The organism is Amycolatopsis sp. NPDC039088, from assembly GCF_055598845.1.
This window is the reverse complement of record NZ_JBVKAE010000006.1, coordinates 113283-289569: the sequence shown is the minus strand read 5'-3', so window position 1 is coordinate 289569 and position 176287 is coordinate 113283. Positions and strand designations below refer to the sequence as shown.

Here is a 176287-nt window from a genome sequence, read left to right as displayed (position 1 = left end):
CCGGGAGGGCGTGACTCGCGTGCCTGGCCGCCGCACTCGGTGGTGCGGAGCACGCGAGTGCGGTGTCGCGTCACCCAGCCTGCCGGCTCGCCCACGCCACGACACGTTTGCCTTACCCCTCAATAACCCTAATTAGCACTCACGACCCCATTTGAAACTGTACATATAGGCATCAATGAGACACGTATTCGCCTAACAGTGTCCCTTGTGGACAGTCAAGGAAGCACTCCGCCTCGGCGAGGAGTCTTGACCGCGGCCAGTCCGCAAAGGCCTCCTTCGCTACCTTCAGGGTAAGAAAGAGGGCCTTCACGCCAGCGAGCCGATCACGCCCCGGATGCCGTGAGCCAGCCCGAGCCCCGGAAACGCCCGCGTTTTGTCCTCTAAACGCGCTTTCGAGTGCGGGCGTAGTGGGCGCGGGCCTTCGCGCGGTTGCCGCAGCGCGCCATCGAGCACCACTGGCGTGAACGCCTCGGCGAGGCGTCGCAGAACCGCAGGCCGCAATCGTCGGCGGCGCAGATCCGGACGGCGACGTCCTCGGTGGCGAGGTCGATCGCGTCGGCCGCGAGCGCGCCGAGGGCGGCGATCACCGATACCGGCCTCAGCTCCTTCACCGGCTTGCCGTCGTCGTAACGCAGCCACGGTGACGGCGCGTCGGACGCCATCTCGTTGACCAGCAGGACATCCGTGTGCCGGGGATCGCCCAGAAGCACCTTGTCGACGGCTTCCCGCAGCGCCCGCGCGGCCGACAGTTCGCCCGCGCTCGCTTCGGTGACAGCGAAACCCATGAGCCGCAGCCATTCGGCGAGCGCGAGAGGGTCGGTCAGCAACTCTCGCCCGCTCTCATGCCGCTCGCGCACGGTGTTCACGAGGTCGAGGCACGGTCGCCCGCCGTCGAAGACCCACTCCATCCGGCGATTCTAACCCTTGCCATCGGTTAGGAAGCCGGTCTACCTTCTAACCCCATGAACCGGTTAGAAAGCGAGACCGCTTCGGTCAACGGCATCCGGATGCACTACCTGCGCGCCGGAGAGGGCCCCGCGCTCTTTCTCCTGCATGGCTGGCCACAGACGTCGTACTGCTGGCGCGAGATCATCGGCGAGCTGACCGAAACGCATACGGTGATCGCACCCGACCTCCGCGGCTACGGCAAAACGGACAAACCCCGCGACGGCTACGACAAACGCACGATGGCGGCGGACGTCGCCGCACTCGCCACGCACCTGGGTTTCGAGCGCATGTCGGTCGTCGGACACGACCGTGGCGGCCGGGTCGCCCACCGCTGGGCGCTGGACCGGGCCGATCAGGTCGACCGGCTCGCCGTCCTCGACATCATCCCCACCAGGGAACTCTGGAATCGCCTCGACGCCGAGATCGGCCGCGCCTACTGGCACTGGTTGTTCCACCTCCAGCCGGATCTGCCGGAACTGCTCGCCGGCCGGGACATCGCCGCCTACCTCGGCTATTTCTTCGAACGCTGGACGCATCAGCGGCAAGGCCTGAGCCGGGAGGCCGTGGACGAATACGTCCGCGCCTTCTCCGCGCCGGGCGCCCTGCGGGCCGGATTCGACGACTACCGCGCGTCCTTCCCGCACGACGCGGAAGCGGACGACGCCGATTTCGACGCGGGTCGTCGCCTCGAACTCCCCGTGCTGGCACTGTGGGGTGCGAGCGGTCTGCTGGGAAAATTGCCGACACTGGAGATCTGGCGGGATTACGCGAACGACGTCTCCGGTACGGCGATCGGGGAATGCGGCCATTTTCTCGCCGAAGAACGCCCTCGCGCCCTGCTCGAAAACCTGAAACCGTTTCTGCTCGGGTGAAACCCCCACCGGAGGTAAGGGCCGTGGTCCCCTTTACGGGGGACCCCGGTTCACCCCGCGCCGTGACGCTTTCCCTTGGCGCCGCCGTTAACTTCAGCCAGGATGGGGAATTCACCGAGGGGGCGGCGCACGGCGCCGTTGGTCATCGCCGGAGTACTCGTGCTCTGTGCGCTGACGTTCTTGCTGTCGGGTGGCACGGCCCAGGCGGACGGCGTGTCGAGCGGAGCGGACGTCCAGGTCGCGCAGACACTCGGCACCCGCGATCTCACGGTCGTGCTGCGGCGGATGGACATCGCGCCCGGTCCACTGCACGTCGACGTCGTCACGCACGCCGGGAACCCGGCGGGAACGCTGAAACTGCGCGCGTCCACCGCGGGAACGACGTTCTCCGAAACCACCGTCCAGCTGGGCGAGAAGCCGGGCGCCTATTCGGCGCTGCTGCGGGTCGACCAGCCAGGGCCGTGGGAGCTCGGCCTCGACGACGGGACGGACACCGCGTCGATCCCGTTCATCGTCCCGGCCAGGGTCATTCCCCCGTGGGAAAAGGCCACCTTCGGCGGTTTCGTCGCCGCAGGTGTGTTCCTGATACTCGGCCTGGTCATCGCGATGCGCGTCAAGCGGCCACAACTGGCGCTGATCCCGGCCGGCGGGATGGTCGCCGCGCTCGCCGTCGCGATCACCGGTGCGATGCTTTCGGCGTCGACCCCGCCACCACCCGCGCCGGGGGCGGCGCTGGATCCGACGATCGACAACATCCAGGACCCGTACGCGAACGCGCAGATGTCCACTGTGGACTTTTCGCGGCCGCCGGTGAACCTCGCCGTGCACTCCCCGGGTGCCCGGTCGGGCGGTCTCGCCGACGTCCGGATCGCTTTGACCGACGGTGCGACCGGTCGTCCGGTCGACGACCTTCTGGTGCACGACAACGCTTTGATCCATCTCGTCGTCATCTCGCCGACAGGCAGGCTCTGGCATCTGCATCCGGTGCGTGTCGGCCCCGGTGACTACCGGGTGAAGTTCACCCCGCCCGAGGCGGGAACCTACGCTGTCGCCGCCGAACTCGCCCGGCGAGGCGGCGGCGTGCAACTGGCCCGCACCACGATGCCGGTCGCGACGGGCACCGACTCCCCCGCCGACCCGGTGCCCGCGGGGGCTGGTTCGCGGGTCATCGGCGGGAACAAGATCGACGTCGACGTCAAACCGGGCACGCCGACCACCATCACCGCGCGGTTCGGCCGCGCCGATCTCCAACCATGGCTGGGCATGCTCGGCCACCTGATCGTCGTCGGCCCGATCACCGGCGACGACCGGGTCGGCGCGGCCGCCGCTACCGCGCCGACCTGGGCCCACGTGCACTCGATGATCCCGCAATCGCCCGGTATGCCGGGAAAACCCGACGAGACCGTCGCCGCATACGGCCCCGACGTCTCGTTCACCTACACCTTCGGCGCGCCCGGCAAGTACCGCGTCTGGCTGCAGGCCGAACGCGATTACACGGTGCTGACCGTGCCCATGCAGATCGAAATCCCGCCGGGAGGGGCGCCCCAGTGAAGTCCACAGTGGACATGCCGGACACCGAGCGACGGAAACCCGTCCTCCTCATCTCCGTGGTCGCCGTTCTCGTGGTGGCGATCGTGGCCTGGCTGCTGTGGCCGAGCGGCGGCGGGGAACAGGTGCAGCGCTCGACACAGGGTCCGTACACCGTGGAGTTGTCGGTCGCGGATCCGCACCAGGGCGGCAACGTCTTCGCGCTGACGGTCACGGGTGCGGCGCCGGACGTGGTCACCCTCGAACCCGTCATGCCGCAGATGGGGCACGCGCTCGCGCCGTCCCCCGCCATCGCGGAGGCACCGGGCCGGTATCGCACCGGCGACGTTCTGCTGCCGATGGCGGGGCAATGGGAGATCACCGTTTCACTGCGCGGGCCATCCGGCGCCACGCAGCACGTTTTTCCTTTGCTGGTCAACTAAGAGAGGGAGGTCGGGGGTATGGATCTCACCGCGGGAGGGGCGAGGACCGTCTCGGTGGCACGAAGTGAGCGCACCGGTCTCGTTCCGGCGGGCACGGTGCTGGCCGGATCGGTGATCTCGCTGATCGGGCTGACCTGGGACATCCAGTGGCACGGCGACGTCGGACCGGACACGTTCTTCACGATGCCGCATCTGTTCCTGTATTCGGGCAGCGCGATCAGCGGGCTCGCGAGCCTCGTGGTCGTGCTGATGACCACGGCCGCGCGCCGGGCGGGCCGAGGCGTCGACGCACGCGTCGGCGGCCGGGTGATCAACGTCTTCGGGAAGGTGTTCGCCGCACCGGCCGGCTACCTGGTGACCGGCAGCGGCGCGGCGATGTTCCTGCTTTACGGCCTGTGGGACCAGTGGTGGCACGGTCTGTACGGCTTCGACGCGGTGATCGACTCGCCGCCGCACATCGGGCTGCTGCTGTCGATCACGCTGAGCATCATCGGCACGGTCATGGTGTTCGCGGCCGCGCGGGAGCACCGCTGGGGCACCCGCGGCGTGGTCGGCAGCCTTGGCGTGCTGATCGCGTTCAGCACGGTCACCGTGCTGGGGCTGCAGCAGATCGACATCGACTTGGTCGACGTCATCTCCGTCGGCATCGCGTTGCTTTCGGTGCTGCTGGTCGCGGCGGGCGCGGGATTCTGGCGCAGGCCGGGCGGCGCGGTGTGGGTCGCCGCCTCGCTCGCGGTCATCCAGGCCATCACCTGGTGGTTCTCGCCGTGGGCCGCGGAGGCGTACGCGGCCGCTGTCGGCCTGCCGATGCGGGACTACATCGACGGCGTCCCCGCGATGCCGGCGATGATGCCGATGGCTCTGCTGCCGATCGCCGCCGTCCTCGAAGCGGTCTACCTGCTGTCTCGGCGCGGCTGGTCCGCCGGCCGGGTTTCGGTGCTGGCAGGCGGGATCGGCGGGTTCCTGGTCGGCGGGACCATGCCGATCCAGAACGACCTCGTCTACGGGGGGTCGCTCGACTGGCCGATCGTGTTCATGACGGCCGCGGTCGGCGCGGTGGTCGGGCTGCTCGGCGGGTTCGCCGGATGGCGTTTCGGCGGGATGCTGCGGCTGCTGGCGCCCGCGAAGACTCAAGGGGGCGAAGCGAATGCGTAAGACACTGCTGGCGCTGGCGGCGGCGATCGGGTTGCTGTTCGCGACCACACCGGTGGCGAATGCCTACGAACCGGTGAACATCGTCCATACCGAACGGGTGCAGGTCGGCCCGTACGGGATGACGGTCGGGTTCAGCACGTGGCCGTTGCGCGCCATGCAATCGCTGGACTTCACGTTCATCCCGGACGACGGGATCGCCGGGAAGTCGGGGACGCTCGCGTTCGTCAATCCGGAAACCGGGCGGCTGGGCCGGGCGCAGCCGCTGGCGAAACATCCGCGGAAGCTGGAGGTGTGGGGGCTGGACATCCGGGCGCTGAAGACACAGGGCGCGTGGACGCTCCGGTTCGAGATCGACGGGCCCGCCGGCCGGGGCACCGGTGAGCTCCGGGATCTGACGGTGCTCGAACAGCCGGGGCCGCCGATGGCGGTGAGCTGGTCGATCAGCTTGATCCCGCTGATCGTCCTCGCCGTCCTGATCTCCATCGCCTGGCGCAGGACCAAGGCCAGGCTGCGCGGGAACGGACTCCCGGCGACAGTGTGACGCGTAGTGACCGAAGATCGGATGGCTCGCGTGTCCCGGACGGGCACGCGAGCCGTTCGTCATGGGCTCAGGTCGAACTGGCCGGCCTTGACCGCCTTCAGGAAGGCGTTCCACTCACCGGAATCGAAGACGAAGACGGGACTCTCGGCCAGTTTGGTGTCGCGGACCCCGACCAGGCCTTCCCTGCCCAGGTTGACCTCGACACAGTTCCCCCCGTTGGGCTCGCTCGCGAAGGATTTCTCCCACGCGGCGTCGTCGAACAGCGACACGGCCGTGGCCGGATCGTAATCCGGCGCCGATGGATAATCGGCCATTGGTCGTACCTCCGAACGTCCGTCGGGGGTGCGCTCGCCACCTGCGCGAATCGTCACGTCCCCAGCTTCTCCTGCCTCAACGGGACTATCCCGCACCGCCAAGTGGGTGATCAACTCTGCCCACCCTCGACATGAAGATTATTCCAGGAGTAGGATTAATCGCAGCGGCCGGGGCTCGGTTGTTGGTGAATCGCTCGCAGTATGCGAAGAGCTTGGCGACACGTGTCACCGGGTGGCGTTCAGCGGGGTTTTCGTCGTTTCAGCAGGACACCAACGGCAGGTGACCGGCTGGAAAGCACCACCCCGCGGCGCATGACCACCCATCGCCGACCTCGTGGGGGAGGATCAGCGTGATCATTCAAGACACCATGCCGGCGACGGTACTGGCCGTCGGCAGGCTCATGGCCGGAACGGCGGGCGAGAGCCGTCGCTCCGCGCATCTGTTCGACGTGCACTCCGGGGGCTCGTACCCCGAATTCCTGCACGCCCGCTGTGGCGCTGCGATGCCTTACGACCACCTGGAATGGATCCCCGTCGGCTCGGGGATGCCCTGTGAACGTTGTCTCGGCCTCGCCGATTCGGCCGACCAGACGCGGTTGCCGCGTCCTGGCCGGGGGGTGTGACCGTAATGGCCGTCCGCCTCACCACGCTGTTGTTCCGCCGTGAGGACGAACGCCTGGCGTCGGGGAAACACCGCAACATCGGGCTCGAACTGCGTCAGCGTTTCGGGTTCAGCCTCATCCAGGCCCCGCTGCGCAAGCAGCCGCCGTGGAACTCCGAAGTCGACTTCCCGGGCGGGCGAGGGCATCGGGACCCGATCAGAACCGGCAGGCCGCTCGAAGGTCGGTTCGAGCTGTCGCCCTTGATCGGGCATCTGGCCGGCCGGGTCTGATCACCGCGGCTCGAAACCTCAGGGCTTGCGGCCGAGCCCGCCGAGCCCACCGGTGAAGGTCGGATCGTCGGCGAACCTGGCGCTCGCCCGGGAAGCCGCCTCGTCCAGATGCCAAGCGGCCATCCAGTCGATTCCCGGCTCCACCATCTCCAGGCCGTCGAAGAACGCGGCGAATTCCGCGCGGGAGCGCAGATGGAACGGCGCGCTCGTCTTCTTGTACAGCTCCTGGACGTTCTCGCGGTTGTCACCGGCCTTTCGGGTGACGCCGTCTTCGGTCAGATGCGAGGACAGGAAGTACGAACCCGACGGCAACAGGTCGAGGTAGTGTTTGACCATCTCGTGCACCGGTTCGTCCGGGCCGAGGAAGTACAGCAGGCCGACCATGACCAGCCCGATCGGCTGCCGCGGGTCGAGCACCCCGGTTTCGAGGGCCTGCTTCCAGATGTCGGCGGGGTCCCGGACGTCGCCCTGCAGGACCGCGTGCCGCCCGAGCAGTCCCTCGCGTTCCAGCAGCAGCTGGGAATGCGCGACGGCGACCGGCTCGATGTCGACGTAGACGACACGGGAGTCCGGGTTGATCGCGCTCGCGATCTGGTGGACGTTGCCGACGGTGGGCACGCCGGAACCGATGTCGAGGAACTGCGTGATCCCTTGGCGCGCCAGGTATCCCACGCCGCGGCCGAGGAAGTCACGTCCGACGCGGGCGAACGTCTTGACCTCCGGGAACTGCTTGAGCACCTGCGCGCCGAACTCGCGGTCGATAGCCCAGTTGGCCGAGCCGCCGAGGAACCAGTCGTACACCCTGGCCACGTTGGGGCGTTCGAGATCGACACCTTCGGGGGCTACGGGATCGTGCTGCGTGGTCATGCCGTCACACCTCGTCAGAGAGCGGGTTTGCGGGCGACCCCGCCGATGCCGCAGTTAAGCGTAGGAGAGCGGGGGTCGTCCAGCCGCCATGCGCCGACCGGGACCAGACCGGGCTCCACGAGCTCGAAATCCCCGAAGAAGCCCAAGATCTCTTCCCGGTCGCGGAAGGTGGCGGGCGTGCTCGACTGTTCGTACTGCTTCACGACGCGCTGGATCTGTTCGAGTTCGTCGCCTTCCACCCCGGACATGGTGACGTGGGAAAGAACGAAGAAGGAACCGGGCGGCAGCAGCCTGCGGTAGCGCGCGATGGTTCCGGCGAGTTCGGGGCCCGGCACGAAATGCAGGACCGCGACGGTGAGCAGCGCCACCGGTTTCGCGGGGTTGAGGACGCCGGTGTCGAAGGCGCTTTCCCAGATGTCGTCCGCGTCGCGCAGGTCGCCGGCGATCACCGCGTGCCGGCGGGGGTCACCGTCCTTCTCCAGCAGGATCTTGGCGTGCGCGACGGCGACCGGTTCGTTGTCGACATAGACGCATCGGCTGTCCGGATCGACGTCGTCGGCGATCTCATGGACGTTGCCGACCGTCGGCACGCCGGAACCGAGGTCGAGGAACTGGGTCACGCCGTTTTCGACGCAGTAGCGCACCGCGCGGCCGAGGAAGGCCCTGTTCGCCCTGGCGCCGGTGCGGATGAGCGGGAAGGCCTTGACCATCTGCTCGCCGAATTCCCGGTCCACCGCCCAGTTCGCGTTCCCGCCGAGGGCCCAGTCGTAGATCCGGGCGGCGTTGGGCCGCTCGAGGTCGACGCCCTCGGGTAGGAACTCCGGGTCCACGTCCAGCCCCTGTCCACTCGACCGCGGTGATGTCCCGCAACCTTACCGAAGGGACATCGGCGTTCTCAGGATTGCATCTGATTGCGGTACAACTCGGCGAGTTCCTTGAGGAACTGCCGGGTCTCCTGGCGTTCCAGCGCGGCGCCGCGCAACCGGTCCCAGGAATCGACGAAAATGTTGAAATCCTTGACGTCGTCGAGGTACAACCCGCCCGCGGAATGCTCGATGTAGACGAAATCCCTGGTGCGATCCGGAAAACGCATGATGGTGAAGTCGTTGGGCACGGCGGCGAGCCGGGCGCCGAACGGCAGCACGTGCACATACACGCGTGGATGTTTCTCCAGTGCCAGCAGATGCTCGACCTGGTCGAGCATCACCGCGGGGGCGGAGCCGCCGGGAGCGCGGCGCAGGGCGCCTTCGCTGATGATGAACCGGTAGTAGGGCGGCTGCTGTTGTTCGAAGACGGCCTTGCGGTCCAGCCGGTTGCGCACCAGTGAGGTGACGTCGGTGGCGCCCGCTTCGGTGAACTGCTTGAGCATGTAGTGCTCGGACTGCAGCGGACCGGGGATGCGCTCGCCGTGCCAGGTGAGGATCTCCGCGGCCGCGGGTTCGAGGTCGGTGAAGGTGCGGAACCAGTGCGGGACCACGGATCGATAACCGGACCAGTGGCCGCGCTGCCCGGCCGCGGCGCGGGCCAGGTTCATCAGCGTGTCGGCCTCGTCGCCGTTGATCCCGAACGCGTTCAGCATGGATCGCACATCCCCGAGCTTGACCCCGACGGCACCGGACTCGATCTTGTTGACCTTGCCCTGGGTGCAGCCGAGAACCTCGGCGACCTGCTGCTGTGTCATCCGCGCGGCGTTGCGGGCATGCCGGAGCTCGTTTCCGAGCTGCTTCCGGCGCGAGGTGACGGTGCTGGCCATCAGCCTTGCTCTCCCGGACCACATAGCCAGGACCGCGGTTTCCCGCCGTCCTGCGCGCGAACATTCGAACCCACCCAGGGTAGACCACCTTGCGGGGTTCGATGATGACATTGCGCAGCGTTCCAGGAAACGGCTGAAAACACCAGTCACCTGGTGCGTCACTCTGGTGGCGGAGCGATCTCGTCACATTTCGGACACCTCGATGCGACATAGTGACCAGGTGGCCCAATCCCCGTTAGTCCAGCAGCTCACCGATGGTGTCTTCGGGTACGTCCAGCCCGATGGTTCGTGGTGGATCAACAACTGTGGCTTCGTCGCCGGCGTCGACCACACCGTGGTGATCGACACGTGCGCGACCGAACGGCGCACGCGCGCGCTGCTGGAGACGGCGGCGTCGAGCGGCGGGGCCCCGGTGAGGATCGTGATCAACACGCATCACCACGGTGACCACACGAACGGCAACTACCTGGCGGCCGGCGCGACGATCGTCGGGCACCGGAAGACCCGCGAGGTGATGGTCGCCACCGGGATCGACACCTACGAGCGGTCGTTCACCGGGAACGACTGGGGTCATCTGGAGCTGCGGCCGCCGGAGGTGCTGTTCGACGACCGGCTGACCGTGCACGCCGGCGACGTCCGCCTGGAGCTGATCCATTCCGGGTACGCCGCGCACACCACCAACGACGTGCTGGTCTGGCTGCCGGAGCGGCGGGTGTTGTTCGTCGGCGACCTGATCTTCAACGGCGGCAGCCCGTTCGCGCTGATGGGCTCGCCCGCCGGCTGGCGGAAGGCGCTGGATGTGGTCCGTGAGCTGGAGCCGGAAACGATCGTGCCGGGCCACGGCCCGGTGTGCGGGCCGGAGGCGATCGACGTCGTCGACGGGTATCTCGCCTTCCTGCAGAAGCTCGCCGCGCACGGGAAGGCCGCCGGGCTGACGCCGCTCCAGGCCGCCCGCGAAGCCGATCTCGGCCCTTACGACGCACTGTCCGAGCAGGAACGACTGCCCGCGAACCTGCACCGCGCCTACGCCGAGCTCGACGGCCTCGACTGGGGTGCGCCGATCGATCTGGGGGCCGCGCTGGCGGACATGGTCACCTACAACGGCGCCCCGATCCGCTGCTTCTCCTGACGCTCGCCCGCTCGGGTCCGCCCTGCCAGGAACTTACGGTCGGGGCGGGGTCGCGTTTCCGGCGCGCCAGCGGGAAGTGGGCCTTGGACGCTGTCGCGATGAAGAAGGGGCGTCGCGGCGTGATTCTGGGCTGGGCAATGGAGGTTCAATCGGGCGCTATATGTCCACAAGGGACAGTTTCTGACAACTTTGTGTCCGGTTGTCACCTGTATGACCGGTTCGCTCGGGTCCTGACTGTTAAAGAGGGGTTATTGAGGGTTAAGCCAAATAGGGCGTGGCCTGCTTACTATCTCCAATGCCACATTGGAGATAGTAAGGCTGCCGTGACCAGCACCTCTGCCGTGCGCATCCCTCGAGGTCGGCAGCCGCTGCCCATGTCGCGAAAGCCACTTTCGGGACACCACACGTCCCGAAAGTGGCTTTCGCGACAGGCAGGAACACTGCTGCCCCAGCGTCGAAGCGTGATGTCCTGAAGGCCCCCGTTGAGACCTTCAACGTCTCAACGGGAGCCTTCAGGACACGCCACATTTGCCTTACCTCTCAAGAGAACGAACCCTCTCTCAGATACCTACGTGTGGTCTGCGGTCTTGCTCGCGGGAAGTTGTCCACAGGCCGGGCCGGTTGTGGACAACTCCCGGTTGATCCCTTCTCGCCCCGGCGCCGTATCCCTCAACGGGGATAGGCTCGGCACGGGAATCGAAGCGGAAGGGTGCGGATGAGCAAGAAGGCGAGCATCGGGGTCACCGGTCTGGCGGTCATGGGCCGCAACCTGGCCAGGAACCTGGCGAGGCACGGGCACACGGTGGCCCTGCACAACCGCTCCGAGAAGCGGACCAAGGAACTGGTCGAGCAGTTCGGTGACGAAGGCGACTTCATCCCGGCGTATTCGGCGCAGGAGTTCGTCGACGCGCTGGAGCGGCCGCGCCAGGTCGTGATCATGGTCAAGGCCGGTGCGCCGACGGACGCCGTGATCGACGAATTCGTCCCGCTCCTCGAAAAGGGCGATGTGATCGTCGACGCGGGCAACGCGCATTTCGCGGACACCCGCCGTCGCGAGGCCGCGTTGCGCGAAAAGGGCATCCACTTCGTCGGCACGGGTGTGTCCGGTGGAGAGGAGGGCGCGCTGCACGGGCCGAGCATCATGCCGGGCGGGTCGAAGGAGTCGTACCAGTCGCTCGGGCCGCTGTTCGAGGACATCTCGGCGAAGGTCGACGGCGAGCCGTGCTGCACGCACGTCGGCGCGGACGGCGCCGGGCACTTCGTGAAGATGGTGCACAACGGCATCGAGTACGCCGACATGCAGTTGATCGCCGAGTCGTTCGATCTGCTGCGCGGCGCGGGTGGCTACTCCCCCGCCGAGATCGCCGAGGTCTTCCGGACCTGGAACTCCGGACGGCTGGACTCGTACCTGATCGAGATCACCTCGCAGGTGCTGGCGCACACCGACGCCGCGTCCGGCAAGCCGTTCGTCGACATCGTCGCGGACCAGGCGGAACAGAAGGGCACCGGCCGCTGGACCGTCCAAATCGGACTGGACCTGGGCGTTCCGATCAGCGGGATCGCCGAGGCCGTCTTCGCGCGGTCGCTGTCGGGTTCGTCGAACCTGCGTAAGGCTTCCCGCGGTCTCGGTGGTCCTTCGCGTACTCCGCTGACGGGGTCTGCTTTGGACACCTTCGCGGATGACGTCGAGCAGGCGCTGTACGCGTCGAAGGTGGTGGCATACGCCCAGGGCTTCAACCAGATCCAGGCCGGCGGCGCCGAGTACGGGTGGGACATCGACCTCGGCAAGGTCGCGTCCATCTGGCGCGGCGGTTGCATCATCCGCGCGAAGTTCCTGAACGACATCACCGCCGCGTACGCCGAGGAGCCCGCGCTGCCGACCCTCCTGACGTCCGGCGGCTTCCGGAAGGCCGTCGAGGACGCCCAGGACTCCTGGCGTTCGGTGATCTCCACCGCGGTGCGGCTCGGTATCCCGACGCCGGGCTTCTCGACAGCGCTGGCCTACTACGACGGTCTGCGCGCCGAGCGGCTCCCCGCCGCGTTGGTGCAGGGGCAGCGGGACTACTTCGGTGCCCACACGTACCGCCGCGTCGACCGCGAGGGGTCGTTCCACACCGCTTGGGCGGCCGACGGTCGCCCCGAGTCCTCCGCCTGACGGACTTTGAAAGGGCTCCGCACCGCGTCGCTCGCAGTGCGGTGCGGAGCCCGCGGTCAGAACCAGTGCAGGCAATGCGGGGGACGCTCGGCGCGGAAGAGGGCGTCGGCGAGAGCCGCCGCATCCGGGCGGTGGGCCCGGACGTGCCCGGCCCGCACGAGCGTGCTCGGGGCGGTGCCGCCCAAGTAGACCGATCCCAGGTCACTCACGTCCAGGGAAAGGTCGGGCTCCCTGCCCGTCGGAACGCAGTCGGCCTTGCCGCCCCGGACGGTCAGCAGGTAGCGACCACGCTCATCGAGGAACGGGTCTTCGACGTCGAGGACGAGTTCGCCGTCCGTGAACCAGCCGCGCGCGGTCAGTGCACGCGGGACGTCCAGCAGCCGCACCCAGAGCCAGTCGGTGTCGTCGCTGACCTGCGCCGCCCGGAAGTCCGCGAACTGCCACCGGAGCGGATGCTCGGGCGGGACATGTTTGAACACGACCTGGGTGGACAAGTCGTGTCCGAGCACGAAGCGCGCCAGAGCGGAAAAGACAGCGTCGTCGACGGTGATGATTTCGTCGACCGTCAAGGTGCTCCCCTCACTGAACGAATAGCTGGCGTATCCGTCCGGGACACCGTCTACGTCACGGTGGACGACGATGTAGCGCGGCGCCGGAGAGATCGGAGGCTGCCCGGCGCCCAAGGCCCACCAGCGGTGCGGCCTGGACAGCGCGCCGGGCTGCGCGCGTCGATACCGGTCGTAGACCTCTTCCAGGATCCCGGCGCACTCGGCACGGCGAAACACCTCGACGGAACCGGCCGTGGAAGCGTCGGCCGTTCCATAAGCCCTGGGGAGGGCGAAAGCGGCTTTGTGGCGTGAAACCGTCAACCGCTGAGTGTGGGTCGCCGGTCCATAACCGAACCTGCGGTAGATCAAGGCCTCGGAGGCCAGTAGTACCGAGAGGAATTCGCCTCGGGCCCGTACATCGGCGAGTTGACGCCGCATCATCGCGCTGAGCACGCCTTGCCGCCGATGTGAGGGCAGGACACCGACGGCCGTGACCCCGGCGGCCGGGGCGAGGATCTCGCCGGGCAACGTCAACTCGAAGGAGTACGCCGCAGCGGCGCCGATGGGCCGTCCATCGGCCGAAACCGCGAACAGGCCGCGGTCCATTTCGAGCGCGGACCAGATCCCGCCGCCCTCGGCCGATGCTTCCGGAAAGCGCCCGAAGGCGGCATGGAGAGTGTCGACGAAAACGTCTCGGTCCTGCTCGGTCGTGGATCGGATTTCCATTGTCGCCGCGGCCTTCCCGGGTCACCGGGCACCACGGGTTCGCGGCGCCCGGCACAGTGCAGCGTCGTACCCGGGCTTGAGCAACCGAATTTCGACGGCCTCACATACTCGCGGCCAGTAAGACCAGGGCGACGAACACCAGTACCGCGAGCGCGATCCTCGTCATTTCCCGCGCGCGGCGACGATCTCCGCCAATGCCTGCAGGATCACCGCCTCGCTCTTCTCCTTCGTGAGCCCGAGCTCACCCAGCAGGTCGTCGCCGAGTTCGAACAGCGCCAGCAGGATGTGTTCGGTCCCGATGTAGTTGTGCCCGAGCCGCAGCGCCTCCCGCATGGTCAGCTCCAGCGCCTTCTTGCTCTGCGCGCCGAACACCATCTTCGCCGCCTCCGCCGGTTCGTCGGCGGGTTCCGCCAGCCGCGCCACCGCGGCCTCGCGGACGGCTTCGAGGGTCACGTTCTGGGCCACGATCGCCCCCGCCGCGAGTGCCGCGGGCTCGGCCAGCAGACCGAGGACCAAGTGCACGGGCTCGATCTGCGGGCTTTTCGCCGCGACGGCCTCGTCTCTCGCCGCGACGACGACGTGCCGGGCGCGATCGGTGTAGCGGCTGAACACCTTCACCAGGTCTTCGAGTGAGGCGCCTTCGCCGGATTCCTTGGGAACGAAGCGTTTCTGGGCGGCCTGTTTGGACACCCCCATGTTCTTGCCGATTTCGGTCCAGGACGCGCCGGAGCGCCGTGCCTGGTCGACGAAGTGGCCGATCAGATGGTCGGCCACCTCGCCGAGGTGTTCGCCGAGGAAGACCGCGTCGGACAGCTGGCCGAGCACGTCGCCATCGGGATGCTGCTGCTTGATGTGGGAGATGAGGTCGTCGAGCCGGACTGGAGTGGTCATGCCGTCAACTCTAGGTTGACGCCATTCAATCGTCAACCACGAGTTGACGCGAAGGTCGCCTTGAGATCGAAGCCGTTGGCCTCCAGCGTCTCGAACGGCGGCGCCGGATCCGCGGCGAACAGCCGGCGCGCGGCGATGTGGTCCGGCGGCCGGTTCACCGACTCGACCCCGGTGAGCACGCCGTCCCGGAACGACAGCACCGAGAACTTCCCGCCCTCCCGATCGCCGGTCACCACGGTCTTCTCCGCCCCGGTCAGGATCCCGGCGATCTGCAGTTTCGCGCCGAGCTGGTCGGTCCAGAACCACGGCAGGCTGTCGTACGGCGCGGGTTCACCGGCGATGGCCGCGGCCGCCGCCCGCGCCTGGTCGACGGCGTTCTGCACCGATTCCAGCCGCGTCGCGGTCCCGGCCTGGACGCACGGGAAGTTCGCGCAGTCCCCGACCGCCGAGATCTTCGGGTCGCTCGTGCGCAGATGTTCGTCGACGACGACGCCGTTCGCCACGGCGAGTCCGGCCTCCTCGGCGAGCCGGGTCCGCGGCTCCACCCCGACCCCGACCAGCACCAGATCGGCGGGCAGCCGCCTGCCGTCGCTCAGTTCCACCTCGGCTACCCGGCCGTCGCCATGCAGCGCGGCGACACCTTGCCCGAGCAGCACGGTGTGTCCGGCTCCCTCGTGTAGCGCCGCGAAGTACGCCGAGACCTCCGGAGTCGCGACGCGGGCCATCAGCCTGTCCTGCGCCTCCACGATCGTCACGGGCCGCCCGGCGTGCGCGGCGAACTCGAGCCCGATGAAACCGCCCCCGACCACGACGACGTTCTCCGCGCTTTCCAAGGCCGCGCGCAGGACGTCGGCGTCATCCTTGGTGCGCAAGGTGAACACACCGTCCAAAGTGGATCCCGGCACCGGAAGCACCCGGTTGCCCGCGCCCGTCGCCAGTACGAGATGGTCGTACTGGTGGGCGGTCCCGTCCTCCAGCACCACCTTCGCTCCGTCGCGATCCACCGACGCGACGCGGCCGGCGATCAGCTCGATGTCCTTCTCCGCGAAAAAGTCCTCGGCGCGCAGGCGCAGCTGGGCGTCCCCCGCCGTCCCGGCGAGGTAGCCCTTCGACAGCGGAGGCCGTTGATACGGCAAGCCCGGTTCGTCGCCGATCAGGACCACCCGCCCGTCGAACCCCTTGTCCCGCAGCGAGGTCGCCACCCCGAACCCGCTCTGCCCGGCCCCTACGACAAGGACGGTCTCCATCGGCGCTCCTTCCGTTGTGCCCGGTGTCCATTCAACACAGGTCCGGCCCTTTCGACCGCCCCTTCGAAACGTGATCCTCATGCCGTGGACGCGCTACGGTCATGCCGGGCGACTTAGCTTGATCGCCGAGGTTCCCGCATGTCACAGGGGGTTACATGAGCTCCAGCCCAGCCGAGGTCCACCCGGTCGACCAGCGCCCGCCGCTGCCGAAGCTGACTTTGCTCGGCCTGCAGCACATGTCGATCATGTACGCGGGTTCGGTGGCCGTCCCGCTCGTCGTGGGCAGCGCGCTGAAACTGGACGCGGCGACGATCGCGTTGCTGGTCAACGCGGATCTGCTGGTCGCGGGCATCGCGACGCTGATTCAGGCGATCGGGATCGGCAGGCTCTTCGGCATCCGGTTGCCCGTCGTGGCGGGCGCGACGTTCACCGTGGTCAACCCGATGATCATGATCGCGTCCCAGTACGGCATGCAGGCCGTCTACGGCGCGATGCTCGCGTCGGGTGTGTTCGGCCTCCTCATCGCGAAACCGTTCGCCAAGATGATCCGGTTCTTCCCGCCGCTGGTGTCGGGCACGCTGCTCGTCGTCATCGGCATCTCGCTCCTCGGCCCCGGCGTCGGGTTGATCGCCGGTCACGACACCGAAGCACCGGACTACGCGAAACCGGCCAACATCGCGCTCGCGTTCGGCGTGATCGCGGTGATCATCCTGTTCACCAGGGTCCTGCGCGGGTTCGCCAACCAGATCGGCCCGCTGCTGGCGTTGGTGATCGGCCTGGTCGCGGCGATCCCGATGGGCCTGGTGAGCTTCAAGGGCATCGCCGACGCCGACTGGTTCGGTCTCGCGTCACCGTTCCACTTCGGCCCGCCGACCTTCCCCATCGCGGCGGTGCTCTCGATGTGCGTCGTGATGCTGGTGACCTACACCGAATCCACCGCCGACCTGGTCGCGGTCGGCGAGATCACCGGACGGCCACCGACCGATTCCGACCTCGCGCGCGGTCTCGCCACCGACGGTCTCTCGGCCATCCTCGGCGGCGCGATGAACTCGTTCCCGGACACGGCCTTCGCACAGAACGTCGGCCTTGTGCAGATGACCGGGGTCCGCAGCCGCTGGGTGGTCGCGATGGCGGGCGGCCTGCTCGTGCTGATGGGGCTGGTGCCGAAGGTCGGCGCGTTCGTCGCGGCCGTGCCGGAACCGGTGGTCGGCGCGGTCGCGGTGGTCATGTTCGCGATGGTCGCCGTCGTCGGCGTGCAGAACCTGAAGAAGGTGGAGTTCTCCGGCAACCACAACACCTTCATCGTCGCGGTGTCGTTCGGCGTCGGTCTGCTGCCCGCGTTCTCGACCAACCAGTTCGGGAATTCGATCTTCTTCCAGCACTTCCCGTCGTGGCTGCAGACCATCTGCGGCAGTCCGATCACGGTCGCCGCGATCGTCGCCTTCACCCTCAACCTGCTGTTCAACCACCTCGGCAGGCGCCGGGAACCGGATCTGCTGAAGGCACCCTGATCAGCCGAGAGCTAGCACCAAAGCCACTTCGGCCACAGATGGCACTCTTCGGTCGGCGTCGTACTCGGCGGCGGCGGAGTCGGGTTGGGCGGCTGCGGCGCGACCGTGGATCCGGTCGTCCTCGGCGGATCGGCAGGCCCGTTCGACGAGGTCGGTGTCGGCGTGGGCTCCGGGGAGCCGGACGTCGACGCGGCCGAACTCGACGTCCGGCGGCTGGACGTCGTCTTGCTGGGCTGCGTCGAGGGCCCACTGTCGGTGCGCTCGCCGGTCCCGCCTGCTTCGGTGGTCGGGACCGCCGACGTCGCGTCGGCTCCCCTGTTCTCCGAGGGCCGCTTCGGCATCTCGATGACGCTGATGTCGTTCGGCTGCGCATTCTGCTCGGGTTCCGAATCGAATCCCACGAGCACACCGGCCGCGCCGCAGGCGACGACCACGGCGATCACCACCGCGATAACTCTCCAGCGTGACTTTGCCCGTGACTCCTCGTGGTCATCCCAGCCCTCGCGAATGAGCAGGTCGGCGACCGAAACGTCGTCGTCATCCACCAGCTGAAACCTTTCGCACCGGGGAACGGCCAGCAGTAGTTTTACCGGACCTGACCGCCGAATGGGTGAGCTTAACCAAAAATTATTCACCCGATGGGGGAAGGTGGTGGATACCAGTCACACAACGTGTATCCGTGTGCTTTCGCGCATATCAGCGGTGGTCGCCCTTCGGTTCGCGTATACAGCGCCCCCCGCGGGTGGTGTAATCGACGGTGCCAGCACCGGAAGAGGGGGTTCGGACGGATCATGGAGGCTGACGCCCTCGCCGTGCCTGGAGCCGGAAATTCCGGCACACCGGCAGGCGCGCCGCTCGGGAACGAGCCGGTCGGCGACCTCGGCCTCGCGGGCGACCACGCCGCGATCTGGTCGTACGACTTCGACAGCGAGACCCTGTCCTGGCTGCCCGGTCTGGAGAACCTGCTCGGTGGAGCCGGGCTCACCGAAGCCGAGATCGAGGCACGGCTCGCCGATCTGGTGGCCCCGCTGACCTCCGGCACCCGCACTTCCCCGCCGTGGCGGGAGTTCGAACTCGAGCAGTCGTTCCGCAACCCGGCGGACGAGCTCCGCTGGGTCCGCCTGCGCGCCCGCACCATCGGCGACGAGAACGGTTCGTCGGGCCTGCTCGGGATCGCCACCGACGTGACCGACGTCCGCGAGAACCGGCAAGCCCTCGAAGATCTCACTGATCGTTACCGGCTTTTGGTGGAACTCAGTCCCGACGCGGTCTGTGTCCACGAAGCCGGCGTTGTCACGTACGTGAACAGGGCGGCCGTCACCGCGCTCGGAGCGTCCTCGACGGCGGAACTGATCGGGCGGCCGATCATGGACCTCGTCGCCGACGAATCGCTCCCGGCCTTGCTCGACAGGATCGCGTCGCTCCACCGTCAAGGCGCGTCCACCGAGCCTGCCGACGCCGTCATGCTCCGCCTCGACGGGACGAAATACCTGGTACAGAGCATTTCGGTGCGGACGACGTGGGAAGGCAGGCCCGCCTTTCAGGTCATCATGCGCGACATCAGCGCGCAGAAGGCCGCCGAAGCGACGCTGCGCTATCAGGCCGCGCTGATCAGCCACGTCAGCGACGCGATCATCGCGACCAGCGGAAACGGCGTGGTGACCAGCTGGAACCCGGCCGCGGAGAACGTATACGGCTGGACGGCGGACGAGGCGATCGGCGGCACGGTGAGTGACCTCGTCGGCGCCGCGCTCGACCCGGAGGCGGTGCTGCGCAAGGGCGGCGTCATGCAGACGACCCATCGGCACCGCAACGGCTCGACGCTGGCCATCCGTATCTCCGCCGCGGAGATGAACGACGGCTTCGTATTGGTCTGCGCGGACGAAACGGCCCGGCGGCGCGCCGAGCAGCACTACAGCACGGTGGTCGCCTCGCTCGACGAAGGTGTGGTCGTGATCGGCCCCGGCGGGCTCATCGAATCGGCCAACCCGGCCGCTTGCCGGATCATCGGCGTCGGGCACGACGACCTCATCGGCGTCCCGTGCGTGACGCTGGAGCTGTACGACGAACAAGGGCGCATTCCCCCCGCCAGGATGCCGTCGGTGCTGGCCCGGCGTACCCGGGTCGCGCAGAACGGTCTCGTGCTGCGGCTGCGCAGGCAGGACGGCGGCGACGTCTGGATCTCGCTCACCGCGAGGCTGCTGACCCCGGAAGACCCGTCGGCCGAGTCGGTGGTCACGTCGTTCACCGACATCACCGAACGCCGCGCGATCGGCGAGCGGCTCGCCCACGAGGCGACGCACGACCCGCTCACCGAACTCGCGAACCGGACGCTGGTGCTGGACAGTCTCGCCGAGGCGCTGTCCGGCGCGGGCCGCGCCGAACTGACCACGGTGCTGTTCATCGATCTCGACAAGTTCAAGGTGATCAACGATTCCCTCGGGCATTCAGTGGGCGACAAGGTGCTCCGCATCGCCGGCGAACGACTGCGGCGGGGAATCGGCGAGAACGACCTCGTCGGCAGGCTCGGCGGCGACGAATTCGTCGTCGTCACCGCCGAAATCACCGAGCCGGGTGAGATCAAGGCCCTGGCCGAACATCTCCGCGAAGCGCTGACCGAACCGATCACGGTGAACGGCAGGCAGCTGCACATCGACGCCAGCATCGGCATCGTCACCGCGGCCAACGACGACACCCGGACCGCCGAAGACCTGCTCCGGGACGCGGATGTCGCGATGTACCAAGCGAAAACGCTCGGCCGCGCGCGCTACGAGTTCTTCGACGTCGAACTGCGGGAGCGGATGCAAAGGCGGCTCCGCATGGAGCAGGACCTGCGCGACGCACTGCAGAACGGCGAACTCTGGACCGCGTATCAGCCCGTCGTCGACATCGAATCCGGCCAGATGGTCGCCGTGGAAGCTTTGCTGCGTTGGAAACATCCGACGCACGGCACGATCTCGCCCGCCGAGTTCATCCCGCTGGCCGAGGAAAGCGACCTGATCAACCTGATCGGCAAGCACGTCCTGCGCACGACCACCCGCGAGATCGCCAAACGGCGCGAACGGCTCGACGTCGATCTGAACCTCAAGGTCAACCTTTCGGCGAGGCAGCTGGACGACCCGCATCTGGTACCCACGGTGCAGGACGCGCTGAAGACCACCGGCCTGCCGCCGCACGCGCTGACCCTGGAGGTCACCGAAAGCGCGCTGATGCGGGATCAGGCCGCGGCGGCCGAAGTCCTGATGTCGTTACGCGATCTCGGTGTCTCACTGGCGATCGACGACTTCGGCACCGGCTATTCGTCGCTCGCGCAGTTGCAACGACTGCCACTGGACACGCTCAAGATCGACCGCACCTTCGTCACCGGCATCGCGGAATCACGCGACGCGGCCGCGATCGTCAAGAGCATCATCGCGATGGCGCACGCCGTCGACCTGATCGTCGTCGCCGAAGGTGTCGAAGACGAAGAGCAGCTCGCCGTGCTGCGCGAGCTGCGCTGTGACCAGGCACAGGGCTTCCACTTGGGCAGGCCCGTGCCACCGGACGAACTTTTCGGAGCGGCTGAATGAGTGTCGAGATCAAATCCGGAGAAGACCGCTACGACATCGTCGTGGACGGGAAACCCGCCGGGTTCCTGGAAACCCGCACCCGACCGGACGCGATCCTTTTCCTGCACACCGAAATCTCGGACGACTTCGCGGGCAAGGGTCTGGCGGGCAAACTCGTGACCGCCGCCCTCGACGACGTCCGGGCACAGGGCAGGTCGGTCCTGCCCTACTGCCCGTACGTGCGCTCCTACATCGAGAAGCACCGCGAGTACGAAGACCTCGTGCCCGAGGACAAGCGCGCGGAATTCGAACTCTGAGCTCTCACCCCGGGTAGATCTTCAGCAGCTTCGCGAGTTCGTCGTCGGTCAGCACGACGTCCAGCTCGCGCAGCGTCGCGTCGAGCCGCTCGGCCGGGATCTTGGTGGTCTCCTTGGTCCCGTCCGGGCGTTCGACGACGAACTCTTCGCCGACCAGCTTGCGGCTGAGCCCTTCCTCCAGGCGCATGACCACCAGCTGCCCGGTGAACGGCGAACGCGGATGCGTCGAGGTGTAGTGGTGGTAGACCTCGTAGTCGATCCGGTGCATCGGCGTGAGCGTGAAGGCGTGCAGGTCGGTCCAGCCGTCGCCCTCCAGTTTCTGCAGGCGCCACCGGTCGCCGTCGGCGACGAGCCGGTGCGGCCAGCCCGCCTGATCCACCACGGCGCCGTCGACCAGCGGCATCGGCACCAGCATCCCGGCGCCGAAACCGACGTCCACCAGATGCTGGACGCTGTCCGCCTCGACCACGAGCGTCATATGCGTGTACGGCCCGTTCTTCTGCGGCTGGACCCGCGCGACGAGGCGGCGCACGGGGTAGCCGAGTTGTTCGGCGGCCGCGGCGAACAGGCTGCCGTGCTCGTAACAGTAGCCGCCGCGCTGACGCCGGACGAGTTTGCCGATCACGTATTCGAGCGCGATTCCCTTGTGCTGCCCCAAAACGACGTCGACGTTCTCGAACGGAACGGCCAACACGTGCGCCTTCGCCAGCTCACGCAACGCGGCGGCGGAAGGCTTCTCGCGGTCCTGGCCGATCCGGCCGAGGTACGCGTCGAGGTCGAGGGTGTCGACAGTCCATTCGTCGACCTGCTCAGGTGCGAGTGTCATGTCCCGATCCTGACACCTCCACCATGCTGGAGGTCAAGATCGGAGAGGTGTCGATCGCGGACGTCGGAAACCGTTGCCCCAACTGGTAACTGGCAACGGCCACCGACTTTCGTCAGTTCCACGACCGGCTGCCGATTGGCCACCCTTCCCGAGTAGCCGGTGACAAACGCCGGTGTGGAAGGAGAAAACAGTGAGGACTCGTTCCCTCGTCGTTGGTCTGCTGGCCGGAGCCGCCGCTGTGCTCGGGTCGGCGATGCCGGTTTCCGCCGCCCAACCGCCCTCGGGTGTACAGCCGTTGATCGTGGGTGGCGTGGACGCGACCGAAACCTACAGCTTCATGGCGTCCATGCAGACCAAGAGCGGCGACCATAACTGCGGCGCGTCACTGATCGCCCCGCAGTGGCTGGTGACCGCCGCGCACTGCGTCGAAGGTGAGCAGCCCGCCGACTGGCAGTACCGCATCAACACCACCGACCACACCAAGGGCGGCGAGATCGCCGAGGTCGACAAGTTCGTGGTTCACGAGAAGTACGACGGCTCCGGCCCGTACGACATCGCCGTCGTGCACCTGACCAAGCCGGCGGAGGCGGCGCCGATCGAGATCGGCCAGTCGCCGGAGCCGGGCACCGACGTGCGGGAGATCGGCTGGGGGCTGACCTGTCCCACGCGCGGCTGCGGCGCCGCCCCGGAGGCGCTCCAGCAGCTCGACACCAAGATCGCCGAAGACTCCGGTTGCTCCGGCTCCGGCGCCTACGACGCGCAGACCGAGCTCTGCATGGACAACCAGGGCGGCAAGGCGAGCGCCTGCTACGGCGACTCGGGTGGCCCTGCCGTGGTGAAGGCCGACGGCAAGTGGACGCTGGTCGGCGCGACCAGCCGCGGCCAGACCGCCAGCTGCCCGGAGATGCCGGGTATCTACACCGACGTGACCGCGTTCGCCGACTGGGTCCAGCAGCAGACCGGCAAACAGGACGCCAGGTCCTGACGACAGGCCCCGACCGTCCCCGCGGTGCGCGGTGGCGCCCGATGCTCCTGCGACATCGGCCGCCATCGCGCACTGTGTCTGTATGCCCGGAGCCAAGATCGGCCCCAGGCATGAAAAAACCGCCCTGACCTGAGTCGGGGCGGTTCTGCGAGCGGTGGCCAGGGCCGGGGTCGAACCGGCGACCTTCCGCTTTTCAGGCGGACGCTCGTACCAACTGAGCTACCTGGCCGGGAACGCCGGCAAGGAGCCGAACGATCTTGCGACCCTGACGGGACTCGAACCCGCGACCTTCGCCGTGACAGGGCGACGCGCTAACCAACTGCGCCACAGGGCCTTGCATACTGCTTTGTAACTGTACTGCGTACTCCCAACGGGATTCGAACCCGCGTTGCCGCCTTGAAAGGGCGGAGTCCTAGGCCGCTGGACGATGGGAGCCCGGTTCGGTTTCGGCGAACCGACCGACCCGCGCTCTCCGGTGTCCCCGGGAGCGAACATAACTATAGGACACCCCCGTTTTGGCTTCCGCACAGGGGGTCCTCTAGTTGTTCACAGGGCTGGGACCTGCGAGAACGCGGTGACTTCAGGATATCAGGGCCGAGGCGCCCCGCAGGGCGCTCAGCCGCCTTCGAAGCTCGTCTTGCTCGTCGCCCGCGAGAGTGACGGCGAGGAGTTCGGCCACGCGCTGATCGGTCAGGTGCTCGGCGTCCCGCCAGCGCTGCCGCAGATCACCCTTGGCCTCCGCCGCGGCGATCAAGTCGTCGGCGGCCTCCTCGGACCACGCGGTGCGCAGGAGTCGCCCACGCCCGCCCTCCGGGTCCGCGACGACCGCCTCGGGCACGGTCAGGCCCACCGCGCGAAGGGCGGCGAAGTGGACACCGCCCCGGAACTCGCGGAAGACCATGAGCGCGAACGCCAGCCGTTCGACGTCGTCTTCCGGGCGTTCGGCGAGTTGCCATCCGGCGAACAACGCGAGACCACTGGCGTCCGCGGCGTCCACGAGACGGAACAGCAGATCGGCGAGACGTCCGGGGTCGTCGGCGTCCGAAAGGCTGACCCGCGCCCACTTCGCCGATGACCGCGAGTAGGCGCGGACCGCGGAGGCCGCGTCGAGGGCCGCCATCGCGGGCGGCAGGGCGAACTCGAAGAGCCAGTGCGGGAAGATCCCGAACAGCTCCGCGACGACCTTCGGCGGCGGGTCGCCGAGCACCGCCGAACGTCCTCGCAGATACAGCGTTCGCGGCGGCAGACCTACTTCCGCCTCGACTTCGGCGAGCTCCGGAGAGGTCATGAACCTCCCGCCCAGCACCTGCACCGCGCCCCGGATTTCCCGCGCCGTCTCGATCGTCGCCACGTCGGTCACCTTCCAGCCAGTTGAATAATAACAGTGTTACACAACTGGAGGACGGCTCGTCAAGCGCAAACGAAAGCCCGGCCGCGCGGTGGACACACCACGCGACCGGGCTTCGGGCGAAACTCAGCGCTGAACGGGCGCCTGCCCGTCCTCATCCAGCGTCAACCCCAGCATGTCCAGCAGTTGGACACAGTCATCGACACCCAGCGCCCCGTTGGCCACCGCCAGCCGGGCACGCCGCACCTGATCGTCGGACACCCGCTGGGCATCCCCCTGACCCGTGCGTTGCGCCGGCAGACCACCAGCCAACGTCGAACTACCCCCATCGGCACCTTCGTACCGAAGGAGGAACTGTCGAACTTCCACAGACCCACCCATGGTTCCTCCAAACGGCCAACGAACAGCTTGGCCGCGAGGCTAGCCACAGCCGGCCGCGACACACAGCCCCCCGGAGAGTGAACCTGTCGCCACGCTCCGCACAACGCAGAGCAATCACGCGCACACCCGCGCCACATGAATCACAGGCGAACCACAGGTGACGTGCCGACCGGAATTCTGCCCGCGCCCACTCGCCCTTCTCAGCAAACCGTGCAACAATCGATTTGCTGACACACCCCCGGTCAGCGCCTGTGGAGATCCCCTCCGACCCCCGCGTTCCTCCCCCTGGCGCGGGGGTCGCTCCGTGTTCTGGGGGGCCACCCCCCAGACCCCCAGGGTCCGTGCGGCGGCGGTTGACGGCCCCGCACCGGTGGCGGCTGAGTAGTCAACTTCGCTGGCGCGAAAAGGTTTCCGGGAGTGCCCCGGTTGCGTTTAGTGATCACGGGAAATCGGTTTCTTGGGCGGGTTGGGCCGAATGGGGAAATAAAAAGGGTGTGTCGTGGCTCACTGTGGTTGGTTTGCCGAGACCGAACCGTTATCGTGGCCCGGTGCCCCTTCCTTCCCTGAGCCGTCGTAACGGCAGCCGCACGAATCTGAAGCCGGTCAACCCCGGTCGTCACCGCAACTCCGCCACCAAGGAGGCCGAAGCGGTCGTCGAAGACACGGAGCTCACCAGCTACCTTCGTGCCCTCGCCCCCGACAACGACCCGGAGAGCACCGGCACCGGCAAGCGTTTCGGTGAAGCGCAGGTGTTCCAGCTGCGGATGAACCTCATCGCCATGGAGCAGCTCAAGGACGCCGCCACCGAACGCAACCTGTCGCCGCAGGCGCTGGCGCAGGAATGGATCCTCGAGCGTCTCTCGTGGGAATCACAGGCCAACTCGGCCCAGCAGCGCCGCCACGAGGAAGCCCACACCGACGAATTCCACTTCGACGCCGACGCGTTCGATCAGCCCGTCGCCCGCTGACGCGGCACCCGGAACGGAACAGCACGAACGAAGAAGCTTTCACCGCACAGAAAAAGCCCCCGGCGAGAACGCCGGGGGCTTTTTGATCAGTCTGAGCAACGCCGAAAGGGCGGACTCAGATCGCGCGGACCTTCTGGGCCTGCGGACCCTTCTGGCCCTGACCGACCTCGAACTCCACTCGCTGGTTCTCCTCGAGAGTGCGGAAACCGCGGCCCTCGATCTCCGAGTAGTGAACGAAGACGTCGCCCTCGCCGCCATCCTGCGCGATGAAGCCGAAGCCCTTCTCCGCGTTGAACCACTTCACAGTGCCTTGCGCCACCGCTGTACTCCTCGTTGCACATCCGCTTCGAGTGCCACCGAAGCGACACCCAGACCGTCCCGGGCGGTTCCAACGAGTCGAGCGAAGAGCGCGTCACCGGCTCATGGCTCGCGTCAGAAGTTCCGCGAGTGTGAAGCCACGAACACGCAAAACGACGGCCTGATGGCAGAGTACCGGGATCTGGCCATATTTGAAGCCCGTGATCGGACTCTGGGCACCCCCAAGTACCAAGGTCACCGGAACGTCGTATACCGCGCGGCCTTCTGTCGGACCCCCTCGCTACCCTTCCACCGCGCGCCGACCTCAGGTCATCGCCGGACACGGACCGAAGTCGGTCATGCCCCGATCGTGAACTATGATCCACCCGATTGTGACTCGCATCACTCTCGGTGGGATCAACTTAAGGGGCGGTCCGGACGTCATGGTCGGTGTACAGGGGAGCAAAGGGGAAGCTTTGAGGTTCACTGAAACCGCCCGCCGCCGAGCGGCGTTCGCGGCACTGGGGCTGGTGGCCGTTCTGACACTGGGGGCGTGCAGCAGCGAGCCGACCGTTTCGGCCAGCGGGCCGGACGGCGGCGGTCCGATCAGCAGCGAGACCGGCGGACAGGCGGCCGCGCCGGCCAAACTGACCTACGAACCTGCCGCGGGCGCGCAGGACGTCGCGCCGGGCCAGCCGATCAAGGTCAGCGTCGCCGACGGCACGCTCGACCAGATCGTGCTGACCAACCCGGACGGCAAACAGGTCGCCGGACAACCGTCCGAGGACAAGAAGAGCTGGTCCGCCACCGAACAGCTCGGCTACGGCAAGACCTACACCTGGTCCGGCAAGGCCACCGGGACCGACGGCAAGCCCGTCGACGTCGGCGGTGCCTTCACCACGGTCAAGCCGCGCAAGCAGGTCGGCGCCAACATCAACGTCTTCGACGGGCAGACCTACGGCATCGCGATGCCGATCACGCTGACCTTCCCGAGCAAGGTCACCGACAAGGCGTCGGTCGAGAAGGCGCTGTCGGTCGAGACCACGCCGAAGACCGAGGGCTCCTGGGCCTGGGTCCACGACGACACCTCGGTGCACTGGCGGCCGAAGGCCTACTGGCAGCCCGGCACCACGGTGAAGTTCAACGCCAAGATCTACGGCGTCAAGATCGGCGAAGGCGTGTACGGCAAGGAAGATCGCTCGGCGAGCTTCACCATCGGGCGCTCGCAGGTCGTCAAGGGCAACACCCAGACCCACCGGCTCCTGGTGATCCGTGACGGTCAGCAGATCGCGGACTACCCGGCCAGCTACGGCCTCGACGCCGACCCGGGCCGCGTCACCCCGAGCGGCACGCACGTGGTGATGTCCAAGCACGACACGTACTCGATGACCAACGAACGCTACGACTACGAGAACATCGTCGTGCCGTCTGCGGTGCGGTTCTCGACCAACGGCGAGTTCATTCACGGCTACGGGCCCTCGATCTGGGCACAGGGCAAGAAGAACATCTCGCACGGCTGCGTGAACCTCGCGCCCGCCAACGCCAAGGAGTACATGGCGGGCGCGCTCGTCGGCGACCCCGTCGAGATCGAAGGCAGCACCCAGACGATCAACCGGGCGCGCGACTACAGCGACTGGACCTACGCCTGGGACGAGTGGACGAAGCTGTCCGCTCTCGCGAGCTGAAGTACTTCCATGGAACCGGGCGGCCGGAGACCCTCGTGGTCTCCGGCCGTTCGTGTTGGTTGCCGTGCGCTGACTGGAACCTTCCGAAAACTCGATGCAACCCCAAGGTGGGCGAGGCGCATGTCTAACGACGTAAGGCGCCGCGGCCAATGAGCGGCGCCCGGATCGAGGAGACACTCTTGCGTACTCGTATCGCTCTTTCCCTCGGCGCGCTGCTGCTGGCGGGCGGCGCCGCCTTCGCGACCACGTCGCTGGCGTCGGCCGACCAGAGCGCCCCGACGCCCACGGTGACGCAGGCGCCGCCCCAGCCGACTCAGGCGCCCACCACCACGAAGCCGGGCGAACCGCCCCGCGCCACCACCGCGCCGCGGGGGGTCTCGAAGACCCCGGCTGTCACCGCGCCGGGCGAGCACCGCGTGCCCAAGGCCGTCCCGGCCGGGCCGACCGGGGATCTGCACCTCCCCGCCATCGTCGAAGGAGCCGGAAACTAGGTGTCATTGAGCCGCTCGTCGAAGACCGGGACGGGCTCGCCGTGGGACGGCGAGTTCGCCCGGTACTTCGACGAGCGCGCGCACAGCCTGCGTGCCACCGCGTACCTCCTGTGCGGGGACTGGTATCAGGCCGAGGACATCACCCAGGCCGCGCTGCTGAAGCTGTACCTGGCTTGGCCGAGGCTCTCCCGGCACGACGCGCTCGACGGCTACGCGCGCAAGATCGTGTTGCGGACCTTCCTCTCCGAGCATCGACGCGTCTGGCGCAAACGGGAGAAGCTCACCGACGCCCTGCCCGAAGTCCCGGGCGAAGAGAGCAGTACCGAACAGGAGATGCTGGTCAGGCACGCGCTGTCCGGCATCGCGCCGAAACAGCGGGCCGTGCTGGTGCTGCGCTATTTCGAAGACCTCAGCGTCGAAGAGACCGCCGCGGCGCTGGGTTGCAGCACCGGGAACGTGAAGAGCCAGGGCGCGCGGGGGCTGGCGACCCTGCGCAAGCGGCTCGGACCGCATTTCAGCGAACTGGCCTTGAGCGGAGCGCACGACGATGGGAGGTGAGGAGATGGACGAGGACATCAAAGGCGTGCTCGCGCACGGGGCGAGCGGTCCCCCGCTGGGCATCCGGGCGGCGGACATCATCGAGAAGGGTGGCCGCATCCGGCGACGGCGCAAACGGCTCGCCGTGGCCGGCAGTTCGCTGGCGACGGTCGCGGTGATCGTGTTCGGCGCGATCGCCGTCGGTGGTCGCGCCGGTGAAGGATCCGCGCCGGTACAGCCCGCGGGGCCCGGCCTGTCGACCATCTCCCCGCTACCGGTCTCGCCGTCGCCTTCCGAGACCAGTCCCCGCCCGGAAGTCACTCCACCGGAGCCGCCCGCCGCGGAGACGGCTCCGAAATCCTCCCCGACGCGTGCGACCCCCAAGACCGTGCAGCCGGGCCGCACGACCACGGCCGTGCCTCCTCGCGGGCCCTCCTCGACGCAGGGCCCGAGCGAGCCGCCGACAGCGGTCGCGACCCGCTGATCCTCTGCCCGGAACGTCCGAATCCTCAGATGTGACCCACAGTAATCGGAAATTCTCCGACATCCGCGTCACCTGGTGGTTCATCACCGAGTTGGGGGAACGACGCTCGCGCGATCGATGCGAAGCGCTGAATCCGCATGTTTGAACACCTACGGTCGAGGGAACAAACCGTCGACGATGGGTAAGTAAACGGGTGGGTCGGGAGGTCAAACCCATGGCCGAAGAGGCGCTGAGCGCTGCGCATCAGGAAAAAGGGGAACCAGCGGAGGCCCCACCGGAGCAGATCAGAAAGGCCGTCGCCGGAGCGGCGATGGGTAACTGCATCGAGTGGTACGACTTCGGTGTCTTCGGCTTCATGCCCGCCATCCTGGGGCAGGTCTTCTTCAACGCTTCCAGCACTTCCGAAGGTGCGCTGGCGACCTTCGCGGTCCTGGCGATCACGTTCATCGTGCGGCCGTTCGGCAGCTTCGTGTTCGGCCCACTGGGGGACAAGATCGGGCGCCAGAAGGTGCTCGCGCTGACGATCATCCTGATGTCCGGATCGACGTTCATCATCGGGCTGTTGCCGTCCTACGCGACGATCGGCCCGGCCGCGGCGGTCCTGCTGATCCTGTTGCGCACCATCCAGGGCTTCTCGGCCGGCGGTGAATACGGCGGCGCGGCGACGTTCATCGCCGAGTACGCCCCCGCCAGGCGCCGGGGTTTCTGGGGCAGCTGGCTGGAGTTCGGCACGCTGGTCGGATTCGCCATGGGCGCCGGTTTCGTCACGATCTTCACCGTGATCCTCGGTGACGAGGCGATGCGCGAATGGGGCTGGCGCCTGCCGTTCCTGATCGCCGGTCCGCTCGGCATCATCGGTCTCTACCTGCGGAACAAGCTGGAGGACACTCCGCTGTTCCTGGAGATCGAGAAGAAGAACCAGGTCGAGAAGTCGCCGCTGAAGGCGCTGCTCAAGAAGCACTGGACCTCGATCCTGCACCTCATCGGCATCGTGGTGATGCTGAACGTGGCCGACTACATCGTGATCACGTACCTGGAGACCTATCTCAAGGACGTGGTCGGCTTCAGCGGGCATACGCCGTTGCTGATCATCCTGGCGACCATCGCGTTGATGCTGGTCCTGATCGTGCCGGTCGGCATCCTGTCCGACCGCATCGGGCGAAAACCCATCCTGATCGCGAGCTGCGCGAGCTTCCTCGTGTTGCCCATCCCGGCGTTCTCGCTGATGGGCGCGGCGGCGGACGACCGGAACGCCTGGCAGCTCATGCTCGGCCTGGTGATGATCGCGGTACCGCTGGTGCTGATCCTGGCCGTGCTGGCGGCGACGCTGCCGGCGATGTTCCCGACGCAGGAGCGCTACGGCGGTTTCTCCATCGGGTACAGCGTTTCCACCGCCGCGTTCGGTGGCACGGCGTCGTACGTCATCGGCAGCCTGGTGACCTCGACCGGCGACAACCTGTGGCCCGCCTACTACCTGATGGGCGCGGCGGCGATCGCGGCCATCCCGATCCTGCTGTTGCCGGAGACCGCCGGGGTGTCGCTGCGCCGCATCGTGAGCTCCCGGATCGTGCGTCGCCGGAAACCGGAAACCGTCACTCCCGGCGAGGCCTCGGAGCTACCGGCGAGTTAACGTTTCTCCATGAGCCGTATCTCGCAGCCGTGGCCGCCGGTCGAAGTCGAACCGGCGACCGTCCACCCGAAAGCCCCGCAGCCGGGCAGCGATCTCGGTATTCACTTCGGTGAGTGTTTCGGGTGCGGCGACGAGATCGAGGCCGGGCTCCACCTGCAGTCCACGGTGGGCGAAGGGACGACGGTGTACTCGAAGTTCACCGTCACCTCCGCCCACCAGGGTGCGCCCGGCCTCGCCCATGGCGGCCTGCTCGCCTGCGCCTTCGACGAGGCGCTCGGGGCGACCGTCGGCAACCTGCTGCGTCGCCCCGCCGTCACCGGGAAGCTGGAGACGGACTTCCTGCGGCCGGTGCCGGTCGGTTCGACGCTTTACATCGCGACGAAGCTCGACGGCATCGCGGGCCGCAAGATCTACGTGAGCGCAGATGGACGTCTCGACGCCGAAGACGGTCCTGTCGCGGTGCGGGCGCGGGCGCTGTTCGTGCGGGTCGAGTTCGAGCACTTCAGCACCCACGGCGACCCCGAGGCACTCCAGAAGCTCGCCGCGGCGCACGAAAAAGCCAAGCGCGAACGCGAGTGGGACATCAACCCCTGAGCATTTCGTCCTCTAAATGCGGTAGTTCGTACCACGAACCACCGCATTTAGAGGACGAAACGCGGGTTTAAGTGAGGGTCCTCGGCCGGATCGCGTTGGCCTTGTCGACCAGTTCCACGCGCTGGTCCACCGTGCCTGCCAGCCGCGCCAGCGTGCGGTAGCAGCGCTCGAGCCCGAACCGCAGGCCCCGCTCGTCCAGCTCGCAGCCGAGCACCTTCGCGCCCGGCGTCGGCCGGTTCTGCGCATTGAGCCAGCCGTACGCCGCTTCGAGGACCTCCGCGGACAGCCGCGTGCGACGCTCGGCGTCAAGCTGGAGACGCTCGAGCCGCGTCGACGCGTCGACGAGGTCGCGTTCGGACACCGGCACCGGATCCTTGCCGCCGCCGTTGATCCTGGTCTTGATCTTGATCGCGGCCACCTGTGCGGCCACGTAATGCGTGGACGACGCCGGGACGGCCTCCAGCACCTCGATCGCGCTGGCACGGGCGCCCTGCGCGAGATACACGCGAGCGAGTCCGAAGGCGGCGCTGACGTACGACCGGTCCGTTCGCCACACCAGCTCGTAGTAGCGCGCGGCGCCGAAGTAATCCCCGACGCCCTCCGCGCTGACGGCCAAAGCGAGCTTCGGCGCGATCTCGCCGGGCAGGTCGTCGTACACCGCTTCGAACGCGACGTGCGCGACACGGGATCGGCCACCCGCGAGCTCGATCAGGCCGCGGTACCAGTCGATCCGCCAATCGTGCGGGAAACCGGCCTTGATGGCGAGGTACTGCGCGGCCTGCAGCTGCCGCTGCGCTTCGACCAGCTCACCGAGCTCGATCCGGGCACGGACGATGCGCAGCCGCACCTCGATTGACTCGCGCGGCGCACCGGCCAGTGCCTCGATCGCGCCACTCGGATCGAGCGCGACCGTCGACGCCAGCATGCCCGCGGCGGGGTCGTCCGTGTCGACCTGCGGGATCGGCAGGCCCGAGACCACCTCGCCGGGATCCGGCAGCGGCACGCTCCCGCCGTGCTCCGGGACGACCAGGTCGACGCCGAACGTGCGGGTCTCCGGACCGAAGACGGTCGAGGCGCCCGGACGCGGTTTTCCGGTGCCCAGCGCCATGATCTCGCGCAGCACGCCGGTCAGCTGGTCGCCCATCTCCTCGGCCGCGATGAACCGGCGGTCCGGGTCGGTGTGCGTCGCGCGCTTCAGGAAGCGGTAGTACGAACCGAAGAGCGCGAACAGCGGGACGACGTCCGGTCCGGGCAGGGTCGTCTTGTACTTGCTGGTGTAGCCGGAGAACTCGAAGCTGAGGACGGCGAGCGTGCGGCCGACCGTGTACAGGTCCGACGCCACCGAAGCGCCGTGTGTCGCCAGTTCCGGCGCGCTGTAGCCGGTGGTGAAGAACAGCGGGCTCTCGTAGTCGTCGATGCGGCGGACCGCGCCGAGGTCGATCAGCTTGAGCTGTTCATGCGTCTGGATGACGTTGTCGGGCTTGAGGTCGCAATACAGCAGGTTCTGGCTGTGCAGGTAGCCCATGGCGGGAAGGATCTCGAGCCCGTAGGCGATCACCTGGCCGATCGGCAACGGCTCCGGGCGCTTCGTCTCGCGATGGTGCGCGAGTGCGAGCTGACGCAGCGACTGGCCGCCGACGTACTCCATGACGATGTAGCCGACGGAGTTGCCGGTGTCGCCGTCCGGATGCTGCACGAAGTTGTGGATCTTGACGATGTTCGGATGCTCGACCTCGGCGAGGAACCGCTGCTCGTTGGCGGCGGCCGCCATCGCGGTGGCGTCACCGGTGTCGATCAGGCCCTTGAGCACCACCCAGCGGTCGCTGACGTTGTGGTCCTGCGCGAGGTAGATCCAGCCGAGCCCGCCGTACGCGAGCGCGCCGAGCACCTCGTACTGGCCACCGACGATCTCGTTCGGCCGCAGCTTCGGGACGAAGGAGAACGGGTTCCCGCATTTCTCGCATTTGCCTTCCGGCGCACCGGGTTCGCCGTTCTTGCCGCGGCCGACCTTGGCGCCGCAGCTGCCGCAGAAGCGCTTCTCCTCCGACACCATGGGGTTTTCGAGGACGGCGGACGCCGGGTCGCGGTACGGCACCTGCGGGACGTCGACGAGCCCGGCGCCGAGACGACCGCGGCGAGACGTGCGGGACGACGTCCGGCGGGCGGTTCCGGGGAACGAACCGGTTCCGGTGCCGGTCCCCCGGCTGCCCGATCCGGTGCCGGTGCCGGTGCCGGTCCCCCGGCTTTCGCTGGAACGTTCGGGGAGCACACTTTCCGTGCCCGGATCCGGCAACGGCCCCGGTCCGTGGTCGACGCGCGGCGCCGGCGGCATGATGCTCTGCGTCTCGGGGGTGGGCGAGGAGAGCACGCTGGTCGGCTGCGGCACGTCGGCGGGTGCCTGCCACTCGGGGCGGACGACCTGGGTCTGCGGGCTCACCGGGGCCATCTCACCCGGCGGACGCGTCGGGTCTTCGGCGCCGGGGATCGGCCGCTGCTGTCCGCGCGGCGGAGTCTGCGGACGCTGGACCGGCGCGTGATAGATCGTGCGCTCGGCGTCGTTCTCCGGCCCGGGGCCCTGCTTGGGCCGGGGTGGCTCGGTGACGTCGAGCCTGCCGGAAATGGACGGTTCGGGCGTTTCCCAGCGCACCGGCGCCGGCGGCGTCCACGAGGCGGCCTCCGCCTCGTGGTCCGGCTTGGTGTCATCCGGTGCTGCGTGCCGAGGACGGCGCGGCTCATCCGACACTGGTACCTCCCGAAATCCCCGCGACCAAGTCAGGCCCGATCCTAGTCGTGAGCAGGCAGGTCGTGCCCGCGCCGGGTCGAACCCGATACGGTGCGGGAGAGAACCGATTCAGCAGGTGATGAGGGGGAGGGTCGGAGTGCCCGCGTCATTTTCGATGTCGATGGCCCAGCTCGACGTCGTACTCGAGGAACTCGGGCTCGGCAGATTCGTGCTGCCGTTCGAGATCCCGACCGTCGGCACCACCTTCACCGAACGCGAGCGGCACTGCGAGGAGATCTGGGCCGGGCTGGCCGACCGCGGTTTCGCACGCGGCCGCGAACTCCTGCGGGACTACGAGGAGACGCTTCGGCTCTGGGCCACGGCCGACTTCGTCGTCACCCTGGAGGCGCACGAGGTCGAGCAGGACGCCGAATACCTCTATCGGGGCGGCTGGGACCGCCGTCTGGGCGTCGTGAGCCAGCAACGCGGATTCGACATCCTCTTCGAGCCGGTTTACCCGGAACAGGTCGTCGCGACCCTCCTCGACAACCTTCCGTCACTGCAGCCGTTCCCCGGACGGGTGACGACGTCCAGCACCCTCCCCCCGTCGAAGCGACCCGATGACCCCTTCGACGAGGACCCGGACAACCTCCGGCTGGGCGCGGCGAGCCGGTTCTTCGAACACCCCCTCGCGAGGCTCGGCACGATCAGCGTCACCCTGCGCGACGACCGGGGCAAACCGCAGCAGAAGAGCGTCCAGTGGTTCGACAGCGTCCAGGGCCGCTTCATGCTCACCACGGACCGCTTCCCCGACGGCGAAGTCCGCCGCACATTCACCCCGACGAGCGGCTCCCACCTGGCACGATGGATCCACGACCTGGTCGAAGCCGCCCGCGTCGGCAGCGCGTGATCCTCGCCTGAAGCGGGCCTTCGAGGTCGTTTCCGCTGATATCGTGACCTGACGAACGCGACGAGTAACCGGCACTTGGTACAGGGGAGAGACCATGGCAGACGGCACCGGTGGACCACCGGGTGACTTTTCGCAGATGCTGGGCGACTTCTCGGCGCAGGCCGACGCGATGGTGACGGCCGCGAAGGAGGGGAAGTTCGCGGTCAGTCCTGAGATGGGTGAGGCGTACAAGACCGCGCTGAACGACTACCTCGACAGTTGGGGCGACAACAAGGGGCAGTTCCTCGTGCTCGGCCAGGCCCCAGAGCTTGGAATGAGCCCCTACGCGGTCGATGTGGGCAAACATGCCGTCCGCGTGGCCGAAGGAGACGAGCAGTCCGCGAAGACCCAACTCGAAGCACTGCAGAACGTCGTGGCGCGAGCCGTGGAAGCCATCGAAACGGCGAAAAAGAACTTCAAACAAATCGAGCATGAGAATGAGTCGACACTCAAGAGCTTCCGACAGGATTGATACGAAGAATGAAATCGGCACCAAAACTATTCTTGACGACGGCAGCCACCATCGTTGTTCTGACCTCAACGGTTTCATGCTCATCCGAGAAGCCAGGCAACCCTAGCCCCGTATCCAGCACCCAATCGGCCTCGAACTCTAGCAGCGCGAGCCGGGAAGTCTTCGCCAACATGGATTCGTGCGAACTTCTTCGCGAGGTCACTTCCACAGCGGCGTACGAAGAATACAAGCCCGAAACGCTTGAGAGCGACAACGGCTGCCGCGCGAAGAAGGCCCGCTACGGCAACGTTTCCCTCTACTTCGTCGGCAACGAGGGGATTGACGGAGTGGAGGCTTCACAGGGGACGAAGAAGCCCATTCAGATCGACGGCCGCGATGCGGTACAGCTCATCGGCGACGGCGGGCGTGGAACCTGTTACATCGGCATCGCAGTTACGAAAAGCACACGCGCCAGCGTCGCTCTCACTTTGTCGAACGGCACGAACGAGCAGGCTTGTGCCGACGGGATGGTCGTCGCCGAGGCCGTCGCACCCAAGCTTCCCCAAGGCAACTGACCGCACAGCCCAGATCAGGGAGGGGATCATGGCGGAGAACGCCGGTCAGGACAACTTCGAGTCGGTGCTGAGCACCGACGGCAAAGCGCACCGCACGTACGAGGGCAAGCGCTACGCGGAGACCTACGACGAGGCCAACCAGGGTCCCGGCGGCAACGCCCTCACCGCTCGGCTGACGGCGGAGCAGAAGGCCGGCCAGTATTCGGGTGACCAGGCCGCGGTGCTCACTCAAGGCCAGCAGTTCCGGGCCGGGCTGACTCCGTCGGGTCAGCGCTACGAGGGCAACTCGCACAGCGACCTGATCGACATGGTCACCAACAACCTCTCCCCCGAGAAGATCGACCAAAAGGGCGAGATCTGGAACAACCAGGGCGACGCGCTGAACACCTTCAGCAACGCGCTCACTTCCGCCGCCAACAAGGAGGGCGCCCACTGGCAGGGCCCCGCCGCGGAGGCCGCGCACGGGTTCTTCAAGAATCTGGGCAAGTGGGCCGACAACGCGGGCGACGGCGCCTATCTCGCCTCCAACCGCTTCTCCCAGTCGGCGGCCGCGGCGACCACCGCGAAGAACTCCATGCCCGAAGAGGTCCCGTTCGATCGCAACGCCGAGTACAAGAACGCGATGCAGCAGTTCGCGTCGGGGAATTTCGCGGGTGCGGTGGAAACGGTCGGCAACATCTCGGCCAAGCAGGAGCAGTCGTTCCAGGCGCATCAGCAGGCCGCGCAGGTGATGCACACCTACGACCAGTCTCTCTTCGACGTCAATTCCCAGCAGCCCACCTTCTCCCCGCCACCCGAAATGGGTGATTCGACCTCCGCGTCGGGGTTCTCGGGCGGGGACGTCAAGGGGTTCAGTGGTGGGCCTGGCAGTGGGCCGGGGATGCCTGGGCCGGGCAACCCGGGCGGGCCCGGGCCGGGACCTGGGGTGACGCCGGGGCCGGGGATCACCACGGGCGGCGGCCACACGGGGGTGCCCGGGCCGAATCAGCCGTTCAGCGGGCCGCCTGGGTCCTTCCGCCCTGGCCAGACGCCGGGGCTGGCGGCCATCAACGGCCCTGGACCCACCGGACTCGGGCGGCTGGGCAGCGAGCAGTACCGCGGCAAGCCCGGCCGGACGACGAGCGGGCCGGGTGGCAGTGCGGCGAGCCGGTTGACCGGTGGCGGCGGCAAGAGCGGGTTCGGGCGGAACGGCGGGGCGGGCAACGTCGCCGAGCGGCTCGCGGGCGGCAAGGTTTCGGCTGGTGAGGCCGAAAGGCTGGCGGGCAAGGGCGGTGGGTCCGGGTCGGGCAAGCTGCCGGAGGAGCGCATCACCCGGGGTGGTGCGGCCGCCGCCGGCAAGAGCGGCGGTCCTGGCGCGATGGGTGCCGGCGCTCCTGGCGGCAAGGGGCAGAAGGAAGAGGACAAGGAAAAGAAGGCCCCGAACTACCTGCAGGAAGAGGACGCCGACGTCTTGTTCGGCGGTTACGACGGCGAAATGAAGCCGGTGCCGCCGGTGATCGGCGAGAAATCCCCCTAGTACGAAACGGGCCGTTCGGGATCGCTCCCGAACGGCCCGATTTCACTTGTACTGAGGTGATGGCGGCGTCCCGCCTTCGAGCTTGTTCCCGATCCACTTCGCGTAGCTCGCCTGCCAAGCGCCACCACGCACGTTCTCCAGCACGGCGTTCACGTACCGCACCATGTCCTCGTTCTCCTTGGGGATACCGATGCCGTAGTTCTCCTCGGTGAACCGGTCCCCGACGATCTTCAGCGTCGGGTCCTGGGCAAGCATCCCGGCGAGGATGACGTCGTCCGTCGACACGGCCTCGACCTGCTTCTGCTGCAGCATCACCAGGCAGTCCGACCAGTTGTCCACCGAGACCGGCACCGGCTTCGAGGGATCCGCCGCGATCTTCGTCAGCGAGGTCGACGTCTTGGTCGCGCAGATCCGCCGCCCGGCGAGATCAGAAAGCTGGGTGACCTTCGACGCCGCGTCGACCAGGATCCGTTGTCCCGCCTGGTAATACGCCGTCGAGAAGTTGACCCTCTTCAGCCGGCCGCAGGTGATGCTGTAGGTCCGCACCACGATGTCGACCTGCTTCTTCTCGAGCACCTCTTCGCGCAGTTTCGACGGGATGGCCCGGAACTGCACGCGGCCTTCCGCGCTGCCGAAGATGGCCTTCGCGATTTCGTTGACCATGTCGATGTCGAAGCCTTCGAGCTGGCCCGACGTCGGATTCCGGAAGCCGAACAGGAACGTCGTCTGGTCGACGCCCGCGACCAGTTTGCCGTTCTCCTTGATCTTCGCCATCGTCGAGCCGCTGGTGATCTGCGTGCCGTTGGTCGGCCGCAGACTCGCCAGCGGGTTGCAGCTCGTGTCGGCCGTGCCGCCGCCACCGGCGTTGTCCGCCCCGCCGACGTTCGCGGGCTGTGGCGGGGCGACCTCGCCGACCGGGGCCGGATCGACGGGCGCTCCCGCACCGCCGCAAGCCGTCGCCACCAGCAGGACCGCGCCGAGCACGGCCACTCGCAGACCGTTCCGCATCACCGGTACTCCCTCAGCCGTTCACGGATTCCCAACGCGGCCCCCGCCGCCGCGATCAGCGCCAGTACCGCGAGCCCCGGCGCGAGCAGGGTCAGCGCGCGGTCGGCGCCGCGGGTGTCGTCGAGGAACTCCTGTCGTCCCACGTTGATCGCGGCCACCAGGCTCTCGTCGAGCCGCAGGAACGCCCCGGCCGCGCCGTCCTTCTTGTCGTCGCGGATGGCCGTGCCGACGGCGTCCTGGTAAAAGCCGTCGTCGTCCTGGCGCCGCACCTCGGCGTGCGCCTTGAACCACGCCGACGCCGCTTGGATCGCCGCGTCCACCTTCCCGGCGGCCGCGCCACCCGCCGCGAGGCCGCGTGCCTCGCCGAGCAGACCCCCCTGACCGTCGGTCCCGCCGAGTTGCGCGGCGAGATCGCGGAAGTCCTTTTCGTACGCCGCGCCGTCGCCGCGGGCGACGAGGGTCAGCGTCTCGTCGGCTCGTGCCTGCAGTGCCGCGATGCGGGCGCGGACGAGGACGTCCACCTGGTGCGAGCCGTCTTCCTCCCCGCTGCCGACGAGGCTGCTCTGCACGATCAGCGCCACCGCGCCCCACAGCAGGGCGACCACCACGGACACGGTCGCGACGACGAGCCCGATGTTCAGCAGCCGGTTGGTCTTCCGGGTCAGATGCACCTGAGTGAAGATCAACGCTGCCAGCAGTGCGAGTACGAAAGCCGTTGCCAACCAAGGGAATCCGGTCGCGTCGTCCTGTTCGGCGGCGAGCCGGTCGGTGTCGATGCGGTACAGATCCTGTGCGGCGGGAAGGAGTTTCGCCCGCATCAGCTCGGAGGCCTCACGCAGATACGAGGCGCCGACGGGATAACCCTGCCGGTTGTAGACCCGCGCGGTCTCGATCAGTCCTGTGTAGACGGGAAGCTCGCGGCCGAGAGTGTTGATCTGCTCGGCGGCTTCGTCGACGCCGGAGGAGTCCGACGCCGCCTTCGCCAGCGCCGCACCGGCTTCCGCGATGTCGCGTTCGTACCGCTGGCGCATCGGGAGCGGTTCGGTGCCGATCGAGAGGAACGAACTCGCCGCTGTCGCGTCGGCGTCCGAAAGCGCGCGGTAGACCTGCTGCGCGGCGGCGGCCAGCGGTTCGCGGTGGTCGATCAGGCCGTTGATCGTGTCCTTCTTGTCCTGCGCGGCCAGCGTGCCGAACAGTCCCGCGACCAGCGACAGCAGCACGAGCCCGATCGCGATCACCGACAGCCTGCCCGGGGTGGTCGCCGCGGACCGGACGATCGCGCGGATCCCGTTCCCCGGCAGTTCGAGCAGCCCGGCGATCCCGCCGCGGCCCTCCGGTGCGGGGGGTGGCGCGGGGCTCCCCGGCGGCCCCGGCCGGGTCACAGTGCTCGTCATCGCCGATCCTCCCCATTGGCTCTACCCGCAAGAAGGTATCCGAGTCGGGATCTGCGCAGCCAGTGACACCGGCGTGTGTCATCGGCACGTGATCTGCCGACGGCGTCAGAGGCCCTTTTCCAAGCCGTAGCGCACGGCCTCCGCACGATTGCGCACACCGATCTTGGCGAAGGCGTGGTTGATGTGGCTCTTCACGGTCGCCTCGCCGATGTACAGCTCGGCGGCGATTTCCGGATTGGACAGCCCCCGCGCGATGAGGCCGAGCACTTCGCCTTCGCGTGCGGTGAGGCCGTCCGGGAACTCGGTCCTGGCCCGCGTGACGGTCCTCGCTTCGAGCGCGGCGACGAGCCTGTCGGAGACCTCGGCGGCGAAGAGCGCCTGTCCGTTGGCGGCGGAGCGGACCGCGGCCCCGATCTCGGCACGGCCGGCGTCCTTGGTCAGGTAGCCGCGTGCTCCGGCGCGGAGCGCGTCGGCGATCGAAGCGTCGTCCGCGTACGTCGTCAGGACCACGACCGCGACGTCGGGGTGCTCCCGTTTGAGCAATCTGGTCGTGGCCACCCCGTCCAGGACAGGCATGCGCAGGTCCATCAGCACGACGTCGGCCGCGGTACCGCGGAGCAGGTCGAGCGCCTGTCGTCCGTCACCGGCGGAGCCGACGACGTCGATCCCGTCGACCAGGCCGAGTAACGCGACCAGCCCTTCGCGCATGACCTGCTGGTCATCGACGACGACCACCCGGATCACGCCCCCACCACCGCCTCCACCGTCCAGTGCCCGTCGTCCGGCCCCGCGGACAGCGTGCCACCGGCGAGCGCGAGCCGCTCCCGCATCCCGGTGAGCCCGAACCCGCCCGCGTCCTCCGATCGGGCGGTGTCGCCGAGTTCGTTGCGGACGCGCAAGCGGACTTCCGCCGTCGTGAAGAGCAGCCGGAGCGACACCGGACGGCCGGGGGCGTGTTTGGCCGCGTTGGTCAACGCCTCCCGTGCGACGCCGACCAGCGAGACCACCGCGGCGGACGGCAGTGGCCGCTGCTCCCCCGAAACCTCGAAGGTCACCCCGTCGTGGTGCGCTTCCGCCAGCGACCGCAAGGCTTCGGCGAGCGAGGGGACGTCGCTGCGCAGAGCCGCGACGGCGTCACGTGCCTCGGCCAGTCCGTCGGCGGCAAGGCGCCGGGACAGCCGGACCCTGCCGAGCGCACCGTCCACATCGGACCTCTCGGCCAGCAGCGCCTCGGCGACCTCCAGGTGAATCCCCAACGCGCCCAACGAATGCGCGAGGACGTCGTGGATCTCCCTGGCGATCCGCGTGCGTTCGTCGAGCGCGGCGGCCCGCGCGTGTTCGCTCTGCGCCAGTTTGGTCTGCTCCAGCAGGGCGGCCGCCTGGACCGCCTGCACCTCGTACTGCCGCCGGTTCAACCCCAGCAGCATCAGCACGAGCAGGACGCCGACGTTGCCGAACACCACCACCAGCGGGGAGCCCACGAGCAGGCCGGGGATCGCCGCGAGACCCAGGTCGAGCCCCACCACGCCGACGATGGCGGCCACCGACGGCCCGGTCAGGGTGGCGAACCGGCTGACCGTGACCACGGCGAGCACGATGGCGGACGAATCCTCCGCCCAGCCGAGCGTGAGCGACGGCGGGACGGTCGCCACCGCGAGCAGCACCGTCGCCAGCTTGGGCAGCCGCGGGGAAGCCACCACGAAACCCAGCCAGCAGATCCCGCAAACGCCGTACGCCACCCAGATCCATGCCCTGGACTCGCTGGCGGTCAGCAGCACCACCAAGACCGCGGCCGTGCCGAGCAGCTGGACGACCAGCCAGCTCGGCGCGATCGTGTCCGGCAGCAGTGGCCTTTCCCGCTTCCCCATCTCCCCCCTCAGTGATCGCTCAGCCGGGTGATCAGCTCCACCAGGATCAACCGATAGGCCAGAAATCCGAGAAGGACGACGATACCGATCGCGACCAGGCCCAGCAGGGCCTTTCCGTTCATGTTTCCCATGGGTCGAACGTTAGGAACAACGAAGGGTGGAGCGGGACCATCGCCGGGTTGAGGCGGGGGTGGAGATCTCAGAGCTTGTTGGCGGAGCTGCGACATGCCTCGCGAAAGGGACATGACGCGTGAACCCGCTCCGGCCGAAGGCCCCGCTATCGCGGACGCGGGTTCACCACCGGACAATCAGGCGCGGACGGCGGGCGCGACGGAGCGCGGGAGGACCTCGCCGTCCGACGGCCGCTCGACGACGACCTCGACGTCGTCGGCGAACCGGTACGGCCTGCCCAGCAGGATCCCGCCGAAATGCCGCCGCATCCTGGACATCTCCGCGCGGACGGTCACCGTGCGCCCCGCGTCGCCGAAGAGGTCGAGCGACAGCTCCGACGCCGACCTTCCCTCCCGATGGCGCGCGAGGATGTACAGCATCTCCGCGTGCCGCGGGCTCAGCCGGTGCGACCAGGCTCCCGCCGCGCCCGAGACGCGCAGTGTGCTCGCCCTAGCGGACTTCAGGTCGAGTACGACGCGCGTCGGCGGCGCGTCCTCCTCTTCGGTGAGCCGGACGAGCCAGCCGCCGGGCAGGGGCTCCACCAGGCAGTTCCCGTAGGTGGGCAGCCAGGTCCGGCCGGCGGTGACGTCGTTCGGCAGGGCGATCCGGCCGACCGGGACGAGGCCCGCCGACGCCGCGATCCAGCCGTGCCGGTCGGTGATCACCGCCCGGCCTTTCATCTTGGCCAGCAGGGGTGACGCGAGCCCGCGCAGCCGTTCGAGTTCGGAGAGGTGCGTGGTGCGCAGATGCGCTTCGGCGAGTTTCGCGACCGCGTCGACCAGGGCCAGCGTCGCCGGGTGCACGGTCGAGGCCGGGCCGGAGAGGTCGACGGCACCGAGCAGCTTGCCGTTCCTCGGATCGTGCAGTGGCGCGGCGGCGCAGGTCCAGTCGTGCTGGTTACGGACGTAGTGCTCGGCGGAGTAGACCTGGACCGGATGCCTGGCGACCAGCGCCGTTCCGATCGCGTTGGTACCGGCGACGTTCTCGTGCCAGTCGACGCCCTCGAAGAACCCGAGCCCGTCGGCGCGGCGGCGGACCGCGGTGCTGCCGTCGCGCCAGAGGACGCGGCCGTCGGCGTCGGTGACCACCATGATGTGCGCGGCCTGCTCGGCGAGGCTGATCAGGCCGCCGCGCAGGGCGGGCAGGACGGCGGCGAGGCCGCTCTCGCGACGGCGGGCCTCCAGCTGTTCCGGGATCAGCGCGGGAACGGGCGCGCCGCGATCCGGGTCCAGACCGAGACGGCGCATGCGCTGCCAGGACGCGCCGATGACCGCGCGCGGGTGGCTCGGGAGCGCCTCGCCGGAGAGGGCGGCTTCGTGCACCTGGGCGAGGACGCGTGCGTGCCGCCGCGGATCCGCGCCGATCGGCAACGCCGCTTCCAGCTGCACCTGGCCCACTCCCTTGGTCCGTTTCGCCCAGTGTGCCTGGCCGAACCGGCGTTCGGAAGGTCTCTGTGACCTGGGCGGGCTTACCTGAGGAAGGGTGCTTCCACCAGAGGGGACGCGGGAAGGATCCGCTCCGGCTTCCGCCCGAGGAGCAGGCCTTTCCTGGTGGCTTCGGCCATCACGGCACGGACGTCGACGCACCACGGGCCTTCGGGCTTCAACTCGACGAAAGCGCTCTCTCCCGGCTTCAGGACGAAATGCGGTTCACCGTCGAGTGCGATGGAGCCGCCCGCGGCGCCGAGGTCGACCCGCACCCCGGGGTCCAGCACACTCCAGCCGCGAACGCCCACCGCGCGGACCTCGCCCGGCGCGATCGGGGCTTGCACGACGTACGGCGTCTCGTCGACCGGCCCGAGCGAGACCGCTACACCGTCCACAGTGGACTTCGGGCTGGCGCACAGCCTGCCGGGGATGCTGGCGAGGCCGACGCCGTCCGGCACGGCGAACGTGCAGTACAGCTCGGTCAGCGACGCGGGATCCCACCGGGGTTCCGCGGACACGCTGACGTGGTTCAGCGCGATCTCACGGCGGGCCTTCGTGACGACCTCGAGGACGGTCGCCCGGTTCGTGACCAGGTCCGTGTCCACCTGATGGCTGGCCAGCAGCCCGGCGGCGAGCCCGGCGACGGCCGGCTCGGGGAGCGCGGTGCTCCCGGTCGGCAGCATGAGCAACGGGATATCGCCGCAAGCCGCCGCGGCGGCCCGCATCATGCCGTCGCCACCGAGGCAGATGAGCACACTCGCGCCCGCGTCCACCATCCGGCGGACGGTGCCGATGATCTTGCCGGCCTCGGTCCACACCATCACCCGGCCGACTCCGGCTACGCGGAGTGCCGAACGCAGACTCTGGATGTCACGCTCCGAAGCGGGGTTCGCCAGGATCCCCGCGACCACTTCGCCCACATGTCCTCCGCTGCCCGCGCCAAGTCCTACAAGGAAACGACGTCGAGGCCGCGAAGGGAAGAGTTGCACGAGGTTGCATCCCCAGAAAAGCAGGCGAGGTCCCACATCGTGCGAAGCCACCGCGACCGTCACCCCGTGGGGGACACCGGCTGTCCCCCACGCGGGGATGTGCCCGGACCCCCGCGTCGTTAGCGTCGAGCCATGGATTCGCTGGGGTGGGCACTCCTGACCGGGCGCGACGCCGATCTCGAACCGGCTTCGGCTTGGTGGCACGTGCCGGGCTGGCTCAAAGGAGTCCTCGCCGTCTCGGTACTCGCCGTGCTGGTGAGCATGACCTTCGGCGCATGGGGGCACTACCTCGGCCCCGAAAGCCTTCCGCTGGTCTTCTTCCTGCTGCTTCTGCAGGTCGCACCGCCGCTGCTGGTCGTGCGCTTCCCGCTGACCGCGGTCCGCGTGGCGGCGGTGGGGATGGTCACCGCGATCGTCGCGGTCCTCTTCCCCGCACCCGATCCGCCGTTCCACACGACGGTGAGCGAATGGCCGCTGCAGTTCCACGTCCTGCCGTACCTGCCGGTACTGGCGATGGCCCTCGCCAGGACGAAACCCAAGCAGGGCACCGGGATCTCGATCATCGCGGTGGCGCTCGCCGTCGGGGTCGGCATCGCCCAGATCCCGCGTTCCGGCACGAAGACCCTGGTGTTGTCCCTGCTCGTGGTGGCCGTGACCATCTTCGCCGGCTACGGCATGCAGCAACGACGGCGCGCACTGGCGCAGGCCGACACGGCCGAGCGCACGGCGGTCGAAGAGCGGGCGAAGCGGACCGCGTTGCAGGAGCGCGCGCTGGTCGCCAGGGAGCTGCACGACATCATCGGCCACCACCTCTCGCTGATCGCCCTGCGGACCGACAGCGCGCGCTACCGGCTCCCGGACGTCAACGAGAGCATCGCTGAGGAGTTCCACGCACTCGGCGTCGCGGCACGGGAAGCACTGGACGAGGCCCGTCGGCTGGTCGGCGTCTTGCGGGACGACGATGACGAACCGGAACACGAACCGCAGCCGGGACTCGCCGAGGTGCCCGGGCTGCTCGATGGCTGCCGGGCGTCCGGGATCGAGGTCCGCTCCCGGATCACCGGCGGCGACGACGTCCCCGGCACGATCGGCCTGGCGGCGTACCGGATCCTGCAGGAGGCGTTGAGCAACGCGGCCCGGCACAGCCCGGGGTCGAGTGTGGACGTCGACGTGCGACGAGAGCCGGAGGCGCTCACGATCCTGGTCGAGAACGGGCCTGCCGAACGGGTTCCGGCCCCTTCGGCCGGGGACGGCACCGGCCTGGCGGGGATCGCCGAACGCGTTACGCTGATCGGCGGCTCGTGCGAGACCGGGCCGCGGGCGGACGGCGGATTCCGGGTGGCCGTCACGCTGAAACTCACGGGGGAAGCGTGACCACCGTCTTCATCGTCGACGACCAGGCCATGGTGCGGGAAAGTTTCGCGAGTCTGCTGGACGCGCAGCCGGGGCTGGACGTCGTCGGCCAGGCCGGTGACGGACAGGCGGCGCTGGACGGCATCGCCGCGCTGACCATCGCACCCGACGTCGTCCTGATGGACATCCGGATGCCGGTGATGGACGGTCTCGAAACGACCCGGCGGCTGCTCGAAGGCGACGGCGACAGGCCGAAGGTGATCGTCCTGACCACGTTCCACTTGGACGACTACGTCTACGAAGCGTTGCGGGCGGGCGCCAGCGGGTTCCTGTTGAAGGACGCGCCGTCGGCCGAACTGATCGCCGCGATCGGCGTGGTCGCCGCCGGGGACGCGCTGCTCTCACCGGCCGTCACGAAGCGGCTGATCGCGAACTTCGTCGCCAGCGCACCGGTTCCACGGCCGTCCCCGGCACGGTTCGACGTGCTCACCGAACGCGAACGTGAAGTACTGCGGTTGATCGCGAAAGGACGGTCCAATCCGGAGATCGCGGCGGATCTGGTGCTTTCGGCGCAGACGGTGAAGACGTACGTTGGCCGGATTCTCGCGAAACTCGCGCTACGGGACCGGGCGCAGGCGATCGTGCTGGCCTACGAGGCCGGACTCGTCTCCCCGTGAAGACCCGGAAAAAGCAGCAGGGCCGCCTCCCGAAGGAGAGCGGCCCTGCTTGAAAGCTTGGATCAGATCACGTTGACCGCGGTGGCCTGCGGACCCTTCGCACCCTGACCGATCTCGAACTCCACGCGGGCGTTCTCGTCAAGGCTGCGGAAGCCATTGCCCTGAATCTCACTGTAGTGCACGAAGACGTCGCCGCCGCCGTTGTCGGGAGTGATGAAGCCGAACCCCTTCTCGGAGTTGAACCACTTCACAGTGCCCTGAGTCATAAAATCTCCATATGCAACACAAACAAACAGGAAGCCACGTCGGCAACCCGGGTCATCACCAGACGGTTTGCTTCCTCGGAAACACGAGGAGACACTACGCCCGCTGAATTCTGCGAGCGTGAACCAACACGAACACAAAAAACGAGACCTAAACCAGTAAAGCACACCTCATGTAGACCGACAAGCGTCGTCACCCGGCCGCGCGGTGCTCTTTACCACTCGGCTATTCGCCGCTCGCCGCGCGCAACGGTACATCGGCACCGAACGGCGAACGACGCAGAGCTTCCCGGTTGGTGGGCACGACGGCGACGTCGTGGGTCTCCGCGTCCGCGCTGAACCGCACCGGCACCACACCGGAAACGGAGTTGGCCTTGTCCTGTGGCTTCGTCTCGTCAGCCATGTTTTCTCCCCTGTGTCAACACAACGCTGTTACCTACTGCGTGCCAACAACTCACCGGCGGACGGCCGCGGCCCTGCTGGCCGCTCCTGTCCACCCAGTCCTCATCGGACTCTCGGTGTTGCGGCGATTGTGCCACGGCCGACCGACAAAATCCGGCCTCCGCGACCTAAAGTCGGCCGAGTCGTCACCACATTCCTACCCCTTGGGGCAGGTGACGGCGGCCCCACAAGGGTTTCTGTGTATCACCTGAGAAAAAGTACCGCCCGGTAATCCCTACTGACCGCCCTGCTGCGGCCTCGCGGCGCCCAGCAGGCTGGTCAGCCGGATGTCCGGGGTCACCACGTCCGGATCCGTCCGGACGTCGATCACACACGGCCGTTGCCGGACCAGCGCGCTCGCGATGATCGGCTCCAGCTCCTCGCGGTCGTCCACGGTGTACCCGGCGGCGCCGAGCCCGCGCGCCCACGACGCGAAGTCGGTGGCGGCGACGGTGACCCCCGAAAGCCGTCCGTGCTTGCGTGCCTGGTGCACGGCGAGCGGACCGTGCAGCCCGTTCTGGAACACCAGGACGGTCACCGGCACCCGGTAGCGGACGGCCGTTTCGATCTCCTGCCCGGTCATCAGCGCGCCGCCGTCGCCGACCATCGCGATCACCGTCCGCCGCGGCTCGGCGAGTTTCGCCGCGATCGCCGCGGGGACCGCGTAGCCCATGGCGGCGTTACTCGGGCCGAGCTGACTGCGCGGCGCGGTGAAACACCAGTAGCGGTGCATGAACTGGGCGAAGTTGCCCGCGTCGCTGGTCACGATCGCGTCTTCGGGCGCGAGCTTGCGCACGGCGCGGATGACGTCGGCCGGATGGACGCGGGTGGCGCCGCTGGTGTCGGGCGGCGTCATGAAGGTGTGCACGGCGGCGTTCGCGGCCGACGCGCGACGCGTTCGCGGTGAGGCGACGGTGCGCAGTTCGCGAAGGAACGGCTCGACTTCGGAGTCGACCCGGAAGGTCAAGCCGCCACGCCGCGCGGGCTCGATACCGGTGCCCACCTGCACCAGCGTCTGCGAAGGCGTCGGGTAGCGGAAGGACTGGGTGGTGACCTCGTCGAGCTGCGTACCCAGCGCGAGGACGAGGTCGGCGCGTTCCAGCGCGTCGAGCTGGCGCGCCGGGATGCCGATGCCGAGGTGGCCGGCGTAGCGCGCGTGGTTCTCCGGGAAGGCGTCCTGACGGCGGAAGGCGTTGTACACCGGCAACGCGAGTTCGTCGGCGACGGCGATCAGCTCGTCCCGCGCCGCGCGGGCCCGGCCGCCGACGATCACCACCGGGTATCGGGCCTCGTCGACCAGCTGCGCGACCGCCTCGGCGGTCCGGCCGAGCGCGCCGGTGACGGGCGGCCGGACGGCGGCGACCGGTTTGGCCGAATCGAACGGGACACCCCAGAAGTCGGCGGGGACGGCGACGACGGTGGGCCCGGGACGTCCTTCGCGGCAGCGGGTCAGCGCCTCGACCAGCAGGCCGGGCACCTCGTCCGGTTCCTTCGCGCGACCGGTCCACTTGGCGATGGGCTCGAACATCGCGGTCAGGTCGGCGGTGGGCAGTTCACTCGTCGGACCGGGGCTGGACGGCGGGTTCTCCAGCAGGACGACCATCGGGCTCTCGTCCTGGTACGCCGTGGCGACCCCGATCGCGAGGTTCGCCGCGTTCGGGCCGCGGCCCGCCAGCAGCACCGCGGGTTGCTCGGTGAGCTTGCCTTCGGCCTCGGCCATGAACGCCGCGCCCGAGTCGTGCCTCGCCGAGACGAAGGTGATCGACCGTTCGCGTTGCAGCGCGTCGAGCAGATCCAGGAAAGACTCACCCGCCACCGCGTAGACGCGGTGGACCTGTGCCTCGGTCAAGATCCGCACGGCCGTGTGGGCGACGGACGCTCCCAGTTGGTATCTAATGAGAAGAGCTTAGGCGGGCGGTGATCGGTGCCGTCAAGCGATCTTTCGATTCCGGCAACCCCGGGGCGGCAGAATGTCCGAAATCGGGACGTGTTCGAGCAAGGGAGCACGAAAACGTGACCTCAGCCACCGCTGGACGTGAAACAGTTTTCACCTACGGCGCACCAGCCTTGAAGTACGGAACCGGGTCGAGTGACGAGATCGGCTACGACCTCACCCAGTACGGCGCCCGGCGGGTGCTCGTACTGACCGACGCGGCCGTCGCCGCGACGGGCTGGCCACAACGGATCGCCGAAGGCATCGAGACCTACGGCATCGAAGCGGTCGTCTTCGACGGCGTCCACGTCGAGCCGACCGACGTCAGCATGCGCAAGGCCGTCGACTTCGCCAGAGGACAGGGCGAGTGGGACGCCTTCGTCGCCGTCGGCGGCGGTTCCGCCATCGACACCGCGAAAGCGGTGAACCTCTTGACCAGCAACGACGGCGACCTGATGGACTACGTCAACGCCCCGGTCGGTGGCGGCCGCGCGCCGAGCGCGCCGCTGAAACCGCTGGTCGCGGTGCCGACCACCACCGGGACGGGCTCCGAGAGCACGACGGTGTGCGTGCTGGACGTGCTGTCACTGCGGGTGAAGAGCGGCATCAGTCATCTGCGGCTGCGGCCGAGCCTCGCGGTGGTCGATCCGCGGCTGACGGTGTCGCAGCCGCCGGAGGTCACCGCCGCGAGCGGGATGGACATTCTCTGTCACGCCGCGGAAAGCTACACGGCGAAGCCGTACACCGAATTCGACCGCAAGCGCCCGGAGGACCGGGTTCCCTACTGTGGCGCGAATCCGCTGGCCGACATGTTCGCCGAGCAGTCGCTGCGGCTGCTGTCGTGGGCCTTGCCCGCGGCCGTGCGGGACGGGTCGGACATGAAGGCACGCGAGGCGATGGCGCTCGCGGCGACGTTCGCCGGACTCGGCTTCGGCAACGCCGGCGTGCACATCCCGCACGCCAACGCCTACCCGATCGCCGGGCAGGTCCGGGAATTCCATCCTTCGGGTTATCCGGGTGACGAACCGATGGTGCCGCACGGGATGGCGGTCTCGCTGACCGCGCCCGCGGCGTTCCGGTTCACCTTCGACGCGTGCCCGGACCGGCACCTGCGGGTGGCCCGGCTGCTCGCCCCGGATTACGAATGGCCGGGCGATCTGCGGGACCATCTGCCCGCGGTGCTGCGGCAGCTCATGCGGGAGATCGGGATCCCCAACGGGATCGGCGCCGTCGGCTACTCGGAGTCCGATGTGGACTCGCTGGTTTCCGGCACGGTGAAACAACAACGACTGCTGGCGACGGCGCCACGCGAGGCCGCCGAAGCGGATCTCGCCGGGATCCTGCGGGAATCGGTGACGCTGTGGTGAACGCCGAGTACCCGCACTGGCAGACGGTTCCGTTGCGGTGGAAGGACAACGACGTCTACGGACATGTCAACAACGTCGTCCACTACTCGGTGATGGACACCGTGATCAACACACTCCTGATCGAACGCGGCGGGCTCGACATCGAGACCGGCCAGGTGATCGGGTTGTGCGTGGAGTCGCAGTGCAAGTACCACGCTTCGGTGTCGTTCCCGGGTGAACTCGAGGTCGGCCTGCGGGTCGGGCATCTCGGGCGGTCGAGTGTCCGCTACGAGGTCGGGATGTACTCGAAGGAGACGGTGATCGCCGAAGGGCACTTCGTGCACGTCTTCGTCGATCGCGAGTCCCGGCGCCCGGTTCCGGTCGACGGCCTACTCCGGGGCGCGCTGGAAGAACTGCGCACTGGGCTGGGGTAGCCGCGGTGCCCACGCGTGCATGAGCTGGGCGTAGCGCGTGGACCGGTCCATGAGTTCCAGGTGGGTACCGAGGGCGGTCTCCTTGCCGTCCATCACCAGGACCCGGTCCGCGCGCAACGCCGACGTCAGCCGGTGCGCGATCACCACCAGGATCCCGCCCCGCTCGGCGAACGCCCGTTCCGCACGGGCTTCGGCGGGCGGGTCCAGGTGCGACGTCGCCTCGTCGAGGATGACGACGCCCGCGTCGCTCGCGTAGACCCGCGCCAGCGCGATGAGCTGCGCCTCACCGGCGGACAGCGTCCCGTGCCCGATCTCGCTGTCGAGCCCGCCCAGCCGCGTGACCAGCGGCTCCGCCCCCACGGCGGTCACGGCCGCCCACAGTTCGGCGTCCATCGCCGTCTGCGCGAACAGGCCGACGTTGTCCCGCACGGACCCCGCGAAGACGTAGGCCTCCTGGGGGATCAGCGCGACCATCCGATGCCGCACCGCCGACGGCACCTCCCGGACCGGTACCCCGCCGAGCAGTACCCGCCCGGCCTGCGGTTCCAGCATCCCGGTCAGCAACCCGGCCAGTGTCGACTTGCCGATCCCGCTCGGGCCCACCACCGCGAACCGCTCCCCCGGCCGCAGATGCAGGTCGAGCCCGCGCACCACCGGCTCGGCCGCCGCACCCCAGCTGAAGGTCAGATCCCGCACGTAGATCGCGGTCCCGACGGGTTCGGCCGTACCGTCCGGCTCCGGCTCGGCTTCCGCGGTCTCCGCCAACCGCCGCAGCGCGACGATCAGCCGCAGCACCACGGTGCTCGCGGTGGACGCCAGCCCCCGCAACGCCGGCTGCATCGTCGTCGCGAGGTAGACGAGCGCGCCGAGCGCGGCACCGGCGGTGAGCACCCCGTCCTTGACCATGCCCGGCGCCACCAGCAACGCCAGCAGCAGCGGGACGAAGCCGCCGATCGCGATCACCACCGCCCGCGCCGCCCCCGACCGCGCCACCCGCACGGCCGCCTTGGCCTGTGTGTCGATGGCGTCGTAAAGCTCAAGCGCGGCAAGGGGTTCCGCACCGCAGGCGACGATGTCGCGCATCCCGGACAACGACGCGCCCGCGACCTCGGCGGTCCGCTCGTCGGCCAGTGCGAGCGCGCGCTGCCGTCTGGCCAGGGACGGCAGCAGGCAGGCGAACACGGCTACCGAGACCACCACCGGGATCGCGACGATCAGCGCGAGCGAACCGGCGATGGTGAACAACCCGGCCAACGCCGCCACCGTCGTCACGACCATCCCGCGCGCCTGCACCAGTAACCCGGCCGTGGCGTCGCGGACCACCTCGACGTGCTGGGTGATCCGGGCGACGCCGCTGGCATCCGGCTGATTCCGCGGTGGCGACGGATCGTGCAGGACCCCGCGCACCACGGTGGTCACCAGCGCGTCACGCAACGGCTCGACGACCTTGCCGAGCTGATGCCACACCAGCCTCGACCCGAACGCCCCGATCACCGCGACCAGCCCGAACACCGCGAGCCAACGCAGTCCGGTGCCTGGCCGATCCGCGGCAAACCCCTCGTCAACCGCGAGTTCGACCAGGCGACCGGACAAGAACGCGGGCGCGCTTTCCAGCACGGAGCAGGCCAGCAGCACCAGCCCGCCTCTCCACTGCCCGGCCAGCGCCGAACGGTAGAGCCCCCAGACGCTCACTGCTCGCCCTCGGTGTTCGCTGGCGAACCCGCGACCGCGATCGCGTCGCCAGGGCGCCCTTTTCGAGTCTTCACACCTCGGGCTGGCAGGGCGCCCCGCCACCGCGATAGCGGGGCCTTCGGCCGGGGCGGGTTCGCGTCGTGCTTGGCTGGGTTTTCGCTCATAGTTGCTCCGCCGACCCACCCGTGAAAACTGCCCGGTAAACCGGATCACGCCACAGCTCATCGTGGGTACCGACCGCACGGACCCTGCCGTCGTCCAGCCACACCACCGCGTCCGCCCGCGCCGCGGTGGCCGCGCGATGCGTCACCACCACCCGGGTCCGGCCGGGCAGGGTGCGTTCGATCGCCTCTTCGACGGCGGCTTCGGTGACCGTGTCGAGGCTGGCGGTGGCGTCGTCGAGGATGAGCACCCTCGGCGCGTGCGCGATCGCGCGTGCCAGCCCGATCCGCTGCGCCTCCCCGCCGGAGAGCGGTGTCTCCGAAAGCGGCGTCCGATAGCCGTTCGGCAGCCGGACGATCAGGTCGTCGACCTGCGCGGACTGGCAGGCGGCGCGCACGGCGGCTTCGCCTGCCCAGGAGCCGTACCCGACGGCGTCGCCGATGGTGGCGCCGAGCAGCGCGGGCCGTTCGAAGGCGAAACCGACGACCGCGCGGAGTTCGTACGGCCGCAGGTCCGCCAGCTGACGGCCGTCGAGCGTCACCGTCCCTTCGTCCGGGCTCAGCAGCCCGCCGAGGACGTTGACCAGCGCGGACTTCCCCGAGCCGGACCGCCCGACGACGGCGGTGAACCGGCCGCCGCGGACGACGAGGTCGACCTCCCGCAACGCGCCTTCGACGGTGACGCCGCGCAGTTCGAGCGTGCCCCGCCCGGGAACGACACCCAGCTCGCCCGGTTCGGGGACCGGCGACCGCAGCACTTCGGTGATCCGCCGCGCGCACGAGCGCGCGCGGGAAAGCGTGGTGAGCAACGGGATCTGGGTGACCATGCTCATGCCGAGCGCGACGTAACCGAGTGCGGCGAGTACCTGACCGACGCTCAGCCTCCCCTCCAGCACACCGAAACCGGCGGCGGCCAGCACGGCGATCTCCACCGCGGGCAGCAAAAGGCCGGAGCGCCACACCATTTTCGCCTGCGTGCGCCACATCCCGCGGCCCGCGAGACTCAGCTTCGGCAGCGGCCGCAACACTCGTTCGGCTTCGCGATCGGCGGTACCCGACGCGGCGATCGTGCGCAGCCCGGCGACGGCGTCGACCATCCTCGCCGCCAGCTCCCCGGAAACCTCTTGGTAGGTAAGGACGTCTTCGGCGGTGTTCTTCAGATGCGTGCGTGCGAGCATCAGCGCGAACGGGATGCTGCCTAGGAAGACGAGCGCGAGACGCCAGTCCATCAGCGCGAGGAGGACGATCGCGCCGCTGGAGATCAGGGTCGACGAGCCGAGCTGGACGACGACCGAAGCGACCAGGCCGGCACCGGTGCAGTCCCCGGTGAGCCTGCTGATCGCGTCGCCGTCGGCGAAGGTGGATCTGGTGCCGAGCGCGAGGTAGCGGTCGGTGAGCTTGCGACGCAGCCAGGCGGTCGCGAAAGCGGTCATCCGCGCGGTGAGGATGCCGCCGATGAGGCCGACGGCGATCTGGGTGACACCCAGCACGAGCAGCCACGAGACCTCGGGGAGGCTGGGCCGTCCCGCCACGACGGCATCGACCGCGGCGGCGAGCGCGCCGGGCAGGAGCAGCCCCGCGGCCGTCCCGGCGAGCGCGCTCAGGATCAGCGCGATCAGGCGGGGACGATCGAGCATGGTCACGGTGACCAGCAGGCGATCGGCGGAACCCGCCATCCCACTCCTTACTTCGAGGGCAGTGCGCTGGGACACTTCTGCTTCGCGTCCCACTCTTTGCACCGTGATCCCAACGAGATGAACCGAACGGCAAAATGAGGGGCGCGGGAGCGGCGCACTTGGCCTGTGCCGCTCCCGCGCCCTCAGCGATCACTCAGGTGATCAGTGACAGGTCAGCAGGCTGATGGTGCTGTCCGCGCAGGAGGCGAGCAGGCTCAGGTTGCTGGAGCCACCGTGGCTGCCGCCGCCGTGTCCGCCGTCGAGCACGTCGGGGGCGTCCATGGCCTGCAGGTCCAGAACGAGTTCCATGATGGTGTTCCCTTTCGTTGTTTTCCTGGTCCGCCGGTCGTCAACGACCGGCAGTTTTGGAGGACAGGAACGGCAGCAAGGCCGCCCCGTCCAGGGTCGCGGCGAGGGCGAGCAGAATGCCCGCGCCGCCGGTGACTACGTCCATCGACAGCCGCAGCAGCTGGTTGCCGGGGAACGCCAGGCCGCCCTTGTACGGCACCGCGTACCAGGCCAGCCGGGAAAGATGCAGGTCGATGGCCTCGCGGACGCGCTGGTCCGGTTCGGCGCCCATCGCGAGCGCGGTCATCAGCCCGCACCGGCCGAACAACAGGCCGGGATGGATGACGAACTCGCCACGGCAAGATTCGCGTAGCCCGGGAAGGCTCTTCAGCGCCTTCGCGTCCGGACGGTGTTTCGCCAGCTCTTCGGCGACCATGAGGATCCCGGCGCTGCCGACGCCCGCGTAGGGCAAGGTCCTGGTCTCGCCGTCACGGACCTGCAGCGAGCCGTCGTCGGATTCGACGCACTCCTCGATGTCCCGTTCCAGCGCCTGGTCGGCGAAGGACAGCCAGCCCTCTTCGCGGGTGCGCTCGAACAGCCGGATGAACAGCAGCGCAGGCCCGGACCAGCCGTTGAGCAGCCCCGACCTGGCGAAGTCGCCGGGCGGATCGGCGGTTTCGAGCGCTTCGGCGAGCCGGACGGCGGTGGCGAGTGCCTGCCTGCCGAACTCGTTGTCCTTGCGCTTCACCGCGAAGTGCAGCTGGGTCAGGCCGATTCCGGAAAGGCCGCCTTCGAGGCCGTGGTCGGCGGTCTGTTCCACCAGCGTCGCCGACGACGACAGCAGTTCGGTCGCCTCGTCGCGGTACCCGAGTTCTTCGAGGACGTAGGCGATCCCGTACGAGCCGTCGTAGAACCCCGGCCTCGCGGGCGGGTCGCGACGGACCGAGTCCAGCAGCCACTTCTCGTGCTCGGGGTAGCGGTCCCCGTTGACCGCGTTCAACGCGTAGAGGACACCGGCCGCGCCGTAGCCGAAGCACGCTCCGCCGACGCGGAACTGCTCGATGTCGCCGGGGAAGAGCCGATCGGTGCGTTCGGGGGTCGCGCTGGCGAGGATCGCTTCGGTGATCTGCTTGCGGACCAGCGTCCAGTCCGGCTGCTCCTGGTCGAGTTCGGTCTCACTCGTTCCCGGCGACGAAGCGTTCCGGGGCGCGAGCTCGGCGACGATCGAGTCGGCGTAGCCCTCCGGTACGTCGAAGCGCCGCTGGACGAAGTCCGCGAGCCCGCGCAGCTTCGCCGGGGCGAGTTCGAGGAGTGTGGTGAGCGGCAGGAAGATCCACAGCTTCAGTACCGCGAGAGCGTACTCGTCGACCTCGAAACCCTTGCGGTCCCGCGGAGCGCGGAAGCCGGGCGCGCCGAGCGCCGGACGGCTACCGCTGTCGACGTCGGCCGCCATTTCGAAGTCGATCAGGGAGACCTGGTCGTCCTCGCCGTCGACCAGGATGTTCATCGAGTGCAGGTCGCCGAACACGATCCGGCGGTCGTGCACCTCCTCGACCATCTTCTCCACGCGTTCGACCAGCGCCAACGCGCGTTCGGTGAACGCGGCGATGTCGGCGTCGGTGGTGTTCCGCCTGGTGAGCGGATAGTTGCGGGCGAGCCAGTTGCCGAGCGCGATCCCCGGCATGTATTCCATCGCCAGGAAGTGGTGCTCCCAGACGGTGAAGCGGTCGAAGGGGGTGGGGATGCCCTCGATGCCCTTGAGCCGTTCCAGCACCTCGTGCTCTCGACGGAGCCGCTCGACGGCGTCGATCTCGTCGCGGTCGAGGCCGGCGAACGGCCTGGCCTCCTTGAGGACCACCTGCTCGTCGTCGGCGCTCCGGTCGGCGAGGTACACGCCGCCGCCGTTGGAGAAGTGGAGCGGCTTCTTCACCTGGTAGGGGAACTGCGCCGGGTCGCCACCCTTGCGAGCCGCGAGGTGCGGCGCGAGGAACTCCGGAATCGTCACCCAGTCGGGTACGGAGAAGCTCGGCTCGCGTTTGTCCGGGACCAGCGTGCCGTCCGGCTTGCGGACCGCGAGGACGCGCTTGCCGTCGAGTTCGACCCATTGCTCGGCGAATCCGCCGTAACGGACGTAGAGCGGGCCGGCACCATAGCGCAGATCGCTCAGAATATACGCGCCGGGTTCTCCCTCCAGCTTCACGGACAGGTCCGCGAGAAGGCGTTCGAGCTCGTTGTTGTCAGCTGGATAAAGAGTCAGCAACTTTCCGCTGCCGTCACGCGGCGCGTATTTGGAATTCCTGGCGAGCAGGGTGTTCCTCGAACGCAGATGCTTGTACGACACATTGTGCTCGATACAATGCTCGTGCACCTTCACGAGCACCCGCTCGGCGTTGGGCAAACCTGCCGACACGTGGATTTTCCAGCCCTGCGAAGGAAGGTTTCGAGCAAGAGGGTGCAGCATCCGCCACACACCGCGCACTCCGGAGCGCCACTCGGATTCGGGAGCAGGCAACAGGGCGGCGTAATCGTCGGCGGCGTCCCCGGTTTCCCGTTGCTCATCGAAGAACAGCGGATCCGCGAAGCAATACGCTTCGTAACGGACGTCCATTCGAGCGCCCCCTCCTTGGCACCAATCGGATGGGCCAAGTGCACCATCGCGATGGGGAATATTCCACCCGCCCGGCAGCGAACGGCCAATCCGCCATATCGGGGGTTCGTATGGGCTGATCAGGGACGTGAATTCGAAACCTACCGAATAGTAGGGGTACCCAGGGTGAGATCAACTCGGTTTCCAACCACCCGGTCGGTGTGTAACAGGATGACACTTGCGTCGTAATACCTGGTCGAAGCGCTAAAACGATAATGTCCGGACAAATTGACAGAACGCCAACCGAACATGCTTCGTGATCTATTCACCCGAGGTCTGGACCACCGATCTCCCGTGGCGCCCGCCACGCGGGCGGCCGGTCGCCCGTCGGTGACAAGGCGCCCGAAGGTACGTTGTCGGCGGCGGAGTAGGTAAGGAGGCGGGCGTGATCACAGGCTTCGCGGTGACCGTCGCGATCTGCGCGACGCTGGTCGCGGCGTGGAGTTTCACGCAGTCCGTGCGAAAAAAACTGCCGGACAACCCGTTGCTCATCGCCCTCGGCGTGGTCGAACTCCTCCTGGTTGCCCAGCTCGTCATCGGCGTCGTGCTGCTGATCGGCGGCGGCCGCCCCGGCAGCATGGCCACCTACCTCGCCTATCTGATCGGCTGCCTGGTCGTGCTCCCGCTCGGGACGTTCTGGGCACTGGCGGAGCGCACGCGGTCGAGCACCGCGATCCTCGGGATCGCCTGCCTCGCCATCCCGGTGATGGTGCTCCGGCTGCACGAGGTGTGGGCGGGCGCCAGTGCCTGAAGAAACCGAGGAGAGCACGGTGGGCGAAGCGACCAAGGACGTCAGCGAGAAGGCCGGCCAGGACAAGGCCTCCGGCCCCGGCCGGATCCTGGTCGCCGTGTACGCGATCTTCGCGCTGGCGGCGACGTCACGCGCGGCCGTGCAGATCAGCACCAAATACCACGAGGCCCCGCTGGCCTACGTCCTGTCCGCGTTCGCGGCCGTCGTCTACCTCCTGGCCACCGTGGCACTCGCCCGCCGCGGCGCGAACTGGTGGCGGATCGCCCTGCTCGCCTGCGGCATCGAACTGATCGGCGTGCTGACCGTCGGCACCTTCAGTCTCTTCGACCGCGAAGCCTTCCCGCACGCCACCGTGTGGTCGGTATACGGGCAGGGCTATCTCTTCATCCCGCTGGTGCTGCCGGTGATCGGGCTGTACTGGCTGCGGCGAACGAAGCCGTAGTTCAGGGGCTCGTGAGTGATTTGGGTCGTTCTAACGACCCAAATCACTCACGACCAACTCGACCCACGCCCACCCGGAGCCTCACTTTTCGAAGCAGCCCTTCTCGTTGAGCGGCCCGAACGAGGGCAGCACGAGCCCGCACAGGTAGCCGTCGATCCACCGCCCGTTGCCCCCGACGTTGGTGAGCACCCGGATCGCCGGGGCGAACGCGGCGATCCCCTTGGCCAGCGAGTCCTGGTTGCGCTGGAGCATCGACGTCAGCCGGTCGAGTTGTTCGAGCACCGGCCCGAGTTGCCCGTCGTTGTCGGCGATGATGCCGTCGAGGGCGGTCGCGAGCCGTTTCGAGCCGTCGAGCAGATCCTTGATCGCCTGTTGCCGGGTGGAGATCGCGTGCAAGAGCGCGTTGCCGTCCTGTACCAGTCGCTGGACCTCGGCGTCGCGGTCGACGAGAGTCTGTGAGACCTGCCGAGTGTTCGCCACCAGCGTCCGGAGCTGCCGGTCGCGCGAGGCGATGGTGCCGGAGAGCTTCGAGATTCCGTCGAGCGCTGCGCGGACGTCGGCAGGCGTATCGGCGAAGGTGGCTGAAATCGTGTCGAAGCTCTTCGCGAGCTGATCGACGTCGATGGCGTCCACGGTCTTCGACAGGTCTCGAAATGCCTCGAGGACGTCGTATGGCGCGGTAGTCCGCGTCAGCGGGATCGGGTCGCCCGGATCGAGGACCGCTTCGCCTCGCGGGTCGAGTGCCAGGTACTTCTGCCCCAGTACGTTCTTGATCTGGATGGACGCGCCGGTGGCGTCGCCGAGCCAGGCGTCCTTCACCCGGAACGAGACGAGCACACGATCGCCTTCGAGGTCGATTCGGGACACCTTCCCGACCTTCACCCCGGCGACCCGGACGTCGTTGTCCGCGCGCAGGCCGCCCGCGTCGGAGAATTCGGCCGAATAGGTGGTGCCGCCGCCGATCACCGGCAGGACGTCGGCGTTGAGCGCCGCCGCCATTCCAAGGGCCATCGTGGTGAGTCCGGCGAGTGCCAGCTTGACCGGATCCGCCGAGCCGAAGGACCGCATCGTCTCACCTCGCAGGTCGCGGTCGGAAAAGCGTAAGGGCCGCTCCTGCCGATCGCCAGGCGAAACGTTGCACCGATCGGGTGGCGCTGTCTGTCCTTAATGGACGGACAGCGCCACCCGAAGGATGCTACGAATCCAGTCTCAACTCGTAGTGCAGCGTCTTGTACTTCTTCCGCCGGTGCAGGAGCGGAACCAGGAAGCCGTGCAGTAGCCGGTGCTTCTTGGCGAGGCATTCGGCCGCGTGCCGGGCCTCGGCTCCGTCGAGCAGCCGCACGTGCCCGCGCACGGCGTCTCCGGTCGGAACGCCGCGGAAGGTGGAAGGAGCGATCTCGACCCGGGGATTGTTCCGCATCCGCTTGGCCTTCCACGCCGCGTCGTAGGTGCGCAGGAACGCGTGGTCGCCTTCCACGGCGATGTTGACCGGCGTCCCGACGGCCGTCCGGTCCCGCTTGAACGTCTTCAAGAGGATCGTCTTCTGGTCGGTGAACCTGCTGAGCTGTGTCGTCATGCCCCCTGGACGAAACGGCCGCCGCGAACGTGACGGGCTAGTTCCAGAATTTGACCTCGGGGTTGCCCGCCACCGGCCCGTCCAGCAGCGGCTGACGGCCGCCGCGCAGGTTCGCGTCGAAGAACGCGGAGACATACGTCCTGGTCAGCTCCATCCCGCGCAGGCCACCGAGCAGTCCGGGCTGCGACAGGCCGAGTTGCTCACCGAGCACGCCGACGTCGGTGAAGGACGCGTGCCCGGCCGTGGCGACGCTGATCCAGCGCTTCCAGCCGGTGAGGTTCGGCCAGCTGCCCGCCCAGGTCGTGTCCGGTCCGGCGGGCGTGTACTCGCTTTCGCGGCCGAGCAGCAGGAACGGCCGGTCGATCCCGGACGCGGGGATCGGCGACCACAGCCTGCCGTCCAGGTCCACGCCGGCGCGGATCCGCTGGTCGTTCACCATCGCCGTCGGTGTGCTGTAGCCGCCGATCGAATGCCCGGCCATGCCGATGCGCGTCCGGTCGATCAGCCAGGACCACTTCGACGAACGCGTGGTCAGCGTGTCGAGGACGAAGGAGACGTCCGCGGAACGGACCGGCGGAAGCAGGGTGGAGTCGGATCCGCAGGCGGCGCATTCGGTGACGTGACCGTCGGGGAACGCGGTGCCGTGTGATTCGTAGTTATGGCCGATCAGCGCGACGACGAAGCCCTTGCTCGCCAGCTCTTCCGCCAGTCCGGTGAGCGTGGTGCGCGGCTTGCCGAAACCGGGTGACAGCACGACGAGCGCCCGTTTCCCCGGCAAGGGCGGGGCATCGACACGCGCACTGCTCCGGGTCCCGGCGACCCGCGCGGGGTCGACGTCGGGGACCCCGGATTCGGTCAGGAAGGCCTTGGCTTCGGCCAGCGTCAGATACGGCCGCGGCGGACCGACCGGCAGCAGGGCGGGGTAGAACATCGACACCATCAGCTCACGCGGCCCGGCCGGTACCCAGGGGTCCCGTCGCGAGTCGTCGACCAGATGCAGGTCGGTGGAGCCGACGGGATGCGAACCGGTCGGCGGCGGCAACTTCAGTGACGGCGTGTCCGCCGAAGCCGGGCTCGCCAACGGCACCATGGCGGCGAGGGCGATCAAGGCGACGAGAAGCCTTCTCATCAGGATTCCGTTTCTGTCGAGGACTTTGCGCTGTCCAGCCTGTGCCAGGACGCCGTGTTCGCGCATCGGCCGGAGAGCACGTCCTCCCTGCCCGTTCGTCTGTCGCAGGTCGTACCCCGATCTCTGTCTCGAGATGGATCCGCGGCGCCCGATCCGCGGTTACGCTCGGTCGGTGCTGGCCGTACTCAGAAGTCACCCGAAGGCCGTCGACCGCGGGCTGACCGTGCTCATCGGACTGTCCACTGTGGTCACCGCCGACGAACCGGAGGGCTTCGAGTGGTGGGTGGTTTCCTTGGTGGCCTTGGCTTCTTTGCTGATACGGCACCGCAATCCCGTGATCACCTTCACGGCGGGTTCGGTGGGCTCGCTCTTTCACCTCGCCATGGGCAACGATCTCCGCCCGGTCGATCTCGTGGCGTTGATCGGTCTCTTCTCCGTCGCGGCGTGGGGGTCACGACGGCTTTCCCTCGCTCTGCTGGCGGCGGGGCTGCTCGTCGCCGGCGCGTGGTCGTTCCATGCCTCGGAAGCGAACACCCGGACAGCGGAACCGACGCCGCCGCGGATCATCGTCATCGATCGGCTGGCGCCGCGGATCGATGGCGACGAAGACCAGGTCCAGGATTGGGGCGGGTTCGCGGGCCTGGGCTTGTCGCTCTCGGTGGCGTGGCTGGCCGGGATGAACACGCGGCAGCGCCGGATCCGGCTGTCGGTGCTCGAACAGCGGGCCGCCGATCTCGAACGCGAGCGGGACACCCAGGCCGCGCTGGCCGTGGCGGCCGAACGCGGGCGAATCAGCCGTGAACTGCACGACGTCGTCGCGCACGCGCTTTCGGTGGTGGTGCTGCAGGCACAGGGCGCCCAAGCGGAATTGGAGCGGCGGCCGGAGCGGACGCGGGAGGCGCTGGACGCCATCGTCGGCACCGGGCGCACCGCGTTGAGCGAGATCCGGCGGCTGCTCGGCGCGCTCGGCCAGGACGCGCCGGACTGGGAGCCGCGGCCGGGTGCGGAACGTCTGCCGCGCCTGGTCGCCGACATCCGCGCGGCGGGCACGCCGGTCGACTTCCGCGTCGAAGGGGAACCGCGGCCGCTTTCGTCCACAGTGGACCTGGCGGCTTACCGGATCGTGCAGGAAGCCTTGACGAACGTGCTGAAACACGCCGGTCCGGACGCGTCGGTGACTATCGTGCTGCGCTATGAGCCCGACACGCTGGAGATCGAGGTGACCGATGACGGCATCGCGCCGGAAGCACCACCCGGCATCGGACATGGTCTCGAAGGGATGCGGGAACGAGTGAACGTGCTGGGTGGCACCTTCGACGCGGGACCGCGTCCGGAACGCGGCTTCGCCGTCCGCGCGGCCCTGCCGTCATGACGATCCGGGTGGTCATCGCCGACGACCAGGCGCTGGTGCGCACCGGCCTGCGGATGATCCTGGACAACGCCGACGACATCGACGTCGTCGGCGAGGCGGGCGACGGCGCGGACGCCGTGCGGCTGGTGGCGGACCTCGACCCCGACGTCGTGCTCATGGACATCCGGATGCCCGAAATGGACGGCGTCGAGGCCACCGCCGCGATCGCCGCGGCCCACCGCGCGCGTGTGCTGGTGTTGACCACCTTCGACCTCGACGAGTACGTCTACGCCGCGCTCCGGGCGGGCGCCAGCGGCTTCCTGCTCAAGGACGCGCTGGCCCCGGACCTGCTTTCCGCCGTCCGCGTCGTCGCCGCCGGCGAAGCCACCCTCGCCCCCACCGTGACCCGTCGGCTGCTCGACCGCGTCGTCACCGGTCTGCCCGCGCCTCCGCCGGACGACAGGCTCGCTTTGCTCACCGGCCGCGAACGCGAGGTGTTGCAGCAGCTGGCCCGCGGCCTGTCCAACGCCGAGATCGCGGAACTGTTGTTCCTCTCGCCGGGAACGGTGAAGACCCACGTCGGCCGCATCCTCATGAAACTCGGGCTCCGCGACCGCGTCCAGGCCGTCGTCTTCGCCTACGAGGCCGGGATCACCCGCTGACCGCGGCGGGCGTTCGCCAGTGCTTGCCGCGGCGGGGCCGCCGGTGCTGGCCGCGGCGGTCGAGATCACCGAGGTCGCCCGGACGACGCAGGGCGAACTCCTCGGCCGTGATGCCCATCCGCACCAGGTACTTGATCTCGCCGCGCACCACTTCGGTGTCGCGCAGCCTGCCTTCCTCACGGAAGCCGAGGCCGCCGTGCAAGGAAAGCGACGCCAGGTTGCCGCCGTACACGCTGACCTCGCATTTGCGGAAGCCGCGCTGCTCGAACATATGGGCCAGCAGGACGGTGATGGCGTCCGTGGCGTATCCGCAGCGCTGGTGCCGAGGGGCGATCCCGATGCCGTAGCCGAACAGGCCGGTCACGGGGTCGGCGCCGATGGTGCAGACCGAGCCGACCAGCATGCGGCCGCGGACCGTCTCGATGCCGAAGTGGATGTCGTCACCGGCGGACCCCGACCGGTGCGACGCCCAATGCCGGTGCCCGCCGCCGATCAGCGGCGTCGCCTCGCGGGCCATGTCGCGGTCGAAGCCCATCAGGACCCGGCGGTCCCGGAGGCCGACCTCGCGCAGCCGCACCTTCCGCCCGACCTGCCCGGGCTCCAGAACGGAGCGGCTCACCGCGCCAGACCGCACTGGTGCTCACGAATGATCACAAGCATCCCTTGACGATATCGGTAGCCGGGACCGCGGCTCCAGAGACCGTCGTCGGGTTCCGCGGATGAGCCTGGCCACACTCTCCCGAGCTCCGAAACTTCTTCGAAAGTCTTTGACCGGCTTCCTCGGCGCCACCGACACTTTCCCCCTCGGCACACCTCGACGAAGAGGGAGCACACGGATGAGATCTCTTGGGAAATCCCGGTTCCGCCTGGTTCTGAGCGGGGCCGTCGCGGCCGCGCTGATCACGGCGTTCGTGCCCGGCACGGCCTCGGCCGACACGGTGATCACGACGAACCAGACCGGCACGAACAACGGCTATTACTACTCGTTCTGGACCGACCGGCCCGGTTCGGTCTCGATGACGCTGAGCTCCGGCGGCAGCTACCGGACCTCGTGGAGCAACACCGGCAACTTCGTGGCGGGCAAGGGCTGGAGCAACGGCGGGCGGCGCAACGTCAGCTATTACGGCAGCTTCTCCCCGTCCGGCAACGGCTACCTGACCCTTTACGGCTGGACGTCGAACCCGCTGGTGGAGTACTACATCGTCGACAACTGGGGCAGCTACCGGCCGACCGGGACCTACAAGGGCACCGTCACCAGCGACGGCGGGACGTACGACATCTACCAGACCACCAGGTACAACGCCCCGTCCGTCGAAGGCACCAAGACCTTCAACCAGTACTGGAGCGTCCGGCAGACGAGGCGGACCGGCGGCACCATCACCACCGGCAACCATTTCGACGCCTGGGCGCGGGCCGGGATGCGGCTCGGCTCCTTCAGCTACTACATGATCATGGCGACCGAGGGCTATCAGAGCAGCGGCAACTCCAATATCACCGTGAGCGGGTGACGCCGTGTTCGTCGTCGCCGCGCTGGTCGCCGCACTCACCTTCGCGCCGGGCGCCACTCCGGCCGCCTGCTCCGGATACGTCGGACTCACCTTCGACGACGGCCCGTCCAGCACCACCTCGCGACTGTTGGACGCGCTCCGGCAGAACGGCCTGCGGGCCACGATGTTCAACGTCGGGCAGAACGCCGCCTCGAATCCGGCACTGGTCCGAGCCCAGGTCAACGCGGGGATGTGGGTCGCGAACCACAGCTACACGCATCCGCATCTGACCCAGCTGAGCCAGTCGCAGATCGATTCGGAGATCTCGCGAACGCAACAGGCCATCGCCAACGCCGGCGGCGGCACGCCGAAGCTGTTCCGCCCGCCCTACGGCGAGACGAACACGACCGTGCGGTCGGTGGCGGCGCGGTACGGGCTGACCCAGATCATCTGGGACGTCGACTCGCAGGACTGGAACAACGCGAGCACCGACGCGATCGTCGCGGCGAACGCCCGCCTCACCAACGGGCAGGTCATCCTCATGCACGACTGGCCCGCCAACACCATTGCGGCGATCCCGCGGATCGCACAGGGCCTGGCCTCGCGAGGGCTGTGCGCCGGGGCGATCTCCCCGCAGACCGGACGGGCGGTGGCGCCGGGGTAAATTTCGGGCCCGTGACCACTTTGGACGACCTCGAACCGCCATGGGGCGACCCGCCATCGGACGCGACCGGCCTCATGACGACGGTCTACCGGTTGCGCCGCAAGCCGATCCGGGACTTCGAGGTAGAGGATCTGCGAGTGCTGCTGGGGCAGCAGGTGAGCGTCGAGGTGCTCGTTCCCCTCGCGCTTCCCCTGCTCGAAGCCGACCCCATGGCCGAAGGCCGGTACTACCCCGGCGACCTGCTCTCCGCGATCCTCACGGTGCGGGCGCCGTACTGGCGTGAGCACCCGGATCGCCTCGCGCGGCTGCGCGAGGTGATCCGGGTGGCCAGGGAAACCGGCGACGTCAAGCCGTTGCGAAAGCAGCTCGACGCGTTTCCCCAGGAGAACTGAACTTCAGGGCGGGCTTTGCGAGGCGAGGTCCCATTCCGGCGCGTCGACGAAATGGACGTCGTAGCGTCCGTGGATCCGGTCGACCTCGTCCGGCGGCAGGTTTCCGCGCAGGATCTCCGGCAGGGCACGGAAGTAGTCGAATCGCTCGACACCAGGAGTGAGGGTGATGAGCACGTCCGCGGCGAGCTCCGGCAGCGCGGCGAACGCGTGCCGGACGCTGGGCGGCACCACGACGTAACCACCCTTGTCGACGGTGATCAGCTCGGTGCCCACCATCATGCGGAGCGACCCGTCGAACACGTAGAAGGCTTCCGCGGATTTCTCGTGGAAATGCGGCTTCGTCCCCGGCTCTCCGGCCCGCAGGTGGAGCCGGTTCGCGCCGAGGAGCCCACCCGTGTGACCACTGTCGGCCAGTAACCACAACGCGGGACTCTCGATCGTCTCCGCGTCTCTCTCCTGCACCAGCAACGCGACTGGCGGGCGTTCATCGAAGGATCGGTGCGTTTCGTCGACCTGCTCGACCGCGGGTTGCGGGAGCGGCACGGACTTTCACTCGCCGAGTACGAACTGCTCGTGCGGCTGTCCGAAGCCGACGGTCAGTCGATGACGGCCGTCACGCGGCGGCTCGAGGACTGACCTGCGGCGGGATGGTCACCCTTACAACGACCGAAGGCCCCCACCCTGTCCGGGTGAGGGCCTTCGGCGGTGGAAAAACGTCAGATGGCGACGACGCGCTGGGCCTGCGGGCCCTTCTGGCCCTGACCGATTTCGAACTCCACGCGCTGCCCTTCGTCCAGGGACTTGAAGCCGTTCCCCTGGATCTCCGAGTAGTGCACGAACACGTCCGGTCCGCCGTCATCCTGCGCGATGAAGCCGAAGCCCTTTTCGCCGTTAAACCACTTCACGCTGCCCTGAGCCATACTTTTTACCTGCTCTTCATAGCGAGTCTGAGCGCATTCGATGCCCCGATCTCGCTACCTATTCTCGCAGAGGTCGCCGGAGAGCACACGCCGTGTCCCGAAAAAAGAAGATTTCGGTGCGCGAAGACCGCTCGGAAAAACGGACATTCGCCAGGTCAGTGCCACTTTTGCGGGGACAAAAAAGTACGGTGTACTCACCCACAGTGGGTCGTTCGCGTGGTCGATCCGGCCGACAGTCGGACTAGTGTCCCGAGGTCGCTCCACGCCGGACGCGATAGCGCAGATGGGTCGCGGCCCCCGCGACGGGCTCCCCCGCCGGGATCAGGTCACCGCGACCGCCGCCGAACAACGCCGTCCCCCGCCCCAGCAGAACGGGCGCGAGGTGGAGATACACCTCGTCGAGCAGGCCCGCGGCGAGCAGCTGCCCCGCCACGTCCGCGCCCAGCACGAGGACGTCCTTGTCCCCCGCCGCCTCCTTGGCACGCCGGACCGCGGCCTCCAGCCCGTCGAAGACGAACGTCCCGCCGTTGTCGCCGAGGAGGTCGTCCCTGGTCCGGTGGGTGACCACGAAGCTCGGGACGCCCGGCCACGGGGTGCCGCCCCACGGACGCAGGCCGAGGTCGAAGGTGCGCCGCCCGATGACGGTGGCCCCGACCGACGAGTCCACCTCCCGGCGGACGTCGGCGTCCGGCCCGGCGCCGCCCATCCACTCGTGCAGCTGTTCCCCGCCATCCCCCATGGGCTCCTCGGCCCGGACGTTCGGTCCGGCGGTGAAGCCGTCCAGGGACATCGACACATCCAGCACCACCTTGCTCATCGCAAAGCCCTCCTTCGCCTCTTCAGCGCCCGCCCGGCGCTTGCATCCGGAGGTCGGAGCCGTCCCGTCCGTTTCGACATGGAGCTTGACCTTGACCCTGCGTCAGGGTTGGAGCCTTGATCGCATGACGAACGACAGCACTTCCCCGGCTCGGCCCGCGCCGCCGATCGGCGGGTTCCAGGAGATCGACGGCCGCCGCGTCTTCGTGCACCGATCGGGCAGCGGCGGTCCGGCCGTCGTGTTCCTGCCGGGCGCGAGCGCGGTCGGCCTGGACTATTTCGGCGTCCAGCAGCAGGTCTCGCGGTTCACCACCGCCGTGGTGTACGACCGCGGCGGCACCGGCTACAGCGATCCCCTCCCGCTGCCGCGCACCGCCACCGCGGTCGCCACGGAACTGCGCGCCGTGCTGCACGCCCAGGACATCCCCGCCCCTTACGTGCTCGCGGCGCACTCCCTCGGCGGCCTCTACGCACATCGGTTCGCGCAGCTGTACCCGCGAGACGTCGCCGGACTCGTCTGGCTGGACGCCCTGCACCGCGACTGGGACGACTTCATGCCGCCGACCGCGGATCTGGCCGCGGCCGGACGGACGGCGCCCGATCCGGAGCGGATGCGTCCGGCACTGCGGGCGGTGTACGACGAGCTGCGCGCGGACTACCCGGAACACATCCGGCAGGCGCTGGTCGAGGCCAAGGTGAGCGACGAATGGCTCCGCGCCGGCGTCGCCGAGCGCACCAAGCTGCCCGAAATCGCCACCGAACTGCGGGCGGGGCCGAGCCTTCCGGACGTCCCGGTGATCGCGCTCACCGTCGTGGGCATCGATCCAGCCCACGACGAGCAGCTGTCGCGTGAGCTGAACGACGCCAAGACGAAAATGGACGCGGCCTTGGTGAACAAGGTCTCCCACGGCGAACAGCGCGTCCTCTCCGACACTCTCCACCACCGGCTCTGTTTCGACCGCCCCGATGCCGTGGTCCAGGCCATCCGCGACGTTGTCGATCGCTCCTAAACTCGCCGGGACCTCGAAGACAGGAGAACGGTGCTCACGATCAGCCAGCTCGCGGCGACCGCCGGCGTGACCGTGCGCACCGTTCGCCACTACCACCACGTCGGCCTGCTGCCCGAACCCGAACGTGACGCGTCCGGTTACCGCCGTTACAGCGCGCAAGCGGCGGTGGATCTCATCCGGATCAGGACCCTCGCCGATGCCGGGGTGCCCTTGGCCCGGATCGACGCGCTGCTGCACGCACAGCCCGCCGAATTCGCCGCCGCCATCGCCGACATCGACGCCGACTTACGGCGCAAAATCGACCGGCTCACCGAAAACCGCCTCCGCATCGCCGACCTGGCGAGCGGCGAAAAGCTCGTGCTGCCAACGGAAGTGGTCGCCGTCCTGGACCGGATGCGGGGTCTGGGCATCAGCGAACGGAGGATCCGGCTCGAACGCGACGCGTGGATCCTGATGCAGGCACTGGATCCGCATCTCCTGCCGCAACGGTTACGGGACAAGAACGCCGCCTTCGACGATCCCGAGACGGCGCGCCTGTATCGCGCCTGCGATCAAGCGGTCGACTGGGATCCCCGCGATCCGCGCCTGGACCGGCTCATCGACGACCTGGACGCGTGGGAGATCGAGCACGAAGGCGATACCAGCCGGCCCGGCTACCTGAAGCTGGTCGTTTCCCGGATTTCCGAGAGTTCACCCGCGTGGCAACGTGTCGTCGACGCGCTCGCCCATCGGTCGCGAAAACGACGGCGACCGGAAGGACGCCCGCGGGCAGTAGACTGAACTCGCTGCTTACGCTCCGGACCTCGGCGGACACTTCGAGGGACGAGAGGACCATCGTGACCGCTCGACGGCACGTCGAGCTGCTGAGCATGCTCAAGGCCGGGAGCACTGATCCGGCCACACTGCTGCGGCGAATGTGCGAACTGTGTGTCGATATCTGCGGGGTATCCGGCGCCGCGATCATCGTCCACGCCACCGGTGACGGCACCGCGCAAGCCGTCGCCTGCGCGACCGATCCGATCAGCCTGGTCCTCGACGACCTCCAGCGCACGGTCGGCGAAGGCCCCAGGAACGCGGCGCGTGCCTTGGGCGGCCCGGTGCTGGTCGCGGATCTGGCGACCGCGGGTGCCCGGTGGCCCGCCTTCACCTCCGAAGCACAGGCCGCCGGTGTGGCGGCGGTGTTCTCGTTCCCGCTGCACATCGGCGCGGTGCGGGTCGGCACCCTCGACCTCCACCGCGACAGCGAAGGCTCCCTCGGCTGGGCGGAGCTGAGGGACGCGCTGACTCTCGCCGACATCGCCACCCACCTGCTGCTCGACGATCTCGACGGGCCGGATCCCATGGACGTCGGCTGGCTGTCCGATGTCCATGCCGTGGTGCACCAGGCCACCGGCGTCGTCACCGTCCAGCTGAACGTCTCCATGCAGGACGCGTTGCTGCGCATCCGCGCGCACGCCTACGCTCATCGAACCCCCCTCGACGAGGTGTCCCGGCGGATCGTCGGCCGCGACCTCTACCTCGAGATAGGAGACTGACCGGCATGTCAGAACAACCGCGGGTCACGGGCCATGAGCAGCGGTTGGCCGACACGTTCGTCGCACTCGCCGACACCCTGATCGACGACTTCGACGTCCTGGAGTTCCTGCACATGCTGTGCGACCAGTGCGTCGAACTGCTCGAAGTCTCCGCGGCCGGAGTGATCCTGCTCGACGAGCACGGCGGGCTGCGTATGGCGGCGGCTTCCTCCGAACGGGCGGAACTGCTGGAGGTGTTCGCCGTGCAGACCGAGGACGGACCCTGCATCGACTGCGTCCGCACCGGAGCGCCGAGCGCCAGCGGGAACCTCACCGCCGACGCCTCCCGATGGCCGAGCTTCGCCGCCACCGCCCGCGACTGCGGATTCCAAGCCGTACAAGCGGTACCGATGCGGCTGCGCGGTCAGGTCATCGGCGTGCTGACCTTGCTGAAGGCGGAAAGCGACGGGGTGCACGACACGAGCACCCGGCTCGGCCAAGCACTGGCCGACGTCGCCACGATCGGCATCCTGCACCAGCGGGCCATGGGCAACGCCGACCTGCTCACCGAACAACTGCAAACCGCGCTCAACAGCCGGGTCATCATCGAACAGGCCAAAGGCGTGCTCGCCGCCCACGGCGAAAACCTGGACATGGACGCGGCCTTCGCGGCACTACGGGGCTACGCCCGCTCCCGCCGGCAGCGCCTTTCCGAGCTGGCCCGCGCGGTGGCGGACGGCACCGCGGACATCCCCGGAATCCTCGCCCACTGACCGCGGGCCCGCGAAACCGTCGCGCACCCGATCGTCGAGGTAGACCAATCCGATGAGCGAAGACAACGTCGTGTTGGTGGTGAACATGATCGCGGTGACCGCGGTCGGTCTGCCCTTCTGCAAGGCCATGGCGAAGACGACCGCCGCCGTCAGTCCATTGAGGACGATCGCCCAGACGGACGGCTCGAGGGCGAGCCGCCACACCGCGTCCGGAGGACTCAAGGTCCGCGCCGAGACGCCGACGACGCTGAAGCCCAGACCTGCGCCGAAGGCCAACGCCGGCGCCGTCCAGCCGCGGTCGCGACGCTTGGCGTAGCAGGCGATCGCCGCCACCGGAAGCGCCATGCCCAGCAGGATCCAGCGCCATCCGGGCGGCAGCGCCCGCGCCGGACCCGGGTCGGCGACAGGCCCAACAGGATCAGACCCGTCGCGCCGAGACCCAACCTGGCCCATCCCGCTTCGGCCATACGGGTGCCCATGAAGGCGGCGATGGTGGCCGTCACCCCCACACTGAAGGCGAGCAGCGACTACACCAGGAACAGCGGCAACCGATGCAGTGCCGCCGCGGCGCACAGGAATCCCGCCAGATCCACCGCGAGACCGAGGAAGTACAGCGGCTGGCTCCGGAGGGCGGCCAGGTCGAACGACCGGCCGCCGTACACACCCGCGCGCCGGATGCCCATGGACTCGAGGATCGAGCCGCTCCCCGACGCCAAAGCCGCCATGACGGCCAAGACGTAGCCCAGGATCATCCGGCCGCTCAGCCCGCCGTCGTGATCAGGAAGGTGTAGTGGCCGTCGATGTCCTTGCGGACGTCGAGAACCTTGTCGGCGAGGCGGACCCGGGTTTCGCGGGCGAGGAACACCTGGGTGCTCGTGGTCGCGATGATGTCGTCGCCCGCGGCGGCATGCGCGGCGACTTCGACGTCGAGCGCGGCACCGTCTTCCGGGAGGCCGTTGAGGGTCAGGCGCAGCCCGCCTTCCGCTTGGACGTTCTGTGCCATGGTCAACTGGTTGATCGCTTCGGTGGCCGATTCGGTCATGGTGAACACAGGCGGTCCTTCTTTCACTGTCCGGCGGCCATCAAGACTCTGTGGATCCGAGCGGACTCTTGCGGTCTTCGGTTCTTTTGACCGGCGCCGCGATGGCCGCCGAGCGTGATGTGTGAATGATCAGTTGTTCGTGCAGCCGGGCGATCTGGATCGGGCGCCAGGTCGCGCGGGTGGTGGCGACGACCCGCAGATCGGTGCGGGAGCCTGCCTGCCGGTGCGCGGCCAGCAGGACCTCCAACCCCGTGGAATTGAGAAACCGGACGTGGGTCAGATCCACGACCAGCCGTTTCGGCCGATCCGCCAACGCCGATTCGATCGCCTCGCGCACCGCGGGCGCGGTGTGCAGGTCCACATCGCCGTCCACGGCGATGACCAGCGTCCGGCCACACCGCTCGACCGCCACGGTCAACGGCGGGGCCCGGTGGGGCGGCGGTTCCTCGGCGGACGGGAGATCGAACGTCATGAGTTTCACGAGTGGGCTCCAGACTTTGCCGGCCGCTACTGAAACTCACCGCGCGAGAAGGACAGGCGCACGGCCGAGGGACAGATGCGGCCTCGTTGACGGTCGGTCGTCGTGAGGGCGATGTCTGGGCACTCCGGCGCTGTCACCTTCGATCCTACCGCGATGGCGATGCTTCAGCGCCTGCTGGAACCCCTCGCGTCGAGATGACCGGCGAGTTCGTCGAGTACCTGCCGGGCCGGGACGAATACGCAGGCTCCCGGTCCGAGGATCTCGCCTGCCGAGGGCAGCAGCGCTCGGTAGGCCAGCTCGGCGATGCGCTCGTCGCCCGTGTGGACCGCGGTCAAGCCGACCAGCGCGATGTCGAGTTCGTAGGTGGCGTCCGGGAACGCGGGAAGGGCCGCCGGAAGTATTTCGCGCGCCCTGTCGAGGTCACCCGCCAAGGCGAGGGTGAGCGCGAAGAGCTGGGGTGAGGCCGGCCATGCCGGATACCGGTCCGCGTAGTCGGGCAGGAGTTCCGCCGCCCGGCCGGCGCGGTAGGCCCGGCACCAGCGCACCGTCATGAGCAGGAGGTCGGCTCGCTGGACCCCGGCGTCGTCCAGAGCCTGCGCGCCGGCCTGATAGGCCTTCGTCACGTCTTCGTCGGGAGCATCGGCCAGGTCGAGCAGCATGGCGCGATGCCACCGCACCCTGGCGGCGCTCGCGGGGTGCGGGAGCCTGCGTACCTGACTGTCCAGATTGGACAGAGCCTGCTCCGCTCCGGACAGGTCGCCGCGCTGCTCGGCGGCGTAGAGCTGCCACAGCAGGCCCAGGCGTTCGGAAACCACGAGTTCGTGTTCCCGGCCCAGTGCGACCAGTTCGGCCGCCAGTCCGGTTCGCCGGGCCAAACCGCCCGGGGTGGCGTAGGCCTGGGTATGAGCGGCGATCAGCACTTCCGCTCTGGTACTGGCGGAGAGGTCGATCCGCTGTGCGATCGCCTCGGCTTGCGCGGCCGCCGCCCGGCCCCGGTCACGTTCGCGGTCGTCGGGATGGCCGTAGAGCTCGATGGCCAGCTTGGTCAGCAACAGCGCGCGAAGCTCACTGTCCTCTTCGGACAGCTGACTCAGGTTCTGTGCCAGCAGGTCCACCACGCGCCGCAGGTGAACGGCTTGTTCGGGGGCCACGCGTCGTTCGGCGAGCACCGGGTTGCCAGGGTCAAGGGAAATGACGACCTGCGCGGTCAAGGCGGGGTCGGCCAGTTCGGCGAGCGGCGCGAGCGACTCGGCGCGGATGGCGCGCATGGCGGGCTTGTCACTGAGGAAAGCGTGCGCCTGCAGCAATTCGCCGACGATGGTCAGCCTGTCGCGGGAGGTGCCGCCGAAGCGGTCGGCGACGTTCAGCGCGGCGGTGCGCAGCCGTACCGCTTCGTGGTAGGCGAATCGGGCCGTCGCCTGGTCCGCGGCCATCCGGGTATAGCGGATCGCGGACGTCGCCGTCCGCGCGCTCGGTGCTTGCAGGTGGTGCCTGGCGAGCGCTTGGACGTTGTGTGGCTGGAGCCGTTCGACGGTGGCCGCGGCCTTGCGATGCCATAGTGTCCGTCGTGGCGTCGAGATCTCGGCGTAGACGGCTTCGTGCATCAAGGCATGGGTGAACCGCAGGGTGCCTTCGGTGGTTCCGTCGTCGAGGATTCCTGTCGCCAGACCGATTTCGGCGCGTTCGAGTACCGCGTCGTAATCCGGCTCCGGTCCGTGGTCGCCGTCCATCGCCGCGAGCAGGTCGAGGTCGAATTCGTCACCGAGCACCGCGGCCTTGCGCAGCAGGACGCGTACGTCTTCCGGCAGTTCGGCGAGTCGCTGGACGAGTACGTCTCGGATCCCGGCGGGGATGCTGCGCAGGGCGGCTTCCCGTCCGTGCGCGGCGATGTGTCTGGCCAGTTCGCGCGCCAGGAAAGGGTTACCCGAGGTGCGGCGGGCGATCTGGCCGGCGAGTACGTCGTCCACCTGGTGGGTACCGGCGGCTCGCATCAGGGAGCCGATGGCCCGTCCGTCCAGACCGTCGAGCTGGATCCGTTCGGGGAGGTGCCCGGCCAGCTCGGCGAGGCTGCCTGCCAGCAGCGGGTGGTGCGGGGCGGGGCGGAAGGTGCCGACCAGGAGCACCGGGTGGCCGGTGAGCAGACGGGCGACCTCGACCAGTGGCGTGAGGGTGTCGGCGTCCGCGAGGTGCAGGTCCTCGAGCACGATCAGCAGTGGCCGGTCGCCCGCGACCGCCGCCAGATAGGTGGCGAGCAGGCGGCAGAAGCGGAACCGATTCGCGGTCGCGGTGTCCACGCTCGTCGTCCCGGTGGGGCGGGAGGCCGCGGTGAACAGCTCCACCAGTTCCGGCGCGGGTTGTCGTTCGGCGGTGAGCAGGTCGACGATTTCCAGCCACGGCCAGCCGCCGGGCGCGCCGGCGACCTCGGGACATCGGGCGGTCGCCGTCGACCAGCCTTCGGTGCGCAGCCGGGCGAGCAGGTGCCGGGCCAGTGCGGTCTTGCCGATGCCCGCGGGTCCCTCCAGCAGGGCCACCCGCCCGGTGCCCGCCTTGGCGGCCGATGCCAGCCGGGTCAAGATGTCCACTTCGGACGTTCGCCCGATGAGCGGTTCGCCGGTGGTGTTCTCCCATTCCGCGGTCGGCGCGCTCGACGGTGGGGACGGCGTGAGAACGGGTTCTTGAGTGCGGACTTCGGCTTCCAGCGTGCGCAGCGGCAGGCCGGGGTCGACGCCGAGTTCCTCCCGCAGGGTGGCTCGCGCCTCGCGCAGCGCGGCCAGCGCTTCGCCTTGGCGACCGGCGCGGTGAAGGGCCAGCGCGAGCAGCCGATGGCCCTCTTCGCGCAGCGGGTGTTCGTCGACCAGAACCCGCAGCTCCGGCAGGGCCTCGGCGGCCCGGTCGAGGCTGAGCAGGGCGTTGGCGAAGCCTTCCCGCGCGGTGACGCGCAGTTCGGTGAGGCGGGTGATCTCCACGCGCGCCCACTCGGCGTCGGCGAACTCGGCGTACGGGCTGCCCCGCCACAGTCGCAGGCCCTGCTGGAACCGGGGCAGCGCCTCAGCGGGCCGGTCGCGGGCGAGCAAGTCCGTCGCCTCGTCGGTGAAAGCCTCGAACCGCCAGGAGTCGGCGGCGTTGGCCTCGGCGCGTACCGCGTAGCCGGGCGCCACGGTGACCAGCACCCGGGCCGGTGTGCGTCGCTGCCGGGCCGGTTCGAGTACCTGCCTGAGGTGGAACACGATGGTGCGGACGGTCGCGATCGCCTGCCGGGGCGGATCGTCACCCCAGATGTCGGTGATCAGCCGGTCGATGGCGACCACCTGACCCCGCGCGACCAGCAGGCGGGCGAGGACCTCGCGGTGGCGGGCGCCGCCGAGGTGGGCCGGGCCGGACTCGCCCGAGCCGTCGGGCAGGCGAGCCTCCAGCGGGCCCAGCACCAGGAAGTTGACCATGACGAGCGGAGCATACGGCCGGAGATCGGCCGACCGGAATAAACGCTCGATAAACAACGGCCGTCAGCACACGCCGAATTGACTTTTCGTAGCCGAGCAATCGCCGAAGGTGATGAATTCGTTCTTTATCGGTCTCGGTGAGGGTTTGGGTCACGACAGCAGCCCCTCACGACGAAGGAAGACCGACCATGCGCGCCATCTCGCTTCTGCGCAGTCCCAAGATCTGGGTGTTCACCCTGTTCGGCGCGGTGCTCGCCCTCGTGCTGACGGTGGGCTATCTCGGCGGATCACTGGATACCGGCACCCCCGGTCAGCGCGTCCCCATCGCCTGGGTGAACGCGGATCTCGGTGCCGGCGGCCACAACCTCGGCGCCACGCTGACCGAGCAGATCCGCACCGGGCAGGCCGGTGCGGCCGCGCACTGGATCCCCGGCGGGGACGAGGACGCGGCCCGGCGGCTGCTCACCGAGGGATCCGCTTACGCGGCGGTCCTCGTCCCCGCCGACTTCTCCGCGCGGATCACCGCGTTGAGCGATCCCCACGCCGCGCCGTCCCCGGTGCGGGTGACCGTGCTGACCAATCCGATCGCCGGTCCGGCGGCCAGCGGTACCGCGACCGGCACCGCGCAAGCCGTCCTCGCGGCGATGTCACAGACCCTCGGCGGGCAACTGATCGCCCGGATCCCCGGCGACGCGGGGGTTTCCGGGGCCGCGCGGCTGCTGCTCGCGGATCCCGTCAAGGTCACGCTGGCCCCGGTCGGCCCGGTCCCCCCGCACAGCGCGGGCGGGATGGCGGCCTTCTACTACACCCTTGTCCTGATCCTGACCGGATTCCTGCTGGCGCAGGTGCTGCACTCGGCCGTCGACGGCGTACTGGGGTTCGCGCCGAGGGAGTTCCTGCACAAACGGGCCACCCACCCGCCGTTCCCCATCAACCGGGTGCAGACACTGCTGACCAAGGCGGCACTCGTACTCGGCTGTTCGATCGTGGCCGCCACCGTGATCGAGACCGTCGCCGTATTCGCCCTCGGCATGCCGGCCGAGCATCCCATCGGCCTGTGGCTGTTCTCGATCCTCGCGGTGGCCACCGCCGGGGTGCTGCCGCTGGTGCTGCTCGCCGTGTTCGGTTCGCCAGGTGCCTTGCTGGCCACGGTGATCCTGGTGGTGCTCGGGGTGCCTTCCTCCGGCGGCGCCTTTCCACCCGAGTTGCAGCCGACCCTCTTCCGCTGGCTGGGCGAGGTCCTGCCGATGCGGCACACCACCGACGCCACCCGCGACCTGATCTTCCCCGTGACCGCCGGCCTGACCGGCAGCGTCCTGGTGGTCGCCGCCTGGCTGGTGGCCAGTCTCGCGATCGGCCTCGCTGTCACCGCCTTCTACGACCGGACCGGTCGTCACCGGACCAGCGTCCAGGAACGCATCCGTCCCGTACCCGTCCCGATTTCCGAAAGGCAGCACCAGTCATGACCGCACCGCTCAATCTCAACAGCACCTGGGGCGCGATCACCAAAACCGGGCCGTGGCAGGTCCCGTCCGTCATCAACGCCACTTCCACGATGGGGTCGATCACCCTCGACTTCACCGCCGCGACCTGCCCGCACGAAGAGGTCGAGGTGCACGTCAACTGTCAGGCCGGCCGGATCACCTTGGTGGTGCCGGACGAATGGACGGTGCTCACCTCGGAGGTCTCCGCCGACGGCGCCGGCATCAAGGCCGCACTCGGCAGGCATCCCGGATCCGGCGCGCCCCGGCTGCGCGTCACCGGCCAGGTCACCTGGGGCCGGCTGGAGATCACCGGCGCGCCGCACGCCACGAACGTCACCACCACTGAATCAAGGAAGAGGACACGATGACCACCACCTACCGCGGACTCCTGCTGAAGGCCGGACTGCTGGCCACCGCCGTGACGGTGGCGCTGAGCGGGACCACCAGCGCCGGCGCCGATTCCGCCCCGGGCGGGGCGAGCGCGGTATCCGGGACGGCCAAACCCACGATCCTGTTGGTGCACGGTGCCTTCGCCGACGCCTCCAGCTGGGCCGGGGTGGCGACCCGGCTGCGCCAGGACGGCTACCAGGTGACCATGGCCGCGGTCGGCCTTCGCGGCCTCACCGACGACGTCGCGTACGTCCACGGCGTGCTGGAAGCCATGCCCCGCAAGACGGTCGTCGTCGGCCACTCCTACGGCGGCGCGGTCATCTCCGGCGCCGCGACCGATTCCGGCAGGGCCGCCGCGCTGGTCTACGTCGCCGCGTTCGCCCCCGACGCCGGGGAGACCGTCCAGGCACTGGATCAGCGCTTCGGCGGGCCGACCGGGCAGATCACCACCGCCAGGCCCTACCCGCTGCCCACCGGAATGCCCGGCTCTCCGGGAGGGATCCCACCGGTGGAACTGACCATCGACCCGGCCAAGTTCCGCCACTACTTCGCGCAGGACGTTCCGGAGCATCAGGCCGCGAACATGGCCGACGGGCAGCGCCCGCTCGCACTGGCCGCACTCCTGCAGCCCGCCGGTCCGCCGGCGTGGAAGTCGCTGCCCAGCTGGTATCTCGTCACCCGCGAAGACCGCATCATCCCGTCTGCCGGCCAGCGCCAGATGGCCGAACGTATGCACGCCCGCGTCGTCGAACGCTGGGCGAGCCACGCCGTCACCGTCTCCCAGCCGGGCGCGACCGCCGAGGTCATCGAAGCCGCCGCGCGCCAGGTCCACCCCTGACCCGCAAACCGACCACCGGATACATCTTCGAGAGAGGCACCACCGTCATGAGTAACCCCACCATCGTTTTGGTCCACGGCGCTTTCGCCGACGCCACCGGCAGCTGGGAGGGCGTCACCCGCATCCTGCTCGGCCGAGGCCACCGGGTCGTCACCGTCGCCAACCCGTTGCGCGGCCTGCACCACGACTCGGAATACGTGCGCACGGCGCTCGCCACCACCCCTGGCCCGATCGTGCTGGTCGGCCATTCCTACGGTGGGGCGGTGATCACCCAGGCGGCCACCGAGGCCGAGAACGTCAGCGCGCTGGTGTACGTCGCGGCGTTCGCCCCGGACCAGGACGAGTCGGCGGGTGAGCTGGACGAGCGTTTCGGGGGCGCGGCCAAACAGGTCACCACCGCCCGGCCCCTGCCGGGCGCCGGCCAGGCCGACCCCGAAGGCCCTCCGCAGGTCGAGCTGAGCATCGATCCGGCCCGTTTCCACGAGGTCTTCGCCCCTGACACCACGGCGGCGAACGCGGCCGTGCTCGCCGCCGGTCAACGTCCGCTCGCGCTGACCGCGATGCTCGAACGGGCCGGGGCACCGGCGTGGAAGCGGCACCCGGGTTATTACGCGATCGCCATCGAGGATCAGATGATTCCCGTTGCGGGACAACGATTTATGGCCGAGCGGATGAACGCGGACATCGTCGAGGTTCCCACCGGTCACCTGGCCATGCTCGGTGCACCCGAAGCCATCGCGGATCTCATCTCCACCGCGAGCGAGCGCTGACCCCACCCGGCACGACCAAGCCCGCCGGCCCGGCACCCTGCCGGGCCGGCGGGCTTCGCCGTCCACAATGGACTCACGGGTAGAGAGTCATCCCGGGGTCGAGCGCGATCTCGGTGAGTTGCTCCAGGGTGAGGGGCGGCGCCGGGCTGTCCGGTTTCCGGTCGCGCTTGGCGTCGACGGCGTTCGCGGCGTCGAGGATCACTCCGATCTTGTCGGCGCGGGCGACCTCGACCCGATGGATCGACGGCCCACCGTCTTTCCGGGTCAAGGTGGTCGCCACGATGACCTCCCCCTTCGGCCCGAACGACCGTTGACACACCTGCTCCATGCCCTTAGGTACCTGGTCCACACAGTCGGCGGGCATGTTCAGGCGGCCACCCAGCCGTCCCAGCGTCACTTGGACATTCCCCTTCTTGCCCGACCGGACCGTCGTCGCCCCCGCGAGGAACTCGTCCTCGCCACCACTGCACACGCCACCGCCGCCGTTGGTCACCGGCCTCGCGAAATGGACGACCTGCAGCGGCCCGCGCCCGGGGCCTCCCTCGGGGTAGTTCGCCGTGCTGGGCGCCAGTGTCGTATCCGCCGCCAGCCGGGCGGTCACCGCGGTGGTCAGTACCCCGGTGAGCCGTGCCACCGCCTCTGCCGGTTTCTCCGTCGGCACCGGGCCCATCAGGATGGGAATCTTGCAGGGTTCCGGTAGTTCCGGCGCCGAGGACGGCCCCGCCGCCGGACTCACCGCCCCCGGCGGACCAGGCGCGAGGACGAAGGCCGCCCCGACGGCGACCGCTGCCACCCCCGCGGCCGTCACCACCCAGGGGTTCGGCCGGAGCCAGGCCGTCTTCCGTTCCCGTGCCACGATCGCGTCGACGTCCACAGTGGACGGGGGGGTCGCGCCGATGATCTCGTCGATCCGTTCCTTGGTCATCTCGTCTCCTTCAGCTCAGAGGGGTTTCGGCCAGCCGCGCACGCAACGTGTCGAGGCCCCGCGAGGTCTGGCTCTTCACCGTTCCCGCCGAACAGCCGAGAATCGCGGCCGTCTCCTCGACCGAGAGGTCGCAATAGATGCGCAGCACCACAGCGGCCCGGCGCCCCGGCGGCAGAGCTTCCAGCAGGGTGAACAGCTGCGCCCTGTCCAACACCCCGGAATTCAGCTCCACCGCCGGTTCGGGCAGATCCCCCGACAACTCCTCACGCCGCCACGACCTGCCACGCTCACTGAGCCAGGTACGCACCAGGATCCGGCGCACATACGCGTCCAGATACTCGACACCACTCGCCCGCTTCCAATGCCGATAGAGCTTGGCGATCGTGATCGACACCAGATCGTCCGCGAGATGCCAGTCGCGGCACAGCAGATAACCCGTCCGCCGCAACACCTCCATCCGAGACGAGACGTACTCCCGGTACGCCGTTTCTTCGGACCGCTTCACCCAGGCCTCCCGTGGTTTTCGCTCACACCCTCTACAACCGGGTGCGTGAGCGCCATGGTTGCCTGACCGGGAAAGCCTCATGATTCAGGTCTCAGCGGGAGCAGCGCCAAGGGGGATGGAGCGTCCGGAACTCGTGGTGCGGCGGAGCAGGTCGGCTTCGGCTGGCGTGAAGGAGGCAACGCCAACGACCATCTGCATCCGGCATTCTCCGGAACAAGGATGGCTGGGACCTGCTGAGGCAACCGCGACAGCGTCCTGGGCGTGCTGAGGGCATGACGTTGTCGAGGTCCTGGCTGCCCAAGGTGGCCGTTTTGTGGCTTCCCCTGATGTTGCTGGTCTGCGGGCTCGCGGAGCTGTGGCTCGGTGTTTCCATCGCCGCGGATGTCAACCGGTCGGCTGGGCTCGTCCCGGGGCGGGTCGTGGCGACCGCGTCGCGGAAGAGCTTGACCGCGGACGTCGAATACACCGGACCCGACGGGGTGACGAGGACGGAAACCTTTGAGCACCACCAGGGGCGCAGGGTCCATCAAGGGAGCAAGGTACACATCCGAGTGTGGCCGGACGAGCGACGCGCGGAATTCGACGAAGGCGACAAACACACCGGCGTGATCGTCATGGGCAGTGTGCTGACCCTGCTCAGCGCGGGCGCCATCGTCTTGCTGTCGCTGTGGCATCACGGCGTGCGGATGGAGAAATCCCGAGCGCGGTTCCACCTGTGGTGGTGCTGGGTGGTTTCCTTCTGGCGGTGAGAAGGCGGTGCGCTGGGGCCTGCCCGACTTGTCCCGGTTCACGATGGCGACCGGCGTCCGGGTCGGTGCACACCGTGGTCCGGATCAAGGGACAAGGGATGCTCCGCAAGCCGCGTCCGAAGAGCGAGCCGGTCGTCTTGACTAAGCCTCGGGTACGTGGGGCTCGTCGCCGCTCTGATGGCTTATGCCGCGCACATCGCCCTGTCCAGTCGCAGCAAGCAGGCGCCCCGGCAGCCATATCGGGAGCAGACGAGCCGTTCGACGACGAGAAGCCGCTGGCCGCGGTCAGCTGAGACAAAAAGGCATTACGACCACATCGAAGGTCAAGATTTTGCCCACCAGGACGCACTATGTGCGGAATCGACGCCGCCAAGGCGGCACACGCTCTCTTCGGGGCCGTCTTCGCCGAGCGACTTCGTCAGCCGGCCGCGACGATGGGCGTCTTCTCGGTTTCCTGTGCACAGCCGAGGATCGACGCCAGCAGGCCCGGGTAACGCTTGTCGAGGTCTTCGGTACGAAGCGAGAGCAGGTTCTCGCGCCCCGCGGGGCGCTGCCAGATCACACCGGAGTCCCTGAGTACCCGCCAGTGGTGGGTCAGGGTGGATTTCGACATCGAAGCGTCGAGGTCGGCGCCGACGGTTCCGCACGCCAGCTCGCCTCGCTGGGCGAGGATGCGGATGATGTTGAGCCGGATGGGGTTGCCCAGGGCAGCCAGGACGTTCTCCAGTCGGATCTGGTCACGTTCGGGGTGCTGGGCGATCATGCCGAAAGTCTAGACGATAGTGCGACCGAACGCGCACTATCGTACAGTTGCGATCTGATCACTGTACGCAAACACTCGAACCGATGTCACCGGCCAGGTCCCGCCTTCCTCGATAGTACGTTAAGTTTCGTACAGTCGTACTTTCGTTCATCCGGACTTGGAGTCGCGTGCCATGTCGTCATCCTCTACGCCCACAGCGTCGGGCCACCGCTCGCTCGGCTGGACCCTGGCGCTGCTCGCGCTGGCGCAGCTGATCTTTTCCCTCGATCTGAACATCGTGTTCGTCGCGCTCCCGGAGATCGGCGCCGACCTGGGCTTCTCCGGGCAGACTCTGCAGTGGGTCGTCGGGGCCTACGCGGTCTTCGCCGGTGGTTTCCTGCTGTTCGGCGGCCGGGCGGCGGACCTGTTCGGGCGCCGACGGGTCTTCGTGATCGCGTTGACGCTCTACGCGCTGTCGTCGCTCGCCGGCGGGCTCGCCACCAGCCCGACGATGATCATCGTCGCCAGGGCTGTCCAGGGCATCGGGGGCGCTTTGCTGCTGCCTTCCACTTTGTCCCTCATCAACACCCTGTTCGAGGAGGGCCCTCGCCGGAACAAGGCACTCGCCGTCTGGGGTGGCGCGGGGGCGAGCGGTCTCACGGTGGGCGCGCTGCTGGGCGGGCTGCTCACCGAAGGCTTCGGCTGGCCCGCCGTCTTCTACGTCAACGTTCCGCTCGCGGGGCTCGTCGCCCTCGCCGCGTTGTACTTCATCCCGCGTGACGCGCGTCAGACCGAGTCCCGCAAGTTCGACTTCCCCGGCGCGCTGACCGTGACCATCGGCGCGACGCTGTTGGTGTACGTCCTGGTACAGGGCCCCGAGGACGGTTGGAACTCCGTCGGCATCATCATCGCGGCCGTGCTGGCGGTCGCCCTGCTGGTCGCCTTCGCGATCATCGAGGCGCGCAGTTCGGACCCGCTGATGCCGCTACGGCTGTTCAGCAACCGCAGTCTCGTCGTCGGCATCACGGTCACCTTCATCTACATGGGTACCTTCGGTGCGCTGCCGTACTTCTTGACGATCCTCTTCCAGGGTGTCCACGGGTTCTCAGCGTTGCAGACCGGATTGGCGTTCCTCGTCCCGTCGCTGGCCATCGCGACCGGTACCCAGCTCGGCGGTCGGATCGCGACCCGGCTGGGGGTCCGGCCGACACTGTGGATCGGTTTCGGCATCGGCATCATCGGCACCGCGGTACTGGCCATCGGCTTCGATGCCGACAGCTCCTACCTGGTCGCGGTGCCCGGTCTGATCGTGTCCGGTGTCGGACAGGGGCTCGTGTGGACCGCCATGTTCATCGCCGCGTCCTCCGGTGTGGCACCGAAGGAACAGGGCGTCGCCAACGGTATGGCCACCACGACGCTGAACCTGGGCTACGCCATCGGTTTGGCCGTCTTGATCGCTGTCGCCAACGCCGGAACCGGCGGCCTGTCCGGTGACGAGGCGCGGGTCGCCTCGGCCGACGGCGGTTTCGTCGCCGTCCTGCTCGCGGCCGCGGGAATGCTGCTGGGCTTGCTGATCACTCTCGTCCACCCCAGGGCTTCCGAGCCGGCCGCGGCCGGTCTGAAGGCCGGGGAGAGCGAGCCTTCGACCGCGCAAGTCCCATAACCGTTTCGGGGGCACGGTGGACCAGGCGAAAGAGTGGGCCGCCTGGGGCTCGAACCCAGAACCTACGGAATCTTGGGCCGGGTCTGCGGACGTCTGCCGTTAGCTGCCGACAACTGCTCTCACCTGCATGAATTCCGACCGGGAACGATCATGGTCCGTGATCGTTTGGCGTCGTCTGCGGTCGTTTCCCGGGGATAAACCGGGGAGATGATCATGCTTCTCGGCCTGGTCCCGCGCTCGTTCGCGTGACGCCATTCTACTGCCCACACACCCCTTCATCCCGATACGAAGCCAGCACGCGGCCGGTGACGTCGGGTCAAGGCACGCTTTCCAGCCTTGACCCGGCGTTACCGGCCGTTGTCACGATCAGGCGTCGGGTTGGAGGGATCGACGACAGCGCGTAACAGATGGCGATACATCGCCGACCGGTATGTCACGACGCTCGTTGAGGAGGGCCAACGTTGGCTATCGGGACATGTGCGCCGCCGTTGGGTGGCGCTGCGCAAGGTGACCCGCTGGCGGCCGCGTCGCCCGGCCGGTGGGCGGAGCGGAGCGGCAGCCCGCCGTGTCGGGAACCGACGCGGCCGCCCAAGCGAGGGGCTACCTACGCACCCGGCGCGCCGCCCGGCGGCGGCGCGCCCTTGATCCCATAGAGCTGAGTTCGGCAAACACAAGGAACAACGTTATGCGGTTGAACGGTGTCGCGCGACTGAAGGCACTAGAGGTGCAGGCTACTGTGCGGGACAATCAACATGCTGACTAGCCGAGCAAGCAGAGAACGGATGGTCCCAGTGGACGGCGTACGGCGCGAGTACGACAAGCCTCCAATCCAAGAGGCCCTGTGCCACTTCACGTTCTCCAAGCCCTTGAGCTGGAACATGGCAACTCCTGGACTAATCTATCAGCGGATTCAGAAGACCTACCCGACCGATCCGGAACAACAAGAGCAAATTCAAGCATCAGTCGACATAACGCCAGGCGACACCGGAACGGCTGGCTTCAGCCTAAATAAGGGACCAGTTCGCGCAGTCTTTAAAGATTCCTCTGGATCGCGAATACTCTTACTGGACTCGCAGTCATTCAGCGTTAATTCGTTAGCCCCCTACGAACGCTGGGAGTCGCTTTCAGATCGAGCACGCGGGGCATGCGCCGCCTTGGACGAAGCCGATTTGATACAACCGGTTCGCCGAGTTGCAATCAGGTACATCAACAGGATCGTTCTGCCGATCGAAAATGGCGAGCTAGAATTGCTCGATTACTTCAATATTCCAGTGAATGCCTTCCAATCAGACAAAGCCGCAATATCAGCCTTCTTATATCGCGTTGAATCTTTTCTTGTCGACCGCGACGCTACTGCGATCGTTACTTTTGGATCAGTCCAAGATGATTCCCCCGAGACAAGGGCAACATTTCTACTAGACTTGGAGATCTACCGCGAAAACCCGACAGGGTGGCAGTACGAGGATGCACTCAAGATAGCGAATGAACTCAAAGTTTATGAAAACGCTGAGTTTGAAACTTTGATTACGCCAAATACTCGGGAGCTGTTCAAATGACCAAGCTTTCACGATTTGGCGCAGGCAAGGTTGCGCCCTACGCCTTATCTTTCGCCAGTACTGTGCCTGCAATCTTCGGAGCAGTCCCTGCGACGACAGTTGTCCCGGTCCGCTCAGTCGAACCTGGACGCGTCTCACATGCTCTAACTCTCGAAGATAGCGGGTACGGCTCAACGTCCAGCAGTTCAATTCTTTTGAACGAACCGGATACTGGAAGTAGATTTTCAGGAAAAGTCCTGGTCTTTGTTCATCGTGATGAGTTTGAGGACGACTACGAAGAGGAGGTTGACGTCGCCCTGAGAGACGACTCTGACTGGACAGAAGTGCGTGCTCAAGTCTCCTTCGCCGGAAATGGAAGCTCAATGAGCTTCGATTCTCTTGATCTTGACTGGGAGGCTTAGGGGATGGAATCGGAAAAGTACTGGTACAGCGTCGTAAACGGGAAAACGCTCGATTCCGCCGACCAACTAGAGCAGGGCGATATTCTTAGAGAATATCCACTGGCCCAGTTTCAAGGAATCACCGTTTCAAATTCTGGCGAGCCAACTGCCAAGGCGAGAATTATCACAGCAGACGTTGTTGTTTTAACGCAGTCCTGCGATATACCGAAACCCACACAAAGCTCAGTACTAGTTGCCGAGCTTGACGCGTACGACAACTTCGCGGACCGGTATCCCGACGCCAAGAGCGCGAAATGGCGCAAGAAGTTGATGCAAGGACAGGTTTCCGGGTTTTTTCTCTTGCATGAACATTCCGAGGTTCAGGGTTTCCCTTGGTCCATAGCAAGTTTTCGAGATCTCCATGTCTTACCTAAAGCAGATGCACTATCCTTCTCTGCGGAAGACTGCGATCGTCTACGTTTGAACTCTCCATACAAAGAACACTTAAGTCAAAACTACGCCCGATTTATGATGCGCGTTGGACTTCCCGTCGGAACCCCGACATTCGAGAAATATGCTCCTCGACAGGGCAGGAACCATATTTCAGACACGTCGCCGACGGCTCACGCATCGTAAGACGAATAGCGTCCGCAGTAAGAGATCACGTTTGCCTCGGGTGAAGCACTTGGAACGCTGTTAACCTGAAGGTATGCGTGGCGCGGGTGATCAGCTCAGCATCGGGGAGCGTATTGCCTTCTACCGGCGGCGGCGTGGTCTGTCGCAGGCGGTTCTTGCTGACTTGGTGGGCCGTACTGAGGACTGGCTGAGCAAGATCGAGCGCGGCGAACGCGAGATCCGGCGCCTGGACGTGCTGGCCGACGTCGCGCGGGGCCTGCGGGTGACGCTGGGAGACCTCCTCGGCGAACCCGTGCTCATGGAGGACGAGGACAAGAACGACGACGTCCCGGCCATCCGAGACGCCCTCATGGCTCCTCGACGCCTCTCCCGCACTCTGTTCTCCTCGGCCATGTCGCCGGAGTACATCGACCCGGCCCCGGTGGCTCAACTGGTGGAGGGTGCCTGGTCCAGCTATCAGAAGGGCGACCTCGGCCGCGTCGTCGCCGCGCTGCCAGGCCTGATCAAGACCAGCCAAGGCATGGAGTCCGCCTCTGCTAATGACGCCGCCTACCGGCGGGCCTGTGCGGCGGTGTCGGCCCGCGTCCACCACCTGGCAGCCACCACGCTGAGCAAGATCGGTGAAGCCGACCTCGCGTGGATCGCGGCAGAGCGCGCCATGCAGGCAGCCGACGAGGCAGACGACCCGCTGGTGCTGGCGTCGGCCGCCCGGTCGGGCACTCACGCGTTGCTGGCGGTCGGCCGGTTCGATGACGCGCTTGAGCTGGGGGACGTGGCCGCGAAGTGGCTGGTCCCGAGGATGCGTGACGGTGATCCGGCCGCGCTGAGCCTGTACGGGATGCTCTACCTGCGGACGGCCGTCGCCGCTGCTCGGCAGCAGGACCGGTCGACGGCCAACGAGCTGCTGTCCCACGCGGGTCGTGCGGCCGATCAGCTCGGCGTGGACGCCAACCACTGGCAGACAGGCTTCGGCCCGGCCAATGTCGAGCTGCACAGGTTGTCGGCCGCTCTGGATTTGGGCGATATTTCGCAGGTGATCGAGTCGGCTCCGAGGATCAGCGTCGACCATCTGCCGGTGGAGCGGCAGGTCACGCATCTGATCGACTTTGCGCGGGCGTTGAGCCTGGTCGCGAAGGATGATGAGGCGTTGTCGGCGTTGCTGACGGCGGAGCAGAAGGCTCCGGGGATCGTCCGGCACAGTACGGCGGTGCGGGAGGTCGTGCGGTCGATGTATCGCCGCGCACCGGCGACGGCTGGTAAGAAGTCCTCGCCCTTGTTGGCATTGGCTGAGCGCTGCGGCGCGGTGAGGTAGGTCGGGTGGCGTCGCGTGTTCTGGGCCTGGTCGGCTCGGGTGCTGGTGGTGTTGAAGACCTTCTTCCGCGCGTGATCCGGCCTCTCCAAGAGGACGGCTGGACGGTCGCGGTGACCCTGACCCCGACGGCGGGCCGTTGGCTGGACGAGAACGGCGGCCGCGCCGAGATCGAGAAGGCCACCGGTTTCCCGGTCCGGGTTGAGCCACGCACGCCGGCCGAAACCAGCCCGCATCCGGCGCCGGACTGCTACCTGGTCGCGCCCGCCTCGGCGAACATGGTCGCCAAACTCGCGATGGGTATCGCCGACAATCAAGCTCTGACGCAGGTCAACGAGGCCATCGGCACGCTCAACCTGCCGGTCGTCGTCTTCCCGCGCGTGAACGCCGCGCACGCTCGTCACCCGTCCTGGGACACCCACATCGACGCGCTGCGGCGTGCTGGCGTGCGTCTCGTGTACGGCGACGATGTGTGGCCGCTGCATGAACCGCGGAGCGCCCCGGGCCGGAAGCTGCCCTGGTCAGCGGTGCTTTCCGCGGTGAACGAGGCCGTTCCTCTCTCCCGCTAGTACCTACCCGGACAGTTTGTCCGGGGTGAGGCTGCTCACTGGGTGTCTCCTGTGTCCAGCGCGCCCAATCGGGCTCGCCGAGACCGAGACATCGGGAGAGCACACATGGGCATTCACGTGGTGATTCAGCCCCTCGTCGGCTACGGCGCGGCGGTGGTTTCACCCTCTCCTGGCGTTCGTCAGCTCGTCGCCGGAAGCGAAGAAACCTCCTTCATCGTCCAGGTGCCCGCCCGTATCGGCGGCCTGATGGACACTGCACGGTTCGCGCAGAGTCTCGCGGCCGCTGCCAGCGAGTTCAGCGAATGGTGCGAAACCCAGCACCGCACGCGCTCGCATTCCTCCTCCTTCCACGACCAATGGTCCGACGCTGCCGATGACGCCGTCACGCGCAAGAACGACTGATCACACGCACTTAGGAGCAAAAAATGGCTATCTACAAGGGTTTCCGGTTCCCCATCGACTTCGACGAGGCGTTCGGACAGGGCTTGGTCATGGTCGGTGAGGTGTCGCCGGACAACGAGTACCAGTCCCGGGAGGACCGGGCTGCGGGTCGCCCGGCCCGGCAGCGGGTCGACGAGGTGACGGGCAAGCGTCAGTGGAAGGTCACGGTGACCGACCCGGACGAGGTCAAGGCGAAGCGCGCGTCGTTTGAGATCACGTTGCTGGCCGATGTGCAGCCGGTGCCGACCACGTCGGAAGTGCTGCCGGGTATGCGGCCGATCGAGCTGGAGGGCCTGACGGCTGAGCCGAAGGTGGCTGGCCAGGGCGAGTTCAAGTACCAGTCCTACACGTTCCGCGCGACCGGCTTCAAGGCTGCGGCTTCGGGCGGGGCGTCGAAGTCGTCGCGGACCTCGGGCGCTGCCGAGTCAACGCCCAAGGCTGCGTGATGCCGGGCGGGGTGCCGGGGAGCCACCGTGTGGCCGTGGTTCCTCCGCACCTGGTCCAGGCGTGGGAGATGGCCTACCGCCACTACAGCGCGCTGACGGCACGGACGGCGCCTGGCGTTGATGCTTTGGCGGCTCATGACCTGGCCGTCGCCTCGGTGGCGGTGGCGGCGTCCTGGCGGGACGTGGCCGCTCATGGGCAGTTGCCGTGGTGGGTTCTCGCGGCCGTAAGTGCTGCGGCAGAAGGTTTCGAAGAGAACGCGCGGTCCTGGGAGAGGCGCGCTTACAGCGAGGAAGGGCAGGTCCGTGGCGTTCAACGCGATGTGGAAGCCGGGGCCGCAGGCGGTCGCGGGGATGCAGGGCAATGGTTCGGCGAACCCGGCCTTGGTGATCTACCTGGATCCGGACAGCCTGGCGATTCTGCCGCCGTCCGATCCGGCCGTGTGGCCGGAGTTCATCCGTCTCCTTCGCCAAATCCGCGACAGCGCGGACGAACTGGCCGTGTTCCTCGACAAGCACAAGGCGGTGCGTGATGACGACACCGGGCCGGAATGAGCCACAGACATTGGCGGACGCGCACCTGGTCGCCTCGGCTCATCGTCCGAAGCCGGGGTCGAATCTGACGACCTGGCTGAAGTTCCATCAGGCCAACGCGCGCATGTACCGGGCCGTGTCCGATGTGGACCGGGCTCACCACCACGAACTCCGTTACTGGGTGGGCTACGAGGAACGCAAGGCAGAGGAGGTGGCCGCGCAGATCCAGAAGGAGAAGTCACAAGCCAGCTGAAAACTGAATGACAGAGCGAAAAACGCACGTGGGGACGTGCGGCGTACAAACACGTCCTCACACGCTTTTCTTGTCCTGTAAGGCGCAGAAGCGGAATCCGGCTACCAACCTTGCCGCTCCTGCGCTGTCCACAACCTCTGGAAGTGAACAATGACAACGCTAAACGATGGCAACAAGCGACCGCTAGACGGGGTCACCCGAACGCGCTGCACAGTCTGCAAACGGTTCGCCAAGCTGCTGCCCGGCGAGACGGAATGCGCTCCCTGTCGGGGAATGCTGCCGCTGGACCTCACCGGCGGTGGTCGCCGATGAACACGAACGGGATCGGCTTCCTTCTCATCGGCGGCGGAGTGCTCGGCGTGGTGGTGTGGCTGCTGCACAAGCTCGGCCGCGCGCTCGCCACGATCCTGGAAGTACTGGCGGCGGCCGCACTGGTCTTCATCGCCCTCTGGTGGCTGCTGAAATCGTTGCTGTGGCTGGGAAAGCAAGTCATCACGCGCTGGCGGACCAGCCTCACCGTGGTAGCGATCATGGTGTGGTGGCAGTGGCTCGGGTGGCTGTCGCTGGCGGTCGCGACGGGCTCGGTCGTGGTCGTGCTGGGGTCGTGGCGGCTGATCGATGTTGTGTCCTATGACCACCACTGCGGCCGGTTCCTGCGCTCCTGGTGGATGCGCTGGGCGGTCTACGCGCGCAAGCTCCCGGCCTGGCTGCACGCCTGCGGGCTGAGCACCCGGGACGAGACGCTGCCGGTGGAAGTGACGGTGAACCTGGTCGGCCGTCGACGTTTGCTGTCCCGCAAGGCCGCTTCGGCATCCCGGGCCGCGCAGGTGCCGAAGGTGCTCAAGGTCCGGTCGGGACCGTCCTGGGATGAGGTGCGGGTGCAGCTCGTTCCGGGGCAGAAGCCCGAGGACTTCGACGAGGCCGCGCGGGCGCTGGCGGTGGCGCGCAAGGTCAAGCGCTGCCAGGTGCGGGAACTGGAGCCCAACGTGGTCTCCATCGACTTCCAGCGCCGTGACCTACTCAAATCCGCGGTGACCTCCCTGCCGGTTCCTGACCTGGTAGCACCCGATGGGCTCGGCGTGGATCTGCGGCATGTGTGGTCCGGGACCACGGAGTACGGCTCGGACTGGCGGGTACCGCTGGTCGGCTCCGGTGCGCACTGCCTGACCGCTGGCGCGACCGGCTCCGGCAAGAACTCAGTCATGTGGTGCCCGCTGGTCTCAGCAGCACCCGCGATTCGCTCCGGCGTGGTCAGGGTCTCTGGCATCGACCCGAAGGGGATGGAACTCGCCTACGGACGCGGGATCTTCGCCCGGTACGCGGTGACCGGGAAGCAGGCGCTCGAACTCCTCGACGGCCTGCTTGAGGAGATGGAAGCCCGGAAGCACGAGTTCGCGGGACGCGTGCGGATGATCCCGATCAGTGTCGAGCATCCGCTAGAGGTTCTGGAGTTCGACGAGATCGGCGCGCTGACCAAGTACACCGACCGCAAGACCCGCGACGCGATCGTGGAGAAGGTCGCGCTCCTCACCACGCAGGGGCGGGCCCTGGGCATCACGGTGCGCGGATATGTGCAGGAACCCACGAAGGACACCGTCCCGGTTCGGGAGCTGTTCCCGCGCCGCGTGTGCCTGCGGGTGACCTCGAAGACGCATGTCGGGATGGTCCTCGGCGACGGCGCGTACGAACGGGGCGCGTGGGCGAACCGGATCGGTGATTCCGAAGCCGGTGTCGGCTACGTCTGGGGCGAAGGCGTCCGCGAACCCCTGCGCGTCCGGGCCGGTTGGGTCGCCGACGAAGAGATCAAAGCCCTGGAGACCTACGTGACCAACGGCGGCGCGCACGTCGTCCCCGAGAGGAGGGCGGCATGAACCGGCTGATGGTCTTCCTCGACGCGATCCGCGATCACCTCGACTCGTTCGCGCTCCCTCCGGCCGCCTCGGTCCGGGTCGGAGTGAGTCCTGATCCGATCACGGTGCAACTCGACTCCGACCGCCTGGAGGACGTCGCGCGTGGCCTACTCACTTGGGCTGCCTCGCTCGACGACGTGACTGCCTCGCTGTGGCGTCCTGCGGGCGGCGGCTCGGTGCACCTGGAACTCAGTGGCCGGACTCCCTGCGGCATCCCGGTCGTCGTCTACGGCGGCGTCTGGTTCGACGAAGCGACCTTCCCGGACCTGCCTGCGGGGATACGGCAGGACATGCCGGTGTTCGTCCTGCGGCAGTGGAACAGCCCTGGGGAGGTGGCGGCGTGACAGGCACCAAGGAAGCCGCGGTGACCCCGCCGGCCAAAACCCGGGCCGCCCGGATGCGCGAACCCCTCGCCTCCGACGTGGTGAAAGCGACCGCTGAGAAGCACGGCGTCTGTGTCCGGCCGTTCACGATGGAAGTCGGCGACACCGACACCGGAGAGCTTCGCTACGTCCCCGTTCCCTGCGGCTCGACCGTCGAATCGGTCTGCCTCCCGTGTGCTCGCAAGGCCAAGGCGCTGCGACAGGTCCAGTGCCGCGAGGGCTGGCACATGGAGACCGAACCGGACTTCACCCCGGAGCCACCCTCCGAGACCCAAACCGAGCTGCTGGCGTTCCGGGCTGACCTCGTCGCCGCTTACCGGCAAGAGACGAACCAGGCCGAAGCCGACGAGCTGCGGGAGGAGATCCAGGGAGTCGACGACGAACTTCGGCAACTCGGGATGCGTGGCCGCCTCCCGTCGATCGACCTGCCCACCAAGAAGGCGGTGAAGCGCTCGACGAAACGGCGGCAGGACGCGCCGAACCTCCCTCGTCGCAAGGTTGCCAAGACGACGGTCGGACGGGAGTACGCGGGCAGGTTCCGGCCGTCGATGTTCGTCACGCTCACCTGCGACACCTACGGCCCGGTCCGCTCCGATGGTGCCCCGGTCGACCCCGCGTCGTACGACTACCGGCGGGCCGCTCGGGACGCGGTCCACTTCTCCGAACTAGTGGATCGGTGGTGGCAGAACCTCCGGCGCGTGGTCGGCTGGAACGCGCAGTACTTCGCGACCGTGGAACCGCAGCGGCGGGCGGCTCCTCACCTGCACGCGGCAATTCGGGGTTCGGTGCCGCACGATGTGATTCGGCAGGTCACCGAAGCGACCTATCACCAGGTCTGGTGGCCCAACCATGACCAGGTCGTCTACGTCGACCGGATGCCGCTCTGGGACGGCGACCGCAGAGTGTTCGTCGACCCGGACACGCGAGAGCCGCTGACCGACTGGGACGACGCAGTAGAGGCCGTGGAGGATCCGGCGCACGTGGTCACCTTCGGACGACAGGTCCACTCGAAGGGCATCCTCGGCGGCTCCGAAGAAGCGGGACGGCACATCGGCTACCTGACCAAGTACCTCACCAAGTCCACGGGTGAGGTCGTGGAAGCCGACACGACGCGGCAGAGGGATCACCACGATCGGTTGCACGCGGAGCTGTCGGTGACACCCTGCTCGCCTCGGTGCGCGGTGTGGCTGCTGTATGGCATCAATCCCAAGGGCGCCAACGGAAAGACCACCCCAGGGCACTGCAAGGGGCGGGCGCATCGGCGGACCACGCTCGGCCTGCCGGGGCGTCGAGTGCTGGTGTCCCGGAAGTGGTCCGGGAAGACGCTCGTCGACCACAAGGCCGACCGAAAGGCGTTCGTCCTGGAGGCGCTGGCGGCGGTCGGGATCGAGAAACCCACACCCGACCCGGCGCGGCTGGTCTGGCGCAAGGTCGACTCCGGCGACCCGTCCGTGCCACCTCGGGACCACCTAGTCATGCACGCCATCTCCGAACGCATCACTTGGAAAGCCGAGTACGACAAGGCACTACTCGCCGCGCAGAGTCCGCCAAATCTTTCGGCAACTCCACTCGCGGCCTAAGGGGGATCACATGAACAACGTGCACGACATCGATCCACTCTGGACAGTGGAAGACGTCTCGGCCTATCTCGGCGTTCCTGTCGGGACGCTGTACCAGTGGCGCAGCAAGGGTTACGGCCCCGCTGGCCGCCGTATGGGCCGATACGTGCGGTACCGCCCCGAGGACGTCCGGGCGTGGGTCGATCAGCTGGCCGTCGAGGTGGCCTGATGCCTCGGCCTCAACTGGAGATCGGAACGTACGGGGAGATCCGGTATTCGCCTGTTCCGGGCGGGTACCGGGCTCGTGCGCTGTTCCGCGACTTCGACGGCAACACGCGGGAGGTCGAGCGGACTGGGAAGACAAAAGGCAAGGCTGCGCAGCGGCTCAAGGACGTCTTTCGCGAGTGGACTGGGTCGACGACTGGCGAGATCACGCGGGAGACGCACCTGAAGGTCCTGGCTGAAGTCTGGATGGACCAGGTGCGGCAGGACGTCGAGGACGGCAAGAAGTCGCCGACCACCGAAACCGCCTACGAATCGGTCCTGAATGCTCACGTCGTGCCCGGCCTCGGGGAGTTGCGCGTTCGGGAAGCCACCGTGATGCGGCTGGATCGCTTCCTAGGGGCTCTTCAGCGCAACGTCGGGGCGTCGACGGCGAAGACGGCGCGGACCGTCCTTTCGGGAATGCTCGGGCTGGCGGCTCGGTACGACGCGATCGACGGCAACCCGACTCGGGACACCCGGCGCATCCCGACGGCGAAGAAGAAGCCTCGCGCGCTGGACGCGGATGAGCGCGCTGGGTGGTTGGCACGACTGGAGGCGAACGAGAAGGCGGTGCGCTGGGACCTGCCCGACTTGTCTCGGTTCATGATGGCGACCGGTGTCCGGGTCGGTGAAGCGCTCGCGACGTACTGGGAGGACGTCGACCTGGTGGCGGGCACGGTCGACATCACGCACACGGTGGTCCGGATCAAGGGGCAAGGGCTGCTCCGTAAGCCGCGTCCGAAGAGCGAGTCGAGCAAGCGCGCGCTCCCGCTCCCCTCGTGGGCGGTGGAGCTGCTGACGAGGCGGGCGGCGGCGTCTGGCCCCATCTTCCCCAGCTCGACCGGCGGGATGCGCGACCCGAACAACGTCCTGCGGGTCATCCGGGAAATCCGCGGTGGTGACCACTTCCTCTGGGTCACCTCGCACACCTTCCGGAAGACGACCGCGACCGCGCTGGACGACGCGGGGGTGCCGACGAGGCTGATCGCGGACCAGCTCGGCCACTCGCGGGTGTCGATGACGCAGGACAACTACCTGGAGCGGAAGACTGTCGACCCGGCGACGGCGAAGGCCCTGGAAGGGCTCTTGGATAAACCCGTTCGCCCCAAAACCGGGGATAAACCGGGGAGATGATCTTGGTCTTGGCTGTCCACAACGCGTGGACCAGGCGAAAGAGTGGGCCGCCTGGGGCTCGAACCCAGAACCTACGGATTAAAAGTCCGCAGCTCTACCAATTGAGCTAACGGCCCGTGCGGCTGAGTCTAGTAGACCGCCGCCGACCACCAGGATGGCGGGGCGGCAGCTCCGGCGCCACGGAATTGTCGGGGGTGTCTGTCATGGTCGGGAGCATGGACACGATCCCCGAGGAGAACTACTCGCCCGCCTGGTCCGGTGACAGGCCGGAGGTGTCGCGCACGGCGAGCGAGCGGGAGATCTTGACGTCCCTCCTCGACTGGCATCGTCGCACCTTCGAGCTGAAATGCCAGGGCTTGACACCGGACCAGCTGGCCCTGCGGTCCACGGAGCCGTCGACCTTGTCGCTCCATGGGCTGCTCAGGCACCTCACCGGCACCGAGCGCTGGTGGTTCCGCATCCAGTTCGCGGGCGAGGACGTCCCTCTGCTCTATTACTCCGACGAGCGGCCCGAGCAGGACTTCGACGACACCGACGGCGACATCGAGGCCGCGTGGGCGGCGTGGCGCGAGGAGTGCGCGCGGTCCAGGGAGATCGTCGCGGGGGCCTCGCTCGACGACACGGGCGAGAGGCGCCGCGACGGTGAGCCGTTCTCGCTGCGGTGGCTGCTGGTCAACCACATCGCCGAGTACGCGCGCCACAACGGTCATGCCGACCTGCTGCGCGAGCGCATCGACGGGAGGACAGGCCACTGATGGACGGGGGTGCGATGCTGGGCCGATGAACGCCGATCCCGATTCCGGCCTCCTTTCCCCGGTCCGCGCGGGCACGCCCGCCGAGGCGGCGACGGGGGATCTCGCCTGGGTGCGGGCCCTGCTCGACACCGAGGCCGCGCTCGCCAGGGCGCAGGCGCGCACCGGGCTGATCCCGGCGGCCGCCGCGGACGCGATCACCGAAGCGGCCGCGTCTGCCGAGATCGATGTGGTCGCGTTGGCGAGGGCGGCGCGTGAGACGGCGAATCCGGTCGTGGGGCTGATCAAGGAACTGACCGCGGCCGCCGGTTCGGAGTACGTCCATCGCGGCTCGACCAGTCAGGACATCTTCGACACCGCGATGATGCTGGTCGCCGCGCGGACACGAGAGATCCTCACGGCCGACCTCGAGACGACGGCGGACGCGCTACGCGAACTCGCCCGCGCGCATCGCGACACGATCATGCCGGGCCGGACCCTCACCGCCCACGCCGTTCCGACGACGTTCGGGCTCAAGGCGGCGGGATGGCGTCAGCTGATGCTTGACGCGCTCGACAGGTTGAACCGCGTCGTCCTGCCGGTCTCGCTCGGCGGAGCGGCCGGGACGCGGGCCGCGTACGCCGAGTACGCGCGCCTCGCCAAGTTGCCCGACGGCTATCCGCAGCGGCTGCAGACGGCCTTCGCCGAAGAGACCGGACTCGCCGAGACGACGCTCCCGTGGCACACCCTTCGCACCCCGACGGCCGACCTCGCGGCCGCGCTCTCGTTCACCGCCGCCGCGCTCGGGAAGATCGCGGTCGACGTCCAGTTCCTGACGCGTACCGAGGTCGGCGAGGTCAGCGAACCCGCGGGTGAGGGCCGTGGCGGTTCTTCGGCGATGCCGCACAAACGCAATCCGGTGCTGGCGACGCTGATCCGGTCGGCCGCGCTCCAGGTGCCGGCGCTGGCCACCGGCGTCACCCAGGCCCTGATCTCCGAGGACGAACGGTCCGCGGGCGCGTGGCACGCCGAGTGGCAACTGCTGCGCGAATGCCTGCGCCTGACCGGCGGCGCCGCGCACACCGCGGCCGAACTCGCCCGCGGCCTGGTCGTCGACGACGGCCGCATGCGCGACAACCTCGGCCTCACGCACGGCCAGATCGTCTCCGAACGGCTTTCGACCGTTCTCGCTCCGCTGCTGGGCAAGGCGCGGGCCAAGGACGTCCTCGGGCAGGCGGCCAAACTCGCCCTGGAGCAGGATCGGCCACTCGGCGCGGTCCTTTCCGAGCTGCCGGAGATAACCGGAGTCCTTCCCGCGGAATCCCTCGCCGACCTGCTGGATCCCGCGAACTACACCGGGTCAGCCGCCGCGCTGACGGACGCCGCGCTGGAAGTCCGCGAAGAAAATCCGGGAACTTCTTGAACCGGTCCCGCGAGGGGCCCGTGTAGGGGATACAAGCTCACCGCGCCAAGCCGCGGAACCCCTACGAACAAGGAGAAATCCCATGCTTCGCAAGCGTTTCGTCGTCGCAACGGCGTCTGCGGCCGCGGGCCTGGCGCTGCTGTCGGCCTGCTCGGGTGGCAACGAGGCCACTTCGCCCGCCGTCGCGCCGGCCGCCGCAGTGGCCGGGGCGGGCGGGAACGCCCCCGCGGCCAAGGGTGAGACCAAGGTGGCCGTGGCCGAAGCCGGGGATCTCGGCCAGGTGCTCGTCGACAAGGACGGGTTCACCTTGTACCGCTTCGACAAGGACAGCGCGAAACCGCCGAAGTCCAATTGCGACGGTGACTGCGCGAAGGCATGGCCGCCGGTGCTCGCCGAGGGCGACGTGCAGATCGAAGGCGTGGACCAGGCACTGGTCGGCGAACTGACCCGCGCCGACGGCCGCAAGCAGGTCACTGTCGGCGGCTGGGCGCTCTACCGCTACGCCAAGGACGTCAAGGCGGGAGAGACGAAGGGGCAGGGCGTCGGAAGCACCTGGTACGCCGCGAACACCAAGGGCGGCAAGGCAGGGCAGGCGGCAAAGGAGGCTCCGGCCGAGCAAAAGGCGGAAGGTGCCACGAAGCTGGTCGCGAGCAATGTCGACGGCATCGGACCGGCCATTGTGGACAAGGACGGCTTCACCCTCTACATGTTCACCAAGGACAAGAAGAACAAGCAGCCGACCTGCAACGGTGACTGCGCGAAGGCATGGCCGCCGGTGCTCGCCGAGGGCGACGTCCAGCTCGAAGGCATCGACGCCAAACTGCTCGGCACTGTGAAGCGCGCGGACGGCACCACGCAGGTCACCGTCGGCGGCTGGGCCGTTTACCGCTACGCCAAGGACGCCAACGCGGGTGAGGCGAACGGGCACGGCGTCGGCGGCACCTGGTTCGTCATCGAGCCCGCCGGGTGCAAGAGCAGCGCGCCGGTGAAGGACAAGGCGGCCCAGAGCGGGAACGCCGCCCCCAAGAAGGAGGAAGGCGCTCCCGCCGAGTCCGGTGGTTCCGAGTCCGGCTACTGAGCCGCCGAAGACCTAGTGGGCCAGGCCCGGCGGTCGCTCTTCACGAGCGACGGTCGGGCCCTTTTCATGCTTCGGCAACCGCGAACCGTCCCGGACGGGGTCGACGGCCGTGGCGCTGTCGGCCCGGTCCACGACCACGGTTTCCTCTTCGTCCTCCGGCAGCAGCACCTTGTGCCGCGCGGGCAGGAACGCGATCACCAGACCGAGCGCGGCGAGGCCGAGGTGCAGCCAGTTGTCCGGCCCGTTGAGGTTGAACGGGTTACCCGCCGCTGAAACGGGGTTCGTCGAAACGGTCCCGGTGATCATGAGACCCCAGACGAACAGCGCCCCGAAGGCGACGAAGGTCAGGAAACCGAAGACCCGCGATCGTCCCGAACCGAAGGTCAGCAGCAGACCGACCAGGCCCAGCAGGACGAATCCGAGGTTGTAGAGGGGATTCACCGAGAAACCGAGGACGGTCGCGTCGCTGCGACCGGCGAAATCGGCGAATCCGGTCCGGGTGAAGCCCACGATCCCGAACACCAGGAAGGCCAGGCTCGCCAGCCCGGCCAGGACCTGCGCGGGCTGGAGCCCGGCCGTCCGAATACGAGCGCGTTGTGTACGTGCCATTGCTCCGCCTTCCAGAGTTGGCGACCTGAAGTCACGCTGGAGGCCAGGTACCCCCGGGGCGTCCCGGACAAACCGGAAAGACGCTCCTCGGCGACGCCACGCGTTCAAGGGGTTACAGAACCCGTGGTCAAACGAGACTCACGTCACACAAATGCCTCAACCGTGAACACGAACGGGTGAATCGGCCAACAAGTCGTGTGGGCAAGGTGAGCGGAGTCTTCCTTCTGGTGGGGCTGTGCCTGGGGGCCATCCTCGCGATGCTGTTGGTTCCGCCGTCGAGGCCCGACACGACGGTGGTCGCGGCGGCATCGGGAGCCGCGGCGATGACCGTCGAATCGGAGGCCGCCGAGCCCCCGGACTCGCCGCCCTCGACCCCGCCGGACCAGCCGGACCAGCCGGCCTCGGCGGAGGCCGGCAAGCCGGCCGACATCGACCCGAAGACCCTCACGGCACTCGTCCCCGGCGGCCAGGTGAGCGTGGTCGTCTACGACCGCGTCGCCAAGAAGAACACGGTTTCCCTGCAGCCGGACCGTTCCTATACCTCGGCGTCGCTGGTGAAGATCCTCATCGCGCTCGAAGCACTCAAAGGGGGCACGCCGTCGAGCACCGTGCAGCGGATGCTCTCGGTCAGTGACGACGAAATCGCCAGCAGACTGTGGTCCGAGCTCGGCGGCCCCGCCATCGTCACCCGCTGGGCGGTCAAAATCGGCCTCAGGGGCACCCGTCCACCCGAGGATCCCGGCCGCTGGGGCGACACCAGGATCACCGCCGCGGACATCGCGAAGATCTACCGCTACCTGCTGGAACAGGTCAGCGCGGGCTCGCGGGCGACGATCATGCGCGCGTTGAGCGGCGCGACGGAGAACGGCTCCGACGGGATTCGCCAGTACTTCGGCATTCCGGACGCCGTCGGCGACCTCCCCTGGTCGGTCAAGCAGGGCTGGGCGTGCTGCCGCGGCAGCCGGATCCTGCACAGCTCCGGGGTTGTCGGCAAGGACGACCGCCACATCGTCGTCGTGCTGACTTCGCAACCGTCGTCGACCACCTACACCAGCGGCGGTAAACGGCTGACCGAAGTGGTGAAAGCACTGGTCCCGGCACTGCCGCCAAGCTGACCCACTATTGACGGTCTGTAAACAAGGTGGGACAGTGGCTGTACGCCACTCTCTCGGGAGGTCGTCATGAGCACCGAAGCCCGCCTGCCCGCCATGACCCCGCTCGGCCCGGATTCCGTTGCCTGGCAAGTGGTCGGAGACCGGAGACTGTTGCTCGGCGCCGGGACGGCGCTCCTGTTGCAGGTCGCTCATCCGGTGGTCGGCGCCGGGGTCCACGACCATTCGAACTACACCGAGGATCCCTGGGGCCGCCTCGATCGGACCATCGATTCGTTGCTGTCACAGGTTTTCGGCGGGCCGAAGGCGAAGGCGGAGGCCGAGCGGCTCCGCGAGCTGCACAAGACGATCAAAGGCGTCGACCACCACGGCGAGCGCTATCACGCGTTGCACCCCGAGGCCTACCGATGGGTGCACGGCTCGACGTTCTGGACGATCGTCCGTATGCACGAGGTCTTCGTGCAACCCTTGTCCCGCAACGAAAAAAGCCGCTTCTACACGGAATGGCACCGGCTCGGCCTGCTACTCGGCCTCCGCGAACACCACCTGCCGCCGGATCTCGAAGGCTTCGAGACCTACTTCGACGACGTGGTCGCGAACCGTCTCGAAGACAACCACACCGTTCGGGAACTGCTCCACTCGATCACCATGCGGGACACTCCCCCGCCGCCGTGGTGGTTCTTGCCGGAAGCCCTGTGGCGCCCGGTCCGCCCGGCGGGCGGGAACGTCCTGACGCTGTGCGCGATCGGCTTGCTGCCTCAGGCTTTGCGTGAGCAGATGAGTCTCAAGTGGACAGACGAAGACGAGCGCCGTCTCCACCGGCTGGGCGCGGTCATGAGGGCGACCGGGAAGCGAGTACCCGACCGGCTTCGCCTGTATCCCCAGGCTTACCGCGCCAAACGCGGTTAGCTACCCGACGACGTCGACCAGCGCGCCCTTCGCCCCGGTGTTGGGCAGGGGCCACGGAGCGACCCCACCGTTGGTGGCGATCTTCTTGTCCTGCGGCGCGCACGGCGGCACGGTCCGCGCGCCGATCCACGCCAGCACGTCGGGCACCTGCGCCTTGAAGGTGTTCATGTTATGCCCGGCGTCCGGGATCCGCCACGACGAGAGCGTCGCGGGAGCGCGGACGGCCTTCTGGATCTGGTCGATCGAGAAGCTCTCGAAACTTTCCTTGTCCCCCGCGATCGCGAGGATGTCGACCGGAGACGGATGCTTCTGCAGGTTGATCGTGATCGTGTTCGCGTCGACGATGTCCTGCCTGCCCTTGAACAGGTTTTCCGTCTCCGCGTCCACCGAAGCCTTGTAGTAGCCGCTGACGCTCGCCGCCTGGCCGTACCACTGCGGATGCCTGGTCACCAGGTTCATCGCGCAGTACCCGCCCGAGGACCAGCCGGCCATCGTCCACGCCTTCCGCTGCGGGTTGGCGCCGAGTTTCTCGATCGCCCAGTCGCGGATGTCGGCGCTCAGGTAGGTGTCGTTGGCGGTGCCGTTGACCTCGTCGATGCATTCGGTGTCGTGGCCGACCTTCGGTTTCCCGGTCGGATCCGGGATGACCACGAGGGTCGGCGGGAGCACGTGCTTCGCGATGGCCGCGTCGAGCTTGGCCGGCAGTTCGTAGGGGCCGGTGGCCACTTCGGGACCGGACGGGTAGTTCGGGATCCATTCGATGACCGGGAACTTGAGCGACCGGTACGCGGGATCGTAGTACTGGGGCGGGAAGTAGACCGAGACGTCGCGGGTGAGGCCGGTGCGCTTGCCGGTCACCGTCATGTGCACGACGGAGCCCCTGCCCTCCTTGGCGCGCATCGCCCCGGCGTCGCGCAGCTTGTCGAGATCCGCGCCGTCCTGGCCCGCGACGGCGTCGACGGTCTCCCCGGAGTACACACCGGTGCCGAACAGGGCTCCGACCGTCGGGAAGAATCCGCCGATCATGTTCCCGCCCATTCCGGCGCTGACCACGATCAGCACCACGGCGGCCAGAATCGTGGTGCTGCGCCCGATCACCTTGCGGCGCCAGCGTTCCCAGAAGAACGGCACCGCGATGATCGCGAGCAGCGTCAGCACGACGACGATGACGAGGTTCAGCGTCGAATCCAGCCGGATGGCACTCAGTCCCAGTCCCATGGCGCCGTGTCCCTCCCCGCCGGGGCGCGTCACCGCGACGCATCTCCCACATCCGGATCAAGAGACGTGCGACCACCGGAAAGTGTTGTCCAGGGTGACGCGTGTCACCCTGGACAACAGTGTGATCCGGTCACTCAGTCTTCGAGAGCGTTCCGCAGGACCCCGATCGCCTGGTTGATCGCCGCGTCCGCGGCGTGCGTTTCGCGCAGGGTGTTGAGCATGACGAAGTCGTGGACGATGCCCTGGTACCGCACCGCCGTCACCGGGACTCCGGCCTGACGCAGCTTCGCGGCGTACGCCTCACCTTCGTCGCGCAGGACGTCGGCCTCCCCGGTGATCACCAGCGCGGGCGGCAGGCCGGACAGCTCGTCGAGGCTCGCCCGCAGCGGCGAAGCGGTGATTTCGGCGCGCTGTGCCGGGTCGGTCGTGTACTGGTCCCAGAACCACTTCATGCCGTCGAGGGCGAGGAAGTAGCCGTCGGCGAACTGCTTGTAGGACTCGGTGTCGAAGTTCGCGTCGGTGACCGGATAGAAGAGGACCTGCTGGCGGAAGGTGACATCGCCACGCTGCTTCGCCATGAGGGTGAGCGCGGCCGTCATGTTCCCGCCGACGGAGTCACCGGCGATCGCGATCTTCGTGCTGTCGAGCCCGTTTTCGGCGCCGTGCTCGGCGACCCACTTCGCCACGGCGTAGTTCTGCTCGATGGCGACCGGGTAGCGCACCTCCGGCGAGCGGTCGTACTCGGGGAAGACGACGGCCGCGCCGGTGCCGACGGCGAGTTCGCGGACCAGGCGTTCGTGGGTGTGGAAGTTCCCGAAGACCCAGCCTGCGCCGTGGATGTAGACGATCACCGGCAGTGTGCCGGTGGCGCCCACCGGCCGGACGATGCGGACCTCGACGCCGTCGACGTGCGTGGTCTCGACGTCCGCGGCGGGCAGTTCGACGTCGCCGCCCTGGACTTCGTCGACGGCCTTGCGTCCTTCCTCCGGCGGCAGCTGGAAGAGGAACGGCGGGTTCGCGGTGGCTTCCACGAAGGCCTGCGCGGCCGGTTCGAGGGCCAGGTTGTGCGGGTTGGCGGTCATTTCTGCCTCCTGGGAGCCGAAGTCGATGAACAGAAGGTAGCTCGCAACTCAGTTGTGCACAACCAAAATGCACACAAGGAGATTTAGGCCACTCAAGTAGCGATCTGAGGCATGATCGACGCACCATGGGGACGAGGAGGACCGATGCCGACGGACAACACCGGATCGCTGTGCCTGGACGATCAGCTGTGCTTCGGGCTCTACGCGGCATCGCGCGCCGTGACCGCGCTCTACCGCGTGGTCCTCGACGATCTGGGCCTGACCTATCCCCAGTACCTGGTGATGCTCGCGCTCTGGGAAGAGGACGAGCGGCTGGTCAAGGAACTCGGCACGCTGCTGAGCCTCGACTCCGGCACGCTTTCGCCCCTGCTCAAGCGGCTGGAGAAGTCCGGACTGGTCCGGCGTGACCGGCAGGCCGACGACGAACGGTCCGTTCGCGTCAGCCTGACCGAGGACGGCGCCCGGCTCAGGGACCGCGCGAGCGGGATCCCGAAGATCATCGGCGACGCGATGGGCCTCGACGCGGCCGGGCTCGCCCGCACCCGCGCGGAGCTCGACCGCCTGACGGAATCCGTGAACGCCTACCGCGAGGCCTACCTACCGGCCGGTTAGCATGGAATTTCCGGCGCGGACAAAGGGATGACGATGATCGATCACGACGCGGCGCTCAAGGCCGTCGAGAACAGCTTGGACCGGCCGTCCGCGGCCCGCGTCTACGACTACTTCATCGGCGGCGACACGCACTACGCCATCGACCGCAATTTCGCCGAGAAGGTGCGCGAACGTCTGCCGCTCATGGGCGAGTACTGCAAGACCAGCAGGCAGTTCCTCGGCCGCGCCGTGCGGCACTGCGCGGAACTGGGCATCCGGCAGTTCGTCGACATCGGCTCCGGCCTGCCGACCGCCGGCAACGTCCACGAGGTCGCCGACGAGGCGCGTCCCGAGGAGGACACGCATGTCCTCTACATCGACAACGAGCCGATCGCGCTCGCGCACTCGACGCTGCTGCTCGCCGACACCGCCGACCCGGACCGCCACCACGCGATCGCCGCGGACCTGTTCGACCCCGAGGACCTCTGGGCCAGGGTGATGGACTCCGGCATCATCGACGTCCGGCAGCCCATCGCGCTGGTGATCAACGCGGTCATGCATTTCATCAAGGACGAGCAGGACCCGGACGGGCTGCTGGACTTCTACCGCGACCGGCTCGCGCCGGGATCGCTGCTGGTGCTCTCGCAGATGACCAACGAGAACCCGGCCAACGACGAGGAACGTCAGGCGCTGCTCGACATCCTCGACTACTACGAGACCACCACGAACCCCGGTTTCCTGCGCACGATGGACGAGTTCCGGCGGTTCTTCGGCGGCTGGCCGCTGCTGGAGCCGGGCCTGGTCTACGCGCCGGCCTGGCATCCGGACGAGAAGACGGTCTTCGCGGCCTCGCCTTCGGAATCCCGCGTCATCGGCGGTATCGCCCGCAAGCCGTAGTAACCCGCTCGTCAGTACGTGAAGGCCCCCTTCATTGCGCCTAGGTACATGAAGGGGGCCTTCACGTACTTGTGACGCGCGTCGCCTTGTAATGCAACTAGGTGCATATGAAACTGGGTGCATGGCACTGGAGCACGCGATCCTGGTTTCGCTGTCCGAGCGGTCCGGCTCGGGCTACGAGCTGACGCGTCGCTTCGAGAAGTCCATCGGACTGTGGTGGAACGCCACCCACCAGCAGATCTACCGCGTCCTCAAGCGGATGGAGGACGCCGGCTGGATCGCCGTCGACCATGTCGCGCAGTCCGGGAAGCCCGACAAGAAGGTCTACACCGTCGGTGACGCGGGCCGTGCCGAACTGGCCCGCTGGCTCGCCGAACCCGATCCCGCCGCCTCGGCGCGGGAACTCGCCGTCAAGATCCGCGGCGCGACGCTCGGCGACCCCGGCGTCGTCGCCGCCGAGATCACCCGGCATCGCGACGCGCACGCCGCCCGGCTCGACGCCTACCTGCTGATCGAGAAGCGCGACTTCCCCGACCCGAGCATCCTCAGTGGACAGTCGTTGCATCAGTTTCTCGTTCTGCGCGGAGGAATCCGAACCGAACAGGGCCATGTCGAATGGCTCGAGGAAGTCCTCCAGGCATTCCACCACGATGCGTAAGGACCAGCGATGAGCCTGTACCCGAACCTGCTGTCCCCTCTCGATCTCGGCTTCACCACCCTGCGCAACAGGGTGATCATGGGCTCGATGCACACCGGCCTCGAGGACAAGGAAGCGCATTTCCCGCAACTGGCCGAGTATTACGCCGAACGCGCCCGCGGCGGCGTCGGGCTGATCGTCACCGGCGGGTTCGCGCCGAACCGGACAGGCTGGCTCCTGCCGATGGCGTCGAAGCTCTCGACGCGCGCGGAAGCCAAGGCGCACAAGCAACTCACGGATCCGGTGCACGAGGCGGGCGGCAAGATCGCGCTGCAGATCCTGCACGCGGGCCGGTATTCCTACCACCCGCTGAGCGTTTCCGCGTCGAGCATCAAGGCTCCGATCAACCCGTTCAAGCCGAGGTCCCTTTCCGGGTACGGCGTGCTGCGGCAGATCCGCGCGTTCGCCGATTGCGCCTTCCTGGCCAAGGAAGCGGGCTACGACGGCGTCGAGATCATGGGCTCCGAGGGCTATTTCATCAACCAGTTCCTCGCCGAACGGACCAACAAGCGCACCGACAAATGGGGCGGCAGCGCGGAGAACCGTCGCCGGATCGCCGTCGAGATCGTGCGGCGCACCCGCGAAGCGGTCGGCGAGGACTTCATCATCATCTACCGACTGTCCATGTTGGACCTCGTCGAAGGCGGCCAACGCTGGGAAGACGTCGTCGCGCTGGCCAAGGAGGTCGAAGAGGCGGGCGCGACGATCATCAACACCGGCATCGGCTGGCATGAGGCGCGGGTGCCGACGATCGTGACGTCGGTGCCGCGCGCGGCCTTCACGTGGGTGACCGGGAAGCTCAAACCGCACGTGGGGATCCCGGTCGTCACGTCGAACCGGATCAACATGCCGCAGGTCGCCGAGGAGGCGCTGGCCGGCGGCGACGCGGACCTGGTGTCGATGGCGCGGCCGTTCCTCGCCGACCCGGAGTGGATCCGCAAGGCCGAGACCGGGCGCGAGGACGAGATCAACACCTGCATCGCCTGCAACCAGGCGTGCCTCGACCACGCGTTCAAGCGGAAATTGGTGTCCTGCATGGTCAATCCCCGCGCGGGCCACGAGACCACGCTGGCACTGGCGCCTGCTCGGAAGACCAAACGCGTCGCCGTCGTCGGCGCGGGTCCCGCCGGGCTCGCGGCCGCGACCAGCCTCGCCGAACGGGGTCACGCCGTCGAACTGTTCGAGGCCGACGACGAGATCGGCGGTCAGTTCGGGATCGCGCGCAAGATCCCCGGCAAGGAGGAGTTCGCGGAGACCATCCGGTACTACACGCGACGGCTGGAGGTCACCGGCGTCAAGGTGCGCCTCGGCACCCGGGCGACCGCCGCCGACCTCGTCGGCGCGGGCTTCGACGAGGTCGTGCTGGCCACCGGCGTGACACCGCGCGTGCCGTCGCTTCCCGGCATCGGCCACCCGAAGGTTCTGTCCTATGTGGACGTGGTCCGGCACGGGAAACCGGTCGGCGGGAAGGTCGCCGTGATCGGCGCGGGCGGGATCGGGGTGGATGTCAGCGAGTTCCTGACGCACACCACCTCCCCGGCGCTCGATCTGGAGGCGTGGATGGCCGAATGGGGGGTCACCGATCCCGAGCAGGCAGCGGGCGGCCTCACCGAGCGGAAGGTCGAGCCGTCACCCCGGCAGGTCTTCCTGCTGCAGCGCAAGAAGTCCGGGATCGGCGCGGGACTGGGCAAGACCAGTGGCTGGGTGCACCGGGCGGCACTGAAGGCCAAACGCGTCGAGCAGCTCACCGGGGTCACCTACGACCGGATCGACGACGACGGCCTGCACATCACTGTCGGTGACAAGCCGCGCGTGCTCGATGTGGACACCGTCGTCGTCTGCGCGGGACAGGAGCCGGTGCGCGACCTCGCCGACGACCTCCGGGCGGCCGGACTGCCGGTGCATCTGATCGGCGGCGCCGACGTCGCGGCGGAACTGGACGCCAAACGGGCCATCGATCAGGGCACACGCCTCGCCGCTGTTCTCTGACGAGTGGCCTCGCAGGTGGCAGGATGAGCACTTGTGCGAGACGTATGCGTGATCGGGCTCGGGTTGATCGGCGGTTCGCTGCTGCGCGCGGCGCATTCCATCGGCCGCACCACGTTCGGGGCGACGACCTCGGAAGCTGACGCGGACGCGGCCAGCAGAGCGGGTTTCGACGTGACCACGCAGGTCGAGGCGGCGCTGGGCAAGGCGGCGGAGCGGGACGCGATGATCGTGCTCGCGGTGCCGCTGCCCGCGGTCGAAGACGTGCTTCGCACCGTTTCGCGGGTGGCCGGGCACTGCGTGCTCACCGACGTCACCAGCGTGAAGGGCTCGGTGCTGGACGGCGTCCGCCGTCGCGTGCCCTACGCGAGGTTCGTCGGCGGGCATCCGATGGCCGGGACCACGGAGTCCGGCTGGAAGGCGAGCAACCCCGCGCTGTTCGGCGGGGCCGCGTGGGTGCTCGGCGTCGAGCACGACACCGATCTGACGGCGTGGGCCGAGGTCGCCCGACTGGTGCTGGACCTCGGCGCGCACATCGTGCCGCTGCCCGCGGACTCGCACGACGAGACGGTCGCGCGGATCTCGCATCTGCCGCATATCTTCGCGGCCATCCTCGCCACGATCGGCGCGCAGGGCGGGCCGCTGGCGATGTCGCTGGCGGCCGGGTCCTATACGGACGGCACGCGGGTGGCCGGGTCGAGCCCGGCGCTGGTGCGGGCGATGACCGAGGGGAACCGGGACGCGCTGCTGCCGATCGTCGACGAAGCGCTCGGACGGCTGGGTGCCGCGCGAGGCTCGCTGGCGTCGACAGGCGGGCTCGCGGTGACGGTCAATGCCGGCTACGAGGGTGCGCAAGCGCTTGCGGCCAGCAAGGACGCCGAGCGCGCGGGGGTTCGCGTCAGCCTGACCGCCCCGGACGCCCGCGACGGCCTGATCGCCCTCGGCGAGCGCGGTGGCCGGATCACGGCGATCGACGGCGACACCGCGGTCGGCGAGGTCTCCTGACGCGTTTCGTCCTCTGAATGCGGTAGTTGCGTGTGCAAGGACCGCATTCAGAGGACTAAATGCGGTGGTTACTGGCCCTGGGGCGGCTGCTGCTGGTCCTGCTGAGGCGGGTTGTCCGGGGTGTCGTCGAACTTGTTGATGAAGCCCTTCGCCTTTTCGACCCCGGAGTCGATCTGGGAGTCGTGGCCGGAGAACTTCGACTTGGCGAACTCCGCCGCCTTGTCCACGCCGCCCTCGATCTTGTCGTTGTGCTCACGGAGAGCGTCGGTGGCCTTGTTCTTCAATTCATCGAAGTTGATGCCCATGGCCTCATCGTCACACAGGTACCGGTGAACCCGCCCGGACGATCACCCGTCGCGGGGACACGTTCAGAACGGCCGGTCACCCACGATGGCGACACGTTCGGCCACCCGCGCGTACGGGTGGTAGTCGTTGACGGCGTAATGCTGGGTGGCGCGGTTGTCCCAGAACGCCACCGAGCCGGGCCGCCAGGTGAAGCGCACCTGGAATTCCGGGATGTGCGCGCGGCTGAACAGGTACCGCAAGAGCCTGTCGCTCTCTTCGCGTTCGAGTCCGACGATGCGCGTCGTGAAGGCCTGGTTCACGAAGAGGGTGCGCCGTCCGGTTTCGGGATGCGTGCGGACGACGGGGTGCTCGACCGGCGGGAACGCGTCCTGGTGCCGCGAGAGCGCTTCCGGATCGGAGAACCGGGCGAAGCCGGGGATGAAGTCGTGCACCGCCTTCAGCCCGTCGATGCGGGCGCGGACGTTTTCCGGCAGGTTGTCGTAGGCGGCGGCCATGTCGGCCCACATCGTGTCGCCGCCGACCGGCGGGACCTCGAGCAGCCGCAGCACCGAGCCGAGCGCCGGCGCGGGCCGGAAGGTGACGTCGACGTGCCAGATGTTCTCGAACGCGGGCATGGTCGCCGAACGGGTGAAGCGGGTGGTGTCCTCGGTTTCGCCCTGGGGGATGAACGGGTTCGTCTCCAGTTCACCCCAGTGGGCGGCGAAGGCGCGCTGGTGGGCCGTGGTGATGCGTTGGTCGCGGAAGAACAGCACCTTCCACTCCAGCAGCGCGCGGTTCAACTCCGCCTGGAGGGCGGGCGTCAGCGGCTGGGCGAGGTCGACGCCGCCGATCTCGGCACCGATCACCCGGCCCAGCGGACGCAGCGCGAAAAGTTCGTAAGGGCGTTCTTCCACGCCTTCCGGCAGGCGGCGCAGTACGCGGGGCCCTTCGAGGATTCCGCCGTCGGGGACGGTCGCCGGGCGGAGGAGGACACGGTCGGGCAGTTCGATGGACATGCTTGGCTCCAGGGTTTCCGATTTCCGGGATGACGAAAGAGGCCACCTTCACGGATGGCCTTCGCTGGAAATGCGGTTACGCGGGCGGAGAGCCCAGCCGTCCACGGCGCAGGAGCAGAGCGGCGACGCCTTCACCCGACGAGCGGTGCGGCGCGAACTCCCAGATGGTGGACACGGGCCCATGGTGTCCCCTGGTCGGGGCCAAGGTCAACCTCGTCCACGAGACGGGACGCCTAGCGACGCCGTTCGTAGGGGAAGCTGCCCGACCATGCGTTCCGCTGTTCGCGCGGCCGCAGCGCCTCGGCCAGCACCCACTGTGAATGCGTTGTGCCACCCTGGCCGACCGGGCCGAGCTGGAAGGTGACCCAGCCGACCCAGTGCGCCGTCGTCGTCGCCCGCCACATCCCCAGCAGTCCGGGGACGGTGGTGGTCAGGTCGAGGCCGTCGGGAAGGCGGGTCTTCGCCGTACCGACCGGGTAAACCAGTCTGAGGTCGATCCAAACGGGCTGGTGGGGCCGGACCATGTGAAGGTGACGCGGCCCCGGCGGCATCGTGTCACCAGTGTCGAGCATGGCTCTGATTATGCGTCACTTTTCGAACATAGGTTCGAGACCATGCTCACGCTCCCCCGCACGGGTGGTTCGGCTGGGTCTCAGGCTCGGCGGTGGTACGGCAGGAACCGCCGGACCAGTCGTAACGGTGCGCGTTCGACGAGATCGGGACCGCGCACGGCGTCGAAGGCGGCACCGATCTGGTCGACCACGCCGGACAGTCGCTCGTTGTCGGGCATCGGCATCTCCGCCGGGTCCCGTTCCTCGCGGACGGCGGCGGCGAGTTCGGCGAGCGCGGCCGTCAGGAGGGCGATGTCGGCGTCGCCCGGGGCGGGGGCGCCACGGCCGAGGGTGACGCCGACCTCGGTGACGGCGTCCGCGACGCGTTCCAGTCCGGCGATCACCGGCCACCAGGCGACCGCTTGCCGACCAGCCGCGGAGGGTTCGACGACAACCTGCTGGAACGCGGTCCGCAAGTCGGCCAGCGCGCGGTAGGCGCGGCGACGAGCGCGTGAGCGCTCCAGACGCGCTTCACCCGATGGCGCGAGCACGAGACCCTTGTCGACGTATTTCACCAGGCAGTCGAGGCTGTCGGCGAGTCGTCCGCCGACCTGCGGGCGACGGCTGCCCGGCCAGAGCAGGTAGCCGAAGACGAGGACGATCGCGCAGCCCAGCACGGTGTCCACGAGCCGCGCGAGCACGATGTCCCAGCTGCCGGTGCTGGCGAGGTCCATCTGCAGGATGATCAGCGGCGTCACGAAAGCGCTGAGGATGCCGTAGTTGCGGACCTTGCCGACCGCGACGCCGCCCGCGAACACGGCGATCAGCAGTACCAGCAGCCAGCCCTCGCCGCCGGCGGCGAGCACGGCCGCGCCGATGCCGACACCGATCACCGTGCCGATTCCGCGCAGCACCGCGCGGCCGAACACCGAACCGAAGTCCGGTTTGAGGACGATGCCGACGGTGAGCGTGATCCAGTAGGAGCGTTCGAACGGAACGATCAGCGCGACGACCTCGGCGATCGCGACGCACAGGGTGAGGCGGAGCGCGGCGAACCAGGTGAGCGGACCGGAGATGAGCGAGGCCGCCCAGCTCCGGAGCCGTTTGTGCCACGGCTGGACCTCGCGCCGTTTCCGGTTGTCGCCCTTGCCGATCCTGGCGAGCCCGGCGTAGAGCGCGGCGAGGACCGGGTCGACGTCCTCGTCCGGCGGTGACGGCGGTTCCGGGAGCGGCTGGTTCGCGAGCACGGCGGCCGACGTCGCGATGAAGTGGTCGATCACGTCGTCCGGTGCCCGGCGGCCGGCGTTGACCATCGCGACCGACGCCTCGACGGCCGGGGTGCTGGCCGAGAGCAGGTTGAGCAGCTGGCGGTAGGTGGCGTCGCGGCCCGAGAGCCAGGACCGCGCGGTGAGCAGCCGGTCGTACGCGGTGTTCATCGCGGTCGTGAGCTGGTGGCGCGCGACACGGGAGGTGGCTTCGTCGGTCGCGGACAGCATCGCGGCGAGTTCGACGTAGACGTGCGCGACGGCGCCGCGTTCCGGGCTGGTCGCGCGGAAGGTCCAGGTGGCGAGCGCGATGAGCAGGCTCCAGGCGGCGCCGACGCAGAAGTAGCCGAGGAGGAGTTCGACGCGCAGACCGGTCACGTGCTGGCCGGTGCCGAGCACGCAGAAGACGAACATCTGCAGCCCGGCGACCGAGGCGTTGCTGCCTGCCGCGCTGATCAGCGCGGACACCGCCGCGACCCCGACGACGACCGGGATGGAGGCGGCCGGGACGCCGCCGGTGATCAGCCCGGCGAAGTAACCGAGGGCGGCGGCCGCGGTGGCGCCGCCGAGACGGCGGGCGCGGTAGCGGTACGGGCCCGCGGATTCGGACAGGACGGTGGGCAGGGCGCCGGTGGAGATGAGCGCGCCGACGCCGATGTCGCCGAGCGCGTAGCCGACGGCCAGCGGCACGGCCAAGGCGAGGACGGCTCTGGCGACCATGTTCCACGGGATGGGAACCGGCGTGCTGCGGAGCAGCTGCACCAGCCAATGCGGTGCGGCGATCTCGCGGCGCGTGGTGCTCACGCCCCTATCTTGACTTATCCGTCGCGTCCGGAGCGGTTATCGTCGCCACATGGGCAAGACGTACTCCTTCGAAATCAACCGGACGAGCAGCGCCTCGCCCGCTTCCCTTTTCGCGTTGGAAGCCGACGGTTCCCGGTGGTCGGAATGGGCGAAGCCGGTGGTGTTCCACTCGCGCTGGGCGCGGGAACCGGGTGAGGACGGGGTGGGTGCCGTCCGGGCTGTCGGCCTGTGGCCGGTGTATCTGCACGAAGAGACGCTGGAGTACGAACAGGACCGAAAGCACGTCTACGGCTTCGCGGGCATCGCGCCGCTGAAGGACTACCGCGCCGAGGTCTCGTTCACGCCGAACGCTTCCGGTGGCACGGATCTGCGCTGGACCGGCCGGTTCACCGAATCGCTGCCCGGCACCGGCGCCGCCGCCTGCGCCGCGTTGCGCGCCGTGGTCTCGCTCCTGGCCACTCGCTTGGTGAAACACGCCGAACGCGCCTGACCCCACCCCCGCCCTTCCCAAGGGGGGCGACCCCGAGTCCAGTCTACCGGCGGTGGGCGAAGGAAAGGGCTGGTCGGCGAGGTTGTCCACAGGTGACGGTGGTTGTGGACAACTCCCCGCGGTGTCATGAGGGGTCCCCATAGGACGAATTTCGTCCCCTCATGACACACCCGGCCGCGAAACAGCCCCGAAAGAATCAGCCCGCGCCGAGACAAAGGAACGGCCGCCGCAGCGGATCGGCGGCGGTCGCCTCGGCGAGCGCCAGAGCGGGCGAAGTCCCCGAAGCCAGCCGCCGGTGCAGGTCGGACATCGCGTCGGCGGCCGCCTTGTCGCCGACCCGCGCGATCGCGCCGATGACCGTCCGCGAGCCGCTGGCGAGCAGCGTCCCGGCGAAGCCGAGCGCCTCCTCGCCGGGCCGGATGTGACTCATCGCGAGTTCGCACGCGGCCAGCACCACCCGTTCCGGCGGATGCGCGAGCCGGGCGGTTTCGTGCGCGTACAACGGTCCACCGACCAGTTCCAGCCGCGAGAACAACGCGTTCGCCGGTTCGTGCGCGCCGTGCGCAACCAGATGCGCCATCCCGGAACCGTCCAAAGCGGACAGTACGGCCGCGCTGGTCGCGTCCTTCCCGTCGACGAGCCGGGCCCGCGGGTACACCGACCGCAGGTTCCGCACCTCGCCGACCGAACCCGGCACGCCGGGCCCGCCGGCGAGCAGGACCGGCCCCTTGCTGCGTCGTCCGGACGCGGTCACCCAGGCGGTCGCCGATGGCGCGATCGACACCGGATGCCCTTGCAGTGACGGCAAAGCACCCCAAGGCAGCGCGTACAGCGAACCTATCGGCACGATGATCAGCTCGCGGTTCTCCAACGTCTTCGCCAGCGACGCGGAGATCAGCTTGTCCAATTTGTCCGCTCGGCGCCGCGCGGAGCCGGTGACGACCTCGACCAGCGGCGCGGGCAGGTTGTCCGGGGCCAGCGCGTCGAGGTCCGCGTGCAGCTGCCGCGCGGTCTCGACGATCTCCCCGAGCGGACCCAGCTTCACGAGCCGGAACCGGCCGCGGTCGACGACCACCGCGTACAAGGTGTCGCGGTAACCCATCAGGCTGACCAGCACGCGGTCCCCGAGTTGCTCGACCACCTCTTCCGGCGCCGAGACCGGCCGCGGGCGACCCCATTGGCTGGTGTACCACCCGAGCCGCGTCGCTTCCTGCTGCAAGCGGTCGTAGCGTTCCTCGAGACTCCCGACCGGTTCGCCGGACAGCCGCCGTGCCTGGATCGTCCCCTGCACGTGCCGCATTTCGTTGATGTGGCGGGCGAGCGCGGGGTCCTCGATGACGGGAAGCGGTTCGTAGCGGTACACCTGCGCGCGTGTGCGTTCGAGCCACGCGAACAGGCTTTTCGCCCCGGCACCGCTGCGCCTCGCCTTCTTGAGCACCAGGGTCAGCGCGAGTTTGCCCAGTTCCTCGCCGTGCGCCGCCGTCCCGCAGACGAGGTCGAGCCCGCCCATGCGGTCGCGGATCTGCCCGAGTTCCGCCAGCCCGGCCCGCGCCTGGGCGAGCGCCGACCGCGGCCGGTGCGACGCCACCGCGAGTTCGGCGCGGCACAGCCGCAACAGCATCCGGTGGTCGATCGGTGTGGTCTGCCGCGGTTTCGGCACCTGCGCCAGCAGGTCCTCCGCGGCGGCCGTCTCGTCGCGGCGGATCAGCAGCCGCACCGCGAACATCCTGGCCGCGCCCGCTTCGTCGCGCAGACCGAGTTCGGCCAGCCGGATGGCGAGATCGGCCAGCTGCCCCAGCAGTTTCGCGGACGGTTTCTTCTCCCGGTCAGCCAAGACCTTCACCGCGTCAGCGCGAAGCCTGGTCAACTCCGCGATCTCGGCCCATCGGCGGTTGCCGCGCCGCAGGAAGCTCCGCCGTGCGGACGTCGCGAGCTTCTTCGCGAGAACGTGGTCACCCTCCAGGATGGCGGTCCCTGCTCGCGCGACCTCCGCTTCGGCGACGACATGGAACGCGCCGTTGCGGCGAAGTTCGGGGATCGCTTCGTCGAGATGCCGCGCCGCCTCCTCCGCGAGCCCGGCGGTGAGCAGGGCCTTCGCCTGGTCGAGCCGGACGAGTGGCAAGGAGCCGGGTCCGTCGGTGACGAAGATCGAGGCCGCCTGCTCGTAATGTCGGAGCGCTTCGGGGATGTCACCGAGCAGCTGGGCGTGATCACCCAGGTTGTGCCGGATCTTCCCTTCGAGCACCCGATGTTCGTGCTCGACCGCGAGATCCAGCGCGTCGACGAGGTCGCGGTGCGCTTCTACGGGATTGGTCTTCTGGAGCTGGAGCCAGGCCCGGTTCACCAGTGTCTGGGTCAGCAGGAGGCTGTGCCGGTCCGCCTCGGCGACGAGCTGGGGGATCACCGCGTTGTAGAGCGCGAGCGATTCGTCGAGCCGCCCCACTCGCATCATCACCAGCGCGCGCTGCAACACGACGATGAAACCCAGTTCTCGCCGGGCTTCACCGCCCGGCAGCAGAAGCCGTGTCCGCTCGGCCTCGTTCAGCCGGACGAAACCGTCCTCTTGCGACGTGATCTCCGCTTCCGCGGCCGCGAGACTGACCAGGATCCGGACCCTGATCTCCAGACGGCCGGGGCTGTCCGCCTCCACCGGCCCGAGACGGGCCAACCCACGCTGGAGCAACCTGATCGCCGCACCCGGCCCATGACCGGAAGCCGCGACCCTGGCCCGACGGTGCAGATCGGCCGCCGATTCGACTACGGCGTCGACGACGGGAAGCTGCGCGGGCACACGCACTATGGGAGCACACCCGCGCCGCATAACGGAACAGCCGTCCGGTTAGAGCACCACTGTGGGGGTCACGACGGTCCTCCGGCAGGACACGTCACCGAGGTGGATCACGATCTGCGTGGTTCCCTGAGGAACGTTGTCCAGCACGAACCGGCCACCCTCGTCGGCGGTGGTGGAACTCGTCCCGTGCTCGGCGACGCGCACCTCCACCCCGTACTCGCCGGCGGGCACGAGCCAGCCGTCGATCCGGTGCTTCTTGCCGATCTTGGTCAGGTTGATCATCACGGTCAGGTCGCTGACGGTGAAGGTGATCGTGCCGGTGTCGCTCCCGCGAACTCCCGCCGTGGCGTCCATCCGTTCCCAGCGGGCGACCTCGACGTCGAGGTTTTCGAGCGCGAGCGCGAACTGAACCCGCTGCACCAGATCTCCCGGTGGCGGGTCCATTTCGTCCATGAAGCGTCCGATATCGGCCAGCAAGGCCTCATCGCCCGGGGAGGTCATCTCCCCCGGCGTCCCGAGGTCGTTCATCGGCTTCCCCCTTCGTGGGCCAGCAGGTCGCGCATCGATTCGAGGCAACGGCCCCTGGTCGGTCCGACACTTCCGCGCGGCATGCGGAGTGCTTCGGCGACCAGTTGGTATTCGGCCCGCCCGGCGAGCACGGTCAGCCGAAGAAGCTGCTGACAGCGGTGCGGCAGGCGGAGGAAGGCGCGCCAGACCCGGCGGTCCCGGTCGGCGCGGACGGCTTCCTCCTCGGGAGCCGGATGGGTGCTCTCCATGCTTTCGGCCAGCTCGTCGGTCAGCGGTACCGGCTGAGCGCGGCGGCCGAACGGGTGCTGTGCTTCGCGTCTGGTGGTGGTGATCAACCACGCGGCGAGGGCTTTGGGGTCCCGAAGTTTCTCGAGTTGGCTGAACAGGGCGAGCCACACCGTCTGGACTACGTCCTCGGCGGTCAGGCGATCGAGCCCGTTCGCACGCGCGACATGCCACACGAGCGGGGTCAGCTCGTGCACAAGTCTGTCCATCGCCTGGCGGTCACCGGCGCGAGCCGCGCGCATGCAGGCGGCATGCAGATCGGCACCGGTCAGTCCTTCCCATGGCGGGTCTACCTCGGTCGTTTGCACGTCGGTCACCGTATCTGCCCCACTTCGGACGTGTCTTCGTGTCGGCGCTGGCAGTATCGCGGGCCCTTCGGGGAGAAGGAGCGTGCTGGAGGCTCTGGGATACATCAAGTCACTAACTATTTTGTGTCGGATATCCGGACATCTGGCGTATGGGCGGTCGGGACGAAGGCACCGGCCGGCGCGAGTGGTGTGGACTGCGCACCGGCCGGCCCTTTTTCCCTCCCCCCGGGCCCGCTCCCCAACGGGCCCGCGTCCGGGCGTCCCCCTCCCCCGAAGGAGCACCCGGAGGCAATACCCGGAGGCCCCCTCGGCCTCCGGACATCACCCGTCTTGTGTCAGTTCAGTTCTTTGGCGGGTTGGTGCCGTACGGCTCCCAGTTGCCGTCCGGGCTCGTACCGGGACGGGGCGGGACCGGAGCCGCGATCGGCTTCGGCTTCGGCGTTGCTTCGAGGTCCTCGGTGGCTGCGGCCTCGTCCTCGACGGGTGCGGTGTTGGTCTCGGTCGTCATCGGGTGTCCCTCATTTCCTCGACTGCTCCATAGGACGCAACGAGGCTGCCACCAGATACACGCAGAGCCAGGTTTTTCGGATAACTTTCTCGATTTGTGGCAGGCGGGTGACCTGATCAGCGGTTTTCCGGCGAAAAGGTGTCACTGAGTAGTTGGTGGGTCACGTCCGCGAGTTGCCCGGCCCAGCGCCGGTAGCCCTCCGGACCGGGGTGGAAGCGGTCCTCGGCGAAGGTCGCGGGGTCGAGCATCGCGGCGGGCATCGGAACGTGGACGACGCCGGGCAGCAACGCCAGCCGGGCGGCCGCGGCGTCGAGGGCGGCCGATCGCGCGCCGAGGACGTCCCGCAGCGGCCGCGGCAGGGCGGGGAACCGGCCCATCGGCGGCACCCCGGCCAGCACCACCGGGATCCGCCCGGCGCGGCGGCGCAGCGAGACGATCAGATCGAGCAGGTCACGCCGATACCGCGCGGCCGAGTGGAGTTCGATCGTGTCGTTGACGCCGAGCGCGATCACCACGACGTCGGCGGGTTCGAGCAGCGGCAGCAGTTCCTCGCGCACCACGCGTGCGTTGGCCCCGGTCTTGCCGACGGCCTGCCAGGCGACGGCGCGGCCGTCCCGCGCGAGCTCGTCCGCGAGCCGGCCGGTCAGCGCCTCGGCGTGCGTCGCCGCGCCGACGCCGTCCACAGTGGACTCGCCGAGCACCGCGAGCCGCAGCGGGCGGCCCTCGCCCTTCACGAGGCCGCTGACCGGACCTGTCGCGCCGGGCAGCCTGGGCGTCGTTCGGCGCACCCGGACCGCTTGCGCGAGGAGGATCGGGGCGAGCACCACCGCACGGCTCATCACCCGTTTGAATGGTGCGTCGGGCGGCTGGGAGTCCGGACGGCGACTCACTTGGCGATCAGCTTCGCGGCGTCGGGGGCGTAGACGGTCATCCAGTGCGGACGCAGCCGGTAGTAGAACACGTCCTTCTCCCACTCGGTCTGATCGCCGTAGAAGTCCTTGAAGTACGTGAGCAGGTCTGGCCAGTCCGCGGCAGGCTCGCCGTCCTCGGGGTTGAGTATCTCCACCGTGCCGTGCGTGAACACTCCCAGGTCCTCGCCGCGCATGTGCGCGACGCTGGCGGCGGGACGGGCCGCGAGGTGGCGGGCCTTGGCGGCGCTGCGTGCTGTGCCGAAGTACCACTTGCCGTGCAGGAAGTGCCCGTCCACGCCGCTGATCCGCGGCTCGCCCTTCGCCGTCACGGTGGACAGGGCGAGGGTGCACATGCCGACCAGGATCCGGGTGAGCTGCTCGGCGGTCGAAGTGCTCTCGGTGACGATCGAACGGAGGTGCTCGGTGGAGCGGGCCAGGGAGGCGTCGAGCAGGGCCTGGAGCTCATTGAGTTCTTCGGGTGTTTCACGCATCAGCTTCACAATAACCACCGGCGACAACCGCGTTTAGAGGACTAAACGCGGCGGTCAGCCCTTGGCGATCGAGACGGTCTGGCGGATGAGCGAGTCGTCCGAGGCCACGCGGAGCAGGTAATCGGCGACGTCGGCGCGGTTGATGCTGAAGCTGCCGCGGACGTTGCCGTCGGTGCGGGCGGCGATCACGCCGGTGTGCGGTCCGTTCAGCAGCCGCGGCGGGCGCACGATCGTCCAGTCGAGGTCGCTCGCGCGCACGACTCGTTCGGCGGCGACCATGTCGGCGAACGCGTGCCGGAGGACCCTGCCGAGGATCGGCTTGACGACGTTCCTGGTGAAGAACCCGTCGCCGTCGACGAACGGACCGCTGGCGCTCACCAGGAGCAGCCGACGGCCACCCGCCGAACGCAACGCGCTGAGGGCGGCGTGCGCGCCGTCGGTGACGACGGTCGTCGGGCGGCGCTCGCGGGCGCCGAGCGCCGAGATCACCACGTCGCGCCCGGACACCGCCTCGGTCAGCGCGCCGTGCTCGGACAGCTCGGCGACGACGACTTCCAGCAGTTCGCCCTCGACGTTCAGCCGGGACGGGTCGCGGACGACCGCCGTGACGTGGTGGCCGGCGGCCAGCGCCTGCTTGACGACCTCGGTACCGACCCCGCCAGTGGCACCGAAAACGGTGATCTTCATGGTCACGCCTTCCTGGTTAGTGAACACTCACCCACTATGGTGAGTGTTCACCCACCACTTGTCGAGCGAACGCTGAGAAGCCCTCAGGAGCGAACATGGGAAGCCGCGAGGAGATCGTCGCCGCGGCGGCGAAGGTGATGCGCGAGCAGGGCTACGCGCATGCCACCACCAAGGCCATCGCACAGGCGGCGGGCTACTCGGAGGCGTTGCTGTACAAGCACTTCAAGGACAAGACCGAGATCTTCACGAGCGTGCTGACCGAACAGCTGCCCGCGCTCGGGACGACGTTGGACGAACTGATGGAGGCAGCGGCGGACGCCCCGCTCGCGGCGAACCTCGCCCGGCTGGCGCGGATCACGCTGTCGTTCTACCTGGAGAGTTTCCCGATCGCGGTGTCGTTGTTCTCCTCGCGGGAGCTGCTCGCGACACACCGGGAACGGATCATGAGCAGGCAGTCCGGCCCGAACGTCCCGCTCGCGCGCGTCATCGAGTACCTGGGCGAGGAGGCGCAGCTCGGCCGGATTCGCGAAGGGGCGGACCTGGAGGCTTCGGCGTCCCTGTTGCTCGGGGCTTGTTTCCAGTACGCGTTCCTGGCGTCCTTCGAGGACCGGGAACCGAGCCCGGAGGAGCTGGACGAGTGGGCGGAGCGGCTCGCGGGAACGCTGGTGGTCACGCTGGTCGTGAGTGGCGATTCGGGCTAGAGAGGGGAAGTCGAACGTGTCGTGGCGTGGAGCCGGTGTCGCTCCTGTGTACGCCTTGCTCGAAGGTCCGTGAAGGCCTCCTTGAGGGACTCTGAGTCCCTCAAGGAGGCCTTCACGGACTTACTTCTGACCTGCACGAGGGTGGTGGTCGTCGCCCCGGTCTCACACCTTGATCAACGGAAGATCCGGGACACTCAACGTCCCCGATCTTCCGTTGATCAAGCTCGCGTCCCTCACGATCTGCGGACCGGCGACCGAGCGGGGAAGATTCCGGCCGTCCAACGGCCGGAATCTTCCCCACCCGACCACACCGGCCACCCGCACAAGCTCCACACCAGTGAGTAAACAAAGACAAGTCCTCCAAAGAGGCCTTCACTACCATCGGATGTGAGCCCTGGTGACAGTGGGACGGCTGTGACCTCGGCGGCCGGTCGTGAAGCACATGAAGGCCCCCTTCCTTGCGTGTCGGGGCGGACCTGGCGGGAGCGGGCTCAGGCAAAGGGGCCTCACCCGGCTCTTGACTGTCTACAAGGGACACTTTTCGAGACGCATGCGCCCGGTTTGGGCGACTTGCACGGTTTCGCGAGAGGGTCGTGAGTGATTTGGGTCGTTCTAACCCTCATTCTCACTCACGACCCCGCGCAGAAACGTACATAGCGGTATCAATCGGACGCTCGATCGCTTGGGCGTGTCCTTTGTGGACAGTTAAGTCCGCCGGCGTCCACAATCAGGCCTGCCGTACCTCGACGTGACTCGCGTGCCTGCGAACGTGACACGCGAGATCCGGGTCCGAGGACGCCTTATCCCTCAAGAGAACCCGAATCGCCGCTCACGACCAGCCGCACCGAACGGCCACCCCCGCCTCGCCGCTCACTTGCCCTGGCCGGCCCGCATCTCGTGCCACTTGGCGTACATGTCGTTGAGTTCCTTGATCATGAAACTCAGGAAGTCCCGCATTTCCGCGACCCGCTCGCCCGCCGGCGTGCCCTCGCCGAGCGCCGAAACACCCTCGTCGGCGGCGTCGCGCCACATGGTGATCATGCGGTCGCGTTTCATGAAGGTGGCGTACCAGAGGTCGTCGAACAGCCGGTAGTGGTCGCGGCGCGAGCCCGGCTCGCGTTCCTTGGCGACCAGTCCGATCTGTTCCAGGTAGCGCACGGCGCCGGAGATCGCGGCGGGGCTCACCGACAGCTGGTCGGCCAGTTCGGCCGCGGTCAGGCGGCCGGCGTCGGTGGTCATCAGCGCGGCGAACACCCGCGCGGGCATCCGCTGCATCCCGATCTGGGAAAGCGTGAGACCCAGGTGTTCCACGTAGCGGCGGACGGCGTCCTCGTCTCTCTGGGTGCTCGAAGCACTCTCAGGCGTCGTCATGAACAACATCCTCTCGTACAACCCCCAGAGTGATCACACCATCCATACGTTTTCTTAACTTCACAACTTCGTGAAATCACTGTACCTTCAGACGCATGGAAAACGCCATCTCCATCTCCGGCCTTCACAAATCCTTCGGCCGGACCAAGGCTCTCGACGGCCTTGATCTGCAGGTACCCGCTGGGGAGGTGCACGGTTTCCTCGGTCCGAACGGCGCGGGGAAGTCGACCACCGTCCGGGTCCTGCTCGGCCTGCTCCATGCGGACTCGGGCGACGTCCGCCTGCTCGGCGGCGACCCCTGGAAGGACGCGGCGAGGCTGCACCGGCGCCTCGCCTACGTCCCCGGCGACGTGAACCTCTGGCCCAACCTCTCCGGCGGCGAGGTGATCGATCTGCTGGGGCGGCTGCGAGGCGGGCTCGATCAGCGCCGCCGCAAGGATCTCATCGAGCGTTTCGACCTCGACCCCAAGAAGAAGGGGCGCACCTACTCCAAGGGCAACCGGCAGAAGGTCGCCATCGTGGCCGCGCTGGCCTCGAACGTGGACCTGCTGATCCTCGACGAACCGACCTCCGGCCTCGACCCACTGATGGAGGCCACCTTCCAGTACGCCATCCAGGAGGAGCGCGAGCAGGGCCGCACGGTGCTGCTGTCGAGCCACATCCTGGCCGAGGTCGAGGCGCTCTGCGACAAGGTCAGCATCATCCGCAACGGCCGCACCGTGGAAACCGGCACGCTGGCCGACCTGCGGCATCTCACCAGGACGTCGATCTCGGCCGAACTCGCCGGACCGCCCAACGGGCTGACCCGGCTGGAGAACATCCACGATCTCAAGGTCGAGGGCAACCGGGTCCGGTTCGACGTCGAAACCCGTTCCCTCGACGACGCGCTGCGACGGCTCACCGAGGTCGGCGTCCGCAGCCTGACCAGCCAGCCGCCGACACTGGAGGAACTGTTCCTCCGTCACTACACCGCCGAAGCGAGCGCGAAATGACCGCGACGCTCGACCGGCCCGCGCGCGCGGCCGAATCGTCGGCCACCCGGCTGGTCGGCACCTGGCAGCTGACCAGGCTGGCGTTGCGACGGGACCGGATCATCCTGACGATCTGGGTCTTCCTGCTGGGCATCGCGCCGTCGAGCACGGCGGGCACCTTCGAAACGCTGTACCCGACGGCCGCCGAACGCGCCGGGCTCACCACGACCATGGGCGCGAACCCGTCGATCGCGGTGATCTACGGGCCCGCCTTCGACCTCACGACGGCGGGCGGGTTCACCGCCTGGCGGCTCGGCGGGTTCCTGGCGCTGCTCGTCGCGTTGATGGCGGTCTTCACCGTCACGAGGCACACCCGGGCGGAGGAGGACTCCGGCCGCGCCGAACTGCTGGCGTCCGCGGTGGTCGGCCGGTACGCCGCGCTGACCGCGGCCGTGCTCGTCGCCGGCGGGGCGAGTGTCCTCATCGGACTGATCGAGACCGGGCTGATGATCGGTGCGAAGATGCCCTCGGCCGGGGCCTTCGCGCTCGGCGGCGCCACCGCGGCGACCGGGCTGGTCTTCACCGCGATCGCGGCGGTCGCCGTTCAGGTCGCCGAATACTCGCGGACGGCCAACGGGATCGGCGCCACCGTCGTCGGGGTCGCGTTCCTGCTCCGCGCGGTGGGCGACTCGACGGCCGACGCGGGATGGGTCTCGTGGCTGTCTCCGCTCGGCTGGGCGCAGCAGATCCGGCCGTTCGCGGACGAGCGCTGGTGGGTGTTCCTGCTGCCGCTCGCCGCGGCCGTGGTCGTCGGCACGATCGGTTACGCGCTGATCCCGCGGCGCGACGTCGGCACCGGCCTCCTCCCGCCGAGGCCCGGCCCCGCAGTGGCGGCCTCGTCCCTGCGAAGCCCGTTCGCGCTGGCCTGGCGGTTGCACCGGGGGCCGTTGATCGGCTGGCTGATCGGGACGGCGATCTGCGCCGGGGTGTTCGGTTCGGTCGCGAACGGCATCAGCGACATCGTCGGGCAGAGCGAGCAGGCTCGGCAGATCTTCCAGCGGATGGGCGGCACCGACGCGCTGGTCGACGCCTTCATGGCGGCGATGACCGGCATGTTCGCGATGGTCGTCGCGCTCTACGGGGTGCAGGCCGCGCTGCGGATCCGCATCGAGGAGACCGCGGTCCGCGTCGAGCCGCTGCTCGCCACGGGTGTCGGCAGGCTTCGGGTACTGGGGAGCCATCTCGTGTTCGCCTTCGGCGGCACCGCGCTGATGATGGTCGTCAGTGGTGTCCTCTTAGGACTGACGAACGGGATGCGCGCCGGGGACGTCGGCGGCTCGGTCGGTGACCTGGTGGTCGCCTCGCTCGCGCAACTCCCGGCGGTGTGGGTGATCGTCGGCCTCGCCGTGACGCTGTTCGGCCTGGCGCCGAAGTTTTCGACGGCGGCGTGGGCGATCGCCGGGCTGGCGTTGCTGCTCAGCCTGTTCGGCCCGGTGCTCAACCTGCCGCAGATACTGCTCGACGCGTCGCCGTTCTCGCACGTTCCGAAACTGCCTGCCGCGGAGTTCACCGCGACCCCGCTGATCTGGCTCGCGGGGGTGGCGGCGGTCGCGCTCGCGGCCGGGGTCGTCGGCTGGCGACGTCGAGACGTCGGCTGAGCCGGGGGTAAAAGGGGAAACCGTGAAGGCCGCTCCTCCAGGGGAGTGGCCTTCACGGTTGTTGCCGTACCTCGCCTCCCGGACCGACGACCAGTTTCACGACCGGCACCCCGCCGCCGCATGCCTCACCAGCCGGGTAGCCGAGCACCGGTGTCACGTCGAGGAAGTGGGGTTTCCCGTCGTCGAAGGTCACCGTGGTCTTCACCGGCGTGAGCGGCAGGCCCTGGACGGGTACGGCCGCGTGTTTGCCACCGGTGGACACCGCCTTCCCCGAGCACACGTCGCCTACGCACCCCTGGTCCTCGGTACGGCTGCTCGGCGTCAGCTCGGTGGCTTCGGTCACGCATTTCCCCGCCCAGCAGAACTCCATCGACACGCGGGTGAGTCCGGCGGCAGCCTCGGGCGGGACGTCGAGCGACACCCCCTCCATCAGTGCCATGGCGGGGCAGTCTTTGCCACCGCCACCGGAGGACTGGCCGCACGCGGTCAGTGTCGCGAGAAGGAGCACGAAAACCGGTATCCGCCGCATACCGGGCAGACGAAACGAGAGGCCCTTCGGGTTGCTTCAATCGCGCCGGAATTCCGTGGCCGAACTCGGCGGGAGCGCCGGCGGGGTGGCCGACGACGTCGAAGTGGTCGACGGCGTCACGGTCCGGGTCACCGTGCTCGGCGGGGCCGTGCTGGTGTGGGTGACCGTGAGCGGTTCTTCGACGATGCCCGGCACGGTCACCGTGACCGGACCGACGGAGTGGGAAGTCGTCGGGGAAGGGGTCGTACCGACTTCGTGGACGCGGGGCTGTGGTTCGCGGCCGGCCACCAGGATGGCGGCGACGAGCAGTCCGGTGGCGAGCCCCGCGAGGGCCGCGACCGTGACGGAACCGGTGGTGGGACCCTGACCGAACATCCGGCACCCCCTCGCCATGCGAAGCGCAGGTACGAGGACTTCTCGCGTTGATCTTACGTTTTGTTACGCAGCGTGCAACTTGAGTGGAATGTGCGCAGGCCGTCGAGCACGACGCGGACGAGGTTCCTGCTTTCCGGCGAATACCGTTCCGCGGCGAGGCAACCGGCGATCAGGGCGCGCAGGTCGTCGCCGTCGATGTCCTCGCGCACCGCCCCGGCGGCCTGCGCCCGGAGCAGCAGCGCCTGCAGTGCCGACCGGAAGTCGGAGCCCGCGCTCGCCTTGAAGCCCAGCCCGGTCGTCTCGGCGAGCGCGTCGCAGAGGGCCCGGTTGAGGGACGCCTGCTTGACGACGCGTTCGAAGAAGTCGAAGAACACCGCGCCGGGGTCTTCGGCGGTCAGCAGGCCGCGTGCTTCCCGCGCGTACTGCTCGATGCACTCCAGGACGACGGCCTGGAAGAGCGCTTCCTTACTGGGGAAATGCCGGTACACCGTGCCCGCGCCGACCCCGGCGAGGCGCGCGATCTCGTCGAGGGGGACGGCGAGGCCGTCGATGGCGAAGGCCTCTTCGGCCGCCGCGAGCACCTTCGCTCGGTTGCGTCGCGCGTCGGCGCGCAGCACGGGCTTGTCCACGTTCCGCTTCAACGCCGCCGACCGCGAAGGCATTCCCCAGAGGCAAGCACTCAGTGGACCGCGGTCTGCGTCCCGTCCGGCGTGAGGAAACCCTGGACGGTGGTGAAGAGGTAGTCCCAGACACCCGGGATCAGCACCACCGCGGCGATCGCGAACAGCGGGAAGATCAACCGGTTCTCGACGTTCTTGCCGGTGCGGAAGCGCAGCGGCTTCGGCGGCCGGATCTCGTACCAGGTCTCGCCCGCGATCGGGATCGGGAACAGGAACGGGCAGCCGGACTCGGTCAGCGCGTCCCCGAGGCAGTGCACGAAACAACCGGCCGCGACGGCGATGCCGAGCCAGCCGGAGATCTCCGCGAGCTGCGCCGCCTTGTCCGGCGGTGCCGTCCACACCCACCAGCCGACCGCGGCGCCGCTGACCGGCAGCAACCAGTCGCCGAGGGCGCCTTCCGCGAGCAGCAGACCCAGTACGACCACGCCGAACACCGCCCACGGCCCGCCTTCGGTGGTGCCCCAGGACGTCAGGAAGCCGAGCCCGACGGCGAACAGCACGGTGTGCGAGAGGTGCCGGTGCTTACCGGTGACCTTCTCGTCCCGAGGTCCCTTGGTCAGCGCGTACAAAGCCGCCGAGACACGCCGCAGCAGCCAGGAGATCGCGCCGGTGAACCAGCCGAGCAGCTTCGACGCGCGAGCGCCCGGATGGTCGAGGTCGGGCAAGAGGGCGAAGCCCGCCGTGGTCGCGGCGAACACGACCGCTTGGTGCACCGTGCCCGCCCCGACGACCGGTGCGAGCGCGAGGCCCGCGCACCAGCCGGTGAGGGCATGCGTCCGCCCCATCATCGTGCTGCCCCCAGGTGTCGCGGATCAAGAGCCCACGACCGTAGCGGGGGTTCAGGCGGGAGGCTCCTCCGACACGCTGAGGTGCTCAGCGACGCCGGTGAGCTCGATCACTCGGCTCACCTGCGGGCTGGGCACCACTTCGAGCTCCACCTTCTTCTCGGCGGCCTGGCGCTGTGCCTGGAGCACCACGTTCAGCGCCGAGGAGTCGAAGAAGGTCACCCCGGTCAGGTCGGCGACGACCCGGCCGGACGGTTTGTCCGTGATCAGGGCCCCGAGGGTCTCCTGGAGCTGCGGGCTCGTCAACAGGTCGAGCTCACCGGTGACCACCACGCGCGGTGCTGACGCGTCGGTCTCCAGCGTGATGCTGAAACCGGGCGGCGTGGTGTTCTGCTCCGCTGCGGGCATGCACATTCTCCTCATCAGGTGAGAACCAGCGCTCAGCGCCGGAGCTCGCCTGTGGTCTCAAGCTACGGCCGTGCCCAGTCCGGACACGGACGCACGCTCTTCTTCGGCGGGTAGGCGTGGCTGTCCCCGCAACGACAGTCCCAACCCTAACCCAGTCCGGACGGCGCGCCACGATCGCCGTCGCGCGCGTCGCCGACCGGTGTGCGGAACGCGCTCAATGCGCGGTCAACGTCTTGCGCCCGGCGCGGCGTTCCCGCAGGAACAACTCGCGGCGCTCGATCTCACCGAGACCACCCCAGATGCCGTACGGCTCCTGGACCGCCAACGCGTGCTTGCGGCACTGCGCCAGCACGGGGCAGGTCTGGCAGATCGCCTTGGCACGGGATTCGCGCCGCTCACGGGCCGAACCGCGCTCGTTGTCCGTATGGAAGAACAAGCTGCTGTCGGCGCCTCGGCACGACCCACGGAGCTGCCAATCCCACTCTTCCGCCACCACGTTCGGCAGCCGGCTCACGTCAGCCATGTCGGTCCCCGCCTTCCAAGGAGATCGTTTGTCGCCCGTTACATGCCCGCCGCCTGTGCGAGTCAAACGTGGGTTTGGTTTGCTCACACCCAGGGCAACCGAGCAGACGGCAGCGCGCAGCCGGAGAGAGGACCAACACGTGGTGGACAACACCCCGCCCAGCGGCGAGGGCGCTCAACTCATCGAGGTACGCACGGCCGCGGTACCGCACGTGGTACCGACTCTCCGGACGATCGTCGCGGACATCGCGATGCGTCAGGATTTCGACCTGGACGCCGTCGAGGATCTCCGGATGGCGGTGGACGAGGCCTGCTCCATGCTGCTTCCCTCGGCCGCCGACGGGCACTTGACCTGTGTCTTCTCCTGGAAGGACGGCCGGATCGAGGTGACCGTCTCGGTCATGTCCGATTCTCCGGAGCCCGACGACGAGACCGGTCTGTCCTGGCAGTTGCTCACCGCGCTGGCGACGTCCGCGCGGCGGAGTGTCACCCCGGCCGACGGCGGCTACCTGTCCAGGGTCGAGCTCATCCGGGAAAGCGAGGCGGCCCGGCCGTGAGCGATCCCGTCGGGCAAGACGGCGCGGATGTTCCGGCCCTGTTCGAGCGCATGTGCGCGCTGCGCACGGAAGACCCCGAGCGTGAACGGCTCCGGGACGACCTCGTGCGCGCCCATCTGGAACTCGCGCGCAACCTGGCGCGCAAGTTCCGCAACCGTGACGAGTCGATGGAGGACCTGGTCCAGATCGCGACGATCGGGCTGATCCACGCCGTCGACCGGTTCGATCCCACCCAGGGCAGCGACTTCCTCGCCTTCGCGGTGCCGACCATCTCGGGTGAGCTGCGCCACCATTTCCGCGACAACAGCTGGTCGGTCCGGGTCCCGCGGCGGCTCAAGGAGCTCAACGCGAACATCTCGGCCGCGCGCGAGGAGCTGACGATCCGGCTTTCGCGCGCGCCGAAGCCCAGTGAGATCGCCGCTCACCTCGGTGTCGGCGTCGACGAGGTCTTCGAAGGTCTTCGCGCCGGCCAAGGTCGTTACGGGGCTTCGCTGGACAACCTGCTGGAGAACTCGGCGCACACCCGCTTCGGCGAGGCGGACGCCAACCTGAGCCAGGCGGAACTGCGCGAAGCGCTGCGCCCGATGCTGGAACGCCTGCCCGACCGCGAGCGCAAGATCGTCGCGCTGCGGTTCGGGTCCGGGATGAGCCAGTCCGATATCGCCCGCCGTGTCGGGGTTTCCCAGATGCAGGTGTCCCGGCTGCTCGCCTCCACCCTCCAGAAACTGCGTGAGGGACTGACCGAGACGGAACTCACGGACGGAGTTTGATTCGACCATCGCCCTTGTGGGTATCAGGGAGACGAACACCAGGATCTGGGAGTCTCTCGCGAGGGGAGGTGCGCAACCATGACGATGTCCAAGACGCGATCGGAGGGCTCGTTGCCGGTGGTCTCCCTGCCCCTCCCGGTCGATGTCACCGCCCCCGCGGTCGCGCGGCAGGCGGTGCGGGCCACTCTCGCGAGCCTCGGCTTCGACGACCGCTCGGTGGACGACGTCCTGCTGGCGACCTCCGAACTCGTGACGAACGCCTTCGAACACGGCGAAAAGCCGGACAAGCTCGAGGTCGAGTACGCCGAAGGCAGGCTCACCCTTCGAGTCTTCGACTCCGGCTCGGGCCGGCCGAAGCTCAAGGAACCCTCACCGATGGCGGCACGCAGCCGCGGTCTCCAGCTCGTGCACGCCTTGTCCGAGGACTGGGGACACGAACTGTGCGCGGGCGGCAAGTACGTCTGGGCGGTCTTCAGTCTGCATCGGATCGCCGCAGGCTGAGCGCGGCTTCCGTTTCCCCGATCCGTTCCCGGAGCGACTTCCGCTCCAAGGCCTCGACGGCGGCCACCAGCACTTCCCTGAGCGGGTACGGCAGTTCGGCTTCCAGCTGATCGGCCGCGGCGCTGGTCGCCGCCCACTCGGCTTCGAGCGTCGGCATCAGCCGTCGCGTCTTCTCGGTCAGCGAAACAATCCTCTGCCGGGCGTCGGTCCCTGGTTTGAGCGAGACGAGGTCCTGGCGCGCCATCTGCGCGACCGTCTGGCTGGCCGCGGAATGCGTCACCCCGACCTCGGCGGCGAGGTCGCGGATGGACATCGGTCCCAGCGCGACGATCGCGCGGACGACGGGGGTGAACCGCGGGCGGTACTCCCCCAGCCCGATGTCCTGGAAGAACGCGGAGACGTCCGCTTCGGTCACTTCGAGGACATGCCTCAGCAGCGTGCCCATCCCTCGTTCCCGCGGCGGCGTGCCCACCGGCGGATCATAAGGCACTTAAGATCTCGATCATGGAGACACGGAAGATCGCCCGGCTCGGCCGGGACGTCGGCGTGGTGGGACTGGGCTGCTGGCAGCTGGGCGCGGACTGGGGCACGGTCGACGAGTCGGACGCGCTCGCCGTCCTGCACGCGGCGGCGGACTCCGGGGTGACCTTCTTCGACACCGCCGACGTCTATGGCGACGGCCGCAGCGAACGGCTCGTCGGCCGATTCCGGGCGGAACGCGGCGACGACGCGATCTTCGTCGCCACCAAGATGGGGCGTCGGGAAGAACAGGTGCCGGAGAACTACGTCGCCGCGAACTTCCGCGCCTGGAACGACCGTTCGCGCGCGAACCTCGGCATGGACACGCTCGATCTCGTGCAGCTCCACTGCCCGCCGACGCCGGTGTACTCGTCCGACGCGGTGTACGACGCCCTCGACGCGATGGTCGACGAAGGCCGGATCAAGGCGTACGGCGTCAGCGTCGAGACCTGCGAAGAGGCCCTGACGGCGCTCGCGCGGCCGAACGTGGCTTCGGTGCAGATCATCCTGAACTGCTTACGGCTCAAGCCACTCGAGCAGGTGCTCCCGGCCGCTGAGAAGGCGGGCGCGGGAATCATCGCGCGTGTCCCGCTCGCGTCGGGCCTGCTTTCGGGCCGCTACACCGCTTCGACCACCTTCGGCGAGGACGACCACCGCAACTACAACCGCCAGGGCGCCGCCTTCGACGTCGGCGAGACCTTCTCCGGCGTTCCGTACGACGTCGGCCTCGAAGCGGTGGAGCGCTTGCGGGCGTTCGTCCCCGAAGGCGGGACGCTCGCGCGGTTCGCGCTGCGGTGGATCATCGACCGGCCCGGGGTCAGCGTCGTCATCCCTGGGGCGCGCAACGCCGAGCAGGCGCGGGCGAACAGTTCGGCGGCCGAGACGGCACCGCTGACGGCCGAAGCCACGGCCGCGGTCGAAGAGGTCTACGACGAGCTGTTGAAACCGTTGATCCATCCGCGTTGGTGATCTCGGCAGAGCGCGTCCTTCGGCGACATAATCGCGGGATGATGACGCCCGAAGAGCTGCTGACGACCACCCGGACCGTCCGCAAACGACTCGACCTCACCCGGCCGGTTCCGCTTGAACTGGTGAAACACGCCCTGCAGGTCGCGCTGCAGGCGCCGAGCGGGTCGAACACCCAGCGCTGGCACTGGCTCGTGATCACCGATCCGGGGCAACGGGCGGAACTCGGCAAGCTCTACCAGCGGGCGTGCCGCGAGTACCTGGATTCCCCGAACGCGGCCGGGAAACTGTTCGCGGACGACCCGGAGCGCTCGAAGGTCCAGAAGCGCGTCGGCTCCAGCGTCGAGTACCTGGCCGACAAGATGGGCGAGGTGCCGGTGCACGTCATCCCGTGCCTGGAGACCAAGAGCACCGAGCTGCCGGCCGGCAACCAGGCCGGGCTGTGGGGGAACCTGCTGCCCGCGGTGTGGAGCTACATGCTCGCGGCGCGCGCCGTCACCCTCGGCACGGCGTGGACGACGCTGCACCTCGCGTACGAGAAGGAGGCCGCGGAGATCCTCGGCCTACCGGAGAACGTGCACCAGGCCGCGCTCATCCCGACGGCGTTCTACACCGGCGACACCTTCAAGCCCGCCCCGCGCCAGCCGCTCGAAGACGTCATGCACCTGGAACGTTGGTGAGGTAAGACTCCAGACGGTCCGCCAAGGCCTTCGGATGGCTCAACGGCACGGAATGCGAGCCCTCGATCTCGTCGGGCGCGAAACCGAGCCTTTCCTGGACGACCCGGCGCTGGAACTCAGGCGTGAAGAACCGGTCTTCGCGCGCGATGAGGACCTTCGTCGGGACGTCCGGCCATTTTTCCAGCGGCCAGGGCTGTCCCCACTCGGCGCTGACCTGGTTCCTGCCGTGCGAGCCTGCCTCCGCGACGAGGTCCGCCGGGACGCCATTGAAGAACTTTTCCTCGTCGCTGAGGTCCTTCGCGTCCTGGAAACCGGTGTTGCCCCACCAGTCCCCCGGCGTCTCGCCCGGCTTCGGGATCATCGGCGTCAGCAGGACGAGCAGCCGTGCCGAGTGCTTCTCCGCGACCAGCGGCGCGGTGAAACCGCCGTAGGAATGGCCGAGCACCACCAGGTCTCCGCGGCCGCCGATCGCCTTCGTGACGGCGTCGACATGCTCGGCGAAGCCCGCCTTCTCGTCTTCGATCGGCAGGTTCACCGCGACGACGTCGTGCCCTCGGCCGGTCAGTTCCGCTTCCAGGAGGTGGAAGTCCCAGGCGCTGCCGCCACCGCCGTGGATCAGTACGAAAGTCCCCATCGGCCCAGCTAAGCCGAAGACGGGGGGATCAGCAACGACCGAGCATGTCGCTCAGCGCGCTCTTCTCCGCCGTCGTGATCGTGAGGCCGTAGTAATGCTTCACGGTGATCCAGTCCGTGGCGTAGGTGCACCAGAAGGACACGAGCGGCGGCTTCCACTGGTCCGGCGCCTTGTCGCTCTTCTCCTGGTTGACGTTGTCGGTGACCGCGAACAGCTGCGGCCGGGTGAGGTCGTTCGCGAACTGCCGCCGCTTCTCGTCGGTCCACGACTTCGCGCCACTGACCCAGCTTTGGGCGAGCGGGACCATGTGGTCGATGTCGACGTCGTCCGGCTTGGTCCAGGTCTCGCCGTCGTAGATGCTGGTCCAGCTGCCGGAGGTCGGGGCGCAGTCGGAACCGGCCTTGACGTCCTTGCCGTCCCGCTTGAGGACGGTCTCGCGCGTGTTGCAGTTGTTCCCCTGGTTGTCCCAGTGCGGGTACTTCTTGCGGTCGTAGCCGTCCATCGAACCGCGCGGCGCGACGGTGAGCTCGTCCAGCTGCTTGCGCGCGTCGGCGGCGCTGGCCGGGTTCGAAGGCGTCGGCTGCAGCGCGGCGCCCTTGCCGGACACGAACCAGAACACCGCGAGCACCACGGCGAAGAGCGTGATCAGCAGGAGCAGTCGCTGCGCCGTGGTCATCTGCCGGGTACGCGTGGCCACCGCACGATTCCTCTCGACGGGGTTGGGGAGTGGCCAAGTATCGCCGTACCGCGTGCGGAAACCGGGTGCGACACGACGATGACAGCAGGTAGTTGTTGTCACATCGCGACCCTGATCTGCGACTACCCCAAGGACGCTGCCGGAAGGAGCGGGTTTGTGGGCGCCGAAAAACGCAAATGGAACACCCGGGTCGACGACTATCTGAACCGGAAGGCCGCGGAGCGCGGGCACGTGATCGCCATGGCACGGATGGGATCCACCGCGCTGGAACGCGGTGACCTCGACGAGGCCGAGGCGTGGTTCCGCAAGGCCGCCGCCGGCGGGGATCGGGTCGCGATGGGCAACCTGGCGCACCTCCTGCGCGAACGCGGCGCGCCCGAACAGGCCGAACGCTGGTACCGGGAAGCGGCGACGGCCGGTGATTCGCATGCCATGGCGCAGCTGGGAAATCTCTGTGCGGGACGGGGGGATCTGGACGACGCCGAGGAGTGGTGGCGCCGGGCAGCGGGTGAAGGCAGGGTCGAGGCGATGGCGGAACTCAGCCGGTTGCTGCACCGGCGAGGCGAACTCCAGGAGGCCGAGCACTGGGCGGGACAGGCCGCGGAGGCGGGCAACGTCGAAGGGATGATCACGCTCGGCGCGTTGTTGTGCGACACCGGACGGACCAGGGAAGCGGAACCGTGGTGGCGCAAAGCGGGTGAAGAGGCCGACGCGGCCGCGCTGTGCAAACTCGGCCACCAGGCCCAGCAACGGGACGACCTCACGCGCGCCGAAAGCTGCTACCGCGCGGCCGCGGCGGCCGGTGCTCCCGATGCCGCCGTCCGCCTCGGCCTGGTGCTGCACCGGCGGGGTGAACTCGACGCCGCCGAGCATTGGTACCTGAAGGCCGCGAAACGGGGCGACGCCGCCGCGATGACGAACCTCGGCGTGCTCGCCAACGACCGGAACGACCCCGGCGAAGCCACCGCCTGGTACCGGAAGGCCGCCGAACTCGGCAGCGTCCCCGCGTACACCAACCTCGGCAGGCTCGCCGCCGACCACGGGAACTTCCAGGAGGCGGAGCACTGGTTCCGGGCGGCCGCCGACACCGGTGACGAGGCCGGGCGACGGGATCTGGAGGAGCTGTACCGCAACTCCGGCGCCCGGCACCGTCAGCAGTACTAGGCCCGCCAGTTCCGCATCGCCGCGAAGCCTTCGCGCAGCCGCTGGAGTTTGCGGCTGCGGTACGGGTCCTCGCCGTCGTCGAGCCGCCACCGGTCCTCGACGCCGGCGCGGAACACCGCGAGGCCTTCGAAACCGAGCCCGGCGGTGAAGTCCGCGATACTCACGTCGACGCGGCCCGACCCGTCAAGATCGAGACGGAGCAACCATTCCGCCAGTTCCTTGGGCTCCGGCGGCGAGTCCGCGCAGGCCTCGGCGTACAACGCGAGCGCCTTTCTCACCTCGTCGCTGAGCGTCCCGAAGGAGTCGTCGACGAAGTCCAGCGCCTCCACGACCAACTCGACGACGCGGCACAACAGCGGGCCGTCCATGACCTCCTCGGCGGTGGCGAGCACCTCTCGGACCTTCTCTGCGTACGCGAGCGTGCCCTGGAACCCGACGAAACCCCGCAGCCGCAACGTCCCCTCGACATGACGCCGCAACGCGTCGAGGTCGTCGCGGCCCGCCTTCAGCGACAGCTTGCGGAACAGGACGGGATCCTCGTTCGCGTGCCCGACGAGCAGTTCGACCAACTCGGCGCGGCTGAGGGTTTCGACGTACCCGCGGATGTCGGCCGCGCCGCCGTCCGCCGCGCCTTCGAGGACGAGCAGGCCGACGGCCACGCAGTGCTTGCAGAAGAAGCCGTCCGCCGCGTGCGGGCAAGAGCACTCGCCAACCAGCTCGCCGTCGACGTTGCGCAACCGGACCGTGTACCGGTCGGTGCCGCTGACCACCGCCGTGACCCCGCCCGCGACGTCGTCCAGCGTCTCCACCGACTCCAGGTACTTGGCCCCGCGCGCGAACGAGACGTCACCGGCCTGCCTGCGGAGTTCGTCCTCGCTGAACCACGTCACCGGCCTATTGAACCCCTTGCGCCGGCGGACCGAGAAACAACCCGCCGCTCGCGTCGAGGACCTGCCCTGTCACCCAGCGGGCGTCGTCGGACGCGAGGAACGCGACGACGTCCGCTATGTCTTGTGCGACGCCGAGCCTTTGGTGCGCGGTAAGGCTCGATATCGCGTCCTCCAGCTCCGGCGTGAAGATCGCTTCGTTGTCCGCGGTCTTGGTGGCGCCCGGTGCGACGGCGTTGACCGTGATCCCGCGCGGGCCGAGCTGCTGGGCGAGCGTGCGGGTCATGGTCTCGAGCGCGCCCTTGGTCATCGCGAACGAGGTCTGCGCCGGGTTGGCCATGCGGGTGGCGACCGAGGAGATGTTGATGATGCGGCCGCCGTCGTTCATCGGCGCTCGCTGGATGAGGAAGTACGGCGCCCGCACGTTGACCGCGAAGAGGTGGTCGAACTGCTCGGGGGTGTCCGTCTCGATCGGCCCTTTGGGTGTGGTCGCCGCGTTGTTGACCAGGATGTCGAGGGTCTCAATGTCCTCCAAGGCTTTGTCGACACCTTCCATGGTCGACAAGTCGGCCTGCTCGCTCGACAGTTTGATCGTCCGTATGCCGTCCTTCTCGAGCCTTCGCGCGATCGCCGCCCCGATCCCCCGCGAGGCTCCCGTCACCAATGCAGTCTTCATACGCACCCCAGATGTTAGTGACTAACACTTTGATAGTGTCTACCACGTGAACCTCCGCGACCGCCAGCGCGCCGAAACCCGGCTTCTTCTGCAGACCCACGCCATCCGCCTCTTCACGGAGATCGGCTACGACGAGACCACCGTCGCCGACGTCGCCGCGGCTGCCGGGGTGTCGGCGATGACGGTCTATCGGCACTTCCCGACGAAGGAGGACCTGGTCCTCTACGACGAGTACGACCCCGTGACGGCTTCTGCCGTGCTTGGACAGCCTGCTTCTTCGTCTCTGGCCGCGAGGATCGGACGCGGTTTGGAGTCGACCGCCGCTTTGGGTTCTTCGCAGGAGAAGGCGTTCCTGCTGGCGCGGCTACGGCTGATGATCTCGGTGCCGGCGCTGCGGGCACGGCATCTGGACAGCCAGTACGCGACGGCCGATGCGATCGTGGCCGCTCTTTGTGGGCCCTCCCCTTCGCCGGACGAAGAGTTCCCGGTGCGGGCCACGGCTATGGCGTGCCTGGGGGCGGCGCATGTGGCGCTTGTGCGGTGGGCTGAGACGGACGGGGAGGCGGACCTGGCGGGGTTGATCCGGGAAGCGCTGAGGAGCGTCTTCGGCGGCTAGCTAGCCAGCCAACTTGTGAAGACGCGTGTCAACTCGCCCTTCAGGTGCTCGGGCGCGCAGTAGGTGAGCGGCCCGACAAAGGTGCGGCCCACACCTTTTGTTGGCACCGCCTCGATTGGCGCGACGACGAACGCCTCCCCTTCGTCGATGAACGACGTCCTTGCTTCGACTAAATAAGCGAGCGCCTGATCATAGCCACTGCGCAGGTATTCTCCTTTGTCGGTGTACTTGCATTCGATAACCACACCACGCCGTTTCGCGTGATCTATCAAGAACAAGTCCGCTCCCCGGACGGAACCTGGTTGCGCCAAGCCATGGGTTGCCTCGATATAGGGTTCTGTCTTCCCGGACGAGCTCCACACTTCCGCAGCTTCGAACCAGAGATCCCATGGACTACTACCGGGCACTTCCACCCGGAACGCAGCACCGTGCGACCGTCCAGCCAATGGGCGGCGACTAATCGGCGTGCAGTCGAGATCTCGCAGCGCGCCAAGCATTGTTCCTAGCACGCAAAGATGGAAGAGCCGCCACCTGAGATCCTCATCAGGAGCCAACAATTCAGCGGCAAGTCTCGCGAGATCGCTGGTGTCTTCCTGTCGGAGTTTGTCGGCCAGACCGCCGACCACTCGCCAGAGCGGTCCAGCACGACGAATCCCTTCCACCGTCAGCAAATCCGGCAATTCTGGGGTTACGGCTTGCAATTCTGGTCGCGCGGCGAGCGCATTGAGGGTAGTTAATTGAGTCTGCACCTCGTCACCGACGGCCGGCCGCATCTTCTTCGCATGTCGGTGCACCTCCCGAAGACGCTCAACTGTCCACCGCAAGCTGCTCAGCAGCTCATCGTCCACGCTACGCCGACGGACTCTCCCGGAGAACTCGGTCGGCGGCCAGCCCTGTCTCCGAGTATTCGGCCAGTCAATGGCGCCGCGAGGAGAGCGGCTACGCACTATTTCGGCCTGGGTGACCACAGGGAGGACGCTCAACCAGTCTTTGATGGCCTTAGGCAGTTGCTTAATCAGCGGTCGACACTGCTCGAAGAGAATAAGGTGCGCCCGGCGAACGACATCCTTCTCAGTCCACTCGAATTCGTCCTCGCTCAGTACCGCCGCCAGACCCGCGTATAACTGCCCTTTGCCAGACCAGCTACGGAAAAGCTCGGCAAGACCATCCTCAGGAAAGGACAGCTTCGTCATCGAAGAGCCTTCAGGTGCTCTAGCAGCCAAGCCCACTGGTCACCCAGCACGTCACCCGCACCCAGCACAGCTCCCAACTGCTCTAACGTAGTTCCGTCATAGCCGGACAACCAAGAACCCATACAGGCCAGGTATCCCTCGGCAACCAACTGCGTGAGGTTCGCGTCGGGGTCGGCCAGCAATCCCGCGGCAACATAGTCCGAAACGTCAAGAAGAGCAGCTGGCCCCATCGGGTCAAGCATCCTCGTCTGCGCAGCGTAAATGCGCTCCAAAATGGCACGGAGTCGACCTGCTTGCGGCTCCTGGATCGGCGCGTCCGCCCCCGTGGTCCTGTTCCTCAGCGCCGTTGCGAACTCTTCTCCCACCGGCGCCGACACCGGAACATGACCGAAACGCCGACCAAGAGCCTGACCAAACCGGAACACTCGCTGCGCGTCGACCGCGTTATAGGTCCCGATGAGCCGCCAGTCAGTCCCCGCCACGTAGTAGATCGGCTCATTTGTAGTATTTTCCGCTCGAAGGCGTTCCTCGCCAACCACAACACTTTCCGGGTCTGATCCCCAGGTAAGAATGATCGGACTGGACTTCGGATCCGCGCTTACCCGACCAACCATGACTTCCTTGCCCGAGAGCCAGGTGAGCAGGCCACCAAAGATCCGGTCCAGATCAGCCCGGTTGGCCTCATCCAGAACCAACCATTGGTCTTGGGCGATGGCCTCCAGCACGTGGCCGGGGCTGAACCGCAGCCGCCCTTTGTCGTCAACTGTGTCGCCGCCGACTAGATCGCGAGTCGTCCACGACTCATCCGGCGTCACGATGAGCGGATCGTGAATAAGCCCCATACCGAACGACTCGGGGTCTCGGCCAATGTCCTCAATGAGCTCGCCGACCAACTGCGTCTTGCCGGTACCGGGCGGCCCGACCAGCATGACCGACTTGCTGGACCGCACCGACAACCGCAGCATCCGCCGAATCCGCTGGTCGATGACCAGCGGATGGGCAGGGGTCCTGACCGTACGATCAGTGACGATGACCCGCTCCAGCGTTATTCCGAAGAACTTGGCCACCTCATCCGCGGACGTGACCTCGGCCCCGGTCTGCATGCCGACCCACTTGACTTCCCAGCCAGCTTCACCTTGACCGAGCAGAAGCGCCGCCGGGGTATCGCTTGAGCGCAGGTACTTGCGGAGTTGACCGACCGTGCGGTCGGTGTCGACCGAAGGCACAACCACCACGACGAGCTCAGCGTTCTCTACCCTCGTGGAACGCTTCAACTGGCCAACCAGCTCGGCCGCTCGACCGATTTGAATTGCGGCAACGCGAGTCGCCCGGATGAGCGCAACACCAGCCAGGTAGTACTCAAGACGGGAGAACTTCGTCCCGCTGGGAGAGCTCAGGTCGACCTCGTTCAGACCATCTCGGAGCAGCCTCTCAGGCGTCCATTCCGCCGCTTCAGTCATGAGAACCGAAGGTACCGGTGAGCAGCCCACCTCTTCGTCACGCCACGCGCAGTGACAACGCTGCGAGCGGGCCGCTCCCGATCGTGGACACGCTTCGCGGCGAGAGTTGCGCGTACGCAAGCTTCGCACCACTACACTGAGTCGTCTGCGTCACGCGGAGGGGTGGTTGTGGACGAGAAGGGCCTGCACGAGCAGCTTCGTCAACTTCAGATCACGAAGGTGGGGAGCAAGCTTGCGCTGCATAAGCCTTTGTTGCTGCTGTGGCTCTTTGGGCGGTACGTCGATGAGCGTTCGTCCACCACGACCTTCGAAGCTGCCGAAGCTTCGATAGGTCAGTTGATCAATCGGTTCAGCCCGAGCAAGGTCCCGGCAGCGCAGCCCTTCTGGGAACTTGAACGGACGCTGTGGACGCCGACAGATCGAGACGGCACACCTCTCGCCGACGACCTTCCCCGTTCAGCGAAGTGGCTACGAGACTCCGGAGCGCGAGGCAGCCTCCACGATGAAGTTGTGGACGTCCTCGACGAACCTCGAGCCGCCTTCTCGGCAGCCGAGGTGCTCTATGAGTATTTCGACCCCCGTGTGGTCAGCACGCTCAGCAACGCAGTCAGGCTCGTTCCGCCGGCACACTTGCGCGCTGCTGCTTTGAAGCGCGAGACACCGACCAAGACCGCGAAGCTTCCCGGGGCGTCAAAGACCAAGAAGCTAGAGGTTTCCCTCGAGTTCGAACGCGACGTCCGCAACGCGGTCTTCGCTTGGCTCAGGACTTTGACAACGAAGAACCAGGGGCCAATCCCCTTCGCTCAGTTGACCAACTTCATCTTTGAAGGTACGCGAATACCGGTCCTCAACCCACAGTCTGGAATTCACAAGCCCGCAAAGCTCACCAGCGCTCTGTCCATCAAGACAGTCTTCAGGCGACCCACCGAAGCTCGCCCTTACGAAGACGAACTTGACGAAAAGGGCCGCATTCTCCGCTACAAGTATCGAGGCGAGGACCCGCTGCACTCGGACAATGTCGCCCTTCGCAACGCCATGGAGCGAAAACTCCCCCTGTTCTGGCTGAAGGGTGTCGACCCGAACGCAAACTACGAAGCTCACTTTCCCCTGTGGCTGACGGCCGAACGGCCAGAGCAGCACCTCTTCGAGGTGTCCTTCGACGGACCTCCAAAAGACTAGGCCGGCTCCCGACAACGCCACCCAGAAAGGCGTTGCGCCCCAGCGTTCCATCAGCCATAGTTAGCGCACTCGACCAATCACGGGAGCAGCCATGACGAACATGCATCAGCGAAAGGCGCAGCGCCGGCATCCGGCCATCGCGTCCGCTGCTGCCTGTCCGTCGATCCCCGGTCGACGACTGTCATCCTGGCCTGGCCAGTGGCTTCTGGCCTGCGAAGGCTCCCCATCATGACGCCATAGCATGCGTGATACCAGGGAGCCGCCCATCGGGAAACCGATCCGGGCGGCTTCTCTTTTTGGTATGCCCGAATTCATTTCCTTATCGGCGAGCTTGGGAAGCGGAACGGCCTCCAAAACCGTATCCAGGGGGTTCGACTCCTCCCGCCGGTGCTCGACGTTGCCTATTCCAGGGCGAACCTTGATAACTAAAGACATTTCCCAAAAGTTCGTCCCCGTCGCCGAATGAGGCGGCCAGGCCGAGCGCCGGTGGAGGCGTGCATGCGTCTCCGCCTCGCCCTTGTAGCTCAGGTGGACAGAGCGCCGCACTACGAATGCGGAGGTCCCAGGTTCGAGTCCTGGCAGGGGCACTGGTCGGCGTGTTCGAGGGGGATACGCCGGTCGACGGATGCGAGGGGCATTGGCGACCCCGCCTGATTTGGGTTCAGGAGTCACCGCGTTCGACTCGCGGGCGTCCGACTGAGCAGCACAACAAGGAGGATTGGCCGAGCCCGGTAAGGCAACCGTCCCGAAAACGGTGGTCGGCGCGAGAGCGCCGCGCAGGTTCGAATCCTGCATCCTCCGCAAGGCCCTCGTGGTCCAACGGATACGAAGCCGAAGGAGACGAGGTTCCGGACTGTGACTCCGGGCATTAGCCGGCGCAAGTCCGGTCGATCACCCCAACTCGGCCCACTTCACGACGGTCGTGCGGCGGCCTGCAAAGCCGTTGGACTCCGGGTTCGACTCCCGGGTGGGTCTCCACAGGAGCCTCCAATCGGGCGACGGTGTTGCGCTCGCGGCACCAGAGTTCCACCGTCGCAAGCCCATGCGCTACCTTCGAACCTACGTTCGAACGGGAGGTCAGGTGTCCCTAAAGGAGCTCACGAGCAGCGACGCCGTGGTCGAGGTGTTGCGGCGGCCCGATGCAGTCGACCTTGAAGCAACTGCACCTGGAGCTGGCTCCCTCGGGGGTTACCTCCTCGAATTCGAAGGCAAGTACTACCACCCGGAGAAGATCGCTAGCGCCGCCTATGGCGTCCAACATCCAGACCGTGGCCTGCTCCCTCCCGCCAAGTTCGACAAGACTGCAGCCAACATCGCGCTTCTCTTCGAGCAGCTGGGCTTCACGATCACCACGACTGTCAAGTTGCGACCGCCCAAAGTGGGAGACGAGTACCCAGACCGAACTGCCATCTACCACGCATATGGCGGCATCAAGTATGCAGGAATCATCAAGTTTCCTCGCGAAACTGTCGTCAACGCCTTCTCAGACGAAAAAGGGCCCTACTCGGACGAGCCGCCAAGCATGGTGGAGCCGTTCGAGTACCGCGGCGAGGGACAGTATGGCCGTCAACGACTGGACGCACCAGGCAACAAGATGCTTGAGGAGGCTCGCAGGAAGCGCCGTGCAGTGCGGTACTGGTATCGCCCGTTGGGTGGCGTCTTCAGGTTCGTCACGTGGGTGGCTGTCCTCAACCGAGCGCAGGTGTGGTCTCCGGACAACAACAAGAAGTTACGCCTCGAGTACGCGTTTCAGATGATGGCGGTCCCAAGCCCCGATGTGCGGACTTGGTCGTCTGACGTGCAGTCACTGATCGATGATCAAGAGATCACAGATACTTCTCCACCCGAGCCGCCTGCGCAGAACGCCAGCAAGAAGGCCCGCCAGAAGACCTATCAAGATTATCTGCAGGACATCGGTGATCCGTCGAAGGATGGCGAGGAAGAATCGGCGCCCACCAAGCGGAGCCGCAACCACTACCGCCGCAGCGTTAAGTCCCGTCAAGCAGTACGCGTTCGCGCCAACAATGAATGCGAAAACGATCGGTGCACTGGCATGCCAGGAGACACCAAGCCCGACGGCACCGCGATCCTTGAAGTTGACCACATTGACGATCGCGCGCGCGGTGGTTCCGATCACCCCACAGCCATGATCGCCCTATGTCCCAACTGTCACGCCGCGAAGACGTACGGGCGCGACCGAGTGGCCTTCAAGAAGCACCTTCGGGCCAGGCTCGCAGCACTACACCAGTAGACAGCCCAGCACGGCAATCCACAACGGACAGACAAAAAGGCCCTCCCGCGAACGGGAGGGCCTTAGTGCTGTCTCAACCAGACGTGCGCCCGAAGGGATTCGAACCCCTGACCTTCTGATCCGTAGTCAGATGCTCTATCCAGCTGAGCTACGGGCGCTTGTTCAGTTATCAATCTAGCACCTGCCGGAACAGGGGCCAGCGGAGGCTCCGGGATTTGAACCCGGGAGGGGGGGTTACCCCCAACCGCATTAGCAGTGCGGCGCCATAGACCAGACTAGGCGAAGCCTCCCAGGTCGAACGACCACTGCCCAGATAGGTTACACACCCGGAGAACCCCCGCGAAAGGGACCCCCCTTAGGTGCGCTGCAGCGCTCTGAGCAGGCGTGATGGGCGGCCGCCGAGACCTTCGGCTTCGAAGACGGCGACGCCGACGCGGGGTAGGTCGCGCGCCGAGGGGTAAGCCAGATAGCGCGGGACCCAGCGGGGCTGGAACTTCGCGTTGAAGCGGTAGAGGGTCTCGATCTGGATCCAGCGTGAGAAGAATCGCAATGTCTTCGCGGACAGGCGTGCGACGGGGCCGGCGCCGATGCGTTGGCCCTGTTCCAGGACGGCGCGGAAGGCGGCGAAGTTCAGGGACACGTGCTGTGCGGGGGTCGTCAGGAGCAGTTCGGAGATCATCAGCTCGTTGACGCCGTTGTCCGCGGTCCGGTCGCGGCGCATGACGTCGAGGGACAGGCCCTTCTCACCCCAGGGGACGAACTGGAGAACGCCTCGGACGACGCCCTCGTGCTCGGCGGTGACCAGGACCGAGCCTGGATCACCCATCCGGCCGAGGGCCATGGAGAAGCCGCGTTCGGTGTCGGTGCCGCGCCAGGTGGTGGCGAGGGCGCGGAGTTCGTCGAGTTCGCCTTCGGACAGGTCTTCGGCCTTGCGGATCTGGACGGTGTAGCCGGCCCGTTTCGTGCGTGAGACGGCTTGGCGGACGCCGCGCATGACGCGGCCGTCGAGGGTGAAGGTCGCCGTGTCGACGACTGCTTCGTCGCCGATCTCCAGTACCTCCAGTCCGAAGCGTGCCCAGACGGTGGCGCCCAGTTCCGAACAGCCCATGGTCGCCGGGGTCCAGGCGTACCGCCGGCAGACGTCCAAGTACTCCTCGATGGCGCCTGGCCACGCTTCCGGGTCACCGAGGGGGTCCGCCGAGCACAGCGCGACACCGGCGATCACCCGGTAGGTGACCGCGGCCTTCCCCGACTTCGAGAAGACCACGAACTTGTCCCGGCGCAAGGCGAAGTACCCCAGCGAGTCTCGCTCGTCCAGCAGCGCCCTGAGCCGCTCGACCTCGTCGTCGGTCAGTTCCGGCGCGGGCTCGGCCGAGCGCAGCAGGAAGTACGCCGGCAGCAGGACCGCGCCGATGCCGAACAGCACGCCGACGGCCGCCGACAGGTCCTCCAGCCACAGCGCCCGGAAGACCGCCGGACCGCTTACGCCGACCAGGGCCAGTACCGATTGCAGCAGGCGGTCGCCCCATCCCAGGGGATCCAGCGCGCGGGCGACCGACAGCAGGGTGAAGTTGATCGCGATTCCGGCCAGCACCAGTTGCAGGAAGACCCGGATCGCGCGCCATCGGCCGGTCACCGGGTCAGGGAGCGCGATGAAGTGGCGCCGCGTCGCGATCAGGGCGATCAGCAGCGCGAGCGACACGAGGCCGGCGCCCAGAACATGGCGCAGCCCGAGGTGCGACACCGTCAGCAGTACGGTGGCGGCGATCGCGAGTTGCCATGCCCTTCGCTTCCGCCGTTTGAGGCCGGCGGCGAGCAGCACCAGCAGCACGCCGGTCACCAGTACGACCGTCGCCGCGCCGACCGTGGCCTCGTGCGGCAGTTCCAGCCATTCGGCGACACGTCCGCGCAGGGTGCGCCGCCCGGCCGGGACCAGCACCGAGACCAGGGCCAGCAGTCCGGCCAGCCGGGTCACCCAGGTGATCACCAGCACCGAGGTGGCACCCGCCACCCGCCACGCGCCCGCCAAGTCCCGCCCCCGTTAACTCCTTGCCAGCTCTACGAACGGTACAAGGGCGTCGGGATTCAGCAGCGCATCCCTGCTGACGGCGCGGTCAGGTGAAACACCCGAAAGGATCTTCTTGACCGGAACCTCGCATTTCTTGCCGTTGAGCGTGCGCGGTACCTCGCTCACCTGGACGAACCGGTCGGGTACATGCCGAGGCGAGAGGGCACCGCGCAGCTCCTTGCGCAGGGCGGGCTCGACCTCGTCGAGTGAGACGCCCTCGGCCAGGACGAGGAAGCACAGCAGCTGTCCGTCCTCGTTCCCCGCCGCCGAGGTGTCGATCACCAGCGAGTCGGCGACCTGGTCGAAGGACTCGACGACGCGGTAGAACTCGGCCGTGCCCATCCGGACGCCGCCGCGGTTGAGCGTCGAGTCGCTGCGCCCGTAGATGACCGCGGAGCCGCGGCCGGTGATCCGGATCCAGTCACCGTGCCGCCAGATCCCGGGGTACATCTCGAAGTACGCCTCGCGCAACCGCGAACCGTCCGGGTCGTTCCAGAAGAACACCGGCATCGACGGCATCGGCTCGGTGATCACCAGTTCTCCGACTGTCTCCACCACGGGTTTCCCCTCCTCGTCGAACGCGGCGACGGCGGCGCCGAGCGCGCGGACGGAGAGTTCGCCCAGCCAGACCGGGACGTCCGGGGCCGCCGCGACGAACGCCGCGCACAGGTCCGTGCCGCCGGACACCGAGCAGATCTGGACCCGTTTGCCGACCTCGTCGACGATCCACCGGAAGCCCTCGACGCTCAGCGGCGCACCGGTGGATCCCAAGGCGCGCAAGGCGGTGAGGTCGTAACGCTCCGCAGGTTTGATCCCGGCCTTCAGGCAGCTCTGGATGAACGGCGCCGAAGTGCCGAAGTAGGTCACGCGGTGCTGTTCGGCCAGATGCCACAACACGTTCAGGTCCGGATATCCCGGGCTGCCGTCGAACAGCACGATCGTGGTACCGGTCAGCAGCCCGGAGATGAGGAAGTTCCACATCATCCACCCGGTGGTGGTGAACCAGAAGAACCGATCGCCGGGACCGAGATCGCTTTGCAGGGCAAGGGCTTTGAGATGTTCGAGGGTGATCCCGCCGTGCCCGTGGACGATGCCCTTCGGCAGGCCGGTGGTCCCCGAGGAGTACAGGACCCACAACGGATGGCCGAATTCGACGGGCTCGAAGGCCAGTTCCGCGCCGTCGTTCTCGGCGAGCAGGGTGTCCCAGTCGAGGGTGCCGTCGAGGCGGCCGCCTGCGTAGTCGACGAGCACGGTCGCTTCGAGGGTGGAGATCTCGTCCCGCAACGAGTTCACCGTCGACCTGCTGTCGAACCACCGTCCATTGTAGACGTAGCCGTTGACGGCGATCAGCACCTTCGGCTCGATCTGCGCGAACCGGTCGGCGATCGCCCGGACACCGAAGTCCGGCGAGCACGACGACCAGACGGCGCCGAGGCTCGCGGTGGCGAGGAAGGCGATCAGTGTCTGCGGGCAGTTCGGCGCCAGCGCGACGACCCTGTCCCCTTTGGACACTCCCAGCTTCCGCAGTCCCTCCCGCGCGGCGGCGACGGCGGACCGCAGGGCGCCGTAGGTCAACTGCGACGAGAGGCCGTCTTCGCGGTGGAAGATCACGGCGATCTCGTCGTCGGCCTTGGCCGCGCCCGCGACGCCGGGCATGAGCGAGTGCTCGGCGTAGTTCAAGGTGCCGCCCTCGAACCACCGCGCGTTCGGCATCTCACCGGTGAGCACCGCACCGGGCCGGTCGTGCCAGCGCATGCCGAGGAAATCGGCGACGGCCGCCCAGAACTCGGGCCCGCGCCGCACGGAGAACTCCCACAACGCGTCGTAGTCGTCGACCTCCACGCCGCGTTCGGTGCGCAACCACTGGCGGAACGCGTCGATCTTGGTGTCGGACAGGCGGCTCGGCTCAGGGCGCCAGAGCACTTCTGGGGCGTCGGCGGTGTGCGTCACCCCGCGATGTTAACCCTCGTTAACCGACTTAGCGAGCTCCGGTGAACAGCTCGTACGCCATCGTCTTGAGCCGCGCCGCGTCGAGCGGGGTCACCGTGAGCCAGCCGCGGTCACGACGGAGTCCGTAGCGCCCCTCGTGCGTGTCCACCCAGGTCAGCGTGCCTTCGCCGCGCACCCAGCGACCCTCCCACGACTTCCTGGTCGCGCCGAGCCGCCCGCTGCGGATCCGCTGTGTCGCGATCCTCACCAGCACGATGACCTCGGGTTCACGCAGCCCGGCGTCGCGCAGGACGTCGGAGAACGCCGGCTGCCCACCGCGCTCCCCCGCCGCGCACGCCGCCGTGTAGTCGTCGACGCGCAGATTGACCGAGAGGCCGCGGCCCTGCTCGCACGGGGGCAACGCCTGCAGCAGGGTCGCGGCGACGAGCGGTTCTCGCAGGGCCGCCAGCTCGACGTCGGTGCCGGCGACGCCGATCGCGACGGCGCCCCGATCGGACACGCAGCCGACGGCCCGGTACGACGGATCGCCGTCGAGCCGCAGGTCCAGCGTCAGTTCGCTGTTCGCGAGCGTGTGCAGCAACCGCACCAGTTCGGGCGAAGGCGCGTCGACCGTGCCCAGGCCGCGTTCGGACAGTGTCCGGCTCGCCGTCGCCGCCAGTTCGGCCCGGAACTCCGGCGTCCGCCCGACGTGCGGCACCTCCAGCACCGCGGGCAGTTCGTCGCGTCCGTGCGCCGACCACAGGAGGAACAACTCGCCGATGTGCAACCGGATCCAGTCCATCAGCGGCCGCCCCTCGGGTCTTCGCCGATGACCGGCGGGGTCACGTACCCGCCCAGCCCCCAGACGTCGGAATCCTCGACGAGGTAATCCGGCGCCTTGTGCTCGTCCTCGTTCTGTTTGCCCTGCTGAGGCGCCATTCCCATCGGCATCCCGCCGAATCCGCCCATCCCCGCGGCCGCCGCCCGCGAACCGGCGACCTGGCCGGGCTGTCCCGACGGTCCGAAGCCACCGGCGCCGGAGCGGCCGCCTTGGCCGAGCTGTTCGTGGGTTCCGCCGGAGGTGCCGGGCGGTGGTGGTGGCGGTGGCACGAAAGCGCCGCTGCTCGCGCCGGGTGAGCGTGGCGCCTCGGTCGGCTCCCGCACCTGGATCGGGGCGAGGTCGTCGACCCCGCTGCTGCGCGTCGAGTCGTCCGGCGGCGTCTCCGGTTCCGGCTTCGGTACGGGTTTCGGTTCGGGCTCCGGCTTCTCTGGTGTCTTGAGGATCTGCGGCTGCTTGCCGTACGAAGTGAAGCGAGGGACGTTCTCGTAGACCTCGCCGGAACTCCGCTGCATCCGCGTCATCACGTCGGCGGCCTGGCGGTGCAGATCCTGCGAGCTCTCGTCGGTGGGCTCGGCGACGATCCGGCCTGCCTCGGCGAAGTCGGACTTCGGCGGCGAAGACGTCGACATGGCCTGCGTCGAATCGGACACCGGGATCGGGCGCCGCGGGGCCGGCTCCGGCACCTTGGGTCGCGAGGAGACCCCCGGTGGCTCGGGCATCGTGCGCCGCGCGGTATCGGCGATGTCCGCCTGGCGACGCACGCAGTTCGCGACGTTCTCGGCACGCCAGCCGGTCTCGCCCGCCCAGTCGACGAGTTTGATCGCGGCGTCGCGAGCCCTGTCCGCGCCCTCGCCCGTCCAGCCGTCGGCGGTGGCGACGATGGCCGCCCTGAGCTCGGAACCCACCCTGTCGAGGAACGCGCTGATCTTCGCCCACTGCGCGGCGACGACTTCCGCGCCTGCCAGGTCCAGCTCGTTGTGGACCATCTCGTAGAGCTCTCGATGCGAGTAACTCATCCAGTCGATGTCGGCGTTGAGGTGATCGGGGCCGGGCTGAGGCTCCGGCTCGGGCGGCGGCCACGGCGTCGGCATGATGCGCATCAGCGCTCGTCCTTCCGCTCGTGTTCGACGATGTCCTCCATGTCGAAGCGGCGAGCGACCCGCTCGAGCTGCGCCTGGCCTTCCTCGTCCGCGGCGACGTACATCTTCCGCGCCGCCATCACGGTGAGCTGGAAGTCCTTGAGCACCTTGGCGAAGTCGCCGAGGACGGGTACGGCGGCCTCGGTCCCCTCCGTCGCGGCGCCCTGGAAGCGTTCGCTCATCGTGCGCCCGACGAAGTTGTCGCCCAGTTTCAGGGGGGCGTTGAACTCCGTCGAGTCCTTGATCAGCGCGTTGAGCTCATGACGGGCTTTCAGCAGCGCGTCGACGAGCTTTTTGGCGGCGTCTTCGGTGACCTTGACGGTCCCCTTCTTGGCAGCTGTCTTGGTGTCCCGGATCTGACCCGCCACCGGCGCCAGTGCCGGCGCCGAAGCGCCGAACGCGGCTTGTGGCGTCACGGGCACCTTGGGTGACTGTGCCATTTGACCCTCCCCTGTCACATCTCAGGGGAATGTTAGCGCGGATGGAGTCATCGCAGGTGGGCGTCGAACCAATTCAGCGTGCGCTGCCAGGCCTCCGCGGCCGCGTCGGGGTCGGCGTCGAAGCGGTGGTTGGCGCCCGGGTAGCGGACGACGTCCGTCGCGACCCCCGCCGATGCCGCCGCGTCGCGCAGCTGCTCGACCTCGGCACCTCCGGCCTCGTCACCCGCGTCGCCGTACATACCGAGCCACGGACTGGTCAGCCGCCCCGCGATCTCGACGAGGACCGGCAGTTCGGCGACGCCCTGCCCGCCGACACTCACCGCCGCGCCCAGCCTGCGGTTCGACGCGACGACCAGTGCCGCCGTCCCGCCGAGGTCGAAACCGACGACACCGATGAGATCCGCCTGGACACCGCGCTCGGACAGCCACGCGAGCGTCGCGTCGGTGGCTTCGAGCAGATCCTGCTGCGTGAGGTCGTCGCGATCGAGATGCGGGGTGACGGTGAGCCAGCCTTCGCCGGCGAGACCGCCCAAGAGCAGGCTCAAACCCTCTTCGACCTCTTCGGCCTCCTCGTGCAACACCACGAGCCCGCCACGGACGACGCCTTCCGGTTCGGCGAAGGTCAGGCGCAGCGTGTGGCCGTCGACGTGCTGATGTTCCACGGTGGTCGTCAGGGTCATTCCTCCATCAGACCACTCTTAGGTAAATATTCGGGGCTTGCCCCGGCGCGGGAGGATACGGTGTCGGAGCCGTCCCCAAGACGTAGGAGCGCCGAAGATGTCCCCTGTTTCGCCGCGTGCGGATCTCGAATCGTTGCCGAAGTACGTCCCTGGCCGGACAATCCAGGGTGCGATCAAGCTGGCGAGCAACGAGGTTCCCGGTGGACCGCTGCCGAGTGTGGCGCAGGCCATAGCCGAGGCGGCACAGGGCATCAACCGGTATCCGGACATCACCTCGTCCGGGCTCGTCGAGCGGCTGGCCCGCGAACTGAACGAGCCGGTCGAGCGCATCGCCATCGGCTGCGGCTCGGTTTCCCTTTGCCAGCAGATGATCCAGGCCCTCTGCGGACCGGGTGACGAGGTCGTTTTCCCGTGGCGTTCGTTCGAGGCGTACCCGATCGTCACGCAGGTGGCGAACGCCGTCAGCGTGAAGGTGCCGCTGACGGACGGGCACGGGTTGGATCTCGACGCGATGCTCGCCGCGATCACACCGAAGACGCGGCTGGTTTTCGTGTGCAACCCCAACAACCCGACCGGGACGGTCGTGCGGCGCGCGGAACTGGAGCGTTTCCTCGACGCCGTGCCAGCCGGTGTGCTCGTCGTGCTCGACGAGGCCTACAAGGAGTTCGTGACCGACACCGAGGTGCCGGACGGTGTCGAACTGGCGCGCGGCAGGGACAACGTCGCGGTGCTTCGGACCTTCTCGAAGGCGTACGGCCTCGCGGGTCTCCGCGTCGGTTACGCGGTGGCGCCGGAACCGATCGCCATCGCGCTGAAGCAGGTCTACGTCGCCTTCTCGGTGAACATGATCGCCCAGGCCGCGGCCATCGCCTCCCTCGACGCGGCCGACGAACTGCTGGAGCGCTGCAAGGAGATCGTCTCCGAGCGGACCCGCGTGCGGGATGCCTTGGTGGCCAAGGGTTACGAGGTTCCGGAGACGCAGGCGAACTTCGTCTGGCTGCCGCTGGGCGAGCGGACGACGGCGTTCGCGGAGCACGCCCTCGAGCGGAAGCTGATCGTGCGCCCGTTCGCGGGCGAAGGCGCGCGAGTGACCATCGGGACGCCCGAGGAGAACGACCTCTTCCTCGAAGCGGCGGGGGATTTCCCGCGCTAGGACGTGAAGTACATGATGGCCCCCTTCGTTGCGCTAGGCGCAAGGAAGGGGGCCATCATGTACTGGGGAAGGTGTGGCTGGTGCTGCTGAGGCTGGTGATGGCCTTCCGGGACGCGTGAGGGGAAAGTTGAGGGACTCTGAGTCCCTCAAGGGGCCCTTCACGGCACGTCGCGATCCGGGCTTTCCTACTTGAGGAGCAACTGCACCATCGCGGCGAGGCCGACCACGACGATGACGGCGCGCAGCACCTTCGGCGAGAGCTTGCGGCCGATCTTCGCGCCGATCTGGCCGCCGATCGTCGATCCGACCGCGAGCAGCGCGACCACCGGCCAGCTGACCGGTGCGATGAAGGCGTAGATCGTGCCGGCGACGATGTTCACGACGGCGGAAAGCGCGTTCTTGACGCCGTTGAGCCGTTGCAGCGACTCGGACATCAGCATGCCCATCACGGCGACCATCATCACGCCCTGCGCGGCCGTGAAGTATCCGCCGTAGATGCCGATCAGGAAGATCAGGAACAGCAGGAGCGGCCCGATCTTGTGGACCTTCCCGTTCTCCTCGCGGCGCTTCGCGACCCAGGCGGCCACGCGCGGCTGGACGATCACCAGCACCACCGCGAGCCCGACCAGCGCGGGCACGACGGTCTCGAAGGCGTCCTTGGGCAGCGAGAGCAGCAGGATCGTCCCGCAGATCGCGCCGAAGAACGACGCCACGGCGAGTTTGACGACCTCCGGCCAGTAACCCTTGAGCTCGTGGCGATAACCGATCGCCCCGCTGACGGTGCCCGGGGCGAGACCGATCGCGTTGGACGTCGTCGCCGTCAGCGGCGAGTAGCCGAGCGCGACGAGGACCGGGAACGTCACCAGCGTGCCCGAACCGACGACCGTGTTGATGGTGCCCGCCCAGAGCCCCGCGATGAAGATCAGGACCGCGTGCCACCAAGTCATAAAGCACTCACTCGCGCACCATAAACAGGGTTACCTCCTTTCGCGCTCTGGATGTGTCTAGTCGAACATTCATGTGCCCGTTATGCCCCGTTCGGCGCGAACACACAGAACTCGTTGCCTTCCGGGTCTTCGAGCACGTCCCACTCGACCTCGCCCTCCGCGGGCCGCACGAGCTTCGCCCCGGAGGCGACGAGTTCGGCGGTCGAGCCGAAGACGTCGATGTGCATGCGGTTCTTCACGGTTTTGGTCTCGGGCACCGGGTTGACCCAGATCAGCGGGCCGCGACCGGCCGGATCGACGATCGCGACCGGCCACTCCCGTGGCCGTTCCTCCTGATGACGACGGACGTAGCCCATCGCCGCACACCACCAGTCGGCGAGGGCCTGGTGGTCGTTCGCGTCGAGGCAGATGTCCTTGAACACCGCCGTCATGAGTTCTCCTCCGGCAGATGGGCCGCGGTGATCTCCGCGGCGACCGTCCAACCGAGCGCCAGGTACAGCGCCCGTCCCTCTTCCGTCGCCACCAGGACAGCTCGTTCCGCCCCGGCGGCGACCGCCACTTCGTCGAGTCGTCGCATGACGAACCGGCCCAGCCCGCGCCGCTGATGTTCGGGCTCCGTCACCACCTGATCGACCACCGCCGTGCCGCCGGCGATCGCGACCCGGCCGGTGGCGGCGCGCGAGCCGTCGGGCGCGCGCACCACGACGTCGGTGACCACGCCGTCGCCGACCAGTTCCGCCCGGTACGGCTCGGGCGCGGCCATGACGGGCCGCATCGCGAGCGGGGTGCTCATCAGATACTCCGGCGGGCCGACCTTCCAGTTCGGCGGCACCGTCTCCACCACCTCTTCACGAGAACCGCTCACCTTCAGCCACGTTCCGGGCTCGCTCAGCGCGCGGGCCCGCCGAGCGGCCGACGCGGCGTCCGCCAGCACGTATCTCACGCGATGCCCCGGACGCCCGACGTCGAGCCGGTAGCCGTCCGGTTCGGCAACCGGGAGCCCGACGCCGCGGGAAAGCGCCCAGCCGTGCACCCATGCCTTGATCAGCCCTGCCACCCCAGTCATCGTCCGATGATGACACCGGCCACCGACAATCCCGGCCGGTTCGCCGAACCTGCGAGGATGGGGCCGTGGCCGACGACGAGCGCGAAGCCCGCGCGGAGCAGGTGTGGAGCGCGACGGTCGATCATCTGCGCGCGATGATCGACTCGGGCAGGCTCCCCGCCGGGTCGAGGCTGCCCGCCGAACGGGCGCTCTGCGAACAGCTCGGGATCAGCCGCGGTTCGCTGCGGCAGGCGCTGCGGGTGCTGGACTCCATCGGCTACGTGCAGGTGCGGCCGGGTTCGGGCACGTACGTCCGCGAGAACCTCGACGAACGACCGCTGCGCAGCTGGTTCTCCGAACACGAGCAACTGGTCGAGAAGCTGTTCGACCTGCGGACCACCGTCGAACCGACGCTGGCCGAGCGGCTCGCGCTCCAGCACACGCCGCGGGTGCTCGCGCGGCTGGAGAGCACCGTCGACGAGATGGAGCAGGCCGCCGCCGACGGCGACATGCTGCGGGTGATCGCGGCCGACGCGGAATTCCACCGGGTGATCGCCGGCAACGCGGGCAACGACGACGTCACCGATCTGCTGCGTTCGGTGCTCTCGCTGGTCGGCGAGGAACGGCGGGCGGCGCTGCGGCTTCCCGGCCAGATCCGCAAAGCCGTCGACGAGCACCGCGCGATCCTCGAAGCGGTGCGCCGTTCGGACGCGGCCGCCGCACGGGAGATCACCCGGAAGCATTTGCTCGACGCCAAGACCTACGTCCACGACTACACGACGCGGGATTAACGCTTCCTTGATGGCGGACCCGGATCCGCGCGAGTAGAGTTTTCAGAAGGTTGTGAAACTTCTGATAGGGGTGTGCGGTGGAGAAGGTCCGATTCACCGAAGAGAAGGCGACGATGCTGGCCACGTTGTACGGCCGTGCGCTCGACGCCCGCAGTGACCGGCCGATCCTCGGTGACCAGGCCGCCGACGAGGCCGTGAAGCAGATCGACTACGACTTCTCGAAACTCGGCGTCACCGAAGACATGGGCTTGACCGTCGCGCTGCGGGCGAAGCCGATGGACGAATGGGCGGCGGACTTCCTCCGGAAGCATCCGGACGCGACGGTCGTGCAACTCGGCTGCGGGATGGACAGCCGCGTCTACCGCGTCGACCCGCCGCCTTCGGTGCGCTGGTTCGACGTCGACTACCCCGACGTCGTCGACCTGCGCGGCCGGATCTATCCGGAGCGGGAGGGCTATCGGACCATCGGCTCGTCAGTGACCGACTTCGGCTGGATCGACGAGATCCCGTCGGACAAACCCGGTCTGGTGATCGCGGAAGGGCTGACGATGTATCTGCGGCCGTCCGAGGGCGAAGAGCTGCTGAGGCGGTTGATCGCGCGTTTCCCGCAGGGCGGCGAGATGGTCTTCGACACCTTCAGCAGGCTCGGCATCAAGCTGCAGAAGCTGAATCCCGTGGTCCGCAAGGCGAACGCGACGCTGTACTGGGGCATCGACGAGATCTCCGAACTGGAACGGCTCGGGCTGACGCTGGTCACGAAGCTCGACGCGACGGACTACGCGACGCCTGAGGCGAAGGAGCGTCTCTCGGCGTCGATGCGGGCGCAGTTGTGGCTCGTGGGGCTGATCCCGGCCTTCAAGAAGATGGGACGCATCCTGCGGTTCCGGTTCTGAGGCGCGGTAGAACGCGTTTAGTCCTCTAAATGCGTTCTACCGCCGGGGTATCAGCGGGACTCAAGTACTCGCTCGACGAACCGGTGCAGTTTGTCCTCCAGCCGGAAGACGCGCTCCTCCAGCGTCAAGGACTCGAACGGCTGCGGCACGTCCGACGTCAGTTCGCCGCGGATGTACTGGCTGCACGCCAGATTCGCGCACGCGTAGATGCCGAGCGTGTTCCCCTCGCGCCCGGATTTCCCCGCGCGGCGGCCGGAGAACAGCGCGATGTCGGCCAGCGGATGTGTCGTCGTGCACAGGCCGCACATGTTGCTCAGCAGGACCCGGCCCTTCGGCCGGGGCGCGGCGCGAAGGGACAGTCCCACGATCTCCCCTTGATAGGGCAGCACGAGATACGCGCGGGAAGCCGCTTTCGGATCGCGCCAGCCAAGGAATTCCCTTTTCTCCCAAGGGATCTCGTCGGGCCGGGCGGGCAGCGTGACCCCCTTGGCCTCGCCACGTGTGCAGTTCACAAAGGACGCCCTGATCTCGTCCTGGCCCAGCGGTTCCATGTCTGCACGGTAACCACCGCACGCGAGAACTGGCCAACCGTTTTCCGCCGGAGGTCATACGATCACCGGGTGCGTGGGAAGACGATGTCGAGCCGGTTCCGGCTGGTGCTCAGGACCAGCCTGGGCTTCGCCGCGCTCGGCATCGGCTCCAGCGTGTGCGGTGCCGGAGTCGTGGCGTTGCTGCTGCTCGTACAGGGTCTGCCGAGCGAGGTCGGCGACCGCGGCTGGATCCTCTCGGTCACCGCCGCCGGGATCGTGGCGTTGTCGCTGGTGGTGGGCACCCTGTGGACGGCGTGGCTGCAGCGGCGCACGGCGGTCTGGTTCGTCTTCGGCCGCCCGCCGACGAAGGCCGAGGCCGAGCGGGCGCTCCGGCTCCCGGTCGACATGGCGATCGTCAGCGGGACCCTCTGGCTGATCGCCACGATCGCGCTCGGCTCACTCGCCAGGGTGCTCGGGTCCTGGATGGACTCCCTCGGGATGGCGCTGGTCATCGGGCTCGGCGGGCTGACCACGGTCGGCCTCACCTATCTCGCCGCGGAATGGGTCGCGCGTCCAGTGATGACGATCGCGCTCAAGGTCACCCCGCCAAAGGGGACGCTCAGGGTCACCGTGCGGACCAGGGTGGTCGTCACCTGGTCGCTGGCGAGCGGGGTCCCGTTCCTCGGGGTGCTGCTGGTGGCCACGCCGCCGGACCTCGGCCAGGGTGACCACGTCGCGAGCCTGATCATGCTTTCGGTGATCGGGCTGAGCGTCGGCGCGATCGGCACGGGCCTGCTCGCGAAGGCCGTCGCGACCCCGTTGCACCGGCTCCGCGTGGCGCTCGACGAGATCGCGCGCGGCAATAAGGAGATCGTGGTCGACGTCGACGACTCCAGTGAGATCGGCCTGCTGCAGAGCTCGGTCAACGACCTCGCCGCCGGGCTGCGCGAGCAGGAACGGATGCGCGACCTGTTCGGCAGGCACGTCGGGGACGAGGTCGCCCGGCACGCGCTCGAGTACGGCGCCTCCCTTTCGGGTGACGTGCGCGAGGTGACGGCGCTGTTCGTCGACGTCGTCGATTCGACGGCCTTGGCGAGCCGGACCCCGCCCGAAGACCTGGTGAAGACGCTCAACCGGTTCTTCACCAGCGTCGTGCACGCCGTCGGGGCGCGCGGCGGGCTGGTCAACAAGTTCCAGGGCGACGCCGCGCTCTGCGTCTTCGGCGCGCCGACCAGGCTCGCGGACGCGCCGACGGCCGCGCTTGCGGCCGCGCGGGCGATCCGGAACGCCGTCCAGGAGACCGGCGAGCTGGACCTCGGCATCGGGGTCGCGAGCGGGCGGGTCTTCGCCGGCCAGCTGGGTACCAGCACGCGGTTCGAGTACACCGTCATCGGCGACGCGGTGAACGAGGCCGCACGCCTGACCGAGTACGCGAAGTCCGCCGAGGGCCGGATCCTCGCGAGCGAGGCGGTGCTCAAGGCGGCACTGGAAAGCGAGCGCTCGCACTGGGAGCCGTTCGCGGAACTCGAGCTGCGTGGCCGCCGGGAACCGACGCACGCCTGGGCGGCGAGCGCGCTCAGCCCGGAATGACGTCCGGCCAGCGCAGCAGCGTCGAGCCCCAGGTCAGCCCGGCCCCGAAGGCGCCCATCACGACGCGGTGACCCGGCTGCAGCGTCCCGTCCTTGGCCGCGTCGGCCAGCGCGATCGGGATCGACGCCGCGCTCGTGTTGCCCACCTTCTCGATGTTCGAATACATCACTTCCTCGGCGAGCCCGAGCTGCTTCGCGCAGGTCTGGAGGATGCGGATGTTCGCTTGGTGCCCGATGAACCGGTCGATGTCGCCGACTCCCCAGCCCGCCGAGTCCAGCACCGTGCGGGCCGATTCGGCCATCCGGGCACAGGCGTGCCGGAAGACGGTCTGCCCCTGCATCACCAGATAGTGGTCACGCGGGTCTTCCGAGCGGCGGTTCTTCGCGCCACCGGCCTCGACCCAGAGCAGCTCCGCGAGTTCGCCTTCGCTGTGCAGGTCGAACGCGCCGAGCGCGCCGAGCTCGTCGGCCCCGCCCGCGCGCAGCAGGACCGCGCCCGCGCCGTCGCCGAAGATCGGCACCGTGCCGCGGTCGTCGGGGTCGACGAGCGAGGTGAAGACGTCCGCGCCGATCACCAGCACGCGGCGCGCGATACCGGCGGCGATCAGCCCGGCACCGGTGGCGAGCCCGTAGATGAACCCGCTGCAGACGGCGTTGACGTCGAACGCGGCGACGCCGTTCAGGCCGACCTTGGTCGCCACCTGCGGGGCGCTGGCCGGGCACAGCTGGTCGGCCGTCGAGGTCGCGAGCACGACGGCGTCCGCGCCGTCCTCGCCCGCCGAGGCCAGCGCCCGGCGCCCCGCCTCGGCCGCGAGGTCCACAGTGGACGTTCCGGGATCGACGACCCGGCGTTCGGCGATGCCGGTACGCGAGCGGATCCACTCATCGGAGGTGTCCAGCCGCTGGGCGATCTCCTCGTTGCCCACCACGCGTGGCGGCAGCCAGGAGCCGAGACCGGCGATAACGGCCGCCTGAGATGAGGGCACCAAGGAATCCTTTCGCGCGGAAAAAGACAGGTCTGTCATTCACTTGTAAGCGCTACCATTCAGTAGACTGACCAGTTGTGTTCCGGGTCACATTTCAAAGAATTCTCACTTTTCCCGGCGCACCGGGCCGTACCAGCGTCAACCACCGCTGACCTGGAAGAACGTGGTGACCGGGCACACCCCGTGGCGCGCGGCCGCGGATCGGGCGGCCCGGCCGGTCGTCCGGTTAGCCTGACCGGGTGCACACACCCGACCTCGACCGCCTGGACGTCGCCATCCTGTCCTGCCTGCAAGCAGACGCCCGCACCATCGCCGAGACCATCGGCGCGAAGGTGGGCCTGTCCGCCGCCGCCGTGCAGCGGCGGATCAAGCGGTTGCGCGAGGCCGGGGTGATCGAGCGCGAGGTCGCGGTGCTGTCGCCGCAGGCGCTCGGGCTGACGATGACGTTCGTGGTGATGGTCGAGATGGAGCGGGAGAGCCTCGCGGTACTCGACGGGTTCCGGCGGCAGGTGCTCGCCGACGACAACGTCCAGCAGTGTTACTACGTGACCGGCAACGCGGACTTCGTGCTCGTGGTGACCTGCCGGGACATGGCGGGGTTCGAGACGTTCACGCGGCGGATGTTCTTCGACAACCCGAACGTCCGGCACTTCACGACGTCGGTGGCGATGGACCGGGTCAAGACGGGGCTGACGCTGCCGCTGGAGCCTTGACCGGGAGTCGATCTTCGCTATTCTGGCCTGCTGCCTTCTGGGGGAAGGACCACAGCAGCCATGCAGAGACAGCTCCGCCTCTTTCTCACCGCCACCTTCATCGACGCGCTCGGCAGCGGGATCTGGCTCCCGTTCGGGTTGCTCTTTCTCGTCCACGGCCAGGGCTTCGGCCTGATCGAAGCCGGTACGGCGCTCAGCACGGGCGGTCTGCTCGCGCTGGCGACCGGTCCGCTGGCGGGAGCCGCGATGGACCGGTTCGGCCCGCGCGCGCTCCTGATCGCGGGCAACCTGCTGCGGCTGGCCGCCTTCGGCTGCTATCCGCTGCTGACCTCGGTCTGGCAGGTCGTCGCCGTCACCCTCGTGGCAGGCGTCGGCGACCGGCTGTTCTGGACCTGCAACGCCCCGATGGTCGCCGCGCTCACCACCGGCCGCGGCGCCGAGCGCGTCCTCGGTACCCAGACGGTCGGCCGGTTCGCCGGCGCGGGCGTCGGCGCGGCGGCGAGCGCGGTGCTGCCGGAGATCACGAGTCCGGCGGCGTTCCACCTCATCGCCTACGCCAACGCCGCCACCTTCGCGGTGGCCGCGGTGCTCATCGGATTCCTGCCCGCCGCAACCGGTGTGTCCGAAAAGGACCGTCCGACGGGCTGGAAGACCGTCCTCTCCGACCGCCCCTACGTCGGGTTCTGCCTGACGCACATGAGCTTCACCCTGGCCAGTGCGAGCAAATTCGCCATCCTGCCGATCCTGGTCCGCGACTTCCTGCACGGTCCACAGTGGATCGCCGGAACCGCGATCACGATCGGGACGGTCACGGTGGTCTTCGGTCAGAACCTCGTGATCCGCGTACTCGCCGGATACTCCAGGACCACCGGGCTCGTCGCCTCCGCCGTGGTCTTCGCCGTCTCGTTCGCGCTGCTCATCCCGGTCACCTCGGTCCCACTGCAAGTTGCGATCTGCCTCATCCTCTTCACGAGTTCGACCTTCTCGGTCGCCGAGGCGATGTTCGCTCCGCTGTCCACGGCGGCCGCCGCCGAAGCCGCGCCACGCGGGGCCGAGGGGCGTGCCAGTGCGCTGTTCCAGTTGTCGTGGGGGCTGCCGATGGCGCTGGCCCCGGCCATCCTCGGCGGCCTGCTCTCCGTGAGCGGGCCACTACTGTGGACGTGTCTCACCGCGACCTCGCTGCTCGCCGTTCCCGCCCTCCTCGGCCTGAAGAAAAGGCTGCCGGACAAGCCGCCACAACGGGTATCGACCTGAACGCAAGGGGTCTGTGCCCGGCGTTACACCACTATGGACATATGCAGCCGATAGCGTGAACGTGCCCATAGTCGCGTCATTCGCCGTGTGTCCGGGCATCTCCTTGCCGAGACGAAAAGTTCGCGCCGCGCGAACCACGAGCACTTAGGAGTGGCCGTGCACACCGACGCCGTTCACCAGAGCCAGTTCGTACTGCTGAACAACAGCAGCACCCCCGTTCTGTCCCGCCTGTCCTTCCACGTGGACGAGCCCTACGCCGTCACCGTGTCGTTCCGGACCGAGCGCGGCCGGTGGGTCGAGTGGACCTTCGCGCGTGAGCTGCTCGCCGCCGGTCTCACCGACCCCGCCGGACTGGGTGACGTCCGCGTCCGCCCCGACCTCTCCGAGGACGAGGCGATGCTGACGCTGGAAATCGAGTCACCCGACGGCTATGCGTCGTTCGAGCTCGAACGTGAGGACGTCGAGTCCTTCCTCGACTCCACGTGCGACCTGGTCCCGCTCGGCTCCGAGAGCGAGTACTTCGACATCGACGCGCTGATCGAAGAGATCAGCAACGTGTAGCCACCGCTCCCGCGGTACGAAAAGACGAAGGGCGGACCGAGTGCTCTGGAGGCACTCGACCCGCCCTTCGTCCTCTTCGGCGGTTCTCGGCGGCAGGGGTGGGGTCAGCCGAGGACCAGGGAGGTCCCGGTCGCGGACAGCGCCGGCCGGACCGGGAAGAAGTACGTCACCGAGGTGTTACCGCCGGACAGCATGCCCTGGGCCTGGTTCCCCGCGATGAACGAGCCACCGGAGTCGCCCGCCTGGGAGCGCACGTTGGTGGCGGTCATGCCGTAAACCGTGCCTTCGGCGTAGCGGACGGTCTGGTTCTTGGCGCCGACCGTGCCGCAGGTCCAGCCGGTGGTCGAACCCGACTTGCAGATCGAGGCGCCGGTCGCGGCCTCGCTCGAGCCGCTGACCCGGGTGCCGTTGTTGATGACGCCGCGCGGCACCCAGTTGCTGTTGACCCGGACGTGGCCGTAGTCGTTGCCGGGGAAGCTGGTGCGGGCGAACGAGCCCATCGCGACCCGGTTGGACCCGGTCACCGTGCCGGGACCGCAGTGCCCGGCGGTGAGGAAGCCGCCGTTGACCGAGAAGCCGATCGAGCAGCGCGAAGAGTTGTTGATGTAGTAGGCGTCGCCACCGCGGACGTCGTACTTCAGGGTCGGCGCCCCCGCGGTCTCGACCACCGAGACGGCGGACTTGTCGACGCCGGTCTTCTCCAGGAACGAGTCGACGGTGCCGCTCTTGCCCGGCAGGACGTTCACCGTCACGCGGTTGGTCTTGGTGTCGACACCCCAGCCGGTGATCGCACCGTCCGCCGCGCGCTCACCCGCGTTCAGTTTGTCCACAGTGGAATCGAGCTGGGTCGCCGAGAAGCGCACGAGTTCCGCCTCCGCACCGCTGGCCAGCACCTGGCCCAGTTTCGCCGCGTCCGTGACGCCGACGCGGAGTTTGCCGGTGGCCTCGTTGTAGCTCGCGCCGCCGAAGCTGCCGGCGAGCGCCGAGGCGAGTTTCTGTTCGAGCGTGCCGGCGGCGGTCTCGCTCTGGATCCTGGCGAGTGCCTGGTCGGCGGTCAGGCCGAGGTCCCGTTGCAGGGCGGGAACCATCTCGGCGTTCAGCAGGGTGTCCGAGGACGCCGCCGCGGGGGTGCCCGTGACCAGCGCGCCGGTGGCCAGTGCTGCCGTCGCGGCCACACCGAGGAGCTTCGTGATCTTCATGCTTCTCCCTCGTCATCACGCACGGCTCCGGTTCGCCATGCGATTGCCCTCCCCTGAAGGGTGAGAGTTCTGGAACCGGAGACCGCCCGCAATCAGGGTCGGCGCGGGATAGGTATACCCATTCTTCGGCTGCCGAATCCCCTGCTCCAGGGGCGGTCACCTAGAGATGGCACCCGTACGGACACGTCCGTAAGTAGGGTTTCGAGCGAATACCTTCCGTAGTCATTGCCACCCCCTGAACGTGGGATGAATCGCCGAATCGGGTTTCTCGCCGATGTTTCGGGTGCCCGGTGATTTTCCAACCGACGATCCGTCAGCCAACCGGTGACGGTGCGTCCGCGGACGGCCTCATCGGGTGCCCATGCTGTCCGTGTTGGGAGGTTTACGACCAGGTGGGCAGTGCTTAGGCTCCGCAGGACAACGCACAAGATCGTGTCGGGCTCACCGGGAACTCCCAACCGAGGAGCGCATGATGTGGCTTGCCACCCCTCGCCCGACCTCGGTTTCGGTCCGCGCCGGATCGACGGCACTGGTGGGCCGCGACGTCGAGGTCTCGGCGATCGTGAAGATTCTGCTGCGCCGTCCCGCCGCCGTGCTGATCGAGGGCGAACCCGGGATGGGTCGCAGCAGGCTGCTCGAAGAGCTGGCAGGACGCCGTGAGTTCGCGGCCGGCCGAGTGCTCTTCGGTGCGTGTCAGCCGATGCGCGAGCCGTTCCCGTTCGGACCGGTGCTCGAAGCGCTGCGGTCGGCTGATGACCGGCCGCTCGGCCCGCTCAGCCCGGTCGCCGGGGTGCTGAGACCCTTGCTGCCCGAACTCGCGGAAAGCCTTCCACCCCAACCGGAACCACTCACCGACCCGTGCGCCGAACGACACCGCCAGTTCCGCGCCGTCCGGGAACTCCTGATCGCCTGCGGACCAACGCTCGTCCTGATCGACGATCTTCAGTGGGCCGACGAGGGCACCCGTGACCTGATGCGGTTCCTCGCCGCGGCCATGCCGTCCGAACTGGCCGTCGTCGCGGCATACCGGACCGGCTCGCCGTCCAGGCACGGAGGCGCGGGCATCCCGTTCCGTACCCCGCCGAACGTCCAGACCGCCCGCGTCACACTGGGTCCGCTCGACGTCGAGGCCGTCGGAAAGCTGGCGGAGGAACTGCTGGACCTGCCGAGGGTTTCCGCGTCGTTCACCGCGAAACTCCACGAAAGCACCGCCGGGATCCCGTTCGTGGTCGAGGAGACCCTGCGCGCGTTGCGTGACGCCGCCGGGCGGCTGCCCATCGGCGAAGTGCTCTCGGACCGGCTCCTGGAAAGCCTCGAAGTCCCGATCTCCCTGCGTGAGGCCATCACCGAACGGCTCGAGACGCTGCCGGAACCCGCGGCCCGGCTGGCCTGCGCGGCGGCGGTGCTCGCGGTCCCGTCCGAACCCGCGGTGCTCGGCGAACTCGCCTGTCTCACCGGCGACGAACTCCGCTCGGCACTTCTGTCCACATTGGACGGCGGCGTCCTCGGCGAACTCGGGGGCGACCGCTACGGCTTCCGGCATCCCTTGGCGCGCAAGGCCGTCTACGACACGATCAGCGGGCCCGAGCGGACACTGCTGCATTCACGCGCCATCCAGGTGCTCTCCGGCCAGCCGATTCCCCCGCTGACACTGCTGGCGAACCACTCCCGCGCGGCCGGGCGGGCCGAACAGTGGCGCCACTACGCCGAAGCCGCCGCCGACGAGGCCATCGCCCACGGTGACACGTCCCGCGCGATCGACCTGCTCCAGTCCGTGCTGGCCGAGGCCGGGCTCGGCGAGGACGCCATCGCCCGGCTGGCCACGAAACTCAGCCAGGTCGCCTTGCGCGGGTTCCGCCCGGACGTCATCGAGACGCTGGAGCGGATCCTCGAAGACCTCACCGGCCTGCGCCCGAGTGTGCGCGGGACGATCCGGCTCAGCCTCGGGATGCTGCTGGTGCGCACGATCGGACGACTCGGCCGCGGCCGGGTCGAGGTGGAGAAGGCCATCACCGAACTGGTCGACGAACCGGAACTGGCCGCCCGCGGGATCAACCTGCTCGCCCAGCCGATCGACGGGCTGACCCCGTTGTCCTGGCACGAGGTCTGGATGGAACGCGCCCGCGAGGTCTTCGACCGGCTCGAAGACCCGGAACTGCGGCTGGCGCTCATCGGCGACCGGATCTCGACCAGGGCCCATATTGGCGACGGCTCGGCGTGGGCCGAGTTCCAGGAGCTGCCCGACCAGGGCAGCGGCGTGGCCGAACGCGTCCAGCTCGCGCGGTTGTGGTGCAACCTCGCCGACGCGCAGTCCTGGGCCGGGCATCTCACCAGGGCGGAAAAACTGGTCACCGAAGGGATCCGCCGCGCGACCGACGCCGGTGCGCTCTACGCCGCCGGACTCGCGCAGGGCACCCGGGTCCGGCTGGACTGGGTGCGCGGTGAGTGGTCCGGGCTCGCGGAGGCCACCGAACGGCTTCGTGACACCTATCCGGACCTCGGCCCGATCGTCATGGAATCGTCGCTCGTCCTCGGCGGGCTGGCCGCCGTCCGCGGGGAATTCGCCGCCGCGCAACGACATCTCGCCGCGGCGAGTGTGCACGCTCCGGAACACGGGCCCATCCCCGTCGTCCTTTCCGCGGCGGGTGTCCTGATCCGGGTACTCCTCGCGACCGACGACGTCGAGGGCGCGTGCGTGGCGGCCGACAACGCGGTCGCCGCGGCTCGGCGCAAGGGCGTCTGGGTGTGGGCGGCGAGCCTGATCCCCGCCGCGGCCGAGGCCTACACGCGGGCCGGCCGCTGGTCGGAGGCGGACGCCGTGGTCGAGGAATTCGCCCGCGGTGTCGAAGGCAAGGACTCGCCCGTCTCTCACGTCGCGCTGCTCGCCGGCCAAGCGATCCTGCTCGACGCCCGCGGCAAACATCCCGCCGCGGCAACGGTTTTCGACGAGGCGGCGGCGGGCTATGAAGCGCTGCCGATGCCGTACCAGGCCATCGGCGCCCGGGAGCGGGCGGCGCTGTGTCGTCTCAACGCGGGTCTTCTCACCGCGGGCGACCGCAAGGCGATCGAGGAACTCGCCGCGGCCGCGGAGGCCTACGAACGACTCGGCGCGACCCGGGACGCCGGACGATGCCGCCATCAGCTGCGGGAGCACGGCGCGTGGGCGCCTTCGCAACGCGGGCGGCGCGGCTACGGCCAGGAGCTTTCGCCACGGGAACTCGAGGTCGCGAGAATGCTCTCCGACGGGCGCACGAACCGGGAGATAGCGGACGGGCTGTTCCTTTCCCCGCGCACCGTGGAACAACATGTCGCGAAGGTCCTGCGGAAACTCGGCGCGCGTTCGCGGACGGACGTGGCCCGCCGGATGTCGACCTACGCACCCGCGGCGAGTAGCTCGTGAGTGATTTGGGTCGTTCTAACGACCCAAATCACTCACGAGGTCTTTTTCCTTTAGGGGCAAGAAAAGTGCCCGATCGGGCACTGTGATCCATTCCATCGGCTGCACCGGTGTTCGTATGGTTCCGTACAGTCATGCGCTGTGCTAGTTTGTTTTCGCCATTAACAAAGTCGGCTCTCTTTTTGCAGGTCAGCCGATCGGGACGGGGTCGGACCCCCGTGAGGGAGTAGCGCAGAAGCATGGCTGAACGAGCCGATTTCGCGCTGGGGACGGTAGAGGCGACCGTGGTCGGGCAGGCGCTCGGCGTCGATGTCCGGTTGTTTCCCTTACGCGTCCGCAACACTTCGATCGACCCGGAGCGGTACACCGCGATCATCCGGAAGGTCTATACCGATCTCGAACAGCGCCGCCTGTCGGTCAACGGCGAGCTGAACCCCGCCATCCGCACCGCGTTCGCGCTGCTCGCGAACCACCGGATCACCGTTTCGATCAACGGCATCGACGGTATCGGCCAGGACATCGCCGTCCTCACCATCACCGACGGCGCGCAGGCGCTCGGCATCACCCAGGCGCACGGGGAAGACGTCCTGCAGTTCGCGCTTTTCGCGGACGAGGAGCTGGTCGAGGTGCTGGCCGGCGTCCTGCCCCGGATGCGGCCCGCGTCGACTGGCCGCCGCACGATCGTGCAGAAGGAGGAGCGCGCCGTCTCCGCGATGGCCGCGCGCCGTCAGGCCGAAGCGGAGTTCGACGAAGAGGAGACCGACGCGTTCGGCAACCTCCAGTTCACCGGCGTCGTCCGCGCCCGGCCCGAGCCACCGGCTCAGCCGCGTGGCGAAGAGGGCGATGTCGCGGTCCTGGAGAAGGTGCTGTCCGGGACCCGCCTCGGCGGCGGGCACATCATCGTGAGCGGCATCGGCCGCCGCGGCGAACGGCTCCGGTCGACGCCGTTGAGCTGGCTCGACACCGAAGACGGCCGGTACCTGGTCTGGACCGAGACCGACGAGGCCTCCGGCGCCGTGGTCGGGCACTACGAACCGGCCAGCCAGTCCCGGATGGCGAACGCGATCCGGGACGCCATCGCGGACATCTACTGATCTTCCTGAACCCGGCGAGAGGACCCTCCGTTGACCGAGGAAGCACAACCGGTCCAAGCGAAACTGGCCGACGCCACGCCGATGATGGCGGCGCGAGTCGGACTCGCGGGCGCGCAGCTGAGGGACATGGCGAAACAGGGCGGTTTCGCCGTCGACGAGAGCACCGGCGCGGAGATGATCCGTTCACTTCAAGGAGTGATCGACAGTCTCGAAGAACGCTGGAGCGCGCTGACCAAGCTGCGGACGACGCCGCCGATGAGCTCCACCGCGACCGCGCGCTGGGTGTCCGGGCACATGCACGGCACCGCGACGGACGCGCAAGGCCTGCTCACGCAGCTGGAGGCGGCCCGCGCCGAATTCCCGACCTACGTCGAGGCGATCGAACTCGCCAAGCGGAACTACCGGGAACGCGACGACGAGAACCAGCGCACCCTGACACGGATCGACACCGAGATCTAAGAGGAGAGACCCGTGACGGAATCCGCGGAGAAGACCGCGAAGGTCTCCGATCCCCAGTCCGAGGACTACAACCCGGACGACCCCTTCTACGACGTCACGGCCGACTCGTCGTCGGCCTATTACGTCGGGCCGCTGGCGGACAAGGCCGCGTCCGGTGACGAGATCCGGGCCGGGGCCTCGGCCGGGACCGACCTCATCTTCAACCTCCTCGGCTGGGGTGACACGGCGCTCAACGGTTTCAAGGACACCTTCACGCAGAAGGTGTACGAAGGGCAGCTGGAGAAGGCGCGCGAAGGTCTCGACAAGAACCTGGAGATCCGCAATCCCGGGCAGCCGCCGTCCACGGTCTGGGCCAACGCCACCCACGAGCAGATGCAGGCCGCGATCGTGGACGACGCGGACTCGGCCGCGGTGGGCGAGACCTCCGAGGAATGGGTCCGGGCAGGCAACGATCTCGCGACGCACCAGCGCAACCTGGCCAAGGCGATCAACGCCAGCACGGCCAACTGGCAGGGCGAAGGCGGCGACGCGGCGCGCGAGCATCTCGCGGGGGTCGGCAAATGGCTCGGCTCGACCGCGAACGGCGCGACGCTGGCCGGACGTCAGCAGCAGATCCACTCGCAGACGTTGAACGAGACGCAGAAGCAGATGGCGGCGAATCCGCCGGTGCCGTTCAACGTGCAGGAGGCCAACGCCAACCTGCAGACGATCACCAACCCGTACCAGTACATGTCGCAGCTCGGGAAGGATCTCGAAACCTTCAAAAAGCAGCAGGACGCGCGTGACCGGGCCGCTCAGGTGATGACGCAGTTCGACAGCACGATCGGCTCGGCGATCGCGACCCCGGCGTTCCCGCCCCCGCCGAAGCTGCCGTCCGCGCAGGCGACCCGGCAGTTGCAGGGGACTCCGGCCGGCGGTGGCGCGGGTTCACCCGCCCACGCGCTTCTCGACCGCAAATCGCCCGAGAACGCCGATGGGACACAGCGTCCCAGCCCCTTCGACGTCGGCTCGAACGGCGCGGGCCCGGACGGCATCGCCGCTTCGACGGACGGGACGACGCACGGCGGCGGAGCCGGTGGTCCCGGCGGCGTGTCGCCGTTCAACTCGCCGAACGGCCCTTCCGGCGGAACACCCGGTGGCGGCTTCCCCGGCGGTGGCGGCCCTGGTGGCGGGCCCGGCGGTGGCGGTCCCGGCGGCCCCGGTTCGCACCCGAATCTGCCCGGCATCTCCGTCCCGGACCTGCCGAACAGTGGTGACGGCTACCGTCCCGCGGCGGCGTCGGGCCCCAGCATGCCGAACCTGCCCAAGATCGACGACGGGACGCACACCACGGGCTACACGCCGCCGTCGATCCAGCCCCCGTCGTACCAGCCGCCGAACGTGCAGATGCCGACCATCCCCGACGGCGGCGGTCCGCGCACCGGCCCCGGCGGCGGCCTCCCGTACACCCCGCCGAACATCCCCATCCCGAACCGGCCGACCGGCGGGCCGGGACCGGTCATGCCGAAGATCCCGCCGATCGGGAACCCCGGTGGCCCCGGCGACAACATCAGCAGGAGGCTCGGCGGACTGCCCTCGATCCCGGAAGGCGGCTCGTACAAGGGCACGCCGTACACCCCGCCCAAGCTCCCCACCATGCCGAACATCCCAGGTGGTGGCGGTAGCGGCGGCAACCTCGGTGGTATCGGCGGTGGCGGTACCGGCGCCGGTGGCGCGGGTGGCGGCGGCCTCGGTGGCGCCGGCAGGTCGACGGGCTCGCTCGGCATGGGCGGAGCCGTCGGCGCGGGCGCGCTGGACGCCGAAGCGGCCGCGGCCCGTGCGGCCGGTTCCGGCAAGGCGGGCACCCCCGGCACCATGGGCCCGATGGGCGGCATGGCACCCGGCGGCGCCAAGGGAAAGGGCGAAGACGACAAGGAACACAAGGTCGCCGACTACGTCGAATCCGACGACCCGTCCTTCTTCGCCCCGGACGAGGTAGTGGCGCCACCGGTGATCGGTGACTGGAAGAACAAGGACTGGAAATGACGGCTTCGTTCGAGGTCGATCCGGACGACCTGACCGCGCACGCGAGCCATCTCGAAGGGCTCGTGGACCGGTTGGACACCGCGCACGGCGCGACCGGTTCGGCGATGTCGGCGGACGCGTACGGCCTGCTGTGCGCGTTCCTCCCGCCGATCGTCAACCCGACCGGTGAACGCGCGGCGGAGGCGATCAAAGCGGGCGCGGAAGGCATCCAGGCGTTGGCCGACAACGTCCGCACCGCGTCGAAGTCCTATGTGGACGGTGACAAGGACAACGCGGAACCGTTCAAGGCCGACTTCAAGGCCTTGCACATCGGAGGAGTGAAGTGACCGGCGCGAACGGGCTCGGGGAGCTCATGCGGGACCCCGAAGAGGCTCAGCGCAAGCTGGACCAGTGGGCCGAAGGGCTGGAGAACAAGGCCCAGCGCTACGCGGCCGCACAAGAGCGGACCGAGCAGTTGCGGCTGACCGCGTCCAGCTCCGACGGTGCCGTCAAGGTCACCGTCGGGGCGGACGGCGGCGTGACCGATCTCGAATTCGGGAACAAGGCGAGGACGTACCCGCTGGAGGAGCTGTCGCGGCAGATCCTCGCGACCATGCACCAGGCGCAGTCCGGGATCGCGACCCAGGTCGCCGAGGTCATGCAGGAAACGCTCGGTGACGAGGACCAGGAGACCCGGTCGCTGATGATCGGCACCCTCCGCAGCCGCTTCCCCGAGATGGAAGAGGAAGAGGAAGAGGAAGAGCCTCCGCCACCCGCTCCCCCGGCGTCCTCCGCCGACACCCCGCCGTCACAGGCGCCTCGCGAGAAGCGCCACGAAGCCCCGGAAGACGAAGGCAATTCACCCTGGTGAGCCGGTCTTTCCTGAACCACTGAGAAGGTCGTTGTGGGTAACCCGCTGGTCGCCGAGGTCAAGGACTCGACGAAGGCGTACACCGGCTCGTCACTGCTGGAGTCGGCGTTCGATCTGAAGTCCGCCATCGAAAGCGGCGACTGGGCGTCGGTCGCGCTGGGCGCGGTCGGGACCGCGCTGGACGCGCTGTCGATGGCGATGGATCCCTTCGGCGCGATCCTCGCCAACGGTGTCGGATGGCTGATGGAGCACGTCGGTCCGCTCAAGGAGGCGCTCGACGCGCTCACCGGCAACGCCGACGAGATCGCGGCCAACGCCGAGACCTGGAAGAACATCGCGACCGAACTCGGCGAGGTCGGCGCGGATCTCGCCGGGATGGTCTCCGCCGATCTGCAGAGCTGGACCGGGGTCGCGGCCGACGCCTACCGTGACCGGGCCAAGGACACGGTCACGCTGCTGGACGCGGCGAAGGCGGGTTGCGAAGGCGCTTCCAGCGGTGTGAAGACGGCGGGCGAGGTCGTCGCCGCCGTCCGCGCGCTGGTGCGCGACATCATCGCCGAACTGATCGGGCACATGATCAGCTGGGCGTTGCAGGTGCTGTTCACCCTCGGCATCGGGCTGACCTGGGTGGTCCCGCAGGTGGTCAACGCCGTGGCGAAGACCGCGAGCAAGATCGCGAACCTGACTAAGAAGACGGTCAAGGCGCTGCAGGCGCTGATGCCGCTGCTGAAGCGGGCGGACGACCTGTTCGGCGACGCGGCCAAGGCGTTGAAGAAGTTGCAGCCGGGCAAGGGCGCGCCCGGGCCCAAGCCGAACAAGCTGGACGAAGGCACCACCCCCAAGGGCAGCCCGGAAGGCGGCAAGGGCGGCGGTGACGGCACGACCCCGTCCGGTTCGCCGCCCCCGAAGCACGATCCGCCGCCGCCGGCGAAGCACGATCCGCCGCCCCCGCCGAAGAACGAGACCACGGACGGGCCGACCACACCGTCGGGTTCGCCGCCTCCGCCGCCCAAGGATCGGGGTGGCTCGCCGCCACCGCGGGACAAGCGGATCAAGGACGGCGAGAAGGCTCCGGGGGACGCCGTCCCGCCGAAGAACCGCAAAGACTGCGGCGACCCGATCGACGTCGCGACCGGTTCGATGATGCTGACCCAGGACGACGTCGTGTTCGCCGGGATCCTGCCGCTGACCTTGTCGCGGACCCATCTTTCGTCGTACCGGTTCGGCCGGTTCTTCGGCTCGTCGTGGGCGTCCACTGTGGACCAGCGGATCGAGGTCGAAGACGACGGCCTGCACCTCGCGCTCGCCGACGGGACGCTGCTGACCTATCCGGTCCCGGTGTCCGACGCCCCCGTTTACCCGGCGTTCGGCCAGCGACTCGCGTTGTCCAAAGTAGACGATGGCTACATCGTGTCCACTCCGGACGGTGTGCTGTTCTTCTCCGGCACCGGGGACACCCTTCCGCTGCGCGCGATCGCCGACGGAGACGGGCACCGGATCTTCCTGCACTACGACGACAACGGCGTCCCCCGTGAACTGGTGCACTCCGGGGGTTACCGCCTTCTCATCGAGTCGAAGGACGGACTCGTCACCGCCCTTCGGCTGCCCGGCGCGGAAACCGCGCTGCAGAACTACCGGTACGACGAGCGACGGCGGCTGGTCGAGATCGTCGACGCCGCCGGTTTGCCCCTGCGGTTCACCTATGACGCCGAGGGCCGGATCGTGCGCTGGGAGGACGTCAACGGCCGCTGGTACCGCTACGGCTTCGACTCCGCAGGCCGCGTCGTACGCGCGCAGGGCTCCGACGGCGTCCTCGACGTCGGCATCGAGTACGACCGGGAGAACCTGGTCACCTCGGTCACGAACTCGCTCGGGCACGTCACCCGCTACCAGCTCGACGAACTGCACCGGGTCGTCGCGGAGACCGATCCGCTGGGCAACACCACCCGCTACGAACTCGACCGCTTCGGGAAGCTCCTCAGCCGCACCGACGCGCTGGGCCGCACGACGCGGTGGGAGATGGACGACGAGGGCAACGTCGTCGCCGTGATCCAGCCGGACGGCGGCCGCGCGCTCGCCGAGTACTCCGCGCTGAACCGGTGGACCAGCATGACCGGACCGGACGGCGCGGTCTGGCGCCGCGAGTACGACGCCCGCGGAAAACTCGTCCGCGCCACGGATCCGACCGGCGCCACCACCACCTACGGCTACGACGACGCGGGCAACGTCGCGGTCGTGACCGACGCGCTCGGCGGCGTCACGCTGATCGAGTCCAACGCGGCCGGTCTGCCGATCGCCGTCACGGACCCGCTCGGCGGGGTCACCCGGTACACCTACGACGAGTTCGGCCAGACCACCTCGGTCACCGACCCGCTCGGCGGGGTCACCCGGACGAAGTGGGACGGCTTCGGCGAAATCGCCGAACAGATCGACCCCGACGGCTCCGTCTGGCGCTGGAACCGCACCACCCAGGGATACACCGACGAAGCCGTGGACGCCCGCGGACTCGCGGTGCGCACCGAGTACTCGCAATTCGACCTGCCCGTGGCCGAGATCGGCCCGGACGGCGACCGTCTGTCCTATGTGTACGACACCGAGCTGCGACTCGTGGCGGTCACGAACGAACACGGCCTTTCCTGGCGCTATGACTACGATCCCGCCGGGAATCTGATCAGCGAGACCGACTTCAACGGCCGTACCACTCGCTACGGCTACGACGCGGCCGGGCAATTGGTGCTGCGCGCCAACAGTCTCGGCCAGACGGTCGCCATCGAACGCGACGCGCTCGGCCGGGTCGTCAGCCGCCGGGCGGGCGACGACGTCGCCACGTTCACCTACGACGCGGCCGACCGGATGACCTCGGCGCGCAACGCGCATTCCGAAGTCACCATCACCTACGACGCGCTGGGCCGGGTCGTCGCGGAGTCGCTCAACGGCCGGGTCGTCCGCTCGGAGTACGACACCGTCGGCCGCCGCGTCGTGCGGCGCACCCCGTCGGGCGCCGAGTCGTTCTTCGCCTACGACGCCGCGAGCCGCCCTGTCGCGCTGCGCACCGCCGGACGTACCGTGCGCTTCGAGTACGACCCCTCGGGCCGTGAAGTGCTGCGACGCCTCGAAGGCACGCCGGTGGAACTGCGCCAGGACTGGGACGCCGCCGACAGGCTGACCTCGCAGATCGTCTCGAACGACCGGGGTATCGTGCAGCGCCGCGAGTACGGCTACCTGCGAGACGGGCTCGTCTCGCAGATCTCGGACCTGCTGTCCGGGCCGCGTTCGCTGAAGGTCGACCGCGCGGGCCGCGTCGTCGACATCCAGGGGCAGGGCTGGCGGGAAAGCTACGGCTACAACCTCGCCGGCGCGATCACGCAGGCGGGCTGGCCCGGCGCGGATCCCGCCGTCGGACCACGGCACTACCAGGGCACCCTGGTGACCGGTGCCGGGCAGACGTCGTACCTGCACGACGCCGAAGGCCGCACGATCGCCCGCCGCAAGGCAGGCCGGGACTGGACCTACCAGTGGAACTCCGACGACCGGCTGACCGGCGTCGTCACCCCCGACGGCGAGCGGTGGCTCTACCACTACGACGCGCTCGGACGGCGGATCGCCAAACAGCATCTCGACACCCAGGGCCGGATCCTCGAACAGATCGACTTCACCTGGGACGGCGCGTACCTCGCCGAAGAGATCCGGGGCGGCACCGTCATCGCCTGGGACTGGGAGCCCGGCACGGATCGGCGGCCGATCACCCAGATCGAACGCACCGCCGGGCAGGACGTCCGCTTCCACGCCATCGTGACCGATGTCGTCGGCTCGCCCAGCGAACTACTCGACGAAGCGGGCAACGTCGCCTGGCATCTGCACACGTCGTTGTGGGGCAAGGTGCTCTCCCCGCCGGGGCAGGCGTACACGCCGTTGCGTTTTCCCGGCCAGTATCACGACCCGGAAACCGGGCTGCACTACAACTTCAAGCGCTACTACGACCCGGACACCGGCCGGTACCTCTCGCACGACCCGCTCGGCCTCGAACCGGCGTCGGACTCCCTTGCCTACGTCGGCAACCCGACCGACATGATCGACCCGCTCGGCCTCGCCCCCACGAAGCCGCAGAAGGGCACTTGCGGCAAAGGCAAGGGGCGGGCAGGCGGCGGCAAGACGAAGTCCCCCGGTAACCGGGTCACCAAGCCGAAGCCGACGCCAGGACCGAAGAAGCCGCGGCGTCCTCCGCAGAGCTACCTCGACGGCACGCACGGCGCGAAGAACCGTGAGCAGAACCGGCTCACGACGAAGTACGACAACGACCTCAAGAACGACGGCCGGGAGAAGGTCTCCGGCGACTCACACGAGTCCGAGCACCCGATCCCCTACGAGGCGATCGGCCGCGGCAGTGGTGGCGCGCGGGGCGCGGGCCACGAGCAGAAGGACCTGGAAAACCACGCTTGGGCGTATCAGGAGGCCAAACCCTCGCACAAGTCGCACATCGGCACCGGCAACAAGGGCGACCAGGACCTGACGGAAGGTTCGGCGAACCCGAGCGGCTTCAAGAACAGCCAGGATTACCGCGACTCCGAGCGCAACGCGCTGGAGCTCGGTGACCCGAACACGGCGATCCAGCTCAACCAGCTCGACTACGCCTTCCGGGACGGGTTCAAGAACACCAACAACACCCTCGACGGCAAGATGGCGGACGACTCGTACCACAAGATGATCGACGACGCGCACGCCAGCGGTAAGGGCCTCACCTACTCGACCGGGCCCGGCACGACCGCGACCACTCCACCGCTGTCCAGCCACGACGTCAAGGAACTGCACATGGCCCGGGACACCATCCGGGACGGCGACTGGCCCGAGGAGATGAAGCGGCAGAACCGCGAGACCTACGAACAAGAAGTCGATCGGATCCACGAGGAGACGTACAAGAAGCCGACCAAGGCGGACTGGGAAAAGCTGGAAGCCGGCGGCTTCGGACCGCTCGACACCGGCAAGAAGGACCCCAACGCGATGGACGTCGACTGAGGTCCCGCGTTCAGTCCTCTGGATGCGGTCCTTGCGTGCGCAACTACCGCATCCAGAGGACTAAATGCGTGGTTTTCAGGCCGCGGCGAAGCTGACGACGCGGTTCCGGCCGCTGTTCTTCGCCTGATAGAGCGCGGTGTCGGCGACGTGCAGCAGGCGCTCCAGGACGGTCCCGCCGGACGGGTAGACCGCGACTCCGATCGACACCGAAAGTCCTCGCACGATCCGAGGTCCCGAAGCCGTCGCGACCTCGACTTCGAGCGCCATCACCGCCTGCCGGACCCGCTCGGCCACGGGGATCACCTCGGTCTCCGTCGCGCCGGGCAGCAATACGACGAACTCTTCGCCACCGAAGCGTCCGACGGAGTCGTAATCGCGTACGTGCTCGGAGATCGTCGTCGCGACGGCCTTGAGCACGTCGTCGCCCGCCAGATGGCCGTAGACGTCGTTGACCTGCTTGAAGTGGTCGAGGTCGAGCATCAGCACCCCGAGTTTGCTCTTCGTCCTGGCCGCCGACGAAAGCGCCCGTTCGCTCAGCAGATGCCACGCGTGCGCGTTGAGCACGCCGGTCTTGCCGTCGATGTTCGCCGCGATCTCCAGCTGCCGCACGAGCACGCTGCGGTGCAGCACCAGCACCGGCAGCAGGACGAACGGGACGAGCGCGGGCGCGTGGACGACGCCCAGCGCGGTCGAGGTCCCGAGCACCAGGGTGGTGACTTCCAGCAGGTTGTCGTCGCCGGTGCCGAACAGGGATCGCAGGGATCGGCCACCGGTGTGCAGGTAGACCGAGAGCGCCACGATGAAGGCGTTCGCGGCGGTGAACACGGCCGCCGCCTCGACGATCCGCAGCGATCCGGTGAACCCGACCGGCAGGCCGTTCCAGCCCGCGACGATGACTCCCGAAGCCAGGCAGGACAGCACGATCGCCGCCGCGCAGTACACGACGCGATACGCCGGGCGGTGGCTCATCCCCCGCCACACCCGGAGCCAAAGGTGCAGGTAGATGAGCAGGCCGAGGGTGACGGCGAGGCCGGGCGGCAGGACGAGCACTCCCGCGAACGTCCACACCGAGGTCATGTTGATATGTGGCCGGTCACACAGCGTACGCCGCAACCGTTCCACCGAACGGGAAAGCTCGGCCTGGACGAATGCGAGGCCGAGCAGTGATCCAAATCGGACGAATTCCGTAATCTCGTAGTTCGATCGGAGCAGGGCGATGACCGCGACCGCCGCCGCAAGTCCTTCCACGACAAGAAAAATCGCGGGCACTCCGCGTGGTCCGGACCATAGTTCCCAGTGCCCGACCCAGGCTCTCAGACGAGTACCGGCCCCTTCTCCGGCGAGTTCCACATCCCCCATAATCATCGTCACCGGTCCCCCTTCCGTACGCATTTCAATGTATCCGAGGTAGTACTGAGGGTGGCTCGAGTCAATTCCGGAACACACAGATGGAGCAGTGGGAGGGAGGACCATCATGAACGGTCGCGAGGACTGATCCCATCGATTCAACCCGTCCGGCTCCCGGCCGGGAGCCATACCTCGGACCCGGTGGCGATGGCCCGTTTCCACGCCATCGCCATCGGGCCCGCCGAGGCGACGGCGACCGCCGCGGCCACCCCGGCGGCGACGAACGGGCCGGTCAGCTGGGCGAGCCCGCCCGCCAGCATGATCCCGATCCCTTGCACCGTCACCAAACTCGTCGAGGTCAGGCCCATCACCTGCGCACGGACGCCGTCCGGGACCGCACGGGCCATCAACGCGACGGCCTGCAGGTGATACGGCGCCGCGCAGGCCCCGCTCAGCGCGATCACGCCGAGACAGACCGGCAGCGGAGGCCGAAAGAAGAGAAAGAGCAAAGGAACAACGGATGCAATGGCGAGAAAGCCGACGATACGTGTTTTCCGCCGCGCCGGAACCCATTTCGTGAAGATCCACGATCCTATTACCGAACCCACCGGATCCGCCGCGAGAATAAGGCCGACCGCGAAACTCCCGGCCCCGAGTTCACCGGCGAGCGGCGCCGCGAGCCCCTCCGGCGCGATGGCGAACCCGGCGAGCATCTTCAACCCGAACAGCACCCGGATTCCCTTGCCCCGCCACAGTTCCCGGGCACCCTCGCCACTGAATGCCCGCCCCAACCGGCTTTTCACCGAGGATTCCGTGACGGTCGGCGTCCGGCGACGGACCCCAATGGACACGAGCAGC

Annotated in this window: 182 protein-coding genes and 9 tRNA genes (1 of these 191 running past the window's edge); 100 read left to right on the top strand and 91 right to left on the bottom strand. The window is 68.1% G+C overall.

All coding sequences use genetic code 11. The features are described from left to right. Positions 1-380: 380 nt before the first annotated feature. Positions 381-908 carry a CGNR zinc finger domain-containing protein gene (locus ACZ7KI_RS10800; protein WP_470272904.1) on the bottom strand — a complete coding sequence of 176 codons (528 nt, stop codon included), beginning with the start codon at positions 906-908 and terminating at the stop codon, positions 381-383. A gap of 54 nt (positions 909-962) precedes the next feature. Between ACZ7KI_RS10800 and ACZ7KI_RS10795 the strand changes: the two genes are divergently transcribed. The 5 genes from ACZ7KI_RS10795 (at position 963) to ACZ7KI_RS10775 (ending at position 5486) form a co-directional block, all read left to right on the top strand. Next, positions 963-1820 (top strand): alpha/beta fold hydrolase, encoded by an 858-nt coding sequence (locus ACZ7KI_RS10795; protein ID WP_470272903.1) that lies wholly within the window; start codon positions 963-965, stop codon positions 1818-1820. Between the two features lie 102 nt (positions 1821-1922). Further along, on the top strand, positions 1923-3371 hold the full coding sequence (locus ACZ7KI_RS10790; protein WP_470272902.1) for a hypothetical protein: 1449 nt from the start codon (positions 1923-1925) through the stop codon (positions 3369-3371). Then, a complete protein-coding gene (locus tag ACZ7KI_RS10785) occupies positions 3368-3790 on the top strand; it encodes a FixH family protein (protein WP_470272901.1) in 423 nt (140 codons plus the stop codon). Before ACZ7KI_RS10790 ends, ACZ7KI_RS10785 begins: the two co-directional genes overlap by 4 nt. Positions 3791-3808: 18 nt before the next feature. Beyond that, positions 3809-4945 (top strand): hypothetical protein, encoded by a 1137-nt coding sequence (locus ACZ7KI_RS10780; RefSeq protein ID WP_470272900.1) that lies wholly within the window; start codon positions 3809-3811, stop codon positions 4943-4945. After that, on the top strand, positions 4938-5486 hold the full coding sequence (locus ACZ7KI_RS10775; protein WP_470272899.1) for a hypothetical protein: 549 nt from the start codon (positions 4938-4940) through the stop codon (positions 5484-5486). The genes ACZ7KI_RS10780 and ACZ7KI_RS10775 overlap by 8 nt, the downstream gene beginning before the upstream one ends. Positions 5487-5545: 59 nt before the next feature. Here the strand turns inward: ACZ7KI_RS10775 and ACZ7KI_RS10770 are convergent, their stop codons facing one another. Then, complete coding sequence (locus tag ACZ7KI_RS10770) at positions 5546-5800, bottom strand: DUF397 domain-containing protein (protein ID WP_470272898.1); 255 nt, start codon at positions 5798-5800, stop codon at positions 5546-5548. Between the two features lie 350 nt (positions 5801-6150). Here ACZ7KI_RS10770 and ACZ7KI_RS10765 point away from each other — a divergent pair, with 350 nt between their 5' ends. Together ACZ7KI_RS10765 and ACZ7KI_RS10760 are read left to right on the top strand one after the other, a co-directional pair. Continuing rightward, positions 6151-6423, top strand: a complete 273-nt coding sequence (locus ACZ7KI_RS10765; protein ID WP_470272897.1) for a hypothetical protein — start codon at positions 6151-6153, stop codon at positions 6421-6423. 5 nt (positions 6424-6428) lie between these two features. Continuing rightward, positions 6429-6692 carry a hypothetical protein gene (locus ACZ7KI_RS10760; protein ID WP_470272896.1) on the top strand — a complete coding sequence of 88 codons (264 nt, stop codon included), beginning with the start codon at positions 6429-6431 and terminating at the stop codon, positions 6690-6692. A gap of 18 nt (positions 6693-6710) precedes the next feature. Here ACZ7KI_RS10760 and ACZ7KI_RS10755 read toward each other — a convergent pair whose 3' ends face one another. From ACZ7KI_RS10755 to ACZ7KI_RS10745, 3 genes are all read right to left on the bottom strand, one after another. After that, the gene (locus ACZ7KI_RS10755) at positions 6711-7559 is read right to left on the bottom strand and encodes an SAM-dependent methyltransferase (protein ID WP_470272895.1); all 849 of its coding nucleotides are present in this window, start codon (positions 7557-7559) and stop codon (positions 6711-6713) included. Positions 7560-7573: 14 nt separating this feature from the next. Further along, positions 7574-8389, bottom strand: coding sequence for an SAM-dependent methyltransferase (locus ACZ7KI_RS10750; RefSeq protein WP_470272894.1), 816 nt, complete (start codon positions 8387-8389; stop codon positions 7574-7576). 65 nt (positions 8390-8454) lie between these two features. After that, positions 8455-9312, bottom strand: a complete 858-nt coding sequence (locus tag ACZ7KI_RS10745) for a helix-turn-helix domain-containing protein (protein WP_044855139.1) — start codon at positions 9310-9312, stop codon at positions 8455-8457. A 220-nt stretch (positions 9313-9532) separates the two neighbouring features. Here ACZ7KI_RS10745 and ACZ7KI_RS10740 point away from each other — a divergent pair, with 220 nt between their 5' ends. Then, complete coding sequence (locus tag ACZ7KI_RS10740; protein ID WP_470272893.1) at positions 9533-10441, top strand: MBL fold metallo-hydrolase; 909 nt, start codon at positions 9533-9535, stop codon at positions 10439-10441. A 715-nt stretch (positions 10442-11156) separates the two neighbouring features. Next, positions 11157-12596, top strand: coding sequence for an NADP-dependent phosphogluconate dehydrogenase (gene gndA / locus ACZ7KI_RS10735; RefSeq protein ID WP_470272892.1), 1440 nt, complete (start codon positions 11157-11159; stop codon positions 12594-12596). Positions 12597-12652: 56 nt separating this feature from the next. Here the strand turns inward: gndA and ACZ7KI_RS10730 are convergent, their stop codons facing one another. The 3 genes from ACZ7KI_RS10730 to ACZ7KI_RS10720 all read right to left on the bottom strand — a co-directional run bounded on the left by ACZ7KI_RS10730 (position 12653) and on the right by ACZ7KI_RS10720 (position 16008). Continuing rightward, positions 12653-13870 carry a GNAT family N-acetyltransferase gene (locus ACZ7KI_RS10730; RefSeq protein ID WP_470272891.1) on the bottom strand — a complete coding sequence of 406 codons (1218 nt, stop codon included), beginning with the start codon at positions 13868-13870 and terminating at the stop codon, positions 12653-12655. Positions 13871-14032: 162 nt separating this feature from the next. Next, positions 14033-14761 (bottom strand): Clp protease N-terminal domain-containing protein, encoded by a 729-nt coding sequence (locus ACZ7KI_RS10725; protein WP_470272890.1) that lies wholly within the window; start codon positions 14759-14761, stop codon positions 14033-14035. 32 nt (positions 14762-14793) lie between these two features. Next, a complete protein-coding gene (locus ACZ7KI_RS10720; RefSeq protein ID WP_470272889.1) occupies positions 14794-16008 on the bottom strand; it encodes an NAD(P)/FAD-dependent oxidoreductase in 1215 nt (404 codons plus the stop codon). Positions 16009-16163: 155 nt separating this feature from the next. Between ACZ7KI_RS10720 and ACZ7KI_RS10715 the strand changes: the two genes are divergently transcribed. Further along, a complete protein-coding gene (locus ACZ7KI_RS10715) occupies positions 16164-17519 on the top strand; it encodes a nucleobase:cation symporter-2 family protein (protein ID WP_470272888.1) in 1356 nt (451 codons plus the stop codon). A gap of 11 nt (positions 17520-17530) precedes the next feature. On the opposite strand, the gene ACZ7KI_RS10710 is transcribed toward ACZ7KI_RS10715, so the two are convergent. Beyond that, positions 17531-18064: a serine/threonine protein kinase gene (locus tag ACZ7KI_RS10710; protein ID WP_470272887.1), complete on the bottom strand. Its 534-nt coding sequence runs from the start codon at positions 18062-18064 to the stop codon at positions 17531-17533. A 246-nt stretch (positions 18065-18310) separates the two neighbouring features. On the opposite strand from ACZ7KI_RS10710, the gene ACZ7KI_RS10705 reads away from it, so the two are divergent. Together ACZ7KI_RS10705 and ACZ7KI_RS10700 are read left to right on the top strand one after the other, a co-directional pair. After that, entirely contained in the window at positions 18311-21088 is a 2778-nt protein-coding gene (locus ACZ7KI_RS10705; protein ID WP_470272886.1) for a sensor domain-containing protein, read from the top strand. Next, positions 21085-21384, top strand: a complete 300-nt coding sequence (locus tag ACZ7KI_RS10700) for a GNAT family N-acetyltransferase (RefSeq protein WP_470272885.1) — start codon at positions 21085-21087, stop codon at positions 21382-21384. Before ACZ7KI_RS10705 ends, ACZ7KI_RS10700 begins: the two co-directional genes overlap by 4 nt. A 4-nt stretch (positions 21385-21388) precedes the next feature. Here ACZ7KI_RS10700 and ACZ7KI_RS10695 read toward each other — a convergent pair whose 3' ends face one another. Next, a complete protein-coding gene (locus tag ACZ7KI_RS10695) occupies positions 21389-22210 on the bottom strand; it encodes an arylamine N-acetyltransferase family protein (protein WP_470272884.1) in 822 nt (273 codons plus the stop codon). A 190-nt stretch (positions 22211-22400) separates the two neighbouring features. Here ACZ7KI_RS10695 and ACZ7KI_RS10690 point away from each other — a divergent pair, with 190 nt between their 5' ends. Beyond that, entirely contained in the window at positions 22401-23195 is a 795-nt protein-coding gene (locus ACZ7KI_RS10690) for a S1 family peptidase (protein ID WP_470272883.1), read from the top strand. Positions 23196-23350: 155 nt separating this feature from the next. On the opposite strand, the gene ACZ7KI_RS10685 is transcribed toward ACZ7KI_RS10690, so the two are convergent. The 5 genes from ACZ7KI_RS10685 to ACZ7KI_RS10665 form a co-directional block, all read right to left on the bottom strand. Beyond that, a tRNA-Phe gene (locus ACZ7KI_RS10685) sits at positions 23351-23424 on the bottom strand. Between the two features lie 31 nt (positions 23425-23455). Next, positions 23456-23529: transfer RNA gene (locus ACZ7KI_RS10680), tRNA-Asp, on the bottom strand. Between the two features lie 28 nt (positions 23530-23557). After that, positions 23558-23630 (bottom strand) — tRNA-Glu (locus ACZ7KI_RS10675). Between the two features lie 145 nt (positions 23631-23775). After that, a complete protein-coding gene (locus ACZ7KI_RS10670; protein ID WP_470272882.1) occupies positions 23776-24555 on the bottom strand; it encodes an SCO6745 family protein in 780 nt (259 codons plus the stop codon). Positions 24556-24669: 114 nt separating this feature from the next. After that, positions 24670-24924, bottom strand: a complete 255-nt coding sequence (locus ACZ7KI_RS10665) for a hypothetical protein (protein WP_465500592.1) — start codon at positions 24922-24924, stop codon at positions 24670-24672. 548 nt (positions 24925-25472) lie between these two features. Here ACZ7KI_RS10665 and ACZ7KI_RS10660 point away from each other — a divergent pair. Beyond that, positions 25473-25892 (top strand): hypothetical protein, encoded by a 420-nt coding sequence (locus tag ACZ7KI_RS10660; protein ID WP_470272881.1) that lies wholly within the window; start codon positions 25473-25475, stop codon positions 25890-25892. Between the two features lie 115 nt (positions 25893-26007). On the opposite strand, the gene ACZ7KI_RS10655 is transcribed toward ACZ7KI_RS10660, so the two are convergent. After that, on the bottom strand, positions 26008-26211 hold the full coding sequence (locus tag ACZ7KI_RS10655; protein WP_003097368.1) for a cold-shock protein: 204 nt from the start codon (positions 26209-26211) through the stop codon (positions 26008-26010). 421 nt (positions 26212-26632) lie between these two features. On the opposite strand from ACZ7KI_RS10655, the gene ACZ7KI_RS10650 reads away from it, so the two are divergent. The 6 genes from ACZ7KI_RS10650 (at position 26633) to ACZ7KI_RS10625 (ending at position 31610) form a co-directional block, all read left to right on the top strand. Next, positions 26633-27874 (top strand): L,D-transpeptidase, encoded by a 1242-nt coding sequence (locus tag ACZ7KI_RS10650; protein ID WP_470272880.1) that lies wholly within the window; start codon positions 26633-26635, stop codon positions 27872-27874. A 149-nt stretch (positions 27875-28023) separates the two neighbouring features. Continuing rightward, complete coding sequence (locus ACZ7KI_RS10645) at positions 28024-28365, top strand: hypothetical protein (RefSeq protein WP_470272879.1); 342 nt, start codon at positions 28024-28026, stop codon at positions 28363-28365. Continuing rightward, positions 28366-28923, top strand: coding sequence for a SigE family RNA polymerase sigma factor (locus tag ACZ7KI_RS10640; protein ID WP_470272878.1), 558 nt, complete (start codon positions 28366-28368; stop codon positions 28921-28923). Positions 28924-28927: 4 nt separating this feature from the next. Then, the gene (locus tag ACZ7KI_RS10635; protein ID WP_470272877.1) at positions 28928-29386 is read left to right on the top strand and encodes a hypothetical protein; all 459 of its coding nucleotides are present in this window, start codon (positions 28928-28930) and stop codon (positions 29384-29386) included. A gap of 214 nt (positions 29387-29600) precedes the next feature. Beyond that, positions 29601-31016 (top strand): MFS transporter, encoded by a 1416-nt coding sequence (locus ACZ7KI_RS10630; RefSeq protein ID WP_470272876.1) that lies wholly within the window; start codon positions 29601-29603, stop codon positions 31014-31016. Between the two features lie 9 nt (positions 31017-31025). Continuing rightward, positions 31026-31610, top strand: a complete 585-nt coding sequence (locus tag ACZ7KI_RS10625) for a PaaI family thioesterase (protein ID WP_061980211.1) — start codon at positions 31026-31028, stop codon at positions 31608-31610. Positions 31611-31677: 67 nt separating this feature from the next. On the opposite strand, the gene ACZ7KI_RS10620 is transcribed toward ACZ7KI_RS10625, so the two are convergent. Beyond that, positions 31678-34353, bottom strand: a complete 2676-nt coding sequence (locus ACZ7KI_RS10620) for a serine/threonine-protein kinase (RefSeq protein ID WP_470272875.1) — start codon at positions 34351-34353, stop codon at positions 31678-31680. 136 nt (positions 34354-34489) lie between these two features. Here ACZ7KI_RS10620 and ACZ7KI_RS10615 point away from each other — a divergent pair, with 136 nt between their 5' ends. The 4 genes from ACZ7KI_RS10615 to ACZ7KI_RS10600 all read left to right on the top strand — a co-directional run bounded on the left by ACZ7KI_RS10615 (position 34490) and on the right by ACZ7KI_RS10600 (position 37823). Then, positions 34490-35242, top strand: coding sequence for an ESX secretion-associated protein EspG (locus ACZ7KI_RS10615; RefSeq protein ID WP_470272874.1), 753 nt, complete (start codon positions 34490-34492; stop codon positions 35240-35242). 94 nt (positions 35243-35336) lie between these two features. Continuing rightward, a complete protein-coding gene (locus tag ACZ7KI_RS10610; protein WP_470272873.1) occupies positions 35337-35753 on the top strand; it encodes a hypothetical protein in 417 nt (138 codons plus the stop codon). 32 nt (positions 35754-35785) lie between these two features. Beyond that, on the top strand, positions 35786-36307 hold the full coding sequence (locus ACZ7KI_RS10605; protein ID WP_470272872.1) for a DUF3558 family protein: 522 nt from the start codon (positions 35786-35788) through the stop codon (positions 36305-36307). Between the two features lie 28 nt (positions 36308-36335). After that, the gene (locus ACZ7KI_RS10600) at positions 36336-37823 is read left to right on the top strand and encodes a hypothetical protein (protein ID WP_470272871.1); all 1488 of its coding nucleotides are present in this window, start codon (positions 36336-36338) and stop codon (positions 37821-37823) included. Positions 37824-37865: 42 nt separating this feature from the next. On the opposite strand, the gene ACZ7KI_RS10595 is transcribed toward ACZ7KI_RS10600, so the two are convergent. The 7 genes from ACZ7KI_RS10595 to ACZ7KI_RS10565 form a co-directional block, all read right to left on the bottom strand. Then, positions 37866-38831 carry a glutamate ABC transporter substrate-binding protein gene (locus ACZ7KI_RS10595; RefSeq protein ID WP_470272924.1) on the bottom strand — a complete coding sequence of 322 codons (966 nt, stop codon included), beginning with the start codon at positions 38829-38831 and terminating at the stop codon, positions 37866-37868. Next, positions 38831-40225: a hypothetical protein gene (locus ACZ7KI_RS10590; RefSeq protein ID WP_470272870.1), complete on the bottom strand. Its 1395-nt coding sequence runs from the start codon at positions 40223-40225 to the stop codon at positions 38831-38833. The genes ACZ7KI_RS10595 and ACZ7KI_RS10590 overlap by 1 nt, the downstream gene beginning before the upstream one ends. 105 nt (positions 40226-40330) lie before the next feature. Further along, positions 40331-40969: a response regulator gene (locus tag ACZ7KI_RS10585; RefSeq protein ID WP_470272869.1), complete on the bottom strand. Its 639-nt coding sequence runs from the start codon at positions 40967-40969 to the stop codon at positions 40331-40333. After that, positions 40966-42093, bottom strand: coding sequence for a sensor histidine kinase (locus ACZ7KI_RS10580; protein ID WP_470272868.1), 1128 nt, complete (start codon positions 42091-42093; stop codon positions 40966-40968). The genes ACZ7KI_RS10585 and ACZ7KI_RS10580 overlap by 4 nt, the downstream gene beginning before the upstream one ends. Positions 42094-42101: 8 nt before the next feature. Then, entirely contained in the window at positions 42102-42224 is a 123-nt protein-coding gene (locus ACZ7KI_RS10575) for a hypothetical protein (RefSeq protein ID WP_256376547.1), read from the bottom strand. 177 nt (positions 42225-42401) lie between these two features. After that, on the bottom strand, positions 42402-43661 hold the full coding sequence (locus ACZ7KI_RS10570; RefSeq protein WP_470272867.1) for a GAF domain-containing protein: 1260 nt from the start codon (positions 43659-43661) through the stop codon (positions 42402-42404). Between the two features lie 71 nt (positions 43662-43732). Beyond that, entirely contained in the window at positions 43733-44611 is an 879-nt protein-coding gene (locus tag ACZ7KI_RS10565) for a diacylglycerol kinase family protein (RefSeq protein WP_470272866.1), read from the bottom strand. Between the two features lie 201 nt (positions 44612-44812). Between ACZ7KI_RS10565 and ACZ7KI_RS10560 the strand changes: the two genes are divergently transcribed. After that, a complete protein-coding gene (locus ACZ7KI_RS10560) occupies positions 44813-46054 on the top strand; it encodes a sensor histidine kinase (RefSeq protein WP_470272865.1) in 1242 nt (413 codons plus the stop codon). After that, positions 46051-46710 carry a response regulator gene (locus tag ACZ7KI_RS10555; protein WP_470272864.1) on the top strand — a complete coding sequence of 220 codons (660 nt, stop codon included), beginning with the start codon at positions 46051-46053 and terminating at the stop codon, positions 46708-46710. Before ACZ7KI_RS10560 ends, ACZ7KI_RS10555 begins: the two co-directional genes overlap by 4 nt. A 62-nt stretch (positions 46711-46772) precedes the next feature. Here ACZ7KI_RS10555 and ACZ7KI_RS10550 read toward each other — a convergent pair whose 3' ends face one another. From ACZ7KI_RS10550 to ACZ7KI_RS10540, 3 genes are all read right to left on the bottom strand, one after another. After that, the gene (locus tag ACZ7KI_RS10550) at positions 46773-46976 is read right to left on the bottom strand and encodes a cold-shock protein (protein ID WP_470272863.1); all 204 of its coding nucleotides are present in this window, start codon (positions 46974-46976) and stop codon (positions 46773-46775) included. A 223-nt stretch (positions 46977-47199) separates the two neighbouring features. Continuing rightward, positions 47200-47376: a hypothetical protein gene (locus tag ACZ7KI_RS10545; protein WP_470272862.1), complete on the bottom strand. Its 177-nt coding sequence runs from the start codon at positions 47374-47376 to the stop codon at positions 47200-47202. A 273-nt stretch (positions 47377-47649) separates the two neighbouring features. Continuing rightward, positions 47650-49299 carry a thiamine pyrophosphate-binding protein gene (locus ACZ7KI_RS10540; RefSeq protein WP_470272923.1) on the bottom strand — a complete coding sequence of 550 codons (1650 nt, stop codon included), beginning with the start codon at positions 49297-49299 and terminating at the stop codon, positions 47650-47652. A 182-nt stretch (positions 49300-49481) separates the two neighbouring features. Between ACZ7KI_RS10540 and ACZ7KI_RS10535 the strand changes: the two genes are divergently transcribed. After that, complete coding sequence (locus tag ACZ7KI_RS10535; protein ID WP_470272861.1) at positions 49482-50714, top strand: hydroxyacid-oxoacid transhydrogenase; 1233 nt, start codon at positions 49482-49484, stop codon at positions 50712-50714. Then, positions 50708-51127 (top strand): acyl-CoA thioesterase, encoded by a 420-nt coding sequence (locus ACZ7KI_RS10530; protein ID WP_465460282.1) that lies wholly within the window; start codon positions 50708-50710, stop codon positions 51125-51127. Before ACZ7KI_RS10535 ends, ACZ7KI_RS10530 begins: the two co-directional genes overlap by 7 nt. Here the strand turns inward: ACZ7KI_RS10530 and ACZ7KI_RS10525 are convergent. From ACZ7KI_RS10525 to lanKC, 4 genes are all read right to left on the bottom strand, one after another. After that, entirely contained in the window at positions 51083-52819 is a 1737-nt protein-coding gene (locus tag ACZ7KI_RS10525; RefSeq protein WP_470272860.1) for an ABC transporter ATP-binding protein, read from the bottom strand. The genes ACZ7KI_RS10530 and ACZ7KI_RS10525 overlap by 45 nt on opposite strands. A 160-nt stretch (positions 52820-52979) precedes the next feature. Continuing rightward, a complete protein-coding gene (locus tag ACZ7KI_RS10520) occupies positions 52980-54656 on the bottom strand; it encodes an ABC transporter ATP-binding protein (protein ID WP_470272859.1) in 1677 nt (558 codons plus the stop codon). A 162-nt stretch (positions 54657-54818) separates the two neighbouring features. Continuing rightward, positions 54819-54965, bottom strand: a complete 147-nt coding sequence (locus tag ACZ7KI_RS10515; RefSeq protein ID WP_465370143.1) for a SapB/AmfS family lanthipeptide — start codon at positions 54963-54965, stop codon at positions 54819-54821. Positions 54966-55005: 40 nt separating this feature from the next. Beyond that, positions 55006-57552, bottom strand: a complete 2547-nt coding sequence (gene lanKC, locus ACZ7KI_RS10510; RefSeq protein ID WP_470272858.1) for a class III lanthionine synthetase LanKC — start codon at positions 57550-57552, stop codon at positions 55006-55008. Positions 57553-57976: 424 nt separating this feature from the next. On the opposite strand from lanKC, the gene ACZ7KI_RS10505 reads away from it, so the two are divergent. Further along, on the top strand, positions 57977-58342 hold the full coding sequence (locus tag ACZ7KI_RS10505; RefSeq protein ID WP_470272857.1) for a hypothetical protein: 366 nt from the start codon (positions 57977-57979) through the stop codon (positions 58340-58342). After that, on the top strand, positions 58335-58784 hold the full coding sequence (locus ACZ7KI_RS10500) for a hypothetical protein (RefSeq protein WP_470272856.1): 450 nt from the start codon (positions 58335-58337) through the stop codon (positions 58782-58784). Before ACZ7KI_RS10505 ends, ACZ7KI_RS10500 begins: the two co-directional genes overlap by 8 nt. Positions 58785-58865: 81 nt before the next feature. Here the strand turns inward: ACZ7KI_RS10500 and ACZ7KI_RS10495 are convergent, their stop codons facing one another. The 3 genes from ACZ7KI_RS10495 to ACZ7KI_RS10485 all read right to left on the bottom strand — a co-directional run bounded on the left by ACZ7KI_RS10495 (position 58866) and on the right by ACZ7KI_RS10485 (position 61489). Then, positions 58866-59852: an MCE family protein gene (locus ACZ7KI_RS10495; protein ID WP_470272855.1), complete on the bottom strand. Its 987-nt coding sequence runs from the start codon at positions 59850-59852 to the stop codon at positions 58866-58868. 127 nt (positions 59853-59979) lie between these two features. Next, complete coding sequence (locus ACZ7KI_RS10490; RefSeq protein WP_470272854.1) at positions 59980-60360, bottom strand: PPOX class F420-dependent oxidoreductase; 381 nt, start codon at positions 60358-60360, stop codon at positions 59980-59982. Positions 60361-60397: 37 nt separating this feature from the next. Next, positions 60398-61489: an alpha/beta hydrolase family protein gene (locus tag ACZ7KI_RS10485; RefSeq protein ID WP_470272853.1), complete on the bottom strand. Its 1092-nt coding sequence runs from the start codon at positions 61487-61489 to the stop codon at positions 60398-60400. 172 nt (positions 61490-61661) lie between these two features. Here ACZ7KI_RS10485 and ACZ7KI_RS10480 point away from each other — a divergent pair, with 172 nt between their 5' ends. Both ACZ7KI_RS10480 and ACZ7KI_RS10475 read left to right on the top strand, forming a co-directional pair. Further along, positions 61662-62861 carry a sensor histidine kinase gene (locus tag ACZ7KI_RS10480; RefSeq protein ID WP_470272852.1) on the top strand — a complete coding sequence of 400 codons (1200 nt, stop codon included), beginning with the start codon at positions 61662-61664 and terminating at the stop codon, positions 62859-62861. Further along, a complete protein-coding gene (locus tag ACZ7KI_RS10475; RefSeq protein ID WP_470272851.1) occupies positions 62858-63502 on the top strand; it encodes a response regulator in 645 nt (214 codons plus the stop codon). Before ACZ7KI_RS10480 ends, ACZ7KI_RS10475 begins: the two co-directional genes overlap by 4 nt. Here ACZ7KI_RS10475 and ACZ7KI_RS10470 read toward each other — a convergent pair. Continuing rightward, positions 63492-64079: a GNAT family N-acetyltransferase gene (locus tag ACZ7KI_RS10470; RefSeq protein ID WP_470272922.1), complete on the bottom strand. Its 588-nt coding sequence runs from the start codon at positions 64077-64079 to the stop codon at positions 63492-63494. The genes ACZ7KI_RS10475 and ACZ7KI_RS10470 overlap by 11 nt on opposite strands. A gap of 259 nt (positions 64080-64338) precedes the next feature. Here ACZ7KI_RS10470 and ACZ7KI_RS10465 point away from each other — a divergent pair, with 259 nt between their 5' ends. The 3 genes from ACZ7KI_RS10465 to ACZ7KI_RS10455 are packed head-to-tail and all read left to right on the top strand — an operon-like array spanning position 64339 to position 66045. Next, entirely contained in the window at positions 64339-65010 is a 672-nt protein-coding gene (locus ACZ7KI_RS10465) for a glycoside hydrolase family 11 protein (protein ID WP_470272850.1), read from the top strand. A 4-nt stretch (positions 65011-65014) separates the two neighbouring features. Further along, entirely contained in the window at positions 65015-65653 is a 639-nt protein-coding gene (locus ACZ7KI_RS10460) for a polysaccharide deacetylase family protein (RefSeq protein WP_470272849.1), read from the top strand. 11 nt (positions 65654-65664) lie between these two features. Beyond that, a complete protein-coding gene (locus tag ACZ7KI_RS10455) occupies positions 65665-66045 on the top strand; it encodes a contact-dependent growth inhibition system immunity protein (protein WP_470272848.1) in 381 nt (126 codons plus the stop codon). Between the two features lie 3 nt (positions 66046-66048). On the opposite strand, the gene ACZ7KI_RS10450 is transcribed toward ACZ7KI_RS10455, so the two are convergent. Continuing rightward, positions 66049-66507 (bottom strand): cupin domain-containing protein, encoded by a 459-nt coding sequence (locus ACZ7KI_RS10450; RefSeq protein WP_470272847.1) that lies wholly within the window; start codon positions 66505-66507, stop codon positions 66049-66051. Positions 66508-66543: 36 nt separating this feature from the next. On the opposite strand from ACZ7KI_RS10450, the gene ACZ7KI_RS10445 reads away from it, so the two are divergent. Further along, entirely contained in the window at positions 66544-66681 is a 138-nt protein-coding gene (locus ACZ7KI_RS10445; RefSeq protein ID WP_470272846.1) for a hypothetical protein, read from the top strand. A gap of 80 nt (positions 66682-66761) precedes the next feature. On the opposite strand, the gene ACZ7KI_RS10440 is transcribed toward ACZ7KI_RS10445, so the two are convergent. Together ACZ7KI_RS10440 and ACZ7KI_RS10435 are read right to left on the bottom strand one after the other, a co-directional pair. Continuing rightward, positions 66762-66965, bottom strand: coding sequence for a cold-shock protein (locus tag ACZ7KI_RS10440; protein ID WP_037319102.1), 204 nt, complete (start codon positions 66963-66965; stop codon positions 66762-66764). A 241-nt stretch (positions 66966-67206) separates the two neighbouring features. Then, positions 67207-67782: a dihydrofolate reductase family protein gene (locus tag ACZ7KI_RS10435; RefSeq protein WP_470272845.1), complete on the bottom strand. Its 576-nt coding sequence runs from the start codon at positions 67780-67782 to the stop codon at positions 67207-67209. Between the two features lie 124 nt (positions 67783-67906). Here ACZ7KI_RS10435 and ACZ7KI_RS10430 point away from each other — a divergent pair, with 124 nt between their 5' ends. The 4 genes from ACZ7KI_RS10430 to ACZ7KI_RS10415 are packed head-to-tail and all read left to right on the top strand — an operon-like array spanning position 67907 to position 71078. Next, entirely contained in the window at positions 67907-68791 is an 885-nt protein-coding gene (locus ACZ7KI_RS10430) for an alpha/beta fold hydrolase (RefSeq protein WP_470272844.1), read from the top strand. Between the two features lie 30 nt (positions 68792-68821). Further along, complete coding sequence (locus ACZ7KI_RS10425) at positions 68822-69571, top strand: MerR family transcriptional regulator (RefSeq protein ID WP_470272843.1); 750 nt, start codon at positions 68822-68824, stop codon at positions 69569-69571. Between the two features lie 56 nt (positions 69572-69627). Further along, the gene (locus ACZ7KI_RS10420) at positions 69628-70326 is read left to right on the top strand and encodes a GAF and ANTAR domain-containing protein (protein WP_470272842.1); all 699 of its coding nucleotides are present in this window, start codon (positions 69628-69630) and stop codon (positions 70324-70326) included. A gap of 5 nt (positions 70327-70331) precedes the next feature. Beyond that, the gene (locus ACZ7KI_RS10415) at positions 70332-71078 is read left to right on the top strand and encodes a GAF and ANTAR domain-containing protein (protein WP_470272841.1); all 747 of its coding nucleotides are present in this window, start codon (positions 70332-70334) and stop codon (positions 71076-71078) included. Here the strand turns inward: ACZ7KI_RS10415 and ACZ7KI_RS10410 are convergent. The 5 genes from ACZ7KI_RS10410 to ACZ7KI_RS10390 all read right to left on the bottom strand — a co-directional run bounded on the left by ACZ7KI_RS10410 (position 70980) and on the right by ACZ7KI_RS10390 (position 76041). Further along, a complete protein-coding gene (locus ACZ7KI_RS10410; RefSeq protein WP_470272840.1) occupies positions 70980-71423 on the bottom strand; it encodes a hypothetical protein in 444 nt (147 codons plus the stop codon). The two genes, ACZ7KI_RS10415 and ACZ7KI_RS10410, sit on opposite strands and share 99 nt — an antisense overlap. 182 nt (positions 71424-71605) lie before the next feature. After that, a complete protein-coding gene (locus ACZ7KI_RS10405; protein ID WP_470272839.1) occupies positions 71606-71830 on the bottom strand; it encodes a hypothetical protein in 225 nt (74 codons plus the stop codon). A gap of 8 nt (positions 71831-71838) precedes the next feature. Then, on the bottom strand, positions 71839-72129 hold the full coding sequence (locus tag ACZ7KI_RS10400; protein ID WP_470272838.1) for an iron-sulfur cluster biosynthesis protein: 291 nt from the start codon (positions 72127-72129) through the stop codon (positions 71839-71841). A gap of 31 nt (positions 72130-72160) precedes the next feature. Beyond that, positions 72161-72592 carry an STAS domain-containing protein gene (locus tag ACZ7KI_RS10395; protein ID WP_470272921.1) on the bottom strand — a complete coding sequence of 144 codons (432 nt, stop codon included), beginning with the start codon at positions 72590-72592 and terminating at the stop codon, positions 72161-72163. A gap of 173 nt (positions 72593-72765) precedes the next feature. After that, positions 72766-76041, bottom strand: a complete 3276-nt coding sequence (locus tag ACZ7KI_RS10390; protein WP_470272837.1) for a BTAD domain-containing putative transcriptional regulator — start codon at positions 76039-76041, stop codon at positions 72766-72768. Between the two features lie 188 nt (positions 76042-76229). On the opposite strand from ACZ7KI_RS10390, the gene ACZ7KI_RS10385 reads away from it, so the two are divergent. The 4 genes from ACZ7KI_RS10385 to ACZ7KI_RS10370 are packed head-to-tail and all read left to right on the top strand — an operon-like array spanning position 76230 to position 79523. Further along, the gene (locus ACZ7KI_RS10385; RefSeq protein WP_470272836.1) at positions 76230-77507 is read left to right on the top strand and encodes a YhgE/Pip domain-containing protein; all 1278 of its coding nucleotides are present in this window, start codon (positions 76230-76232) and stop codon (positions 77505-77507) included. Beyond that, positions 77504-77893, top strand: a complete 390-nt coding sequence (locus tag ACZ7KI_RS10380; protein WP_470272835.1) for a hypothetical protein — start codon at positions 77504-77506, stop codon at positions 77891-77893. Before ACZ7KI_RS10385 ends, ACZ7KI_RS10380 begins: the two co-directional genes overlap by 4 nt. Next, the gene (locus tag ACZ7KI_RS10375) at positions 77890-78753 is read left to right on the top strand and encodes an alpha/beta fold hydrolase (RefSeq protein ID WP_470272834.1); all 864 of its coding nucleotides are present in this window, start codon (positions 77890-77892) and stop codon (positions 78751-78753) included. Before ACZ7KI_RS10380 ends, ACZ7KI_RS10375 begins: the two co-directional genes overlap by 4 nt. Positions 78754-78800: 47 nt before the next feature. Next, entirely contained in the window at positions 78801-79523 is a 723-nt protein-coding gene (locus ACZ7KI_RS10370; RefSeq protein WP_470272833.1) for an alpha/beta fold hydrolase, read from the top strand. Positions 79524-79596: 73 nt separating this feature from the next. On the opposite strand, the gene ACZ7KI_RS10365 is transcribed toward ACZ7KI_RS10370, so the two are convergent. Beyond that, positions 79597-80448: a hypothetical protein gene (locus ACZ7KI_RS10365; RefSeq protein ID WP_470272832.1), complete on the bottom strand. Its 852-nt coding sequence runs from the start codon at positions 80446-80448 to the stop codon at positions 79597-79599. Positions 80449-80458: 10 nt separating this feature from the next. Then, positions 80459-80953, bottom strand: a complete 495-nt coding sequence (locus ACZ7KI_RS10360) for a SigE family RNA polymerase sigma factor (protein WP_470272831.1) — start codon at positions 80951-80953, stop codon at positions 80459-80461. A gap of 272 nt (positions 80954-81225) precedes the next feature. Between ACZ7KI_RS10360 and ACZ7KI_RS10355 the strand changes: the two genes are divergently transcribed. Beyond that, positions 81226-81702 (top strand): hypothetical protein, encoded by a 477-nt coding sequence (locus ACZ7KI_RS10355; RefSeq protein WP_470272830.1) that lies wholly within the window; start codon positions 81226-81228, stop codon positions 81700-81702. 418 nt (positions 81703-82120) lie between these two features. On the opposite strand, the gene ACZ7KI_RS10350 is transcribed toward ACZ7KI_RS10355, so the two are convergent. Continuing rightward, positions 82121-82465, bottom strand: coding sequence for an ArsR/SmtB family transcription factor (locus tag ACZ7KI_RS10350; protein WP_470272829.1), 345 nt, complete (start codon positions 82463-82465; stop codon positions 82121-82123). A gap of 172 nt (positions 82466-82637) precedes the next feature. On the opposite strand from ACZ7KI_RS10350, the gene ACZ7KI_RS10345 reads away from it, so the two are divergent. From ACZ7KI_RS10345 to ACZ7KI_RS10275, 15 genes are all read left to right on the top strand, one after another. Next, positions 82638-84107: an MFS transporter gene (locus ACZ7KI_RS10345; protein WP_470272828.1), complete on the top strand. Its 1470-nt coding sequence runs from the start codon at positions 82638-82640 to the stop codon at positions 84105-84107. Positions 84108-84898: 791 nt separating this feature from the next. Then, positions 84899-85663 carry a TIGR04255 family protein gene (locus ACZ7KI_RS10340; RefSeq protein WP_470272827.1) on the top strand — a complete coding sequence of 255 codons (765 nt, stop codon included), beginning with the start codon at positions 84899-84901 and terminating at the stop codon, positions 85661-85663. Next, a complete protein-coding gene (locus ACZ7KI_RS10335) occupies positions 85660-86064 on the top strand; it encodes a hypothetical protein (RefSeq protein WP_470272826.1) in 405 nt (134 codons plus the stop codon). Before ACZ7KI_RS10340 ends, ACZ7KI_RS10335 begins: the two co-directional genes overlap by 4 nt. Positions 86065-86067: 3 nt before the next feature. Beyond that, on the top strand, positions 86068-86679 hold the full coding sequence (locus tag ACZ7KI_RS10330; protein ID WP_470272825.1) for a hypothetical protein: 612 nt from the start codon (positions 86068-86070) through the stop codon (positions 86677-86679). Positions 86680-86752: 73 nt separating this feature from the next. Then, complete coding sequence (locus tag ACZ7KI_RS10325) at positions 86753-87991, top strand: helix-turn-helix domain-containing protein (RefSeq protein WP_470272824.1); 1239 nt, start codon at positions 86753-86755, stop codon at positions 87989-87991. A gap of 5 nt (positions 87992-87996) precedes the next feature. Beyond that, the gene (locus tag ACZ7KI_RS10320; protein WP_470272823.1) at positions 87997-88557 is read left to right on the top strand and encodes a flavoprotein; all 561 of its coding nucleotides are present in this window, start codon (positions 87997-87999) and stop codon (positions 88555-88557) included. A 105-nt stretch (positions 88558-88662) separates the two neighbouring features. Continuing rightward, positions 88663-88959 (top strand): hypothetical protein, encoded by a 297-nt coding sequence (locus ACZ7KI_RS10315; RefSeq protein ID WP_016331156.1) that lies wholly within the window; start codon positions 88663-88665, stop codon positions 88957-88959. Positions 88960-88982: 23 nt separating this feature from the next. Further along, positions 88983-89444 (top strand): hypothetical protein, encoded by a 462-nt coding sequence (locus ACZ7KI_RS10310; protein WP_470272822.1) that lies wholly within the window; start codon positions 88983-88985, stop codon positions 89442-89444. Between the two features lie 303 nt (positions 89445-89747). Further along, a complete protein-coding gene (locus ACZ7KI_RS10305; protein WP_125789913.1) occupies positions 89748-89996 on the top strand; it encodes a hypothetical protein in 249 nt (82 codons plus the stop codon). After that, the gene (locus ACZ7KI_RS10300) at positions 89974-90228 is read left to right on the top strand and encodes an AMED_5909 family protein (RefSeq protein ID WP_470272821.1); all 255 of its coding nucleotides are present in this window, start codon (positions 89974-89976) and stop codon (positions 90226-90228) included. Before ACZ7KI_RS10305 ends, ACZ7KI_RS10300 begins: the two co-directional genes overlap by 23 nt. Positions 90229-90536: 308 nt before the next feature. After that, positions 90537-92099 carry an FtsK/SpoIIIE domain-containing protein gene (locus tag ACZ7KI_RS10295; RefSeq protein ID WP_470272820.1) on the top strand — a complete coding sequence of 521 codons (1563 nt, stop codon included), beginning with the start codon at positions 90537-90539 and terminating at the stop codon, positions 92097-92099. After that, positions 92096-92482, top strand: coding sequence for a hypothetical protein (locus ACZ7KI_RS10290; protein ID WP_470272819.1), 387 nt, complete (start codon positions 92096-92098; stop codon positions 92480-92482). Before ACZ7KI_RS10295 ends, ACZ7KI_RS10290 begins: the two co-directional genes overlap by 4 nt. A gap of 53 nt (positions 92483-92535) precedes the next feature. After that, positions 92536-94101: a replication initiator gene (locus ACZ7KI_RS10285; RefSeq protein ID WP_470272920.1), complete on the top strand. Its 1566-nt coding sequence runs from the start codon at positions 92536-92538 to the stop codon at positions 94099-94101. 10 nt (positions 94102-94111) lie between these two features. Then, positions 94112-94309 (top strand): helix-turn-helix transcriptional regulator, encoded by a 198-nt coding sequence (locus ACZ7KI_RS10280; RefSeq protein ID WP_034319955.1) that lies wholly within the window; start codon positions 94112-94114, stop codon positions 94307-94309. Then, complete coding sequence (locus ACZ7KI_RS10275; protein WP_470272818.1) at positions 94309-95478, top strand: tyrosine-type recombinase/integrase; 1170 nt, start codon at positions 94309-94311, stop codon at positions 95476-95478. The genes ACZ7KI_RS10280 and ACZ7KI_RS10275 overlap by 1 nt, the downstream gene beginning before the upstream one ends. A gap of 43 nt (positions 95479-95521) precedes the next feature. Here ACZ7KI_RS10275 and ACZ7KI_RS10270 read toward each other — a convergent pair. Next, a tRNA-Lys gene (locus ACZ7KI_RS10270) sits at positions 95522-95594 on the bottom strand. Positions 95595-95693: 99 nt separating this feature from the next. Here ACZ7KI_RS10270 and ACZ7KI_RS10265 point away from each other — a divergent pair. The 3 genes from ACZ7KI_RS10265 to ACZ7KI_RS10255 all read left to right on the top strand — a co-directional run bounded on the left by ACZ7KI_RS10265 (position 95694) and on the right by ACZ7KI_RS10255 (position 98710). Then, the gene (locus ACZ7KI_RS10265; protein ID WP_470272817.1) at positions 95694-96233 is read left to right on the top strand and encodes a DinB family protein; all 540 of its coding nucleotides are present in this window, start codon (positions 95694-95696) and stop codon (positions 96231-96233) included. A gap of 25 nt (positions 96234-96258) precedes the next feature. Then, positions 96259-97632: a nitrosuccinate lyase gene (locus ACZ7KI_RS10260; protein ID WP_470272816.1), complete on the top strand. Its 1374-nt coding sequence runs from the start codon at positions 96259-96261 to the stop codon at positions 97630-97632. A gap of 82 nt (positions 97633-97714) precedes the next feature. Next, the gene (locus tag ACZ7KI_RS10255) at positions 97715-98710 is read left to right on the top strand and encodes a hypothetical protein (RefSeq protein WP_470272815.1); all 996 of its coding nucleotides are present in this window, start codon (positions 97715-97717) and stop codon (positions 98708-98710) included. 12 nt (positions 98711-98722) lie between these two features. Here the strand turns inward: ACZ7KI_RS10255 and ACZ7KI_RS10250 are convergent, their stop codons facing one another. Next, on the bottom strand, positions 98723-99319 hold the full coding sequence (locus tag ACZ7KI_RS10250) for a DUF4383 domain-containing protein (RefSeq protein WP_470272814.1): 597 nt from the start codon (positions 99317-99319) through the stop codon (positions 98723-98725). A gap of 197 nt (positions 99320-99516) precedes the next feature. Between ACZ7KI_RS10250 and ACZ7KI_RS10245 the strand changes: the two genes are divergently transcribed. Continuing rightward, positions 99517-100434, top strand: coding sequence for a serine hydrolase (locus ACZ7KI_RS10245; RefSeq protein ID WP_470272813.1), 918 nt, complete (start codon positions 99517-99519; stop codon positions 100432-100434). Between the two features lie 66 nt (positions 100435-100500). Next, entirely contained in the window at positions 100501-101340 is an 840-nt protein-coding gene (locus tag ACZ7KI_RS10240) for an oxygenase MpaB family protein (RefSeq protein WP_470272812.1), read from the top strand. On the opposite strand, the gene ACZ7KI_RS10235 is transcribed toward ACZ7KI_RS10240, so the two are convergent. Both ACZ7KI_RS10235 and ACZ7KI_RS10230 read right to left on the bottom strand, forming a co-directional pair. After that, positions 101341-102558, bottom strand: coding sequence for an alpha/beta hydrolase (locus ACZ7KI_RS10235; RefSeq protein WP_470272811.1), 1218 nt, complete (start codon positions 102556-102558; stop codon positions 101341-101343). A 134-nt stretch (positions 102559-102692) separates the two neighbouring features. Further along, positions 102693-103640, bottom strand: a complete 948-nt coding sequence (locus ACZ7KI_RS10230) for an alpha/beta hydrolase (RefSeq protein WP_470272810.1) — start codon at positions 103638-103640, stop codon at positions 102693-102695. A gap of 144 nt (positions 103641-103784) precedes the next feature. On the opposite strand from ACZ7KI_RS10230, the gene ACZ7KI_RS10225 reads away from it, so the two are divergent. From ACZ7KI_RS10225 to ACZ7KI_RS10205, 5 genes are all read left to right on the top strand, one after another. Further along, positions 103785-104252, top strand: coding sequence for a MarR family winged helix-turn-helix transcriptional regulator (locus ACZ7KI_RS10225; protein ID WP_470272809.1), 468 nt, complete (start codon positions 103785-103787; stop codon positions 104250-104252). A 27-nt stretch (positions 104253-104279) separates the two neighbouring features. Further along, positions 104280-105128, top strand: a complete 849-nt coding sequence (locus ACZ7KI_RS10220) for an SAM-dependent methyltransferase (RefSeq protein WP_470272808.1) — start codon at positions 104280-104282, stop codon at positions 105126-105128. Positions 105129-105249: 121 nt separating this feature from the next. Next, a complete protein-coding gene (locus ACZ7KI_RS10215) occupies positions 105250-105786 on the top strand; it encodes a PadR family transcriptional regulator (protein WP_470272807.1) in 537 nt (178 codons plus the stop codon). A 9-nt stretch (positions 105787-105795) separates the two neighbouring features. Continuing rightward, complete coding sequence (locus ACZ7KI_RS10210; RefSeq protein WP_470272806.1) at positions 105796-107814, top strand: oxidoreductase; 2019 nt, start codon at positions 105796-105798, stop codon at positions 107812-107814. Between the two features lie 48 nt (positions 107815-107862). Further along, a complete protein-coding gene (locus tag ACZ7KI_RS10205; RefSeq protein WP_470272919.1) occupies positions 107863-108816 on the top strand; it encodes a prephenate dehydrogenase in 954 nt (317 codons plus the stop codon). A gap of 68 nt (positions 108817-108884) precedes the next feature. Here the strand turns inward: ACZ7KI_RS10205 and ACZ7KI_RS10200 are convergent, their stop codons facing one another. From ACZ7KI_RS10200 to ACZ7KI_RS10185, 4 genes are all read right to left on the bottom strand, one after another. Beyond that, on the bottom strand, positions 108885-109121 hold the full coding sequence (locus ACZ7KI_RS10200; protein ID WP_470272805.1) for an antitoxin: 237 nt from the start codon (positions 109119-109121) through the stop codon (positions 108885-108887). Positions 109122-109184: 63 nt separating this feature from the next. After that, entirely contained in the window at positions 109185-110117 is a 933-nt protein-coding gene (locus tag ACZ7KI_RS10195; protein WP_470272804.1) for a TauD/TfdA dioxygenase family protein, read from the bottom strand. A gap of 233 nt (positions 110118-110350) precedes the next feature. Continuing rightward, positions 110351-110689, bottom strand: a complete 339-nt coding sequence (locus ACZ7KI_RS10190; protein WP_470272803.1) for a hypothetical protein — start codon at positions 110687-110689, stop codon at positions 110351-110353. A gap of 80 nt (positions 110690-110769) precedes the next feature. After that, positions 110770-112737, bottom strand: coding sequence for an FUSC family protein (locus ACZ7KI_RS10185; RefSeq protein ID WP_470272802.1), 1968 nt, complete (start codon positions 112735-112737; stop codon positions 110770-110772). A 49-nt stretch (positions 112738-112786) separates the two neighbouring features. On the opposite strand from ACZ7KI_RS10185, the gene ACZ7KI_RS10180 reads away from it, so the two are divergent. Then, positions 112787-113227 (top strand): SRPBCC family protein, encoded by a 441-nt coding sequence (locus tag ACZ7KI_RS10180; protein ID WP_465459372.1) that lies wholly within the window; start codon positions 112787-112789, stop codon positions 113225-113227. Positions 113228-113423: 196 nt separating this feature from the next. Here the strand turns inward: ACZ7KI_RS10180 and ACZ7KI_RS10175 are convergent, their stop codons facing one another. The 7 genes from ACZ7KI_RS10175 to ACZ7KI_RS10145 all read right to left on the bottom strand — a co-directional run bounded on the left by ACZ7KI_RS10175 (position 113424) and on the right by ACZ7KI_RS10145 (position 119736). Continuing rightward, positions 113424-116024, bottom strand: coding sequence for a CHAT domain-containing protein (locus ACZ7KI_RS10175; RefSeq protein ID WP_470272801.1), 2601 nt, complete (start codon positions 116022-116024; stop codon positions 113424-113426). Between the two features lie 42 nt (positions 116025-116066). Further along, the gene (locus ACZ7KI_RS10170; RefSeq protein ID WP_470225544.1) at positions 116067-116546 is read right to left on the bottom strand and encodes a carboxypeptidase regulatory-like domain-containing protein; all 480 of its coding nucleotides are present in this window, start codon (positions 116544-116546) and stop codon (positions 116067-116069) included. Further along, positions 116543-117148: an RNA polymerase sigma factor gene (locus ACZ7KI_RS10165; protein ID WP_007030724.1), complete on the bottom strand. Its 606-nt coding sequence runs from the start codon at positions 117146-117148 to the stop codon at positions 116543-116545. Before ACZ7KI_RS10165 ends, ACZ7KI_RS10170 begins: the two co-directional genes overlap by 4 nt. 331 nt (positions 117149-117479) lie before the next feature. Beyond that, the gene (locus tag ACZ7KI_RS10160; RefSeq protein ID WP_470272800.1) at positions 117480-117647 is read right to left on the bottom strand and encodes a hypothetical protein; all 168 of its coding nucleotides are present in this window, start codon (positions 117645-117647) and stop codon (positions 117480-117482) included. 116 nt (positions 117648-117763) lie between these two features. Next, a complete protein-coding gene (locus ACZ7KI_RS10155) occupies positions 117764-118489 on the bottom strand; it encodes an SGNH/GDSL hydrolase family protein (RefSeq protein ID WP_470272799.1) in 726 nt (241 codons plus the stop codon). 44 nt (positions 118490-118533) lie between these two features. Then, on the bottom strand, positions 118534-119049 hold the full coding sequence (locus tag ACZ7KI_RS10150; RefSeq protein WP_470272798.1) for a pyridoxamine 5'-phosphate oxidase family protein: 516 nt from the start codon (positions 119047-119049) through the stop codon (positions 118534-118536). A gap of 54 nt (positions 119050-119103) precedes the next feature. Then, the gene (locus tag ACZ7KI_RS10145; protein WP_470272797.1) at positions 119104-119736 is read right to left on the bottom strand and encodes an NAD(P)-dependent oxidoreductase; all 633 of its coding nucleotides are present in this window, start codon (positions 119734-119736) and stop codon (positions 119104-119106) included. Positions 119737-119831: 95 nt separating this feature from the next. Between ACZ7KI_RS10145 and ACZ7KI_RS10140 the strand changes: the two genes are divergently transcribed. After that, entirely contained in the window at positions 119832-120437 is a 606-nt protein-coding gene (locus tag ACZ7KI_RS10140) for a TetR/AcrR family transcriptional regulator (RefSeq protein ID WP_470272796.1), read from the top strand. 870 nt (positions 120438-121307) lie between these two features. Here ACZ7KI_RS10140 and ACZ7KI_RS10135 read toward each other — a convergent pair. Next, complete coding sequence (locus tag ACZ7KI_RS10135; protein WP_470272795.1) at positions 121308-121808, bottom strand: GbsR/MarR family transcriptional regulator; 501 nt, start codon at positions 121806-121808, stop codon at positions 121308-121310. 95 nt (positions 121809-121903) lie between these two features. On the opposite strand from ACZ7KI_RS10135, the gene ACZ7KI_RS10130 reads away from it, so the two are divergent. Further along, positions 121904-122800 carry an ABC transporter ATP-binding protein gene (locus ACZ7KI_RS10130; protein WP_470272794.1) on the top strand — a complete coding sequence of 299 codons (897 nt, stop codon included), beginning with the start codon at positions 121904-121906 and terminating at the stop codon, positions 122798-122800. Continuing rightward, positions 122797-124437 (top strand): ABC transporter permease, encoded by a 1641-nt coding sequence (locus tag ACZ7KI_RS10125; protein ID WP_470272793.1) that lies wholly within the window; start codon positions 122797-122799, stop codon positions 124435-124437. The genes ACZ7KI_RS10130 and ACZ7KI_RS10125 overlap by 4 nt, the downstream gene beginning before the upstream one ends. Positions 124438-124489: 52 nt before the next feature. On the opposite strand, the gene ACZ7KI_RS10120 is transcribed toward ACZ7KI_RS10125, so the two are convergent. From ACZ7KI_RS10120 to ACZ7KI_RS10095, 6 genes are all read right to left on the bottom strand, one after another. Continuing rightward, positions 124490-124876: a hypothetical protein gene (locus ACZ7KI_RS10120; RefSeq protein ID WP_470272792.1), complete on the bottom strand. Its 387-nt coding sequence runs from the start codon at positions 124874-124876 to the stop codon at positions 124490-124492. Positions 124877-125002: 126 nt separating this feature from the next. Next, positions 125003-125341 (bottom strand): hypothetical protein, encoded by a 339-nt coding sequence (locus ACZ7KI_RS10115; RefSeq protein ID WP_470272791.1) that lies wholly within the window; start codon positions 125339-125341, stop codon positions 125003-125005. Positions 125342-125394: 53 nt separating this feature from the next. Further along, entirely contained in the window at positions 125395-126003 is a 609-nt protein-coding gene (locus ACZ7KI_RS10110) for a TetR/AcrR family transcriptional regulator (RefSeq protein ID WP_470272790.1), read from the bottom strand. A 17-nt stretch (positions 126004-126020) separates the two neighbouring features. Continuing rightward, positions 126021-126806 carry a metal-dependent hydrolase gene (locus tag ACZ7KI_RS10105; protein ID WP_470272918.1) on the bottom strand — a complete coding sequence of 262 codons (786 nt, stop codon included), beginning with the start codon at positions 126804-126806 and terminating at the stop codon, positions 126021-126023. A gap of 54 nt (positions 126807-126860) precedes the next feature. Beyond that, positions 126861-127214, bottom strand: coding sequence for an STAS domain-containing protein (locus tag ACZ7KI_RS10100; protein ID WP_465500511.1), 354 nt, complete (start codon positions 127212-127214; stop codon positions 126861-126863). Positions 127215-127428: 214 nt separating this feature from the next. After that, positions 127429-127737 (bottom strand): WhiB family transcriptional regulator, encoded by a 309-nt coding sequence (locus tag ACZ7KI_RS10095; RefSeq protein ID WP_125780715.1) that lies wholly within the window; start codon positions 127735-127737, stop codon positions 127429-127431. 139 nt (positions 127738-127876) lie between these two features. On the opposite strand from ACZ7KI_RS10095, the gene ACZ7KI_RS10090 reads away from it, so the two are divergent. From ACZ7KI_RS10090 to ACZ7KI_RS10080, 3 genes are all read left to right on the top strand, one after another. Then, positions 127877-128293: an anti-sigma factor gene (locus ACZ7KI_RS10090; RefSeq protein ID WP_465459383.1), complete on the top strand. Its 417-nt coding sequence runs from the start codon at positions 127877-127879 to the stop codon at positions 128291-128293. Then, positions 128290-129063, top strand: coding sequence for a SigB/SigF/SigG family RNA polymerase sigma factor (locus ACZ7KI_RS10085; RefSeq protein WP_470272789.1), 774 nt, complete (start codon positions 128290-128292; stop codon positions 129061-129063). Before ACZ7KI_RS10090 ends, ACZ7KI_RS10085 begins: the two co-directional genes overlap by 4 nt. Before the next feature lie 78 nt (positions 129064-129141). Then, the gene (locus tag ACZ7KI_RS10080) at positions 129142-129564 is read left to right on the top strand and encodes an ATP-binding protein (protein ID WP_470272788.1); all 423 of its coding nucleotides are present in this window, start codon (positions 129142-129144) and stop codon (positions 129562-129564) included. Here the strand turns inward: ACZ7KI_RS10080 and ACZ7KI_RS10075 are convergent. Next, on the bottom strand, positions 129536-130009 hold the full coding sequence (locus ACZ7KI_RS10075) for a MarR family winged helix-turn-helix transcriptional regulator (protein WP_470272917.1): 474 nt from the start codon (positions 130007-130009) through the stop codon (positions 129536-129538). The two genes, ACZ7KI_RS10080 and ACZ7KI_RS10075, sit on opposite strands and share 29 nt — an antisense overlap. A gap of 59 nt (positions 130010-130068) precedes the next feature. On the opposite strand from ACZ7KI_RS10075, the gene ACZ7KI_RS10070 reads away from it, so the two are divergent. After that, the gene (locus tag ACZ7KI_RS10070) at positions 130069-131052 is read left to right on the top strand and encodes an aldo/keto reductase (protein WP_470272787.1); all 984 of its coding nucleotides are present in this window, start codon (positions 130069-130071) and stop codon (positions 131050-131052) included. A 41-nt stretch (positions 131053-131093) separates the two neighbouring features. Beyond that, positions 131094-131729 (top strand): nitroreductase family protein, encoded by a 636-nt coding sequence (locus ACZ7KI_RS10065; protein WP_470272916.1) that lies wholly within the window; start codon positions 131094-131096, stop codon positions 131727-131729. Here ACZ7KI_RS10065 and ACZ7KI_RS10060 read toward each other — a convergent pair. Together ACZ7KI_RS10060 and ACZ7KI_RS10055 are read right to left on the bottom strand one after the other, a co-directional pair. Further along, positions 131707-132363 carry an alpha/beta fold hydrolase gene (locus tag ACZ7KI_RS10060; RefSeq protein ID WP_470272786.1) on the bottom strand — a complete coding sequence of 219 codons (657 nt, stop codon included), beginning with the start codon at positions 132361-132363 and terminating at the stop codon, positions 131707-131709. The two genes, ACZ7KI_RS10065 and ACZ7KI_RS10060, sit on opposite strands and share 23 nt — an antisense overlap. A gap of 28 nt (positions 132364-132391) precedes the next feature. Then, positions 132392-133039 carry an HNH endonuclease family protein gene (locus ACZ7KI_RS10055; RefSeq protein ID WP_470272915.1) on the bottom strand — a complete coding sequence of 216 codons (648 nt, stop codon included), beginning with the start codon at positions 133037-133039 and terminating at the stop codon, positions 132392-132394. A 177-nt stretch (positions 133040-133216) separates the two neighbouring features. Between ACZ7KI_RS10055 and ACZ7KI_RS10050 the strand changes: the two genes are divergently transcribed. Continuing rightward, entirely contained in the window at positions 133217-134224 is a 1008-nt protein-coding gene (locus ACZ7KI_RS10050; protein WP_470272785.1) for a tetratricopeptide repeat protein, read from the top strand. Here the strand turns inward: ACZ7KI_RS10050 and ACZ7KI_RS10045 are convergent. Both ACZ7KI_RS10045 and ACZ7KI_RS10040 read right to left on the bottom strand, forming a co-directional pair. Beyond that, positions 134221-135114: an SWIM zinc finger family protein gene (locus tag ACZ7KI_RS10045; RefSeq protein WP_470272784.1), complete on the bottom strand. Its 894-nt coding sequence runs from the start codon at positions 135112-135114 to the stop codon at positions 134221-134223. The genes ACZ7KI_RS10050 and ACZ7KI_RS10045 overlap by 4 nt on opposite strands. 4 nt (positions 135115-135118) lie before the next feature. Next, positions 135119-135787, bottom strand: coding sequence for an SDR family oxidoreductase (locus ACZ7KI_RS10040; RefSeq protein WP_470272783.1), 669 nt, complete (start codon positions 135785-135787; stop codon positions 135119-135121). 46 nt (positions 135788-135833) lie between these two features. Here ACZ7KI_RS10040 and ACZ7KI_RS10035 point away from each other — a divergent pair, with 46 nt between their 5' ends. Next, a complete protein-coding gene (locus tag ACZ7KI_RS10035) occupies positions 135834-136403 on the top strand; it encodes a TetR/AcrR family transcriptional regulator (protein ID WP_470272782.1) in 570 nt (189 codons plus the stop codon). On the opposite strand, the gene ACZ7KI_RS10030 is transcribed toward ACZ7KI_RS10035, so the two are convergent. After that, on the bottom strand, positions 136400-137596 hold the full coding sequence (locus tag ACZ7KI_RS10030) for a hypothetical protein (RefSeq protein WP_470272781.1): 1197 nt from the start codon (positions 137594-137596) through the stop codon (positions 136400-136402). The genes ACZ7KI_RS10035 and ACZ7KI_RS10030 overlap by 4 nt on opposite strands. Continuing rightward, positions 137593-139056: an AAA family ATPase gene (locus ACZ7KI_RS10025; protein WP_470272780.1), complete on the bottom strand. Its 1464-nt coding sequence runs from the start codon at positions 139054-139056 to the stop codon at positions 137593-137595. Before ACZ7KI_RS10025 ends, ACZ7KI_RS10030 begins: the two co-directional genes overlap by 4 nt. Positions 139057-139224: 168 nt before the next feature. On the opposite strand from ACZ7KI_RS10025, the gene ACZ7KI_RS10020 reads away from it, so the two are divergent. The 5 genes from ACZ7KI_RS10020 to ACZ7KI_RS10000 all read left to right on the top strand — a co-directional run bounded on the left by ACZ7KI_RS10020 (position 139225) and on the right by ACZ7KI_RS10000 (position 142486). Continuing rightward, positions 139225-140235, top strand: coding sequence for a phosphorothioated DNA-binding restriction endonuclease family protein (locus ACZ7KI_RS10020; protein WP_470272779.1), 1011 nt, complete (start codon positions 139225-139227; stop codon positions 140233-140235). Between the two features lie 513 nt (positions 140236-140748). Then, a tRNA-Arg gene (locus tag ACZ7KI_RS10015) sits at positions 140749-140822 on the top strand. A 125-nt stretch (positions 140823-140947) separates the two neighbouring features. Next, positions 140948-141036: transfer RNA gene (locus tag ACZ7KI_RS10010), tRNA-Ser, on the top strand. Positions 141037-141138: 102 nt separating this feature from the next. Then, positions 141139-141213 (top strand) — tRNA-Cys (locus ACZ7KI_RS10005). Positions 141214-141349: 136 nt separating this feature from the next. Next, positions 141350-142486 (top strand): HNH endonuclease, encoded by a 1137-nt coding sequence (locus tag ACZ7KI_RS10000; protein WP_470272778.1) that lies wholly within the window; start codon positions 141350-141352, stop codon positions 142484-142486. 84 nt (positions 142487-142570) lie between these two features. On the opposite strand, the gene ACZ7KI_RS09995 is transcribed toward ACZ7KI_RS10000, so the two are convergent. The 8 genes from ACZ7KI_RS09995 to ACZ7KI_RS09960 all read right to left on the bottom strand — a co-directional run bounded on the left by ACZ7KI_RS09995 (position 142571) and on the right by ACZ7KI_RS09960 (position 149583). Then, a tRNA-Arg gene (locus tag ACZ7KI_RS09995) sits at positions 142571-142644 on the bottom strand. A gap of 42 nt (positions 142645-142686) precedes the next feature. Then, positions 142687-142776: transfer RNA gene (locus tag ACZ7KI_RS09990), tRNA-Ser, on the bottom strand. A 65-nt stretch (positions 142777-142841) separates the two neighbouring features. After that, positions 142842-144497, bottom strand: coding sequence for a phosphatidylglycerol lysyltransferase domain-containing protein (locus tag ACZ7KI_RS09985; RefSeq protein ID WP_470272914.1), 1656 nt, complete (start codon positions 144495-144497; stop codon positions 142842-142844). A gap of 30 nt (positions 144498-144527) precedes the next feature. Further along, positions 144528-146504, bottom strand: a complete 1977-nt coding sequence (locus ACZ7KI_RS09980) for an acetoacetate--CoA ligase (RefSeq protein ID WP_470272777.1) — start codon at positions 146502-146504, stop codon at positions 144528-144530. A 28-nt stretch (positions 146505-146532) separates the two neighbouring features. Continuing rightward, complete coding sequence (locus tag ACZ7KI_RS09975; protein ID WP_470272776.1) at positions 146533-147285, bottom strand: ESX secretion-associated protein EspG; 753 nt, start codon at positions 147283-147285, stop codon at positions 146533-146535. Next, a complete protein-coding gene (locus tag ACZ7KI_RS09970) occupies positions 147285-148424 on the bottom strand; it encodes a PPE domain-containing protein (protein ID WP_470272775.1) in 1140 nt (379 codons plus the stop codon). Before ACZ7KI_RS09970 ends, ACZ7KI_RS09975 begins: the two co-directional genes overlap by 1 nt. Next, a complete protein-coding gene (locus ACZ7KI_RS09965; protein ID WP_470272774.1) occupies positions 148424-148903 on the bottom strand; it encodes a hypothetical protein in 480 nt (159 codons plus the stop codon). The genes ACZ7KI_RS09970 and ACZ7KI_RS09965 overlap by 1 nt, the downstream gene beginning before the upstream one ends. Before the next feature lie 47 nt (positions 148904-148950). Beyond that, complete coding sequence (locus tag ACZ7KI_RS09960) at positions 148951-149583, bottom strand: dienelactone hydrolase family protein (RefSeq protein WP_470272773.1); 633 nt, start codon at positions 149581-149583, stop codon at positions 148951-148953. A gap of 97 nt (positions 149584-149680) precedes the next feature. Here ACZ7KI_RS09960 and hisC point away from each other — a divergent pair, with 97 nt between their 5' ends. Further along, positions 149681-150736, top strand: coding sequence for a histidinol-phosphate transaminase (gene hisC / locus ACZ7KI_RS09955; protein WP_470272772.1), 1056 nt, complete (start codon positions 149681-149683; stop codon positions 150734-150736). Between the two features lie 185 nt (positions 150737-150921). Here hisC and ACZ7KI_RS09950 read toward each other — a convergent pair whose 3' ends face one another. From ACZ7KI_RS09950 to ACZ7KI_RS09940, 3 genes are all read right to left on the bottom strand, one after another. Then, positions 150922-151683 carry a sulfite exporter TauE/SafE family protein gene (locus ACZ7KI_RS09950; protein WP_470272771.1) on the bottom strand — a complete coding sequence of 254 codons (762 nt, stop codon included), beginning with the start codon at positions 151681-151683 and terminating at the stop codon, positions 150922-150924. Between the two features lie 80 nt (positions 151684-151763). After that, complete coding sequence (locus ACZ7KI_RS09945; protein WP_470272770.1) at positions 151764-152114, bottom strand: VOC family protein; 351 nt, start codon at positions 152112-152114, stop codon at positions 151764-151766. Beyond that, positions 152111-152740, bottom strand: coding sequence for a GNAT family N-acetyltransferase (locus tag ACZ7KI_RS09940; RefSeq protein ID WP_470272913.1), 630 nt, complete (start codon positions 152738-152740; stop codon positions 152111-152113). The genes ACZ7KI_RS09945 and ACZ7KI_RS09940 overlap by 4 nt, the downstream gene beginning before the upstream one ends. A gap of 74 nt (positions 152741-152814) precedes the next feature. Between ACZ7KI_RS09940 and ACZ7KI_RS09935 the strand changes: the two genes are divergently transcribed. Both ACZ7KI_RS09935 and ACZ7KI_RS09930 read left to right on the top strand, forming a co-directional pair. Continuing rightward, a complete protein-coding gene (locus ACZ7KI_RS09935; RefSeq protein WP_470272769.1) occupies positions 152815-153519 on the top strand; it encodes a FadR/GntR family transcriptional regulator in 705 nt (234 codons plus the stop codon). A gap of 77 nt (positions 153520-153596) precedes the next feature. Next, positions 153597-154412, top strand: coding sequence for a class I SAM-dependent methyltransferase (locus tag ACZ7KI_RS09930; protein WP_470272768.1), 816 nt, complete (start codon positions 153597-153599; stop codon positions 154410-154412). A gap of 50 nt (positions 154413-154462) precedes the next feature. Here the strand turns inward: ACZ7KI_RS09930 and ACZ7KI_RS09925 are convergent, their stop codons facing one another. Continuing rightward, complete coding sequence (locus tag ACZ7KI_RS09925; RefSeq protein ID WP_470272767.1) at positions 154463-154963, bottom strand: FBP domain-containing protein; 501 nt, start codon at positions 154961-154963, stop codon at positions 154463-154465. Positions 154964-155047: 84 nt separating this feature from the next. Between ACZ7KI_RS09925 and ACZ7KI_RS09920 the strand changes: the two genes are divergently transcribed. Continuing rightward, entirely contained in the window at positions 155048-156532 is a 1485-nt protein-coding gene (locus tag ACZ7KI_RS09920) for an adenylate/guanylate cyclase domain-containing protein (RefSeq protein ID WP_470272912.1), read from the top strand. On the opposite strand, the gene ACZ7KI_RS09915 is transcribed toward ACZ7KI_RS09920, so the two are convergent. Beyond that, positions 156519-157556 (bottom strand): beta-ketoacyl-ACP synthase III, encoded by a 1038-nt coding sequence (locus ACZ7KI_RS09915; RefSeq protein WP_470272766.1) that lies wholly within the window; start codon positions 157554-157556, stop codon positions 156519-156521. The two genes, ACZ7KI_RS09920 and ACZ7KI_RS09915, sit on opposite strands and share 14 nt — an antisense overlap. A gap of 200 nt (positions 157557-157756) precedes the next feature. Here ACZ7KI_RS09915 and ACZ7KI_RS09910 point away from each other — a divergent pair, with 200 nt between their 5' ends. The 3 genes from ACZ7KI_RS09910 to ACZ7KI_RS09900 all read left to right on the top strand — a co-directional run bounded on the left by ACZ7KI_RS09910 (position 157757) and on the right by ACZ7KI_RS09900 (position 160045). Beyond that, positions 157757-158230 carry an Lrp/AsnC family transcriptional regulator gene (locus ACZ7KI_RS09910; RefSeq protein WP_465500486.1) on the top strand — a complete coding sequence of 158 codons (474 nt, stop codon included), beginning with the start codon at positions 157757-157759 and terminating at the stop codon, positions 158228-158230. Positions 158231-158290: 60 nt separating this feature from the next. Then, the gene (locus ACZ7KI_RS09905; protein WP_470272765.1) at positions 158291-159484 is read left to right on the top strand and encodes an MFS transporter; all 1194 of its coding nucleotides are present in this window, start codon (positions 158291-158293) and stop codon (positions 159482-159484) included. Positions 159485-159640: 156 nt separating this feature from the next. Continuing rightward, the gene (locus ACZ7KI_RS09900; protein WP_465459416.1) at positions 159641-160045 is read left to right on the top strand and encodes an SsgA family sporulation/cell division regulator; all 405 of its coding nucleotides are present in this window, start codon (positions 159641-159643) and stop codon (positions 160043-160045) included. Between the two features lie 104 nt (positions 160046-160149). Here the strand turns inward: ACZ7KI_RS09900 and ACZ7KI_RS09895 are convergent, their stop codons facing one another. Continuing rightward, positions 160150-161244, bottom strand: a complete 1095-nt coding sequence (locus tag ACZ7KI_RS09895) for a S1 family peptidase (RefSeq protein WP_470272764.1) — start codon at positions 161242-161244, stop codon at positions 160150-160152. Between the two features lie 472 nt (positions 161245-161716). Here ACZ7KI_RS09895 and ACZ7KI_RS09890 point away from each other — a divergent pair, with 472 nt between their 5' ends. From ACZ7KI_RS09890 to ACZ7KI_RS09860, 7 genes are all read left to right on the top strand, one after another. Then, entirely contained in the window at positions 161717-164644 is a 2928-nt protein-coding gene (locus ACZ7KI_RS09890; RefSeq protein WP_470272911.1) for a helix-turn-helix transcriptional regulator, read from the top strand. 236 nt (positions 164645-164880) lie between these two features. Continuing rightward, a complete protein-coding gene (locus ACZ7KI_RS09885) occupies positions 164881-165735 on the top strand; it encodes an ESX secretion-associated protein EspG (protein ID WP_470272763.1) in 855 nt (284 codons plus the stop codon). 30 nt (positions 165736-165765) lie between these two features. Further along, positions 165766-166194 (top strand): hypothetical protein, encoded by a 429-nt coding sequence (locus tag ACZ7KI_RS09880; RefSeq protein WP_470272762.1) that lies wholly within the window; start codon positions 165766-165768, stop codon positions 166192-166194. A 12-nt stretch (positions 166195-166206) separates the two neighbouring features. Further along, on the top strand, positions 166207-168219 hold the full coding sequence (locus ACZ7KI_RS09875) for a hypothetical protein (protein ID WP_470272761.1): 2013 nt from the start codon (positions 166207-166209) through the stop codon (positions 168217-168219). Continuing rightward, positions 168216-168545, top strand: coding sequence for a type VII secretion target (locus tag ACZ7KI_RS09870; protein WP_470272760.1), 330 nt, complete (start codon positions 168216-168218; stop codon positions 168543-168545). Before ACZ7KI_RS09875 ends, ACZ7KI_RS09870 begins: the two co-directional genes overlap by 4 nt. Next, complete coding sequence (locus tag ACZ7KI_RS09865) at positions 168542-169069, top strand: YbaB/EbfC family nucleoid-associated protein (RefSeq protein WP_470272759.1); 528 nt, start codon at positions 168542-168544, stop codon at positions 169067-169069. Before ACZ7KI_RS09870 ends, ACZ7KI_RS09865 begins: the two co-directional genes overlap by 4 nt. A 33-nt stretch (positions 169070-169102) precedes the next feature. After that, positions 169103-174082, top strand: coding sequence for an RHS repeat-associated core domain-containing protein (locus ACZ7KI_RS09860; protein WP_470272758.1), 4980 nt, complete (start codon positions 169103-169105; stop codon positions 174080-174082). Positions 174083-174157: 75 nt separating this feature from the next. On the opposite strand, the gene ACZ7KI_RS09855 is transcribed toward ACZ7KI_RS09860, so the two are convergent. Continuing rightward, positions 174158-175330 carry a GGDEF domain-containing protein gene (locus ACZ7KI_RS09855; protein ID WP_470272757.1) on the bottom strand — a complete coding sequence of 391 codons (1173 nt, stop codon included), beginning with the start codon at positions 175328-175330 and terminating at the stop codon, positions 174158-174160. Between the two features lie 257 nt (positions 175331-175587). After that, positions 175588-176287, bottom strand: partial view of an MFS transporter gene (locus ACZ7KI_RS09850; RefSeq protein WP_470272756.1) — the 3' portion only. The gene runs 563 nt beyond the window's last position; only the last 700 of its 1263 coding nucleotides appear in the window; the start codon falls outside the window, past its right edge; it ends in the stop codon at positions 175588-175590.

Bases quoted from the DNA above. Each gene is read 5' to 3' on its own strand.
- ACZ7KI_RS10300 (WP_470272821.1), top strand. From the start codon at position 89,974: ATGACGACACCGGGCCGGAATGAGCCACAGACATTGGCGGACGCGCAC.
- ACZ7KI_RS10385 (WP_470272836.1), top strand. From the start codon at position 76,230: ATGCGCGCCATCTCGCTTCTGCGCAGTCCCAAGATCTGGGTGTTCACC.
- ACZ7KI_RS10075 (WP_470272917.1), bottom strand. From the start codon at position 130,009: ATGGGCACGCTGCTGAGGCATGTCCTCGAAGTGACCGAAGCGGACGTC.
- ACZ7KI_RS10770 (WP_470272898.1), bottom strand. From the start codon at position 5,800: ATGGCCGATTATCCATCGGCGCCGGATTACGATCCGGCCACGGCCGTG.
- ACZ7KI_RS10025 (WP_470272780.1), bottom strand. From the start codon at position 139,056: ATGACTGAAGCGGCGGAATGGACGCCTGAGAGGCTGCTCCGAGATGGT.
- hisC (WP_470272772.1), top strand. From the start codon at position 149,681: ATGTCCCCTGTTTCGCCGCGTGCGGATCTCGAATCGTTGCCGAAGTAC.
- ACZ7KI_RS10695 (WP_470272884.1), bottom strand. From the start codon at position 22,210: ATGACACTCGCACCTGAGCAGGTCGACGAATGGACTGTCGACACCCTC.
- ACZ7KI_RS10310 (WP_470272822.1), top strand. From the start codon at position 88,983: ATGGCTATCTACAAGGGTTTCCGGTTCCCCATCGACTTCGACGAGGCG.
- ACZ7KI_RS10350 (WP_470272829.1), bottom strand. From the start codon at position 82,465: ATGATCGCCCAGCACCCCGAACGTGACCAGATCCGACTGGAGAACGTC.
- ACZ7KI_RS10705 (WP_470272886.1), top strand. From the start codon at position 18,311: ATGGAGGCTGACGCCCTCGCCGTGCCTGGAGCCGGAAATTCCGGCACA.
- ACZ7KI_RS10250 (WP_470272814.1), bottom strand. From the start codon at position 99,319: ATGGCACGTACACAACGCGCTCGTATTCGGACGGCCGGGCTCCAGCCC.
- ACZ7KI_RS10490 (WP_470272854.1), bottom strand. From the start codon at position 60,360: ATGACGACACAGCTCAGCAGGTTCACCGACCAGAAGACGATCCTCTTG.
- ACZ7KI_RS10475 (WP_470272851.1), top strand. From the start codon at position 62,858: ATGACGATCCGGGTGGTCATCGCCGACGACCAGGCGCTGGTGCGCACC.
- ACZ7KI_RS10780 (WP_470272900.1), top strand. From the start codon at position 3,809: ATGGATCTCACCGCGGGAGGGGCGAGGACCGTCTCGGTGGCACGAAGT.
- ACZ7KI_RS10720 (WP_470272889.1), bottom strand. From the start codon at position 16,008: ATGGAGACCGTCCTTGTCGTAGGGGCCGGGCAGAGCGGGTTCGGGGTG.
- ACZ7KI_RS10330 (WP_470272825.1), top strand. From the start codon at position 86,068: ATGGAATCGGAAAAGTACTGGTACAGCGTCGTAAACGGGAAAACGCTC.
- ACZ7KI_RS10140 (WP_470272796.1), top strand. From the start codon at position 119,832: ATGGGAAGCCGCGAGGAGATCGTCGCCGCGGCGGCGAAGGTGATGCGC.
- ACZ7KI_RS10215 (WP_470272807.1), top strand. From the start codon at position 105,250: ATGGCACTGGAGCACGCGATCCTGGTTTCGCTGTCCGAGCGGTCCGGC.
- ACZ7KI_RS10315 (WP_016331156.1), top strand. From the start codon at position 88,663: ATGGGCATTCACGTGGTGATTCAGCCCCTCGTCGGCTACGGCGCGGCG.
- ACZ7KI_RS10515 (WP_465370143.1), bottom strand. From the start codon at position 54,965: ATGGAACTCGTTCTGGACCTGCAGGCCATGGACGCCCCCGACGTGCTC.
- ACZ7KI_RS10520 (WP_470272859.1), bottom strand. From the start codon at position 54,656: ATGGCGGGTTCCGCCGATCGCCTGCTGGTCACCGTGACCATGCTCGAT.
- ACZ7KI_RS10150 (WP_470272798.1), bottom strand. From the start codon at position 119,049: ATGCGTGAAACACCCGAAGAACTCAATGAGCTCCAGGCCCTGCTCGAC.
- ACZ7KI_RS10210 (WP_470272806.1), top strand. From the start codon at position 105,796: ATGAGCCTGTACCCGAACCTGCTGTCCCCTCTCGATCTCGGCTTCACC.
- ACZ7KI_RS10135 (WP_470272795.1), bottom strand. From the start codon at position 121,808: ATGACGACGCCTGAGAGTGCTTCGAGCACCCAGAGAGACGAGGACGCC.
- ACZ7KI_RS10170 (WP_470225544.1), bottom strand. From the start codon at position 116,546: ATGAACGACCTCGGGACGCCGGGGGAGATGACCTCCCCGGGCGATGAG.
- ACZ7KI_RS10200 (WP_470272805.1), bottom strand. From the start codon at position 109,121: ATGGGCATCAACTTCGATGAATTGAAGAACAAGGCCACCGACGCTCTC.
- gndA (WP_470272892.1), top strand. From the start codon at position 11,157: ATGAGCAAGAAGGCGAGCATCGGGGTCACCGGTCTGGCGGTCATGGGC.
- ACZ7KI_RS10745 (WP_044855139.1), bottom strand. From the start codon at position 9,312: ATGGCCAGCACCGTCACCTCGCGCCGGAAGCAGCTCGGAAACGAGCTC.
- ACZ7KI_RS09945 (WP_470272770.1), bottom strand. From the start codon at position 152,114: ATGACGGCGGTGTTCAAGGACATCTGCCTCGACGCGAACGACCACCAG.
- ACZ7KI_RS10120 (WP_470272792.1), bottom strand. From the start codon at position 124,876: ATGGCACTGATGGAGGGGGTGTCGCTCGACGTCCCGCCCGAGGCTGCC.
- ACZ7KI_RS10485 (WP_470272853.1), bottom strand. From the start codon at position 61,489: ATGAGAAGGCTTCTCGTCGCCTTGATCGCCCTCGCCGCCATGGTGCCG.
- ACZ7KI_RS10405 (WP_470272839.1), bottom strand. From the start codon at position 71,830: ATGATCCTGGGCTACGTCTTGGCCGTCATGGCGGCTTTGGCGTCGGGG.
- ACZ7KI_RS10080 (WP_470272788.1), top strand. From the start codon at position 129,142: ATGACGATGTCCAAGACGCGATCGGAGGGCTCGTTGCCGGTGGTCTCC.
- ACZ7KI_RS10220 (WP_470272808.1), top strand. From the start codon at position 104,280: ATGACGATGATCGATCACGACGCGGCGCTCAAGGCCGTCGAGAACAGC.
- ACZ7KI_RS10180 (WP_465459372.1), top strand. From the start codon at position 112,787: ATGGGCAAGACGTACTCCTTCGAAATCAACCGGACGAGCAGCGCCTCG.
- ACZ7KI_RS10755 (WP_470272895.1), bottom strand. From the start codon at position 7,559: ATGACCACGCAGCACGATCCCGTAGCCCCCGAAGGTGTCGATCTCGAA.
- ACZ7KI_RS10395 (WP_470272921.1), bottom strand. From the start codon at position 72,592: ATGACGTTCGATCTCCCGTCCGCCGAGGAACCGCCGCCCCACCGGGCC.
- ACZ7KI_RS09905 (WP_470272765.1), top strand. From the start codon at position 158,291: ATGCAGAGACAGCTCCGCCTCTTTCTCACCGCCACCTTCATCGACGCG.
- ACZ7KI_RS10495 (WP_470272855.1), bottom strand. From the start codon at position 59,852: ATGCGGTCCTTCGGCTCGGCGGATCCGGTCAAGCTGGCACTCGCCGGA.
- ACZ7KI_RS10590 (WP_470272870.1), bottom strand. From the start codon at position 40,225: ATGACGAGCACTGTGACCCGGCCGGGGCCGCCGGGGAGCCCCGCGCCA.
- ACZ7KI_RS10430 (WP_470272844.1), top strand. From the start codon at position 67,907: ATGACGAACGACAGCACTTCCCCGGCTCGGCCCGCGCCGCCGATCGGC.
- ACZ7KI_RS09890 (WP_470272911.1), top strand. From the start codon at position 161,717: ATGTGGCTTGCCACCCCTCGCCCGACCTCGGTTTCGGTCCGCGCCGGA.
- ACZ7KI_RS10650 (WP_470272880.1), top strand. From the start codon at position 26,633: ATGGTCGGTGTACAGGGGAGCAAAGGGGAAGCTTTGAGGTTCACTGAA.
- ACZ7KI_RS10550 (WP_470272863.1), bottom strand. From the start codon at position 46,976: ATGACTCAGGGCACTGTGAAGTGGTTCAACTCCGAGAAGGGGTTCGGC.
- ACZ7KI_RS10365 (WP_470272832.1), bottom strand. From the start codon at position 80,448: ATGACCAAGGAACGGATCGACGAGATCATCGGCGCGACCCCCCCGTCC.
- ACZ7KI_RS10545 (WP_470272862.1), bottom strand. From the start codon at position 47,376: ATGGCTGACGAGACGAAGCCACAGGACAAGGCCAACTCCGTTTCCGGT.
- ACZ7KI_RS10265 (WP_470272817.1), top strand. From the start codon at position 95,694: ATGGACACGATCCCCGAGGAGAACTACTCGCCCGCCTGGTCCGGTGAC.
- ACZ7KI_RS10345 (WP_470272828.1), top strand. From the start codon at position 82,638: ATGTCGTCATCCTCTACGCCCACAGCGTCGGGCCACCGCTCGCTCGGC.
- ACZ7KI_RS10070 (WP_470272787.1), top strand. From the start codon at position 130,069: ATGGAGACACGGAAGATCGCCCGGCTCGGCCGGGACGTCGGCGTGGTG.
- ACZ7KI_RS09915 (WP_470272766.1), bottom strand. From the start codon at position 157,556: ATGACAGACCTGTCTTTTTCCGCGCGAAAGGATTCCTTGGTGCCCTCA.
- ACZ7KI_RS10560 (WP_470272865.1), top strand. From the start codon at position 44,813: ATGGATTCGCTGGGGTGGGCACTCCTGACCGGGCGCGACGCCGATCTC.
- ACZ7KI_RS10610 (WP_470272873.1), top strand. From the start codon at position 35,337: ATGGCAGACGGCACCGGTGGACCACCGGGTGACTTTTCGCAGATGCTG.
- ACZ7KI_RS09970 (WP_470272775.1), bottom strand. From the start codon at position 148,424: ATGCGCATCATGCCGACGCCGTGGCCGCCGCCCGAGCCGGAGCCTCAG.
- ACZ7KI_RS10645 (WP_470272879.1), top strand. From the start codon at position 28,024: ATGAGCGGCGCCCGGATCGAGGAGACACTCTTGCGTACTCGTATCGCT.
- ACZ7KI_RS09925 (WP_470272767.1), bottom strand. From the start codon at position 154,963: ATGGAACCGCTGGGCCAGGACGAGATCAGGGCGTCCTTTGTGAACTGC.
- ACZ7KI_RS10730 (WP_470272891.1), bottom strand. From the start codon at position 13,870: ATGGAAATCCGATCCACGACCGAGCAGGACCGAGACGTTTTCGTCGAC.
- ACZ7KI_RS10325 (WP_470272824.1), top strand. From the start codon at position 86,753: ATGCGTGGCGCGGGTGATCAGCTCAGCATCGGGGAGCGTATTGCCTTC.
- ACZ7KI_RS10280 (WP_034319955.1), top strand. From the start codon at position 94,112: ATGAACAACGTGCACGACATCGATCCACTCTGGACAGTGGAAGACGTC.
- ACZ7KI_RS10410 (WP_470272840.1), bottom strand. From the start codon at position 71,423: ATGGCGCTTCCGGTGGCGGCGATCGCCTGCTACGCCAAGCGTCGCGAC.
- ACZ7KI_RS09950 (WP_470272771.1), bottom strand. From the start codon at position 151,683: ATGACTTGGTGGCACGCGGTCCTGATCTTCATCGCGGGGCTCTGGGCG.
- ACZ7KI_RS10145 (WP_470272797.1), bottom strand. From the start codon at position 119,736: ATGAAGATCACCGTTTTCGGTGCCACTGGCGGGGTCGGTACCGAGGTC.
- ACZ7KI_RS10575 (WP_256376547.1), bottom strand. From the start codon at position 42,224: ATGGGAAACATGAACGGAAAGGCCCTGCTGGGCCTGGTCGCGATCGGT.
- ACZ7KI_RS10635 (WP_470272877.1), top strand. From the start codon at position 28,928: ATGGACGAGGACATCAAAGGCGTGCTCGCGCACGGGGCGAGCGGTCCC.
- ACZ7KI_RS10240 (WP_470272812.1), top strand. From the start codon at position 100,501: ATGAGCACCGAAGCCCGCCTGCCCGCCATGACCCCGCTCGGCCCGGAT.
- ACZ7KI_RS10435 (WP_470272845.1), bottom strand. From the start codon at position 67,782: ATGAGCAAGGTGGTGCTGGATGTGTCGATGTCCCTGGACGGCTTCACC.
- ACZ7KI_RS10415 (WP_470272841.1), top strand. From the start codon at position 70,332: ATGTCAGAACAACCGCGGGTCACGGGCCATGAGCAGCGGTTGGCCGAC.
- ACZ7KI_RS10260 (WP_470272816.1), top strand. From the start codon at position 96,259: ATGAACGCCGATCCCGATTCCGGCCTCCTTTCCCCGGTCCGCGCGGGC.
- ACZ7KI_RS10225 (WP_470272809.1), top strand. From the start codon at position 103,785: ATGCCGACGGACAACACCGGATCGCTGTGCCTGGACGATCAGCTGTGC.
- ACZ7KI_RS10030 (WP_470272781.1), bottom strand. From the start codon at position 137,596: ATGACGAAGCTGTCCTTTCCTGAGGATGGTCTTGCCGAGCTTTTCCGT.
- ACZ7KI_RS09975 (WP_470272776.1), bottom strand. From the start codon at position 147,285: ATGGACTGGATCCGGTTGCACATCGGCGAGTTGTTCCTCCTGTGGTCG.
- ACZ7KI_RS10255 (WP_470272815.1), top strand. From the start codon at position 97,715: ATGCTTCGCAAGCGTTTCGTCGTCGCAACGGCGTCTGCGGCCGCGGGC.
- ACZ7KI_RS10095 (WP_125780715.1), bottom strand. From the start codon at position 127,737: ATGGCTGACGTGAGCCGGCTGCCGAACGTGGTGGCGGAAGAGTGGGAT.
- ACZ7KI_RS10275 (WP_470272818.1), top strand. From the start codon at position 94,309: ATGCCTCGGCCTCAACTGGAGATCGGAACGTACGGGGAGATCCGGTAT.
- ACZ7KI_RS10125 (WP_470272793.1), top strand. From the start codon at position 122,797: ATGACCGCGACGCTCGACCGGCCCGCGCGCGCGGCCGAATCGTCGGCC.
- ACZ7KI_RS10355 (WP_470272830.1), top strand. From the start codon at position 81,226: ATGACGTTGTCGAGGTCCTGGCTGCCCAAGGTGGCCGTTTTGTGGCTT.
- ACZ7KI_RS10100 (WP_465500511.1), bottom strand. From the start codon at position 127,214: ATGCCCGCAGCGGAGCAGAACACCACGCCGCCCGGTTTCAGCATCACG.
- ACZ7KI_RS10190 (WP_470272803.1), bottom strand. From the start codon at position 110,689: ATGCTCGACACTGGTGACACGATGCCGCCGGGGCCGCGTCACCTTCAC.
- ACZ7KI_RS09885 (WP_470272763.1), top strand. From the start codon at position 164,881: ATGGCTGAACGAGCCGATTTCGCGCTGGGGACGGTAGAGGCGACCGTG.
- ACZ7KI_RS10380 (WP_470272835.1), top strand. From the start codon at position 77,504: ATGACCGCACCGCTCAATCTCAACAGCACCTGGGGCGCGATCACCAAA.
- ACZ7KI_RS10040 (WP_470272783.1), bottom strand. From the start codon at position 135,787: ATGAAGACTGCATTGGTGACGGGAGCCTCGCGGGGGATCGGGGCGGCG.
- ACZ7KI_RS10440 (WP_037319102.1), bottom strand. From the start codon at position 66,965: ATGGCTCAGGGCAGCGTGAAGTGGTTTAACGGCGAAAAGGGCTTCGGC.
- ACZ7KI_RS10390 (WP_470272837.1), bottom strand. From the start codon at position 76,041: ATGGTCAACTTCCTGGTGCTGGGCCCGCTGGAGGCTCGCCTGCCCGAC.
- ACZ7KI_RS10105 (WP_470272918.1), bottom strand. From the start codon at position 126,806: ATGGGGCGGACGCATGCCCTCACCGGCTGGTGCGCGGGCCTCGCGCTC.
- ACZ7KI_RS10760 (WP_470272896.1), top strand. From the start codon at position 6,429: ATGGCCGTCCGCCTCACCACGCTGTTGTTCCGCCGTGAGGACGAACGC.
- ACZ7KI_RS10065 (WP_470272916.1), top strand. From the start codon at position 131,094: ATGACGCCCGAAGAGCTGCTGACGACCACCCGGACCGTCCGCAAACGA.
- ACZ7KI_RS10235 (WP_470272811.1), bottom strand. From the start codon at position 102,558: ATGGGACTGGGACTGAGTGCCATCCGGCTGGATTCGACGCTGAACCTC.
- ACZ7KI_RS10290 (WP_470272819.1), top strand. From the start codon at position 92,096: ATGAACCGGCTGATGGTCTTCCTCGACGCGATCCGCGATCACCTCGAC.
- ACZ7KI_RS10580 (WP_470272868.1), bottom strand. From the start codon at position 42,093: ATGGGGAAGCGGGAAAGGCCACTGCTGCCGGACACGATCGCGCCGAGC.
- ACZ7KI_RS10795 (WP_470272903.1), top strand. From the start codon at position 963: ATGAACCGGTTAGAAAGCGAGACCGCTTCGGTCAACGGCATCCGGATG.
- ACZ7KI_RS10055 (WP_470272915.1), bottom strand. From the start codon at position 133,039: ATGACCACGGCGCAGCGACTGCTCCTGCTGATCACGCTCTTCGCCGTG.
- ACZ7KI_RS09965 (WP_470272774.1), bottom strand. From the start codon at position 148,903: ATGGCACAGTCACCCAAGGTGCCCGTGACGCCACAAGCCGCGTTCGGC.
- ACZ7KI_RS10800 (WP_470272904.1), bottom strand. From the start codon at position 908: ATGGAGTGGGTCTTCGACGGCGGGCGACCGTGCCTCGACCTCGTGAAC.
- ACZ7KI_RS10625 (WP_061980211.1), top strand. From the start codon at position 31,026: ATGAGCCGTATCTCGCAGCCGTGGCCGCCGGTCGAAGTCGAACCGGCG.
- ACZ7KI_RS09870 (WP_470272760.1), top strand. From the start codon at position 168,216: ATGACGGCTTCGTTCGAGGTCGATCCGGACGACCTGACCGCGCACGCG.
- ACZ7KI_RS10295 (WP_470272820.1), top strand. From the start codon at position 90,537: ATGAACACGAACGGGATCGGCTTCCTTCTCATCGGCGGCGGAGTGCTC.
- lanKC (WP_470272858.1), bottom strand. From the start codon at position 57,552: ATGGACGTCCGTTACGAAGCGTATTGCTTCGCGGATCCGCTGTTCTTC.
- ACZ7KI_RS10060 (WP_470272786.1), bottom strand. From the start codon at position 132,363: ATGGGGACTTTCGTACTGATCCACGGCGGTGGCGGCAGCGCCTGGGAC.
- ACZ7KI_RS10665 (WP_465500592.1), bottom strand. From the start codon at position 24,924: ATGGGTGGGTCTGTGGAAGTTCGACAGTTCCTCCTTCGGTACGAAGGT.
- ACZ7KI_RS10375 (WP_470272834.1), top strand. From the start codon at position 77,890: ATGACCACCACCTACCGCGGACTCCTGCTGAAGGCCGGACTGCTGGCC.
- ACZ7KI_RS10370 (WP_470272833.1), top strand. From the start codon at position 78,801: ATGAGTAACCCCACCATCGTTTTGGTCCACGGCGCTTTCGCCGACGCC.
- ACZ7KI_RS10700 (WP_470272885.1), top strand. From the start codon at position 21,085: ATGAGTGTCGAGATCAAATCCGGAGAAGACCGCTACGACATCGTCGTG.
- ACZ7KI_RS10595 (WP_470272924.1), bottom strand. From the start codon at position 38,831: ATGCGGAACGGTCTGCGAGTGGCCGTGCTCGGCGCGGTCCTGCTGGTG.
- ACZ7KI_RS10335 (WP_470272826.1), top strand. From the start codon at position 85,660: ATGACCAAGCTTTCACGATTTGGCGCAGGCAAGGTTGCGCCCTACGCC.
- ACZ7KI_RS10725 (WP_470272890.1), bottom strand. From the start codon at position 14,761: ATGACCACTCCAGTCCGGCTCGACGACCTCATCTCCCACATCAAGCAG.
- ACZ7KI_RS10715 (WP_470272888.1), top strand. From the start codon at position 16,164: ATGAGCTCCAGCCCAGCCGAGGTCCACCCGGTCGACCAGCGCCCGCCG.
- ACZ7KI_RS10775 (WP_470272899.1), top strand. From the start codon at position 4,938: ATGCGTAAGACACTGCTGGCGCTGGCGGCGGCGATCGGGTTGCTGTTC.
- ACZ7KI_RS10195 (WP_470272804.1), bottom strand. From the start codon at position 110,117: ATGTCCATCGAACTGCCCGACCGTGTCCTCCTCCGCCCGGCGACCGTC.
- ACZ7KI_RS10630 (WP_470272876.1), top strand. From the start codon at position 29,601: ATGGCCGAAGAGGCGCTGAGCGCTGCGCATCAGGAAAAAGGGGAACCA.
- ACZ7KI_RS10130 (WP_470272794.1), top strand. From the start codon at position 121,904: ATGGAAAACGCCATCTCCATCTCCGGCCTTCACAAATCCTTCGGCCGG.
- ACZ7KI_RS10465 (WP_470272850.1), top strand. From the start codon at position 64,339: ATGAGATCTCTTGGGAAATCCCGGTTCCGCCTGGTTCTGAGCGGGGCC.
- ACZ7KI_RS10790 (WP_470272902.1), top strand. From the start codon at position 1,923: ATGGGGAATTCACCGAGGGGGCGGCGCACGGCGCCGTTGGTCATCGCC.
- ACZ7KI_RS10115 (WP_470272791.1), bottom strand. From the start codon at position 125,341: ATGTTCGGTCAGGGTCCCACCACCGGTTCCGTCACGGTCGCGGCCCTC.
- ACZ7KI_RS10600 (WP_470272871.1), top strand. From the start codon at position 36,336: ATGGCGGAGAACGCCGGTCAGGACAACTTCGAGTCGGTGCTGAGCACC.
- ACZ7KI_RS10160 (WP_470272800.1), bottom strand. From the start codon at position 117,647: ATGACGACCGAGACCAACACCGCACCCGTCGAGGACGAGGCCGCAGCC.
- ACZ7KI_RS09895 (WP_470272764.1), bottom strand. From the start codon at position 161,244: ATGAAGATCACGAAGCTCCTCGGTGTGGCCGCGACGGCAGCACTGGCC.
- ACZ7KI_RS09960 (WP_470272773.1), bottom strand. From the start codon at position 149,583: ATGACCCTGACGACCACCGTGGAACATCAGCACGTCGACGGCCACACG.
- ACZ7KI_RS09920 (WP_470272912.1), top strand. From the start codon at position 155,048: ATGTCGAGCCGGTTCCGGCTGGTGCTCAGGACCAGCCTGGGCTTCGCC.
- ACZ7KI_RS10110 (WP_470272790.1), bottom strand. From the start codon at position 126,003: ATGCCTTCGCGGTCGGCGGCGTTGAAGCGGAACGTGGACAAGCCCGTG.
- ACZ7KI_RS10230 (WP_470272810.1), bottom strand. From the start codon at position 103,640: ATGACCGCCAACCCGCACAACCTGGCCCTCGAACCGGCCGCGCAGGCC.
- ACZ7KI_RS10285 (WP_470272920.1), top strand. From the start codon at position 92,536: ATGCGCGAACCCCTCGCCTCCGACGTGGTGAAAGCGACCGCTGAGAAG.